The organism is Curtobacterium sp. LFS079, from assembly GCF_047977865.1.
Taxonomy (GTDB): Bacteria; Actinomycetota; Actinomycetes; order Actinomycetales; family Micrococcaceae; genus Arthrobacter.
In genome coordinates this window covers 335,070-564,183 of record NZ_JBFPFO010000001.1, presented here as the reverse complement: position 1 = coordinate 564,183, position 229,114 = coordinate 335,070, and the positions used below count along the sequence as shown (strand labels likewise).

Below are 229,114 nucleotides of genomic sequence, written 5' to 3'. Positions count from 1 at the left end.
GCCCAGAGCAGCTTCCTCATCCCGGACATGTATGCCGGCATCCTCACCGTCTCCTTGCTGGGCCTGGGCGTGAACTTCCTGCTCGTCGCCCTGGAGCGGCATTTCTCCCGCTGGCGCACCGCCGTCGGGGCCTGATTGCTTCCCTTCCACCGCAAACAAAACAGATAGGAAAGAAGAAATGACCGTCATTACCGAAACCAAGCTCGGGTTCACCAAGCTGGGCTCCCGCATCGGCGCCGAAATCCGGGGCCTGGACATCAGCGGGGACCTCAGCGAGGGCACCGTGGCACAGATCCGCGCGGCCCTCAACACGCACAAGGCACTGGTGTTCCGCGAGGCCAACATCCTCAGCGACGAAGCACAGGTGAAGTTCGCCAGCCACTTCGGCCCGCTCACCACGGCCCACCCCACGGTGGCCTCCGTGGAAGGCGAAGCCAACGTGCTGCCCGTTGACAGCGAGAACGGCTCGGCCAACACCTGGCACACGGACGTGACCTTCGTGGTGAACCCGCCGCAGGCTTCCACCCTGCGCAGCATCGACCTGCCTTCCTACGGCGGCGAGACGCTGATCGCTTCTTCGGCCGGCGCCTACCAGGACCTGCCGGACGAGCTGCGGAACTTCGCGGACACACTGTGGGCCATCCACACCAACGACTACGACTACTCGGTCCCCAAGAATCTGGAGCACGAAAACGCCGAGGACCGCCGCAAGGAATTCACCCGGATCAAGTTCGAGACGGCACACCCGGTGGTGCGGGTGCACCCCCTCACCGGCGAGCGCGGCCTGTTCATCGGCGGTTTCGCCCAGCGGCTGCGGATCGTGGGCCTGTCCAACACCGAGTCCCGCGACATCCTGCGCCTGCTGCAGGCCTACGTGACCCGTCCGGAAAACATCGTGCGCGTGAACTGGGAGCCGAACCAGCTGGTGCTCTTCGACAACCGCATCACCCAGCACTACGCCCCGGACAACTACGACGGCCAGCAGCGCAAGCTCAACCGCGTGACCATTGCCGGTGACATTCCGGTGGGCATCGACGGCAAAGCCAGCCAGTCGATCCAGGGCGACTCGAGCAGCTACTCCGTCGTCGCCCCGGTCTAAGTAGCACACATGTGTTGTTGTAGCGGCTGTCGCCGCGACGCAGGCCAGGAAACACGTGATCGGCCCGGGAGCGCGCTCCCGGGCCCATCTGCGTGTTCACTCCCTGATCCGCTCCAGCACATTCAGCACAATGCCGTTGGAATAGGCCCTGCTATTCGTGAGCCTGAGCTTGTGCTTGTTGAGGGCGTCGTCCGGGAACAGCCGCTTCCCGGAACCAAGGATGACCGGGAAGACCATGAGCCGGTATTCATCCACGAGGTCCGCGTCGTACAGGGCTCTGAGCAAGGTGGGGCTGCCGTTGACCAGCAGAGGTCCGCCGTCTTGCTCCTTCAGGGCCGCCACGGAATCCGCCACGTCCCCTTCGAGCACGTGGCTGTTGTTCCACGCCGGATCCTTCAGGGTGGTGGAGGCGACGTACTTGGGCATGCTGTTGAACTTTTTCGCGAAGCCGGCCTCGTCGTCCCGTTCGGGCCAGGCCGCAGCGAAACCCTCATACGTCACCCTGCCGAGCAGCAGCGCACCGGATTCCATGAGTTCCTCGAGCTTGTACTCGTACATGGCGGGGTCTTGGTCAATGTCGAAAGTCCAGCCCTCGTGTTTGTAGTCGGGCTCCCCTCCGCCCGGCCCTTCGACCACGCCGTCAAGCGAAACGAATTCGGAAACAATCACCTTGCGCATGGTGCGCCTCCCGTTGTCGGATTGCCGCTCTGCTGGAGCCCCCAGCAACGAGGGTGGCACAGCCGGGCGGTTAGCAACAGGCTTTACGGCATCCCGGCTTACGGCATCGCAGCACCCCGGGCCGTAGACCAGAGCGTGTACCACTCGATCCGGGTCATCGAGGCTGCCACCTCTGCGGCACCCGCGCAGGCGGCAATACGCTCCGGCCGCGAACTGCCCACCACCGGGGAAATCTTCGCCGGATGCTTCATGAGCCAGCCGAGGAGCACGGCTTCGGGTGTGGCACCCTTCTCTTCGGCGAACCGGGCCAGCAACTCCGCCGTCGCGCGTTCCGCCGGGGAATCGGCCGCGGAAGGCGTACCCGTGTACCGGCCCTGGGCGAGCGAACCGTAAGCCTGCAGCTCGATGCCCTTGCGCACACAGTGCTCAACCGTGCCGTGCGGGAAACCTGCGTCGAAGCCTTCCTGCCGGTTGACCAGTACCGAGCTTTCCAGCCAGGCAGCTTTGTGCAGGCTCATTTCCAACTGGTTGGCCACGACAGGAGTCTCCAATGCGTCCTGCAGGTAGTCGATCTGGACCGCGGACATGTTGGACACGCCCAGGGCCCGCACCTTGCCTTCGGCCATGAGCTGCCCGACGGCGGCCGCCACTTCGGAGGGTTCCAGCAGCGGATCGGGGCGGTGCAGGAGCAGGACGTCCAGGTAGTCGGTGCGCAGCCGCTTGAGGCTGGCATTGACGCGTTCCAGGATGGCTTCGCGGCTGAGGTTGTAGTGCCCGGGCACCCCGCCCTCAGCCAGGCTGATCCCGCATTTGCCCTGTAGCTGGATCTGCTCCCGCAGCCCGGGGCTCGCGGCGAGCACCTCACCGAAGACCGCTTCGGCCTTCCCGCGGGTGTAAATGTCTGCATGGTCGAACAAGGTGATGCCGATGCCGCGGGCGGCCTCGATCGCCGCGGCGGCCTTGTCGACGTCCCCGGAGCCGTAGTCCGGGCTGTCCCAGTCTCCGCCCAGGCCCATGCAGCCGTAAATGAGGCGGTTGTTACTCTGTGCAGTCATTCTGCAACCCTTTCACGCGGCAACGGCACCCCGCACGCGGATGGTGCGGGGCGCCGTCGTCATCAATATGGGGAGATCTAGCCGAAAAGCCACGCGGTGGTGGCACCGGGAAGCTTGCCGCCGTCCAGCGCCGCGCTGCTGACGACGACGGTCCCCTCCGGCAGCTCCGCGGCATCGGTGCCGAAGTTGGTCACGGACTGCCAGCCGTTGGGGCGGCGGAAGTGCAGCACCTCCGGGTTGGCGTTCGGGATCCATTCAAGGCTTTCGCCGGACTGCAGTTCGGTGCGCAGGGCGAGGGCCTTGCGGTACAGCTCCAGCGTGGAACCCTCCACGCCGTCCTGGACGTCCGCGGCGTAGGCGGCGAACCATTCCGGCTGGGGCAGGTGGGCTCCGGCCTCGCCGAAGCCGAAGGACGGGCCTTCGGCGGTCCAGGGCAGCGGCACACGGCAGCCGTCGCGGCCGACCTCCACGCCGTTGTTGCGGAAGAAGGAGGGGTCCTGGCGCTCGGAGTCGGGGATCTCGCCGCCGACTTCCTGCAGGCCGAGTTCCTCGCCTTGGTACAGGTACGCGGAACCCGGCAGGGCGAACATCAGCAGCGACGCGGCGCGGGCACGGCGCAGGCCGAGCTCGACGTCCACGTCCTCCTGCCGGCCGCCGTCGAGCAGCCACTGCTTGCCGGCCTGGCCCGCCATGATTTCGTCCTCATCGGAGGGCTCCGCAACCGGAAGACCGTAGCGGGTGGCGTGCCGGACGACGTCGTGGTTGGAGAAGACCCAGGTGGAGGACGCACCGGAGGCGGCCGCCTCCGCGAGGTTCTTGGTGATGATCTTCCGGAACTGGGCGGCGTCGAAATCGGCCTGCAGCAGGTCGAAGTTGAAGGCTTGGCCCAGTCCTTCCGGGCTGGCGTAGCGGGCGCGACGGTCCGCGTGCACCCAGGCCTCGGCGACGGCGGTGCGCGGCGGGTTGTACTCATCGAAAAGCTTGCGCCACTCGGCGTAGATCTCGTGGACCTCGTCGCGGTCCCAGTACGGGTGGGAACCGTCAAGGAAGCCGTCCGTGCCGTGGGCCTTGGCCTTGAGGTCTGCCTTGGAGGGCAACGTCCCCTCAAGGTTCTTGGTCAGGGCGTGGGCCACGTCGATGCGGAAACCGTCCACGCCGCGGTCGGACCAGAAGCGCAGGGTCTTCAGGAAGTCCTCGCGGACCTCCGGGTTGTCCCAATTAAAGTCCGGCTGCTCCTTGGCGAAAATGTGCATGTACCACTGGCCCGGCGTGCCGTCGGGTTCGGTGATGCGTTCCCAGGCCGGGCCGCCGAACACGGAGTCCCAGTCCGACGGCGGCAGCTCGCCGTTCTCCCCCAATCCGTCCCGGAAGATGTAGCGTTCACGGGCGGCAGAACCCTTCGGCGAGGCCAGGGCCTCCTTGAACCATTCGTGGCGGTCCGAGGAGTGGTTGGGCACGATGTCCACGATCAGCTTGATGCCGGCCCCGTGCAGGGCCGCTGACATGGCGTCGAAGTCCTCAAGGGTGCCGATCTTCGGGTCCACGTTGCGGTAGTCATCCACGTCGTAGCCGCCGTCGGCCAGGGCCGACGGGTAGAAGGGGCTCAACCAGACGGCGTCGACGCCCAGGGCCTTCAGGTACGGGACCTTGGCCGTGATGCCTTTGAGGTTACCGATCCCGTCGCCGTTGGAGTCGGCGAAGCTGCGCGGGTAGATCTGGTAAACCGAGGCTTGGCGCCACCAGTTCGGGTCGGCCATGCGCTCGGCGTCGGTGCGGTTTGCCTTTGCGGCGATGGTGGACAAAATGTCTTCCTTTTCTTGGTGGTTGTTTTGGCTATGTGGTCTTGATGCGGTTGTCAGGCGCGGATCCAGGCCGTGGATTCGCCGGGCAGCGTGCCGTCCTGGAGGCCGGCGCTTGCCAGGAGCACCTCGCCGCCCGGCAGTTGCGCGGGGGCGGTGCCGAAGTTGGCCACGACGTGCCAGCCGCCGGGCCGTTCGAAATGCAGGACGTCCGTGCCGGCTTCGTGCCAGGCGAGTTCCTCGGCGCCCTGGAGTTCCCGGCGCAAGGCCAGGGCCTGGCGGTAGAAGGTCAGGGTCGAGGATTCGTCCGCGGCCTGGGTGCTGGCGGCGTAGCCGGCGAACCATGCAGGCTGGGGCAGGTGCGCTCTGTCCGCACCGAAGCCGAAGGAAGGCCCGGTGGGCTCCCAAGGCAGCGGAACACGGCAACCGTCCCGGCCCAGGCCGTCGTATTCTGCACCACGGAAGAACGAGGGATCCTGGCGCCGCTCAGCCGGGATGTCTGCGACCTCGTGAAGTCCCAGCTCCTCCCCTTGGTACAGGTAGGCGGCCCCGGGAAGTGCCAGCATGAGCAAAGTGGCGGCCCTGGCACGGCGGATGCCGCCGTCGATGTCCAGGTCCTCGCGCGGCCCGCCGGCCTTGATCCATTCCGTCCCCTGCTTCACATTGCGCCCGTTCAGCGGCGGCAATCCGTAGCGCGTGGCGTGACGGGTGACGTCGTGGTTCGAGAAGACCCAGGTGGAGGTCGAACCGGTGAGGCCGACCTGCTCGAGGTTGTCGCCGATGATCCGGCGGAACTGGGCGGCGTCGAAATCGGCCACCAGCAGGTCGAAGCTGAACGCCTGGCCCAGGCCTTCGGGCAAGGCGTACTTGGCCCGCCGTGCGGCGGACTCCACCCAGGCCTCGGCCACGGCGAAGCGCGGCGGGTTGTATTCGTTGAAGACTTTCCGCCACTCTGCGTATATCCCGTGGACCTCGTCGCGGTCCATCAGCGGGTGGGTTCCGGAGGTGCTGTCCATCAGCTCGAGTTCGGCCCGGCCGGGCAGTTCCGCGGGGAGGTCCTTCACGAGCAGGTTCGCCACGTCCACCCGGAAACCGTCCACGCCGCGGTCGGCCCAGAAACGCAGGGTCTTCAGGAAGTCCTCGCGGACCTCGGGGTTGTCCCAGTTGAGGTCCGGCTGCTCCGGGGTGAAGGTGTGCAGGTACCACTGCCCGTCGGCCACCCGGGTCCACGCCGGACCGCCGAAGGCGGCCACCCAGTCCGACGGCGGCAGCTGGCCGTCCTCGCCCTTGCCGTCACGGAAGTGGTACCGCTCGCGTGCGGGCGAACCCTTGGATGCGGCGAGCGCTTCCTTGAACCAGGCGTGGCGGTTGGAAGAGTGGTTCGGAACGATGTCCACGATCACCTTGATGCCGGCCCCGTGCAGGGCGGCAGCCATGTGGTCGAAGTCTTCCAGCGTGCCGATCTTCGGATCCACGTTGCGGTAGTCATCCACGTCGTAGCCGCCGTCGGCGAGCGCCGAGGGGTAGAACGGGCTCAGCCAGACGGCGTCGATCCCGAGCTCCTTCAAGTACGGCACCTTGCCGGTGACGCCCTTCAGGTCCCCGATGCCGTCGGCATTCGAGTCGGCGAAGCTGCGCGGATAGATCTGGTAGACAGCCGCCTGACGCCACCAGTTGGCGTCCGCCGTTGCCCGGGCATCGGGCTGCTCTGCCTGCTTGGCGGTGGTGGACAAGTTTCCTCTTCCTGGGGGTGGCTTCCGGTTCATGAATTCCGGCCCGGTAGTTGATTTTGAAGCTAAATTTACTTCTGTAGTAGTTTCTGCCATAAGCCGCGGCAGGTCAACAGCTGGAGTCCGGCTCAACCCTTGACTGCGCCCTGGGTCACGCCTGCCATGACCCAGCGCTGGGTGAACAGGTACGCCACAATGGCGGGTGCCATTGCCATCAGGTAGGACGCGAAGGACACGTGGTAGTTGTTGCTGAACTGGGTCTGGAACAGGCTTTGCCGCACCGGGAGTGTCTGCAGCGCCGGGTCGGAGATGATCAGCGACGGCATCATGAAGTCGTTCCAGGCGTAGAGGAAGGCGAAGATGCCCACCGTTGCGCTCATCGGCGCCAGCAGCGGGAAGATCAGCTTCCAGAAGGTCTGCCAGGTGGTAGCGCCGTCGATCCGGGCACTCTCTTCAAGCTCCAGGGGGATCGAGCGCAGGAACGCCGTAAAGAGCAGCACGCTGAAGCTCAGCTGGAACATCGTGGCGAGCAGGATCACGCCGAACGGGTTGTCCAGGCCGATGCGGCCGGTGAGCTGGATCTGCGGCAGGGCGACCACCGGGAACGGGATGAACATCGCTGCCAGCAGGTAGAAGAACGAATACCTGAACAGCCGGCGTTCCCAGTTCCGCACGATCGCGTACGAAGCGAAGGCGGCCAGGACGATGGTGGCCACCACCGTTCCCGCCGTGACCAGCAGGGACATGGCTGCACCGACCGGGAAGTCCGTGAGCGTCCACGCCTGGAAGAAGCCGTCCAGGCTGAACGGAGCCGGGAGCGAAAAGGCACTGCCGTCCACGGCCTGCCCCTGGGTTTTGAAAGCCATGGAGACGGTCACGTACAGCGGAAGCAGCACGGTGACTGCACACAGGACGAGGATGGTCGTCGCCGACCAGTTCACGCGTTCCGGTTTCGCTTTCGCTGCGCGCCGGGGCTTCCCGACGGCGCCGGCCGGGGTAGCAGCGAAAGGTTCGGCTTCGAGGGTGGCTTGTTTAGTCATCAGAGAGCGTTCCGTCCGCGAGTCAGCGAAAGTTGCAGGAGAGAGATGAGGATGGCGACGACGAAGAAGATTGTCGCGTTCGCCATCTGGTAGGCGTAATCGCCGCCGTTGAAGCCCGTGATGACGGTCATCGCGATGCTCCGTGTCGAGGTTCCGGGCCCGCCGTTCGTGAGTCCGACGATGATGTCGTAGGCATTGAGGAAGCCCTTGAATCCGAGGATCACGTTGATCACCATGTAACCCGCCACGAGGGGAACCGTGATCTTCAGGAGCTGCTGGAGCTTGCCCGCACCGTCAATCTCCGCGGCCTCATAGACGTCGGACGGGATCGAGACAAGACCGGCGATGTAGATGAGCAGCGACCCGGGGATGGCCTGCCAGGCGGTCACGATCACAATGGCCACCCAGGCCAGGTCCGGGTTTGCCAGCAGGCTCGTTTCCAGCCACGGGATGCCGGCAGCGTCACCTGCCGACGGGAGGGAGTTCGAGAACAGGAAGTTGAAGACGTAAGCGATGATGATGCCGGAGACCACCATGGGAATGACGAAGATGGTCCGCAGGGCCGACTTCATCCGGATGCGTGCGTTGAGGCCGACTGCCAGGAGGAAGGCGACCACGTTCACCGCGATCACGGTGACGAGCGAGAATCCGAAGGTGAACAGGTAGCTCTGCAGGATCGCAGGATCGCTGAAGATCGCAATGTAGTTGGTGAGGCCGGTGAATTTCCAGTCGCCGATGCCGATGGAATTGGTGAAGCTGAAGAAGATTCCGATGATGCCGGGAACCGTGATTGCCAGCGTGAAGAGCACGAGGCTGGGCAGAAGGAAGAGGTAGTAGATCGGTTCGACCCGTCGCGTGCCGCGGCGGGTCCCGCTGCCACGCTTGGCCGGAGTAATGGTGGACATGAGTCTGGCTCCCTAGTTCTTACTGGCGGAATGCCAGCCGCGCCCAGTCAGCGTCGAGTGTGCGGAGGGTGGATGCAGGATCGGCGCCGAACACAACCGCCTGCGTGTAGTTGAAGATCGGGATGGTCTTTGGCACGAGCACCGACGGGCCTTGGTAGACCCGGCCCTTTTCGTAGTAGCCGGCCATCCCGTCGATCCGCGGGTCCGTGGTTCCTGCGGCATCCTTGGTGGGCGTGAACCCCAGCTGGGATTTGTTATAGGCCCCGATGACTTCCGGCCGGTACAGGTACTCGAGGAACTTCCGGGCGGCTTCCTTGTGCTTGGATCCTTCCGGAATCCACGCTGCAAGGTCCACGTTGACCCGGACCTTCAGATCCTCGGGGTTATCGGTCATCGGCAGCGGAAAAGTACCAAGCTTGAGGTCGGGGGCGGTCTTGGCGATCTCGCTGAACGCCCAAGGACCCTGCAGGTACATCGCTGCCTTGCCTTGGGCAAATGCAAGGTTGCCGTCGGCGTAGGCGCGGCTGGCGGCATCCTTGTTGACGTATGTCTTTGCCAGCTTCAGCATCTTCGCGACGGGCTGGTCGAAGTCTTTCTGGAAGGAGGCAGCCGAATCCGGCCCGACGCCCGTGCCTTCTTCCGTGAGCTTCTTGAAGAAGTTGATGGTGTCGATCTGGCCACCCGCCGAGTAGTCGAACCAGCCTTGGCCGATGGTCCAGTCATCCTTCCAGGTCGCGTAGAACGGCGTGACGCCGGCCGCCTTCAGCGCCTCACACGCCGCGATCAACCCGCTCCAGGTCTTCGGCACCTCGATTCCGTGCGCGGCGAAGATCTCCTTGTTGTAGATCACCGAGGACGCCATGATCGAGTACGGCAGTGCGCTGGTCCGCCCTGGATACGAGCCGTATTGCTCCATCAATGGATGCAGATCCTCCCGGACGCTGGTTGCAGCGTCGGTGCCGGACAGGTCGCTCAGTGCACCACGTTGCACGAACCGGGACGTCTCCATGTTGTAGTTCGCCAGCGCAATGTCCGGCGGATTGCCGCGGACGAAGCTCGCGGAGACGACGTCCACCCCCGAGGTGTCCAGGACAACCCGGGCCTGGTTCTGCGAGGCGTTGTAGTCGGCGACCAGCTTCGTCATGAACGGGATCGCTTCGCGCTTGCTGAAGGTGAACCGGATCGTCTCCCTGCCGGAGTCTCCGGCGCAGCCTGAGAGGAGCCCTGCGGGCAGGCAGAGTGCGAGGCCCAGTGCCGCCGTGCGTACCGTGCGCGTCAGTTTCACAGACACCCTTGTCCTTTCGTCGTGCGGCCCAACGGCCGCGACAATGCAGCGAACCACAGCCAGCGTGGCCTCGCCGCGATTTTAGATAGGAAGTAAATTTAGAACCTATCGCCAGTATGCAGTGAGCCGCGACACATGGTCAAGCGCCTTCGGGGAATGTGCCCGGTTGTAAATTTATGGACTAAATTTAGAGAGACAGTTCTTACATCCCGGCGGCTGCCAGGGAGAAGCGGAGCGCCGAACAATGACTGAGACCGCACCGTCCACACAGCTGGTCCGCAGGCTCAACGCCAGCGCGATGCTCAAGGCAATGCGCGGGGCCGGCATCGTGACAGGCACCGACCTCATCGCCGCCACCGGACTCTCGCGGGCCACGGTCATCTCCATCTGCGATGAGCTCGTCCGGCTTGGCTGGCTGCAGGAGTTGGAAAACCAACGGGGCGCCGGAGACTACGTCAAGGGCAGGCCGGCGCGCAGGTTCATGTTCGACGACCGCGCCGCCAGTGTGCTGGGCATCGACATCGGCGCCAACAAGATCACCACCATCGTGGCAGACATGGCAGGGACGGCCCTGTCCCAGGTCACCATGCCGTTCCGCACGTACAACGTGCCGGCCGACGAACGCGCCGATGTCCTGGACCGGATAGCGGCAGAGGCCTTGGACCAGGCCGGAGTTTCAGCGGACTCGGTCCTCGCCGTGTCCGTGGGAGTCGCCGCCCCCGTCAGCCGCGACGGCGAAGTCCTCACGGCACAGGAGTTCTGGAGATCCTTCGATGTCCGCCGCATCGTCTCCGAGCGTCACGGCTGGCATGTGCTCCTCGAGAACGATGCCAACCTTGCCACCCTCGCCGAACGCTGGCAGGGCACCGCCCGCGGAGTCGATAACCTCGTGGTCATGCTGGCCGGCGACCGCCTTGGCTCCGGCATCCTCGAATCCGGCCGGCTGCTCCACGGCCAGCTCGGCGGCTTCGGTGAGCTTGGGTATCTCGACAACGTGGACGGTGTCGGTGACACCCATGGCATCGCCCACTACGCTGTTGTCTGGGGGCAGGAGGCCCTCGCCGCCGATCCGGAGTCCCGGCTGCACAAGCTCTGCGGCGGCGACCCGGCCAAGCTCACTGCGGAGATGGTCTTTGTGGCGGCCGCAGACGGCGACAAGGCTGCCAAAGACGTTCTCGAACGCATCGCACACCGCATGGCCCGCGTCGTCGGCTCCCTGAGCACCTTGGTGAACCCCGAGCTCGTAGTCCTCGCGGGAGGCGTCGCACGCTCCGCGGGCGCACTCATCCCTTCCATCAGCAAGCAGCTTCCGAAGTACACCCACACCCCGCCACGCGTGGAAGCCTCGGCCCTCGGCGACGGGATCGTGTCGATCGGTGCCGTCCGGCACGCGCTGGACTATGTCGAAGCGCACGCACTGGACCTCTACCCCGCGTCACTGCCGAAACGAGCGGGCGCCTCCTGACGCACCCCGGGCAGAGCCTGCCCGCATCGCGTCAGATGTCCCGCGTCAGGGCCTCCACGACATCGCTGGCGCCGTCCCGGAACTCGATGGTCCGACCTAGGGTCTCCGGCAGTTCCAGGACGGCAGCGGCCACGAGGGCCACGTTGGCCCGTGATGTTCCGGTGCCCGCTGAGGCATCCGCGGGGTTGACGTCGATCAAGCCGGTGCCTGGATTGTTGTTCAGGGTGCCGGGGCCGAGGACTGTCCAGTCGAGCTTGCTGCCGCGCAGGTACTCGTCCGCCGCCGCCTTGGCCTCGGCGTAGGGGAAGAAGCTGTGGTTCTCCGGAATCCCGTGCCCGGGCCCGGCGCCGAAGTAAGACACCATCACGTAGCGTTTCACCCCCGCCTGCGCCGTGGCGTCCATGGAGCGGATGGCGGCGTCGCGGTCCACGGCGTAGGTGCGGGCCGGATTGCCCCCACCGGCTCCGGCTGACCAGACCACGGCGTCGCTGCCGCGCAGCACGGCGGCGATCTCCGCCGTCGTGGACTGCTCGACGTCGAGAATCACCGGGGAGGCGCCGCTTGCTGTGACGTCGGCGGCGTGGGCGGCGTTCCGGATGAGGGACGTGACGGTATGGCCTTCGTCACTGAGGATTCGGGCAAGCTGCAGGGCCACTTTGCCGTGGCCGCCGATGATCGTAATCCGCATTTACCCATTCAAGCAGGTGGGCAAAAAAAGACCCCGCGGACCGGAATCCGCGGGGTCTTTCCTTGGTAGCGGTGGGGAGGCTCGATCTCCCGACCTCACGATTATGAGTCGTGCGCTCTAACCAACTGAGCTACACCGCCACGAATGGGAAAGCCTGCGTCAAGCCGGTCAAAACCGCCCTGACACAGGCTCCCATTCAGAGCCCCCCACCGGAATCGATCCGGTGACCTCGTTCTTACCAAGAACGCGCTCTACCACTGAGCTAGGGGGGCAACGAGTAAGTACTCTACCGGAGTTTGGGCCTGACACCAAATCGGGGCTGACGGGGGCAAATACCGCCCTCGACACAATTTGCGAAGCACCCGGAACGGCGTTCCATGGCGGTCGGAACATGGGCGGAAGCACCGCCGTCGGGCTCCCGAATAGACGGTTCCCGCACCACAAGACGGTGGCCGCCGTCTAGTACGAAGGGAACCGTCTAATCGGGCGGGGAGAGGACGTTGCTGGAGCCCACCGCCTCGGCGCTGCGGGCCCGGCCAGGCAGCCCCCTTAAACGCCCGAAGGGCCGGCGGAAAGCCGGCCCTTCAGGGTGCAGTAAGGTGCGGGAAGCAGTGGGATTTACCACTTGCCCTTGCGGTTGAAATCACGGTGTCCGCCGTCGCCGCCGTGGCGGGGCTTGCGGGAACCGTTGCCGTGGCCGCTGAAGCGGGAGTCACCGGCCTGGCCGCGGTCCCGGTCGCCGAAGCTGCGCTCGGAACGCTCGCTGTAGGAACGGCCGCCACGGTCAGCGGAGGAACGCTCGCCGTCGTTCTTGCGGAATTCCTTCTTGAAGCCGCCGTTGCCCTTGAAGTTGCCCCCACGGTCACCGCCGCGATTGCCCTGGTAAGCTCCGCGGTCGCCGGACGGCCTGCGGCCGTTGTCCAGCTCGAGGTGGATGAGCTCGCCGCCGATCCGGGTGCGGGACAGGGCGCGCAGCTGCTCGGGGCTCAGGTCCGCCGGGAGCTCCACCAGGGAGTGGTCCGAACGGATGTCGATGCCGCCGATCTGCGAGGAGGAGATGCCGCCTTCGTTGGCAATGGCACCCACGATGGAGCCCGGCATGACGCGCTGGCGGCGTCCGACGGCGATCCGGTAGGTGGCGTTGCCTTCGGTCAGGGCGCGGGTCGGGCCACGGGAGCCGAAGCCGTCCTTGGAGCGTTCGCGCTTCTGGAATTCCGGTGCGGCCGGCAGTTCCTTGACCAGCAGCGGCTGCCCGCCCTGCGCCATGACGGCCAAGGCTGCGGCGATCTCTGCTGCCGGAACGTTGTGCTCTTCCTCGTAGGAAGCGATCAGGTCGCGGAACAGCGCCACGTCCTCGGACTCGAGGGTCTCGGTGATGCGCTCGGCGAACTTGCCCAGGCGCAGCGAGTTGACGGTCTCCGCGGTGGGCAGGTGCATCTGCTCCACGCTCTGGCGGGTGGCCTTCTCGATGGCGCGCAGCAGGTACTTCTCGCGCGGGGTCATGAACAGGATCGCGTCGCCGGTCCGGCCTGCACGGCCGGTGCGGCCGATGCGGTGGACGTAGGACTCGGTGTCGTGCGGGATGTCGTAGTTGACCACGTGGCTGATGCGCTCGACGTCGAGGCCGCGGGCGGCGACGTCGGTGGCCACCAGGATGTCGATGCGGCCTTCCTTCAGGGCATCGACCGTGCGCTCACGCTGCTGCTGCGGGATGTCGCCGTTGATGGCGGCAGCCTGGAAACCGCGGGCCTTCAGCTTGTCGGCAAGGTCCTCGGTGGCCATCTTGGTGCGCACGAAGGCGATGACGCCGTCGAACTCTTCGACCTCAAGGATGCGGGTCATGGCGTCGAGCTTGTGCGGGCCCATGACCTGCACGTAGCGCTGGCGGATGTTGGTGCCCGTGGAGGTCTTGGACTTCACGGAGATCTCGGCCGGGTTGTTCAGGTACTGCTTGGACATGCGGCGGATCTGGCTCGGCATGGTGGCCGAGAAAAGGGCCACCTGGCGGGACTCCGGTGTCTCCTGGAAGATCTGCTCGACGTCGTCCGCGAAGCCCATGCGCAGCATCTCGTCGGCTTCGTCCAGCACCAGGTACTGGAGTTCGGACAGGTCAAGGGAACCCTTGGCGATGTGGTCGATCACGCGGCCGGGGGTACCGACAACAACCTGTGCGCCGCGGCGCAGGCCGGCCAGCTGCGGGCCGTAGGCGGAACCGCCGTAGACCGGGAGGACGGTGAAGTCTTCCATGTGCTTGGCGTAGGAGGTGAAGGCTTCGGCTACCTGGAGGGCCAGTTCACGGGTCGGAGCCAGGACCAGGGCCTGGGTCTTGCGGGAGGGGCCGTTGAGGTCGTGCAGTTCGGCCAGGCGGGACAATGCCGGGACGGCGAACGCGGCGGTCTTGCCGGTACCGGTCTGGGCGAGGCCGACGACGTCGCGGCCCTCGAGCAGCAGCGGAATGGTGGCGGCCTGGATGGGGGACGGCTTCTCGTAGCCGACGTCCTGCAGGGCGGCGAGGACACGGCCGTCGAGGCCGAGGTCGGTGAAGCGGACGCCTTCCTCTTCCTCTTCCGCGGGGGCGGAGGCGGGAGCGACAGCTTCGGCAGGTGCTTCGGCAGCTTCGGCGGCGGACGCCTCAGGCGCGGTTTCGACGGTCTCGGTGATGTCGGCGTCGATGGTTTCGTTCGGGTTTTCGGGCATAGGGGAAGGTTTCCTCATCCATAGGTGGCCAGTCGGCGCGGCCCGGTTGGGCTTGGCCGCAGTACTCGTCGCACACGGCAGAACCTGAGGGCCTGGCCGTATGCAAAGAAGTCCGGCGCTTTCGCAATCCCATGGCAGGACTTCGCGCTGCATCTCTTGGCTGCTATCCCAGCAGTCTGTACAGCGTTTTCTTCGCCCGGCTCTCCCTATGAAAATGCCCGCATCAAAACCGCGGGCCCCAACACTGACCAGTCCTGCCTCAAGAATTGGGCAGGAAAAAGGGATTTCCGGAGTGGGGGATAGTTCAATTGTAGGGCACAACGCGGTCCGCCCGTGACACGAGGGGTCGACGACGGCGGTGAGCTTGCGCACAAGCCCCGGATCAGGGTGCAGTGTCAGCCGGTTGCGCCGGCCCGGCGCATGACCTTTTCGAACTCGTCGTGGTACTCCGGCTGCAGCCGGATCTCACCGTCCGCTTCGGCGTCGAGCAGGGTCTGGACGTCCTCCACGGTGGGATCGCTGAACCACTTCCCCACCGTGATTCCGTGCTTCGGCACGAAGATCCGGTGGATGTGGTCCCCCGCGGAGATGCTGCCCGTCTTCACGACGCGCAGGTAGCAGCCGGTCCGTCCGGCTTCCGTGAAGCGCTTGACCCACTGCGGTTCGTCCATGACGCGCTGGAAGGTGGCGCAGGGCACGCGGGGTGAGGTCACTTCGACCTCCACGTCCAGGCCGATCTTCCAGCGTTCGCCGATCACGGCACCGGTGGTGTCGATGCCGCGCACCCGCAGGTTCTCGCCAAAGATGCCCGGCGGCAGCTCCCGTTCGAGGTGCGCGACCCAAAAGTCGGCGTCCTCCTGCGAGTACGCGTACAAGGCCTGGTCCTCGCCGCCGTGGTGCAGCCGGCTGGCCTGGACGTCCCCGTGCACGCCGAGTTTGTGGACCTTGACGGGGCCTTCCACAGGGCGTTTGTCGATGGCGGTGACGCCAACGCTGCCTTCGGGATCGGCCAGGAGCTGGTGTACCCGGCAAACGGCGATCAACGATGCGGTGTCCATGGCACCAGTCTACGGGCGCGCTCAGGGATCAAAGCGGTAGCCCATGCCCGCCTCGGTGTGCAGGTGCCGGGGCGCGGAGGGGTCGCGTTCGAGCTTGCGGCGGAGCTGGGCGATGTACACGCGCAGGTACTGGGTTTCCTTGGCGTAGGCCTGGCCCCACACCTGGGTGAGGATCTGCTGCTGGCTGACCAGTTTGCCGGCGTTGCGGACCAGCAGTTCAAGGATGTTCCATTCCGTCGGGGTGAGCCGCACCTCACCACCGTCCTTGACGATCTTCTTGCCGGCCAGGTCCACCACGAAGTCGGCAGTTTCCAGGGTGGGCGCCTCGTCCCGCGGCCCGGCCCGGCGGGAGGCGGCACGCAGCCGGGCGAGCAGCTCGTCGAGGCCGAAGGGTTTGGTCACGTAGTCGTCCGCGCCGGCGTCGAGCGCTTCGACTTTGTCCTCGGAACCATGCCGGGCGGACAGCACGATGATGGGCATGTTGCTCCAGCCCCGGATTCCGCGGATCACCTGCACGCCGTCCATGTCCGGCAACCCGAGGTCCAGCACCACGATGTCCACCGGCTGGCGGGCGGCGGCCTTGAGGGCGTCGGCACCGTTGCCGACGGTCAACGCCTGGTAGCCGTGGGCGTGCAGGTTGATCTGCATGGCCCGCGCGATCTGCGCTTCATCCTCGACAATCAGCACCAGGTTCACAGTTGCTCCCCTTCCCACAGCGGCAGGGTGACCACCATGGTCAATCCGCCGCCCGGCGTCGGCTCCGCGGTCAGGGTGCCGCCCATCGCTTCGGTGAAGCCCTTCGCAACGGCGAGTCCCAGGCCGATTCCGCTGCGGCCGTCCTTTGCCGAGCCGGCGTCGTCGAGGCGCTGGAACGGCAGGAACAGCGCCATGACGTCCGACGGCGGCACTCCCCCGCCGTGGTCGGCCACCCGCAGTTCACTGCCGGGCCGCCCGCCGACGGCGACTCCCGCGGTGCGTGCCCGCAGCACGACGTCGGACCTTGGCGCATACTTGACCGCGTTCTCCACCAGGTTGGCCACCACGCGTTCCAGCATGCCGGCGTCGGCCTCGACGGCCGGCAGGTTGGGGGCGAGCTCGTTGCGGATGCGCTCCGCGGGCACCCCGCGCAGTGCGTCCGGCAGGACCTCCTCCCACGCCAGCCCGCCCAGGTGCGGCGTGACGGCGTCCGCGGTGATGCGGGACATGTCCAGCAGGTTGTCCACGAGGTGGCCCAGCCGGTCCGTGTAGTCCTCGATGGTGGCCAGCAGTTCGCGTTCGTCCTCCGGGGTGAAGCTGACTGCTTCCTGGCGGAGGCTGCTGACTGCCAGTTTGATCCCGGCCAGCGGCGTGCGCAGGTCGTGCGATACCGCCCGCAGGATGGAGGTGCGCATGGTGTTGCCCTCCGTGAGGCGGAGGTTGTCCTGCCGGCTCCGCACCAGCTGCTGCCGCTCGCGCACCGCCACCACATAGGCGCCGAAAGCCGCCAGCATGCGCTTGTGCTGGCCGGACAGCGGTCCGCCGCGCAGCAGGAGGGTGTAGTTGGCGTCGACGACGGCGGAATGGTCGGCCGCGGCATGGCCCACCGGCGGCTGGGGCCCTGAGGTAGCCAGCACGTGCCAGCGTGGTTCCGCCCGCCGAAGGGTGGCCGGGCCGTCGGGCGGAGCGGCCTCCAGGAGCGTGACGGCCTCCATCCCGAGCTTGGCGCGGATCTTGTCGAGGAACGATTCCAGGCTGCCATCAGAGCTGAGGATCCGCAGGGCAAGTTCGTTCAGGGCCCGCGCCTCGGCCCCGGCGTGGGCGGCTTCCTGGGCCCGCCGGGTTGCCAGGCCGACTGCCAGCCCGATACCGCAGGCCACCGCGAGGAAGACCACCAGGGTGAACAGGGTGGAGGGATCGGCGATCGAGAAGGAACCCACGGGTTCGGCCGAGAAATAGTTGAGCAGCGAACTTCCCAGGACCGCCGCCACGACCGCCGGCCACAGTCCGCCGACCGCGGCCACGGCAGCTGCCACGGCGAGGTGCAGGAGCATGATCATGGCGAAGTTGCGGTAGCCCGCCGCCGTCACGAGGAGCTCGACGGCGGGCGGCAGCAGGACAGCAAGGGCGAGGCCGGCCAGGATGCGGCCCCGGCCGATCCCGGGGACGCGGGACTGCTCCGGCAGGGCAAGGCCCCCGTTCACATCTGCTGCGGCCATGCCCCAATTCTGGCACTTCCGCCGGTGCTGCCTGTTCCATCCCTGGCGCGGCCGCCCCGGCACAGTTTCCCCACGCCGCGGCGGGAGCGCAGGGGTAGGCTTTCACCAGCAATCAGGTGGAGCACGCAGGACCATGCGTCGGGCAGGGTTTTCCGAGCCATCAAGCAATCCGGGGGGATAAAGAAGTTGGACTCGAACAGCAATCCGGCGGACGCCGGCGACCCGGACAAAGGGTCCGGCAAAGGTTCCGGCAGAGGTCCGGAAGGCAGCCGCGACGGCGGCCTGCCCAAGCCGCCGCCCTGGCAGGTTCCGCAACCCGGGTTGCGGCCGGAGCTGCGGCAGCCCGGCACGGCACCGGACGGACTCCCGCAGGAGCCGCCCGCCGTCGTCGACCCCTTTGCCCGCGAGCACGCGAAACGGACCGCGGAGGCCCAACACCGGAAGAAGCGCTCGCAACGACGCACCGTGGTGGTGGGCCTGGGCGTGACGGCGCTGCTCGCCGGAACCATCACGGCGATCGTTGCCAGCCAGGAGAACGACGCCGACTACGCGCAGGTGTGCTTCAACGACCAGACCGGCGAGCGCGTGGACGACGCCAACTGCGGAAGCTCCGAGGGCCGCAGTTCCGGCATCTACGCCTGGTACTTCTATTCGCGCGGCTCCAGCGTCCCGGCCGTGGGCCAGAACCGCAGCGCCTATCCGAACTTCACCCGGAACGTGCCCAGCGGAGCGAAGGCCTCCACCGGCTACAGCACCAAGGGCGGAACGGTGAGCCGCGGCGGCTTTGGCGGAAGCTCCAAGAGTGGCGGAAGTTCGGGCGGCTGATGATGAAGAGACTGACGGTTGCGCCGCGCCCGGACTGGAAGCAGAAGATCGAGGAACAGGGCCTGGTGTTTTCCACCACCACCATGCCCGACGGCCGGAAGGTCGAGTACTGGAACGAGTCCGCGTACTACGAATTCACCATGGACGAGGTGGAAACGCTCGAAAAGACCGCCGAGGACATGCACCTCATGTGCCTGGAGGCGGCGAAGTTCCTGGCCACGGGGGCGATGGGCGGGATCGGCATCGGCCGGCAGGCCCTGGAACTGGCGGCGGAATCGCTGCAGGCCGGGGACATGGATATCTATGGCCGCTTCGACTTCATCTACGACGGCGCCGGCGGGCCTGCCAAGATGCTCGAATACAACGCCGACACCCCTACCGGGCTGATCGAGGCGTCGGTGGCCCAATGGTTCTGGCTGCAGGACGTGTTCCCGGAGAAGGACCAGTGGAACGGCATCCATGAGGCCCTGATCCGGCAGTGGAAGAAACTGCAGTACCGCACCGGCATGAGCACCTTGCATGTGGCCCATTCGGAAGCCGAGGAGTCCGGCGAGGACTGGATGACGGCTGCCTACATGCGGGACGTGGCCAGCCAGGGCGGCTGGACCACCATCGGCATCAACATGTCGGACATCGGCTGGGATCCGAACCTGAGTCGCTTCGTGGACCTGGACAACTTCATGATCAGCACCATGTTCAAGCTGTACCCGTGGGAACTGATGATGAAGGAGCCCTTCGGCCACCGTCTGCTGCAGCGTGCCCACAACCCGCGCTGGGTGGAGCCGGCGTGGAAGATGCTGCTCTCCAACAAGGCGCTGCTCGCGGCCCTGTGGCTACTGTATCCGGGCCATCCGAATCTCCTGCCGGCCTACCTCAACGATCCCGGACCGCTCAAGGAATGGGTGGCGAAACCCCTGCACGGGCGCGAAGGAGACAACATCCGGATCCACGCCCCCGGCGTCGAAATCACCCAGCCGGGCGGGTACGGCCGCGAAGGCTGGTGCTTCCAGCAGTACCAGCAGCTGCCGGACTTCGACGGCAACCACCCTGTTCTCGGCCTGTGGGTGGTGGACGGGGAATCGGTGGGCTGCGGCATCCGCGAATCGGACGGACCCGTCACCGACTACTTCTGCCGCTTCGTGCCCAACACCATCGACGCGCCGGCGCCGACCATCGCGTCCGCCACCTCAGCCAACGGAGCCGCCCTGTGAGCATGGAAACCTCGACGTCGTCCGGCCAGCCGCAGCCCGGCGGCCCGGTCCCCGGCAAGGGACTGCGTTCCGGGATCCTGGACCTCGGCGACTCGGTGATGCTGGGCCTGGCCTCGACGGCTCCGGTCTACTCGCTCGCGGCAACGCTGGGGCTGATCGTCGCCGTCAACGGTGACTACACTCCCCTGATCCTGGTGCTTGGCTTCATCCCGGTCCTGTTCATCGCCTACGCCTTCCGCGAGCTCAACAGCGCCATGCCGGACTGCGGCACCACCTTCGTGTGGGCCCGGACGACCTTCGGCCCGTGGGCCGGCTGGCTGGGCGGCTGGGGCGTGGCCCTGGCGGGCACGGTGGTCCTGGCGAACCTTGCCCAGGTGGCCGGGCAATACCTGTGGCTCCTGGTGGGCGACGGATCACTGGCCGGTAACACGTGGCTGGTGACCGGCACCGGTGTGGCATTCATAGCGCTGATGACCTTCGTGAACCACCGCGGCATCCGCCTGGGTGAACACGTCCAGCGCACCCTGACCTACGTGCAGTACATCTCGCTGGGCATGTTCGCCCTTGCGCTCATGATCGGCATCGCCAACGGCGGGGCACGCAACGCCACCCCCTTCACCCTCGAATGGTTCAATCCCGCGGGCGCCTTCTCTGACCCTGGCGCTGTGGTGCACGGCGTGCTGCTGGCCCTCTTCATCTACTGGGGCTGGGACACCTGCCTGGCGCTGAACGAGGAGACCGAGAACCCCGCGAAGACCCCCGGCCGGGGAGCGGTGATTTCGGCCTTCGTCCTGGTGGCCATCTACGTTTCGGTGGCCCTGCTGGTGATGATGTACGCAGGCTCCGGCGCCGAAGGGATAGGCCTCGGCAACAGCGCGAACGAATCCGACGTGTTCCTGGCCATGAAGGACGTGGTGCTGGGGCCGTGGGGCTGGCTGATCGTCGTCGCGGTCCTGGCCTCGGTGCTGTCCTCCACCCAGACCACCATCCTGCCCACGGCACGCGGCACGCTCTCCATGGGCGTCCACGGCGCCCTGCCGCCGCGCTTCGGGAAGGTCCACCCGCGCTACCAGACCCCGGGCTTCTCCACCCAGCTCATGGGCACGGCCGCAGCCGTGTACTACATCGCCATGACCTTCCTCAGCGAAAACCTGCTGGCCGATTCAATCAGTTCGATCAGCCTGTTCATCGCCTTCTACTACGCCCTCAGCGGCTTCGCCTGCGTATGGTACTTCCGCGGCACCATGCGCGATTCCGCCCGCAACCTGTGGTTCCGCGGGATCCTGCCGCTGCTGGGCGCCGTGATGCTGGGCGCGGCGTTCTTCGTCTCCGCCGTGCAGATGTGGGACCCGGAGTACGGAGACACCCGGATCCTCGGGGTGGGCGGCGCCTTCGTCAGCGGCGTGGTGCTGCTGCTCCTGGGCGTGGTGCTCGCCGCCGTGTGCCGCTTCGCACCGTCCACCAAGGCCTACTTCAAGGCCAAGGACCGCTAAGGCCTTGCTGCCGGCTGCTCTTCCGGAGCAGCCGGCAGCATCACCAAATCCAGGTAGGCCTTGAGGCTGGCGGCCACATCCACCATGTCCGGGGCATAGAGCCGCTGCAGCTGCATGCCGTCCCACAGTCCCACCAGGGAAGCCGCGGCCTGCTCCGGGTCCACGCCCGGGCGCAGCCGTCCCTGCTCCGCGAGCGATTGGAACTCCGCGGTGTACTCCTCACGCAGATCCTCGAAGCGTTTGCTGAAGTAGTCGCGTCCGGGGTGGCCGTCCGTGGTGGATTCCCCGCTGAGGACGGCGTAAAGCTGGGTGAGGCCGGCGATGTCCACGTTCACGCGGGCCTGTTCGAGAACGACCTCCGGGAACGTCCCATGCCGGGGTTGCCGGGCAATGCCGATCCTGTCGCGCTGCTCCAGGACGGCCAGCAGGAGTTCACTTTTCCGTTTGAAATGGTGCAGCAGGCTGGTCTGGCTCATCCCTACTTCATCGGCCACGTCCTGGAGGCTGCCCGCGTGGTATCCGCGGGCGCCGAACACCTTCACCGCAGCGTCGATGATCCGGCCCCGGGTTTCCGCGGTTTTGGCGTAAGGGCCTCGTTTCCCCGTCCGGGGGGATTGCTGTGGGCTCATGTCTGGGAGCTTAGTGCGGTGCCCTGCATTTTTCCCTGTCAGGACGACCCGGGTTCCGGCTGGCCGCCTGCCCCGCTAGTCGTCCAAGAGGGCGCTGAGCCTGTCCCATTCCCCGCGGGACAGGGCGAGGATGGATCCATGGCTGGCACCGGCCGGCAGCTTGGCGGAGACAGGTGCCCACTCCCCCGCTGCCAGGGAATCGCTGACAAACACCGTATACCTGCGCAGGCCGAACTCATCGATGAAGAGGAACCACTGCTGCCCTCCCCGGACCACGATCGGGCCCTCCCCGTGCGCGAGGTGGTTTCTGCCCAGACCTTTGGCCACCATGTCGTACCGGGTGCTGTCCAGTACCTCGGAACGTTCAACCGTAATGTGCCGGGCGTCCGGGGAGGAGGAATCCGCGGACAGCTCATCCTTGCTGAACCGGTAAAAATATCCGTCGGCGTACACCACCGTGCAGTCAATGACCGACCATCCTTTGTCCACCCAGACCTGCGGGGCGCTGAAGGTGGTGAAGTCCGCCGTTTTGGCACAGAACATCCGATGGTAGCTGTTGGGTGCTTCGCCCCCGCCGGGCGCCTGGAGCGTTGAGGCCCAATACACAAGGTATGTGCCGGTGGCTGGATCGAAGGTTGCTTCCGGTGCCCAAGCGTTGCCGGCGTCCGGCGGAGCAATCCCGACCAGCCGGGGTTCGGACCAGCTGAGGAGGTCCTGGCTCTTCCAGACAACGATCGAGCGGCTGCCGGCACGGATGGAATCCGCCCACGCGGTCCGCGGATCCCGGCCTGCGATGCGCAGGTCGGTGGCGAGCAGGTAATACTTGGCCTGTTCTCCGGGCAGCCCGGCCGCCCGGAGCAGGAAGGGATCCCGCACGCCCTTTTCCCCGACGTTCGAGCGGAGGACGGGACGACCCGAGTTCAGGATGTCCCACTCAAGGGGATCGGCGCCCGCGCTCCGGGCGAAGCGGACTTGTTCTCCGTCGTCGTCATCTGCTGAGGTGAAGTAGGCAAAGACGTACCCGGCAATGTCTTCCTTCACCCTTTGACACTTCCGCTGACGAGCCCGCTGACGATCTGCCGCTGCATAAGGATGAAGAAAACCACCATGGGCAGCAGGACAACAACCGTGAGCGTCATGAAGGAGGGCCAGTCCGTGGTGAATTGGCCGACCGCCGCATAGATCTCCACGACCAGGGTCCGCTTCTCCTCTGAACTGATGAAGACGTTGGGCGTAATGAAGTCGTTCCACACCCACATGGTCTGGAAGACGCCCACCGTGACCAGGATCGGCCGGATCAGCGGCAGGACGATGGTCCAGTAAATCCGGAACGGACCGGCGCCGTCGATGCGGGCGGCCTCCATGACTTCCCCGGGAATGGTCCGCATGTATCCCAGGATCAGGTAGTAACAGAAGATCGACCCGGCCCCGTAAAGCAGCACAAGGCCGTTGAGGGAATCCACGAGCTCCAGGCCGACGAACATCCTGTACAGGGGAATGAGCGTTGCCTGGCCCGGGATGACGAACGCCGCCACGAGCACGCCTCCGATGACGGTGAAGATCCTGCTCCGGCCAGTGATCCTTCCGAAGGCCGCCAGGGAACCAATGGCCAGCATCAGGAAAATGGCGGCAAGGGTGACATAGACGGTGTTCATGAGGCTTTGCAGTATGCCGGCACCTTCGAATACCTTCGCGTAGTTGTCGAATGTCCAGCTCGACGGCAGGGCGAGCGGGCTGGTGGCCGTTTCTTCCTGGGTCTTGAAGGTGTTCACCACGATGTAGTAAAACGGCACCGCCCAGAGCCCGGCCAAGGGAATCATGAGGGCGGATATCAAGAGGCTGCGGGTCTTGGTCATGAGAATTTCCTCTGCAAAGCGTTGGAGATCACCAGCTGGCCAAGGACGACGAGGCCTACGACGATCAGGAACAGGACGGCCAGAGCGGAGGCAGCACCAACCCGTGATTGCGCGATTCCATCTTCGATGAGGGACTGCGTAAGGGTCCTGGTGGAGAAGCCGGGGCCGCCCTTGGTGAGCGTGAAGGGCAGGTCATAGACCTTCAGCCCGTTGGTCATCAGGAGCAGTTGGCTGACGGCCATGGCTGGAACCAGTTGGGGCAAGGTGATGAACCGGAAGGTCTGCCAGCCGCTGGCACCGTCGATCTTGGCCACCTCGTAGTAATCCGCCGGGATCGACTGAAGGTACGCCAGGTAGAGCACGGCGTGCCAGCCGGTGAGTGCCCAGATGGTGACAGCCACGGTGGAGAGCTGCGCGAGCGTACTCTCGGCAAGCCAGGGAACCGGGCCGAGCCCGATGAGGGAATGGATGACCGAGTTCAGCACGCCGGATCCGAGCGGGTTGAGGACGAATCCCCATACCAGGCCGAGTACCGCAACGCTGGGAACCGCCGGGAAGAAGAAGGCCGAGCGGACAAAGTTGCGCCCGATGAATTTACGGTTCAGCGCAAGCGCCAGTGGGATCGCCGCCGCTGTCACCAGCACGGTGGTGGATACCGCGTAGAACACCGTATAGCCGAGCGCCGAGAGCATTGAGGGTTCGTTGAAGAGCTGGACGTAGTTAGCCAGTCCCACGAATTCCGGATTGCTCTCATACCCGTTGAAGTCGGTAAAGCTGAAGTAGAGCGACTGGCCCATCGGAATGACAAAGAGGACCAGGAACACGGCCACGATCGGGACCATGAAGAGCACAGAGGAGAACGACCCTGAGCGGAGCCGGCCGCCGGTCGGCCGCCCCGCGGCGTCCGGCTGGGCGGACTGAACCGAGGGTGATGTTGAAATTGCCACGGATTTACCTTTCGAGCGTCCCCGCAGCCCGGCGGCCGTCCGTCTGGATTGGACCGCCGGGCCAAGGGGAGGGGCCTACTTGCCCCGGAGGGAATTCAGCTTCTCGTCGAGGGCCGTGGCCACCTTCTCGGGTGTGCTCTGGCCTTGAATGAGTTGCTGGAGGAGGGAGACTGCCTCGGTGTTGATCGCGGCGGAATTCGTGGGCCAGGCCACCTGGGGAAGGTAGAACCGTCCTTCGCGTACTGCCGGGACCATGGTGGACAGCGCCGCGTCGAGCTGCGGTGTGTAATCCTTCGTGGTGGTGATGGCCGCGGTCTGCTTCTGGTAGAGCTGGACGGCCGTCCGGCTCTGGAGGAACTCGACCAGCTTGTTGGCCGCTGCTTCGTGTTTTGTCTTGGCGTTCACGGCATAGCCCGGCGCCACCGCGCCGGCCCAATAGGTGCCGGAGGATCCGGGGACCGGCATGAAGGCCAGTTTCAGGCCCGGAGCGGATTTTTGGATGCTGCCCAGGGCCCAGGACCCCGTGCTAATCATTGCCACGGATCCCTTTGCGAACTCGGCGTTGATCTGGTCACCACTCAGCCCTGCCGCCGAGGGAGACACGAGGCCTTCCGTGAACAGCCTGGACCATTCCTGCAACGGCTGGGTCCAAGTGTCCTTGAAGGAGGACTTTCCTGCCCAGATCCGGGCGTCCATGTCACCGCCGAGGGACTGGTTCTGGAGACCTACAAGCGCGGCCAGGCTCGGTGGAATTTCGTCGCCACGCTCGTAGAACGGAGTGATTCCCGCGTCCTTGAGTTTCCGGCAGAGAGTCAGGAAACCATCCCAGGTTACGGGCGGAGTGGTGAAGCCGACCTTGGCCAGCAGCTCTTTGTTGTAGAGGATCCCGCCTCCCCAGGAGGCCGTGGCCGCACCGAAGACCTTTCCGTCCTTGGTGTAGGCGGCTTGCGCGGATTCGGCGATGTTGCCGATCCACGGCTGGCCGCTCAGGTCCTTGGCCAGGCCGGTCTCCATGATTTCGGCCTTGTTTTCCGCGGTAATGATGAACACATCCGCGGCCGTGCCGCTGTTCAGCCTGGTCTGCAGGGTGGAAATGTATCCCTGCACCGGGGTCCCGTAGGAGACCTGGAGTTTGATGTCCGGGTGCTGCTTCCGGAACTCGTCCAGGACCGGCTTCATGGTTGCCTCGTTGTCCCAGGAGTAGAAACTGACGGTGTCCTGGCTGCCGGAATTACCGGAGCCGCCGCACCCCGTGAGGGCGACGGCGGCAGTCAGGACGGCCGCGACGGCCGCTACGCCTAGCGGCTTCCTGCTGCGCCGCAGGATTTTGGATCGCTGGAGCATGGTCTTTCCTTTTCTTGATGGTTGGAGGTGGATGTGCGTTGGAGACTGCAGGTCGTTTTGGACGGATCCCGGTAGGAGGGCCGCACCTTCTCGAGCCGCCCGTCCGCGGTGTGGACCAAAGGGTCGATCGCCAGCTCCCGGCGGTAACCGGTCCCGTCCGGGATGGCGAAGCGGTGGTAGGAAATGAGCCAGTCGTCAGTGTCCGGGATCCTGACGATGGAGTGGTGCCCGGTAGCGTAGATGCCGCGTCCGGGGGCTTTTTCCAGGAGCAGCCCCTGGTCGGTCCACGGCCCCAGGGGACTCGTGGCAGTGGCGTAGCGGACGCGGTAGTTTTCATCCCGGGTGTCGTTCTCGGACCAGGAAAGGTAGTAGACGTCGCCACGGCGGTGGACGTTGGGGGCCTCGCAGAATGCCGTGGGGACCCATGACGTCACGGCCAAGGGATCGAAGGAGACCATGTCGTCATTCAGCCGCACGACATGGGCGACCCCGTTGCCCCAGTAGAGGTAGGCGGTGCCGTCGTCGTCGACGAAAACATTCGGATCGATGGCCCGGCCCGGATAGGCGCCCTCGGCAACCAGGGGCTTCCCCAGATCCTGAAACGGCCCCGTGGGCGTGGGCGCCACGGCAACGCCGATGTTCTCCCTCTCGGCTGTGAAGTAGAAGTAGTACTGCCCGTCCCGTTCGGCCACGGCGGGTGCCCAAGCGTACTCCCGCGCCCACGTGGTCTGGACCGGCAGAGAGAAGACCACCCCGTGGTCGGTCCACTCGACGAGGTCCGAGGACGAGAAGCTGCGGAAGGATGTCGCACGCCATCCGTCGCTGCCGTCCGTCGTCGGGTAGAGGTAGAACTTTCCGTCAAATACGGTCAGGTGGGGATCGGCATAGTAGCCGGCGATCGGGGCTGGAACCGGGAGTCCGCCCGGTTCAAGGTCAATGTGGGTCAAAACCTGCTCCTTATTAAAGGTGGATCGATACAAATTCACGTAGGCTGATGGTTGGCACGGACAAACAGGAGGAAGAGGGCTATGGCAACCATCCAGGATGTGGCCAAGGCTGCGGGGGTATCTCCCATGACCGTCTCGAACGTCATCAACGACCACCCGCATGTGCGCGCGAGCACCCGCGCCAAGGTGGTCGAGGCCATGGAGATGCTCGACTACCGGATCAACGTCGCCGCACGAAATCTCCGCGCGGGGCGGACATTCACCATCGGACTGGCCGTTGCGGAGGTCGACCGGCACTACTGGGGCCAGTTCGCCGCGCGGGTCATTGACGAAGCAGCAACGCACAACCTCCGCGTGCTCATCGAGCAGACGGGACGCAGCCGGGAGAGTGAAATCGACGCCCTCTCCCTCTCCCGCAACAGGATGTACGACGGCCTCCTGCTTGGCACCGTCGGACTTGGAGCACGCGATGCCGAAAAGCTTCGGGTCGACTACCCCGTGGTCATTCTGGGCGAGCGCATCTTTTCGGGTCCCGTGGACCACGTGGCCATGCCCAACATCGAGGGGGCGCGCGCAGCGACCGCGCACTTGCTCAGCCGCGGATGCCGGCGGATTGCCGCCGTCATGGGTGCCGCAAGCGGCGAGCCCGACGTGTCCTCCCTCCGATACCTCGGTTACCAGGAAGCGCTCCAGGCCGCCGACCTGGAGGCTGACCCACTGTTGCGGATCGCCATTGACTACCTCACCCTCCAGGGTGGATACGAGGCAGTGAGGCGCCTGATCGCCTCCGGCAGGCAATTCGATGGCCTGTTCTGCGTGACGGACACCGTGGCCCTCGGAGCCCTGCGGGCCCTCCATGAGGCCGGCATCCGCGTTCCCGCGGAGGTGAAAGTCATTGGATTCGACAACCTGGTTGAAGGGAACTTCAGCACCCCCAGCCTTTCGACTGTCGACCCGGACAACGCTGAGATGGCCCGGGTGGCCGTCAACATGCTGGTCAAGCGGATAGCAGACCCGAGCAACAAGAACCCCATTGAATACGTGAGTTCCTTCCGCGTCGTCGACCGCGAGTCCACGGCAGCCGGCTGAGAACGGCACCGGTGGGGCCGGCCGCCGGACTTTTTCCGCAGCTTGCTGCATTGCAAACCTCCACGCTGGTGATTTTTATCGATAAATTGTATCGATAAAAAGATGATCGCCATGCCCGCCGTCCTTGTCAAGGGACCAGGCTCCTTCGCGGGCGGGTGGCCGTCGCTTGAATTAAAACAGAGTAACTACTCGAATTTTATGCTAGCCTGCCTGCATCAAGCGGCCGGCGCTTCGTCCGCCGCACACAGGCAGAGATAGGTCCCGGAAAAATGTCCCCGTCCGCATACAGCGCTGAAGCCTCCTACATCACCAGCCGCGAGCCCGGCTCCGGCCAGCGGATTCCAGCCCGGTCACGGGTGGACAGCAACGCCCCGGAACTGTCCCTCAACGGTTCCTGGCGCTTCCGGCTCCTGCCCGGCGCACCCGGGACGCCCGGCGGACGTGGCGTGCTGCCCACCGGAGAAGCGCCCGAAGACATGGCGGAGCCGGGCTACGACGACGGCTCCTGGGACGCGATCCCCGTCCCGGCCCACTGGGTTCTGGAAGGCGATGGCCGCTACGGCAAGCCCATCTACACGAACGTGCGGTACCCCTTCCCCAACGATGCCCCCTACGTCCCGGACGACAACCCCACCGGCGACTACCGGCGGAGCTTCGAGGTTCCGGAGTCCTGGTCCACCGCAGAACGGACCGTCCTGCGCTTCGACGGCGTGGAGTCCCGCTACAAAGTGTGGGTCAACGGGATCCTGATCGGCGTGGGCAGCGGCAGCCGCCTGGCCCAGGAGTTCGACGTCAGCAACGCTGTCCAGCCGGGACGCAACGTCATCGCCGTGCGCGTGCACCAATGGTCTGCGGCCAGCTATCTGGAGGACCAGGACCAGTGGTGGCTTCCCGGCATCTTCCGCGATGTCACCCTGCTGGCCCGGCCGGCAGGCGGGCTCGACGACGTCTGGCTGAGGACTGCTTTCAGCGGCGGTTCGGGTACCATCGACCCCGAAATCACCGCGGACAGCGCCGCCTATCCGGTACGGCTGTCCGTCCCGGAACTGGGGGTCGACGTCGTCTGGGCCTCCGCGGCGGACGTCGCCCCTGTGGCACTGGACGCCGTCGAGCCGTGGACCGCCGAGAGCCCCCGCCTCTACAACGCAACGGTATCCAGCACCGGCGAGGCTGTCTCGCTGCGGCTGGGCTTCCGCACCGTGGAGATCAAGGGCGACCGCTTCCTGGTGAACGGCCGGCGCGTGGTGTTCCACGGCATGAACCGGCACGAAACCCACCCGGACCGCGGCCGCGTCTTCGACGAGGAGTCTGCCCGCGCGGACCTGGCGATGATGAAGCAGTTCAACGTCAACGCGATCCGCACCAGCCATTATCCGCCGCACCCCAGGCTCCTGGACCTGGCCGATGAGCTGGGCTTCTGGGTGATCCTGGAATGCGACTTGGAAACCCACGGTTTCGTCGCGCAGGACTGGGTGGGTAATCCGAGCGATGATCCGGCCTGGCGGGACGCCTACCTGAACCGCATGGAACGCACCATCGAGCGGGACAAGAACCACCCGTCCATCGTCATGTGGTCCCTCGGCAACGAATCGGGCACCGGGGCCAACCTGGCCGCGATGGCTGCGTGGGCCCACGCCCGGGACAGCGGCCGCCCCGTGCATTACGAGGGCGATTACACCGGCGCCTACACGGACGTCTATTCGCGGATGTATTCGCCGGTGCCGGAAACGGATTCGATCGGCCGCGACGACACAACCTCGCTGCTGCTGGGCTGTTCAGCGGCAGAATCCGCGCGCCAGCGCAGCAAGCCCTTCATCCTCTGTGAGTATGTGCACGCCATGGGCAACGGACCGGGCGCGATCGACCAGTACGAGGACCTCGTGGACCGCTACCCCCGGCTGCACGGCGGCTTCGTCTGGGAGTGGCGCGACCACGGCATCCGCACCCGCACGGCAGACGGCACGGAGTTCTTCGCCTACGGCGGCGACTTCGGCGAGGTGGTCCATGACGGCAACTTCGTGATGGACGGCATGGTGCTCTCCGACTCGACGCCCAGCCCCGGCCTGTTCGAATACAAGCAGGTGGTGGCGCCGATCCGGCTTGGGTTCAGCGTTCCCGACGACGGCGGACAACCGGTCCTGACGGTCGCCAACCGGCGGCACTCGGCGGACGCGTCCGACCTCGTACTCCGCTGGCGTGTGGAGGCGGATGGGGTGCCGCTTGACTCGGGCGAGCTGGACGCCGTCGGAAGTTCCGGCGCACCGCTGGCCGCGGGCGAATCTGCAGTTCTGCAGCTGCCGCCTTTCGCAGGTGCCGGCGCCGGCGAGCTCTGGCTCACCGTGGAAACCGCCCTACGCAAGGACACGGCGTGGGCGGAGGCGGGACATGTGCTTTCCGCGGCACAGTTGGACCTTTCCGCGCAGGCTGCGCCGGTCCGTGCGCCGCGTCCGCCCGCCTCCGTTTCCGGCGATGCTTCGGGAGCCGAGGTCCCGGTGACCCTCGGACCGGCAGGCTTCGACGGCGGCCGGCTGGTGTCCTTAGGCGGCCTGCCCGTGGCGGGCCCCCGCCTGGAACTGTGGCGCGCCCCCACCGACAATGACCGCGGCGCCCTCCATGGCAGCTACGACCTCGGGGATCCCTTGCTGGACAACGGCAATGGCGTGCCCGCTCCCCCGCTCGCGGAGCTCTGGAGGTCTGCCGGGCTGGACCGTTTGACGGCGCGGGTGGAGGAGCTCGCTTCTACTGACGACAGCGTGCGCGTGCGGACCCGCTACGCCGCTGCGGACCGCGCCGAGTCAGTGACAGTGGAGGAGACCTGGCAGGTAGACGACTCCGAGCTCTGGCTCCGCTTGGACATCACCCCGAGCGCGGGCTGGGACATGGTGTGGCCGCGGATCGGGGTCCGTGTCGACCTGCCCGCGTCTGTGGACGGGGCGTCCTGGTTCGGGACCGGCCCGCGCGAATCCTACCCAGACAGCATGCACGCCGCGCTTGTGGGCCGGTACTCAGCCGGGATCGACGAACTCACGGTGCCCTACGCGAAGTCGCAGGAGAGCGGCCACCGCAGCGGCCTGCGCTCCCTCGAGCTCAGCACCGCAGGCAAGCCATGGCTGCGGATCGATGCGCTGCCTGATCCCGCGGGCCGCCGTCCGGGTTTCACCCTGTCCCGGCACACGGCACAGGAGATCGGCGCCGCAGCCCATCCGCACGAACTGCCGGATAGCCGGAACAGTTACCTGTACCTCGACGCCGCGCAGCATGGCCTGGGCTCGCGGGCCTGCGGACCGGACGTCTGGCCGAAGTACGCCCTCCGCCCGGTGGCGCGCACGCTGGTCCTGCGGATCGCGGAAGCAGGCTGACGCAACGACGCCGGCAGGTGGCTCAGGCGGCGACCGGCACGGCTTCCTTGTGTGCGGCGTCCTTGCGGATCGTGGCGCTGATGACGGCGGCCACCGTGCACATGGCGGCGGCGCCGATCCAAGCGTAGGTGTAGTGCCCGGTGGCGTCACGGACGAAGCCGGCCAGCACAGCGGCGGCGGCCGCGCCCAGTTGGTGGGCGGCGAACACCCAGCCGAACACCACGGAGCCGTCCGCGCCGAACACCCGGCGGCAGATCGCGGCCGTGGGCGGCACCGTGGCCACCCAGTCCAGGCCGTAGACCACCACGAACACGATCATGCTCGGTTCCACCGAGGAGCCCAGCAGCAGCGGCAGCACCAGCAGCCCGATCCCGCGGAACTGGTAGTACACGGCCAGGAGGACCTTCGGGTTGAAGCGATCGGTCAGCCAGCCCGAGGCGATGGTGCCCACGATGTCGAAGATCCCGACGACGGCCAGCAGGCCGGCCGCCGTCGTCTCCGGCATGCCGTGGTCGTGGGCCGAGGGGATGAAGTGTGTGCCGATCAGGCCGTTCGTCGTCGCCCCGCAGATTGCGAAGCCTGCGGCCAGGCCCCAGAAGGTGCGCACCTTGCTGGCCCGTTTCAGGACCTGCAGCGCACGGACGGCGGCGTTCGGGGAATCGCCGGCCGCCGCCGTCGTCACCGGTTCGGCCGCGTCGGCTTCCTCCGCGCCATAGGGGCGGGCGCCGACGTCGGCAGGAGAGTTCCGCAACCAGCGCAGCACCAGCGGCACGACGGCGAGCGCGCCGGCCGCGATCAGCAGCGAGGCCCCGCGCCAGCCCGGGTTCTGGGCCAGTGCCGCGATGAACGGCAGGAACACCAGCTGCCCGGCGGCGCTGCCCGCGGTCAGGATGCCGATCACCAGGCCGCGGCGCTTGGCGAACCAGGTGTTGGCGATGGTCGCGGCGAAGACGAGGGCCATGGATCCGGTGCCAAGCCCGATCAGCAGCCCCCAGGTGAGCAGGATCTGCCAGGACTGGTTCACGAATCCCGTCAGCGCCGAACCGAGCCCGATCAGGCACAGGGCAATCGAGGTCACGGCACGGATGCCGAAGCGTTCCATGAGGGCGGCGGCGAAGGGCGCGGTGAGCCCGAACAGCACCAGGTTGAGGCTGACGGCCAGGGACAGGACGGTAGTGGACCAGCCGAACTCGGTCTGCAGCGGCACCATGAGCACACCCGGTGCGGCCCGGAAGCCTGCGGCACCCACCAAGGCCAGGAACGCGACGGCGGCCACGAACCACGCAGGGTGCAGGCGGCGGCGCCGGGGATTGCGGCTGAGGACCTTGGTGGCGTCGGGAGCGGTCATGCGGAGATCTCCGTTTCGGGGAGCGCGGTTTCGTGGAGCGCGGTTTCTGCGGGGGCTGCTGGGGTTGCTGTAACGGGGGCGACGGCGAGTGGCAGCGGATGGTCGCTTCGTTTGAGGCTGTGCCAACTGGTGTTGGCGGCAGTCAGGGCCGCGCCGCAATGGCTGCAGGTGTCGGCCGAGGACGTCGGCTGTCCGCAGCCGGTGTGGATGACCCGCATGTGGGAGACCTCATCGGGCGCATCCAGGTGCTTCTCGGCCCAGATGATGATGGCGTTGAGCACGGGCAGCGAATCCTCGCCCTTGGGCGTGAGTACATACTCCTGCCGCGTGCGGGTTCCGTCCTGGTAAGGGCGCTGTGCCAGCAGTCCGGCCTCCACCAGCCAGCCGAGGCGCTTGCTGAGGACGGTGTCCGCGCACCCGAGCCGCTGTTTCATGGCATCGAAACGGCCGTTGCCGAAGAAAACCTCCCGCAGCACCAGGCTCCCCCACGGATCGCCCAGCACATCCAGGCCGCGGGCAAGGCTGCACGTGCGCGCTGACCAGTCGGAACGAAGAGGCATGGCTCGATCGTAGTTGGCTTTCTTCAAGAAAGCCAGAAGCCGGATCCGCCACGCGCGACCCCCAAGTGTCCGCACGGTGTCCGATCGATGTGCGCGAAATACACCGATAGTTCACCCCGCGTGTCTACCGTGGTGTGGCCAGACCTTCTCCACGAAAGGCAATCCCGACTATGTCAACGCATGATCCCGAGATGATGAAACGTTCAACCTCAGAAGCGGACGCTACGGCTTCCGCCGCCAAAGGCTTCTCCCGCCGTGGTTTCCTCGGCGCCACGGCAGCAGCGACAGCGCTTGCTGCCGCCGGCTCCCTGCTGCCGCCCTCAGTGCAGGCCGCCATGGCCAAGCCGGTGCCGCCGGGAAACCTGCAGTCCATCAAGCACGTCATCATCCTCATGCAGGAAAACCGTTCCTTCGACCACTACTTCGGCGCCCTGCGCGGCGTCCGCGGCTACGGCGACAAGTCCATCACCCGCCTGCCCAACGGCAAGTCGATGTTCGAACAGCCCCGCGCCACCGGCGAGACAGTGCTGCCGTTCTCACTCCGCAAAGCAGCTGAACTTGCCGGCCGTCCGGATTCGGACATCCAGTACCTGGGCGCCCTGGACCACTCTTTCGCCGGCACCACCAAGGCCTGGAACAACGGCTGGTGCGACCAGTGGATCCCCGCCAAGAGCGCTTCCACCATGACGTTCTACGAGCGCACGGACATCCCGCTGCAGTACGAACTCGCGGACACCTTCACCATCTGCGACGCCTACCACTGCTCCGTCAACGGCTCCACGAACCCCAACCGCAACTACTTGTGGAGCGGGACCACGGGCACTGAGCCCGGGTCCGCGCAGCGCGCCGTCACCAACGCGGCCTACAGCTACGATCACGCGGGGTACAACTGGACCACCTACCCCGAACGGCTGGAACAGGCCGGCGTGTCCTGGCAGATCTACCAGGACTGGGACAACTTCACCGACAACGCCGTCGAGTACTTCCACACCTTCAAGGACATCGGCCACAAGATGCTGGCCGCCGTTGACGGGAACCTGCGCACCACGGAGGAGTTCTACGACTCGCTCCACGGCAAGGCCCCGGCGGAACAGGAGCGGCTCCTCGCCCAGCTTGAGGCCGGCCGCGATCTGCTCACGGACGCCGAAAAGCTCCTCTTCGACAAGGCCATGCGCCGTGGCCGTCCGGACACCCTCCTGACGCGGCTCGCCGCGGACATCGACCGCGGCACCCTGCCGAAGGTCAGCTGGCTGGTCCCCTCCGCCGCCGACTCTGAGCATCCCAGTTCCTCCACCCCGCTGGGCAGCGCCAACTTCGTCTACCGGCTCCTGGACATTGTGGCCAGCAACCAGGAAACCTGGGACAGCACCGCGATCTTCCTCAACTTCGACGAGAACGACGGCTACTTCGACCACGTGCCGCCGCCCGTGCAGCCCCGCCCGGCCACCGGCGAATCCACCGACTGGACCACCGCCCGCCCCATCGGACTCGGCCCGCGCGTGCCGATGACCATCGTCTCGCCGTGGACGATCGGCGGTTTCGTCAGCTCCGAAGTCTTCGACCACACCTCGGTGCTCCGCTTCCTGGAGGCCTGGACCGGGGTACAGGAACCGAACATCTCCGCCTGGCGCCGCGAAGTCTGCGGCGACCTCACCGGCGTCTTCAACTTCGCCACCGCGGGAACCCCGCCGGTGCTCGAGCACCCGGCCCCGGTGCCGGCGAAGATCAGCCGCTGGCGCCCGGTCCCGCCGGCCGTGCAGGTGGCCCCGATCCAGGAAGACGGCACCCGCCCGGCCCGTCCCCTGCCGTACCGCCCGGCGGCCTCTGCCGCGGTGACGGCCGACGGCGTCGCCCTCTCCCTGCGCAACGGCGGCACCCGCTCAGCGCACTTCGCCGTGTACGGCTACGCGGGCGAGCTCGCCGAACCGCGCCACGTGGACGTCAAGGCGAGCGAGTCCGTGAAGCTCCCGGCCCCGTCGGGCAGCTTCGACCTGATCGTCACCGGACCCAACCGCTACCAGTACGAACTGAAAGGTTCGACGGCGGGCGCAGCGGCCGGCGTCGACGTTTCCGTCACGGGACGCACCGGGGACTCGCTGCACCTGGAGCTGCGCAACACCGGCTCCGCGGCGGTGACCCTGCAGCTGGTGTCGCTGCAGTACAAGGAACTCGGCACCACGCTGAAGCTCCAGGCCGGCGCCACCAAGACCCTGGGCTGGGAAAGCCTGCAGGGCTGGTACGACATCGAAGCCACGGTGATCGAGGACGCGTCCTTCCGCCGCCGGCTCACCGGCTGCGAGGAAAACGGCAAGCCCGGCATTTCCGGCTAGGCCTTCCTGACCCTTTTTGAAAAAGGAACGGCCGCGACACTCCGTCATTCACGGTGTGTCGCGGCCGTTCCGCGTCTCAAAGAAGGTCAGGAAGGGCGGGCCGCTCCCGGGCCTAGTCTCCGATCGCGGCGAACGCCTGTTCGAGGTCCGCGATCAGGTCCTCCACGTCCTCGATGCCGCAGGACAGGCGCAGCAGGTTGACCGGCACGGCCAGCTCGGTGCCCTTCACGGAGGCGTGGGTCATCTCGGAGGGGTAGTTCATCAGGGACTCGATGCCGCCCAGGGACTCGGCGAGGGTGAACACGCGCGTGGCCTCGGCCACCTTGCGGGCCGCGGCCTCGCCGCCCTTGAACTGCACCGAGACCATGCCGCCGAACTTCTTCATCTGCTTCTTGGCGAGCTCGTGGCCGGGGTGGTCCGGCAGGCCCGGGTACAGCACAGCCTCCACCTCGGGGCGCTGCAGCAGCCATTCGGCCACGGCCTGGGCGTTCTCGCTGTGCCGGTCCATGCGCACGCCGAGGGTCTTCAGGCCGCGGGTGGTCAGGAAGGCGTCCATCGGGCCGGAGACCGCGCCGACGGCAAACTGGACGAAGCCGATCTTCTCCGCCAGTTCCGCGTCGTTGACGACGACGGCGCCGCCCACCACGTCGGAGTGCCCGCCGATGTACTTCGTGGTGGAGTGGACCACGACGTCGGCACCCAGGGCGAGCGGGTTCTGCAGGTACGGGGACGCGAAGGTGTTGTCGACCACCAGGAGGGCTCCGGCGTCGTGCGCGATGGCGGCGAGCGCCGCGATATCGGTGATCCGCATCATCGGGTTGGACGGGGTCTCCACCCACACGATCCGGGTCTGGTTCGCCGCCACGGCTTCACGCACACGGTCGAGGTCGGACATGTCCACCGGGGTGTTGCCGATGCCCCATTCGCCCAGCACGCGGTTGATGAGCCGGTAGCTTCCGCCGTAGGCGTCGTTGCCCAGCACGATGTGGTCCCCGGGCCGGGCAACGGCGCGGATGAGGGAGTCCTCGGCGGCCAGGCCGGAGCCGAAACTGAAGGCGTGGCTGCCGCCTTCGAGCGCAGCCAACTGTTCTTGCAGGGCGTCGCGGGTGGGGTTGCCGCCGCGGCCGTACTCGTAGCCGTCGCGCAGCCCGCCGATGCCGTCCTGGGCGTAAGTGGAGCTGAAGTGCAGCGGCGGCACCACGGCGCCGGTGCGGGGCTCGAAGTCCTGGCCGGCGTGGACGGCGCGGGTGTTGAAACCTGCTTCATGGGCAGACATGGGTACTCCTCCTGGTCGGGGAAAACTGCGGGGAAATCAGTGGCTCAGGTACGCGAGCAGGTCGTGGCGGGTGAGGATGCCGATCGGTGCTCCAACGAACGTCACCATCACGGTGTCGACGTCGGAGAGCAGCTCGCGCGCGGCGGAGATGGTCTCCAGCGAGCCGATCACCGGCAGCCGCTCCCCCATGTGCTCGGAGATCTTGTCCGTGAGCTTCGCTTCGCCGCGGAACAGCTTGGAGGTCAGGGACCGTTCGTCCACGGCGCCCAGCACCTCGCCCATCACCACGGGCGGTTCCTGCGAAAGCACCGGGATGTGGGAGACGCCGAACTCGTTCATGATGTTGATGACGTCCCGCACGGACTCGTTGGGGTGGATGTGGACCAGGTCCGGCAGTTCGCCCGTCTTGGACTTGAGGACCTCTCCAACCGAGGCTTCTTCGCCGCCGGAGAGGAAGCCGTAGGAGCGCATCCACTGGTCATTGAAGATCTTGGCCAGGTAGCCGCGGCCGGAGTCCGGCAGGATCACGACGACGACGGCGTCCTCCGGAAGGTCTTTTGCCACCTTGAGCGCGGCTACTACAGCCATGCCCGAGGAGCCGCCGACCAGCAGGCCCTCTTCTCGGGCCAGGCGGCGGGTCATGGCGAAGGAATCGCCGTCGCTGACCGCGATGACGGCGTCCGGGACAGTCTTGTCGTAGTTGTCCGGCCACATGTCTTCGCCGACTCCCTCGACGAAGTACGGCCGGCCGGTTCCGCCCGAGTACACCGAGCCTTCGGGGTCCGCGCCGATCACCTTGACCCGGCCGCCGTCGGACTCCGGACGGTCCGCCGAGATCTCCTTGAGGAAGCGTCCGGTGCCGGTGATGGTCCCGCCGGTGCCGGCGCCGATCACCACGTGGGTGACCAAGCCGTCCGTGTCGCGCCAGATTTCCGGGCCGGTGGATTCATAGTGGCTGCCCGGCGCGGCGGGGTTGGAGAACTGGTCCGGCTTGAAGGCGCCGGGGATCTCGGTGACCAGCCGGTCCGAAACGCCGTAGTAGCTTTGCGGGCTGTCAGGGGCCACGGAGGTGGGAGTCACCACCACTTCGGCGCCGTAGGCCTGCAGCACGGCGCGCTTGTCCTCGCCTACCTTGTCCGGGACCACGAAGATGCACTTGTAGCCCTTCTGCTGCGCCACCAGCGCCAGGCCGACTCCGGTGTTGCCGGAGGTGGGCTCCACGATGGTGCCGCCGGGCTTGAGTTTGCCGGAGCGCTCGGCTTCCTCGATCATCTTCACCGCGATGCGGTCCTTGATGGACCCGCCGGGGTTGATGTACTCGAGCTTCACCAGGACGGTGGCCTTGATGCCGTCGGTGACGTGGTTGAGCTTGATGAGCGGCGTATTGCCTATGAGGTCCAGAACGGACTCGGCGTACTTCATGGGTACAAAGTTACCGCTTCGGCAAGGAAGCCCGGGCGTGGACCTGCCCGGGCGTCCTTGGGGCTGATTGCAGGGGCGTCACTTCCCGGCGGATTCGTCCGTCTGCCAGAGGCCGAGGACGTTCCCTTCGGTGTCCTTGAAGTAGGCGTACCAGCCCATTCCGGGAACGGCGTCCTTGCCCTTGTGGACCGAACCGCCTACGGACTCGATCTGCGCCAGCGCTGCGTCGATGTCCTCGACGTCCACGGTGAGGACGGGCGTCTGCAAATCCGCCGAGCGCGTGAACAGGGCCCCGTTGATGGCGCCCGGTGACGTGGGCATTCCGGTCTGTTCATCAGAGGGAGTGGTGAGGGCGATGGTGTAATCCATCTGCGGCATGGGGGTGAGCGTCCAGCCGAACGCCCCTTGGTAGAAGTTGTTGGCCCGCTCGGAGTCTTCGGCGGGAATTTCGAAATGTACTACTCCACCCATTGCGTTCTCCTGGATTCGTTCTGGGATTGGCGCGGTTCCCACGCCACAAGCGCGAGTCTAGCCGCGGCCGTCGTGCCCGGTAAGGGGCGGCGGAAACATACCGTCGGCACCCCGTGGGACGATGGATCCATGACGATAGCCAGCGCCCCTGCCGCCGCCGCGGCCGCGGCGGACGCCTCTGTGCGCTGGCACCCGGGCGGCCCGTTCAGCCTCCTGCAGAGCCTGGGAATCCTCATGCGCGGCAACGGCGATCCGTCCTTCGCCAACCGCCCGGACGGGCTCTGGATGGCGTTCACGACGCCGGACGGCCCCGCTACCCTGCGGCTCACCGCCGTCTCCGGTCCGGACGGTTTTGTGGATGCCCAGGCCTGGGGTCCGGGCGCGGAATCCGCGATCGCCGGGGTGCCGCGGCTGCTGGGCCGGGACGACGACTGGTCCGGCTTCGACGATCCCGACTTCCAGGCCGGGCTCCCCCGCCTCGTGGTTGAAGCCCGACGCCGGAACCCCGGCCTGCGCCTGCCCTCCACCGGGCGGGTGGTCGACTCCCTCGTGCCCACCATCCTGGAACAGAAGGTCACCACCATCGAGGCCCGCCGCGGCTACCGCTACCTGATGTACCGCTACGGAAGCCCGGCTCCGGACGCCGGCCGCCACACGCCGTCGGACCTTCTTGTCGCCCCCACCGCGGCACAGTGGCTGGGCATCCCGTCCTGGGAGTGGCACAAGGCGGGCGTCGGGCCGCAGCGTTCAGCCACGGTGATGCGGGCACTTCGCTCGGCCGCAGGGCTGGAACGCCTGGCCGCTTTGGATGCGGCCGAGGCCGGGGCGAAGCTGCAGACCATCCCGGGCATCGGCATCTGGACCGCGGCGGAAGTCCTGCAGCGCACCCACGGCTGCCCGGACTCGATCGCGGTGGGCGACTACCACCTGGCGTCCTTTGTCGGCTACGCGCTCACCGGGAAGAAGACGGACGACGCCGGCATGCTCGCCCTGATGGAGCCATGGCGCGGGCACCGGCAAAGGGTGGTCCGGATGCTGGGGCTCAGCGGTTTCCGGAAGCCTGCATTCGGCCCGCGGATGACCATCCAGGACCACCGCGGGCACTGACCCGCCCTTGGCAACGCGGGATCACTTACGGCCCGGGCGCTGCCGCATGAAATCTTTCCGGAGACACACCGCGCTGCCGGTAAGGTGAAGGCCATGAGTGCACCCATTGACCTGCAGGCAACCTTCATCCCCAACGACGGCGAATTCTTCCGCGTGAAGCTCGCGCTGGACATCGCGATCGACGAGGTCGTCAACGAACCTGGCTGCATCCGCTACGAACTGACCGAAGCCACCGAGGAGAAGCTCGTCCTCACCGAACAGTGGGCGTCCGAGGAAGACCTGGACAAGCACTCGAAAGGCATCGCCGTGCAGGACCTCAACGAGTCCCTCAGCGCCCTGCTGGCCGAGCCGGCCAAAGTCGAGCGCCTCTAGTCGTTAACCAAGAATGGCCGCCCCCTGTGCAAGGGGGCGGCCATTGACGCTTAACTAGGAGTTTTCGGCGCGCATCTTCGCCACGTGTGCGTGGACCTCTTCCATGTCCAGGCCCTTGACGGCTTCGATGACCTGCTCCAGCTGCGGACCGTTCAGCGCGCCGGGCTGGGAGAACACCAGCACCTTTTCGCGGAAGGCCATGAGCGTGGGGATGGAGGAAATCCCCGCCTCGGCGGCAAGCTGCTGCTCGGCCTCGGTGTCCACCTTGGCGAAGAAAACATCCGGGTGCTTCTCCGAGGCGGCCTTGAACGTGGGCGCGAACTGGCGGCAAGGTCCGCACCATTCGGCCCAGAAATCGACCAGGACAATGTCGTTGCCCTCAATGGTTTCTGCGAACTGTTCACCGGTGATGTCAACTGTAGCCATGCTTCCACCGTACGCGAGATGGGCTCCCGCGTCGCCCCTGTTCGCTCCCCGGCGAAGCGGGAATAAATGCCCGACGTCGGCCTCTTGCCAAGTATTGAACACCTGTTTAGTGTATTAAACATGCGTTCAGCAGCTGAGGATCTCAACACCCGCGCCCGTATCCGGGACGCGGCCATCGCCCTGTTCGGCCGGGACGGTTTCGCGCGCACCACCATCCGTGGGGTCGCCGCCGAATCGGGCGTGAGCCCGGGCCTGGTGATCCACCACTTCGGCAGCAAGGACGGCCTCCGCGAAGCCTGCGACAGGCATGTCATCGCGGAAACCGGTGAACAGGGACTGCGCAAGGCCCATCCCGAATCCGCCGGCCGGCAGATCCAGGAGTACCTGGCAGATCCCGGCCAATACGCCATGGAAATCGCCTACATCCGGCAGTCCCTTGGCGACGACTCGGAAGCCGGCCATGCCTTCTTCGCCGCGATCGTGCAACAGACCAAGGCGATCATCGAGGCCGGGATCTCCGCCGGCACCATCCGGGCCTTCGAGGACGTCGACGCCACCGCCGTCGTGGTGGCCAGCAACAGCCTCGCCATGCTGGTGCTCGGCAAGCACGCCGCCCGGGTCCTCGGCACCAGCGAGCTCGGACCGGACATGCTGCGTTCGCTTACCGTCCCGGCCCTGGACCTGTACACCCACGGCTTCTACGCGGACACAAGCTTCCTCGATGCTGCCCGCACGGCACTGCAGGCGCCGGCCGGCAGCACCGGGACTTCAGGCTGAAGGAAAGGGAAAACCATGGAAGCGGCAATTACGGTCGAGGGCCTGCGGAAGAGCTTCGGGTCCCGCGAGGTCCTGCACGGGATCGACTTCCAGGTGCAGGCCGGGACGGTCTTCGGCGTCATCGGACCGAACGGCGCCGGCAAGACCACCACCATGCGCTGCCTGCTGGACATCATCCGGCCCAGCGCGGGCACCCTGCGGGTGCTGGGCCAGGACCCGCGCCACGGCGGGCCGGGCCTGCGACGCCGCATCGGGTACCTCCCGGGCGAGCTCACCTTGGAGGCCAGGGTCACCGGCCGACGGCTTCTGGACCACTACGAGGCGATCAGCGGACCCGTGCGGCCCGGCCGGATCGACGAACTCGCCGAACGGCTCAACCTGGATCTCGACCACCACACGCGCAAACTGTCCAAGGGCAACAAGCAGAAACTCGGCCTGCTCCAGGCTTTCATGCACGAGCCCGAACTCCTGGTCCTGGATGAACCCACCAGCGGCCTCGATCCCCTGGTCCAACAGGAATTCCTGGCCATGGTCCAGGAAGCCCGCGACCGCGGCCAGACGGTGTTCCTCAGCTCCCACGTGCTGAGCGAAGTGCAGCAGGCGGCGGACGAAGTCGCCATCCTGCGGGACGGCCGGATCGTCACCGTCGCCACCGTCGACGCCCTGCGCGAAAGTGCCGTCCGGCACCTGCGGTTCACGGCGAACGGAATTACAGCGGGCGACGCCGGCGCGCTGCTGGGCCGGGTGCCCGGCGTCGGCGGCGTCGAGGTACTCAGCGCGGGAGACGGCGTCGAACTGACGGCGGTGCTGGAAGGCAGCATCGGGCCGCTGGTGCAGGCGCTCGCCGGACTGCAGCTGACCGACCTTGTCCTGGAGGAACCCGACCTGGAGGAATCGGTGCTCAGGCTTTATGGCAACAACGGCAATGGCCGGCGAGGCAACGGATCCCACCGGCGCGAGCCACAGGAGGAAGGAATCAGCCATGCGTAGTCCCATGCCGCTGTTCAGGCGGGCCTTTGTGGATTCCTGGCGTTCCACCCTGGGTTGGGCGGCAGGGCTCGGCGCGGCGATCGCGCTCTACCTGCCCATCTACCCATCCATCGGCGGGAGTTCGCAGATGCAGGAAATGATCAACGCCCTGCCGCCGGAGATGACCAAGGCGCTGAACTACGACCAGATCGCGTCTGGCCCCGGCTACACCCAGGCCACGGTGTTCGGGCTGATCGGCTTCCTGCTCATGACCATCGCCACGGTGTCCTGGGGCGCAGCCTTGGTGGGCGGCGACGAGGAATCGGGCCAGCTCGAGCTCACTCTCGCCCACGGCGTCACCCGCGTGCAGCTGGTGCTGGAGCGCGCCCTCGCGATGATGCTGCGGGTGGTGCTGCTGGCGGTGCTGGTCTTCGTCCTGATCCTGGCGTTGAACGATTCGGCGCACCTGTCGATCAATTCCATGCACCTGTTCGGCGCCGCCGTCGAGTTTGCCGGCCTCGCCCTGCTGAGCGGCACGGCTGCCTTGTTTGTCGGCGCCCTGAGCGGGCGGAAGGCGTACGGCCTGGCGGCCGGTGCCGCCGTCGGCGTGCTGGGGTACGTGTTCAACGCGGTGGGACGGCAAAGTCCGGACCTTGACTGGCTCCTCAACTTCTCGCCCTACCACTGGGCCTACGGGAACTCCCCGGTGGCGAACGGTGCTGACTGGGCCGCAGTCGGCTGGCTGTGGGGCATCTCCGCCGGCTTGGTCCTGCTCAGCTCGCTTGCGCTGCAGCGGCGCGACGTCGGCAGCTGAGGCGCGCGGCCGGCGTCGGGCTCGCGCTCAGGACCAAAAGTGCGGGGCGGGCTTGCGGGCGCCGGGAAGGGCGTTGTTCTCCCGCCATTCGTGGATCCATTCCGGCAGGTCAAGCGCCGCCGGCGGGGCGCCGAATTCGGCCAGGATGTCCTCTTGACTGACGGGCCGGCCCTTGCAGACGAGCCGGGTGGCGATGTGGGCGCGGGCGTAAATTTCGCCGTCGGCCACCATGCGCTGCTCGAAATAGATCGCCTTGGAATCGAGGCCGATGATCCGGGACTCGATGGTGTAGCGCTGCCACAGCTGGAGGGATTTGCGGAAGGCGATGGTCTCGCCGGAAACGACGGGCGTCCAGCCGCGGCGCCGCATCCTGTCCCAGATGCCCGCCCGCACCATGAGGTCGAAGCGGCCCAGGTCCATCAATGAGAAATACATGCCGTTGTTGACGTGCATGGCGATGTCGATGTCGGTGGGCAGGACCCGTAGCGGAAGGCTGGACTCCTCCCACACGCTCAGGCGGCTCCGGCGGGCGGACGTGAACAGCAGCAGGAGGGTTCGCAGAAGCAGGTGCATGGCACAATGCTACTCGCCGGTAACATGGGCTGGCGAGAGTTCAGCGCGGCCTGGCTCAGCGCTTCTTCGTGCCGCCAACCCCCGGGACCGACGCGACTTGTTTCATCCACTCGGCCGTCTGGCGTTCGTCGATGTCGTCCAGGGACTCGAGCTCCACACCCCGCGTTGCCCTTCCCATCCCCACCGGCGACACAGGCGGGACCGGCTCAAGCGCCACACCGTTGATGAACATGAGCTTGACGTGGCCGGCAAAGCCACCGCAGCTGAAGCACCACCCGTCGCCGACGCCGTAGTACGCCATGCCCCATTTCACGGACCGCTGGAGCCCGGGCAGCGTCCTGGCTGCCAGAGCATCGATCGATTCAGCGATTCCGCGCTGCGGCTGCGGAAGGCTGGCGATGTATGCGAAAACCGGTTTGTCGCCGACCGCCGCCTTCGCGGGGCTTGCCCGGCCGGTCATGGCTTCCGGCAGTGCGAAGGCGGCATCCGCCTCGCCAGTGTCCTTGCTGGTCATGCAGGGCATTATTCTCGCTTTGGCCCATGATCCCAAGACCGGAACCGAACCGGGTAGCAGGGGGTAATCAGGCGGCTTCGATGAGCTCGGGTCCGTTGTTGCGGACATAGTTCACCTTGTCGCTGACGACGCGGGGCACCAAGTGCGGTTCGGGCATGGAGTCCAGAAGTGCCCGGACATCGGCCTCTTTCGTTGTCTGCGGGTCGAGCCAATCGGCCCACATGTCCGGTGGGACGATCAACGGTGTGCGGTCGTGGATGTGCCCGAGAGTGTCCGAGGCCGCCGTCGTGATGATCGTAGCCGTGCGCAGCCATTTCCCGGGGTGTCCGTCGGGCAGGGCCGGGTCCGGCCAGTTCTCGAACCAGGCGGCGAACGCGAGCGGCTGGTCGCCGGGGTCGTGCAGGTAGGTCGGGATCTTTCCGCCGGCAGCTTTCTCCCATTCGTAGTACCCGTCGCTGGGGATGATGCCGCGCCGGGCGGCCGCCGCTTTCCGGAAGGATGGTTTCTCGGTGACAGTTTCCATGCGGGCGTTTATTAGGCGGGCCGCACCTTTGGTGTCCTTCGCCCACGACGGCACGAGGCCCCAGCGTGCCGTTACGAGCCTTCGCGAGACCGCCTCATCCTCGCCGCTGTTCCGGTCCAGAAGGAGCGGTATCGGATCCGTCGGGGCGACGTTCCAGCTCGCGGCCAGCTCAGGGTCAACGACCTCGCTGACAAGGTAGAAGTCCTGAATGTCTGCAGCGGAGTAGCTCATGACGAAACGGCCGCACATGAGGCCATTATTGCCGCTGACCAGGCTGATCGGCCATGTCTTGGCGGAGCTTTCCGACCAGTTTAGAAAGCCTGCTTAGCACTCTTGCGCGTGATGAACCCGGGTCCTAATCTTGGATCGTTCGCTTCTCACGAACGGTGCCCCCGCAGCCCATCCGACAGGCCGCGGGGGTTTTTCAAACCGCAGCAGGGACAAGGTGGCGGCCATGAGCGGTGAATTCGTCGTTGAAATGCCCGAGCAAGACGGCCCCCTGAAGGATTACTTGGCCACACTTCACGCCCTGCCGCCAATTGGCTACGACACCTATCATTGGGCCCTGTTCCAGGCGTTCTACGACCCTCGCACCGACCACTTCTACTGGGCCGACGGTGAAGGCTCCAGCAACAGCTACCTCTGGAATGAGTACCGTGTCGTCGCTGATCTGAAGGACGGCGACAGGGCCGCACTGGTTCGCGCGGTCAGGAACTTCTGCGACGACCATGGCGACGGCTGGGTGTTTGACTACCCCGAACACCGGTTCACGAAACATCTCCACGAGCTCGCACACGACGACCTTGCGTAGTTCAGGCAGTGGGCCTCCTCGCGCATGCAAAAAACCCCGCCTGACCGCGATTCCGCAGGTCAGACGGGGTTTCTCTTTTGGTGGCAGATGAGGGATTCGAACCCCCGTAGGCAGTGCCAGCTGATTTACAGTCAGCCCCCTTTGGCCGCTCGGGTAATCTGCCGAACTTCAAAAGAAGATCACTCACAGCAACAGATCCGTTTCCGTCTCCGTAACCGCGAGCAAGACAACCTTACAGAACTTCCGCCGAAGAATCGAATCGGGAGCATGAGGCCCGGAAATCCGCGGTTTTGGCGGCAATTAGCGGCATCAGGCCTCACCGAGGATCCGGCCGGCCAGCTTCGCCTCGAAACGCAACGCCTGCTCGGCAGTGAGCTGCCGCAGCTCCACCGCCCGCTGCAGGTCCGCATGGACCCCTTCCAGCCGGGCAGCGGCGTCGGGCACCGGACTCAGTACGACAGACGCTGCCACGGCGGCAGCTGCGACGGCGGTGCCGGCGGCCGCTGCGGCTATACCGATCGTGGTCGCGGCGGCGGTGGCGGAGCGGGCGACGTAACGTACGGGGCTCTTGCTCATGGGGGTTTCCTCCAGGGATTGTTTTCCTCCAACGGGTACAACTCTCTTCCCGGGCCCTCAGTTCCGGCCGTGCGTGTGCTGTGAGCGAACTGTGAAACCCGAACCCCGCACACAAGCGGCAGCAGACTGCACGTTCCAGACCACAGGTACTAGGCTGGTTGGCAGACAAGAGCGCCCGCGGGGCACCGCGGGGACGCAATCCACCACCCATTCCCAAGGAGAGTCATGGCAGGCGAATCCACATTCGACGTCGTCAGCAAGGTAGACAAGCAGGAAGTCGCCAACGCGCTCAACCAGTCCCAGAAGGAAATCGCCCAGCGGTACGACTTCAAGGGCGTCGGCGCCGAGATCGACTTCAGCGGCGAGAAGATCCTCATGAAGGCCAACTCCGAGGAACGCGTCAAGGCCGTCCTGGACGTCTTCCAGTCCAAGCTGATCAAGCGCGGCATCTCCCTGAAGTCCCTGGACGAAGGCGAGCCCTACCCCTCCGGCAAGGAGTTCCGCCTGGAGTGCTCCATCAAGGAGGGCATCGCCCAGGACATCGCCAAGAAAATCAACAAGATCATCCGCGACGAAGCCCCCAAGTCCGTCAAGTCCCAGATCCAGGGCGACGAACTCCGCGTCACCTCCAAGTCCCGCGATGACCTGCAGGCAACCATGGCCATCCTGAAGAACTTCGAGGAAGCCGACCTGCAGTTCGTGAACTTCCGCAGCTAACAGGCCGCCGAGTCCGCAGAACCGTCGAGGGCCGCAGCGATCATCCGTGATCCTACGGCCCTCGTCTTGTTTCCGGCAGTCCCTGGGACCGCAAGGGCCCAGGCGCCACGGGTTCCTTGCGCGAAAGCGGCGGTGTAGCATCTTGCCACCGTGACGGTCTCGCGGCGGCCTTGCCTTGGTCCACCGCCGACGTCCCGGTACTGCTCAGCCCTACATCTGGGGGGTCGGGCGGGGCGTGGCCCCCTACCTCAATTCAGCGAGAGGGGGCCACCTCCACCCAAAGGCCGGCCCCGGAGGCCCCCGCCCGGAGGCGTGCCCCGGACCCACTCGCGGCCACACCCCGCAACTTTACGCAATTACCTCACGAAATCTTTGCGTATTCCGCCGTGGCTTGTAAGGTACTGGCTTAGGTGAGCCTAACGATGGCTACCCTAAGAGAAAGCACCGTTATGACAGCCAACTTCCTGATCGGCCTGCGCGAAGGCCTGGAGGCAACCCTCGTGGTGGTCCTGCTGATGGCCTACCTCGTCAAGACCGGCCGCCGTTCCCTGATGCCCCGCCTGTGGGCCGGCGTGGGGATCGCCGTCACCGTATCGGTTGCCTTCGGTGCCGTGCTGACGTTCGGGCCGCGCGGCCTCAGTTTCGAGGCCCAGGAAGCGATCGGCGGCGGACTGTCGATCATCGCGGTAGCCCTGGTCACGTGGATGGTGTTCTGGATGGCCCGGACCGCCCGTTCCCTTGGCGGCGAACTGAAGTCCCGCGTGGACAAAGTGGCCGACGGCGCCGCATGGGGCCTGGTGCTCGTGGCCACTCTCGCGGTGGGCCGCGAGGGCCTTGAAACCGCACTCTTCCTGTGGGCCGCGGCCCAGGCCAGCGGAGAATCCACGACGCCGCTGCTCGGCGCGCTGCTCGGCCTCGCCCTGGCTGCCGGGCTGGGTTACCTGCTGCACCGCGGCGTCCTCAAGGTCAACCTCTCCCGCTTCTTCAGCTGGACCGGAATCGGCCTGATCGTCATCGCCGCCGGCGTGCTCGCCTACGGCATCCATGACCTCCAGGAAGCAGGCATCCTGCCGGGGCTGCACAGCCTCGCCTTCGACGTCTCGGCCGCCGTCCCGCCGTCGTCCTGGTACGGCACCCTGTTGAAGGGAACCCTCAACTTCTCCCCGGCCACCACCTGGCTTGAAGCGGCGGCGTGGGTCCTTTTCGCCGTCCCCGTCCTGTACTTCTACCTCCGCAGCACCCTGGCGGCCCCGCCCGCCGCGCCCCGCACCGGCGTCGAGCACCCCGTTCGTGCCGAGGCCGCCGCGGCCTGAACTTCCCGGCACCACCCCCAATAACTCGCACCCCCCGAACCTAAAGGAACATCCATGCCTGGCTCCGCCCTGCCCAAAACGGCCCCGACCTTCGCCCCGGCGCGGAAGCATCTTGCCCTGATCGCCGTCGCCGCGGTGCTCCCGCTGGCCTTGTCCGCGTGCACCGATAACGGCAACGGTGCCGCAGCCGGCGCCAGCAGCGACGGCTCCATCCAGGTCAGCAGCACGGACACCGAATGCAAGGTTTCAGCCGCTTCCGCGTCCAGCGGCAACCTCAGCTTCTCGGTCAAGAACGACGGCAAACAGGTCACCGAGTTCTACTTGCTGGCCGAGGACGGGCTGCGCATTGTCGGCGAGGTCGAAAACATCGGGCCCGGCCTGACCCGCAAGCTGGTGGTCGCTGCCGACGCCGGCAAGTACACCACCGCGTGCAAGCCCGGCATGCAGGGTGACGGCATCCGCGCCGCGTTCGAGGTCACCGACTCCGGTTCCAAGTCCGCCGTCGACGGCGACCTGAAGAAGGTCCTGGACACCGGCGTCCAGCAGTACGCGTCTTACGTCAAGGACCAGACCGAGCAGCTTGTGGCCGGGACCAAGGACTTCGCGGCGGCCTACGCTGCGGGCGACACCGCCAAGGCGCGGGAGCTCTATGCAGCCACTCGCATGCACTGGGAGCGGATCGAACCCGTGGCGGAATCCTTCGGCGACCTCGATCCCAAGCTGGACGCCCGGGAAGCGGACCTGGAACCGGGACAGAAGTGGACCGGCTGGCACCGTGCGGAGAAGGACCTCTTCCCGCCGGCAGGTTTCAAGCAGCTGACCGCCGCCGAGCGCAGTGTCCTCGCCAAGCAGCTTGTCGCAGACACCGAGGAACTGGGCAAGCGCACCCGCACGGTGGAGCTGACCCCGCACACCCTGGGCAACGGCGCCAAGGAGCTCCTCGACGAAGTTGCCACGGGCAAAGTCACGGGCGAAGAGGAAATCTGGTCGCACACCGACCTGTGGGACTTCCAGGCCAACGTCGACGGCGCCCGGATCGCCTACGAAAGCCTCAAGCCAGCGCTGCTGCGCAAGGATGCCGTACTGGCCAAGAACCTCGACGAGAAGTTCGCCGCGCTGCAGGCCGAACTGAAGAAGCACGCCAAGGGCGAGGGCTTCACGTACTACAACGAGCTCAGCCCGGCACAGGTCAAGCAGCTCGCCTCGCTGGTGGACTCCCTGGGCGAACCCCTGTCCAAGCTCACCTCGGCTGTGGTCCTGTGAGCGGCTGCCCATTCTCCGGCGGCCAGGCTGCCGGAGAGTCCGTGACACCTGCCGAATCCCGGCCATCCGAAGAGTCGCCCTCCGCCGTATCCGCGGCGAAGAAGGGCGGGTTCTCCCGCCGCGGCCTGTTTTCCCTTGCCGGTGTCGGCGGCGCCGGTGCGGCGGCAGGGATCGCCGCCGGATTACTTGGCCATGACACCCTGGCCGCTGCTGCCGAACCCGCGGAACACCGCGACGACGTCATACCGTTCCACGGGGAACGCCAGGCCGGAATCACGACGCCGGCGCAGGACCGGCTGCACATGGCCGCCTTCGACATCACCACCGAGGACCGCGCCGCCCTCGTCCAGCTCCTCAAGGACTGGACGGCAGCGGCCGAGGCCATGACGGCGGGCCGCACCACCGGTGCCACGGGCGCCGTCGACGGCCCCTACGACGCCCCGCCGGAGGACACGGGCGAGGCCCTCGACCTGGCGGCAGGCAAGCTGACCCTGACCTTCGGGTTCGGTGCGAGCCTGTTCGAAAAGGACGGCAAAGCGCGCTTCGGCCTGGCCGGCAAGCGGCCCGATGCCCTGATCGACCTGCCGCATTTCCCCGGGGACGACCTCGAACCCGGCCGGAGCGGCGGCGACATCGTGGTGCAGGCCTGTGCCGACGATCCGCAAGTGGCCGTGCACGCGATCCGCAACCTGGCCCGGATCGGCTTCGGCAAGACCCGGGTCCGCTGGTCGCAGCTGGGCTTCGGCAGGACCTCCTCAACGTCCCGCGCACAGCAGACTCCGCGCAACCTCTTCGGTTTCAAGGACGGCACGGCCAACCCCAAGGCAGAGGATTCCGAGCTGCTCCAGGAACATGTCTGGGCCACTGCCGGCAAGCGTGCCGGTGAGGCCTGGATGGCCGGCGGAAGCTACCTCGTGGCCCGCCGGATCCGCATGCACATCGAGATCTGGGACCGGACCTCGCTGGGCGAACAGGAAGGCCTGATCGGCCGCACCAAGGGCACCGGTGCGCCGCTGTCCGGCGGCGAAGAATTCACCGCCCCGGACTTCGACATCAAAGGCAAGGACGGCAAACCGCTCATGCCCATGGATTCCCACGTCCGGCTGGCACATGCGAGCCAGAACAACGGAGTAAAGATGCTCCGCCGGGGCTACAACTACACGGACGGCTCGGACGGCCTGGGCCACTTGGACGCGGGCCTGTTCTTCATCGCCTTCGTCAAGGACCCGCGCACCCACTACGTGCCCATGCAGATGGCAATGGCCAAGAGCGACACGCTGGCCCTTGAGTACCTCAAGCACACCGGCTCCGGCCTCTTCGCCGTGCCTCCAGGCACCAGGCCCGGCGGCTTCATCGGAGAGGGCCTCTTCGCGTGAAAACCGCCGTCGTTGAACCCAGCGACGGCACTGACGCACCAGCAACACAAGCAGCAGGAACAAAAACACCGGTAACCGCCCCGGCGGGACGCCCGGTCATCACCACCGTACTGATGGCGCTTTTGTGCACCATTGGCTGGCTGGCGTCCGTTGTGGCCGGCGGCCTGGTCGACTGCGGCCCGATGGTGCACCGTTTGGCCCTCGCAGGGCACATCCTGGCCCTCGTGCTGTCTTTCGGCGCCATCATCGTGGTGGACTGGGTCGGATTCCTGTGGCTTCTCGGCCGCCGCGACATCCACGACACCAGTCGCATTGAATCCGCTGCCCAGCCGTTGATCTGGTGCGGCCTGGCCGCCCTGTTGGTCACCGGGTCCCTGATTGATCCGGATCTGGGCAATCCGATGACGCAGTTCAAGCTGGGGTGCGTGCTGGTGCTCATGCTCAACGGCATCGCATTGGCGCCCACCATGAAGAGGCTGCATGCCTTGCCCCGGGGCACCCTGTTCTCAGCAATGGCCGGGCCCCTGCGCAGGCACCTCCTGATTGCCCTGTGCATCTCCCAAGGCTGCTGGTGGGCGTGCGTCCTGGTGGGTCTGCTCAACAGCACGCTCCGCCGCTGGACGGGTGGTTGAGGGACGGGCCGCTGAGGCTTACGGCCGCCCGGCCATCCGTTCCAGCCGCTCGATGCGCTCGCGCATCGGCGGGTGGGTTGCGAACAGCTTGATAATCGCGCCGCCGCGGAACGGGTTGGCGATCATCAGGTGCGAGGTGTTCACCAGGCGCTGGTCCTGCGGCAACGGCACCTGGGCCACGCCCGAGTCGATCTTTCGCAGGGCCGAGGCGAGCGCCAACGGATCGCCGGTGAGGGCGGCACCGTCCTCGTCGGCGTCGTACTCCCTGGTGCGGGAAATGGCCAGCTGGATCATGGAGGCAGCCAGAGGCGCCAGGAGCGCGAGCGCGATCATCGCGATCGGGTTCGCGTTCCGGCGGTCGCCGCCGCCGAAGAAGAGCATCATCTGCCCCACCGAGGTGATGACGCCGGCGACGGCGGCAGCCACCGAAGAGGTCAGGATGTCCCGGTTGTAAACGTGCATGAGCTCGTGGCCGAGGACGCCGCGCAGCTCGCGGGCGTCGAGCATGTGCAGGATTCCTTCAGTGCAGCAGACCGCGGCGTTCTTCGGGTTGCGGCCGGTGGCGAAGGCGTTCGGCGTCATCGTGGGCGAAAGGTAGATCCGCGGCATCGGCTGGTTGGCTCGCACGGACAGCTCCCGGACTATCTGGTACAGCCCGGGCGCCTCCGCCTCCGTCACGGGATAGGCCTGCATGGAACGGAGGGCGATCTTGTCGCTGTTCCAGTAGCCGTACGCTGTGGTCCCGATGCCGATCAGCGCCATGATCAGGATGGGCGCCGAACTGCGGGTCCCGACCCCGATCAGCGCGCCAAGCCCCAGCAGCACCGCCCAGAGGACGCCGAAAAGGGCCGCGGTCTTCAGTCCGTTGTGATGATTGTGCACGTCACTGCTTTCTTGCGGTGAAGGATTGGTCTTCTGTTTCGTATAACGCCGACGGCGGCGCGGACGTTCCACCGTCAGCCGCCGGTGCGCGCGGCACCGGCGTCAGGGCAGGGGATGGTGGGCGTCGTACTGCAGGAATCCCTTCTGCCGCCGGGCAACAAGCGAGGACACCGCGATGCAGAGCGCCCCGCCCAGGAGCAGCACCCAGCCCTCGCTGAGCACCTTGGTGACGCCGCCGGCCAGCATGTCGCCGATCCTCGGCCCGCCGGCAACCACCACGATGAAGACGCCCTGGAGCCTGCCCCGCAGATGGTCCGGCGTGGCCGACTGCAGGATGGTGGTCCGGAAGACGGCGCTGACCGAATCGGAGACACCCGCGAGTACGCAGCACAGCGCGGCCGGAAGCAGCCACCAGGTGGCACCCCCGCGGCCGGAACTGCCGGCCAGGACCACCACCAGGCCGAAGGCCCCTATCGAGAAGCCCCAGCCGGCCACGGACCAGACGACGGCACTGCCTTGCCTGCGGACCCGTCCGAGCGGCCCGGAGAACAGCCCGGCGAAGAAGGCGCCCACCGCCGTCGCCGCCAGCAGCACGCCCACGGTGGTTTCCCCGCCGCCGATCATCGTGGCAGCGATGGCCGGCATGAGGGCCCGCGGCTGGGCGCAGATCATGGCGATCAGGTCGATCACGAACGTCATCCGGACATTGGGCCGGGTGCCGAGGAAGCGGAAGCCTTCCACCACCGAACGCAGCCCGGGCCGGCCTGCACCGTCGGACGGAGGCAGGGCAGGCAGCTTGAACAGACCCCAGAGGGCGAAAGTGAAACTCAGGACGTCGATGGTGTACGTCCACCCGAAGCCGATGGTGGCCACCAGCACGCCCGCCAGCAGCGGTCCCGCCGTCATGGACAGGCCCATGGTGAGCATGCTGAGGGCATTGGCCGCCGGCAGGAGTTCCTTGCGGACCAGCAGCGGAATGATGGCGCTGCGCGCCGGGGCGTTGATGCCCTGCGCGCCGCTTTGCACGGCCACCAGGAAATAGAGGATCCAGACGTTGCCGAGCCCCAGCCAGGCCTGCAGGGCAAGCCCGGCCGTGCTCATCCACAGCACCAGGGACGCCGCGATGGCCACTTTCCTGCGGTCGAACGCGTCCGCCACGGAGCCGCCGAAGAGCCCGGCAACCACCAGTGGCACGAGGGCAAAGATGCTCAACAGACCGACATAAAGGCTCTGCTGGGTGACGCGGTACACCTCCAGGCTGACGGCGACCAGGGTGAGCTGGGAGCCGACGGCGGCAACGGAGGATCCCAGCCAAAGGCGCCGGAACGCCGGACTTTCCCGGAGCGGGGTGATGTCTGCCAGAAGTTTTGCCACTGCCCCACCCTACCCAGAATGACGTAGCGGACTCCCGGATCGCGCCGTCACTTGCTAGGCTCCGGAGTCGGGGGAAAGGAGATGGCATGCCCATGGCACGGCGCCTGCTCTTCCGTTCGAGCATGTGGGAAGTCGCGCGCCCACGGACTCCGCTCACGGAAGGCCACTTCATGGTCCGCCTCAGCGACCCCGCAACCCCCTTCACCGAGGAGTCGGCCGCCGACTGGCTGCTCTGCTATTCAGCCGCCCGCGCCGCCCTGGACGAAGTGCTCCACAGCAGCCTCTGCACGGTCATGTTCCCTTTCCGCTGGCACCCTCTCGGCTCCGCGATCGGCGAACCGGCCGCGGAATCCTCCACGCCGGGTTTCCACCTTTTCGCCCGCTGGGCCGGGGAAACCACGACGCCGGGCGGGCAGCTCGCGCTGCCGGCCCACCGCCGTCGGGCAGCCGGTCCGTTCGATGGGCTGGATGCCTCGCTGCGCTCCGCCCTGCAGCGCGCGGCAGTGCGTGCGGCGGCCGGGCGCCCGGAATTCCCGCAGCTCGCCTGGGTTCCCGGAGGCGGTGACGGCGACCGCCACCACGTCCTGGTCCCGGAACCGGACGTCGACGCCGTGTCCCAGCTGCCGCCGTCGTCGCTCCTTTCCCTGGCAGCGGCCCTGGAGGATCTGCCCACCGGCGACGGCGTCACCGGGTACAGCTGCGTCATGACCGACTCGGCGGGCTCGGGGACGCGGCTGGAGCTGCACGCGCTGGGCCGTTCCGCGGGCGAGGAACGCAACCCCTTGGAATCCCCGGAAAATTTCCCGGAAGTTAGCCGCGCCTTATTGTGATCTACTCAAAATAAATGTTTCAATGAGTGCATGACAGATCACACGGCCGAACAGCAGGCATGGGCGGCGGCCCTGCATGCCCACGGCCGCCGTGTCACCAAGCAACGGCTCGCTGTCCTGGCCGCCGTCGAACGCAACCCCCATTCGCCGGCGGAGGGAATCCTCGCCGCCGCGCGCAAGGAACTCCCGGAACTGACAGCGCAATCGGTCTATGTGGTGCTGAGCGACCTCACCGAACTGGAAATGGTTCGCCGCTTCGAGCCCCCGCACTCCCCCGCGCTGTACGAAACCCGGGTGGGAGACAACCACCACCACGCCGTATGCACCATATGCGGCCGGGTGGAGGACGTGGATTGCGCCGTGGGCCACGCACCTTGCCTGACACCGCATTGGGATGAGCACTCAAAGCCGATGACCATCCAGATCGCGGACGTCCTGTACCAGGGAATCTGCCAGGACTGCCAGGCCAAAGAACTTCAGGCGACGCCTTAGCCCCCTGGTCGCACCGCGACCGGATGGCTTCGGCCCGACTGGACTACCTCTGTAAACCAACCCCGGAAGGAAAACTGTGTCTGAGAGCACCATTGCCAAGTGCCCCGTAGCGCATGGCGGCCGTGTACACCCGACCAAGGGCGCCCCGAACAACGAGTGGTGGCCCAACAAGCTCAACCTGAAGATCCTGGCGAAGAACCCGGCGGTGGCGAACCCGCTCGGCTCCGCCTTCGACTACACCGAGGCCTTCAAGGCGCTTGACCTGGATGCCGTGAAGGCTGACCTTGCCGAGGTCATGACCGACTCCAAGGAATGGTGGCCTGCCGACTTCGGTCACTACGGCCCGTTCATGATCCGCATGGCCTGGCACTCCGCCGGCACCTACCGCTCGCACGACGGCCGCGGTGGCGGCGGCGCCGGCCAGCAGCGCTTCGCGCCCCTGAACTCCTGGCCGGACAACGTCAGCCTGGACAAGGCCCGCCGCCTGCTGTGGCCGGTCAAGAAGAAGTACGGCCAGTCCATCTCCTGGGCCGACCTGATGATCCTGGCCGGCAACGTGGCCCTGGAGACCATGGGCTTCAAGACCTTCGGCTTCGCCGGCGGCCGCCCGGACGTCTGGGAAGCCGACGACGACGTTTACTGGGGCCCGGAGAAGGTCTGGCTCGACGACGAGCGCTACACCGGCGACCGTGAACTCCAGGCACCGCTGGCCGCAGTCCAGATGGGCCTGATCTACGTCAACCCGGAAGGCCCCAACGGCAACCCGGACCCGCTGGCTTCCGCCCGCGACATCCGCGAAACCTTCCGCCGCATGGGCATGGACGACGAGGAAACCGTCGCCCTGATCGTCGGTGGCCACACCTTCGGCAAGACCCACGGCGCCCACAAGGACGACAAGATCGGCCCGGACACCGAATCCGCACCGCTTGAGGCGCAGGGCTTCGGCTGGAAGAACGGCCACGGCACCGGCAAGGGCGGCGACACCGTCACCTCCGGCCTCGAGGTCACCTGGACCTACCACCCGACCCGCTGGGACAACGAGTTCCTGCACATCCTCTTCGCCTACGAGTGGGAGCTCATGGAGTCCCCGGCCGGCGCCAAGCAGTGGAAGCCGAAGGACAACGGCGGCGCAGACCTGGTTCCGGAAGCACACGCCGGTTCCGGCACCCGCGAACCGCGCATGCTCACCAGCGACCTCGCCCTGCGCACCGACCCGGCCTACGAAGCAATCGCCCGCCGCTTCAAGGACGACCTTGGCGCCTTGGAAGACGCCTTCGGCCGTGCCTGGTTCAAGCTCACGCACCGTGACATGGGTCCGAAGGCCCGCTACCTCGGCAAGGAAGTTCCCGCCGAGGACCTGATCTGGCAGGACCCGCTGCCCGCGGCACCTGCGCAGACCATCGGTGAAGCCGAGATCGCCGTCCTGAAGGAAAAGATCGCCGCTTCCGGCCTGTCCGTCGAGGACCTGGTCTCCACCGCATGGAAGGCAGCAGCCTCCTTCCGCGGTTCGGACAAGCGCGGCGGCGCCAACGGCGGCCGCATCCGCCTGGAGCCGCAGGTCAGCTGGTCCGTGAACCAGCCGGAGAAGCTGAAGCCGGTCATCGCCAAGCTCGAAGAGATTGTCGCCGACTTCAACGCCTCCTCCGAGGTCAAGGTTTCCTTCGCCGACGTCGTCGTCCTCGCCGGTGGCGTGGGCGTGGAGCAGGCAGCCCTGGCTGCCGGCCACGACATCACCGTCCCGTTCACCCCGGGCCGCGTGGATGCCACCCAGGAGCAGACCAGCACCGAGCAGTTCGCCTGGCTCGAGCCGGTTGCCGACGGTTTCCGCAACTACGACAGCGGCTTCCTGAACCTGCCCAGCGAGTATCTGCTGATCGACCGCGCGAACCTGCTGAACGTGTCCGCACCGGAACTGACCGTCCTGGTCGGCGGCCTCCGCGTCCTGGGCAACAACTGGGATGGCTCCGAGCTGGGCGTCTTCACCGACCGCCCGGGCACCCTGAGCAACGACTTCTTCGTCAACCTGCTCGAGCTCGGCCTCGAGTGGACCCCGGACGCCGAAGAGAAGAGCTACACGACTACTGACGGCCGCTGGACCGGCAGCCGCGTGGACCTGGTCTTCGGTTCCAACTCCGAACTGCGCGCCCTCGCCGAGGTTTACGCCTCCGACGACGCACAGGAGAAGTTCGTTGCCGACTTCGCCCAGGCCTGGGCCAAGGTCATGGACAACGACCGCTTCGAACTGAAGAAGTAGTCAGGCGCCGGGCCTGCCCGGCACCGGACGCCTGGCAACAGGCAGAGCACCCCGTCTCGGATAATCCGCGGCGGGGTGCTCTTTTGTCCACATTTCACCGGCTGTCCACATAGCCGGTCGCGGCTCTGGTCCTGCGTGCCCCGGGTACCTACGATCCAACCATGGACACATTTCAAGGGATTCCGCACGAAGCCTTCCGCTTCTATGCGGAGCTGGAACAAAACAACAACCGCGAATGGTGGCTCGAACACAAGGACACGTACGACGCCGCGGTCAAGGATCCGCTCACGGCGCTCCTTGAGCAGCTGGAACCGCAGTTCGGACCCGCCAAAGTCTTCCGGCCCTACCGGGACGTCCGCTTTTCGCAGGACAAGACACCTTATAAGACGGCCCAGGGCGCCTTCGCGGCGGAGCAGGAAGGTTTGGGCTTCTACCTCCACCTCGCCGCGGACGGCCTCATGCTGGGAGGCGGCTGCCACACGTACAGTCCCGCGCAGCTGGCCCGCTACCGGGAGGCTGTGGCCGCTCCGGCCAGCGGGGAAGCCCTGCAGGAGATCGTGGACGGCATCGCCGAGAGCGGGTATTCCATTGGCGGAGAGATGCTCAAGACGGTGCCCCGTGGCTTCGACAAGGACCATCCGCGGGCGGAACTGCTGAAGCACAAGTCCTTGTCCGCCGGGCTTGAACTCGGCGAGCCCGCCTGGCTCTCCACCCCCGCAGCGGCCGGGGAGATCGCAAGCCGCTGGGAGGTCCTGCGGCCCCTGGTGGACTGGGTTTCCGAACACGCCGCACCGTGAGGTGCCCCGGCCTGGAAACACGAATGGCCGCCCCGGACCGTGCGGTCCGGGGCGGCCATCATCCGGTGTGTGGTGTCAGACCTTGCTGAGGTCGTCTTCTTCGCCGGACACGGACTCAGTGCCGGGCACGGACTCAGTGCCGGGCACGGACTCACTGCCGGGCACTGCGCCGCTGCCGGAGACTGCTTCGCGTGCATCCGCGAACTTCTCGTTGAGGCGTGAGTGGCGCTGGCCGTAGGCGAAGTAGATCGCGATGCCGATGACCAGCCAGATGGCGAAGAAGATCCACGTCTCCACCGCGAGGTTGGTCATCAGGTACAGGCAGAGGACCGCCGAGACGACCGGGAGCACCTTGCCGAACGGCACGCGGAAGGCGGGCTTCAGGTCCGGGCGCTTCTTGCGCAGCACCAGGATGCCCAGGCTCACCATCACGAACGCGGAGAGGGTTCCGATGTTGATCATTTCCTCGAGCAGGTCAACGTTGGTCAGACCTGCCACGAGGGCGACGGCGGTGCCGCAGATGATCTGGAGGCGCGCCGGAGTCGCGTGCTTGTCGCTGGTCCGGGACAGGGCGCGCGGGAGCAGTCCGTCGCGGCTCATGGCCAGGACCACGCGGGCCAGGCCCATGAGCAGCACCATGATCACCGTGGTGAGGCCAATGAGGGAACCGAAGGCGATCACCTTGGCGGCGTCCGTGTTGCCGACGGCTTCGAACGCCGTGGTGAGTGTGGGGCTCTTGGCCTCGGCAAGCTGGGTGTAGGGCACCATGCCGGTCAGGGCCAGGGAGACGAGGATGTAGAGCAGGGTCACCACGGCGAGGCCACCGAAAATGCCGCGCGGCAGGGTCTTCTGCGGATTCTTGACCTCTTCCGCGGAGGTCGCCACCACGTCGAAGCCAATGAAGGCGAAGAACACCAATGCCGCACCGGCGAAGATGCCGAGCGTGCCGTACTGGGCGGGAACGGCGCCGGTGAGGAATCCGAAGAAGGACTGCTTCAGCATGTTGGTGCCGTCGCTGGCTGCCGTCGGAACGGAATCCGGGATGAAAGGCGTGTAGTTGGCGACCTTCACATAGGTGAACCCGACGACGATGACGAAGAGCACCACAGCGATCTTGATCAGGGTGAAGATATTGCCGACGCGGGCGGAGAGCTTGGTTCCGAGGACCAGCAGCACCGTGAACACGGCGACGATGAGGAAAGCACCCCAGTACAGCTCCACTCCGCCGATGTTCAGCGCCGGCGGCATGTCCACGCCCATGAGCCCGAAGACTTTGCTGAGGTAGATGCCCCAGTACTTGGCGATCACAGCGGCTGCCGTGAAGAGTTCCAGGATGAGGTTCCAGCCGATGATCCAGGCCAGGACCTCGCCCATGGTGGCGTAGGTGAAGACGTACGCCGAGCCCGCAACCGGGATGGCGGTGGCGAATTCGGCGTAGCACATGATGGCGAGAGCGCAGGTGACGGCGGCGACCGCGAAGGAGATGGTCACCGCGGGGCCCGCGAAGTTTGCCGCGGCCTTGGCGCCTACCGAGAAGATGCCGGCGCCGACAGCAACGGCGACGCCCATGATCATCAGGTCCCAGGTGCTGAGGGAGCGCTTGAGTTTGCGTCCGGGTTCATCGGCGTCCGAAATGGACTGCTCGATCGATTTGGTCCGGAAGAGGTTCATAGGAGGTCCACAATCTTGACGGGTACGTGAAACAGACTCATCAACAGTAGTGTCCATACAGTGGACCTCCACTTTTGTCCCGCATAGTGAGACAACTACGGCGTGTCGCGTAGGGATGGACGGCCCTCATAATCGCCGCTGCTGACCACCTCCGGCCCTGATCACCTGCCTAGCAGACCGCCACCAGTGATGACAGCGGTGATGCTGGGAATCCCGACCACGGGCAGGAGGGGAATCGGGGACGGCTTCGGTGCCGGTGATGGGGTGGATGTGGGGGCCGTATCGGGAGTCGAGGTAGTGGCCGGTGCCGGGTCGTCCCCCTGGTTGTCGCCGGAAGGAGCTTCGCTCGCGGGCGCGGCCTGCAGTGTGGGCTGCTCGGGCGCGTTTTGAGTCGGCGCATTCATCGGGGGAACGGCAGCCTCCGCGGTCGCCTCTGCAGGAACAGATGCTGCCGGTAACGAACCGGCCTGCTCAGCGGCACCGCCCGACACCGACCCGGGCTGCTCAGCGGCACCGCCCTGCGCGGCACCATCCGGCACAGGTGGTGCCTGGGAAGGGGATGCCGTTGCGGCTCCCTTCGGTCCCGGACTGCCGGCCGGGGCCCCATGGGTCTTGCCGCCGTCGTGCCCCTTGTCCCCCGAATGCCCTGTGTCAGCCGGCGCGGCCACGGCCCCCGGTACAGCGGCTTCGGGCGGCCCCTCGAAAATCCCGCCCTGGGCAGCAAGCGCGATTCCTGCGGCTGCCACAACGGCAAGCGCGGGCGCTCCGACGGCGGCCGCGTTGGCACGGAGCCAGGCCGCCGGGATCACTGCGGGGACCGGTGCAGCCCTGCGTCCGCGTCGTTTCCTGGTGCCGCCGGTAGCTGGTTCAGCGTTCGGCATTACCGTCTCGTCGATCTTGGACATGCTTCTCCTCAATTCGGATACGGCATTCCAGTCTAGACGTCTCCGTCAACCCGGCAGTCTGCGCGAGCTCCAAGCTACGTCCCGGGCATGGGCCAATCCATGAGTTTCGAGCGGATCAGGAAGCGCTTGCCTTCGGGTGCCTCCACCGAAAATCCGCTGCCGCGCCCGTCCACCACATCCACCGTCAGATGGGTGTGCGACCAGTAGGAAAACTGTTCACGGGACATCCAGAATTCCAGCGGCCACGCGTGTTCCGTACCGCCGTCGATCTCGAAAACGCCCAGCAGCACATCGGAATCCCCGGTGGCGAACTCCCCCGCCGGGTAGCACATGGGCGAGGACCCGTCGCAGCAGCCCCCGGACTGGTGGAACATCAGGGGGCCGTGCTGCTGCGCGAGTTTCCGCAACAGGGACACAGCCGCGGCCGTGAGCGCCACCCGGGAGAAGTCCTCCCCGGGCAGCGTCACGGCGGCCTCAAGTGCCTGCGCCATGGTTTAGAAGAAGCCCAGCTTGTTTTCGTCGTAGCTGACCAGCAGGTTCTTGGTCTGCTGGTAGTGCTCGAGCATCATCGCGTGGTTCTCGCGCCCGATGCCGGAGGACTTGTAGCCGCCGAAGGCCGCTCCGGCCGGGTAGGCGTGGTAGTTGTTTACCCAGACGCGGCCGGCCTGGATTTCCCGGCCCGCCCGGTAGGCTACGTTGCCGTTGCGGGACCAGACGCCGGCGCCAAGGCCGTAGAGGGTGTCGTTGGCGATGCCGATGGCGTCGTTGTAGTCGCTGAACCGGGTCACGGACACGACGGGGCCGAAGATCTCTTCCTGGAAGATCCGCATCCTGTTGTGGCCTTCGAAGATGGTCGGCTGCACGTAGTACCCGCCGGCCAGGTCTCCGGGCAGCTCGGCCCCGGCCCCGCCGGTGAGCACCTTGGCGCCCTCCTGCCTTCCGATGTCGATGTAGGACAGGATCTTCTCCAGCTGGTCGTTGGAGGCCTGGGCGCCGATCTGGGTGTCGGTGTCCAGCGGGTTGCCCTGGATGATCCTGTTGGTGCGGGCCATGGCATCGGCCATGAAGGAGTCGTAGATGCCTTCCTGGACCAGGGCACGCGAGGGGCAGGTGCAGACTTCGCCCTGGTTGAAGGCGAACAGCGTGAAGCCTTCCTGGGCCTTGTCGTAGAAGGCGTCGTTCTGGGCGGCCACATCCTCGAAGAAGATGTTGGGGCTCTTGCCGCCGAGTTCGAGGGTGACCGGGATCAGGTTGTTGGCGGCGTACTGGCTGATGAGCCGGCCGGTGGTGGTCTCGCCGGTGAAGGCGATCTTCCGGATCCGGGGGCTGGAGGCCAGCGGCTTTCCGGCCTCGACGCCGAAGCCGTTGACGACGTTCACGACGCCGGCGGGAAGCAGGTCGGCGAGGAGTTCGACGAGGACCAGGATGGACGCCGGGGTCTGCTCCGCGGGCTTGAGGACCACGGTGTTGCCGGCGGCCAGCGCCGGGGCGAGCTTCCAGACGGCCATCAGAATCGGGAAGTTCCACGGAATAATCTGGCCGACCACGCCGAGCGGTTCGTGGAAGTGGTACGCGGTGGTGTCGTCGTCGAGCTGGGAGAGGTGGCCTTCCTGGGCGCGGATGGCGGCGGCGAAGTAGCGGAAGTGGTCCGCGGCCAGCGGGATGTCCGCGTTCAGGGTTTCCCGGACCGGCTTGCCGTTGTCCCAGGTCTCGGCAACGGCCAGCAGCCCGACGTTCTCGTCAATGCGGTCCGCGATCCGGTTCAGCACGGACGCGCGCTCCGTGGCGGAGGTCTTGCCCCAGGACGGTGCGGCCTTGTGCGCGGCATCCAATGCCAGCTCAATGTCCTCAGCGGTGCCCCTGGCCACCTCGCAGAACGCCTTGCCTGTCACCGGGGTGATGTTCTCGAAGTACTGCCCCTTGACCGGGGCCACCCATTCCCCGCCGATCCAGTTCTCGTAGCGGTCCTTGAACGTGACCTTCGATCCCTCGGTGCCGGGCTGTGCGTAAATTGCCATTGCTAGCTCCTTTGCTGCGCATGGTGGTTGACTGCGCCTTCAGCGTAGGAGCGGGGAGGTTGCGAGGGGGTTGCAACTACTAGAGGCCTTGCGGGAACGTGTAGGAGCCGGGAATCCTGGACGGAGCAGTCCCGAAGGAGAGCACCACCTCGTCGTGGGACGTGAGGACGACGTCGCTCACGGGACCGCTCTGCTTGGATCCATTGATGTAGGCCGTCCAGCCGCCGGTTCCACCGTGCGGTGTTCCCGTGGCGTCCTTGCCGTCCAGGACTCCCCATTCCCCGAGGACCTGGCCGAGGGTGTATTTCCGTCCGGCCGTGGGCGCTTCGATGTGGATGATGCCCGAGGTGTCATGCGTGTGAAGGGCGGAGATTCCGTTCGGCTGTCCGTCGTTTCCGAAGCTGAAGCCGATCCCGCCCGGGACGGCAACGGGCTTGCCGTTCACGAGGACATCCAGATGGGCATGGTAGTGCTCGGCAGCGCCTTCGGCTTTCAAGATGTCCAGGCCGGCGGCCCTGATCCTTTGCCCGGCGCCTGCCGGGTTGAGGTCCCAGCCCGCGTCCGCGCTCCCCGCGGACGATGCCTCCGGGGAAGCGGCCGAAGCCGGGGAATTCGCTGATTGCGCGGGCGCCGCGCAGGCGCTGGCTCCCATGAGGATTCCGGAGACGGTCAGGGCAACAGCGAGGCGTTTGTTCAGCACGGAGGAAGCTTATGGTCCGAAACCCCGTGTTCCCTGAAAGCGCCCGGCGCCCGAAAGGTCAGGCCGACAGTTCGCTGTCGATCCGTTCCAGTTCGGCGACGACGGCGGCCCGCTTGGGTGAGCGCGGCGGCAGCAGCTTGAGCGCGGCGAGCCGCACTACGGCGTCGTCCGCCGCTTCCGGCAGCGACGCGTACTTGAGCAGGGATTCGGCGCTGCCGTCGGTGAGGACGGCCTCGCGCAGGAGCGTGGAGACACGCTGCCGGAGCTCGACGACGCCGGGCGCCTCCGAGCGCGGCAGCACCGCCCCGCGGTAGATCTCCAGGGCGATCCGGTGGGCTCCGCGCTGCAGGCAGCCCAGGACCTGGCCGGAGTCCGGGAAGAGTTCGACCGGCAGGCGGTACGGGCGCGAATCCGGCACGGCCTCGGGGCTCAGCTCCTGCAGGACCTTGCGCAACCGCACCATCTCGGCCCGGAGGGTGACGGCTGAGCCGTCCCCCGGATAGAGCCGGGCACACAGTTCGTCAGCGCTGAGCCCTTCCGGATGCAGGCTCAGCAGGGCGAGGATCTCACTGTGCCGTGCGGACAGCTGGGCTGTCCGTCCTGCGATGCTGAGCAGTGCCTGCTCGCGGCCGAGGAGCTGGAGGCTGTTGCGGTACAGCGGGTCCGGGTCCTTCCGCGCCGGGTCCCGCCGCGCGGCTGCCCGGTTTCGCCCCGGTACCGCAGCCTTCTGCCGGATGCCCTCCTGTGCCTGCTGCAGCCGTTCGATCCGAAGGTGTGCCTGCGCTGCCGCGACGGTCGCCTCGACGAGGGACAGGGTGTGCGGCGCCACCGCGCTTTCGGAACCGGTGATGTCCACGACGCCTAGCAACGCACCGGTGTCCGGGTCGTGGAAGGGCACGGCCGTGCAGCTCCAAGGGTGGACAGCGCGCGTGTAATGTTCCGCTCCGGAGATCTGGATGCTGCGTCCCAGTGCCAGGGCCGTGCCGGGGGCGCTGGTGCCGACGGACCTCTCGGACCAGTCGGCGCCGGCCACGAACAACATGCTTTCCGCCCGTCGCTGGAGCGCCGGGTCCCCATCGACCCAGAGCAGCCGGCCGAGGCCGTCGCCTACGGCGACCAGCAGGCCGCTGTCCTGGCCGGGCTGGACCAGCAGCTTGCGGATCACCGGCATGACGGCGGCCAGCGGGTGCTGGCGGCGGTATTCCTCCAGCTCGTCCACGTCCATGGCCAAGGGAGCAGCGGCCGTATCCGGGTTGGCCCGCAGTGCTGCGGAGCGTTTCCACGACTCGCGGACCAGCGGACGCAGGCCCGGCAGCACGCCGTCGTCGGGAAGGGAAAGACCGCCCGCGGCCAGGTGCTCGTGCCCGGTCCGGGCGTGCCGCTGTGCCAGCTCACGGGGTTCGTTCCCGTGCGCCGCGGCGCGGACGGGGTTGGTCATCGGAGCGTCAGCCGCGGGAGATCCGGATCATGTCTTCGCGCGGGACCACCTTCACCCGTTCGCGTTCGATCCCGCGGTCCGGGTTCTCTTCGGTCCATTGGGTACCGAGTGCGGCTTCGTGGGCGTCCAGCCGGTTCCACCCTTCCCAAGTGGTGTATTCGATGCCGCGCTCCTCCAGGAGGTCCACGATCGCCTGGGGATCCGGTGTTTCCGCGGGCGGCAGGGAGAGGCGGTCCTCAAGCAGGAAGCCGATGGTCTCCAGCGCATCGCCCTTGGTGTGGCCGATCAGGCCCACCGGGCCGCGCTTGATCCAGCCGGTCGTGTAGACGCCCGGCACCGGCTTGCCGTCGGCACCCAGCACGCGTCCGCCGTCGTTCGGAATGACGCCGCGGCGGGCGTCGTACTCCAGCTCATCCAGCGCCGAGCCGTGGTAGCCGATGGCGCGGTACACGGCCTGTACCGGGTAGTCGACGAACTCGCCGGTGCCCTTGACGTTGCCCGTGCCGTCCAGCTGCATCCGCTCGAACTTGATCCCGGAAACCTTCCCGGAGCCGTTCTCCGAAAAGATCTCCACCGGGCTGTGCAGGAAGTGCAGGTGCAGGCGGCGGGAGGAGGGCTGCTCCGATTCGGCATGTTCCTCCACCAGCCAGTTGGTGAGGGTGTTGACCATGGTCTTGATCTGGTTGTTGCTGCGGATGGCGTCGTCCGAGGCTTCGTCGAACTCGAAGTCCTCCGGGTAGAGGACGATGTCCACGTCGTTGGTGTGGGACAGTTCCCGCAGCTCCAGCGGCGTGAACTTCACCTGGGCCGGGCCGCGGCGGCCGAAGACGTGGACATCCGTGACCGGGGAGTTCTTCAGGCCGGCGTAGACGTTGTCCGGGATTTCGGTGACCAGGAGATCGTCCGCGTGCTTGGACAGCATCCGGGCGACGTCAAGGGCCACGTTGCCGTTGCCGATGACCGCGATCTCCCTGGCTTCGAGGGGCCATTCGCGGGAGACATCCGGGTGCCCGTCGTACCAGGACACGAAGTCGGCGCCGCCGTAGGAGCCTTCCAGCTCGACGCCCGGGATAGCCAGGTCCGCGTCCTTGATGGCGCCAGTGGAGAAAATGACGGCGTCGTAGAAGGAGCGGAAATCGTGCAGGGTGAGGTCACGGCCGTAGGTGACGTTGCCGAAGAATCGGATGTCGCCGCGGTCCAGCACCTTATGCAGGGCGTTGACGATCCCCTTGATGCGCGGATGGTCCGGGGCCACGCCGTAGCGGATCAGGCCGTACGGTGCCGGATACGCCTCGAAGAGGTCGATGCTGACTTCGAGGTGTCCGTCCTTGACCTCGCTCGATTTGCTCAGGATGTCCGCGGCGTAGACACCGGCCGGTCCGGCGCCGATGATGGCGACGCGCAGTGGACGAGTGGAGCTGTTTTCCGAGTTGGACACCGTGGACCCTCCGTCAGACGAAACCCCTGCCGCAATGGCGGGCAGGGCCCCAGTCTATTCCCCGCCGACCCCGCAACAGGGCGTCCGGGAACCTCCGTGACACGGAGCGCAACGAAGCCCGGGCCGGGTTCCAGGCAGCCTTCCGACCGGCCGTTCAGGAATAGCCCGCCGGAACGTGATGTTATTGGTTCTGTGCCTACGCCCGAACAAGCTCCAGCCTCCCTGCCTGCTGACGCCCCGTCCGTGGCGGCTCCCGCTCCGGGAGCACCAGCCGTGAAGCCTGCTGGCGCTGCCAAGGCGGCGCGAAGCGAGACGACGACGGGAATCATGTACGGCATCGGCGCTTACGGGCTGTGGGGGCTGCTGCCGCTGTACTTCCTGGTGCTGCAGCCGGCCGGTGCGGTGGAGATTGTGGCGAACCGGGTGGTCTGGTCGCTGCTGTTCTGCGCAGTGCTGATCACCGTCACGCGCAGCTGGGGCCAATTGGCCAAGGCGTTCAAGGACCGCACCATCTTCCTGCCCTTGGTGGCGGCAGCGATGCTCATCGCGGTCAACTGGCTCACCTACACGTACGGGGTCACCAACGGGCACGCCGTGGAAGCCTCCCTCGGCTATTTCATCAACCCGCTTGTCTCGGTGCTCCTGGGCGTCTTCGTCCTGAAGGAAACCCTCCGCCCGCTCCAATGGGCCGCCGTCGGGACCGGCTTCGCCGCCGTCGCCGTCCTGACCGTCTCTTACGGCAAGCTGCCGTGGATCGCCCTCGTGCTGGCGTTCAGCTTCGGCCTGTACGGCTTCGTGAAGAAGCGGGTGGGACCGCGGCTGAACGCCGTCACCAGCCTCACGGTGGAAACGGTGGTGCTGGCCCCGTTCGCGGCGACCACAATGCTGGTCCTCGGCCTGGGCGGAAGCGCCACGCTGGCCAGCCACGGTGCCGGGCACTTCTGGCTGCTGCTCGCCTCCGGCGTGGTGACCGCCGTGCCGCTCGTGTTCTTCGGCGCCTCGGCCAGCAGGCTGCCGCTGACGACCATCGGCATGCTGCAGTACTTCGCACCGCTGCTCCAGTTCATCGTCGCCCTCGCAGTGCTGCACGAAACCATGACCACGGAACGCTGGATCGGCTTCGGCATCGTGTGGTTCGCCCTGGCGCTGCTCACCGGGGACATGTTCCGCAACGCACGCAAGAACGCCGCCTTCCGGAAACAGGCCAGGACCGCGAAGATCGCCTAGATGGGCATGGAATCCACGCGTTCGTAGTCGCGCGGAACCACCACCATCGGCACAGGCAGCGCGCGGAGGATCTTGTTCGCGGTGCTACCGATGAACAGCTTGTTCTTCTCGCCCAGGCGCGAGGAACCAATGATCAGCACTTCGCCTTCCTGCCATTCCAGGCTGTCGATGGCCTCTTCGATGTCGCGCCCGTGCGCGACGGCGACACTTACGTCGTGCCCTTCCGGCAGCCGGGCGGCGGCGGCACTAAGGACGGTGTTGGCGTGGCGGTGGGCGGCGTTGGTGGCCTCCCCGCTTTCGTCCGGTCCGGCGTCGAGGGTCACGAGCGAAACGAGACGCAGTGGCACGCCGCGCCTGTTGGCCGCCGCGATCGCGGTGCCGATGGCGGCGTCCGCTCCGGCCCGCTGCCCGGTGGCCAGCGTGAACCGGGTGACCGGTTCGGTGCGGTTGAAACCGCGCGGGGCGAGAGCGACGGGGACCGGCGAAGCGTGCAGCAGGGCATTGGCCACGCTGCCCACGGTGAAGCGCTTGAACAGTCCGTTCCTGGCCGCACCCACCACGATCAGTCCGGCGTCGTCACCGGCGGCCTCGATCAGGCCGGCGGGGAACGATTCGGCGGGAACGGGACGGAAGGCGGCTTCGACGCCGTCGGGAACCAGGGCGAGGCTGTCCCGCTCCGCCCTGAGGATGGCCTGCTCGGCCGGGGTGGCGGCGGTGCCTTCGGGGTAGAGCCCCGCGTAGGGGGTGTGCGGATCCACCACGTGGACGATGTCCAGTGAAGCATCCTGGGCCCGGGCAAGGGAGGCGGCAAGGGCGACGGCATCCGCGCCGCGCTCCTTGGACGAATAACCAACGACGTATCGCATGTAATTACCCCTCTTTGGGTAGCTCAGCAACGGCAATTCCGTAGTGTGAACTCTACGGTTTCCGCCGCTGGCTGCCCAGCATCCGCACCCAGTGTCACCAACCGCCCAGCGCCCTATTCCACAACGTCCGGGTTCGGCTCCTTCCACGCGATCCCACCCTGGGCCTCGACGAGTTCCAGCTCCACCACCACCGGAGCGCAGGTCCCGGCAGGAAACCGTACCTCGGCCAGGGATTCAGACAGGACCGTCACCGTGCTCCCTTCGGCTCCCGGGAACGGGCGGATCCCGGAAAGCCGGAGCCCGGCGGGCAGCTGCAGGCGAATCCTGCGCGAGCCCGGCATCCGGGTCACCACCGCGAACACCCTGCCGTCCCCGCTGTGGCGCGTGTAGTAGCCCCAGCCCGGGTACGCCCAGCCGGTGGCGAAGCCGCAACCGTGGATGGCTTCCCCGTTGACCGCCAGCCACTCCCCCACACCGTGCGCGATCTCTACTTCGGCCGGCTGCAGCGAACCGTCCCCGCGCGGACCGAAGTTCAGCAGGAAATTCCCGCCAAGCGATGTGCAGTGGGCCAGCATGTCCACAATGTCCAGCGGATGCTTGAGGCTCTCCGCGGCCCAGTCCCCCTGGTGGTAACCCCAAGTTGCCTGCGCGGTGGTCATGCATGCCTCCCAGTCGCGTTCTGCCACCGAGGTGTCCCACGGTTCGGGCAGGCGCCGCTCGTAACCGCTTTCGTAGTCCCCCATGAGCTCTCCGTTGGAGTCGAAATGCCGGGCGCCAAGGTCGTCGGCGCGCAGCCTGCTGTTGACCACGACGCCGGGAAGCAACTCCTTGAGCCTGCGCTCGATCTCCCAGGTCCAGCGGCCGTTGGCCTTCACGGAGGCGTCCCAGGTGCCGTCGAACCAGAAGCCTTTCACGGAAGGGTAGCGGGTGGCGAGCTCCTCCAACTGGGCCCCTGCAAAAGCGAGGTAGCGCGCAAACGCGGCCTCGTCGTCGTCGTTCTCCAGGCTGAACCGCCAGTCCGGGTGCCGCCAGTCCAGCACCGAGTAGTAGAAATTGACGTCGATCCCGCGCGCTTCGTAGGCCTCGATCAGCTCCGCCAGCACGTCGCGCCCCGAGGGTGTGTTCCCTATGTGGAAGTCGCTGTGTGCGGTGGGCCAGAGGCAGAAGCCGTCGTGGTGCTTGGTGGTGATGGTCATGTAGCGGGCGCCGAGCCGTGCCGCGGTATCGGCCCATTGCCTGGGATCGAAGTTTTCCAGCGTGAAATCAGCGGCGAGCGCCTCCCAGTGTTCCTGCGGAATCTTCGCCGTGCGGGGCAGGAACTCGGCCGCGAAATCGTAGTCCTGACCCTCCCAGCGTCCCGCCGGCAGCGAGTACAGCCCCCAGTGGATGAACTGGCCCAGGCGGTGCGAGCGGAACCGCTGCATTGCCGCGTCCTGGCGGGGACCGGCGCCGCCCGCGCCATACCTCAAATCTGCCCGTTTTAGCCCGGCTATGCTATTTCCCCTCTTCCTTGCCGACGGCTCTGTCCCAGGGCACGAAGGATGCCAGGTCGAAAACGTGCACGGCACCCCCGGCCCAGCGGACGGTGACGACCGTTCCGGAAAGCCCGACGTCGGCCGCCCCCGCCGCCGCTTCCTGCCGGCCGCCGCGGCTGAGGCTGTGCAGCGCGATGTAGATGCCGTCGCCGCCCGGATGCGGCGTGCTCAAGTACGGAACCAGGGAGTGTTCGCCGAGCGCGTTGGCGCCGGCGTAGGCCTTGGTGGCCGCCTCCGTCCAGCCATGGATTCCGCGGACGGACACCGAAACGTCCCCGTTGCCCGCCCAGGCGGCGGCACCGCCCGCGCCGCCCTCCGGCAGGTGGGCTGCGGCGACGGTGTGACCGCCCTCGCGCACCGTGTAGCCTCCCGGTGCACGGACCAGATGGCAGCGCAGCTCATGGATGCCGTCCACCACCGAGACGGTGACGACGGCGGTGCCGGGCAGCGCCTTGCCGTCCAGTTGCGGGATGTGGACCGAGCCGCTGACGGCGCCGTCCACCCGGTTGGCCCGCAGCGAGCAGCGGCGGCTGGCAACGCCGTCGGCGTCCACGAGCGCAAGGTGCCCGTCGATGTTGTCCCGGAAGGCTTCGCCCGTGCCCGGGGCCGTGTGCGTGGAGTAGGAGAACTTGGCATAGTGCGGGTCGTCGGGGTCGGCGCCGCCGCCCACGGGAAGTCCGCAGTGGTCGCTGCCGTGGTTGGTCAGCGCCACCAGTCCCCCATGGGTGTTCAGGGTCCAGCCGACGTCGGGCAGGGGCCGGATGACTGGCGGCCCGTCGGTTGGTTGGGGTTCTTCGCCCTTCTGCCAGACGGGGTGGTCCGCTGGCAGGGACAGGCCCAGGAAGCCGATGCCGGCGAGGTACGGTGAGCCGAAGCCGCTGTAGTCCTGGCAGCTGCCCAGGTGTTCGCCGTACCAGCCGAGGTTCGGCGGTCCGTCCACACCGACGCCCCTGGCCGTGAAGTTGGCCAGCACCCCGGAGGCCAGCCGCCTGGTCTGGCCGGGGTTCAGGGGGTTCACGCCGGAGATCTCTGCGCACCAGAGCGCGGCGAGCACCGCCGTGCGGTAGGCCAGCGAACGCCCGACATGCAGCACCGCACCATCGGCGGCAAACATCAAGCTGTAGCTGCCCACGAACTGCCGCAGGCGTTCCAGGTGGCGGACGCCGTCCGGCGTGTTTTCCTGTCCGGTCATCCGGTACCACGCCCACAGGTAAGGGTGGATGGCCCAGGCGTTGTAATAGTCCACGGCGTGCTCCGGACCGTCGGTGTACCAGCCGTCCCCCAGGTACCAGGACTCCACCCTGGCCACGTTGCGCGCCCCGATGCAGCCGGAAACATCCTCGCCCACGGAGCGCAGGAAGCCTTCGGCCATGGCCGGGAAGAGCTGCCAGTTGTTCCCCCACACCTCCAGCCGGGCGTGGTGCCGCAGCCAGTCGGCCACCTGCTTCTTCTCCGCGGGCCTCAACGGGTCCCAGAGCCGGGCGCGGGCGGTGTAGAGGCTGAAGGCGATGTTTGCCGCCTCCACGATGGAGTTCGTGACGCCGAGCAGGGGCGGTTTGCAGGTGACCCCCAGGGGCCAGGCCTCCGGACCGTCCGGATCGGTACCCGCCAGCAGCGCTTCCCGGTACCAGGCGGCCAGTTCCTCAGCCCCGGCATCCGAGCGTCCGGCCCCGGCGATCCGCGGAGCCGCCATCAGCAGGCTGCGGCCGATGGTTTCCATGCCCTCCCGGCGTTCGCCGTCGCGGGTCACCCGGCCGGGCAGGCGCGGGCTGGCCTTCAGGGGGCTGCTGTAGCGGCGGATATGGGAGAGCCAGCGGTCCGCGGTGCGTTCCCAGTGCCCGCGGGTCCATCCGGTGAACGGGGAGAGTTCGGGGTCGTTTTCCGGGAGCCAATTGTCCGGAAGCCAATTGTCCGGGAGCCGGGAATCCCTCACGCCAGGGCCGACTCGTATTCGCCGCGGATGGTGTCCCCGCCGTTCTTCCGCCAGGCGGCGATGGCGTCCTTGAGCTGGGCAGAGGTGCCGCGTCCGGCGATCAGCGCGGTGGCGGCGTCGGACACCGGCTGGCCCAGATTGGATCCCTTGGCCGCGTTGGTGGGGCTGAACAGGGTGCCGGTGGGGTCCTCGACACCCAGCGGAATCAGGGTGGAGTAGGCCTTGTGCATGACGTCCACAACGTCCTTGTTGGCGGGGTCGTAGACCACCTGCTGCGGGGCGGCCAGGTACTTCCACGGCACGGCGGTGTCCAGGAGGGCCCGCTCGGTGGCCAGCGGGTTGCCGTTGGCATCCAGGGTGTAGTCCGCCCCTTCGGCGCCGTAGTTGAGCATGAGGTATTCCTCGCTGCCGAAGGGCGCGGCCAGGAAGTTCGCGACGCCGAGCACTTCCTTCAGCTTTGCCTCGTCGGCCTTCTTGAGCATCACGGTGGCGAAGACCACGTTGTCCAGCCAGGTCTGGGCCTTCCCGCCGTCGTGCCCCACGGGGAGGAACGGCACGGCCTTGTTGGCCCGGTTCGCCTCCGGAACCGTGGCGCCGTAGCCGGAGGGGCCGATGTAGGCCGGCAGGCCGTCGTAGATCATGGCCACCTTGCCCGAGATGAAGGCGTTCTTCATCTGGGACTTCGTCCAGCCTTCCGAGCCGGGAACGTAGAGACCGTCCTTGTACAGCTTGGCCGCGAACTCGATGGCGGCCAGGTATTCGTCGGTCTCGAAGTACCGGGTGAGCTTGCCGCCGTCGAGCTTCCACTGGTTGGGGGTGCGGAACATGTGGTGGAGCATGGTGAGGCCGAACTTGGTGCTGCCCAGCGCCCACTGGTTCTTCGAGGGGTTGGTGAGCTCCTTGGCCACCCGGTAGAAATCGTCCTTGTCCTTGATCTCCGAGGTGGAGGCCAGGCCGACCTTCTTCAGCAGGGTTTCGTTGATGAAGCCGGAGCCGCCCGTGAGGTTGCGCGGGATGGGCAGGGAGTAGATCTTCCCGGCCTGCACGGTCTGCTTCCAGAACACCTGCGGGATCGCTGCGAGGTTCGGGTAGTCCTTGACCTTGTCCCCGCCGATCAGCGGGGTGAGGTCCGCACACTTGGCTTCGAGGAACTCCACGATGTTGGGGATGGCGGCGCCGTCGTTCAGCATCAGGTCCGGCAGTTCGCCGCCGGCCACCACGGTGTTGAACTTGGTGGCGTAGTCGTCCGAGGACACCGAGGTGATCTCCACCTGGCCGCCCAGCCGCGCCTCGATGGCCTGCCATGCCGGGTTCTTGGCCCTGTCATTGGGTGCGGTGCCGAAAAGATTCGTGATCGCGGTGACCTTTCCGCCCTTCAACGGCGCAGCCTGCACGCTGCGGAACGGCTTCGGGTACTTGTAGAAGCCGGCCGGCACGCCCTGGGCGGTGCCCGCGATGTCCGGCGCGGAGGCCTTCAGCGGCACGGTGGTGGGCAGCAGCGCGTCGCTGGCGTTCGATGCCACCCCGGCGGTCCGCTGGCCGCAGCCGCTCAGGGCCCCGCCGGCGAACAGCGCCAGCGCGCCGACACCGGTGACGGCGAGGAAGTTGCGGCGGCTGGGTGCCGGCGTCGACGAGCTGAATGACGGGGGAAGTGCTGCATTCATTGGAGCTTTCCTTTCGAAGTGGTGTTGCTAGCCTTTGATGGCGCCGGTGAGGACGCCTTTGGTGAAGTAGCGCTGGAGGAACGGGAAGACGATCACAATCGGGATCAGGGAAATGACGACGACGGCCATCTGGATCGCCTGCGAAGGAACCGCGATCTCGGCGACCGCGGAGTCCCCCATCGGCTGCCCGAGCAGCACGTACTGGCGCAGAATCATGGACAGCGGCCATTTGTCATCGTTCAGGTAGAGCATCGCGTTGAAGAACGCGTTCCAGTAACCCACCGCATAGAACAGCCCGACGACGGCGAGCACCCCGCGGGAGAGCGGCAGCACCATCTGGACGAGGATGCGGAAGTCCCCCGCGCCGTCGATCCTTGCCGCTTCGAAGAGTTCCTGCGGAAGGTTCATGAAGAAGGAACGGACCACCACCAGGTTGAAGGCGGACATCAGGGTGGGCAGCACCAGGGCCGCGTAGCTGTCCAGCAGCCCCAGCTCCTTGACCATCAGGAAGCTCGGGATGATGCCCGGGCTGAACAGCATGGTGAACAGGGCGGTCATGAGGAAAAAGCGTCCGCCCACAAGGTCCCTGCGGGTGAGCCCGTAGGCCATGGCCACCGTGACCAGCAAGGACAGTGCCGTCCCGATCACTGTGATGAGCAGCGACCGGACCAGTGCGTCGGTCACGACGCCGCCGGAAAAGATGGTCTGGTAGGCGGCGAAGGTAGGCTCCTTCGGAAACAGGACCAGCCCGTTGTTGCTCGCGATCTCGCCCTGGCTGGACAGGCTCGTAGCCAGGACCGCCAGCAGCGGGTAGAGGGCCAGGAAGCAGATGGCCACCAGGGCTACGGCCTTGGCACCCTGGACTGCCGGGTTCGGCTTCTCCATCCAGACCGGACGTTGGCTGCCGAGGCGCAGCCCTTTGATGGGGCGCTCGCCGTTTTTGCGCTTACCGGGGCGGTGCTGCAGGGTGCTACTTGGACTTGCCATTGGAATAGATGCCTTCCTGGCCGAAGAAATGGGCGAGCTTGTTTGCGCCGAGGACCAGCACGAGTCCGACGATCCCCTTGACCAGGCCGACGGCGGCGGCGGGCCCCCACTGGCCGTCCTGGATTCCGTGGAAGTAAACGTAGGTGTCCAGGACTTCGCCGGCGCCGGGCCCCACGTTGTCCCGTTGCAGGACGATCTGTTCAAAACCGACCGAGAGGATGCTGCCCAGGTTGAGGATGAGCAGCAGGATGATCACCGGCATGATGCCGGGAAGCGTGATGTGCCAGAGCCGGTGCCTGGCGGATGCGCCGTCCACCGCCGCTGCCTCGTAGAGTTCCTGGTCCACGTTCATCAGCGCGGCCAGGAAGATGATGGTTCCCCAGCCGGCGTCTTTCCAGATGGACTGGATGGTCACGAGGAACGGGAAGAATTCCGGGGTGGTCATGGCGTCGAAGCGCGGCAGGCCAAGGTTCCCGAGCAGGTGCGGAACGGCGCCCGTGGCCCCGAGCACCTCGGAAAACACCGCCACGATGATCACCCAGCCGATGAAATGGGGCAGGTAGACCACGCTCTGGACGAACTTCCGGATCCTGTCCGACATGATGCTGTTCAGCAGCAGGGCCAGGCAGATTGGAACGGGAAAGAAGAGCAGCAGCTGCAGCCCGGTGATCACCAGGGTGTTCCGCAGCGCCTCCCAGAACGCCGGATCCCCGAACATCGTGGAGAAGTTCTCCAGTCCCACCCACACGCTGTCCATGAAGCCCAGGTAGGGCTTGTAGTCGAGGAAGGCGATGATGTTGCCGGCCAGCGGCACGTAATGGAACACCACGAAATAGAGGAATCCGGGGGCGATGAGCAGGAGCATCACCTTGTCCCGCCGGATCCGGGCCATGAAGCTGCTCTTCCGTTCCGCCGCCACCGTGCCGGCGCCTGTCCCACTCCCGCGGCCCGCTTCCGCGTCCGCCAGCGCGGGATCCACGACGGCGGGCGGCGCCGCATCCGGGAGGGTCTGGCTTTTGCTGCTCATGGATTTCCTCTGTCTGTGGCCGGTCCGAGCTTGCCGTAGCCGCTGTTTCACTGCCGCGATTTCCTCGCCGAACAGTAAGCGTTTACTACGCAGAACAAGTTACCGAGCCTCCGGATGTGATGTCAATGACTTTTTGGAAAGCGTTTGCCAAGCCGATCTTTCCAGCCAATTTGCACAGGGTGGCTGGGATTGACAGCATTCGGGGCGCGAACCTAGCCTAAAATAAATAGCAAACGCTTACTATGCGTTTCCATAGTGCTTCGTGATGCAGAAAACGGGCGGGCCCACGTGACAACAGATCTCCAGCAAGGCAGCAAGCCGAAAGCCGCATTCCTCATGGCCGGCAATACTTTGTCCACGCTGTTCAGCGGCGAGGACCTCGCACGCCTTCACAGCATGCTGGATTTCCTCAGCCCGGATCCGTTCCCGGACCTCTGTTCCGCGGAAGCAGCAGGTTCCCATGCCGCCGTCGATCTTGCCGCCGTCGAAATCCTGGTCACCGGCTGGGGCGCCCCGCTCATCGACGCAGCCGCACTGGACCGCATGCCACGGCTCCGGACGATCATTCACGCCGCCGGGACCGTCAAGACGTTCCTGTCCCCCGAGGTCTACGCGCGCGGCATCCAGGTCTCATCCTCCGCGGCGGCCAACGCCGTGCCGGTGGCCGAGTTCACCTTCGCCGCGATCGTCATGGGCCTGAAGCGGGCGAGCCGCTTCAGCGAGCAACTGCGGCGCACCGGCCGGAGCCGGAACCCCGCGGGCTTTCCCGCAATCGGCACCCACGGGGTTTCGATCGGAATCGTGGGGGCATCCCGCGTGGGCCGGCTGGTGGCGGGCCTGCTGAAGAACCTGGACGCCCGCGTCCTCGTCTACGATCCCTACCTGGAGGCGGCCGACGCCGCCGCCCTCAGGATGGAACCGGTGGGCCTGGACGAACTGTGCGCACGCGCGGACGTGGTCAGCGTCCACGCGCCGGACAACGAGTCGACGCGCGGGCTCATCGGCGCCAGGCAGCTGGCCCTCATGAAGGACGGCACCCTGGTGGTCAACACGGCGCGCGGCCGGCTGATAGATGCGGCAGCCTTGACGCGCGAGCTCGCCAGCGGGCGCCTGGATGCATTCCTTGACGTCACCGATCCCGAACCCTTGCCCGTGGATTCCGTCCTGTACTCGCTGCCGAATGTCGTCATCACGCCCCATATCGCCGGTGCGTTGGGCAACGAAGTGCACCGTCTCGGCCAGCACGCCACCAATGAAGTGCAACGCCTTCTTGAAGGCCGTCCGCTGGCCTCACCCGTATTCGCCACAGATCTTGCGAGAATCGCCTAGTGACTGAGAAGACTTCCCCCGCAGCGGCTTCCGGCGCCCGCAGCGGCGCCACGATCGCCGACGTCGCTGCCGCCGCCGGCGTCTCAGTAGCCACCGTGTCGCGGACCCTGAGCGGAAACTACCCCGTTGCCAAGGGCACCCGTGAGCGCGTCCTGCATTCGGTGGCCGCCCTCGGCTATGTGGCCAATGCCCACGCACGTGCATTGGCCGGAGCGACCACCCGCACCGTGGGCATCATCATCAACGACGTCGCCGACCCCTTTTTCGCCTACATCGCCCGCGGCGTTGAGCGCCAGGCCAGCGCCGACGGCAGGCTTTGCCTCATCACCGCCACGCACGGCGACAAGGAACGCGAACTGGCCCTGGTCGACCTCATGCGGGAGCAGCGCACCGACGCCGTGATCGTCGTCGGCGGCGCTTCCGACGATCCGCGCTACAGGAAGCAAATGGCCGAACGGGCGCGGGCGCTCGCGGCAGCCGGCTCGATGCTGGTGCTGTGTGGACGCCCCTCCCTCGGGGCCAACGTGCCCACCCGGATGGTCAGCTACGACAATGAAGGCGGCGCCTTCGCCATCACCGACTACCTCATCTCGCAGGGTCACCGCCGCATCCTCTACCTCGGCGGCTTCCCAGATTTCTCGACGACGGCGGCCCGGCTTGCCGGGTTCCGGGCAGCCCACGAGGCCCGCGGCATCGGGCAGGATCCGGAGCTGGTCCAGGAGGGCGCCTTCGGGCGCGGCTTCGGCTACCAGCGGATGCGGGAAGTGCTGGACCGGAAGCTGAAGTTCACGGCCGTGTTCGGTGCCAACGACCTGGTGGCCGCGGGCATCCTGGAGGCCCTGCAGGAGCGCGGCCTGCGCGTGCCGGAGGATGTGTCCCTGGTGGGGTACGACGACGTTCCGGTGGCCTCCGAACTGCGTCCGCGGCTGACCACCGTCCGCGTTCCCTTGGAAGAACTCGGACGCGAAGCCGTGCGCCTGGCGCTGTCCAGCACCCCGCACGACGCCGGGGCCGGGCCGGACAACACCATCACCGTGGGCACGCACATCGTGATCCGGGAATCGGTGGCCCCGCCGAGCAAGTCCTAAGCGGCAAAGACGTCCTGAGCACTTTTGTTCATTTGCATTGAGGGTGCACAGATTCCGGACATAGCGTGACTTCGATCACCCTTCTCCCCCACGACCCGGAGGCACGCTTGTCCGCCTTCAAACAGTCCCCCTTTGAGCTGAACCCGCTTCAATTCAAGCGCCGTACCCTCCTGACCCTGATGGGAGCCGCCGCAGTGTTCGCCGGCACCGCACCGACCGCCGCCGTCGCCGGCGAAAACCCGCTGGCCGATCTCATCGCCCGCCGCCGCCTCATGCTGGCCGGCGACGGCACCGCCGCAACCGTTCCGGAACTCGCGGAGGCGCTGAAGGCGATGAGCGCGAGCGCCTCGGCCACCTGGAAGTCCATGATCACCCCCAGCGGCACCTCGGGGGTCTGGGCCGACCTCCCGCTGACCGGAATCGGCAGCGCCGCCGATGCCACGGGCAACATGGGCGTGAGCTTCAACCGCATCCTGGAACTCGCCCTGGCCTACGGCACGGCAGGCTCGGAGCAGCACGGCGACGCCACACTCGCCGCGGACCTGGTCGCCGCCCTGTCCTATCTGAGCGCCACGGCCTACAAGGCCGGGATGCGCGCCGCCGGCAACTGGTGGTTCTGGGAAATCGGAGTGCCGCGCAAGGCCGCAGACATCCTGGTCCTCCTCCATGACGTGGTTCCCGCGGAACTGCGGACCGCGCTGATGGCTGCCGCCCGCTACTTCACCCCGGATCCCAACTGGCGCGGCCGGGGCACGAGCCTTGCCGAAACCGGGGCCAACCGCACCGACAAGGCCCTCTCCTGTGCCCTGCGCGGCATGCTGGACGGACGCCCGGAAGAGATCGCCCTGGCCCGCGACGCCCTGAGCGACACCGTGGGCGGCGGCCGGAACAGCGTGTTCGGCTACGTCACCAGCGGCGACGGCTTCTACACCGACGGCTCCTTCGTCCAGCACACGTACCTGCCCTACGTGGGCACCTACGGCGTGGTGACCCTTGGCGGCATCGCGGAAATCCTGGGCCTGCTGGGCGGCAGCAGCTGGGACGTGACGGACCCGAAGAAGTCCGTGGTCCTGGGCGCAGTGGAGTCCGCCTACGCCCCGTTCATCTGGAACGGCCGGATGATGGATGCCGTGCGCGGCCGGGCCGTGTCCCGGCAAAGGAACCCCGACTATGTGGACGGGGCCGCCGCACTGACCGCTATCCTGCTGCTGGCACCCGGTGCAGGCGAACCCTACCGGGGCCGCTACCTCTCCCTCGTCAAGGGCTGGCTGCAGCGCGCCAGCCTCACCCTTTACGGGCTGCCGGGCCAGAGCATCGCCAAATCCCTGCTGGTGACGTCCGCGCTGGCGGACACCTCCGTCGTCGCCGCTCCCGCGCCGGTCTACACGAAAGCTTTCGGGGACCAGGACCGCCTGGTGCACCACCGTCCCGGCTTCAGCTCCGTGGTCAACATCTCCTCGAAGCGGATCGGCCGCTACGAGTGGGGGAACTTCGAAAACAACCTCGGCTGGTACCAGGGAGACGGCCTGACTTTCTACTACATCCCCGCGGCCCCGGACCAGTACAGCGCCGACTTCTGGCCCACCGTGGACCCGTACCGGCTGCCCGGCACCACCGTGACGGCGGAGCCCCGCGAGAGCGGCGCCGCGAACGGCACCGGCATCCCCCGGGCGTTCCAGGCCTTCGCCGGCGGCCTGGACCTGGATGGACGCTGGGGCATCCAGGGTATGGACCACCTGAACTTCAACAAGACCCTGAGCGCCCGGAAGTCCTGGTTCTTCCTGGACGACAAAGTGGTGTGCCTCGGCGCCGGGATCACCTCGGCCTCCGGACACGAAGTCTTCACCACCGTGGACAACCGCTCCTTCGCGCCCGGCACGGTGCCGGACCTCCGCACGGACAACCGGAACCGCGTCCTGGCCGCAGGCAGCGCCGCCGTCAGGGTGAAACGAAACGTCCACATCATGGGGCACGGCGGCTACGTTTTCCTGGCCGGGGAGAACGTCAGCGGAGACATCGACGTGCAGGTCATCCGGCGTACCGGCGACTGGAGGACCATCAACTCCGGATCGGACACCGGCGGCAACGACGAACCAAAGACCCGCGACTACGTCACCATCACCCACCACCATGGCAAGGACCCGCAGAGCGGAGGCTACGCCTACATCGCCTTCCCGGGGGCTGAGCACTCGGTGACCTTCACTGAATCCGACGAACCCACCATCGAGGTGCTGGCCAACAACGCAGGTGCCCAGATGATCCGGGACGAGAGCCAGGGCCTGCTGCTCGCAAACTTCTTCTCCGCCACCGCGGCAGGGCAGCCGGTCCAGGGCGTCGCCGGCAGCGGCCCCTGCTCCCTGGCGGTCCGCGAGGAAACGGACAAGGTGACGGTGGCGCTTTCGGACCCGAGCCGCACCCAGCCCCTCGCCCGGGTGACCCTGGACGGCGTGGCGGCCACCGCCGTCGTCGACGCCGATCCGGGAGTCACGCTGGTAGGCACGTCGCCGTTGACCCTGGAGTTCGCCCTCGACGGGCACGGCCACGCCAGGCGGGTGGTCCTCTCCCGCTGACCGCATTGCCGAGTGGTTAAGCGCAAAGAGCGGACACAGGATCGCTGTGTCCGCTCTTCTTGCGAGGCCAGACGTTTTTGTCCGTCTGGAGGTATTGGGTGGCGGTGGGGACTAGGCGTTGGCCTTGATGGCCTTGGCCAGGACCTCGAGGCCGTCCAGCAGCACGTCGTCGCTGATGACCAGCGCCGGCAGCAGGCGGATCACGTTGCCGTAGGTGCCGCAGGTGAGGATGATGACACCCTCGGCGAGGCTGGCGGCGGCAACGGCCTTGGTGAGCTCCGGGTTCGGTTCCTTGGAGCCGGCCTGGACGAGTTCGATCGCGAGCATGGCGCCGCGGCCGCGGACGTCGCCGATGACGGAAACTTCACCGGCCAGTTCGCGGAGCTTGCCGAGGGCGAGCTCTTCGATGTGGCGGGCACGGGCGTTGAGGTCGTACTGCTCCATGGTGCCGATGGCAGCCAGGGCTGCGGCACAGGCCACCGGGTTGCCGCCGTAGGTGCCGCCGAGGCCGCCCGGGTGGACGGCGTCGAGCAGGTCGGCGCGGCCGGTGATGGCGGACAGCGGCATGCCGCCGGCGATGCCCTTGGCCATGGTGATGATGTCCGGGACGACGCCCTCGTGGTTCACGGCGAACCATTCACCAGTGCGGCAGAAACCGGACTGGACCTCGTCGGCGATGAAGACGATGCCCTTTTCCTTGGCCCAGGCGGCCAGGGCCGGCAGGAAGCCTTCGGCCGGGACAATGAAGCCGCCCTCGCCCTGGATGGGCTCGATGATGATCGCGGCAACCTGGTCGCCGCCGATCTGCTTCTCGATCATGGTGATGGCGCGCTTGGCGGCCTCGGCGCCGGTGATCTCCGGGTTTTCCTCGCGGAACGGGTAGCTCATCGGCATGCGGTAGACCTCGGGCGCGAACGGGCCGAAGTTGGTCTTGTACGGCATGGCCTTGGCGGTCAGCGCCATGGTGAGGTTGGTGCGGCCGTGGTAGGCGTGGTCGAAGGCGACGACGGCGTCACGGCCGGTGGCCAGGCGGGCCACCTTGACGGCGTTTTCCACTGCTTCGGCGCCGGAGTTGAACAGCACGGTGCGCTTTTCGTGGTCGCCCGGGGTGAGGCGGTTCAGCTGCTCGGCGACGGCGACGTAGCCCTCGTAGGGGGTCACCATGAAGCAGGTGTGGGTGAAGTGCGCGGTGGCTTCCTGGACGGCGGCGACGACGGCGGGGTCGGAGGCGCCGACGCTCGTCACGGCGATGCCGGAGCCGAGGTCGATGAAGGAGTTGCCGTCGACGTCGCGGATGATGCCGCCGTCGGCGTCTTCAACGTAGACCGGGACGCCGGAGGCGACGCCTGCGGCGACGACAGCGGAGCGGCGGGCAGCCAGTTCCTGGGACTTCGGGCCCGGGAAGGCGCCGGTGATGTTGCGCTTCTGCTCGAGGCGGTAGCTGAGCTCAGGTGCGATTGCAGTCATTGGTGTTTCTTTCTTTGCTGAATCTCAAAAAGACTCGGTTGTTCAGGCGTCGAGGGAGGACATGACGTGCTTGATGCGCGTGTAGTCCTCGACGCCGTACATGGAGAGGTCCTTGCCGTAGCCGGACTGCTTGAAGCCGCCGTGCGGCATTTCAGCGGTCAGCAGGATGTGGGTGTTGATCCACACCGCGCCGAAGTCCAGGTCGCGGCTGACGCGCATGGCGGTGCCGTGGTCCGTGGTCCAGACGCTGGAGGCCAGGGCGTATTCGACGTCGTTTGCCAGTTCGACGGCCTCGGCCTCGGAGGTGAACTTCTGGACCGTGATGACCGGGCCGAAAGTTTCCTTTTGGACGATGTCGTCATCCTGGTGGGCACCGGTGATGATGGTGGGTTCGAAGAAGAAGCCCTTCTCACCCGCGCGGTGGCCGCCGGTTTCGATCCTGCAGTGTGCCGGCAGGGACTCCACCACGGAGCTGACGGCGTTGAAGTGGTTCACGTTGTTGAGCGGGCCGAAGTAGTTGTCTTCGTCGTTCTGCGAACCGGTCTGCAGGGTCTTGGTGTGTTCGACCATGGCTGCAACGACCTCGTCGTGGACCGAGTCCTCGATCAGCACGCGGGTGATGGCCGTGCAGTCCTGGCCTGCGTTGAAGAAGGCGAATTCCGCGATGGCCGCAGCGCTCTTCTTGATGTCGGCGTCCTTGAAAACGATGGCCGGGGCCTTGCCGCCGAGCTCCAGGTGGGCACGCTTGAGTCCCTTGGCTGCACTAGCGGCGACGGCGATGCCGGCACGCACGGAACCGGTGATGGAGACCAGGCCCGGGACCTTGTGCTCGGTCATCAGGCTGCCGGTGGCGGCGTTGCCGAGAACCACGTTGACGACGCCGGCCGGGAAGATTTCGCCGATCAGGCGGGCCAGCACCAGGGTGGATTCAGGGGTGGTGTCCGAGGGCTTGAGGACCACGGTGTTGCCGGCGGCCAGGGCCGGGCCGATCTTCCAGATGGCCATCAGGAAGGGATAGTTCCACGGGGCCACCTGGGCCACCACGCCGATGGGCTCGCGGCGCACGTAGGAGGTGTGGCCCTCGAAGTACTCGCCCGCGGACTTGCCTTCCAGGAGGCGTGCGGCACCGGCGAAGAAGCGGAGCTGGTCCGCGCCAGCGGCGACTTCCTCGGAGGCGATCAGGGAACGGACCTGGCCGGTGTTGCGGTGCTGGGCTTCAACCAGCTCGTCACTGTTGGCCTCGATGGCATCGGCGAGCTTCAGGAGCAGCAGCTGGCGCTGGCCGGGGGTCACGTGCTTCCAGGTGGTGAATGCTTCCTTGGCCGCATTCATGGCGGCGTCGATATCCGCGGACACCGAAATGGGCGACTTTGCGACCACTTCGCCGTTCGTCGGGTTCACGACGTCCAGCAGCTCGGTGCCTGCAGGCGTGACGAACTCCCCGTTGATGAAGTTCTGCAAGGTATGGACCACGGTGTACAACCCTCTTTCGGTGTCTAAAAGTTGTTGGCAGCACGGTGCTGTCTGCAACCAGGTGTTGTTTACAGCACATTCGAGCCTAAGCCAGCGATAGACTCTACGGAATAGCCAGCTGCACACCTGACACAGGCCCGCTTAGTGCGAATGACCAGCGCCGGGCTATCCTTTTTTCATGGCAATGTCCCTCTCCACGCTGCTGGCCGTACAGTCCTTGAACCTCCGCAAGGCAGGGCTCGCAGAGACCACGTGGAACTCGGACATCCGCTGGGTGGCCGTGACCGAGCTGGAGGATCCGCAACGCTTCCTCAACGGCGGCGAACTCATCCTCACCACGGGCCTGCGGCTCAGCGGCGCCACGGAACAGCGCCGCTTCGTGCGCCAGGTGCAGCGCGCCGGGGCTGTCGGCATCGGTTTCGGAACCGGGCTGAGCCACGAAACGGTCCCGCCGGCGCTGGTCGCCGAGGCCAACCGCTGGGGCCTGCCCCTGGTGGAAGTGCCTTACGAAACCCCGTTCATTGCCATCGGCAAGCTGGTTGCCGACTCCCAGTCCGCCGACCACTACTCCAAGCTGGAGCGGCTCATCGCGGGCCACCAGATCCTGGCCCGCGCGCTGCTCACCGGCGGCGGGCTCGGCGAACTCCTCAAGCAGCTGGGCAGCATGCTGCGTACCGACGTTGCGCTCACCCAGTTCAGCGCCCAGCTTTACAACAGCGCCCCCGGAGCCCCCGCCCCGACCACCGAAAACTGGTCCTCCTACCCCATCCCCACCGGCCGGCGCGACGCGTGCACGCTGTGGCTCCGGCACCCGTTCGGCGACACGGGAATCATCGGCTACGCGCAGAACCTCATCAGCGTCGAGCTGAACAACATGGTCAAGCAGCGACAGAGCCAGCGCGCCCTGGCGGGGCAGGTGCTGGACGACGTCATCCACGGCACCCTGGACACCATCGAGGCGGCACGCCGCCTGGCCGGCGTCGGGATCAACAGCACACGCAAGAACGTGGTCCTGCTGGCGGTGTCCGGCGCCCACCACAAGCAGCTCGGCAGCACCTCGCTGCCGCAGTCCCTCGACGGGGCGGTGAGCGCCGTCGTCGGGAAGGACCTCGTGACGGTCGTGCCCGACGACGGCTCCTCGGCGAGCGCACTGGCCAAGGACCTCAGCGAGCACCTGCTGGAGGCCGGCATCCACGCGCTGATCGGGATCGGCGGCGCGTACACGAAGCCCAACGGCGTCCGCTGGAGCTACTTCGAGGCCCGCGACGCCGTGGCCCACGGCCTGCCGGTCAACGAACCCGAACGGCTCAGCCTCACCTCCCTGCTGCTTGCCAGCGAAGACGTCCCCTTGGCGGACATGGCCGCCGAGGCCCTCACTCCCCTGCAGAAGTTCGACGCCGCGCACGGTTCCGAACTCGTGGCCACCCTGGAGAGCTACCTGAACCACAACGGCTCGGTGGCCGCCGTGGCAGAGGCACTGACCCTGCACCGCAACACCGTGCGGTACCGGCTGGCCCAGATCACCGAGCTCAGCGGCTACGACCCGGCGCAGACCGCGGACCGGGTGCAGCTGTGGCTGGCCCTGGCGGTGCAGCGGCTCGGCGCCCGCCAGCCGCGATAACGCGCCCCTCCCGCCGGGAGAGGTTCGCCACAAAAGTCGGCATCGAAAACGTCAAACGTCTAACCTTTAGAACATGGCGACCTCGATACCTTCCCAGACTCTGCCCCCGTCCGCCCTGCCAAAACGCAAGCTCGTCGTCGTCGCCGGCGTCGTGGCGGTTGCCCTGATCGGCCTGAACCTGCGCGCAGGAATCACCAGCGCCGCCTCACTGTTCCACGAACTGCAGGAGGTCCTGGGCTACGGGGCGGTGGTCGCCTCGATCCTGCCCGCGATCCCTCTGCTGTGCTTCGCCTTCGCAGGCCTGGCCACGCCTTGGCTGGTCCGGAAGACCGGCGTCGAGAAGGCCATCCTGCTCTCCCTCACCCTGCTGGCGGCCGGGCTGCTGGTGCGCGGTGTCCCCACCACCGGTGCCCTGCTCGCCGGGACCGTGCTGGCCATGTGCGGCCTCGCCGTGTGCAACGTGGCCATGCCCGTCTTCATCCGCGAGCACTACGCCGCGAAGACCCCGGTGATGACCGGCCTTTACACCTTCACCATGTCCGGCGGCGCCACCATAGCCGCGTCGGTGAGCGTTCCGATGGCGCAGCAGCTGGGCTCGCCGTCACTCGGCCTGGCCGCCTGGGGAATCCTGGGCATCGCCGCCTTGCTCGGCTTCCTTCCCATGGTGGTGCACACCCACCGCAAGGCCGCCCGCAAGGATGCTGAACGGGTGTCCATGTGGCCCATGCTGCGCACCCGCCACGGCCTGCTGATCACCGCGGTCTTCACCTTCCAGGGCTTCCTGGCCTACGGCGTGATGAGCTGGTTCGCCTACCTCCTGACCAACCGCGGACTCGGAGCCACCGAAAGCGGGCTGCAGTTCGGCCTGATGCAGATCGTCTCCGTGTTCGCCGGCATGGCCCTGCTGGCCTTCGGCTCCCGGCCGGGCATGCTGCGCCCCGCCTTCTACCTGGCCAGCTCCACCACCCTGGCCGGCATCGTCGCCATGCTGCTGCTCCCGGTGAGCTGGGCCGCCGTCCCGGCGGTCCTGACGGGCTTCGGCCTGGGCATCTTCCCGCTCGTGCTGATGGTGATCAGCCGCAGCGGACGTTCGACGGCGGAAACCACCGCGCTTTCCACGGTGGCCCAGTCGCTGGGGTACCTGATCGCGGCGGCGGGACCGTTCGGCGTCGGCCTGCTGCACAGCGTGAGCGGCGGCTGGACGCTGCCCCTCGGCATGCTGGTGGTGGCCTCCCTCGCACTGATGGTCTCCTGCCACCTGATGACCGCCAAGGGCGTCCTGCCCCAGGCCGGACGGAAGAGCGTCTCATGAGCCTGACCCCTGTGCACCGTCCCGTCCTCGCCGACGAAGTCACCGCCCGCCTCCGGACCATGATCCAGTCCGGCGAATGGCCGCTGGAACAGCGGATTCCCGCCGAACCGGAACTGATGGCCCGGCTGGCGGTCTCCCGCGGCACCCTGCGCGAAGCCATCAAAGCCCTGGCCCACAGCGGCATGCTGGAGGTCCGCCGCGGTGACGGCACCTACGTCCGCGCCACGAGCGAGATGTCCGGAGCCGCCCGGCGCATGTACAAAGATCACACCCCGCAGCATGTCCTGGAGGTCCGCCTCGCCATGGACACCCAGGCCGCCCGCCTGGCCGCAAGCAATGCCACGGCCGGGGACATCGAGGCAATGCGCGCTCTGCTGCGCACCTGGCGCGGGGCGTGGACGGCCGGTGACGTCGACACCTGGGCGAAGTCCGACTGGGCGTTCCACGATCTGGTGGCCAAGGCCTCGGGCAATCCGCTGCTGCATGAGCTCTATGCCAGTTTCAGCGGCGCCCTCCACGCCGACCTGCTCATCCAGCGCCAGCGCGCCGGGTTCAACGGCGTGCCCGGGGCGGGGCACGACGAACTCGTGGACGCACTCGAGGCACGCGACGCCGCGGCCGCGGTCGAAAGCGTCAACCGGAACCTGGACTCCTGCGCGGAGTGGCTCGGGCAATAGCGGTGATCAGCCGCTGACCGTGCCGGGGGCGTCGCGGAAGCGGGCATCGATGTGCACCACCTCGTGCCCCTCCCGGTGCAGCAGGCTGGCCGCGACGCCGGCCCGGTAGCCTGAGTTGCAGTGCACCCAGGTGCGGGCTTCCGGCAGTTCCGCCATGCGGGGAAGGAGCTCGTGCAGGGGCACGTTCACGGCACCGGGCACATGCGATGTGGCGAACTCGTCGGCACGGCGGACATCCAGCAGCGTGTCCCCAGCGGCGCGGTCCCGGACGAATCCGGCCCAGTCCGTCCGTGGATAGCTGGTCAGCGGGACGCCCGGAGCCAGGGCACCCGAGTCATCACCCACGGCCGCATCCGGGGAGTCGATGCCGATCCGCGCGAGATCGCGGATGGCCCGTTCGACGTCGTCCCGGGAACCCACCAGGGTCAGCGGCTGCCGCCACGGCAGGACCCAGCCCAGGTAGCTGGTGAAGCTGGATCCGCTGCCGTATTCGAAGCTGGCGCTGCCCAGCAGGTGGCTGGCCGCGAACGCCACGCGGTTCCTCAGGTCCACCACCCATTCGCCCGCTTCGAGCCTGCGCCGCAGTTCGCCCGGATCGACGTTGTCCGGGACAGCCAGGGACGCCGCGCCGGGCCCCGCCTCGTTGAGCGGACGCATGTGCGCGTAGTAGGAGGGGTAGGCCGACACGGCGGCCAGCAGACCGGCCACGAAGTGCTCCTCGTCCGGGTCGGTCAATGCGTGGTTGGACGCGAGCTGCTCGGCAATGGTGGATGCGTGCTGGCGGCTCGCGGGGCCCGTGGAACAGAAGGAACCGAAGCCGTGCGTGGGGTACAGATCCGCGTCCGGACCCGCGATCGCGGCGAGCCTGCGCACCGAGGTGTACTGCTCGTGGGCGAGTGCCGCGGTGTCGGAGGCCGCCACCAGGTCGGTACGGCCGACGGAACCATACAACAGGCTGCCGCCCGAGAACACGGCCCGGCGTCCGCCGTCGGGCCCGTCAGCGTCCTCCACAACATAGGCGAGGTGCGTATGGGTGTGGCCCGGGGTGGCAAGCACTGTCACGGACAGGCGGCCCACGCGGAACACCTGCCCGTCCTTGACGGGTTCGCGTTCGAAGGCGACAGTGTCCACGGTGTTGACCAGGTACCGGGCACCATGCTTTTCAGCGAGGACCAGGCCGCCGGTGACGTAGTCGTTGTGGATGTGGGTTTCGGCGACGTGGGTGATGGCCACACCGGCGCCGAGGGCGGCGGCCTCGATGCGGTCGGTGTCGCGCTGGGGGTCTATCACCAGGCCAACCGTGCCGTCATGAACGAGGTAGCTGCGGTCCCCGAGCTGGGTCGTTTCGATGACGACGACGTCCATACCCTCAGGTTAAAGCAACGCGGGGTCACGTAGGGCCCATCCGGACGACCGGAATGGCGCTACGTGACCCCGCGTTCGGGTGTCAGACGTTGGCTGCGACGCCGTCGCGGGAGATGTCCACCATCTCGTCGCGCGGAACAACCTTGATGCGTTCGCGCTGGACCTCGACGCCGTGCGAGGTACCGGCCTCGGAGGCGGCGGCACCGAGGGCAAGCTCGTGGGCGTCCAGTGCCAGCCAGCCTTCCCAGCTGGTGAACTTCACGCCGCGGGCGTCAAGCAGTTCGACGACGGCGTCAGCCTCGGGAACCTCGGCGAACGGCAGGTTTCCGCGGTCCTCGAGCAGGTAGGTAACGGTCTCGAGGGCGTCGCCCTTGGTGTGGCCGATCAGGCCGACCGGGCCGCGCTTGATCCAGCCGGTGGCGTAGAGGCCGGGCACGTGCTGGCCGTCGGCGTCCAGGACGCGGCCGCCGTCGTTGGTGACGACGCCCTTCTTGTGGTCGAACTCGACGTCCGGCAGGGCAGAACCGAAGTAGCCGATGGCGCGGTACACGGCCTGGACCGGGTAGTCGATGAACTCGCCGGTGCCGCGGGCGTTGCCGGTGCCGTCCAGTTCGGTGCGCTCGAACTTGATGCCTGCCACCTTGCCGGGGGTCTCGGCGGAGTCCACGATCTCCACCGGGGAGTGCAGGAAGTGCAGGTGCAGGCGGCGGGAGGCCTTGAGCTCGGAAAGGTCCTCGGGCTGCTCGGCGATCCAGTTGGTGAGGGTGCCCACCATGGTCTTGGTCTGGTTGTTGCTCTGGATCTGGCGGTCGGACTCTTCGTCGAATTCGAAGTCCTCGGCGTAGAGGATGATGTCCACGTCCTTGGAGTGCGAGAGTTCACGCAGTTCCAGCGGGGTGAACTTCACCTGGGCCGGGCCGCGGCGGCCGAAGACGTGGACGTCCGTGACCGGTGAGTTCTTCAGGCCGGCGTAGACGTTGTCCGGGATTTCGGTGACGAGGAGGTCGTCGGCGTGCTTGGAAAGGACACGGGCCACGTCCAGGGCCACGTTGCCGTTGCCGAGCACGGCGATCTCCTTGGCTTCCAGCGGCCATTCGCGGGAGACGTCCGGGTGGCCGTCGTACCAGGACACGAAGTCGGCGCCGCCGTAGGAACCGTCGAGTTCGATGCCGGGGATGTTCAGGTCGGCATCCTTGATGGCGCCGGTGGCGAAGATGACGGCGTCGTAGTGCTTGCGGAGGTCCTCGATGGACAGGTCCGTGCCGTAGTCGACGTTGCCGAAGAAGCGGATGTCGCCGCGGTCCAGCACCTTGTGCAGGGCGTTGACGATGCCCTTGATGCGGGGGTGGTCGGGGGCCACGCCGTAGCGGATCAGGCCGTAGGGCGCCGGGTACCGGTCGAAGAGGTCGATGCTGACGTTCAGCTCGCCGCTCTTGACGGCTTCGCTCTTGGTGAGGATGTCCGCGGCGTAGACGCCGGCCGGGCCGGAGCCGATGACGGCAACGCGCAGCGGGCGCTCGATGGATCCTACGGTGGTGCTTGATGACACGGCTGTGTTCCTTATCTTCGGCGCGGGGCTAGAGGGCTGCTGCCCGTGGTTTGTTCGGAGTCAAAGTGCTGTAGTCGGCGGTCTTGAAGTGTGCGGGAGCGAAGGGGCTGACACGCACGACGTCGCCGATCACCACCACTGCGGGATTTGCCACACCGCTGGCTTCAGCCTGGCCGGCGATGCTTGCCAGGGTGCCGATGGTGACGCGCTGTTCGGGCATATAGCCGTTCTCTACGATACCCACCGGGGTGTCCAAGGGCATTCCGGAGGCCGCGAGGGCGGCCGTGGATTCGCGGAGTTTGGCGACGCCCATGAGCAGGATCACAGTGTGGTCCGGCCGGGCGGGGACTTCGGCGAGTTCCTCGTGGCCGGTCACCACGCTGAAGCCCTTGGCCAGGCCACGGTGGGTCACCGGGATGCCGGCGGCAGCCGGGACGGAGATCGCGGACGTGACGCCGGGAACCACTTCGACCTCGACGCCGTTCTGCCGGCAGAATTCCGCTTCCTCGCCGCCGCGGCCCAGCACGTAGGGGTCGCCGCCCTTGAGCCGGACAACCCGGTGGCCGGCGAGGGCTTCGTCTACGAGGATGCGGTTGATTTCGAGCTGCGGCACAGGGTGGTGGCCGGGAGTCTTGCCGACCTCGATGATGCGGACGTCCGGTGCCAGTTCCTTGAGCAGCCCGCGGGGGCCGAGGCGGTCTGCGACGACGACGTCGGCCTGGGCCAGGAGCCGGCGTCCGCGGACGGTGATGAGCCCGGAGTCGCCGGGACCGCCGCCCACCAGGGCGACGCTTCCCGTGCCGCTTGCCCGGGCACCCGATGACTGACGACGGTGCCGGCGCAGGGGCAGGTCGCCCGTTTCCAGGGCGGTGGCGACGGCGTCGCGCAGGGCCATCGCGCGGCGCGGGTCTCCGCCGGCGTTGACGGCGATCTTGACGTCGTCCACGACGGCGACGGCGGGAGTCCAGGCGGCGGAGGACTCGTGGTCGGAGGCGTTGACGCACCAGATGCGCTGCGCCTCGGCGTCGGCGGCAACCTGGGCGTCCACCCCGGCAACGCCGGTGGCCGTCTGGACGAACCACACGCCGTCGACGTCGGACGAGCGGTAGTCACGGGCCTCCCAGGCGAGCAGGCCGGCGTCGGCCAGTTCGCGGAGCGCGGGAGAGGCAACGGGGGCGACGACGGTGACTTCAGCCCCGGCGTCGAGCAATCCCTTGGCGCGGCGCGCGGCAACGGGGCCGCCGCCAACCACCAGCACCGGGCGGCCGAGCAGGCGCAGTGCCGTGGGATAGATGTCCTGTATTGCCATGCAAAGACTGTAGGGCCGGGCCGTAACATGCTTCAAAGGCCCGGAAACACCGGTTAACGCTAGGTAATCCTGCGTCACATAACCGATCCGGCTTAGAAAACCGACCACCCCGTGCGGGTCGTGAATTCGTCCAGTGCAGCCACGCCCGCCACCGAATTGCCGGAGCGCCCAAGGCCCGGGCTCCACACACTGATGGTGCACTTGTTGGGAACGACGGCCACGATCCCACCACCGACGCCGCTCTTGCCGGGCAGCCCCACCCGATATGCGAATTCGCCTGCGGCATCGTATGTTCCGCAGGTGAGCATCACCGCGTTGATCCGCTTGGTTTGCAATGGCGACAGGAGCCGGGTCCCGTCCGCCTTTAATCCGTTGGACGCGAGGAACCGCGCCGCAAGCGCCAGATCGATGCAGTTCATGGCCACCGCGCACTGATTCACATATGCCTCCAGCACGGCCTCCACGGGATTTTCCAGATTGCCGTAGCTGGCCAGGAAATGAGCCAGTGACGTGTTGCGGTGGCTGTTGTCGAGCTCGGAGCCAGCCACGGCGGCATCGGCATCGACCTGCGGGTTGCCGCTCTCGCGGCGCAGCAATTCGCGCACGGCCGATGATGCATTGCCGGTAATGCTCAGGAGCCTGTCCGTCACCACCAACGCTCCGGCATTGATGAATGGATTCCGCGGAATTCCGTCCTCATTCTCCAACTGGACCAGCGAGTTGAACGGATTGCCGGAGGGTTCACGGAAAACACGTTTCCAGATTCCGTCGCCGTCGTATGCAAGGACCAAGGCGAGCGCAAAGACCTTCGAAATGCTCTGGATGGAAAACCCGACGTCGGCGTCCCCCGCCGAATAGATCGCGCCGTCCCGCGTGGCCACCGAAATGCCGAACTGCCGCGGGTCCACGGCACCCAGCTGCGGAATGTAATCGGCCACCTCCCCCTGGCCGACGTGCTCTTGAACTGAACCGACGATGTCGTCGAGAAGATTCTGGATGTCCATGGCCTAGCCCTGTTCCGCCGCGTAGGTCCAGAGCCGGATCTGAAGATGGGCCAGCAGCCGTTCATCCGCGGATTGAAGGTCCAGCCCCGCCACCTCGCACGCACGGCGAAGACGGTAGTGCACTGTATTGCGGTGGATCGCGAGCTCCTCGGCACAACGATTCACGTCGCCGAAGAATTCAAGGTACGTGAGGAGGGTTGTGGCGAATTCCGGATACTTGCTGCAAAGCCTTGCGACTCCCTGATGCCTCAGGCGGGGCCGCGATTCCAGCAATTCCAGCAATTCCTTGGTCAGCACGGTGGTCTCGACGTCGTCGTAGGACGCCACGCGGATGGACGGGGTCGACTTCAGGACCGTGAGGACGTTCCGGACATGTTCCAGCGTGGTGTGCAGGGAATCCAGCCGCGGCACGATCGGCCCCACGGCGGCCTGGACATGGAAGTGCAAATGGGTGCCGGCGTCGCGGACAATCACGCTTACGAGCCGGTTGATGGCGGGCAAGGACTTCACCGGGTCCAGGTCCGGCAGGATGATGGCTGTTTCCAAGCCGATGGCGCCCACCACGGCACCGGGACGGTAGGCCGCGGCGTGGATCGATGCGAGATTGGACAATTCACCCCTGCGAAGCTGCAGACCGGGGGCGCTCTGTTCCAGTCCGCCTGCCGAGATCAGCACCAGCGCTGCAGGCTTGGAGGGATCGATTCCAGCGGACTGCGCCTGCGAATGAACCTGGGCCGTGCCGCTCAGGAGACTCGACACGCGGTCCCGGCGCATGGACTGGGACTGCTCGTTGCGGTGCCTGACCAGCTCGATCGCTGCGTGCCGGGCTGCGCCGATCATGAGCCTGTCGGTGTTGGGGGCCAGTGGTTCGGCGCCTTCCTGCAGCCAGATGTAGCCCATGACCCGGCTGCCGGCGTGGATCCCTATCGCTACGCGTTCCCGCAGGCCCTCCTCCGGGTTGGCCTCCACGTGGATCGGGACCTCGGCGGCTTGGAGGTGCTTGTAGACGCCGGATTCCTTGAGGAGTTTCTGGTATCGCTCCGGTCCGCGCCGTGCCAGGATCGACAGGCGGCGGAGCTCATCGACGTCGTTGGAGGCCGGTGAATATGCGAGGACCCTGTTGCCCGGATCTTCGATCACCACGTGGCCGTTCGTCAGGGTTGCAGTGGTCTGCGCGATGGCGAACAGGTCCCGGTGAACACTGGCGGAGGCGTCCCCGGACAGTCCCGGTTCGCGGATGCGGTCCATGGCAATGCTTTCGAATTTGTCCCAGCGCAGTCCGGGCGCCACCGCAATCAGGCCAATCCCGGTGGGCTGCAGCAGGTTCTCCACGGCTTCGAGCTCGCTTTCGCTGCCCTTGACCGCGATTGCGGTGGGCCGGTCCGGGATGAGCCGCCGAATTCCGGGCAAGGATGCCCGTCCACGGGCGCCGATAAGCATCACGAGCGATCCGCGCCGAACCGGATCCTCATCTTCGGCATCGACAATGACCGTTTCGCGAACGGTCTGGTTATCCATGGCCGGTGCCAGCAGCAGCCGGCCGTTGTCCACCCCCAGGTCTTCAAGTACATCGCTCAACATGGTGACGACGCCGTCGTCGTCGGGGTCCAAAGCTTTCAACGAAGCTATCGCTTCCTCTCACATCAAAGGCATTTTTCACGGGGATTGGTGCGGTCACGCCGCAACAGGAAGCGCGCTTGGCGCGGCGACGCACCGGCGGAAGTCCTGCGCCATTGAAGGACTCCTGCCGATGCTCCTGCGCACGCGCGCACAGCCAGAAACATTACCGACCTTTCACTTCCTCCGTGTTGTCCGGGCAGCACAAGACGGGACCCCTGAATTTGGCTGGCCAGCTAATTGGACGGTTCGCCTGCGATCTGGAGTTACTGACTGCCCCTAACGCCAGGAAGCCCGCGAGTTCCGGCTATCGGAAGACGCTCAAGCCCCGCCGGATTCAGATGACAGCGATCGGCGCTGGTGAGCGTCCTATCGTGCTGTCCAAGCAATAGCCGGGGCGATGTGCTGTGCGACGTTGGCAAGCAGCTTGGCGTTGTAGTCGACGCCGAGCTGGTTGGGGACCGTGAGCATGAGCGTGTCGGCGGCCTGCACCGCGGCGTCCTTGGCGAGTTCCGCGGCCAGGGCATCGGGTTCGCCGATGTAGCTCCTGCCGAAACGGGACAGGGCGCCGTCCAGCATACCCACCTGGTCCCGGCCGTCCACCTGGGCGCGGAGCCCGAAGTAGTGGCGGTCCTCGTCATCCACCACGGGCAGCACGCTGCGGCTGACCGAAACGCGCGGCTCGAAGGCATGCCCGGCCGCTGTCCAGGCCTCGCGGTAGAGCTGGATCTGTTCGGCCTGCAGTTGGTCGAAGGGCACGCCGGTGTCCTCGGTCAGCAGCGTGGAACTCATCAGGTTCATGCCCTGCTCGGCCGCCCATACGGCGGTCTTCCGGGTTCCGGCGCCCCACCAGATGCGCTCGGGCAGCCCGGGCGACGTCGGCTGGACCGGAAGCAGCCCGGTTCCGCCGCCGGCGTAGGACGGGTCGGCGGGAGCCACGCCGCGGCCTGCGATCGCGTGCCGGAACAGCTCCGTGTGACGCCGGGCCATGGCCGCCGGGTCCTCGCCCTCGGCAGGCTCATAGCCGAATGCCGCCGCACCGTTGAGTGCCGGCTCGGGTGAGCCGCGGCTGATGCCAAGCTGCAGCCTGCCGCCGCTGATCAAGTCAGTGGCGGCTGCCTCTTCCGCCATGTAGAGCGGGTTTTCGTAGCGCATGTCGATCACGCCGGTGCCCATCTCGATGCGGCTGGTCCGGGCGGCGATCGCGGCGAGCAGCGGAAACGGCGCGGCCTGCTGCCGGGCGAAGTGATGGACCCTGAAGAATGCGCCGTCGATGCCGATCTCCTCAGCGGCGACTGCCAGTTCGATGCCCTGCAGCAGGGCGTCCCGGCCCGTCTGCACCCGGGACCCCTGGGCGCGGCCCCAGTGTCCGAAGGAAAGGAAGCCGATGCGCTTGGGGTGCGGTGTCATGTCGGCGTCAACACCCGGGCGTGCCGGGGAATTCCTGGGGTCGGTGTGACCGCTACCCGATGTCCAGTACCAGAGGCATATGGTCGCTGTGCGCAAGCCAATCCCGCGCGCTGCCTATTTGGAGAGCAGCTGCGGCGCCGTCATTGAGGAACGCATAGTCAATGTGATGCCCGAACTCCTCGTTCCGGGTGTGGAAATAGGTCTTGGCTGGCTCTGCCCCGTGGACCACGGCCTCTTGGCGATGGTAAACACTGCCAAGCCCCAGTCCGGCAAGCTTTTCGACCAACATGCTGTGGTTCCTTCCGGGATGCTCTTTGTCCCAGACCGTGTTGCTGTTGAAGTCGCCCATCAGCAACGCCCTATCGCCGGAGAGAAATCCCAAATGGCGGTCGACTACCTCGTGAGTCACGCGGACATACCTCATCTCGCGAGTTAGCTGATGTGCCCAGAGTGCAATGACGTTGATCCCGTCGACCGAAAAAGGAAGGTACCAGGGCAAGCCGGGGTGCGCGTCTTCCGTGACCTTGTAGCTGGCGTTGGCGAATCCAAGAACTCCAAGACCTTTGTTCGGGTTGGTACCCGTCCACGCCGCGAAAGGCAGCTGAGCTGCGACGATGTCAGTCTTTGCTACCTCCTGGAGGATGACAACGTCCGGTTGAAGGGCCTCGATCAGGTGCCTCTTCTTGTAGTACGCCATGGAACAGTTCCACGAAACTACTCTCACTGCTTTCCTTCCGGGCTCTGCGGCCAGCAACGGTTCCGCCAGACGACGCCGCTTCCTCAGATCATAGGCACCCTGTGCCCATTTAGACGGTTCCCGCACCAGAAGACGGTGGCCATCGTCTAACTGTGCGGGAACCGTCTATTCGGAGGCCCGGAAGGTCGCGTTTCAGGAGAAGGCGCTCAGCGGGTGCTGCCAGCGAGCAGGCCGCGGCGGTGCAGCAGGCGCTTCTCGATCGGGGCGAAGACCAGGAGCTCGATCAGGATGCCCACGCCGAGGATGAGCAGGATGGCGGACATGACCACGGCCATGTCGGACAGGTCGCGGCCCTGGTTCAGCATGGAACCGAGGCCGAAGCCGATGGAACCGCCCACGGCGATGATTTCGGCGGCCATGAGGGAGCGCCAGGAGAAGGCCCAGCCCTGCTTCAGCCCGCCAAGGTAGCCGGGAAGGGCTGCCGGCAGGACGATCTGCAGCGCCATTTGGAGCCGGTTGGCGCCCAGCACCTTGCCCACGCTGCGGTACTGCGGCGGAATCTGGTCCACGCCGGAAATGAGGCCGGTGATGATGGACGGAATCGCGCCCATCAGCACCACGAAGTACACGGTGGCGTCGGTCAGGCCGAACCAGATGATGGCCGCCGGAACCCACGCCACCGAGGGCAGCACCTGCAGCCCGGAGATGAGCGGCCCGAAGGCACGGCGCAGCGGCTGGACCTGGGCCAGCACCAGGCCCACCGGGGTGGCAATGACCACGCTGATCAGGAAGCCGACAAGTCCGCGCTGCAGGGAGGTCCATACCGATTCCTGGACGGTGCCTTCGGCCCAGAGCGCGCCGAGCTGGCCCAGCACATCGAGGGGGCCCGGCACCTGGTCCCGCCGCTTCAGGCCAAGGGTGACGTAGAACTGCCAGACCAGCAGCAGCACCACGAGCGCGGCCACCGGCAGCAGGATACGGGACCAGGCGATGCCGGCTTTCCCCTGCGTGTCGGACTGGAGCTTGTCCAGGCCCGCCTCGAGATCGCGGAGCTCCTCGGGATTGCCCTTGAGGGCGGGAGAGGTGATGTGCTCACTGGGTTCGGTCACGGTAAGGACATCCTGTTCAGTTGGCATGGCGGCGGATCTCCTGGCGCAGGCGGCGGGTGATGGTCGCGGTCAGCTCGCCGGCGTGGCCGGCGTCGGTGCGGTGTTCCTCGGTCACGTCCCACTCGGCCACCACGCGGCCGGGACGCGAGGACAGCAGCAGCACGCGCTGGCCCAGGCGAACGGCCTCGCGCACGTTGTGCGTCACGAAAACAATGGTCCGGCCGGTTTCCTTCCAGATCCGTTCCAGCTCATCGTGCAGCAGGTCGCGGGTGATCGCATCCAGCGCGGCGAAGGGTTCGTCCATGAGCAGCAGCTGCCGGTCCTGAGCAAGGGAGCGGGCCAGTGCGACGCGCTGGCGCATGCCGCCGGACAGTTCGTGGGGCCGCTTGTCGCCCGCGCCGCCAAGGTGGACCAGCTCCAGCAGCTCGGTGGCGCGGGCGCTGCGGGCGGCCTTGCTGCTCCTGCGGCCCGAGTTCTTGTCTGCGAGCTGCAGGGCGAGTTCGATGTTGCCGCGCGCCGTCAGCCATGGGAACAATGCCGAGTCCTGGAACATGAAGGCGGCACCGTCGGCAGGCACCTCAAGAGCGCCCGACGTCGGCTGTTCCAGTCCCGCGAGGATGTTCAGCAGGGTGGACTTGCCGCAGCCGGAGGCACCGAGGAGGGCGACGAATTCGCCCTTCGCGATGGTGGCATTGACGTCGTCCAGCACCGGGGCGCCGTCGCCGAAGCGTTTACCCAGGTGTTCCAGTACGACTGGCATGGTCCCGTCCTTCGTGTTGTTCGGTGATGCAGGGCGGCTGCCCGGGCCAATCCGGCCCGGGCAGCCTGTGGTTTGTGGCCTTGCCGGCCGTCTAGTCCTGGCCGAGGCCGGCCGCGGAGGCTTTCGTTGTGGAAACCTCGTTCAGGGCGCGGAGGTCGAAGATTCCATTGATGTCCGCGGCCTTGGTGGTTCCGGCGGTTACGCCGTCCTGCAGCAGCTTCTTGAATGTTCCGGCCAGCGGGTCCGTGGTGAAGGTGATGTTCTTCAGCGACCGTTCGATGACGTCTGCGGCGAGCGGCTTTCCGGCGCTGTCCTTGAGGGCGGCGTTGATCACGGATGCCTTTTCGGCCGCGGGTGCGGTGTTCAGCCAGTCCACGGATTCCACGTGGCCCTTCAGCAGCGCCTTGACGGTCTCGGGGTGCTCAGCGGCGAACTTCTTGTTCACAATCAGGATGGTGGTGACGAACTGGCCCTTGTCCCACAGGTCCTTTTCGTCCACCAGGACCTTCGCTCCGGCTTGGAGCACCAGGCGGGAGGCCCAGGGCTCCGGCAGCCACGCGCCGTCGAGCTTGCCGTCCTGGAACAGCTTCAGGGTCTGGGCGTTCTCGGTGGGGTTGATCTTGACGTCGCCGCCGCCGTCGGTGGTGGTCTTGAATCCCTGCTTCTGGAGCCAGGCGCGCAGCGCGACGTCCTGGGTACCGCCGAGCTGCGGGGAGGCCAGGGTCTTGCCCTTAAGATCGGCCGCGGACTTGATCCCGGGCTTGACCACCAGCTGGGCACCGCCCGAGGCGGCGCCGGCGATGATGCTGATGGACTCGCCCTTGCTCTTGACGAAGGAGTTGATGGCCGGGTTGGGGCCGATGTAGGTGGCGTCGATCGCACCGGCATTGAGCGCCTCGATGGCGGCCGGGCCGGCGTTGAAAACCTGGGTGCTCAGCTTGGTGCTGCCGAGCTCCTTGGCGATGAATCCCTTGCTCACGCCGACCAGCGCCGCGGAGTGGGTCACGTTGCCGAAGTAGCCCAGCTTCAGCTCGGCAGCCGGCGACGGCGCCGCGGCAGGCGCGTTGTTGCTGCCTGCGACGGTGGCCGCAACAGCGGCACCGGCACCGATCAGAAGGGCAAGGCCGACGGCGATGCCCACCTTAAGACCGCGCCCGGCCTTGGGCTTGTTGTTCTCGCCGGCAACGATGCGGACGGTGCCCGGCGTGGGCTGCGGGGATTCGGGGGTCTGTGACATTGGGGTTTCCTTTGAAGATGCTGCGGGTCAGGGCTGAATAATCAGGTCCCGCAACATCGCCCGGAAAGGGCAGGCAGGGACCAGTCCGTTGTGGTCATGGATTCACAGTAGGGACTGGCCAATTGCCGTTCAACGGCGCGGAAACCGGGGGTCACGCAGCTTCATCCGGCGTCACATTGCGCTTGTGTTACCTCCCTGCGATCTCCCTGATGTCCGGGCGTTCCTGCCAGGGGCGCGGTCCCTCAAGGGGCCGGAAATCGACGCCGGCGGCAGCCAGGCGGTCGAGGTGCCCGGTGCGCAGCCGCTCCGTGAAATCGGCGTAGTCCTTGTGCGGGCTCCAGGCGAGCTCGGCGAACGCGCTCAGCCGCGGATACGTGTTGTAGTCCCGGATTTCCTGGGTGTCCAGGTACTCCGTCCACACCTGGGCCTGGATGCCGGTGATCCTGGATCTCCCGGCTTCGGCGGCCGCCAGCACTTCCGGGGTGAGCGGCTCGAAGCCGTAGAGCTTCTCCATGGAGAGCACCGGCCGGCAGGCGCTGGGCTCGCGGGGATCGTCGTTCTCGCGGAAGTCCAGGTAAAGATGCGTCATACAGGAAATGGTGGTGTCGTAACCGGAGGTAAGACTGCCGGTCACCGTGTCCAGGCTGCCCCAGCCGTTGACGACGGCGGTCTTTGGCAGCGTGGAGCTGACGGCCTCGTGCCACACCCCTGCCCGCCGGCCGCGCGCCTCCACGTGGGTGGCGAGCTGCCCGAGGAACCAGCCGTGCAGCAGTTCCACGGATTCCAGTCCGAGCTCCTCTGCCCGCAGCTTCACCGATTCCGAGGCGTGCCAGCGCTCGTAGGGAACCTCGTCCCCGCCAAGGTGGATGATGGGCGCGTCGAAGACATCCATCACCGTGTCCAGCACCGTCCGGAAGAAGTCGAGCGTGTACTCGGAGGGGTCCAGGATGCAGTCGTTGACGCCCCAGCCGCCCCAGACCTCCACCTCGGGAGAATCGACGCCGAGCCTCGGGTAGGCGGCGATCGCGGCCACGGAGTGCCCCGGAAGATCGATTTCCGGGATGACCGTGACTCCGCGTTCCTTGGCGTAGGCCACCGCTTCGCGCAGATCCTCCAGGCTGTAGCAGCCGCCGTGCGGGCGTCCGCTCATGAAGCGGCCGTCCTCGGTCCAATACAGCATCGTGTCCGCGCGCCAGGAGGAGATCTCCTTCAGCCGGGGAAAGGCCGGTATGTCGATCCGCCAGCCCTGGTCGTCGGTGAGGTGCAGGTGGAGGGCGTTGAGCTTGTGCGCTGCCGCGAGGTCGATGAAGCGCAGCAGCTCGTTCTTGGGCATGAAGTGCCGGGCCACGTCCAGTTGCACGCCGCGGAAGCTGAAGACCGGTGCGTCCTCGATGGCCACATTGGCCAGCTCAACGGGGGTGCCAGCGCTGATCGGGGCGGGCGCGAAGGCGCGGGCTCCTGCCAGCTGGCGCAGGGTCTGGGCTGCGTTGATGACCCCCTCGCGGCCGGCAGCGGCAATCCGTACGCCGCCGTCGACCGTCAGCCGGTAGGCACCCGCGGCGAGCGCCGGATCCTCCACTACCGTCAGCCAGGCTCCCGCCCGGGAGTCAGCGGGGACCAGGCTGGTGTCCAGCCAGTCCTCCAGGGAGCGGCTGAGCCAGTCCCCCAAGGGCACGAAGGAATCCACGGTAATTTCCGTCGGAACGGAGGTGCGGCCCGGCCGTTCGGTGACGGAGGCGGGCTGCGGAACGAAAGCGAACGTCATCAGTGGTCCTCGGGGTAGGTAGTCGGGGCCAGGTAGGCGATCTCCGGAACGCTTTCGGCGCCGGTAAGGAAGCCGTCGACGGCGGCCAGCCGGGCGCCGTCGACGTCTCCGGAAGCGCCCTCCACCTCGACGGTGAGCCGCTGCACGGTGACCGCCGGGAAGGCATGGATGCGCTGGGAGCCGACAGTTCCGCCGGCCGCGAGCGGCGTGGCGCCGTCGGCCGTGATGCTGTGGCCGCGCACCCGCTGGCCCTCGCTGAGGTCTTCGGCGAGCAGCAGGTGATCGATGGTGACGGGCCGGCCGAAGTCCAGCTCCCAGCGTCCCTCCCCCAGTTCCGTCAACACGGCCGGCAGCGGAGTACCAAAGCGTCGGCCGATCTCGGCGCCGAACTCCCGCACGCGCTGCACATCCTCCTCGGGGAGGAGCCCGCGGGTGTCCGGCGGGAGGTTCAGGAGCAGGTTCGCGCCCAGGCCGACCGAGCGGTAGTAGATGGCCAGGAGGTGCTCGAGGGTTTTCGGTTCCTCGTCCGGCTGCCAGAACCAGCCGCGGCGGATGGAGACGTCGCATTCCGGCGGCAGGTAGAGGGCCTCTTCCAGCCTGGTGGTGACCACGGTGTAGTTGGAGAAGTCGGTCTGCTCCACGACGTACTCCACCGGGTCGGCGGCCAGCCCGTCCTCGTTGCCCACCCAGCGGATGGTCGGCTGGCCCATGTTGAACACCATGGCGCCGGGCTGCAGCTCCTCGATCAGGGCGGCGATCCGGGCCCAGTCGTATTCGTGGCCTTCGGAGCCCGCGCCGTCGAACCACAGTTCGTGCAGCTCCCCGTAGTTGCCGCAGAGCTCGCGCAGCTGGCCGAGGTAGAAGTCGTCGTAGGCCTTCGAATCGGCGTAGCACTCGGCGTTGCGGTCCCAGGGCGAGAGGTAGAGGCCCAGCTTCATGCCGTATGTCCGGCACGCGGCGGCCACCTCGGCCACAACGTCGCCCGTGCCGTCCTTCCACGGGGACGACGCCACCGAGTAGTCCGTGAGCGCGGTAGGCCACAGGCAGAAACCGTCGTGGTGCTTGGCTGTGAGCACCACGTACTTCGCGCCGGCCTCCTGCGCAGTGCGGACCCACTGTCCGGCGTCGAGCTGTGCGGGGTTGAAGGACGACGCCGGCAGGGTCCCGTCGCTCCATTCCTTGCCGTGGAAGGTGTTGATGCCGAAGTGGAAGAAGACGCCCATCCGGTCCGCCTGCCAGGCGAGTTGTGCGGGCGTGCCTTTGATGTGATGCATGGGATTCACTTTCGGCTTGGTTCATTGATGAGCTGGCTGATGCCGCGGGCGGCAAGGTACGCGGGGTCCGCAGCGCGGCTTTCCAGCACCAGCGCGGGCGGTTCGCCCTCGACGGCGGCCTGCAGCCAGGCGTCGAAAAACTCCCCTGTGACGGCGTAGCGGCTGCGCCCGGCGGTGCTCTGTTCGTCGTCGAGCGCTATCACCATGGCGTTGCTGCGCGTCGATTTGCCCGGCACGACGGCGGCGGGCGCCGTGGCGCGCAGCTCGCCTGCCAGCTCGGCCACCGCGAGCCCGGCGGGCTTGGGCCTGCGGTCACTGTCCAGCAGGCCCAGCGAGTATTCGAGTTCCGGGAAATCCCCGAGCTCCCGGCTGACGTCGTGGGAGCACCACCAGGTAATGCCCCAGAGATTCGGATTGCCGGCGAGGTTCCGGACTGTGGCTGCGGCGAAATCCGCGGCGTCTCCGGCAGCGACCCACGGGGCGGGCGCGCCGACTTCCTGGACCCAGACGGGCCGGGCCGGATCCGCGGCGAAGGCGGTGACCAACTGGACGAGGTAGTCGGCAAAGTGCACCAGCGCCGGGTGGCGTTCGCCGTAGCGCTGGCCGGCGCCGCCGAACACCCAGGAGTGCACGGTGCTTACGTCACCCAGGGTTGCTGCGTGCCGCGGGGTGAAGGGCATGTCCTCGTTGAACAGGGCCGAATCGTCAAAGGAATGCTGGTGGGTTCCGCCAGGCCAGGCGGCCTTGGCCGCGTCCAGCAGGGTGGCCAGCCAGATGCCTGCCTCCTCATTGGAGACAGCGTGGGGATCGGGATGCCACGGCGCGGCGAACTGGTTGGTTTCATTGCCGATGGTGAGCCCCAGGGCGTTGGGCCGGCCGGAGAGTTCGGCGGCGAGGGCCCGGACGAGGCCGGCCTCGGCAGCGACGGTTTCCGGGTCGGTGAAGATGTTGCGGCGGTGCCAGGTAGTGAGCCAGGCAGGCAGGAAATCGAAGCTGGACAGGTGCCCCTGCAGGACGTCGATGCTGGCGTCCAGTCCGAATTCCGCCGCCACATCCACCACGGTGCCGACGTCCGCCACGGCCTTGTGCCGGATCAGGGTGCGGCTGGGCTGGAGTTCCGGCCACAGCGGGAACACCCTGATGTGGTCGAGCCCGAGCTTCGCGATCGATTCGAGGTCCCGCCGGACCTCGTCGGCGTCGAAGTCCTGCCAGCTGTGGAACCAGCCACGGCTGGGGGTGTAGTTCGCGCCCAGCCGCAACGGCCGGGTGCCCTTCGGATTCGTTTCTTCCTGCACTGGCTCCCCGATGGTTCGGCATCAGACTGCGATCGTCAGTCGAGCATAAACATCGGATGTCTGTGCGTCAAGGAACAAAAAACCGCAGCGTGTTCACGGTTCCGGACCTTGTGGTTCCGGCTCCGCGAACAAGCTGCGGTTTCAGGCTGCGACCATCAAGGCCTGCAGACCTCAGATGACGTAGCGCTCGTCTTCGTGGTCGCCCGGGTGGTCCTTCACCAGGCCGGCGGCAAGGGTGTTGCCGTCCAGCGGGTCGATCACCAGGAACGCGCCCGTGCGGCGGTGGCGCAGGTAGTTTTCCACCGGCAGCGGCGCCGCGAGGCGGAGCTGGGCGTGTCCGATGTCGTTGAGTTCCAGGGTGGAGGTTTCCTCGACGTTGAAGGTGCCGAGGTCCAGCTTGCCGCTGACGTTGCGCACCAATGCCTGGACGGTACGGGTGCCGTGCTTGACCAGCACCTTGGCGCCTTCGCGCAGCGGCTTCGGCGACAGCCAGGCCAGAGAGGCGTACAGGTCCGCCGTGCTGTCCGCGACCGTGCCGGCGGCGGCGATGGTGTCACCGCGGGCGATGTCGATCTCCTCGGCAAGGCGGATCGCCACGGACTGCGGCGCCGCTGCTTCCTGGAGTTCCTTGCCCGCGAAGTCGATGCCGGTGACGGTAGTGTTCCGGGGTTCGTGGCCCGGGCTCAATACCGTGACCTGGTCGCCGACCTTCACGGACCCCTCGGTGATCTGCCCGGCGTAGGCACGGTAATCACGGTACGCTTCGACGTCGAGCCCGCCGGCCACGGCGTCCGGTGCCAGGGCGCCCTGTGGACGGATGACCAGCTGCACCGGGAAGCGGAAGCTTTCCAGGTGGCTTTCCAGCTCATCCGCGGCCGGCAGGGTTTCCAGGACCTCGAGCAGGGCCGGGCCGCTGTACCAGGGGGTGCGGTCCGAGCGGTCCACCACGTTGTCGCCGTCGAGCGCGGACACCGGGACCACCAGCACGTCGCTGATGCCGTCGGCACCGATGCCCAGGTCACGGGCAACCTTCTGCACGTCAGTCTCGATGGCGCGGAAGACGTCCTCGCTGAAATCGACCAGGTCGATCTTGTTCACGGCCACGATCACGTGGGCGACGCGCAGCAGCTGCAGCACGGAGAGGTGGCGGCGGGTCTGCTCCAGGACACCCTTGCGGGCGTCAATGAGCACGACGACGGCGTCCGCCGTGGACGCGCCGGTCACCGTGTTCTTGGTGTACTGCACGTGGCCCGGGCAGTCGGCCAGGATGAAGCTGCGGCGGTCGGTGGCGAAGTAGCGGTAGGCGACGTCGATCGTGATGCCCTGTTCGCGCTCGGCACGCAGGCCGTCGGTCAGCAGGGCGAGGTCGATCCCGCCCTTCTCACCGCCAAACCCGCGGTCCGCGGAAGTGCGGGCGACGGCGTCGAGCTGGTCGGCCAGGATCGCCTTGGAGTCGTGCAGGAGACGGCCCACCAGGGTGGACTTGCCGTCGTCGACGGATCCGGCGGTAGCGAAGCGGAACAGCGTGGATTCGCGCAGGCCGCTTTCAATCAGTGCGGTTTCGGTGCTCATCAGAAGTAGCCGTCCTTCTTGCGGTCTTCCATGGCGGCCTCGGAGATGCGGTCATCTGCGCGGGTGGCGCCACGTTCGGTGAGAGTGGAGGCGGCGACTTCAACAACGACGTCGGCCACGGTGTAAGCATCGGATTCGACCGCACCGGTGCAGGACATGTCCCCCACCGTCCGGTAGCGGACGGTCTTGGTGATGACGTCCTCATGCGGCAGCGGCAGGGAGACCTCGCCGACTGCGCGCCACATGCCGTCGCGGGCGAAGACCTCACGCTCGTGGGCGTAGTACAGGCTGGGAAGCTCGATGTTCTCGCGCTCGATGTAGCGCCAGATGTCCAGCTCGGTCCAGTTGCTGATCGGGAAGGCCCGGACGTGCTGGCCCACGGTGTGGCGGCCGTTGTAGAGGTTCCACAGCTCGGGGCGCTGGTTGCGCGGGTCCCACTGGCCGAACTCGTCGCGTAGGGACAGGATGCGCTCCTTGGCGCGGGCCTTGTCTTCGTCGCGGCGGCCGCCGCCGAAGACGGCGTCGAACTTGTTGCGCTGGATGGCGTCCAGCAGCGGCACGGTCTGCAGCGGGTTGCGGGTCCCGTCGGCGCGTTCGGCGAGCTCGCCGCGGTCGATGAACTCCTGCACGGAGCCGACCACGAGCTTCAAGCCCAGGCGCTCCACGGTGCGGTCACGGAAGTCGATGACCTCCGGAAAGTTGTGGCCCGTGTCCACGTGCAGCACCGGGAACGGCACCTTGCCGGGCCAGAAGGCCTTGGTGGCCAGGTGCAGCATCACCACGGAGTCCTTGCCGCCGGAGAACAGCAGCGCAGGCTTCTCGAACTCGGCGACGACCTCGCGGATGATGTGGATGGCCTCGGACTCGAGCGTGTCCAAACTGGAGAGACGTTCCGGGACCGAGACGCCGACTGCCGCCCCCGCCCCTTCGCCGCGCGGCTGATCTTCGATCAGCCCAGCGCGCGGCTCCGACAGGCCCGATGCCACTCCCTGGGCGGCAACCGGCGTCTCGATGTCGTTCTCCAGCACGGACAGCTCCAGTTCCTCGTTGCTTGTTTGGGTGCTCATGTGTGTAGTCCGCATTCTGTCTTGTCGGATCCTGCCCAGCGGCCGGCGCGGGGGTCTTCGCCCGGGGCCACCTTCCGGGTGCAGGGCTGGCATCCGATGGACGGGTAGCCCTGGCTCAGGAGGGGGTTCACGGGGAGGATGTTGTCCTCGGAGTACTCGACCAGCTGGTCGAAGGTCCAGTCGACCATCGGGTTCACCTTGACCAGGCCGAAGGCCTCATCCCAGGTGACAACCGGGGTGTTGGTCCGGGTGGGGCCCTCGTCACGGCGCACGCCGGTGAACCAGACCTCGTAGCCCGCCAATGAACGCTTCAACGGCTGGACCTTGCGGAGGGCGCAGCACTGGGCGGCGTCGCGGGCGAAAAGGTCCTTGCCCAGGAGCCGGTCCTGCTGTTCCACGGTGTTCTCCGGCAGCACGTCCACCACGTTCACCCGCAGGTTCGCGGCGACCTCGTCACGCGTGGCGTAGGTCTCCGGGAAGTGGTAGCCGGTCTCCAGGAACAGCACCTCGACGCCGGGGATCTGGTCCGCCACGAGGGCGGGCAGCACGGCATCGGCCATGGAGCAGGCCACGGCGACGGCGGGCAGCTCGAAGTTGCGCGCCACCCAGGCGATGATGTCCTGGGCCGGAGCGTTCCAGCCCAGTTCCTCGGTGCCGGCTTCGGCCAGTGCCTTGAGGTCTTCGACGGTGCGCTTGGTGGCTATGGTCACTGCAGGTCTCCTTCATCGGCCGAGTGTGCCCATTCGGCGAAGGTCTGGCCCTCGGCGCCGACGGCCACGAACTTCCGGACAACACGCTCGACGTAGTCGGGCAGGTCCTCGGCGGTGACTTTCAGGCCGCGGACGGTGCGGCCGAGGCCTGCCTCGGCGCGGTCGTTGTTGGCCAGGCCGCCGCCCAGGTGCACCTGGAAGCCGGGGGTCGGATCGCCGTCGGGGGTCGGCAGCATCATGCCCTTCAGGCCGATGTCCGCCGTCTGGATGCGGGCGCAGGAGTTGGGGCAGCCGTTGATGTGCAGGGAGAGGGCCTGCGGGAGCTGCTTGCTCTCCACGAGGTCCGCCAGGCGGGTCTCCAGCTCGGCGATCGCGGTGGCCGCGGTGACCTTCGTTTCCACGATGGCCAGCTTGCAGAACTCGATGCCGGTGCAGGCGATGGTGCCGCGGCGGAACACAGATGGGCGGGCGGACAGGCCCAAGGCGTCCAGCTCGGCCACGAGCGGCTCCACCTGGTCCTTCTCCACGTCCAGCACCACGAGCTTCTGGTGCGGGGTGGTGCGCAGGCGCCGGGAGCCGTGGGCTTCCAGGGTGTCGGCGAGCTTCACCAGGATCGAGCCGGAAACGCGGCCGACGGTGGGGGTGGCGCCGATGAAGAACTTGCCGTCCTTCTGTTCGTGGATGCCCACGTGGTCGCCTGGGGTGGAAGGCTTGGGCGCGGCGGGGCCGTCCGGAAGCTTGAAGCCGAGGTATTCGTCCTCGAGGACCTGGCGGAACTTGGCCGGGCCCCAGTCGTTCATGAGGAACTTCAGGCGGGCCTTGGTGCGCATGCGGCGGTAGCCGTAGTCACGGAAGATGCTGGTGACGCCCAGCCAGACTTCGGCGGCGACATCGGCGGAGACGAACACACCGAGGCGTTCGGCGAGGCGGGGGTTGGTGGAGAGGCCGCCGCCGACCCAGAGGTCGTAACCGGCGCCGAGTTCGGGGTGCACCACGCCCACCAGGGCGAAGTCGTTGATCTCGTGGACCACGTCCTGGGAAGGGTGGCCGGTGATGGCGGTCTTGTACTTGCGCGGCAGGTTGGCCAGCTCCGGGTCGCCGATGAAGCGCTCGGAGAGTTCGTGGATCAGCGGCGTGGGGTCGATGATCTCGTCCTTGGCAATGCCGGCCACCGGGGAGCCGAGGATAACGCGGGGCACGTCGCCGCAGGCCTCGGTGGTGGACAGTCCCACGGCTTCGAGGCGGCGCCAGATTTCCGGGACGTCCTCGACCCGGATCCAGTGCAGCTGGACGTTCTGGCGGTCCGTGAGGTCCGCGGAATCGCGGGCGAACTCCACCGAGATTTCGCCGATGACGCGCAGCTGCTCGGTGGTGAGGGCACCGCCGTCGATGCGGACGCGCAGCATGAAGTACTTGTCTTCGAGCTCGTGCGGTTCGAGCGTTGCGGTCTTGCCGCCGTCGATCCCGGGCTTGCGCTGGGTGTAGAGGCCCCACCAGCGGAAGCGGCCGTGCAGGTCGGTGCCGTCGATCGAGTCGAAGCCGTGCTTGGAGTAGACGGACTCGATACGCTCGCGGACGTTGAGTCCGCTGTCTTCCTGCTTCCAGGTTTCGTTGGCGTTGAGCGGCGTAGTGCCGTCAACCTTCCACTGGCCATGGGGCTTTGCGGCAGGACGGGACGGGCGCGCGGGACGCTTGGGGGCAGCCTCGTCCGCGGACGCTCCGGCTAGAGCTGTATCAGTCATGCATCGACTGTAGGTGGGCCCGTATTTGACCAACAATGACGCGGGAAACGAAGAGTCACCTAGGGAAACATTTCGTCACGAACACGCGGCGGGCCTTGCAATGGCACGGCCGGCCTGCTGCTGCCGGAGGTGCTTGAGTATGGGGTCAGCCGCGGCTGGCGACGGCGGCGTCGTAGCGTTCCAGCGCGATCTCCGCGAGCACCGGGGAAGGGAGCACGGGCGCCGTCACAATGTCGGCCTCCGCCTTGAACAACTGGTCGTGGAAGTAGCCGGTGGCGAGCAGGTAGGAGGACACCACCACACGACCTTCTCCCCCGTCAGCCGCGAGCTCGGTACGCAGGGCCGCGACGCCGTCGGGCACGTTCGGCTCGGCACTGGCACCGTAGGCCACCCGCACCTTGTTCGGCAGCTGTGCGGCGAGCAGCCGCGCCTGTTCCTCGGAATCAACGGAGCCGTCCGGAAGCGATGAACCCGCGGCGGCCAGCAGCACGCCGTCCTCCTCGCGGAGCCCCGCCTCCCGCAGGCGCTCTGCGAGCAGTCCGGCCAGCCGCGGGTCCGGGCCCAGCGGCGGCGCCGCGGTGACCTCCGGATGGGCCTTGATCGCCTTGGGGATGTCAACCTTCACGTGGTAGCCGGTGCCCAGCAGAAGAGGGACGACGACGGCGGCCGTCCCCTCCGGCAGGCCCGCCACCACCGCGGACAGCTCCGGTTCCTGGACGTCCACATAGGCTTCGACGACCTGCAGTCCCGGGCGCAGCGCCTCGATCTCGGCGAGGACCTGCCGGATGGCCGCCTGGCCTTCGGCGTTGCGGGTTCCGTGGGCGCAGGCGATCAGAACGGGGTTGCTCATTCCCCCAGCGTAACGTTGGCTCAGTACTTGTCCGCCAAGATGACATTCCACCGACAACGAGGAGACGCGCGCGTGATCAGCTTTGACCTGGCCTTGGTTTGGCTGGATCTGGCGGGTGTGTTCTTCTTCGCCGTATCGGGCTCGCTGCTGGCCGCCCGCAAGCAGTTCGACATCATCGGATCGCTCCTGCTGGCCAGCCTCGTGGCGCTTGGCGGCGGGGTGATCCGGGACATCATCATCGGCACCGGAATTCCGGCGGCCTTCAGCAACCCGGTGTACGTGCTGCCGCCGGGGCTGGCCGCGGGGCTGGTGTACTTCCTGTTCTTCAGCGTCCAGCGCTTCACTTCCCTGCTCACGCTGTTCGACGCCGGCGGGCTGGCCCTGTTCTGCATCACCGGTACCGTCAAGGCCCTGGCAGCCGGGCTGAACCCGGTGGCCGCGGTGCTCCTGGGTGTCACCACGGCGGTGGGCGGCGGGGTACTGCGGGATGTCACCGCCAACGAAGTCCCCTCGCTGTTCAACGACCGCGACCTCTATGCCCTGCCGGCCTTCCTCGGGGCCGTACTGACCGCTTGGCTCTGGCAGAGCGGCACCTTCAACGGGACCACAGCCGCCCTGGTGGCCGCGGCCGTGTTCCTGTTCCGGGTGGCGGCCTGGCGCTGGAGCTGGCGGGCCCCGCTGGCCGTGCGCGGCTGGTACCGGACAGCCCACGGCACCAAGGTCAGGGTCCGCGAGCGGAAGAAATTCCGGCGCCCCTGATTGGCTAGGATGGAAGCCATGACTGACATGTTCCTCGAGAAGTTCCGTGCGCTTGTTCCGAAGTATCTCGAGGACGAATGGCAGGAAGAAGACGGCCTGACCGAGGCCGAGCTGGATGAGGCCCTTTCCGCCCACACCTTCACCGTCCCTTTGGTGCTGCGCGAGTTCTACCTCGCACTTGGCGGCTGCGAAGACCTCATGGAGGCCTACCACTACTTCTGGGACCCCGAGGAACTCGAAGTGGACGACGAGGGCTTCCTCATGTTCCTCGAGGACGAGGAGGAGCGCTTCACCTGGGGCTTCCGGGTGTCCGAGCTCAGCGTTCCGGACCCCATCGTGTGGCGCAGGAACAACGTCCGCGGGCAGTGGAAGAGCGAGGACGGAACGTTCTCGGAGTTCGTCTTCGACATGTTCGACTGGGCCTTCAGCGACGAGGACTAGGGCTTAGGGCCTCTTCCGGGCCGCGGTCGGCGCAGCCTTCCTGACCTTCTTTGACCCCGACAGGGCCGCGACACGCCACTTCCACGGCACGTCGCGGCCCTTGCTGCGTCATATGAGGTCAGGAAGGGAACCGGGCCGTGACGGTCGCGGCGGGTGCAAACGTTCCCGCCTCCCTCAGCCGGAGGACCGCGAGCACCTGCGCGACCATCCGCTGCGGGTGGTGCACGACGTCGTCGTAGTAATACCGCAGCGGCAACAGACCGGCCTTGATGGCTGCGTTGTTCCGCCGTTGGTCCTTCTTGACCTGCCGCGGCTCCATGTGGCTGCCACCGTCAAGCTCCACCGCCAGGCAATCCTCAACCAGGCAGTCGACTTCGCCCACACCTGGCACGTCAACATGCATGCGGACCTTGAGCCCGGCCCGGACGAAATGTGTGCGGGCCAGGACCTCCAACAACGAATCCGCCCGCGGAATCACCAGTCCCAGGACGGCACGGGCGGTGCCGTTCCGGTTTCCGGGGAGCTTCCGCCTCAAGAAGTCCACGGTGATGCTCCCTTGGCTGACCGCCGACTGCACCAGCACCAAGGCTTCCAGCTCGGGCAGGCACCGCAAGGCATGGAGGAGGACGTCGGCAAGCCCCGCCACCGGCAGGTAGGGATGGGCGGGGTGCGTGCACGCCGCGTGGTCCACCACGTGCTCTTTGGGAATGCCGTTGCCGCAACTTAGATGAAGCCTTTCCGTTCCCCCGCGCCGGGCAGACTCCCGAAGCTGCCAAAGGTGGTAGAACCCCGCCGCAGAAACGCACGTCAGCCGCGCGTTGGCCTGCACCGCGGCAAGGATGGCCTGGTCCGCGGTCTCCAGCGCATATAGGCCCCGGCGAACCGGAACCAGCGTTCCGGCTTCTATGCATTTGTCCTGCGACGTCCTGGAAAAGCCCGCTCTCCTCAATTGGGCGGTCCTGACGACGCCTCCTCGGGTTCGGGCGAACTTAACAAGATCCATGCAGCGACTTCACCATCCGGGGCATGCACAGCGAACAGGTGTGGCGTCGTATGTGGGTAACCCGCCGCCGTCCTGACCTTCTTTGAACCCCACCGGGCTGCGACACGCCGCTCCCACGGCGCGTCGCAGCCCTGTCCGTGTCAAACAGGGTCAGGACCGCGCCGCCACAACTGCCGCCCCCCTCCTTCACCCCGGGAAAATATGCGTTGACCACCAAGGTTGCGTTTATGACAAAGTTGTCATAGGCTGTTTCACGGATTCACTAAATGCCTCCGGTGGGTCTGATGCGAACGGAGATTATGTCCCCGGTTTCGCGCAACGCTTGACTCGTAGCGTTGCGGGGAACCGGGGTCATTCCGTTTAAGCCCCAACCCGACGCCGCGCAAAGCAAACACCCAACTAACTGGCAGTTAAAGCCGTTATGAGGGCTCAAACGGCTTTAACTGCGAGTTAGTTGGGTGCCGGAAACAAGGAACTAGCTGCTGCGCTCCACCACGGCGTGCGCGAAGTTGGTCAGGGAATCCTTCACCACTCCCTCGGGCAGCGGCGCCAGGGCGGCAACGGCTTCAGCGGCCCACTGGCGGGCGATCACCCAGGACTCGGCGGTGACGGGGTGTTCGCGCAGCCCGGCAACAGCCTCGGCCAGCGCCTCGTCCGACGACAGATCGCCGTCCACCAACTCCAGCAGCGAAACGGCGGACTGGTCGCCGGCAGCCGCAGCGCGCCGAAGCAGCAGCACGGGCAAGGTCGGCACGCCTTCACGGAGGTCCGTACCCGGGGACTTGCCGGACTTGACCTTGACTCCGGTAACGTCGATGACATCGTCGGCCAGCTGGAAGGCCACGCCCACCTTCTCGCCGTACTCCACGAGCACATCCTCGAATGCTTCATCGGCCCCGGCGAAGATGGCACCGAGCTGCCCGGAAGCGGCAACCAGGGAACCGGTCTTGTCCCCAATGACGGACAGGTAGTGTGCCACGGGATCTTCGTCTTCGCGCGGACCGACGGTCTCGTGCAGCTGCCCCAGGCACAGGCGTTCGAATGTGCGGGCCTGGATGCCCAGGGCGCGGGAGCCGAGTTCGGACACCAGGATCGAGGCGCGGGCGAAGATGAGGTCGCCGGTGAGGATCGCCACGGAGTTGCCCCACACCTCGTGCGCGGTGGGTGCGCCGCGTCGGTAGGGGGCGGAGTCCATCACGTCGTCGTGGTAGAGCGTGGCCAGGTGGGTCAGTTCGACGACGACGGCGGCCTGCACCACTTCGGGCCGGGACGCGTCACCGAGATGCGCGCACAGCAGGGTCAGCAGCGGCCGTATGCGCTTGCCGCCGGCTTCCACCAGGTGACGCGACGTTGCGTCAGCCAGCGGATCCGAGTTCGCGATGGCTTCGCGCAGCTTCTTCTCCACGCGGGCGAGGTTCGTGGTGATGGCAGGGCCCAGCTCGGCGTCGGCGGCGATGGCGGCGAATCCCGCGGGTAGCTGCAGGCCCGTGGCGATCGCGGTGGTGCTGGGAGCGGGTTCCGCAGTGTCGGGCAATCCGTGCCCGGCGTGCGTCCAGCTGTGTTCGGCAGAGTGAGTCACAGGCTTAACCCTAACTTTTCGCAGCGGAAACCGCTGATTCGGTGCCGCCGCGCGCCGTCGCAGAAGCCGAGGCGGCGGCAGGAGTCATGTTGGACGTGGCTGGCACCAAGGCTTCGAGGACCCGGATCACGCGGTCTTCGAGGCCCTTGGCGGAGGAATCGGTGAGGTTGGCCAGCATGCGCACCACGAAGCGCATCAGCAGCGGCAGCGGCATTCCGGTCCGCAACGCGAGCTTCATGACGGCCGGCTTGCCGATCAGCGCGGCAAATGCCCGGCCCAGGGTGAAGTGCGATCCCCACTGCTCCCGGACATAGTCCGCGTACCGCGCGAGGTGCGCATCGGCGTCGTACGTTCCGCCCGCGGCGGCCAGGCGCGCGGAGGCGTCGATGATGAACTCCGCGGCGAAGCGAGCGGACTCCATTGCATAGGAGATGCCTTCGCCGTTGAACGGGGACACCATGCCGCCGGCGTCGCCCAACAGCAGGAGCCCGGGTGAGTAGTGCGGCGTGCGGTTGAATCCCATGGGCAGCGCAGCGCCGCGGATCGCCCCCACCTGGTTTTCCGGAGTGAAGCCCCATTCGGCGGGCATGCCGGCGGTCCATTCGCGCAGGACCTGCTTGTAGTCCAGCTTGCCGAATTCCTTGGAGGAGTTCAGGATGCCCAGGCCCACGTTGGAGGTGCCGTCGCCGACGCCGAACACCCAGCCGTAGCCGGGCAGCGGCTTGCCGGACTTGCCGGGTTTACTTGGCTTGCCCGGGAGCTCCAGCCAGCCTTCCATCCAGTCGTCGTCCGTACGCGGCGAGGTGAAGTAGGTGCGCACGGCGACGCCGAGCGGCCGGTCGTCGCGCTTGTGCATGCCGAGCGAGACGGCGGTCCGGGTGGAGTTGCCGTCGGCGGCCAGGACGACGTCGGCATGGAAGTCGCGCGTTTCGCCGGTCTTGCGTCCGGATTCATCAAGGATGGCGGCCCGCGCGCCGATGACGCGCCCGTCCTCCGAGCGGAGCGCCTCAGTGACACTGTGCCGTTCCAGCACGACGGCGCCCGCGCCCTGGGCGTGCCGGGCCAGTTCCTCGTCGAAGCCCAGGCGGGTCCGGATCAGCCCGTAAGTGGGGAAATCCGACACCTCCGGCCAGGGCAGTTCGATGGTGCGGCAGCCGGCGATGAGGCGCAGGCCCTTGTTGCGGCGCCAGCCGTCCGCTTCGGCGTGCGGCAGTCCGAGCTTCTGGATTTCACGCACCGCGCGCGGGGTGAGGCCGTCGCCGCAGACCTTTTCCCGCGGGAAGCTTGTTTTCTCCAGCACGGTCACGTCCACGCCGGCGCGGGCAAGGTAATACGCGGCGGTGGACCCGGCGGGCCCGGCGCCAACAATCAGTACGTTCACAACGTCCTTGTTAAAGGGAAGTGGTCAGGGAATCAGGAAGTCCGGCGCGGCTTGAGCTGGCGGCGCAGCTTCGCTACCGGAACGCTGTCCGCGTGGCCGGCGGCCGGCTTCTGGGCCCGGTGCACGGCCACGATGCCGCCGCTGAGGTTGCGATAAGTGACGTCCGTCCAACCGGCTTCCTGCAGCCAGGCCGCCAGGTGGTCCTGGTCCGGCCAGGCGCGGATGGACTCCGCCAGGTAGACGTAGGCATCCGGGTTGGAGGAGACCTTCGTGGCGATCGCCGGCAGGGCCCGCATGAGGTATTCGGTGTACATGGTCCGCCAGAGAGGCACCACGGGAGCAGAGAATTCGGCGATGACCAGGCGTCCGCCCGGCTTGGTGACGCGCAGCATTTCCGCGAGCGCCTTGTGGGGTTCGTTGACGTTGCGCAGGCCGAAGGAAATGGTGGTGGCGTCGAAGCTGTTGTCCGCGAAGGGAAGGTTGGTGGCGTCACCGGCCACGAAGTTGATGTCGGGGCGGCGGCGCTTGCCCACCTTGAGCATTCCGAGGGAAAAGTCGCAGGCGACGACGTCGACGCCGGCGTCCGCGTACGGCTCGCTGGAGGTTCCGGTTCCGGCCGCGAGATCGAGCACACGCTGCCCGTGCCTGGCATCCACGGCTTCGACGACCACGCGGCGCCAGCGCCGGGTCTGTCCCATGGAGAGGACATCGTTCACGACATCGTATTTGGGGGCGACATCGTCAAACATCGTCGCAACTTCGTCCGGACGCTTTTCCAAGGATGCTCGGTTCACCATGCAATTGTCTCAGACAATCCCCGGAGTACTGTTGTTCCATCATGACGAGCACGCTCCGCACCTTGACAGTCCCCCTCAATGAAGACGCCACCGCCGGGGGGCTGCCGTCGTTTCTGGTGCGGGACGACGCCCTCTGCTGGACACGCCGGGAGGACGGACTGGTGGCCTTCGGCGAGCTCACCCGTTTCACCGGCAGCGGCCCCGAACGCTTCCTCGAAGCCGACATCTGGTGGCGGCACATGGTGATCGAAGCCGAGATCACCGACCATGTGGGCATCCCAGGCACCGGTCCCCTCGCGTTCGGCACCTTCGCCTTTTCCAAGACGTCGCCCTTCGAGTCGCGCCTGATCCTGCCGGAAATCGTGGTGGGCATGCGCGACGGGCGCTCCTGGCTTACCCAGTTGACCCTCGACGACGTCGAACTCACCGAGGCGGGCGCGCGGGCCGCCCTGGCCGGCTGGCTTGATGTCCCGGATACCGGACTCGAGGCACCCGGCGGCGGCGGCAGCACCGGCGTCGGGCAGTCCTTCACCTTGAAAAGCGGCTCCCTCAGTGAAGAGGACTGGAAGCAGGCGGTGGCGGACGGCGTGGCCGAAATCCGCACCGGCAAACTTGAGAAGCTGGTGCTGGCGCGCGACGTCGTGGCCACCCTGCCCGACGGCGTACGCGCCGCGGGCGTGCTGCGCGAACTGACACGCAACTACCGGGAGTGCTGGACCTACGGCGTGGACGGCCTGGTTGGCGCGACGCCCGAAATGCTGATCCAGGTGGAGGGCCGGACCGCCCAGGCGCGGGTCCTGGCCGGAACCTTGGACCGGCGCGACGCCGAAGGCGTGGACGGCTCCCCCATGGAATACGCGGAGCGGGTGCTGGCCGGCTCGGAGAAGCAGCGGCATGAGCACGAGATCGCCATCCAGTCGCTCACTACCCAGCTGGCCCCGTTCTCCGAGGCCATGAACGCGCACAGCGAGCCGTTCATCCTGGAGCTGCCGAACGTGTGGCATCTGGCCTCGGACGTGAAGGCCGAGCTCGCCGACATCGAAGGGCACGTCCCCACCTGCCTGGCGCTCATCAACGCCCTGCACCCCACGGCCGCGGTCTGCGGTACACCGACCACCGTGGCCGGTGCGCTGATCCGTCGCCTCGAGCACATGGATCGCGGGCCGTATGCCGGGCCGGTGGGCTGGCTGGACGCCGCCGGCAACGGGGAATGGGGCATCGCCTTGCGCGGAGCGGTGATTGAGTCGCCCACCTCGGTGCGGATGTTCGCCGGATGCGGGATCGTGGAAGGCTCGGTTCCGGAGACCGAGCTCGCCGAAACCTGGGCGAAGTTCCGGCCCATGCTCGAATCCCTGGGCATCGATCGCTGAAAGTCTGGGATCACAGACCCATCCCCGGCGAGGGGGCTTGATTTTTCGAACCATGAGTTATCCAATAGTGAAACTTAGTTTTCTGTGACGAACATCTCACGTTCGGAGCTACACTAAAGACCGATTTTGGTTCGCATCCCCTGCAACAAAAGGTAAAGAAATGCAGATCTCCCGTTCGTTCCTTGGCAATTCCAAGGTCAAAGCGGCAACCATCCTTGCTGTCGGAGCCCTCGCGCTCTCGGCCTGCACCAACGCTTCCGAGACCGGCACCCAAGGCACCCCCGCTCCTTCGGGAAGCGCGAAGGCCAGCTTTGACCCCACCACGGTCGCCAAGGACGACGCGCTTGCCGCGATGGTTCCCGCCGCGATCAAGTCCAAGGGAACCCTGACTGTAGGCTCCGACACCAGCTACGCGCCGGCCGAATTCCTCGGCACGGACGGCCAGACGCCGGTCGGCTACGACGTGGACATCGCCAAGGCGATCGGTGCGACCCTGGGCCTGAAGGTCCAGGTGCAGACCGCCGAATTCACGGGCATCCTCCCGGCCCTGGGCCCGAAGTACGATCTCGGCATCTCTTCCTTCACCATCAACAAGCAGCGCCTTGGCGCCGTCAACATGGTCAGCTACTTCAATGCCGGCACCGCCTGGGCCGTGAAGAAGGGCAACCCCAAGGGCTTCTCGCTAGATGACGTCTGCGGCAAGTCCATCGGCGTGCAGACCGGCACCGTCCAGGAAGATCCGGATCTGTCTGACCGCAACAAGAAGTGCCTCGCCGACGGCAAGAAGGCGATCGACATTGTGACCCTCAAGAACCAGACGGACGTCACCACGCGCCTGGTCAACGGCAGCATCGATGCCATGGCTGCGGACTCTCCCATCATCGGCTACGCCCTGTCCCAGACGAACGGCCAGCTGGAAAAGATCGGCGATGTCTACGACTCTGCTCCGCAGGGCATCGCGGTCGCCAAGTCTGACACCGCCTTGGCCGACCTCATCCAGAAGACCGTCACCAAGCTCATGGCTGACGGCTCCTACAAGAAAATCCTCGAAGGCTGGGGCAACTCCGAAGGCGCCCTCACCAAGTCCGAGGTCAACCCGGCGGTCGGCTCTTGAGCCTTCCTGCCACCCGGAACACTCCAGGCGGAGCAATGAATCTCCATAAAGAAGACCACGGGGCTCCCGTACTGAATGACGCGGTGCCGGTGAGGCATCCTGGCCGCTGGGCCAGCGCGGTAGTCATCATCGGAGTGATCGTGCTGGCGCTGCAGAGCGTTATCACCAATCCCAACTTCCGTTGGGACATCGTGGGCACGTACATCCTGGACGTCAAGGTCGTCCAGGGCGTGGGCTGGACCCTGCTGCTGACCGTGGCATCGATGGCCATCGCGATCGTCCTGGCCATCCTGCTGGCCGTCATGCGGCAGTCGGACAACCCGATCTTCCGCTGGTCAAGCTGGGTCTGGGTCTGGTTCTTCCGCGGTACCCCGGTCTACACGCAGTTGCTCTTCTGGGGCCTGGTGGCGGTCCTCTACCCCAAGATCAGCGCCGGAGTCCCGTTCGGCCCGGAACTGTTCAGCATCGACACCTCCACGATCATCACCGCCCTGGTCGCGGCCATCCTGGGCCTGGGCCTGAACGAATCGGCGTACCTGGCCGAGATCTTCCGGGCCGGCCTGAAGTCCGTGGACAGGGGCCAGACTGAAGCCGCCGAAGCCCTGGGCATGAGCGGCGCGAAGATCATGTGGCGGATCGTCCTGCCGCAGGCCATGCGCATCATCGTCCCGCCCACCGGCAACGAAACCATCGGCATGCTCAAGACCACCTCCCTGGTCCTGGCCGTGCCCTTCACCCTGGACCTGACCTTCGCCACCAACGCCCTGGCCAACCGCATTTACCTGCCCGTGCCGCTGCTGATCGTCGCGGCCATCTGGTACCTGGTGATCACCAGCCTGCTCATGGTCGGCCAGCACTACATCGAGGCCTACTACGGCAAGGGCGTGGACGCCAACCAGGGCGCCCCGGCCATGATCAACCCCGCCGCGGCCAAGGCCGCCGCAGCCGTCGCCCCCAGCGCGGACGCCGAACCCGACCTGAAAATGGACTTCCCCGAAGAGGAGGCAAAATGACCACCACCACGGCCACCCCGCTGGTGCGCATCGAAGGCCTCCACAAGTACTACGGTGACCACCACGTACTCCGGGGGATCGACATGACCGTGAACCAGGGGGAAGTGTCCGTCGTGATCGGCCCCTCCGGTTCCGGCAAGTCGACCATGCTCCGCTGCGTCAACCTGCTCGAAACCATCAGTGCTGGCCGCATCTCCGTGGACGGCCAGCTGATCGGCTACCGCGAAGTCAACGGCCGGCTCCACGACCTGAAGAAGAAGGACATCGCCGCCCAGCGCCGCGAAATCGGCATGGTGTTCCAGCGCTTCAACCTCTTCCCCCACAAGACGGCCCTGCAAAACGTCATGGAAGCGCCCATGCAGGTCAAGGGGAAAGGCAAGGAACACGCCCGGACCCAGGCCCTTGAGCTCCTGGAGCGGGTGGGCCTGGCCGAACGGGCCAACCACTACCCGGCCCAGCTCTCCGGCGGCCAGCAACAGCGCGTCGCGATCGCCCGGGCCCTGGCGATGGAACCGGCCCTCATGCTCTTCGACGAGCCGACGTCCGCCCTGGACCCCGAGCTCGTGGGCGATGTGCTCAACGTGATGAAGGACCTGGCCAAATCGGGCATGACCATGATCGTAGTGACCCACGAGATCGGCTTCGCCCGCGAAGTCGGCGACACCCTGACCTTCATGGACGGGGGTGTGGTGGTGGAATCGGGCGATCCCCGCGAAATCATCGCCAACCCACAGCACGCCCGCACCAAGGAATTCCTCAGCCGCGTCCTCTGAGGCACAGGCGCAACGAAGGGCTCCGGCAGATGCCGGAGCCCTTCGTTGTGTCCGTTGCCGGCACGTTCCGGGGCCGGGACGTGCGGACACTCAATCTGTGTCTTGCTTCACAGCAAATCCGGGGATAACATAATTCCTGATTGTTAGCGCTAACAGTAAATGTTGGGGCAGCCGGAGTTCCCCGACTCCGGTGACGACAGCCTCCGGCGCCGGTCCTGTGGAACGGCCTCGGTATGCCGGACGCAAGTGGCCGGCGCCGGCGGAAAGTACAAACGCTTTCCGCTCAAGCACCGATTCGCGGCCCCACCAGGCCGCGGAAGGAGAAAAACGTGAGAATCAAGAAACTGCTGGGCGCCGTCGCCGTCGTCCTGGCTGTTACGGTGGGGGCCACCGGCTGCGGCAGCCGCCCCGGTGCCGCCACCAGCACCAGCAGCGCCGACGCTGCGGGTGCCCTGGTGGGAATCTCCATGCCGACCCAGACGTCGGAACGCTGGATCGCGGACGGCAAGAACGTCTCCGAATCCCTGGCCAAGCTCGGCTACAAGACGGACCTTCAGTACGCCAACGACGACATCCCCACCCAGGTTTCCCAGATCGAGAACATGCTGACCAAGGGCGCGAAGTCCCTGATCATCGCCGCGATCGACGGCACCACCCTGACGGACGTGCTGGCGAAGGCCAAGGAGCAGAACGTCAAGGTCATCGCCTATGACCGGCTGATCAACGGCACCCCCAACGTTGACTTCTACACCACCTTTGACAACTACGAGGTGGGCGTCCAGCAGGCGACGTCCCTGCTGACCGGCTTGGGCCTGGTGGATGCCTCCGGCAAGAAGGTCGCGGGCAAGGGCCCGTTCAACGTGGAGCTCTTCGCCGGCAGCCCGGATGACAACAACGCCAACTTCTTCTGGACCGGCGCCATGGACACCCTGAAGCCATACCTGGATGCCGGCACCCTGAAGGTGCCCAGCGGCCAGACCAAGTTTGAGCAGGCCGCCATCCTGCGCTGGCAGGCGGCAACCGCCCAGAAGCGGATGGAAGACATCCTCACCGCCGCGTACGGTTCGGGCAAGAAGCTCGACGGCGTGCTGTCACCTTACGATGGCCTGTCCATCGGCATCATCTCGGCGCTGACGAGCACCGGAGGCTACTCCAAGGGTGCCCTGCCCGTGGTGACCGGCCAGGACGCGGAAAAGGGCTCGGTGAAGTCCATCGTCGCCGGCGAGCAGTACTCGACGGTTTTCAAGGACACCCGCAAGCTCGGCGAGCAGGCCGTGAAGATGGTGGACGCCGCCCTGAAGGGCCAGGAGCCTGAGGTCAACGACTCCAAGACCTACAACAACAAGGTCAAGGTTGTACCGGCCTTCCTGCTGAAGTCCGTGATCGTCACCAAGGACAACTACAAGCAGGAGCTCATCGACTCCGGTTACTACACCGGCGCCGACCTCAAGTAGCAGCACCCCCCAGTAACAGCACGGCAGGGGCGCCTGCAACAGCAGGCGCCCCTGCACCCCAATGGATCGACCCACCGAAACAGATCAGCTCATTGACGAGATCAACGGGAAATAACCAATGAACGTACCCATTCTTCAGATGCGCGGGATCACCAAGACCTTCCCCGGCGTCAAGGCCCTCCAGGATGTCACCCTGGATGTGAACCGCGGCGAAGTCCACGCGATCTGCGGCGAAAACGGGGCAGGCAAGTCCACCCTGATGAAGGTGCTCTCCGGCGTATACGCCCACAACACCTTCGAGGGGGACATCCTCTTCGAGAACGAACCGTGCGACTTCGCGTCCATCAGTGACAGCGAGAAGCGCGGCATCGTGATCATCCACCAGGAGCTGGCCCTCAGCCCGTACCTGTCCATCGCGGAAAACATCTTCCTGGGCAACGAACTGGCCTCGCGCGGCTGGGTGGACTGGCGCAAGACCAACCTCGAAGCAGCCAAGCTGCTGGCCCGCGTCGGCCTGAGCGAAAACCCCGTGACCCCGATCCAGCACATCAGTGTGGGCAAGCAGCAGCTCGTCGAAATCGCGAAGGCGCTGTCCAAGGAAGTGAAGCTGCTGATCCTGGACGAGCCCACCGCTGCCCTGAACGACGAGGACTCGGACCATCTGCTGGACCTGATCCTGCACCTGAAGGGCCAGGGCGTCACCAGCATCATCATCAGCCACAAACTCAACGAAATCCGCAAGGTCGCGGACGCCGTCACCATCATCCGGGACGGCAAATCCATCGAGACTCTGCGCGTGGACCAGGGCCAGATCACCCAGGAACGCATCATCCGCGGCATGGTTGGTCGGGACCTGGACAGCCTCTACCCCGAGCGGAAACCGCAGATCGGTGAGGAAGTCCTGCGCATCGAAGACTGGACTGTCCAGCACCCGCAGGACCACACCCGCACCGTGGTCCACAACGCCAGCCTCAACGTCCGCAAGGGCGAAGTGGTGGGGCTCGCCGGCCTCATGGGCGCCGGCCGCACCGAACTGGCGATGAGCGTCTTCGGCCGGAGCTACGGCAAGGCCGTCTCCGGAAAGGTGTTCAAGTACGGCAAGGAAATCAATACCTCCACCGTTCCCGAGGCCATCCGGCACGGCATCGCCTACGCCACCGAGGACCGCAAGCACTACGGGCTGAACCTCATAGAGGACATCAAGCGGAACATCTCCATGGCCGCCCTGCCCAAGCTCGCCAAGCACGGCTGGGTGGACAAGAACGAGGAAGCCACGGTGGCCAACAGCTACCGGAAGAGCATGAACATCAAGGCCCCGTCCGTCGCGGCCATCACCGGGAAGCTCTCCGGCGGCAACCAGCAAAAAGTGGTCCTGAGCAAATGGATGTTCTCCGACCCCGACGTGCTGATCCTGGACGAACCCACCCGCGGCATCGACGTCGGTGCCAAGTACGAGATCTACACGATCATCGCCGGGCTCGCCGCCCAGGGCAAAGCCGTCATCGTGATCTCCTCCGAGCTCCCCGAACTCCTGGGGATCTGCGACCGGATCTACACCCTGTCCGCCGGCCACGTCACGGGTGAAGTCCCGATCGCCGAGGCCTCCCAGGAAACACTTATGCACTACATGACCCAAGAGAAGGAATAACGAACATGTCCGCCCTACGAGAATCCCTGGGCTTCCTGGCAAGCCGCCTCCGCCAGGTCGGCATCTTCGTCGCCCTGATCCTGATCGTCCTGCTGTTCCAGGCCCTCACCGACGGGATCCTGCTGGAGCCGCAGAATGTCACCAACCTCGTCGTCCAGAACAGCTACATCCTCATCCTGGCCATCGGCATGGTCATGGTCATCATCGCCGGCCACATCGACCTCTCCGTCGGTTCCATCGCAGGGTTCATCGGCGCCGTCGCCGGGGTCATGATCGTTCACTGGGGCTGGCCATGGTGGGCGGCCATCCCGGCCTGCCTCCTCGTGGGAGCCCTGGTCGGCGCGTGGCAGGGCTATTGGATCGCCTACGTCGGCATCCCGGCCTTCATCGTCACCCTGGCCGGCATGCTCATCTTCCGCGGCCTGACCCTGATCACCCTGAAGAACCAGCAGATCACCCCGTTCCCGGATGAGCTGCGCGCCCTCGGCGGCGGCTTCCTGCCCGACATTTCCGGCGGCACCTCCGTGCTCGAATGGCTCACTGTGATCCTCGGCGTCGGCGGCACTGCGGCTCTGCTCTTCCAGTCGATCAAGGAACGCCGGGTCCGCCGCCGCTTCAACCTCGAAAACGAACCCATGGCATGGTTCGCCACCAAGACCGTGTTCATCGCACTGCTGATGCTCGTCATCACGTTCCTGCTCGCCAGCTACCGCGGCACCCCGATCGTGCTGATCGTCCTCGCGGTTCTGGTCATCGTCTACTCCGCACTGATGAACAACAGCATCTTCGGCCGGCACACCTACGCCATCGGCGGCAACCTGCACGCCGCGCAGCTCTCCGGCATCAAGACCAAGGCAGTGACCTTCCGGCTCTTCGTGAACATGGGTGTCCTGGCCGCCTTGGCGGGCCTGATCTTCGCCGCGCGCCTGAACTCCGCCCAGCCCGCCGGCGGCACAGGTTTCGAGCTGGACTCCATCGCCGCGGCGTTCATCGGCGGTGCCGCGGTGCAGGGCGGGATCGGCACGGTGGCAGGGGCCATGATCGGCGGCCTGATCATGGGCGTTCTCAACAACGGCATGTCCATCCTGGGCCTCGGCACCGACTACCAGCAGCTGATCAAGGGCCTGGTGCTCCTGCTCGCCGTCGGCTTCGACATCTTCAACAAGAACCGCGCCGGCGGCGGATCATCGATCGCCAAGCGCTTCAAGTTCAGGACCACTCCGCCCGCGGCGGAGGACAGCAAGGTACCGGCCGAGCCGGTGGCGGTCCCGGCCGCCCGTTAGCCGGGAGACAACAGGAATAGACGACGGCGGGCCCCACCGGTGCCGGAAGGGGGGGGCCGCCGTCGTGGTGTCCGGTTGTGGTGCTATCCGGCCACGGCTATCGAGGCGGCGCCGTGGAGCTCCGCACCACGAGTTCGGGGTTCAGCACGGAGGCGGCCCGCGAGGTTCCGTGGGCCATGTCGGACAGGAGCATTCCGATGCAGCGGGCGCCGAGTTCCTCGAAGCCCTGGTTGACCGTGGTCAGCGGCGGCACGAAATACCCTGCCTCCGGCTGGTCGTCGAAGCCCACCACGCTGATGTCCTCCGGGACCCGCAGGCCGGCCTCATTGAAGGCACGCAGTGCCCCCAGGGCCATCTGGTCGTTGGCGGCGAACACCGCGCTGACCTGCGTCGCCGCCGTCAGTTCCAGTCCGGCGCGGTAACCGCTTCCGGCGCTCCAGTCTCCTTGGACCAGCGGGCCGGGCATGAATCCTGCGCAGTCGAGGGTGCGGCGCCAGCCCTCGGCGCGGGCCGCGGCGTCAATCCAGTCCGGCGGTCCGGAAATGTGCGCAATGGACGTGTGGCCAAGGTCCAGCAGATGCTGCACCGCGAGCGCGGCGCCGGCCGCCTGGTCCACGGCGACGTCGCCCAGGCGCTCGTCTGCGCGGAAGCCCGCCGCGCCGAAGCCCACCGAGACGAGCGGGACCGGAACGGCGATGGTGCGCAGGGCGGCGAGCATCGTTTCGTGCGGCGCGATCACTACGATGCCGTCCACCGGCTGCAGCATGAAGTGTTCCAGGGCGTCCCTGATTCCCGACGGCGTCACGCTACTGAGGCTTGCCATGCTCACCGAATAGCCGTGCTCGCGGGCGGCCTGCTGGACGCCCAGGAGGGTGTTGGCCGGACCGTAGAAGCCCATCCCGGCGCCAAGGACTCCGATGGCCTGGGAGCGGCGGGTGACGAGGCTGCGGGCGGCCGTGTTCCTGCGGTAGCCGAGTTCGGCAATGGCACGCTCCACGCGCGCGCGGGTGAAGGCGCTGACATGCGGGTGGGCGTTGAGGACCCGCGAAACTGTCTGGTGGGACACCCCGGCCAGGCGCGCCACGTCCTGCATGACAGGAGGACGTGGCGCGGCTTTGTGGTCCGGTCCGTCGGTCACACTGCGATTCACACTGCGAAGATGGTCCACGCCGCACTGTGCATGGCACCTGGCTCGAGCCGCACGAGGTTCGTTCCGCTGTTGAACGCGTCCGGAGGGCAGCTCATGGGTTCCACGGCCAGGCCAAGGCGGTTCGCCGCCGGGGGTTCCTTGTCCGCGGTGTGGATCTGCAGCCAGGGGCAGCTGCGGTCCCAGGACATTCCGACGCCGGTGCCGCCGGGGTCCCGGACCAGCACGCTCGCCTGGCCGCCGTCGTCGAAGGCTATTTGCGTGAAGGCGTGGTCGATCGCGGTGGCGCCGATGGCGCGGGGTGACCGGAAGTCGAAGGCGTGGCCTTCCACGCTGCGCGTTTCCGTGGGCAGCAGGCGGTCGGGTGTGACTTCCAGGAACGCCCCGGCAGGGATTTCCAGGGTCCACTGATCCAGGGACGACGGACCCGCCACCAGATACGGGTGCGGGCAGACGCCGTACGGTGCAGCCGTGCCGCCCAGGTTGGCCGCGGTGACGCCAATGCGCAGCCCGGCTTCCGTCAGCCGGTACTCGACGGCGATCCGCAGCGCGTGCGGGTAACCCGCCGTCGGCTCCGGCGAGCAGGAAAGGGTGACCGCTGATTCATCATGCGACTCCAGGATCCAGTCCAGCTCGAACACGAAACCGTGGAGGGCGCAGCCGCGGCTGGGCTCGTTGAGCGGGACCTGGTACCCGACGCCGTCGAAGGTATACCTGCCGTCGGCGATCCGGTTGGGCCAGGGCGCGGCGATGATGCCGCGGAAGTCGGGAATGGGGCCGCCGGCCGGGAAGGGAACCACCAGGTCCCGTTCCCGGTGCCGGAGTTCGCGCAGGGCTGCGGCCCGTGCAGTAATGACGGCGCTGTACTCCCCCGAGCTGATGCGGTATTCGTTCACAGGCCGGTATTCGTTCACAGGCCGGCTGCCAGCTTGTAGTAGGCGGCGTTCCAGTCGAGTTCCTTCTTGAACTGTTTGATGGAGGTGCCCTCGTCGATGGTGAGCAGTTCGGTCTGCGCGATCCCGGCGAAGTCCTCGAACACGTCCAGGCCCACCTGTGTGGACAATACCGTGTGGTGGGCCGCGCCGGCGGTGAGCCACGCGGCGGCAGAGGTAGCGAAGTCGGGCTTCGGTGACCAGAGTGCGCGGGCCACCGGAAGGTTGGGCAGCGGCTGGTCGAGGTCGACGACGTCGACGGCGTTCGCCACGAGGCGGAAGCGGTCGCGCATGTCGGACAGCGCGACGACGACGCCGGGGCCGGCATCAGTGTCGAACACCATGCGCACCGGGTCCTCCTTGCCGCCGATGCCCAGGGGGTGGATCTCGACGCGGGGCTTCTTCGCGGTCAGCGAGGGGCAGACCTCCAGCATATGCGCGCCCAGGATCTTCTCCTGGCCCGGGGTGAGGTGATAGGTGTAGTCCTCCATCAGGGATGCGCCGCCGGGCAGTCCGGCGCCCATGACCTTGGCCGCGCGGACCAGGATGGCGGTCTTCCAGTCGCCTTCGGCACCGAAGCCGTAGCCGTCGGCCATGAGCCGCTGGACGGCCATGCCGGGCAGCTGCCGCAGCTCGCCGAGGTCCTCGAAGGAGGTGGTGAACGCGGCGGAGCCGTTGGCCTCGAGGAAGCTGCGCAGCCCGAGCTCGATCCGGGCGCTGTAGCGCAGGGACTCATGGCGGGCACCGCCTTGTTGCAGTTCGGGGACCACCTCGTAGAGGCGCTCGTACTCGGCCACCAGGTCGTCGACGTCGGACTCCGCGGCGCCGTGCACGGCGTCGGCGAGCTCGTTGACGGACCAGGTGTTGACCGAGACGCCGAAGCGCAGTTCCGCTTCGGTCTTGTCGCCTTCGGTGACGGCGACGTTGCGCATGTTGTCGCCGAAGCGGGTCAGCTTCAGGGTCCGGACAGCGGCCCACCCGGCCGATGCGCGCTGCCAGACGCCCACCTGGCGGGCCACCTCCGGGTTGGACACGTGGCCCACGACGGTCTTGCGCGGAACGCCCAGGCGGGACTGGATGTAGCCGAACTCGCGGTCGCCGTGCGCGGCCTGGTTCAGGTTCATGAAGTCGAAGTCGATGTCCGCCCACGGCAGCTCCACGTTGGCCTGGGTGTGCAGGTGCAGCAGCGGCTTGCGGAGCAGGTCCAGGCCCTGGATCCACATCTTGGCCGGGCTGAACGTGTGCATCCACGCCGTCACGCCGATCACCGAGTCGTCCGAGTTGGCTTCCAGCGCGGTGCGGCGGATCGCGTCCGAGTCCGTCAGCACGGGCTTCCATACGAGCTTGACCGGGACCTCGGAGGACTCGTTCAGCGCGGCCGCGATCTCCTGTGACTGGGCTGCCACCTGCTTCAGCACGTCCTCGCCGTAGAGGTGCTGGCTGCCGGTAAGGAACCAGACCTCGTAGTGCTCGAGGGAGGTGTTGTTGGCGCTGGACATTGGTGTCTCCTTGGAAAGTCTCTGGTGTGCGGGGTGGCAGTGTGCGGTGAGGGGCCTAGCGGCCGTAAACGTTCTGGTAGCGGTCATGGAGCGACGCGATCTGGCCAGGGTCGATGGCCAGCGGTTCGCCGAGCTGCCGGGAGACATGGACCGTGCGGGCCACTTCCTCGCACATGACGGCGGCCTTGACGGCGGACCGGGCGTCCTTGCCGATGGTGAACGGCCCGTGGTTCTGCATGAGCACCGCCGGGGAGTTGGAGTTCTTGAGCGTTGCCACGATGCCTTGGCCGATCGAATCGTCCCCGATCAAAGCGAAAGGACCCACGGGAATGCTCCCGCCGAACTCGTCACCCATCATGGTCAGCACACAGGGGATCTCCTCGCCGCGCGCGGCCCAGGCAGTGGCGTAGGTGGAGTGGGTGTGCACCACGCCGCCGACGTCGGGCATGTTCCGGTAGACGTAGGCGTGCGCGGCGGTGTCCGACGACGGGGAAAGCGGCGGGTTGCCCCACTCCATGGTTCCGTCGCCGTCCACCGGAGTCCCGTGAAGGTCGGTGACTACCATCAGTTCCGGCGTCAGCTCGTCGTAGGACACTCCGGAGGGCTTGATGACCATAAGGTCATGGCCGGGGATCCGTCCGGAAACGTTTCCGGCGGTCCAGACCACCAGCTGGTAACGGGTCAGTTCCGCGTGCAGTTCGCAGACCTCGCGGCGGATGCGGGTAATGGTTTCCAGCAGCGGGCTCATGCGTTGGCTCCTTCAAAGGCGGGGGTACGTGCCTCCCGGGCTGTGCGCTGGATTGCCTTGAGCCGGTGCATGACCTCGTTGGTGCCCCTGCCGAAATAGTCGTGCAGGGTCCGGTACTCGCGGAACAGTTCGTCGTAGGCCGCGACGTTTTCCGGGATGGGCGTGTAGACGGCACCGGGTGCGGCGCCCATCGACTCGGAGGCGGCCCGGACGTCGGCATACTTTCCGGCGGCAACGGCTGCGTGGATGGCCGAACCCAGCGCCGGGCCCTGGGTGGAGCCGATGGTGGAGAGCCTGAGCCCCGTCACGTCCGAGTAGATCTGCATCAGGAGCCGGTTTTTCAGCAGGCCGCCGGCCACGATGAACTCCTTGACCGGGACGCCCGAATCGCGGAAGGCCTCGACGATGGTTCGGGTGCCGAATGCCGTGGCCTCGAGCAGCGCCCGGTAGATGTCCTCCGGCCGGGTGGCCAGCGTCTGCCCGACCACTACGCCGGAGAGTTCGTGGTCCACCAGCACGGAACGGTTGCCGGAATGCCAGTCGAGTGCGATCAGGCCGTGCTCGCCGATCGCCTGCCCGGACGCCAGCTCCGTCAGGTATTCGTGGATGCCCTGCCCTGCGCCGGCGGCGGCCTGGTGGTACTCCGGCGGGACGCCGTACTTGGTGAACCAGCCGAAGATGTCGCCCACGCCGGACTGGCCGGCCTCGTAGCCCCAGAGCCCGTCGACGATGCCGCCGTCGACCACGCCGCACATGCCCGGCACCTCATGGAGCTCGGCGCCGTTCATGACGTGGCAGGTGGAGGTGCCCATGATGGCCACAAGCTGTCCCGGTTCCACAGCCTTCGCGGCCGGGGCGGTGACGTGCGCGTCCACGTTGCCGACGGCGACGGCGATGCCCTCCGGCAGGCCGGTCCAGGCGGCTGCTTCGGCGGTCAGGTAGCCGGCGGCGTCGCCCAAGCGGCCGATGGTGTGGTCCAGCTTGGTGCTGACGAAGTCCTTGAACTGCGGGTTCAGGGCGGCGAGGAAGCCTTCGGACGGGTAGCGGCCGTCCTGGTAGATGCCTTTGTACCCGGCGGTGCAGGCGTTGCGTACGTAGTTTCCGCAGAGCTGCCAAACGATCCAGTCGGCGGCTTCCACCCAGTGGTCCATTTCGGCGTAGGCCTCGGGGTCCTCCTCCAGCAGTTGCAGCCCCTTGGCGAACTCCCACTCGGACGAGATCAGCCCGCCGTAACGGGGCAACCACGATTCGCCCAGCTCGGCGGCCAACGCGTTGATGCGGTCGGCCTGGCCCTGCGCTGCGTGATGCCGCCACAGCTTCACGTAGGCGTGCGGACGGTTCGCGAAGCCTTGCACCTCGTTCAGCGGCGTGCCGTTTGCCTTGACGGGCACCATGGTGCAGGCCGTGAAGTCGGTGGCGATCCCGACGACGGCGGCCGGGTCGATCCCAGCGTCGGCAATTGCGGCGGGGACTGCCCGCCGGAGCACCTCCCGGTAGTCGTCCGGCACCTGCAGCGCCCATTCGCCGGGAAGCCGGGCAGCTGTTCCCTCTGCTGCGTCCGCTACGTCCGCGGGAAGCGCATCGGTGACCACCGCATGCGGGTAATCGAACACCCCGCTGCCGAGTTCCTTGCCGTCCCGGACCCGCACCACGACGGCCCGGCCGGACAGGGTGCCGTAGTCCACCCCGATGACATAGTTTTCGCTGCCGCCTGCAGTGACGTCCATGAATCCTCCAAGAAATGCCGCCCGCTGCTTCGCGGACTGACACCATTGTGAGCGCTAACAACTTCGTGCGTCAAGTAGCCTGCGTCAAGTAGCCTGCGTCAAGTAGCCTGCGTCACAGGCCTGTAGGTCAGGGAGCGGCTCGAACGGGAGGTCGGTGACGTTGGCCTCAGGCCAGGGCTGCGGTGCTCCGCCGGATCACGAGTTCCGGCGCCACCACGGTGGTGGCGGTCTCGCCGTTCGCCAGGGCGGCCAGCATCAGGTCCATGCAGCGCCGGCCAAGCTCCTCGAAGTCCTGGCGGACCGTGGTGAGCGGCGGGCTGAAGTAGCCGGACTCCGGCTGGTCGTCGAAGCCCACCACGGAGACGTCTTCCGGCACCCGGACCCCTGCCTCGTTGAAGGCCCGGAGCAGGCCCAGGGACATCTGGTCGTTGCCGACGAAAATCGCGGTGGCAGACCGCTCCGCGGCGAGTTTCCGCCCGATTTCGTAGCCGCTGCCCGCGCTCCAGTCACCTTCCAGCAGGAGGTCGTCGGCCAGTCCGGCAGCCCGCAGGGCCGCGCTCCAGCCTTCCGCGCGGGCGGCGCCGTCGATCCAGTCCTGGGGGCCGGCAATGTGGCCGATCCGGCGGTGGCCCAGCTCGATCAGGTGCGCGACGGCGAGCTCGGTGCCGCGTTTCTGGTCCACCATCGCCCCGCTGACGGATCCCCTTCCCGAGGCACCCACCGCAACCACCGGCACGCCCGGCGCCTGTTCTTCCAGGGCGAGCAGGGTCTCCGCGTGGGGCACGATCACCACGATGCCGTCCACGGATTGGTCCAGGAAGTGCTGGATCGCGTCAAAGATCGCCTCACGGCTCACGGTCCGCAACGCCGCGATGCTCACGAAGTAGCCGGCATCGCGCGCGGCCTGTTCCACCCCGAGGAGGGTGTTGGCCGGCCCGTACTGCGAAAGTTCGCTGCCCAGGACGCCGATGGTCTGCGAACGCCTGGTCACCAGGCTCCGGGCCGCCGTGTTCCGCCGGTAGCCGAGTTCGGCGATGGCAGCCTCAACCCGCTCGCGCGTGGCCTTGCTGACGTTGGGGTGGTTGTTGATCACCCGGGAGACGGTCTGGTGGGACACGCCTGCGCGCTCCGCCACGTCCTCGAGCCGCGGAAGCCGGGCACTGCTGTTAGCCATGGGGCTATTGTGCTCGATGCCACGCGTCGAGGCGAACGGCGCCCCTCCCCGCGACGCACCTCCTTCCCCGCGACGCACCTCCTTCCCAGCGACGCACCTCCTTCCCCGCGACGCACCTCCTTCCCCGCGACGCACCTCCTTCCCAGCGACGCACCTCCTTCCCCGCGACGCACCTCCTTCCCCGCGACGCGGTTCCATCCTGGCGACGCCGGAATTCCAGTAGCGCCGGGAACGAAGCGGGTCGAAACCCACGAAGCGCGTCGTCGGCGAGGTGAGGTGCCATGCCCTCAGCTGGCCGAGCGTGCTGGACGACGGGGAACTCCCGCCGCGAGCAGCTTCTTTTCAAGCCTCGGGAAATCCATCAGCTCGGCCCAGACCCACCGCGTCACTCCGTACCCGAGCGCGCGGATCCTGTCTTCGCGGGCTTTTTCCTTGACCACCGCTTCGGAGGGAGTCAGCCCGTTCAGGTATTCCTCCCTCTGGTACTTGACGAGCCCGTCAAACTCTCCGGCAATGCGGGCTTTCTCCCAGACGAAGTCCGAGTAGCCAATCAATCCGAGCTCGTCCCGGAATTCCCGTTGTTGCACAGGAGATTCGAAGCCTGCCGCGTGCATGAGCGCCCGGCTGTAGGACTCTCCTGCGGAAGCGGAGAGTGCGCTGGCAAAGGCCACCACGGCCCGGATCCGGCGGAGCGCCGCATCTGTGTACCTGCCATCAGCCGCGGCCAGCAATTCATCCTTGCTGAGCGCCTGGATTCCCTTCTTCCGGTCCGGTTTCAGGACATGCTCCACCGGGACAACGGCCTCGGCGAACCGCGTGTATGCCGCAAGGTCCAAAACGGTCTGCAGCCGTCCCGTAACCAGAAGGCCGTCCACCCGATGAACATCGACGCCGGCCGGATCGGCGAAATGCCGCACTACCCCGGCGCGGGACCGGCCGCCGTCGTTCCGGAAGGTCAGTGCGCAGACCGGAAGGTCATTTCCAATAGTGGGGATCCCCAGCACAGAAGCAGCCGAATGTCGGGCGAAGACCGTACGGCTTTCGAAAGTCTCGGCGGCGGCACTTATCCGCAGCCGATATTGTTCCCATGGTTCCATGGCCATCCATGAAGCCCGGTCTATGTACACTCCCCGGCGGATACGGTAGAGGACCCCGGCGCGTACCCGGCGGGCAAGCTCCTTCGCATTGGCTCCATGGAGGGTGCTCTCGCGGGCAAGAATGAGCCTTGGCATGTCTGTCATTGCTCGAAGATGGCACGGCCCGGCAATCTTCCGCGGCAGCGAGCGCGGCTATGTGGAAAAGCCCTGTCTTCGCGGCGACGCGCTTCCTTCCCGGCGACGCTGGAATTCCCGCAGCGCCGGGAACGAAGCGCGTCGAAACCCGGAAGTGCCTCGCTACACCGCTGCCAGGACCCGCGCCGTGGCCTCCCTCACCGCGGCTTTGATGCGCCCGTGCAGTGCCCGGAGGCCCGCGCGGTCCGTCCGGACTTCGACGATGCTGCGGCCCTTCAGTGGTGCGGTCAGCGCGGCGGCGAGGTCCGCCGTCGTGCTTGCCAGCGAATACGCGACGCCGTAGGCAGCGGCGAGCGCCTGGATGTCCGCGCTGTGCGGGGTGCCGAAGAGCCGTTCGACGGCGGTGCCGTAGCCGCCGTCCGCTTCCACCTGGCCGTGTTCCAGGAGCCCGAAGATCGCCCCGCCGGCGTCGTTGAGGACCACGATGCGCAGGTCCGGCTCCGTTTCGCCGCTGCCGAGCAGGAGGCTGCCGGCGTCGTGCAGGAAGGTGACATCGCCGAGCAGGAGCGTGGTTTCGCGACCCGAACCGAGCGCGATCCCGGTGGCCGTGGCGATGGTGCCGTCGATCCCGGCGAGGCCGCGGTTGGCGTCCACCGTAGCCAGCGGCGCGGACTGCGGCTGACCGGCGAGGTCGACGTCGCGGATCCCGTTGGAGGAACCCAGCACGAGCCGGCCCCGCGCATGCTCCCACACGGCGGCCGCGACGGCGGGTCCGTTGGGCGACGCCTCGGCGGCGAGGACGCCGTCGAGCGCGTGTTGGGCGGCGGCGCCGGCCAGCAGCCAGGCATCGAGCCACCCGGCTGCACCGCGGCCGGCGAACTCGCCCAGGGCCGCCAGGGTCTCGAACGGCGTCTCCCGGCGGCGGCCGTGTTCGTACCAGGCAACGGGAACGGGCTCGTACAGAGCCGTCTCCACCTCCGCGCGGGCGAGCAGAGCGGTCACAGGGCGGGAGAGCGTTGGCCGTCCGAACACCACCACGCGCTCGATCGGCAGCGCGGAATCCGCGGAAAAATGCTCCAGGAGAAGCCGGTACGGGCCCACGGCATTGGGGCCGAAGCGGGCATTGGACGACGGTTCGGGGAGCAGCGGGAGCTGGTGGGCGCGGGCGAATGCTTCGGCGACGGCCCCGGCGTCGTGGCCGGCCAGGACCACGGTGCGCCGCGCGGGCAGATCCGCCGGGATCGCGGGCAGCTCCAGGACTTCCGGGCCGGCGTCGTAATGGAAAACACCGCGGCCTTCGCGCGCCGGCAATGCTTCTCCGGGCTGCGGCACGAGGGGCTCGCGGAAGGCGAGGTTCAGCTGCACGGGCCCGGGCGGGGTCCCTTCGAGGGCGCCGCTGGCGGCATGCAGGGCGGTCCGGACAGCCCGCTGCGGGTTGTCGCCGGCGGGAACGTCGACGGCGAAGCGGACGTGCTCACCGAACAGGTCAAGCTGGAGGGTGGTCTGGTTCGCCCCGGTTCCGTGCAGCTCGGCAGGCCGGTCCGCGGAGAGGACCACGAGCGGCACGGCGGCGTGGTTGGCTTCCATGACCGCAGGCAGCAGGTTACCGACGGCGGTTCCCGAGGTGGTGAGGACGGCCGCCGGGGTGGCTGTGGACAAGGCGAGGCCCAGGGCAGTGAACCCCGCCGAGCGTTCGTCGATCCGGACCAGCAGGGTGACCCGGCCGGCGGCTTCGGCCTCGGCCAGGGCGTAGGCCATGGGCGCCGAACGCGAGCCGGGACAGACCACCACGTGCCGCACCCCGGCCTCGAGCAGGGTGGCGACGGCGATCCGTGCGGCGGCGAGCGAGGTCAAGGAGTCCTGGGAAGTCACCGTCCCAGTCTATTTCGCCACTCGACGTCGCAACGCGGGGTCACGTACGGCCCATGCCGGGCGACCGGCGGGCCGTAGGTGACCCCGCGTTCGAGAGGGTCAACTAGCGGGTGCTGTCAGCTGTCGGTGCGGTACACCTGGACCACGGACGGACGCGGGGCGCGGACCTGGCCGGGCTTCGGTGCGGCGCCTGCGGGCACGTAGTCGGGGAAGTAGGAGTGCGGAGCCGCGAAGGTGCCTTCCTCGCCCGGGTGCTGCACGGAGACGAAGACCGTGCGTTCCTCGTCGTGGACGACCGGGCCGCAGGTTTCGGCGTCGCGCGGCACGGAAAGGAACTGCTCCACCTTGCCGCGTTCGGGGCCCTCAAGGGTGACCTTGAAGAGGCCGTCGTTGTAGCCGATGGTGGACGGGGCACCGTCGGTGGAGATCCACAGGTTGCCCACGGAGTCGAAGGCCACGTTGTCCGGGCAGGAAATCGGGGAAACCTTGTCCGCCGGGAATCCGGAGAAGTAGGTCGAGCCGTTCTTCGCCGGGTCGCCGGCCACCAGCAGCAGGGTCCAGTTGAACTTGGTGGAGGCCTGGCCGCCGTCTTCGGTGATTTCCACGATGTGGCCGTCGCGGTTCTGGGTGCGCGGGTTGACCTCGGTGGCGCCTTCCTTGCCGGGCTTGCCGCGGTCCGAGTTGTTGGTGCACGCCACGTAGATCTTGCCGCTCTGCAGGCTCGGCTGGACGTCTTCGCAACGGTCCATCTTGGTGGGGCCCACCTTGTCCGCGGCGAGGCGGGTGTAGACGAGAACCTCGGCGACGGTCATGCCCGGAACGGCGGAGGCGCCGTCGACCACGAGCGGCAGCCACTCACCGGAACCGTCGAACGCGCCGTCCGAGGGAAGCACGCCGGTGCCGGTGATTTCGGCCAGCGGCGAGTTGCCGGCGAACTTGGCGACGTAGAGGTTGCCCTCGGACAGCAGGGTCATGTTGTGCTTGCGGTCGGCAGCAGTCGTACCTGGACGGTAGGTGTCCTTGGAGACGAACTTGTACAGGTAGTCGAAGCGCTCGTCATCGCCCATGTAGGCCACCACGTGCCCGGATTCGGCAACGATCACGTTGGCGCCCTCATGCTTGAAGCGGCCCATGGCGGAGCGCTTCTTCGGGGTGGACGTGGGGTCGAAGGGATCCACTTCCACGATCCAGCCGAAGCGGTTGGTCTCGTTGGCGTAGCCGGCGTTGCGGGTGTCGAAGCGCGGCTCGTCCAGTTCCCAGAGGCGGGCCGTGGGCTTGGCGGTGAGGCCGTAGCGCTTGTCGCTGTCACTGGTGCCCGCGGAGACGAAGTAGCCGTTGAAGTTCTCTTCGCCGGAGAGGATGGTGCCCCACGGGGTGGTGCCGCCGGAGCAGTTGCCCAGGGTGCCCTTAATCTTGCGGCCCGAAGGGTCATCGATGGTCTTGACCAGCTCGGTGCCCGCGGCGGGGCCGGTCAGTTCGTAGACGGTGTCCGTGAGGTAGCGGCGGTTCAGGGGTGCGCCCTTGACGTAGTTCCACGGCTTGTTCTTGTTCTTGCGTTCCAGTTCGACGACGCTCAGGCCGTGTCCGGCGCGGCCGATGGCGCGGGCTTCAGCAGCCGGCAGGGTGGCCGGAAACATGATGTTCTCGTTGGTGTATTCGTGGTTGGTGAACAGCAGGGCACGGCGGTCCTTGGAATCCGGAACCGGCAGGATGTCCGTGTAGTCGTTGTTGTAGCCGAACTGGCGGGCTTGGGCCGCGGCGCTCTGGTTCTCCAGGTCAAAGTCCGGGGAGTCATTGAACAGCGGGTCGCCCCAGCGGATCACCGGACGCCAGGTGAAGCCGTCGGGAACCGTGAAGGCGTCCACGGTGTAGTCAACCGGCTTGATCGGGGTGAAGCTCAGCTTTGAGTCTTTGAGGCCGGCCATTGCGGCGGCGGACAGTCCGGCGCCACCATCGGCAGCGGTGGCCGCTTCTGCCTGGCCGGCAGTCGCGAGGTTTCCGCCGAAGACGACGGCGAGCGCACCGGCGGCACCCAGGCCCAGGGCGGCGCGGCGGGACATGGCGGCGGAGGCGATGTCGCGGAAGTAGGAGTTGGAGCTGGTGTTGCAGACATCGCCGGAGCAGGCGTTGTCGCACTTGAGGGCACAGGTCACCGGGCTGCGCTTGCCCTTGGTGTGGCCGAGCATCGGCAGGAACGGGAACGAGCGGGTGGGCGTTTCAGACATGGGAAGCCTCCGGATAGCGACTGGGTCCCGGCCACCCTTTCAGCGCAAACGGAATCTGAGAGGACGCTCTGGTTAAGTTCCGGTGAACTCAGACACCGGCTTCGGCGGCGGCCAGCACGCCGTGGACCCGGCGCAGCCGCTCCAGCCACCAGTCGCGCCGGCCCGCGGGCGCCGCGTACCGCTCCAGCAGCGCGGCGTCGGCTTTCGTCTCGCGCACGGCGATGGCGCCGTCGTCGGGCACCAGCGGGTCAGCCGTGATATCCGACTCGAACAGCCGGACTGTCCCCAGCCCGCACGCGTACGGCAGTTCCGGCAGGGACGCGGCGAGCGCCAGGCCCGCGCGGATTCCCACCGAGGTGTCCAGGGCGGAGCTGACGACGGCGGGCAGCCCTGCCTGCGCCACGATCTCCAGCGCGCGCCGGACACCGCCCAGCGGGGCCACCTTCACGACGATGAGGTCCGCCGCGCCGGCCCGCGCGACCTTCAGCGGGTCGTCCTCCTTGCGCACGGACTCATCGGCGGCAATCAGCACAGGCGTGCCATTTCCGGCGAGGCGCCGGCGGACCTCGGCGAGCCCGTCGATGCCCGGCACCGGCTGCTCCGCGTATTCGAGCCCGACGGCGGCGAGCCGGCCGAGTGCCTCCACCGCCTGCGGTACGTCCCAGCCGCCGTTCGCGTCGACCCTGACAGCGGCCTCCGGCAGCGCCTCCCGGACGGCCGCGACGCGGGCGATGTCCTCCGAAAGTTCCTGTCCGCGTTCGGCGACCTTGACCTTGACGGCGTCCACCCGGCCGAAGCGCGCGAGCACCTCGGGCACCCGGGCAGCGTCCACGGCGGGGACAGTGGCGTTGACGGGGATGCTGTGGCGGAGCGGTTCGGGGAAGCCGGTCCAGGCGGCCTCGACGGCGGCGGCGAGCCAGCGGGAGGCTTCGGCGTCGCCGTATTCGGGGAAGGGGCAGAACTCGCCCCAGCCGGCCGGTCCCTGCAGCAGTAGGGTTTCACGTTCCATGATGCCGCGGAATTTCACCCGCATGGGCAGGCTCACCACGCGGGCTGTGGCGAGGAGTTCGTCGAGGGCAGGCAGCGGCGTGGCGTGTCCGGAGACGGCGCTTTCAGGCATGCTGCCACTGTATCCGGGACGGCTCCCGGGAGGGGGCGCGCGCCGGGCCCGGGAGAGTTATCCTCAGTGGACAAGCACATTTTGGGAGCTCACCATGACGCACCCCGGCAGCGGTTCCACCCCACCTCCAGGCTGGTACCCCGATCCAACGGACCCGCGGCGGTCCCGCTGGTGGGACGGCGTGGCCTGGACAACCCATTACACCGCGCCGCCAGGAAACATGCCGCCGGGGAACCTGCCACCGGGGAACCTGCCGCCCTTCCAGGCCGTGCCACCGGGGAACATGCCGCTCGGGGCCGCGCCGCCCGCGCGGCCGAAGCTCGACAGCCGGACCCCGGTCCTCAACCCGTTCATCTGGGGCATCGTGCTGCTCCCGCTGCTGTCCGTGATCTTCCTGCTGGCATGGAATCCCGAACTCCGCTTCCGCACCGTGGGGGAACAGCAGCTGAAAATGCTGGACCCCACGTCCATGTTCACGCCTTGGTATTTCGCGATCGTGGCTTCCAGCTTCCTGCTGTACGGGGTCTCGGTGCTGCTTGCCTACCTCGATTGGCACAAGCTCAGCCAGGACGGCGTGGTGCGTCCCTTCCACTGGGCCTGGTGCTTCCTCAGCCCGGCCGTCTACGTCATCGGCCGCTCCGTCATTGTGCACGGCGTGGCGCCGGGGCGTGGCCTTGGTCCGGTCTGGGCACTGATCGGAACCTTCATGCTGGGCACCGTGGTGGCCGTTATCAAGGTCTCCGCCATCATGGCCCAGGTGATGTCGTCGCTCCGCGGCTAGCCGCACCAGTCGCGGGCCAATCCAACTTCCCCTCACACGCGTTAGGTAGACTGCTGGCAAACGCAGTGTGAAGGAGTTGGGATGCAACGCAAGGCAACCGCGCTCGACGTCGCCAAACGCGCGGGCGTCTCCCGCAGCGCCGTGTCCCTGGTGCTCAACGGCCGGGGGGACGGCAATGTGGCCAAGGAAAGCCAGGACCGGATCCGGCAGGCCGCCGCCGAGTTGAACTACTCCCCCAACCCCATCGCCCTGAGCCTGCGGAACCAGCGCACCCGCGTGATCGGTATCGTCTCCGACGAGGTGGTGACCAGCCCGTTCGACGGCAACATCATCGGCGGCGCCGACGACGTGGCGCGCAGCCGCGGCTTCGTCACCGTGGTGATGGACACGGCGTTCGACGCCGGCCGGGACGCCGACGCCGTCGAGACGCTCCTGGACAGGCAAGTCGACGGACTCATCCACGTCACGGTTGGCCTCAGGCCCTTCGACGTCCCGTCCGGCATGCTGAAAGTCCCCGCGGTACTCGCAAATTGCTACGACAGCGCCGCGGCCCCGGCCCTGCCCCACGTCATCCCGGACGAGGTGACCGGCGGCCGCCTCGCAACGGAACACCTGCTGTCCCTTGGCCACCGTGATATCGCGCTGCTGGGAGGCGCGGCCGTGGATCCGGCCGCTCCGCTCCGGGAGCGCGGTTACCGCGAAGCTTTCCACCACCAGGGCCTCAGTGTCCGGGAGGACCGGATCAGCTCCATCGGCTGGGACATCGACACCGGGTATCACCGCGCCATGAAACTGCTCGACGGCGTGCCTGCGGCCGAGCGGCCGACGGCGATCATGTGCGCAAACGACCGTCTGGCTGTCGGCGTCGTGCTGGCAGCCGCCCGGCTGGGGCTCAGCGTTCCGCGGGATCTCTCGATCATGGGCTACGACGACGAATTCCGGATCGCAAACACCATGGTTCCGGCACTGACCACCATGGCCCTCCCGCTGCGCGATATGGGGGCCGCCGCCATGAACCTGCTTTTGGACTCGGTGGAGGGTCCGGGCTCAGGGGCAGGCATAGAGCCTAAGGAGATCATGGTCCGGGGCCGCCTGGTGGTCCGCGACTCGACAGGTCCCGTCCCACCCAAGTAGCTCGCAGTCAAGGCCGTTTTGAGGGCTCAAAACGGCCTTGACTGCGAGTCAGTTGGGTAGCGGCGGCGCGCCGGTCGGGTCAGCTAGGCGCCTGCGAGCTCCCAGACTTCCGCCGACGCACCGGCGGGAAGCTCCAGCCGCCACTCCTCGCCCGGAGCAGGATAGGCGCGGAGCGTGGTGGCCACGGAGCCGTGGCGGTACACCTCCACGAGGGAGGCGTCGATGAAGAGCCGCAGCTCTTCGCCCGCGGCCAGCTGCCCGGCGAACACGGTCTGCCCATCGCCCAGCACCAGGCGCACCTCACCCCCGGCAAAGGAAGCACCCGCGCTGATCCGTGCCTCCGCGAACGCCGGCAGAAGGATGTGCCCGACGGCGGCCGTCGCCAGCCGGGAAGCCCGGTAACCGTCGATCTCCGGTGCCGGAGCTACTGCGAGCGCGCCGTCGACGAGGGACAACACACGCGGGTGCGTGAGCACGCCGGCCCAGCCGGCGGCGTCGATCTCGTCCTGCGAACGGCCGCGGCGCCCGTCGCGGCCCGGCCCCTCGTTGGCCCACCCCCAAAGCAGGGCCCGCGGAGTTCCGTCCGCCGCGTCGTCGAGCTGGGTGACCTGCGGGGCGTAGAAGTCCCGGCCGAAATCCGACTTACCGGCGCTCTGCGGGGTGAAGACGGGCAGGCCGGTTGCCGGGTCCGCGGCCATGGTGCCGATCAGGTGGCCCACGCCGAGGGTGTGTTCGTGGTCGTCGTCCTTCTGCCACAGGGAGAACATGGCCACCCAGGCGGTGCCGCCCCGGCCGTCCGGGATGCGCAGCAGTTGCGGGCATTCCCAGATCTCGGCCCGGTTCACGTCGTGGCCGGCGCCGGCTGCATTGTCCGTGGTGAGCCAGATGCCCTGGTACTCCCAGTTGGACATGTCGTCCACCCGGTAGAGCAGCAGCGCCGCACGGCCGTCGGCAAGTCCGGCGCCCTGGACCGCGTACCGCCGGCCCTCGAAGCGGAAGATGAACGGGTCGCGCACGGCCGTGACCTGCGGATCCTCAGGCATGGACACTGCAACATGGCCGTCCTGCGTCCAGTCCACCAGGTCATCCGAACCGCGGGCGATGACCACCTGCGATGCCCCCTCGCCCGAGCGGACGCCGGAGTACGCGGCGGTGGGCACGCCGCCGTCGTCCGTCACCACGCCGGTCCAGCAGCCGAAGTCGTCCGGCCCGCCGTCTTGGGGCCGCAGCGCCACCGGGTGCTCGTCCCAGTGCACCAGGTCCGCGGAGCTGACGTGTCCCCAGCAGATCCGGTGGTGCCGGGCGGAGTCCGGGTTGTACTGGAAGAAGACGTGGTACCGGCCGTTGATGTAGCTGATCCCGTTGGGATCGTTGATCCAGCCCTGCGCCGGGCGGGGATGCAGGCGTGGGAACGCAGGGTCCGCAGGGCTGTCGGCGTGGCCGGCCGCGGTGAAGGCTGCGGCCAGGTCCGGGTTGCTCATGAAGGAGTCCTTTTCAGATGGTTGTAACTATTTACCCGTGCCGGCGGTGAGGCCGTCCCGGAGGGCGCGCTGGCCGAACATGAAGACCACCAGGGCCGGAATCATGGAGAGCACCACGCCGGCGAGCACCACGGAGATGCTTCCGGTGCCGAGGTTGCCCTGCAGTGAGACCAAGCCCAGCGGGAGCGTGAAATTCTGCTCCGAGATGGTCATGATGAGCGGCCGGAAAAACTCGTTCCAGTGGAAGTTGAACGCCAGGATGCCCACGATCGACAGGCCCGGCATCGCCAGCGGAGCGTACACGGAACGGAAGGTCCGCCACGGGGAGGCGCCGTCGATCGCTGCGGCCTCGGCGAGGTCGGCCGGCAGCCCCAGGAAGTACTGGCGCATCAGGAAGGTGCCGAACGCCGTCGGGATCGCGGGGAGGATCAGGGCCATCAGCGTGTCCGAAAGCCCCACGCCGCGGATCAACATGAACACGGGCACGATCGTGACCTGAGCGGGCACCATCATGGTGGCCAGCACCACCGAGAACAAGGCGTTGCGGCCGCGGAACCTGAGGTTCGCGAAGGCGTAACCGGCCAGTGCCGCGGTGATCATCTGTCCGATGGCGATCAGCCCGGTGACCAGGGCGCTGTTGATCACCAATGCCACGATGTTCAGCTGCTTGAAGACCTGCCCGTAGGAGACAAAGTCCGGGTTCAGCGGCAGGAACGACGGCGGCAGCTGGAACGACTCCGCCGGCGGCCGCAGGGAGGTGGACAGGGTCCACAGCACGGGTCCGAGGACCAGGACGGCGGCGATGGAGAGGAGCACGATCCGGCCGGCGACGGACCAGTCGCGCTTCCTGCGGTGGGCAACCCGCTCAGCGGCGGGGCGCGTGATGGTGGTGGTCATGGCGGGCCTCACTGGTAGAAGACGAATCGTTTGCTGAGCCGGAACTGCGCGGCCGTGATGGCCATGATGATCAGGGTGAGGATCACGCCGATCGCCGAGGCCTGGCCGAATTCAAGCCGCTGGAACGCGGACTCGAAGATCACCATCACTGCCGTGCGGGTGGAGTCGCCGGGGCCGCCGCGGGTGAGCACGAAGGGCTGGTCGAAGACCTGGAGGGCGTTGATGATGGCCATCACCGAGGCCACCAGGGTGGTGGGGCTGAGCAGCGGCAGGGTCACGTGGACGTGCTTGCGCCAGCCGGTGGCCCCGTCCAGCGACGCGGCCTCGTAGGTTTCCACCGGAATGGACGCCAGGCCGCCGATGAACAGCAGGAAGGAGAAGCCGAAGTTCTGCCATACGTACACGAGGATCACGACGGCGGCCGAACCGCCCGGCGTCGTCAGCCAGGGGACGGCGGGGATGCCCGCGAGGGACAGCAGCCAGTTGACCACGCCGAACTGTTCGTTGAAGAGGTACCGCATGAAGATCGACACCGAGGCCGCGGAGAGGATCAGCGGGAAGAAGAAGGCGCTGCGGAAGAAGACCCGCAGCCAGGCGGGGAGCTTCTCCTGGACCATGATGGCGAGCCCGAGGGCAAGGCCCAGCTGCAGGGCCACGGCCACCACCACGAACAGGATGGTGTTCAGGAACGACACCCGGACCGTGGGGTCCTGGACCACTTCGGCGAAGTTGTCGAAGCCCACGAAGCTCGGCGCCGAGATGATGTCCCAGCGGAAGAAGGCCAGGGCCACCGAGGCGATGATGGGCAGCACGGTGAAGATGCCCATGCCCACAATGGTCGGCGCCAGGAAGACCCAGGGCAGCCAGGGCTGGCGTTCGCGGCCGGGGCGGCGTGCCTTGCCGGCCTGGCCGGAGCTGGTGCCGCGTCCTGTCCTTCCCCCAAGTGCTTTGCTGCGCACGCGCGTGTCGCTTGCAGTGCTCATGGCTGCCTCCTCAAGGCAAATTCGAGGTCCCTCTGCAGCGAGTCGAGTGCCGACTTCAGCTGGCGCTCGTCACCGCTGACGGCCAGGGACACGTTCTTCATCAGGGCCGTCTCGACGGCGGCCTGCTGGGGCGGGGCGGGAATGGGACCGGTGCTGGGGAACCGGTCGAGGGTGTCGTAGAAAACTTTCCAGTGCCGCGGGCCCTTGCCCGCGTACAGCTGCTCGTTGACCATGGAGCGCCGGGCCGGGGTGGTGTTCGGCGTGGGGAAGACGATCTGCATGGCCTCGCGGCTGGAGCTGAACTTCACCCATTCCCACGCGGCGTCCTTGTCCTTGGCGGTCTTCATGATCGCGTAGCCGGCGGTGCCGAACTGGTGCCGCTGGGTGCGCCACTTCGGGAAGAACTGGACGTCGTAGTCGTCCTGCTTCATCCCGGCCTCGCTCAGGCCCTGGACCCAGTAGCCGCCGGCCGGCGTGGTGCCGATCCGGTTGGAGGCGAAGAGGCCCACCAGCGAGTTGCCGCCGCCTTCTTCCGGGCGCACGCCCAGGCCGTCCTTGACCAGTCCGCGCAGGAAGTCGAAGGATTCGAAGACCCGGGGATCGTCGGCGTTGGGCTCCAGCCATTGGTAGCCGCCCGAGCGCATGCCGCGGGAGGGGTCGTTGGCGTAGAAGCTGTCCCACAGCCATCGGCCGCCCGTGGACTTGGTTTCCTTCAGGAAGCTGGTGTCGTTGGCGTAGAGCCAGGGCACCACGCCGCCGAAGAGCCGGTTGGTCCAGTAGTACGGGGTGAAGTCCGAGGGCCGGGCCTTGCGCATGGCGGCCAGGGTGCTGCGGAAGTCCAGGTAGGTCCAGTCGTCCGCCGGCCGCTCCAGGCCGGCTTGCTGCAGCGCCTTGGTGTTGTAGTACATGTTGGCGGCGTTCCAGTCGATGGGGAGCTGGAACAGGCTGCCTTTGTACATGAAGGCTTCCACCAGGCTGGGGTGGACGTCGGCGAAGTACTCCTTCATGTGCCCGGCGTCCCGGCGCAGGTACTCATCCAGCGGGTGGGCCAGCTTCTCCGCGAAAAGCTGGGCACCTTCCGTGGCCACGTACACCACGTCCGGCGGCGTCCCGGCAGCCACCATGGTGAGGATCTTGGTGAAGAAGTCCTTCCAGTCCACTGCTTGGATGGCCTGGACCTTCACCTTGATGTCCGGATGGACTTTGGCGAATGCGTCGACCACTTTCTGGCGGGCAGCGGCATCCGCGGCGGTGCCCATGATGGCGATGCTGAGGCTGTTGTCGCCGCGGCCCGGGATGTCGGTTCCGGTCAGCCGCGGCCACGACGCCACGGTTGCCCCGACAATTCCCGCACCCACGGCGCCAAGGGCGGTCCTGCGTGAGATTTCACGCAGCTTCCCGTTGCTTCCTGGCATGTCTTTTCCTTCCTAACACGTGTTAGGAACTGTAAATCCTCGACCTAACACGTGTCAAGAGTCACAGACTTGTTGCCTTTCCCTCACCGGCACCCAGCTTCCGTTCAGGGAACGCGATGTGTCCTGCCGGGCACGGTATGGCACCCTGAAAGGGATGGTTTTTCGAAGAGACAACGGCCTCCGGACCGTGCAGCGGGAAGTCGGCGGGCGCCCCGCCGCCAAGGGCAGCGGCCTGCTCTTCGTACTGGCTGCCTTGGCCTGCATCGTCGGAATCGCCGCCAGCTACTACTTCTTCGTCCAGACCACCACCGGCCAGTACATCGACGAATCCGCCCTCGTCGAGGCCGGGGAACTGCACGGCCCTGCCGGCAGGGCCGCGACGCGTTTCCTCGACCTGCTGCCGGGTATCTCGGTGGCCCTTGCCGCCGTCGTGGTCCTGTTCGTCACCTTGGCCCGCCGGCGCTGGAAGGCTGCGGGAATTGCCGTGGCGGCCTGTGCCCTTGCGAACCTTGCCACCCAGCTGCTCAAGGACTGGTTCCCGGACCGGCCGTATACGGGCGTCCAGACCCTCGAACTGAATTCCCTGCCTTCCGGGCACACAACACTGGCTGCCTCGGCCGCCGCGGCAGTGTTCCTGGTGGCGTCACCGCGCTGGCGGCCGCTGGCAGGCTTCCTGGGCGGCACTTTCGCCGTGGCCGCCGGTGTGTCCACGTTAATCAACCAATGGCACCGGCCGGCTGACGTCGTCGCGGCCTTCCTGGTGACCGGCGCCGTGATGCTGCCCGCAGGCTGGCTGGTGATGCGGACCGGCAACCGCTGGAACGTGTGGGGCGGGCACGGGGAACACTGGGCGTCGTCCCGGCTCTGGCTGATCCTCTCGGTGGCCGCCGGGCTGCTCTCCACGGGTGTGGCCGCCTATGCCCTTCTCAGGATCGCACCTGCGGGGTTGGGCATTCCCGGCCTGTCCCAGGCGGAGAGCACCACGAACTACTTCTGGGCCGGCGTCTCGCTGATTGTCATCACTGGATACCTCGGAACGGTGGCAGCCACGTGGCTGTTCGGCCGGGCCGCCCGGCAGCGGTAGCCACACATAAGTAATGAAAGCCGTGGAAACCGGCGGGTAATTTCCGCGGGTTATAGTCAAGCATGCCCTCTTCGCCGAATGCCCTTCGCAGTGCCCATTTTCGCGGCGACATAGCCGGCCTCAGGACGATTGCGATCCTCGGCGTTGTCCTGATTCATGCGGGCGTCCCGTGGATTCCCGGAGGATTTACAGGCGTCGATGTCTTTTTCGTCATATCCGGTTTCCTCATTACCGGGCAATTGGCACGGGAGCTGAAAAACACCGGACGCATCAACCTGTCGTCGTTCTGGGCCAGGCGCCTGCGCCGGCTCTTCCCCGCCTTGGCCGTGGTCGCGCTGGCCACGTGCATTGCAAGCTCACTGGCCTTCTCGCCGCTTGAACTCAAGGAAATCGCCTGGCAGGCAGGGGCGGCAATCCTGTCCATCTCCAACCTCGTGTTTGCCGTCCAGGCGGCAGACTACTTCGGGCACGAAGTTCAACAAAGCCCTTTTCTGCACACGTGGTCATTAGGCGTCGAAGAACAGTTCTACATTGCCTTCCCGCTGCTTCTGGTCCTTATCGGGATTATCGTTCGGCGGCAGCGCCGGCGCATGTCCGTGGCCATCCTCTGGACCTTGGGATTTTGCCTGCTGGTTTCCTTGGGCGCCTCGATCATTTTGACCCCTGGGCATCCATTCTGGGCTTTTTACACCATCCCTACCCGGGTTTGGGAATTCGCGGCGGGAGGAATCCTGGCCATCATCATCGGCAAGGTGAGGTTGCCGCGGGCTGCCGCCGCAATCACCGCGGCAACCGGCTTGGCAACCATCGCCGCCGGCTTTCTGTTCATCGGAGCCGGCCAGGTCTTCCCGGGCGTAGTGGCGACCATCCCTGTGGCGGGAACGCTGCTGGTGATTCTCGGAGGTTCAACGGGCAACCCGATATCCGCTTTGCTCGGCTCCACGCCGATGGTCTGGACCGGCGAGCGCTCGTATTCGTGGTATCTCTGGCATTGGCCTGCCGTGGTGCTGGCGTCCGTGGTTTTCGGCGCGCAGTCGGTCTGGCTGGCACTTGCTGCCTCGGTACTGGCATTGGGACTGGCCCACTACACGTTCCGTTGGGTTGAGACCCCTGTGCGGGAATGGAAGGGCTTCCGCAAGCGGACCGGCGCCACTTACCTCGCGATGGCCGGGGCCTTCGCCGTCTGCATGGCAGTCGCCGGCGGTGTCTATGCAGGCGGCGCGGTTGCGTCAGACACAGCGCAGAACCGTGCATGGCTCGCCGTCCGTGAACAGGGACCGCCTCAATCCTGCCCCGGGCGTCAAACCTCGGAGTCGGGGATCAGCTACTGCGTTTCGGGGCCCACGGATGCCGCCACAACTGTCATGATTGTCGGCGATTCCCATGCCGCGCAATGGGTTCCCACCATGTCCAAAGTCGCCACCGAGGAAGGCTTCGGACTGGTGATCCGTTCCCTTGATGCATGCCCTGCCGCGGATGTGAAGGTCCTGGCACACAGCGTGGCCAACACCAAATGCGATCTGTTCCACGAGCAGACTGCCGCCCTCATCAGGGAACTCCGGCCCGCAGTCCTGGTGACCGCGAATTCCAACAGCTATCTGGGCCAAATCCTGGACAGCTCGGGCGGAGTTGCCTCCCGGGACGCTCAGACCGCCCTGTGGAGGGCCGGCTTCGACTCGCTCGTGGAAACAGCCCGTGCGGCCGGCGCAGTGCCCGCGGTCATCGAAGACACCCCCCGGCCGGGTGGAGACGCGGGTATATGCGTCACTCGCCCCGGTGGCTCCGAAGAACGGTGTACTCCGAAACGCGACGATGCCGTCTCGGCCATCGCGCCCCTCCGGGACGCTGAACGGTCCGTCCAGAAAGAGCTGAAACTCAGTCACGTCCTGACTTTCGATGATCACCTCTGCACCGCCCGGAGCTGCATCATCTCCGACAACGGCATCCCGGTGTTCACCGACAGCAGCCATCTGTCCCAGGCTTGGGCGGCGTCCCAGGAAGACGAAGTCCGGAGCTTCATTGCCAAGACCTTGGATTCCACCGGCACCACGCGGTCAGCGGGAGCCAGGCCGCGCGCCTAGTAGTTCCGGCGGTGCTTCAGTTTGGGGAGGGCGACGGCGAACACTGCCACTGCGGCAAGGCCCAGCACGCCGCAGGACCAGATCCCGGCGGCCAGTGAAACCGCGGCCGTCATCGCGGACAGCAGCATCGGCCCGCCGGTGCTTCCGGCGTCGGCAATGAACCGCCACAGGCCCAGGAACTGGCCCCGGCCGCGTTCCGGCGAGAAATCGGCGCCCAGCGTCATGACGAGCCCGGAGCTGATGCCGTTGCCGAAACCGATCAGCATGGCCGCCAGCAGCAGGCCGACGAATCCGGTGGACAAGGGGATCAGGAACAATGAGACGCCCATGATCAGGGTGGAGGGCAGGGCTACCCACAGGCGGCCCTTGCGGTCCATGAGCTTGCCGGCCGGATAGAACACCAGCATGTCGATGGCACCTGAAACGCCATAGATCAGCGAGGCATGGGTGGCGTCCAGGCCCAGATGGTCCGCCCACAACGGGATGACCACCTGCCTCGAAGCCCGCAGGGCGGCCAGCAGCAGGACGCCGCTGCCCACCGCGAAAAGCACCGGGGCATGGGCGGACGCGATGCTACGCAAAGTGGGCTCCGGTCCCTTCGCACCTTTCCCGCCGTCGGACGTTCCCGAATGGTGCGCAACAAGGTCCGGAATGGTGAGCGACAGGCCTGCGGCGGCCGCCATGGCGACGGCCCCCACCCAGTAGGCTCCGGCGATGCCGAGGAACTGCATGACCCCAGCCCCGACGAAGGGGCCGATGAACACCCCGATCCGTGTGCTCCCGCCCAGTGTGGACAATGCCCGGGCCCGGAATTGCACCGGGACCGCTTCAGTGAGGTACTTCTGCCGGGCCAGGTTGAAGACGCTGGTGGCCATTCCGACGATGGTCATGGCCACGGCCAGCAGCCACAGCCCCTGCGGCAGCCCAGGGGCGAGCGCCGCCACCACGAGCGCCAGCGCTCCGATGGTGCCGGCCCCGGTGATGGCCCAGCGCTCCCCGAAGCGGATGGTGATGAGCGACGCCGGGATGTTGAACAGCCAGGAACCCACACCGATCAGCGTGACCAGCAGAGCCGAGAGGGCTGCCGAGGCGCCAAGCTCACGGGCGGACAGGGCCACCACCGGCAGCACCGCGCCCTCGCCGAGGCAGAACAGCACGGTAGGTCCGAAGGCGGGAAGGGCGATGCTGCGCAGGGAAAACTGGGGGGAGGTCCTGGTGGTGCTCATTCCCTCCATCCTAGGACGACGCCGGAGACCGCACGCCCCGGGAACCGGACCGCCGGCGTTGGGCGCCGGCTTCGCGGCCGGGTGGTCACTGGCAGAACGGCCGCAGAACGTCTGCGAACCCGGCAGCAGCGTCTCCTACCTGCTGCAGCACAAGCCGGTGCCTGCGCCTGGTTGAAGTGTGGCCATCGGGTATGTCAAGGGGATCCAAAGGGGCGCGGACTGTTCCTTTCCACAGCGGCAAACGTGCCGGCACGGCAGGTCCGACGCGCCCCCGCAAGGAATTGAGTGCAGCCACGAAGTCATGGAACCGTTCCTCCGGGGATGCTCCGGGCGTCCCCCGTTCCGACGCAGGCCCGAGGTGGGAGGCCAGGGCCAGGGCTTCCAGCAGGGTAAAGGTCCGTCTACGCGCCGCCGGGGAGATCGTCGCCAGATACGAGCGCTGGGACAACTCCATCGCCAGGATCAGGTCAGCCGATTCGATAATGGATCGATCAACCTGGGACGGGCGGTGAACCGCCGCATCGACAGGCAGTTCCTCCCGGCCCAGGAGAGACGAGACTTCGGCGCAAATCCCTGCCCCGACGGCAGCCCTTGTTCCCGCTGTGACCGCTCGGATATGGCCTGGCGCCGCTTCGGAAGAGAGTGCGGATTCAATGATGGCGGCTGCATAGGGAGACCGGCAAACATTGGCGGTACAGACTATGAGAACTCTGCTCAAAGATTCGAAGTCCACTTCTTGTCAAGGGGGCTGCTGCTGCTGGATAGTATGCTATATTCCTTGACGGCCGGGGGGCACGGTGACACCCATAGAGTTCCTGACCACTCTACGCAAGCACTGGGGCACGGTAGTTGCTATCGGCCTCATCGGAACGGTGCTTGGGTTCACGGTCGCGCGCTTCACACCTGAAACCTTCCAGAGCACAAGCAGCGTCTTCGTCTCAGCCCAACGGGGCGAGACCTCCGCCGAGCTTGTCCAAGGTTCCACGTTTACGCAGAACATCGTTCAGTCCTACAGCCAGCTGGCTACCATGCCGATCGTGCTGGACCCCGTCATCGAGCGCCTGGGTTTGGCTACCACGGCCACCAACCTTGCGAAATCGATTACGGCGGAGACCCCGCTGAACACCTTCATCATCGAGATCACGGTCACCGACAGCTCGCCCCGGACAGCTGCAGACATAGCCAACGCCATCTCGGATGAGCTGACCACCGCGGTCCAGCGCCTGTCGCCGCGAAGCGACTCCAATCTCCCGGTGGTGGAATTGAAGAGCGTCGCCCGGGCCATTCCTCCTCTCACAAGGTCCGCACCGAATACGCCGCTGTTGCTTATCAGCGGCGCCGGGATCGGGCTGGTGCTTGGCTACGCCTTCGTTCTGCTCCGGGCCGTCATGGACACCCGTATCCGCACCGAACACGAACTGCAGCGGACCGGCGACATTCCCGTGCTTGGCGTGATCGGGCGGCAAGCCGGAACAAGCCCGGGAGCCGGCCGGCCCGGAACATCGCTTGCCGAGCCAATCGCAGAGGCGTACCGGCGCCTCGCGACAAATATTGAATTCCTGGACCCGGATACCAAAATCAGTTCCCTCACAGTCACGTCGTCCATGCCGGGAGAAGGAAAGACGACGACGGCCATCAGCCTCGCGCTCGCAGCCGGGGAGCTGACTCCGCGGGTACTGATCGTCGACGCCGATCTGCGCAGGCCGAGCATCGCCAAGTACTGCGGCATCGAGGGAGCGGTCGGGCTCACTTCCGTCCTTGCGGGCCAAGTCTCCTTGGAAGAAGCCGTAGAGCCCTGGAACCACATCCACGTCCTGCCCGCGGGCTCCCTTCCACCGAACCCCAGCCAGATCGTGAACAGTAATGCCATGGCCGACCTCATGGTCAAGATAACGCGATCCTACGACTTGGTGATCGTGGACTCGCCACCGCTGCTGCCTGTCACCGATTCCTTGGCCCTTTCCCGGATCACCGACGGAGCGCTGGTGGTGGTCCGGTTCAAAGTGACGCGACGCCAGCAGCTCCGCAGCTCACTGCTAGCCCTTGAAGCCGTCAAGGCCCGCGCCGTCGGTGTTGTCTTGAACAGGGTCACCCAACGGAACAGGGATGCCGAATACAGCTATGGAAGGGCTGTGCCCGGGACCCCGTGGGAGAGGTTCCAGGCTGCATTGGCCCGCGTCGGAAAGAGGATCCGGAAGGCGCGGGCCGGCATGCGCAGCAGGAGCGGTTCCGTGTCCGGCGGATACCCCGCAACGGACGGCTTCCCGGTGATCAACAGCGGGGTTCCCAGGCGCGCCGGCAAGTCGTCCAGGCCATGACTCCGCGGCATGATTTCGCCGCAGAGCTTGGCCCGCCGCCAATCGACGCCCAGTCCCTCAGCCGCAAATCGGGTGCCGTCCCGATCGTGCGGCCGGAAGATCGACGCTCAGACCATGCGCTGGCGGTGACGACGCTCATCATCGCCATGCCGCTGCTGGGCATTCGGTTCAACCTCGGCCAAGGGGTGACTCCGGGCTACCTGATCTCTTTCATCCTCATTCCGCTTTGGCTCCCCGCGCTGCGGCATTACCGGGGTGCCGTGCTCGTTCTCCTCGCAGGCGGGATGGCTGTGGTTTCCGGCTTGTGGCTCACCGCGTCCTCGTCAATCGACCACGTCATCAGCAGCAAGAACCTGATCGCGGACTCGATCATGGTCCTGGGTGTCATGGCGGGCGTCGGAACCGTTCTGTGGGCACGCCAAGTGCTTCCGCTGCACCTCATTGCCTTGCTCTTCGGCGTCGGTCTCGTGGCCACGATATATCTGGGAGATCTTCGTCTGGCCACCAACCCATGGAAATACGCCTACTCGGTCCCCGTCACCGTCATTGCGCTCGCATTGACGCGCCATCTGCAGAGCCGCTTCATGGAGATCCTTGTCCTCATGGCCCTCGGGGCGTACTCGGCGCTCAATGATTCGCGCTCAATGTTCGCAATCCTTGCAATGACAGCCATTCTCCTGCTGTGGCAATATCTCCCGAGCAGCCGCAAGAACGCCATCTACAAGACCTTGTTGGCGCTGGCAGCCGTTGCAGTCCTGACCTACAACGTTGCGGCTTTCCTTGTTGTGGACGGATACCTTGGAGCCCATTCCCAGGCGCGTTCCCTGGAACAGATCCGGACTTCCGGTTCACTTCTGGTGGGAGGCCGGCCAGAGCTGACGGCTTCGCTTGCCCTCCTCGAGGACCGTCCCATGGGTTTCGGAACCGGTGTAATTGCCACGCCGTCCGACATCCTGGTCGCGAAGACCGGCATGGCGAATATCAATTACGACCCCAACAATGGCTACGTCGAGCACTACATGTTCGGCGACAAGATCGAACTGCACTCCGTGTTGTCCGATCTCTGGGCATTCTTCGGCATCCCGGGCCTGGTTGTTGGCTTGGCGATCCTCGCACTCCTTGTTCGGGTGCTGATAACGATGGTTGCCCACCGAAACGGTTCCGGCCTCGAACTTTTTGTCATCACGCTGACTCTATGGAACTTGTTTTTCAGCCCGCTCTACAGCTCAGCGCCCACTCTCCTGATGGCCCTCGGCGTTGCCTTGCTGCGAAAACCCGGGCGGCACGAGCAGGACTTCGAAACCGCCCGCAGGGAATCCGAGGGTAGGATCAGGTGGCGGGCCGCCTAAGACTCCGGCGGGGCAGCATGCTGACCACCGTCGGGGGGCCCGCCGTCGCGAAGATCGTGGTCATGGGGTTGTCCGGCATTCTTGGCATCGTCACGAGCCGGCTCATCATCGAGCATTATGGCGTGGAGGCATACGGCCAGTACGGCCTTCTGGCCACGCTTCCCACCCTGTTGCCGTTCGCCGACCTGGGCATCGCCGCCGTCGTCGTCAATTCCTTGGCCGAATCCAAATCACCCAGCACCGACGACTTCGTCCTGCGCACCATCGTTACCGCCTTCCGCATCCTCGCGGTTTCCGGATTGGTCATCATTGGGTTGTCCGTCGCCATTTACGTCCTGGGGCTGTGGCCTACGCTTCTTGGCCGCGGGCTACTCCCCGAAGGGGGCAGCGTCGCCGCCGTGCTGTGCCTGGCCATTTTCGGCTGCGTGCTTCCGTTGACCGTAGGACAACGCATTGTGGTGGGGCTGGGCCGGACCACTGCCCAGGTCGCCGCCCAGACCGTGGTGGCACCCTTCATGCTGATAACCATCCTCACGGTCGTGGCACTCGCGATTCCGGCGGGCACTTTCCTGGCGGTTTTCTCCATAGTGGCCAACTCCATGGTCTCTGTAATCTGCCTCGTTATCGCGGCCAAGGCAATCAAACCCCAAATGGGCCTTGCTTTTGCCCGGATCCCCCGCTTCCGCCGGTACCCGGGCGTCCCCGTCATGAGCCTTACATGGCCTGTGCTGGTTTCGTCCATCGTCATGCCGCTTACCTTGCAGACAGACCGGCTCCTGCTCAGTCAGTTGACCCATGGGGACGAACTGGCAAGGTACAACCTCGCTGCCCAGCTTTTCGGACTGATACTGCAGACCATCGCTGCGTCCGGAGTTGCCCTGTGGCCTTGGTACGCCAAGGCGCGGTCCGAGTTGAGGATCGTTTCGCCGCGGATGCCCGCGTTGTGGTTCCTGGCCGGTGGACTTTTCCTCGGGGCGGTCATGGCCTTGGCCTCACCTTGGCTGGAGGTCCTGGTTTCCAAAGGGAAGATCCACCTCGATCCCTGGCTCTTGGCGGGCTTCGTGGCCTTTGTTGCGGTGGAGGCCGCCAAGTACCCGTTGGGCATGTACATGACCGACGCCCGGGGCCTGCGCTTCCAGGTTGTCCCAATATTGACCATGGTCCCCGTCAGCCTCGGGCTGTCATGGAGCCTCATCGGGGTCGTTGGCGCCGGCGGTCCGGTGCTGGGTTCGGCCATCGCCGTCCTGCTCTGCCAAGTGCTCCCCTACCTTTGGTACGTCGGGCGGGATCTCGGAAAACGGCGCCAGGAGCAGACTGCGGAGGAGCCTGCGCGGTCCGAAGAATAGCCCGGCTGCTTGGGCTGCCCGACGGCGGTAATCAGGCCTTGCGTGCCGCGATCTGAATCTCATGCGTCATGCGCGTCCGGTACTGGATGATGCCATGGCGCTCGGCGGCTATTGGCGCATCCTCCAGGGCCGCGGCGCGGACATTGCTCCAGTCGCCTGCAACAGCCTGCACGGCATCGGCTATCGCTGCGGCGCTGCCGGGCTCGACGAACCGGACAGAGGAGTATCCCCCGCCGGCCTCCAACAAGCCGGACGTCTCGCTGACCACAACCGGCCTTGCCGCCAGGAGCGCCTCGATGACCGTGTTCCCGAACGGCTCGTCCAACCTTGACGGGACCACTGCCACGTCCGCGTCGGCCAGGAAATTCCACACCGTCGGCTGGAAGCCATGAAACCTCACCTGCGACTCCAGCTGCCTGGTTCGGACGAGATCCCGCAACTCCTCCTCGTACCACTCGTATCCGGGGAACACCGCTCCGACCACGTCCAGTTCCGCGGCGACTCCCCTCTCACGGAGGACGCCAAGTGATTCGACCACCACGTCGGCACCCTTGCGGGGAGACAATCGGCCGACAAAGAGGAGGCGCACCGCGCCGTCCAAGGCGTCGCGCGGCCCTTGGACTTCCGCGGGACCGCCCACTCCGTTGTAGATTACAGTGGTCTTTGACTTCAGCCGGGCGAATGCACTCTCCAGTACAGCCGAACTGTACTTGCTGTTGGCGACGACGGAGCCGGCCAGCAGAAGGGGAAGCGCGAGGAGCCGACGCATCACCAACGAGGCCGAGCCTTCCGCTTCATGGACGTGCACCAGGACCGGGATGCCCCTGATGAATCCCACCAGGTTCCACAAAGGTATGGTGACGGTGTTGACGTAAATGACATCAGGCCTGACGGCAGAGACGAGCCGGTGCGACGCAACCAGCCCCCGGAGGCTGGCCCAAACAAGCCTCCCGATCCCGCGCGGCGAGAGCATGCTCTTCCGCAGAACAGGGGTGGGGCACAGACGCACCGAAGCGCCACATGCAGTCAGCTTCGCGGCCAAGGGACCGTCCGAGGGCAGCGTAACCACCACCTCTGCGCCATCGGAAACGAGTCCTTCGACGCTTTCAATGAGAACCCGGTCCGAACCATACAGATCCGCGCTGGGGTGTGCCACGAGCGCAACAAGAGGGGCCACGTCAACCTCGGAATCTGTGGGGCGTGGAAGGCATTCTACCTGAGGCGGGTGGTGATTATTCCGGCGACTGTAGGTACAGTAAAAATAACCGTGCTGGCCGGTCGTTACGATCGAAACAGTTGAACGCGGAGGCTCAGCTCCTGCGGCCCAAGGGGGGCCAAAAATGGATACTGACCGGAGCCTGTTGCGTCGACTCTTTGCGTTGCTCATTTCCTTATCCTTGGTCCTCGCCGGAGCGCTGCTCATGGCAGCTCCCACCCAAGCTGACTCTGCCCCGGTAAACCCCGGCCCCGCGACTCCACCCACGGTGACGGCGGACGGATTGCCGACTGTCCAGATAGACGGCGTCGTCTGGAAGCAGGTGGTGGTTGGCGACATTGTCTACGCGGCCGGCAACTTCAGAAAAGCGAGGCCTGCCGGGGCGGCTCCCGGGGTCAACACCACCCCACGAAACTACGTTCTCGCCTACCGCCTCAGCACAGGCGCCTTGATCACGGACTGGGCGCCCAGCCTGAACGCCCAAGCAGTCACCATCACTGCGTCTCCGGACGGAACACGCATCTATGTGGGTGGTGACTTCACCACAGTGGACGGGGCCACCGCCTACCGCGTTGCGGCCATCAACGCGGTGGGACAGCCGAATCAGGGAAAAATGATCACCAGCTTCAGGCCATACGTGGACTCCCGGGTAAGTGCCATAGCGGCAAACGCAAATGTGGTCTACCTTGGCGGCTGGTTCACCGCAGTCAACTCCGCCACCCGCGCCAAGGCCGGAGCAGTGAGTGCCGCGGACGGCAGCACCCATAGCTGGAACCCCGGCACTGCCGGCGGAGACGTCATCGCCCTCGCCCTGTCGCCGGACGGCAGCCGGGTGGTCGTGGGCGGCAACTTCACGAGCATGAACGGCTCCAACCTTCCCGGCTATGGCTTGGCCTCGGTCGATCCCACAACGGGCCGGACCAATTATCCGTTCGCCGTGAACTCGATTGTCCGGGATGCGACGTCAAATGGCGCCATCCTTTCCCTGTCCGGCGACAGCGACTACGTCTACGGTGTGGGCTACGCATATGGCTATGGCGCCAATTTCGAGGGAGCCTTTTCCGCGGCTTGGAGCGATGGAAAGATCAACTGGCTCGAAGATTGCCATGGAGACAGCTATGGGGTGGTTCCCATCGGCCCGGTGGTCTACGTGGTGAGCCACGCACATTATTGCGGCAACATCGGCGGGTTCCCCCAGACCAACCCTTGGACCTACCACTACGCCACGGCGTTCAGCCGGCAGGCCACGGGCACCATCACGAAGGACCCGCTGGGCTACGCCAACTTCCAGGGCTACCCGTCGCCCACGCTGCAGAATTGGTTCCCGACCCTTACCGCGGGAAGCTTCACCGGCCAGTACCAGGCAGCCTGGGCCGTCACGGGTAATTCGCAGTACGTTGTGCTGGGCGGCGAGTTCCCCACCGTCAACGGTGTGCCGCAACAGGGCCTGGTGCGCCTTGCCGTCAAGGACATAGCACCGAACCTCCAGGGTCCGGTTGTCTCGGGCGGATCGTGGGTTCCCACGCTGCAATCGCCGTCCAGCGGGACAGTGCGGGTCAATTGGCTGGCGAATTACGACATGGACAACAAGAACCTGAGCTACCGCGTTGTGCGCAATGGTTCGGTCACGGTCACCACCTTTTCGCGTGAATCCACATTCTGGCAGCGGCCGAGCCTGAGCTTCACGGAGACAGGCCTGGCGCCAGGTTCGCAGCCCACCTACCAGATCATCGCCACGGACCCCTTTGGCCGGCAGGCAGCATCCGCGACGGCGACGATCACCGTGTCCGGTACGCCGACGTCGAACGCTCCTCCAACGGCATCCTTCACCGCAACCGCCAATGGCTTGACTGTCTCGGTGAACGGTTCCGCTTCCTCCGACACCGACGGCACTATCAGTTCCTACGCGTGGAACTTCGGGGATGGCACATCGGGTACCGGAGTGTCTACCTCTCACACCTACGCGGCAGAGGGCACCTACACCATCATTTTGACGGTTACCGACAATGGCGGAGCAACAGGTACAACCTCCAAGCAAGTCACCATCACGAGCGGCGGATTTGTTCCGCTCGTGCTGGCCCGGGACGCCTTCGAACGGACTGTTGCCAACGGCTTCGGCACCGCTGAAGTCGGCGGCGCCTGGACCACATGGGGATCCAGCGGAACATCCTTGTCCGTCAGCGGAGGAAAGGGCAATGTCACCCATTCGAATGGTGCCTCTTCCGGAACCGCCTACCTCAACTCCGTTTCCTCCAACGACACCGATCTGTGGGTGAAGGTTTCCATGGACAAGGTGACGAATGGCGGCGGCTCCTTCTTGAGCATCGTTGGCCGGGACCGTGGAGCATCCGGCGACTATCGCGCAAAGATTTCCATCGCGGCCTCGGGGGCTGTGACACTGCAAACGGAACGGGTCTCCGGGGGTGAAACGGTACTGGGCACGGCCAATCCAGGGTTGACCTACGTACCCGGTGACGAGCTGCAGCTGCGGCTGAGGGTTACGGGCCAGTCCCCGACGACCGTGAGTGCCAAGCTCTGGAAGGTGGGAACTACCGAACCGGCCGCATGGCAGGTTACGGCGCAGGATTCGACTGCAGCCCTTCAAGGAGGTGGAGCAATCGGGTTCAGCACCTACCTGTCAGGTAGTGCCACCAACCTGCCCGTGGCGGTACGATACAACGACCTGCTGGCCCAGACGACGAATTAGCATACAGGGAGCTGGCCGCCTATGAGGATGCATGACGTGACTCCTAGCGGCGATGGGTTATGGTCGCGCGGTCTTTCCCGTAGGGAACTCCTTGTACTTGCAGCGGGCGCCACAGTCCTGACCTCCTGTTCCGCCAAGCTGTCGCCTGATCAGAGGAACTCTCCGCTCCAGAACTTCCTTTCCGGCAAGCCCTTCTTCATTGCCCACAGGGGGTCAGGCGACAACTGGCCCGAGCACACTGCCTACGCGTATTCCCGGGCAGCCGCCCGCGGGGCGAAAGCAATCGAAGTTTCGCTCAGCAGCACGTCGGATGGCGTGCTGGTGTGCCACCACCTCACCAATACCAAAAAACTGACGGGGCGGGACTGGAATATCGCCGAGCACAGCTTCGCGGAACTTGCCACACTCAAGAATGACGCCCGGGAGTGGCTGGGACCGGCTTCTCCCTTGGAGCCTGTTCCCAAAGTCAAGGACGTCCTGGACACCCACGCTGCCGGGCGGGTGATCTTTATCGAAGACAAACAAGGAACGAATACCGCTCCCGTTCTGGACCTGCTGAACAGCTACCCTGACGCAACCGAACACTTTGTGTGGAAGCAGCCAGGCGGCATGCCCCTGCCTGCCGCCGTTCGCGAACACGGCTACAAGAGCTGGGGATACTTCGAGGACGGTTCAGGCAAGCAACTAGATGAGCAGGTTCAACAGTTCGACTTGCTGGGCATTTATCACGATGCCTCCGATGAAGACATACGCCGGTTGCTTTCGTACGGGAAACCCGTCATCTGCTGGGAAGTCCACACCCGCTGGATGCGCGCACGCTTGGAGGCGCTCGGGGTGCAGGGCATAATGTGCTCAAATCTGCCGTATGTGACCACCGGGAACGCCCAAAGCAGCCACGACAGCTTTGCCACAGGGTTGCGGGCCCCTGGTGACCTGCCGTGGAATCACGAGTGGGAGAGCCAGCCCCTGCTGCGGCCCGGCACCTCTTCGTGCAGCATCCGAGGCGAAGGCAGCCGCAGCTATGTCATGGGATCCATGTGCCCCATCGAGGGGGATGCCTACACATTGACTTTCGAGATCCAGTTCCCCGGCGGCACGGATGGAAAACCTGTACCGAAGTGGGAGGCCGGGCTTGCATTCGGGCAGCCTGACGATCAGCCTTTCCGGCCATGGAACAAGGTTCCGGTGGGAGGGTATTTCCTTTCCCTGAACGCGAAGGGCGACCTCGAACTCTATCGGCAGGAACCAGGCCGGGCGGATCCCGTGCAGCTCGCGTCTGTGGCAACGCCTCCTCCCATCCCGGGCAAGTGGATGAGGTTCCGTGCGCAGGTCACTCCGTCAATCGTCCGCATTTCGCGCCTGGACGGGCAGGAGCTGGCAGCAGAAGCGGAGGACAAGACGTACCGCGGTGGCTATTTTTCACTCTACAAGAGTCATGCAGCCGCCATTTCAGCCGACTTCCGATCCCTGTCCGTTGCCCCAGCCTGATCAAACATAACCGTCGACGATCGCGGCGGCGATCTCCTTGTACGCACGGCGCGTTTCGGGCCGCAGCACATCCAAGGTGACGAGGTCGCCGTCGGCCACTCCCCTGTCATGCGGCACGGCAATCAACTGGCGGCAGATCCCGGAAAGGTGCTCCTCGATGGCGCTCTTGTCCACGCGGGACGAGACCTCGTCCTTGTCCGTGATGACCACGATCGCGTTGCGGGCCAGCTCCTCATAGCCGTGGCTGGCGAGCCAGTGCAGGGTGCTGCGGGCGCGCTTGGCGCCGCTGACCGCGTACCCGGCGGCGATGATGAGGTTGTCCGCGGACTGCAGGATCCCCGACATCGCGTTGTGGGTGACGCCGGTGCCGCAGTCCGTGAGGGCCACGGAGTAGTAGCTGGAAATCAGCTGGCGGATCTTCAGGTATTCCTCGGCGGTGAGAGAGTCCGAAACTTCGGGGTCCTGCTCCCCCGCGATCAGGTGGAGGCGGCCGGCATGGTGCATGTAGCGGGACAGCGCCGTCAGGGAGTCGATTCCCCCGAGGTTGCCCAGCAGATCGGTGATGGTGCGGGGCGTGGAACGCTGGTAGATGCCTTCGCCAAGGGCCCGTTCGACGAGGTCGCCGGAGTCCGGGTTGGCGTCGATCGCGCACGGCGGGTCCCCGCGGTATTCGGCCAGGGTCAGGCCGACGCCCACGGTGGTGGAGGTCTTGCCGATGCCGCCCTTGAGGCTGAGGATCGCGGTGTTGAAGCTGCCCTGCAACTGCCGTGAAATCCGGCGCGCCAGTTCGTCTTCCTGGCGCTGCCGGGCGCTGGGGCCCAAGTTCCAGGCCCCGCCCGTGAGGCGGTAGAGCGCTCCGCGGAAACCGCCGATCGGCCGCGGCTTCTGTTCCTTCACGAAAGAACCCGGGGAGCTGGTGAAGTCCGGCATCGGCGCCGACCGCAGGGCCGCGCGCTGGGCCTCCGGGCGCCCGGTGCCAGGGACCGCGTCCGTGACCGTGCCGTCGTCGACGGCGGCACCCGTCGCGGGTGCAAGGCTTTCCCACGCGGCGGTTTCCTCGGCTTCCACGAGAAGGGAATCAGCGACGGCGGACCCGGCCTCCGTGGCATCTGCGGCAGCGGCGGCCGCGGCCCAGGAACTGCTCTGGATGAGACCGCCGGAGGCGGTTTCCGGTTCCGGCGTGTTTGCGGGGACGATAGGCATGGTTCCTGTCCGGGCATCGTCCTCGGCACGCCGGCGATCGCGGCGACTGCGGAACTCTTGCTGCCCTTCGGTAGCAGTAGCTGGGTCGGTATCGTTCTGCACGGAATCCGCCATGGTGTCGTCCCCCCGGACCCGCAACGGTTGGTGCTGCGGAGCTCGATTGAAATGCATCAAACGCTAAGTCTAAACGCCCGCTGACAAACCTGCAGGTCAAGTCGGACTTCGGGGGCCAGCGCACCCTGCACTGGATGACAACGCGAACACGCGCAGGAACAAGTCGCGGCGCGTTCCCGGGGACCATACTCCCTGCATGAGACCTTCACCACAGTCCCTTGGACAGCCCCCCTTGACGGCCCCGCGGCAGGAGCTGCGGCGCGATGCGCTCGGAGTGGGCGGCATCGTGTTCCTCGTCCTCGCCGCGGTGGCGCCGCTGACCGGCATCATCGTGATCGCTGCCATCGGCGTTGCCGTGGGCAACGGCGGCGGCATGCCGGGTTCCTTCCTGATCGCGACCGCCATCCTGCTGCTCTTCGCGGTCGGATACGCCCAGATGGCACGCACGCTGGTCAGCGCCGGCGGCTTCTACGCCTTCGTTGTCCGCGGCATGGGCCGGCACTTGGGGCTCGCCGCAGGCTTCATCGCCATGCTCGGCTACAACTGCTTCGTTGCCGGAGCCGTCGGAACCTCCGGTTTCTTCACCGCCACAGTCGTCAAGGATCTCACCGGGCTGGACCTTCCCTGGTTCGTGTGGAGCCTGGTCTCCGTTGCCGCCGTCTTCCTGCTCAGCCGCCGCGGCATCGACGTCAGCGCCAAGGTGCTCGGGGTCTGCCTGGTACTGGAGGTGTCGATCCTGCTGGTCCTGGATTTCTCGGTGCTTTTCCGCCATGGCTTCGCACCCGCAGCGTTCTCGCCCGGATTTGTGTTCTCCGGCTCCCTCGGCCTTGGGCTGCTCTTCGCTGCCAACTGCTTTGTGGGTTTTGAAGCCACAGGCCTGTTCGGCGAGGAAGCCAAGGATCCGCGCCGCACCATCCCGAAGGCCACGTACCTGTCCATCCTCTTCATCGGCGCCTTCGCGGCATTCACCAGCTGGGCGATCGTCAGCGCCCTCGGCGTGGAGCAGGCGCAGGGAACGGCCTTGGAACACCTGGCCACCGGGGACCTCGTCTTTGCGATTTCCAGCGAGTACCTTGGCGATTTCCTCACCAAAGCCATGATGGTGCTGCTGCTCGTGTCCCTTTTCGCTGCGCTGCTGGCCCTTCACAATTCCGCGTCCCGGTACATCTACGCGTTCGGCCGCGTCGGCGTCCTTCCGCCCGCGCTGGGCCGTACCCGCCCGGGCAGCGGCGCCCCGCAGAACGCCAGCGTGGCCCAGCTGGTCTTCGGCACGGGCATCGCCTTCATCTTCTGGGTGGCGGGGCTCGACCCCATCACGGCACTCACCGCGTCCATGACGGGTTTCGGAACGCTCGGCATCCTGAGCCTGCAGCTCATGGCAGCGGTCGCCGTCGTCGTGCACTTCCGGCGCCAGCGGGACCCGCGGCTCTGGCGGACGCTCGCCGCCCCGGGCCTGGGCGCCCTGGGCCTGGCCCTGATCGTGGGGCTGGCCGTCGCGAATTTCCCGGCGCTGGCCGGTTCGGACAACCCGGTGATCGGTGCATTGCCCTGGCTGCTGCCCCTCGCGGTGATCCTGGGCGTGGCCACCGCGGCATGGTTGAAGTCCCTGCGTCCGGAGGTTTATGAAGGGCTGAGCCGCGACCTGGAGCGGTTCAACAGTTAGCGGTTCAACAGTCAGCGCCCTAGGGCTGAGTTTCCTGGAGCCGCTTGATGAACCAGCGCGACTGCTCCGGACCGTACGGCAGCACCGGGATCGCCTTGGTGGCGTCCGTGGGCATGTCGCGGATGGACTGCCTGGCCTGTCGCACCGCGGTCGTCATGGTGTCGGCGAGGGTCTTGACGAACTGGTCGCTGCAGGGCTTCCCGTGACCCGGGATCAGGAACTCGTAGCGGTGGCGCAGGGCCGAGATGTGCCGCAGGGCATCCGCCCACTCTTCCGGGTAGGAATCCTCGAAGGAAGGGTGGGCGCCCTGCTCCACCAGGTCGCCGACAAAAAGGGTGGTCGTGGTGCCCGCCAGGAGATCCCCGTCGGTGTGACCACGGCCCAGGTAGAAGAGGGTCACCGTCAGTCCGCCGAGGTCCACCAGCACAGGCTGGTCCTTGACGATGGCGTTCGGGATGACGATCTCCACGGCTTCGCCGCTTCCGGCTGCCATTTCCGGCTCGATGTCCGCCACCAGGCGGCGCTGGTGGTCGGCGTCGTCGTCGATCGTCGCGGCACAGTTGACGTGCGCCCAGAACTCTGTGGCGCCGTCGTCGGCGAACACCGCGTTGCCGAAGTAGTGGTCGTAGTGGGCGTGGGTATTGACCACCACCAGCGGCAGTTGCGTCTTTTCGCGGACGGCGGCCAGGATCTCGCGGCCCTGCCTCGGACCGCTGCCGGTATCGATCACCATGGCGCGCTCCTGGCCCACCACGAGGCCCGTGTTCAGCAATCGCCCAGGGGTTTCCAGCACGTAGTTGTCCGGGCCTACTTCGAGCCAAGCTGACATTTCGTCTCCGTATCCAGATGCGTTCCGGCGGTGTCCAGGCCTCGATTCTACCCACGCGACGGCGGCGGAACGGGGAGGATTGCCCCGCGTCAAGGGGCGGTCTGCCGGTTTCCCCGGACGGTTTCCCGGGCAGCTCCCGACGGCGGCCCTGCACCCTTGTTTTGGACCCCGCCTTCTGCTTCCCTGAAGATGTGCCGGCCGCCGACGTGCCACCTCCGGCGTTGTTGCTCCGGACCGGCCGCAGGAAGGGGCACGGTCATGAGCTCTTTGTGGTTGGAAACCGCCGGGAGAGTCCCCACCGATCCGTTCGAACCCGGCCGCAGCTACGACGTCGTCGTCGCCGGCGCCGGGATCACCGGCCTGGCAACCGCCGTCATGCTTGCCCGGGCGGGCCATGCCGTCCTAGTGCTTGAAGGGCGCCGGATCGGCGCCGCGGCCACGGGGAACACCACCGCAAAGCTGAGCCTGCTGCAGGGCACAGTGCTGTCCGGGCTGCGCAGCATGTTTTCCATCCGGCAGGTCCACGCCTACGTGGAGGCGAACCGGGCCGCTCAGGAGTGGCTGCTGGGCTACCTTGAGGGCCGCGGCGTGCCGTTCCAGTACCGCGACGCCTACACCTTCGCCACCACCGCAGCCGGCGCCGAGAAGCTCCGCACCGAACTGGAGGTGTCCCTCGCAGCCGGCCTGGAAGTCGAGCCGACCCGCGAAACGGGGCTTCCCTTCGACGTCGAAAGCGCCCTGCGCCTTCCACGCCAGGCGCAGTTCAACCCGATGGAAGTGCTGAACGCCCTCGCTGCGGATGTCCGGGAAGCCGGCGGAACGATCGTCGAAGGTGCGCGGCTCATGAACGTCCACACGGGCGATCCCCTCACAGTGATCACACGGCGCGGCGACATCCGGGCCAAGACCGTGGTCCTGGCCACCGGCTCTCCGGTGCTGAACCGCGGACTCTACTTTGCCAAGCTCCGGCCCAACCGCTCCTACGCTGCGGCGCTGCGGCTGCCGGAGGGCATCAGCCCGCCGCCGGGAATGTACCTGTCCGCCGAGCCTCCCACCCGTTCGATCCGGGACTACCCCGGACACGGCGACGGCGGGGCTTCCGACGGCCGTCTGCTGCTGGTGGGCGGCTACGGGCACCCGGGCGGGCGGGCGCCGTCACCCAAGGCCAACCTCGAGCAGCTCTTAGCCTGGGCGCAGGGGCACTATCCCGGCGCCGAGGTCACGCACACGTGGTCCGCCCAGGATTACCAGGCGGTCAACCTCATGCCGTTCTTCGGCAAGCTGCCCCGGGGGCGCGGCAAGATACTCTTCGGCACCGGCTACAACAAATGGGGCATGACCAACGGCGTGGCCTCGGCCCTGGACATCGTCTCCGAGATCACAGGCAGCCCCCAGCCCTCCTGGGCACGCACCATCCACAGGCGGACCACCGGCCCCCGGGGTGCAGCGTCGACTGTGTCCTTCAACCTGGACACCCAGCTGCAGAACGCCCGGGACAATGCGGCCCTGAAAGACAAGCCACCGGTCACCGAGGAAACCCGCCCCGCGGAAGGCACCGGGGTCACCGGGCTCTTCCACGGCAAGCCCGCGGCCGTCTGCACCGTGGACGGCCTGGTGTGCCGGCTGTCAGCGCACTGTGCCCACCTCGGCGGAATTGTGCACTGGAACGACGCCGAACAGTCCTGGGATTGCCCGCTGCACGGTTCCCGTTATTCCGCCGAAGGCAAGCTCCTGGAGGGCCCAGCGACCCACAACCTGCTCAAGCTGCAGTAGGAACGCGCTACAGGTCCGCGAGCGCCGTGCCCGGGTTCTCGATGGCGTCCGCCACATAGCGGAGGAATCCGGCCGCGGTCTCGCCGTCGCACACCCGGTGGTCGAAGGCCAGGGTCAGTTCGGTGACTTTCCGGACCGCCAGCTGGCCGTCGACCACCCACGGCTTGTCGATGATGCGGCCAAGGCCCAGCATGGCCACCTCGGGGTAGTTGATGATCGCTGCCGATCCGTCCACGCCGAACACGCCGTAGTTGTTCAGGGTGAAGGTGCCGCTGCCCAGTTCCGCAGGGGTGGCCTTGCCTTCGCGCGCGACGGCGGTCAGGCGGCGGATCTCCGCGTCCAGTCCGCGGGCGCTGAGCTTGTCCGCACCGCGGACCGAGGGGACAACGAGCCCGCGTTCGGTCTGCGCCGCGAAACCGAGGTTGACGCCGTCGAACGCGACGATCTCCTGGCTGCCGTCGGGCAGGGTCTCGAAACGCGTGTTCAGCTCCGGATACTTCTTCAGCCCGGCCGTGACGAAGCGCGCAATGAAGGCCAGCAGGCCCGGGGTGTGCTGGTCCCCGGCCTTCTTCAGCCCGGCCCGCATCTCCAGCAGCGCGGTGGCGTCGACATCCACCCAGACCGTGGCCTCGGGGATCTCGGACCGGCTCTTCGCCATGTTCGCGGCCACGGCCTTGCGCACGCCGCGGACCGCTGAGCGCGAGGCCACCGGCAGTCCGGTCCGGGCGTCCAGGGGCCCGGCAGTCGCTTCCGCAGCGGCGGTCGCGGGGGCAACCTTCCGAGGTTCCGCAATCGCGGCCTCCACATCGCGGCGCAGAATGAGCCCGCTCTCCCCCGACCCCGGAACAGAATCCAAGGAAACCCCATGATCCCGCGCCATCTTCCGCACCAGCGGCGAAATGACGGCAGACAACTTCCCAGGAACCCGCGACGACACCTCAGAGAAGGACAGTTCAGGCGCGGCAGCAACCTTCCGAGGCCGCGTCCGCCGAGCCTCACCCCCGCCGGACGTCCCGTAACCAATAAGCACATTCCCGGACCCGGCCCGCTCCTCAACGCGATAGGCCTCGGCGGCAGCAGAGGCGGACGGGGGGCTGACAGCCGAAGCCGCGGACGACGAGACAGCAGAAGGTGCGTCGACAGCCGAAGCCGGAGCGGATGATGCCGCCCCGGGAGACGAGTCGACGGCGGAAGCCGGAGCAGGCGATGCCGCCCCGGGAGTGGCATCGGGCCTGCCTGAGCCGGCAGCATCGTCCGCAGGACGGATGCTGTCCGGCGAAGGGGCGGGGGCGGCATCGCCTGCGGAGGCGCCGGTACCCGCAACATCCTGCTCGGCGGACCCAGCCGAGACCCCAACCGGAGCCACCGAGATCAGCGGCTTCCCGACGTCGAGCGTCTGGCCGGGTTCGCCGTGCAGCACAGCCACGGTGCCGGCGTACGGCGAGGGCACCTCCACGACGGACTTGGCGGTCTCGACCTCGGCGATGGGCTGGTCGACGCGGATTTCGTCGCCCACGGACACGAGCCAGCTGAGGAGCTCGGCTTCGGTGAGGCCTTCGCCGAGGTCCGGGAGGCGGAAGACTTGCAGTTCGGCGCTCATGGTCAGTTCTCCCATTGCAGGTCGTCGACGGCGTCGAGGATGCGGTCGACGCTTGGCAGGTAGTAGTGCTCCAGCTTCGGGGCCGGGTACGGGACGTCGAATCCCGTAACGCGGCGCACGGGGGCGGCGAGCTGGTGGAAGCAGCGTTCCTGGACCCGGGCCACGATTTCCGAAGCCACGGAGGCGAAGCCGTGCGCTTCGGCAATCACCACGGCGCGTCCGGTCTTGCGCACGGATGCGGTGACCGTCTCGTCGTCGAACGGCACGATGGTCCGCACGTCGATGACCTCGAGGGAGCGGCCTTCCTCCGCGGCAACTGCCGCCGCGGCGAGCGCGGTGGGGACGGAGGGGCCGTAGGCGATCAGGGTGGCGTCCGTGCCGGAGCGGGCGACGGCGGCGCGCCCCTCGCTGCTGTTTCCTGCGGCGCGGTTGGCGGCGTGCTCGGCAGCCAGCGCCTCCAGGTCCACTTGGTCCTTGGACCAGTACAGCTTCTTGGGCTCCATGAACATCACGGGATCGTCGGAGTCGATGGCTTCGCGCAGCATCCGGTAGCCGTCGGCAACGGTGGCCGGGGTGAAGACCTTCAGGCCGGCCGTGTGGGCGTAGTAGGACTCGGAGGAGTCGCAGTGGTGCTCTACGCCGCCGATCCCGCCGGCGTAGGGCACGCGGATGACCATGGGGAGCTTGAGGGCGCCGCGTGTGCGGTTGTGCATCTTGGCCACGTGGCTGACGATCTGTTCGAAGGCCGGGTACGCGAAGGCGTCAAACTGCATTTCGATGACGGGGCGCATGCCGTTCATGGCCATGCCCACGGCCATGCCCACGATCCCGGATTCGGCCAGCGGGGTGTCGAAGCAGCGCCGTTCGCCGAAGGTGTCCATAAGGCCGTCGGTGATGCGGAAGACGCCGCCCAGGCGGCCGACGTCCTCGCCGAAGACCAGCACCGAATCATCGTCCCGCATGGCATCGGCCATGGCGGTGTTGAGGGCCTTGGCCATGGTGACGCTCTGGGGCTGCCGGGCTTCCGCCGCTGCGGCCGCGCTGGCTGCTGCACGGGCGGTGGCGGCGCTGACGTTGCCGTTCGCCTCCGAAGACGTGGTCACGGTGGGGCTCACTTTCCGGCCTCCTTCTGTGCGGCCTTGCCGGCCTCTTCGCGGGCGAGTTCGTCGGCCAGCAACGCGGATTGTTCGCTGAGCTGGGGGGTGGGGACGGAGAAGACGTAGCGGAACAGGTTCTGGGGTTCAACCGGAACGTCCTCGCCGAGGCCTTCACGCAGTTGGGTGGCGACCGCCTCGGCGTGCTCCGTGATCCGGGCGGCGCCGTCGTCGTCGAGCAATCCGCAGCTCCTGAGGTAGGTGTCCATGCGGCTGAGCGGGTCCTTGGCTTTCCATTCGCTGACTTCGGCGTTGTCCCGGTAGCGGGTGTCGTCGTCGGCGTTGGTGTGGGCCTGCATGCGGTAGGTGTTGGCTTCGACCAGCAGCGGCCCGGAGCCTTCGCGGGCCAGCTTCACGGCCCGGTCGAGCACGGCCAGCAGGGCCACGAGGTCGTTGCCGTCCACGCGTTCACCGGCCATGCCGTAGCCCACGGCCTTGTGCGCCAGGGACGGTGCCACGGACTGGTGGCTCAGCGGCACGGAGATGGCGTACTTGTTGTTCTGTATGAAGAAGATCACGGGCAGGTGGAAGACGGCGGCGAAGTTCAGGGCCTCGTGGAAGTCCCCCTCGCTGGTGGCGCCGTCGCCGCACATGGCCATCACCACGGTGTCCTCGCCGCGCAGCTTGGCAGCATGGGCCACGCCGACGGCGTGCAGCAGCTGGGTGGTCAGCGGGGTGCACTGGATGCCCACCTTGTGTTCCTGGGGGTTGTATCCGCCGTGCCAGTCGCCGCGGAAGATCGTCATGGCCTGCACCGGGTCCACGCCTTTGGCCATGACGGCGACGGCGTCCCGGTAGGTGGGGAACAGCCAGTCGCCTTCAGCCAGGCACATGGCCGCCGCCACCTGGCAGGCCTCCTGGCCGTGGCTGGAGGGATAGACGGCCATGCGGCCCTGGCGCACCAGCGCCGAGTTCTGGTCATTGACCCGGCGCCCGACGACGAGGCGCTCGTAGGCGGCCATGAGCTCGGCGTCGCCCGGAATGGGATATTCGTGGCCGGGTTCGGTGCCCTGTTCAGCTTCGGGCTTGAGCGTGCCGTCCGGGGCCACCATCTGGATCTGATGGCGGGCCGGGAGCATGTAGTCCTCGACGCTGATGCCGAACTTGCGCTGTACCTCGGATGCCTGGTCCGTGGTGGACTCCTGGCTTGCGGAGATCGTCATTGGTCCGTCCTTCACGCATAGGTCCCTTCCCAACACTCGCGAGCTCGTGTCGGGACCCTCGGGACGATGCTTACACTATTTGCCTCAAGTATGGTCCTCGCTGAAGATTCGTATCCAGCGCTGGCCGGAATCGTGGAAGACCTTTCAGGAAGCGGCTAGTCTGGAAGACGAATTGCAGAATGTGAGCTGGGTTACCGGCCGCAGGTGGACAAATCGTGCGCAAGCGTTCCTGCAGGAAGGAAGGATCCATGGCTGAAACAGGGCAGGAACCGCCGGAGGTCCAGCAGGAGGCTTCGTTGGAAGTCGCGCTGGACGATGTGGACCGTGACATCATCGCCGAACTCACGCGCGACGGCAGGATGTCCGTCACGCAGGTGGCGGGAAATGTGCACATCAGCCGCGCCCACGCCTATTCCCGGATCGGGCGCCTCACCGGCGAAGGTGTCATCACCAAGTTCACGGCCGTAGTGGACCCGGTCAAGGCGGGGCTGAAGTCCTCGGCGTACGTGACACTGAAGGTGCAGCAGCATTCCTGGCGGACGCTGCGCGAACAGCTCCGGGCGATCCCGGAAGTCCAGCACATCGCCTTGGTGGGCGGCAGCTTCGATGTGATCCTGCTGGTGCGCGCCACGGACAACGTCCACCTGCGGCGGGTGATTTTCGACCAGCTGCAATCCATGCCGGGGGTCATCGACACCCAGACCTTCCTGGTGTTTGAGGATGTTGATACCCGATAGGTCCGTACAGCGGGAATATCCATCCGGTAATGCCGCCGCCCCGGTGATAAAGTCGGGTGGCGCACTGGGAGAATTCCGGACAGTTTATTGAACAACAATAAAAGCATTTCTCCCTGCCGGAATGCCGCCATTGATACAGGCCCGACAAGGAGATCACGTGAAGGTTCTCGTCACCGGCGCGGGCGGCCGCGTGGGACGCGCCGTACGAGCGAAACTGGACAGCTTGCCAGGCATCCGGCCGAGCTATCTGGTGAGTCCCCGGAACCCTCCACGCGGCGGCGCGGAAATCAGGGTCGACCTGGGCAGCCCGGGGATGCTGGCCGGCGTCGTCGCTTCCGTGAAGCCGGACGCCATCATCCACCTTGCTGCGATCGGCGGAGCGGCTTGCAACGACGATCCGCAACTCGCCGAGAAGGTGAATGTCCTCGGCACCCAGGTGCTGGCTGATGCGGCCGCCGAGGCAGGAACGTCGCGGGTGGTCTTTGCGTCCACCGCTGCGGTCTATGGCGACCAAAGACACCGCGCGGTCACGGAAAAAGACAGCGTGGACCTCAGAGGCAGGTACGCCGAAATGAAATTCCGCGGGGAGCAGATCCTGCGCAGCTATTCGGACTCTGCGGGACGGTCCAGCGTCGCCCTGCGGATCTTCAACGTCTACGGAGAGGGCTTTTCGGATTCCCTTGTGTTCCGGCTGCTCAATTCAGCTGAAAGCAACCCTCTCCGGCTCCACGGGCTGGACACTTTTGTGCGGGACTATGTGCACGCCGACGACGTTGCCGAGGCCCTGTTGCTGGCAGTGGATCTACCCCTCGCGGGAGGCCACGAGACGTTCAACATCGGTACAGGCACCCCGACCAGCAACCGCCGACTCGTCGAGCGCCTGAGCATCAACCGGACGCTCCATTATGAAGTCGCCGAGGCTCTGGACAGCTACAGTTGCGCTGACATCAGTTTGGCGCGAAAAGTCCTGGGGTTCTCGCCGAAACACTCCCTGTAAGGCGGGGTCCCCATGGGATCGGGCTGCGCGGACTAGGCAGGTTGGCTTCTTTGGAACCACTCCAGCGTTCGTTGGATTCCGGTCTCCAGGTCCACCGGCCGGACGTCCGGGAAAAGTTCGGACATCAGCCGGCCGTCACTGCGCGAGGCCCTGACATCGCCGGCACGCGCCTCTCCATGGATGACGGGCAGCGCCGCGCCCATTGCACGCTCGATCGTTGAGATCACTTCCAGCAGGGTGCTATTGGACCCGAAGGCGAGGTTGACCGGCCCCTCGGAGCTCAACTGCCGCTGGCATGCGGAAAACAGAACGTCGCAGACCGTATCCACGTACGTGAAATCGCGTGACTGCAGGCCGTCTCCGTGAACTTCGAGGGATTCACCGCGCATGGCCGAATCGAGGAATTTCGGAATGACCGCAGCATACGCGTGACCGGCACGCTGCTGGGGCCCGTAGACATTGAAGAAACGGAAGGCCAGCGTCTTCATCTGGTATGAGCGGCCGTACGCAAGGGCATACGACTCGGCCGCCAGCTTGCTGGCTGCGTACGGGCTGACCGGCCGCGTCCAGTCATTCTCGGATTTCGGCAGCACGGGGTTGCTGCCGTAGACAGAGCTTGATGACGCTACGACGACGTGCTGCACCTCGTTGGCCCGGGCCGCTTCCAGGACGTTCAAAGTACCCGTTGCATTGGCGTGGTGGCTCGGAATGGGGCGCGCGATCGAGCGGGGCACACTCCCAAGCGCCCCCAGGTGCACCACCGAGTCGACACCGCGGGTGGCCTCGTGCAGGAGCTCTTCATCGAGGATCGACCCTCTGAACAGCGACGCCTTCAGGCCGTCGAGGTTCTCCTCATAGCCCGTGCTGAAATCGTCAATCACCACGATTTCTGCGGAAGGGTCTTTTTCATTGAAATAGCGGACCAAGTTCGAACCGATGAATCCGGCCCCGCCGGTTATCAAAACCTTCATAGGGTAGTGCACTCCTTGACGTGTTCTCCAACCATGCGCATCCCGTTCAAGCGATGCCCGTTACAGCAGTTCAACCGACGCCCCCGTCAACACGTTCTTTGTGTCGAGCACAGGCACGTCCAGCACGTTGAGGATGTCCAGGTCGAAGTCGTCGTGATCCGTGACCAGGACGACGGCGTCGACCCCCTTGAAGGTGCCCGCTTCGAAGCGGGCCTTCTCCAGGCCTGCCGGCCAATGGTGGTCTTCAACCATGTCATCCACCCCGACCACCGAGGCACCGAATTCCTCAAGCATCTCCCTGATGCGCAGGGAGGGGGCCTCGCGGACATCGCCCGTGTTTTTCTTGTAGGCAAGCCCCACCAAGGCTACCCGGGATCCCTTCATGGACTTGGACTGGTCGTTGAGTGTCATCAGCAGACGGCGGACCACGTAATCCGGCATGTGGTCATTGATGTCATTTGCCAACTCAACGAACCGGAACGTATGGCCCAGCTGCCGCCGGACCCGCCATGACAGGTAGCTGGGGTCGACCGGGAGGCAATGGCCGCCGACCCCGGGCCCCGGTACAAATTTCATGAAGCCAAAAGGCTTGGTCGATGCGGCCTCGATTGATTCCCAGAGATTCACGCCCAGCCCGCGCGAGTAGATCGCCAGTTCGTTGACCAACGCGATGTTCACGTGGCGGAAGGTGTTCTCGAGAAGCTTCGTCATTTCGGCTTCCTTGGGCGAACTCACGGGAACAGTGCGCTCCACAAGTTCGTCATAGAATCCCTTGACGTGTGCCAGGGACTTCGGCCCGATTCCGGAAACGACCTTCGGCGTTTCGACGAAGCCCCACGTCTGGTTCCCGGGGTCGATTCGCTCCGGGCTGTAGCCGACGTGGAAGTCCACATCAGCCACGAGCCCTGAACCTGCTTCCAGGATGGGAACAAGGATCTCCTGGGTGGTACCGGGATGGGTTGTTGATTCAAGGACCACCGTGGCACCGGGGCGGACATAGCGTGCAAGCGCTGTAGCCGACTCCACGATATAGCTGAGATCAGGGAGGCCTTCCCTCAGGGGAGTCGGCACGGTGATTACGGCGTAGTCGAAGCCGGCGGCATCTTCATAGTCAGCCGTTGGCAGGAACCGCCCCGTGGACCGGTTCCTGCGGAGCGTGTCATCTGAAATGTCGCCTACGTAGGACGCCCCCTGAAGCAAGCTGTCGATGCGTCGCTTGTCGATGTCGATCCCGACCACATCGAAACCGACCTCGACAGCGCGCATCGCCACAGGTAGGCCGACATACCCCTGCCCGACGACTACGGCTTTCTTCACGCCATCCATTCAGATCTCTTCCTTCTGTTTGGTTACCGAACACCCGGAGTCAACGTCGACCCCGACAACAGCTTGCATTCAAGCGGATGTTTGAACGCCGGGGCGCCCTCGTTCCGCAGGTTCCGCCGGTTCCTCCGCGGAATCACCAGGCCACCCTGCTTCCTGGCTGTTCTTCTTCCATCTGATGGCGAGCATTCCGGCAGCGAGGAAACCGCTCATTGTTCCGTACCCGGCGACACAGGCCCACGCCGCTCCGATGCCGCCGTTGCCGGGAACGATCAGGACGAGGAAGGCCGCCATTGCAAGCAGGCCGACGATTCCGGTCCAGCTGGAGAGTTTGATGTGGCCGGCGCCCGCCACGGCCCGGCTCAAGACAAGATAGGGCGACAGTGCAATCTCGGCCACCACGAGGACCCGGACGATATCGACAGCCATGACGTAGTCCGAGCCGAAGACGAACGGGATAAGCCAAGGAGCTGCCAAGGAAAGAAGCCCCGCGTACACGGCAGTGGCACCCGCCGCCAGGCCGGTGAAAACCGCGAGTTTCCTTGGCGTTACCTGGCCTTGTGCCGCGTCACGGAAAGCCACCTGGCCAATGGAATTCGACACGACCTGGATGAGGCTCGCCGGCGTGGTGGCCACAGCGTACAGCCCCACCGCGCGGGTATCTGCGAACACGGCGAGGAGGTACTGATCAAGACGGTATGCGACCGACTGCCCTAAGTTCATGCCCATAAGCCCCGCTCCCTGCCGCAGCAGCACCCTGGCACCGCCAGGCTCCGGGGACCCGGACTTGGAAAAGTGCGCGGCGTCGATCATCTTGATACCGAGCACACTCCGGGTGAGGAACCCGGCGGTATAGGCCAGGACTGCGTGATAAAGCTCGAAGCCCAGCAGCCAGAAGCAGAGCAGGAGGCTCGCCGTCACTCCAAAACCCACCGTATTGGCCAGGGAGGCCTTGCTGGGGTAGCCGACCGCGCTGAGGGCGTCCGACACTTGGTTAGCGAAGAAGGCGCCAATTCCAAGGGGAACCAAGGCAAGGACAAGCTGGGCCAGATTGAGGTCCAGGCCAAACAGCTTCACCATGAGGAACGCGACACAGATCAGCACAAGGATCTGGACCCCGGCAAGCCACAGCGTCGTGACGGCGTAAACGCGGAGGGTCACGCGGGAGTCCCGTGGAAGGAGCACACGGACCGAGATATTCGTGCCGACTCCACTGACGAGCGAGACGATCGTGACCGTAGTGATCAGCAGTGCCAGCACACCCCGGTGATCAGGGACCAGCATCCGCGCTGTGACGACACCGCAGAGAAGGGCCACGAAAAGGCCGAGGACACTCCAGAAAGTCGTTCCGAGCACCTCCTTGCCGGAACCGGAGCGGATTGCGCGCATTATTGGCTTCATGTTGTCTGACGTCCTCGAAGCCAGGTGAGCAAGAGCGCCACCAGGATCAGGGCAGCACCGCCTGTTGCCCACGCGAAAATTGGGGCAAAGGAGTTCCTGACGTGCATCAGGAGGAGGGATGCCGTTACACCGAGCAAGGCAAGCGGGACAGGCCGTGGCGAGGTGACGCAAAGCCGCGAGGCCACGAGTCCGGCAAGTCCCAGCACGAGGATGATCCCGCCCACACCGAAGTTGTGGTGTCCCTCGGCGATGATCGATCCGCCGATCGTACCCACCCGGCTGGCGATCTCCGCGTTCATCAACCGGAAATCGGTCGCGGCATCGACACGTTCCAATCCGAGCAACCCTGCAATGCCACGCTCCAGCGGGGCAACGTAGGTTGCACCTTCCAGGTAAGGCTCCTTACCGGCTTCATGCCATCCGATGCTCGTAACGACCACCCGGGCCGAATATCCCATCTCTTCGATGGCCTTGATCGGCGATGCCGACACTTCATGGATTGCGGTACCGCCCAGGCCCTCGCCACGGACCTGCTGGACGGCGGAGATTCCCACCAAGCCGACGAGGACGGCAAGCACCATCACTGAAGCGGAGGGCACCTTGTGGCACCGGATGTAGACCGCAAGTGCCGCAACCACGGGGAACAGCGATTCGCTTCGCAGGCCGATCGGCAACGCCAAGGCCAGAAACGCCAACAGACAGATCAAACCGGCCCGGGAAAGCGGACGCTTCGTGTCCTGTGCAATCAGGGCTGAGCCGATGGTGATGCCGAAATAGATGATTCCCACCGAATACTCGCCCGTCGTGGCGAGGTACTCGCTGTAGCTCCGCAGGAAGAAGAGCGGTCCAAGCTGGGAAATGCACACGGCAATCCATGAAGCAATCGACGCAACGAGTGTCGCTCCGCCGACGTCAACCAAGGAGTTGCGCATCGCCTTGTCCCTCTCCGGATCCGTCACCTGCGCCGGGCCCAGTCGCGGGAACGATTCGTTCGACATCCACGCGACAAAACCAATCGCAGTGGCATAACTGAGCAATCCGATGTCAACGAGATAGGCGGCGCGGATCATCAGCGCGTCGCTGTACCAGCCGGTCCACGTTCCATCAAGGAAGGACGCGATCTGTCCGTTGTTGATGGCCGGTGAAAGGTACAAGCCAAGGTGGAACAAGCAGAGAATCAGGAAGTAGAGGAAGGGGAACGACCAGACACCGTCCTTCAGAGAGTTGGCCACCAGGATGCCGAGAACGAGGGCCAGCATCAGGGACAGGACCGCTATCCCCTGGATGTTCCCCCGCTCAAAAGCCGGCCAGAGCATGAGGAGCGTCAGGAGTCCGGCCGATCCGAGATGGGCAAGAATCGCTCCCGAGAATTTCATCCGGGGGCGCGCCACACGGGGATGCCGGTACCGAAGGAGGGTCTCAGTGCTCACAGGGACCACAACCTCCGGTAATTGAGGACGGCCTTCTCGATATCGAAATCTGTCCCGCGCAATGAGGCGGCCAGCTCCGCGCGCCGCGCCGCAGTCAGCTCTTCGCCGAGTTGTTCGGCCATGGCATCTGCCCAGACCTGCAGGGGCTCCTCCAGGGAAAGGATGCGCACACCGCTGATCATCTGCGCGATGTAGGAAGCGCCCGGAACATCCGATGCCAGTACGGGGGTACCTGCAGCCCTTGCTTCGACAATGACGCCGGGAAGGCCTTCGAGGGTCGAGGTAAACAGCAGCAACCCGGCCGAAGCCAGAATGTCGGGCACGTCCTCGCGTTCGCCGGCGTAGTGAACTCGGTCGGTGATCCCGAGCTGGTCTGTCAGGGAGAGCCAACGGGACCGGTTCTCCTTGGCCTGGCCGGCATCCACGCCGTCACGACCCACAAACACCAGCATTCCTTTTGGATGGGTCCGGGCGTATTCGCCAAAGATCCGGATCGCGCCGTCCCGGTTCTTGGTCGCGATGTCCGCGCGTCCGACGTGGACGATCATCGGTTCATCAGGTCCTAGCCCGATTTCCGAACGCAGGTCCCCCTTCGCCGTCCCACGGAACCTGCCCAGGTCGAATCCGGTCACGAGAACCCGGCAACGCGGATCCTGTTCCCAGTTTTCGTTCCACGCAACACTGAGCGTCGAAGGCGCGATTCCGACGATGTCCGTTGCAAACATGTTCAGCAGCCAGCGCAGCACCGCATACCGGGCCCGCACAAGGGCGGGCTGTTCCGAGCGAAGTGCTCCGTCACTGCTGAAGTTGGCGATGCGCTTGCGGGCGCCCCCCAAGGCCGCCAAGGCAAGGATGAAACCTGAGGCAAGGTGGACATGGGAATGGACTGCCCGGATGCGGTTCCTCCGGATAAAGCTGATGAAGCGCCACGCGAAAACAGGACTAGCGAGGCGAATCGGGACGATGCTTGCGCCGGCCTCCTTGTATTCGGCGGCCAATGAGCCTTCCCGGCCCGTCAGGGTGACCATGGCAAGATCGACATCCTGGCCGTTCAGCTGGCGGGCGAGCTCCAGCATCCGCATCTCCACGCCGCCGCGGTCGACGGAGCCAAGGACGTGGATGACGGTATGGTTCCCTGAACCGGTCATGGTCATTTCGTGCCCACCGCCGTCACGGAGGTCAGGCGCGCAAAAAAGTCGTCGACCCTTCCCGGATCCAAGGACCGTCCCAAGGCACGGGCGCGCGCGAGGTTGTCGATGGCCTGGCGCTTAAGCCATTCGTCGTCGGAGATCCGCTTTTCCAGGAGCCTCGTAAGTTCGGTGACGGAACCGGGAGTGACCAGGCACTCAGAGGGCAGGAGTTCGGGAATCCCGCCCACGTTCGAGCCAATGCATGGCAGACCGAGGGCCATGGCTTCAGCCAATGCGCGCGGCACGCCTTCGGTGCGGGAAGGCATCGCGAAAAGGTCCGCCCGATCCACGATTTCACGGACTTTGACCGGTGATTCCAAGTGTCCGAAGAAGCGAACCTGCTGCTCGATGCCCAGCCTCTGCGCAAGCTCTACCAAGGTCTCATGCATGTCCCCGCCGCCGATCAGCCACAGCCGGATCCGTTTGCCCTGGGAGTTCAGCCGAGCGACTGCTTCGAGCAGCAAATCGTGGCCCTTGTACATCTGCTTGTGGGTCCCGACAGCCACCACCGTGGTGAAGTCACGCCGAGGGTCCGGGACCTTTGCCGCTGCCGCGAAAGCCTCCGCCGTCAAGGACGTGCTGTTCCAGGCCAGGGACGCCGACCCGGGACGAAGCGGGTAGCGTGCCTGGAGGGTCCGCTCCGATACGTAGATCGCGCCGTCGACACGCGCAATCTGGGTGGCCATGAAGAGCCTCGCGCACCATGCAAGGGCAGACCCAAGCCGACCGGCCACGCCCGACTTGAGCAGATCGTAGGGGTCGCCCACCACGTGGGCAAAGGTCCGTGCGCCGATCCGCTTTCCTGCTCGGAGCGTCAGGGCGCCAATGACTCCGGGGAACCTGCCTCCGTAGACCGCGGCAGAATCGACACAGGCCTGACGGATGGCTTTGCGCACGCTGAGGAATCGCGTCGCCGCCCCGCGCGCTCCCCGGTAGGACGGTACAGCCACAACCGAGACGCCTGGGCCTTCCACCGCCTTGCCGGAATCCCGTGTGCCGCTTTCCACGCGGGCCACGATCCTGACCTCGTCGAAACTGCGCAGCCAGAGAGAGTGGCTTTCGTACCATTCCTGCGAGGAATCGGAATAGACAGTGCCGTCCGGGCCGCGATGGAGCCGCGCTTCCGTGGCGTAATAGAGAATGCTCGGGTCATTCGGCATTGGGAGCCCCTTTGTCGGATCCGGGCATTCCCGGCAGGAAATCAGTCATTGTGTCCTTCGGGCGAGTGGTCACCTTAAAGCGTCCTCGCCGGGCGGACCCGCATAGAAGCGATACTGCATTTCCCAAAGACGTTCACGGTCAAACCAGCGGGTCACGAACCGCTTCGCATTTTCGGCCATTGAGTCAGCCTCCCCCGGATTCGCAAGTACCCTGTTCAGGGCGCTGGACAGCTCCGCGGAATCGTCAATCGGAACAACCAGACCGCACTCGGAATCAGGGACTACATCCCGGACACCTGTTGCGTCGGTCGCCACAATAGGTGTCCCCGACGCGGCGGCTTCCAGGAGAACCGTGGGCAGCCCTTCCCTCCTCGTCGGCAGGCAAAACACATCCATTGCGCCATACACGCCCGACGTCGCGTCGAGATTGCCGGTCCGCCGGACCCAGGGTTCCTGGAAAGCTGCAACCGTTTCGGCTCGGAGTCCCTCAACTGCATCATCGGGTCCGACCAGGAGCAGGAAGACGTCTCCGAGATCCTCACGCAACGACTTCATGGCTTCGATCAGGGTGTCCAGGCCCTTGTCGGCCGTGATCCGACCGACAAAACCGACCACCTTTGCATCGAGTGGAATTCCGTATCGATCCCGGACCGCGCGGCGCAGGGACTGGTCGCTGCCGTCCAGTTCATAGGTGGCAACATCCACGCCGTTTGCGGAACCGCGCCCCAAGACGCGCACCGGTCCGCGGAGCCCGGCTTCGGCAAGCTGCTTCCGCAGGCCGTCGCCGACCGCCACGACGTCGGTGGACAGGCCCATGATGAACCGCTCGATGAGGAGCATCAGGTGCCGGCCGCGTCCCTGCATGGTCTCCGCGCGAAGGCCGTACACGCAGTACACCCTCCGCGGTACGCGAAGGAGCCACGAAGCCACCGAACCGAGCAGTGAAGCCTTTGGCGTGCCATACACAACAAGCCTGGGCCGGAGCTTCATGACCAGCGCAAGCACTTTCAGGAGGGCTTTTGCGTCTGCAAGGAGGGAAGGATCCCGTTCCATGTGCAGGACGTGGCCTTCCACTTGGTCTTCGGACAGCACCTGGCCCAGGATGCCGCTGTCGCTGGAGGCGACAGCTACGTTCAAGCCCTTCTTACGAAGGAAGCCCAATTGCCCGCGGAGCTGTGAATTGACGGAGATATCCGTTGTCTGAATGAACAGGATGTCGGTTCCGCGGGAACCTGCCTTGCCCGATCCATTCTCTGTCTGCGCATCCGGGCTACGCATCGGCATTCACGCGTCCTTGCTCCTCGATACCCTGTCCGAACCAGAGGACCTCCGCCCGCCTGACAGTTCCCTCGACACCACGGATGCCCAGCCTTGCGATCGAATAGCCGGCGCCCAGCAGAAATTTGCACAACGCGGGCGGAAGGTGAAGCGGTTCCCTTAAGCCATAACGGAGAAGCACATCCCGGACAGTGAGCCCTTCCCACGGCTGAACGCTCACCGCGGGCAGCTGCAGGGGTCCGTCGCCCACCCGAAGTACGAAGCCGGCGAGGCCTTCGATGCTCGAAACCGGTGACGGCGCGTTGCCTGTGCCCGCCACGCTTGCCAGAGGCGAGCGTGCGAAGCGTTCAAGGGCCGACGTCGTGGTCCGGCGGGGATCCTGGATCGACGTCGCCCGGATGATCCGTGCCTTGGTCCGGTCGGCTACCGTTTCCTGTTCCATCAAAAGACGCAGGACCCGTTCGCCCAGCGCCTTTGAACGCGAATAAGGTGAAAACGGTGCCTGTTCCCAAGAGCTGTCCAGGACCGGCTTGCGTCCCTGGACGGCGCCGCTGCTGATGTGGAGGAAGCGGCCTGCCCCGGCCCGTCGTGCCGCAAGGAGGAGCAGGGCCGGAAGCGCGGCATTCGCACCATGGAGCTCCGGGCTGTCCTGCGCGTCGGGGGTCGCAAGTCCGGCCGCGTTCACCACAACGTCCTTCCCGGACAACAGCAGCGAAAGTTCCTGGATCCGGTCTTCGAGCCGCGACACCGAGTCGACGACGTCCTCGGGCGACCACGCCCCGTCGGCGAGCAGGCGCGGTGCGGCCACGAAGGACACGTTGTGGCCCGCGCCTGCAGCGGCCCCGGCAATCGCACTGCCGACGAAGCCACTCGCGCCGACAACGGCCCAGGATTTACTCATGCGCGCTGCTCCCCCGGTCATGACGCGCCAGCCGGACGGAGCCGTACCGCCGCAGGATCGCCGGAAGGGCCAAGTAGCCGACAACGACGGCGCAGGCGACGGCCCCGCAGCCCAGCGCACCCCAGAAACCGGAATTCGCTGCCGCCAGCCCAAGCAGGCCCGTCACGCAACTAGCCGATGAAACAAGGATGGCGATACCCACGTGCGACAGGCCGAGGTCTTCCAGCTGGTGGTAGACATGGGTTCGGTGCGACTCATACCAACGCTGGCCGCTGAAGATCCGCCAACAGAGCGTGAAGCCGGCGTCGGCGAGATAGATGACAACGGGCGCCGCAACCATGACCGGTGACACGCCAGCGCTCACAGCGCCCACAGCGATAACGGAAACCGCAGCGCCGAGAAGGTAGCTGCCGCTGTCACCAAGGAAAAACGAACCGCGCCCAAGATTCCACGGCAGGAAGGCAAGATACGCCGCACCCAGCACGAGGCCCGCCCCGATCATCCACGGCTGGTCCGAAACCCAACCGATGAGTGCGTAGACCACCCCGAAAACAATCCCATGGAACCCCGAGATCCCGTCAACGCCGTCCAAAAAGTTGGCCACGTTGATGAACCCTGCGATGAAGAGGCCCCCCAGCGGCAACATCCATGCCGGGCCGCCCGTCGCGGCAAGGATGGCCCCCGTGGCGGCGAACGCGGTGAGCAGCTGGTATCCGACCCGATGCCGGATCGGAAGCCCGGAGACATCTTCTGCCCAGCCGATTCCCGCCGCAGCGACGGACGCACAAAGTACGATCACGAGGATCCAAGGATCGGAGGTGCTCCCCCAGGCGAGGATCGCGAGGTATCCGACGACGAACCCGAGCAGCGTTGCCAGCCCCGCCCCGCGGATGGCAGGCAGCGAATGCGATGAGCGTTCGCTCGGTATGTCCACGACGTTGAGGCGGAAGAGAAGGGGCTTGATCACCAAAGGAGCCGCAAGGCTAACGAGCAAGGCCAGTCCGACGGCCACCAAGGTAAGGCTCACACGCGCCCCTTTGAGACAAGGTCATCCTGTCCGATTTCACGGGACTCACCGTTGAAATGTTGTTCCCAGCGTCCAAGGTCGAGGTCCTCGGGCTTCAAAGGAACGGCCGTGGTGTGGGAAATCTTCGGGTGAATCGGACGGATGTCGAATTCACCGTGGCCGACCAGGACCTCGTGGAGTTTCTCGCCCTCGCGCAATCCGGTGTAGACAATTTCGATGTCCTTGCCGCTCGCGGCGATCATTCTTTCCGCAACATCCTGGATCCGGACGGGCTCGCCCATATCGAGGATGAGCACCTCGCCCGGACTGCCGATTCCGCCTGCCTGCACCACAAGCTGGCACGCTTCCGGGATGGTCATGAAGAAACGCGTCACATCGGGATGCGTGATTGTCAGCGGACGGCCGGCTGCAATGAGGGACTGGAACGTCGGAAGCATGGACCCCCGGCTGCCGATGACATTACCGAACCGCACCGAGAGGAACCGCACGTCCTCCTCCGCCGCGGCCCAGGCCGTCAACTGCTCAGCCAGCCGCTTGGAGTGGCCGAGGGCACTCGTAGGGTCGGCAGCTTTGTCGGTGGAGATATTGACGAAAGTGGAGACGCCCACGTCGCGCGCCGCCTGAAGGACATTCAAGGTGCCCAGAACGTTCGTCTTCCAGGCTTCGAGGGGATACTGCTCCAGCATCGGCAGGTGCTTGAGCGCCGCAGCGTGAAAGACGACCTCGGGACGGCGCTGACGGAAGATTTCGAGAAGAGCTTCAGGGTCCCTGATGTCCGCAAGAACTACGTCCTTGGTGTCAAGGAGGCCGTGGCCGGCAATCGAGATCTGGGCCCCCTGCAAGCCGGATTCATCGCGGTCCAGCATCATCAGTTCCGCGGGGTCGAACCGCGCAATCTGGCGGCAGAGTTCGGAGCCGATCGAGCCACCCGCACCAGTGACAAGGACGCGTTTACCGGCCAGGTAGCCTGCGATGGACGCGATCTCGGTGTCCACGGGGTGCCGGCCGATGAGGTCTTCGATGGCGATGTCACGCACGTCCGCCGGAGCAGCTTTCCCCGCCACGATTTCACTCAAGGTGGGGAGAACCTTGACTTGCAGACCGCAGGAGCCGGCAGCATCCGAAATTTCCCGCAGGAGCTCAGCCTCGGCCCGGGCGATTGAAACGATCAGGACTTCCGCGCCGGACTGGCGCGCGATGTCCCCAAGCTTGCTGCTGTCACCAAGTACCGGTACTCCCATGAGCCTCAAGTTCCGCTTGGACGGATCGTCATCGACGAGTCCGACCGGGAGATATGCGGAATACGAATCCGTCATCATATTGCGGACGATGATCTGGCCCATGTAGCCGGCACCATAGACAAGGGTCCGTTTGGCATCGCTGCCGGGCTTGGACAAGCGGTGTGCATTCAGGCGCCGAACGTACCGGGTGGCACCCATGAGGAGGAACGCCAGCGGCAGCGCAATCAACGTCGTGCTTCGCGGAATGTGCATCAGGGGCCCGAACAGGACGACGGGAACTCCGACAATCACCGCAACAGTAAGCACCGTGGCCAGAACTGCGGCTGCTTCCTCGAAGCTTCCGGAGCTGTACCGTCCGCGATAGAGCCAAAAAACCCAGCCGAGCACCAGCTGCGAAACAACAAGGGCACCGCAAATTGCGAAAACCGGGCTCCACGTTATCTGGTCGCCATCGAAGTCGTAGCGAAAGTAGACAGCTATGACGAGGCCGACTACCCAGGCCGCCACGTCAAGGAAAGATTGCACGCCGGTGTTGAAGGGAAACGTGCGCTTCCCTTTCCGTGAACTGCGTTCCCTTGCGGGTTCTCGGGGTTCATCCAGTCCTGTTTCCGGGTTGATCGCTGATCCGTCAGTGTTGGTCATTCCGTTGTCGCCCCCATGGTCCTTACGGAGTCTTATGAATTGATGATTTATGCCCGCACCCGTGGAGACGGGGGTGTACTGGTGTCACGAAGGCACAACAAACGTCCAGACTGGAACACTGACCTCCTTTGGTCCAAAGGAAGCGCGGTTCCACGTTTTTGCCCGGCACGGAATTTCCTTGGTCAGGCCCGGACGGAGGTATGGCGCATCTTGTCCCGTTTGGCCGCGGCGGTCCGTGGCCGCCTTTTGCCGTCATGCATTTCGGGTGTGTAGTCGTAATAGCTGTGCTCGCCCTTGCTTCCGGACAAACGGTTGACAACCAAGCCCAGCAAGCGGCCCCGAACGGCCTCGATATTACTGACCGATTTCGCAAGTTCTGCTTTTCTGGTCCGCCCGTCAACACTGACCACAAGCAGGACGCCGCTGGTGCTTGCCGCGAGAATCGATGCGTCGGTAACAGGCAGGAGAGGAGGCGCGTCAATGATGACCACCTCGTATTCGGCTTCCAAGCGGGCCAGGAGTTTTTCCATGGTCGGCGAGCCGAGCAATTCGCTGGGATTAGGAGCATTGCGCCCGGAAGTCAGGACGCGAAGCTGCCCGGCCGGACCCCACGACTGGATTGCGTCCTCCAGTTCCACGCGGCCGGTGAGGACGCCCGTCAATCCGACGGAGCCTTCCATCCCAAGGTACTTGGCAACCCGGGGGCGCCTGAGGTCGGCGTCCAGGAGCAGCACGCGGCTGCCGCTCTCTGCCAGCATGATCGCCAGGTTGACGGCCGTGGACGTCTTGCCTTCCCCGGGAATGGAGGAGGAGACAACCACGCTCTGCGGCCCTCCACTGAGGTTGGTGAATGCCAAGTGCGTGCGCAACTGCCGGAAGGCTTCGGCACGGGGACTGTATGGATCACCCTGCGTGACGATCGGGGTCTTCTCGACTGAAGCGTCCTGGGCAAAGGACCCAAGGACCCCCGCGCTCACGACCTTGTCCACATCGTCCTGGCTGCGCAGCTTGGTATTGAGGGCCTCACGGAGGAAGGCCGAGGCCAGGCCAAGGACAATGCCCGCGACCAATCCAAGCGCGAGATTCGTTATCGGCTTGGGAGATGAGGGGAACGCGGGAACCTGGGCTTGTTCAAAGACACTCAACCTGACCAAGGAAACATCCTCGACCGAGGTGACGCCCTTGATCAGCTGTTCGGCGGTCAGGTTGGCAATTTTCGCGGCTTGCTCCGCGTGGGCATCACTCGCCACAATGTCGATCAGCACTGTCTGGGGAGGTGCGGACGCCGTGATCCGGCCGGAAAGCTGGGCCGCGCCGCCGCTAAGTCCCAATTCATCGGCCACTGCCTGCAGCACCCGGGGGCTGGTTGCCAGGCTGACATACGAAGTCACCCGGTTTTGCGCGAACATGTTTCCCTGTGCGACGTCGGTGGCGGTGCCCCCGCCCCTGACCGAGACGAACAGTTGCGCCCGCGCTTCATACACCGGCGTTTGTGTCAGGGCCATCCCCAATGCTGCTGCAGCGACGGCAACGGTGACGAGCAGGATTGAGACCCACCGTTTACGAATCACGTGCAGATAGTTTTGCAACTCCAATTGGTTCCCCAATACTTCTTCGCTGTCCGCGAGTTTTCTAGCCAAGAGGCAAGCCGGCATCGTAAATCTAGTCAGGCATCATTACAACATGCGGCCCCGGCCATCTAGCAATCCAAATCGCAGCGTCACCGGATGTTACCGGAAGCTTCGTTCAGCCGAAATTCACATTCCCAAGGCGCTCCCCCCGTTCGCCCGCCGGTATTATTCCCGGTCAGTTCCCTGACTCAAGCAGCCCCAGCAGGTACTTTCCGTAGCCGCTCTTCATCAGTTCTTCGGCGCGGTGGCGCAGGTCATCACCGGAAATGTAGCCTTGGCGCCACGCGATTTCCTCGGGTGCGCCGATCTTGAATCCCTGGCGGTTTTCCACGGTGCGGACAAAGCTGGAAGCGTCATTGAGGTCGGCGAAGGTTCCGGTGTCCAACCAGGCGGTTCCGCGCGGCAGCACCTCGACGTGCAGTTTCCCTTTTTTGAGGTAAGTCAGGTTGACGTCAGTGATTTCAAGTTCGCCGCGGTCCGAGGGCCGCAGGCCTTTGGCGATGTCCACAACGTCGTTGTCATAGAAGTACAGGCCGGGCACGGCGTAATTGCTCTTCGGATTCGCGGGTTTCTCTTCAAGCGAGACCGCCTGCCCGTCGCCGTCGAACTCGATAACGCCGTACGCCGAGGCGTTCTGCACCCAGTACGCGAAGACGGCGCCGCCGTCGATCTCCGTGAAGCGCTCAAGCTGCTGGCCCATGCCTGGTCCGTAAAAAATGTTGTCGCCCAGCACCAGGGCCACGGCATCGCTGCCGATGTGCCGCTCCCCCAGGATGAACGCCTGGGCGAGGCCGTCAGGTGAGGGCTGCTCGACGTAGCTGAGGTTGATGCCGAAGTGGGAGCCGTCGCCCAGCAGCTGCTTGAACTGCCCGGCGTCCCGTGGCGTGGTGATCACGAGGATGTCGCGGATCCCGGCGAGCATCAGCGTGGACAGCGGGTAGTAGATCATCGGCTTGTCGTAGACCGGCACCAACTGCTTGCTGATCCCGAGGGTGATCGGGTGAAGCCTTGAACCCGTCCCCCCGGCGAGGATGATCCCGCGCATACGCCACATCATGTCCTCCCGGCATGGCTTCCGCAAGGCTAGAGTATGGATCCATGGAGAAGATCCTCGTCACGGGCGGGGCCGGATTCATCGGATCCAACTTTGTCCGTTACGCCCTGGCCCGCACCGGCTACGAGATCACGGTCCTGGATGCCTTGACATATGCGGGGCATCTGGAGTCGCTCGCCGGGCTGCCGCCCGAGCGCTTCCGTTTCGTGCACGGGGACATCGCCGACGCCGGACTGGTGGACGGGCTCATGGCTGCGGTTGACGCAGTGGTCCACTTCGCCGCCGAATCCCATAACGACAACTCCCTCCACGAGCCGCAGCCGTTCCTGGACACCAACGTGACGGGCACCTACACCTTGATCGAAGCCGCGCGCCGGCACAGTACCCGTTTCCACCACATCTCCACGGACGAGGTCTACGGCGACCTCCCGCTGGGTGATCCGGAGCGCTTCACCGAGACCACCCCTTACAACCCGTCCAGCCCGTACTCCTCAACCAAGGCCGCCTCCGACCTCCTGGTCCGGGCGTGGGTGCGTTCCTTCGGGCTGCGCGCCACGATCAGCAACTGCTCCAACAACTACGGCCCGTACCAGCACGTGGAGAAATTCATCCCCCGCCAGATCACCAACGTCCTGGACGGCGTGCGGCCCAAGCTCTACGGCGTGGGGCGGAATGTGCGGGACTGGATCCACGTGGACGACCACTCGTCCGCGGTGCTGGCCATCCTGGAACACGGAAGGATCGGCGAAACCTACCTGGTGGGCGCGGACGGAGAGCGGTCCAACAAGGACGTGGTTGAACTGGTGCTCGAGCGCATGGGCCAGGACCCGGGCGCCTACGACCACGTGCCCGACCGCCCCGGCCATGACCTCCGCTACGCCATCGATTCGTCGAAGCTGCGCGCGGAACTCGGCTGGACGCCGTCGTACTCCGACTTCGCCGCCGGGCTGGACGCGACGATCGCCTGGTACCGCGACAACGAGGACTGGTGGCGGCCGCAGAAAGAGGCGGCCGAGGCCCGCTACCTTGAGCAGGCCCGGCGCGTGCAGGCACACAGTGCCGAGGGAACCGCGTGATTTCGCAGTTGGCGGTCCGGGAGACGCCGATCCCCAGCCTGCTGCTGGTGGAAATGCCCGTACATGGCGACAACCGCGGCTGGTTCAAGGAGAACTGGCAGCGCCGGGCCATGACTGAACTGGGGTTGCCGGACTTCGGGCCGGTCCAGAACAACGTGTCCTTCAACGCCACGGCCGGCACCACCCGCGGCATCCACGCCGAACCCTGGGACAAGTTCGTCACGATCGCAGCGGGCCGGGCCTTCGGGGCCTGGGTGGACCTGCGCGAAGGGCCGGGATTCGGCCGGCTGTTCACCGCGGAGCTGGATCCGGGCACGGCCGTGTTCGTGCCGCGCGGCGTAGGAAACGCCTTCCAGACCCTGGAAGACAACACCGTGTACTCCTACTTGGTCAACGAGCACTGGTCCCCCGAGGCGAAATACACGCTCCTCAACCTGGCAGACGAAACCGTGGCCGTTCCCTGGCCCCTTCCGCTGGAACTCGCCGAGGTTTCGGACAAGGACCGCGGCCACCCGCGGCTGGCCCGTGTGGTGCCCGTCCCGCCGCGGCGCACGCTGGTGCTTGGAGCGGACGGCCAGCTGGGCAGGGCACTGAGGGCGGTGTACGACGGCGAGGCCGCCGTCGAGTTCGCCGCGCGGGACAGCTTCGACCTCGCTTCCCCGGAAGCCTTCGCCTCCCGCGACTGGCGCGACTACGACACGGTCATCAACGCCGCCGCGTTCACCGCCGTCGACGACGCCGAGACGCCGGAGGGACGCCGCGCCGCCTGGGAGATCAACGCCGCTGCCGTGGTGCGGCTGGCGCGGACCGCCGTCGAGCACCGGCTGACCCTGGTGCACGTGTCCAGCGACTACGTCTTCGACGGCGCCGGGCCGCACGCCGATGCGGGTCAGTGGGCGCCGCTGGGCGTGTACGGGCAGTCCAAAGCGGCGGGAGAAGCCGCCGTCAGCGTGGTGCCGCGGCACTACCTGGTGCGCAGCAGCTGGGTGGTGGGTGAAGGGAAGAACTTCGTCCGCACCATGGCCTCCCTCGCGGACCGGGGGATCAAGCCCGCCGTCGTCAACGACCAGACCGGCAGGCTCACCTTTGCGGAGGACCTTGCCGCCGGCATCCGGCATCTGCTCGATTCGAAAGCCCCCTACGGCAGCTACAACCTCTCCAACAGCGGCCCCGCGCAAAGCTGGGCGGAGATCGCTGCGGACGTCTTTGAACTCCGCGGCCGGCCCCGCAGCGACATCACGGGCGTGTCCAGCGCCGAGTATTTCAAGGACAAGCAGGCAGCCCCGCGGCCATCGGACAGCACCCTGGACCTCGCCGGAATCGAGGCTGCCGACTTCTTTCCGCCACCGGCGGGCGGGCGGCTCAAAGAGTACGTTTCACGCCTCTGACAGAGCTCCGAGGAATTCCGCCACATCCGCGGCCACCCGTTCGGGGCATTCCCACAGCACAAGGTGTCCGGTGCCCGCATAGATGACCAATTTCGCACCCGGGATCCGGGCCGCCAGGGCCTCCTGGTGTACGCGCGGGATCAGGGCGTCGTGGGCACCCTCCAGGATGAGCGTGGGCACCCTTATGGAGCGCTGCTCCGTGGGCGGCACGGCATCGCACAGACCGTCCAGGATCCCCTTCCAGGCCCGCGCGGGCATCGTCACGCCATCCTGCACCCGGTCCTCGATGAACCAGGCCGGCACGGCATGCAGCAACCTGAACCAGGACAGTGACTCCCGTACCCACTGCTCATCTACCGGATCGCGCAGCCGCGCTACTTCGGCTGCGAAGGCCGGCCGGCTCCGCAGGCTGAGCGGTGTTCCGACGAGAATCAGCGAAGCCACGAGGTCAGGGCGGTCCACGGCCAGTTGCTGGGCCAGGTAGCCGCCGCTGGAGGAACCCAGGACGTGCGCTTCCGCCACGCCGAGCACCTCAAGGAGTGCGGCGACGTCGTCTGCCATCTGCGCAAGCGAGTACCCGCCGTCCGGTTTGTCCGCGCCGCCCTGGCCCCGCAGGTCCGGCGCAATAACAGGGAGCGACGGCGGCAGGAGCGGGAGCAGGCGGTCGAAGGTCCGGCGTGACTCACCCCAGGGGTGCAACAGCAGCAACGGCACGTCCCCGCGCGGCCCCGCCAGCAGCGTGGGCAAGGTGACGCCTGTACGGAGCGCCACCGCGCGGACCTCGGTTTCCACAGCGCCAGAGTACGCGGGACCGGGGCAAATATCATTGCGGTACCGCCTTTCGGCGCCCTCAGCTGCGGCGTAGCCTTGAACCGGCATCGCATGCCCAAAAGCGTCGGGATTGCCGATGCCGCCTTGAAGACGCAAAGTCCTCGGATTGCGCGCCCCGTTTTGCCCATGTCACTGGGGGACAGCGGACTGATGTCGGACAACGACACCGCCAGTTGCTGTCCGACGGAGTGCCACGTTCGCGTGGCAAAACATTGACTCCAAAAGGCCAGTCATGAACAAGATCCTCAAGCAAATCATCATGCTGTGTGCAGCATTCCTGCTCGTTTTCACGGCCGGAGTGTCGGCAGCCCAGGCTACCAGCCCGCACTTCAAAAAAGGCGGTGCTCCCGTCTGTACCGTGAGTATCAGCGGATCCACAGCCACCACCACCTGCAGGGCCGTCCTAGCTGGGCTCGGAAACGACGACCTTCTCGCCACCGTGAGCGTGTCCGGCTTCGCCGTCTATCAGTGCAAGAACCAAGGCGGAAACGTCGCACCGGGACAGAACAAGGTCCTGATCGGCCCCGCCGTCGCGCCCACACTGATCGACAGCGACGCCATCAAGAACGGAAACCTGACGCTGAACACCAATCCGGCAGTTTTGTCGGCCCCGGGCACAGTGACAGCGGCCCAGGCCGGATGCCCGAACAGCAACTGGACGGGTGTGAACCCGGTGCTGACGGTGACGTCGATTTCCCTGGTGATTGAGCAGCCTGTAGGAACGGTGATCTTCAGCTGCTCGAAGTCCGACCCGAACGGTCTGAGCAGTCCAGTAGCCCTTAGCTGCTGAACGGCACAATCCTGAGGCGGGCCTCAGCCCTTGAAGACCGGGGCCCGCTTCTCCTGGAAGGCGCGGAAGCCTTCCGCGTAGTCCTTGCTCTTGCACAGCCGGGCCTGCTCGGTGTTTTCCTCCGCCATGGAAGCCCACAGCCCCAGGCGCTGGTCGCGGATGTGCGCCACGAGCTCCTTGCTGGCGTTGAAGGCACCGGTGGCACCGGTGGCCACCCGCTCCACGATGGCCCGGGTCTCGGAAAGAAGCGAATCGTCCGACATCGCCCGGGAGAACAGGCCCTGGGCCACGGCTTCGCTGCCGCTCATGAGATCTGCGGTGTAGATCAGGTCCAGGGTGCGGTGCATGCCCAGGCGCTCGGTGAAGTACCAGTGCCCGCCGGAATCCAGGGTGGCGCCCAGCTTGGCGAAGGGCGAGCCGAACTTGGCGTTCTCCGCCACGTACACCACGTCCGTGGCCAGCAGCAGCCCGAGCCCGACGCCGAGGCAGGCTCCGTGAGCCGCCGCGAAGGTCGGCGCCGGGAAGGCCGCCATCTTCTTGAGCAGCGGTTCCACCAGGCCGCCAAGGTAGGCCTGGGCGTCGTCGCTCTCCGGGGTCACACCGGCGATGTCCCGGCCTGCGCAGAAGGCGCGGCCCTCTCCCCGCAGGAGCAGCGCCCGCACCTCACCGCGGCCGGCGGCGGCAGCGGCGTTGTCGTACGCCTTGTCCAGTTCGGCGAGCGCATCCTCGTTGAGGGAGTTCAGCTTCTGGGGCGCATTCAGGACGATCTCGACGATCCCGCCGTCGATGGAAAGCTCAATCATGTGGTTCCTTAGACGTCGAAGTCGACCGTGACGGATTCACTGGTGGGGTGGGACTGGCAGGTGAGCACGTAGCCCTTGTCCAGTTCATCCTGCTCCAGCGCGTAGTTCTCGTCCATGGTGACGGTGCCGCTGACCAGCTTGGCGCGGCAGGTGCCGCAGACGCCGCCGGCGCAAGCGAACGGCACGTCGGGGCGGACGCGCAGCGCGGCGTTGAGGATGGATTCCCGGGCATGGGTGGGGCTGGCGACCTCACCGCTGAGGCCGTCCAGCTTGAAGGTGATCTTGAAGGTGTCCTGCGAGTCGTCCTCGACGACGGGACGCCCCGCGTTGCCTTCCGGACGGTCCGGGCGGCCGGTGGTGAACAGCTCGAAACGCACGTTCTCCGGCTTCACGCCGCGGGCGGCCAGGGTGTCGCGGCACAGCTGGACCAGTTCGAAGGGCCCGCAGAGGAACCATTCGTCGATGTCCTCGGCGTGGATGGCGGAGGACAGCAGGGCCTGCAGCTTCTCGGAATCGATCCGTCCGGTCATGAGCGGGGCGATCCGCTGCTCGCGGGAGAGCACATGGTGCAAGGCCAGCCGGGACGGGTACTTGTCCTTCAGGTCCGCCAGTTCCTCGAGGAACATGACATCCATGGCGGCCTTGTTGGCGTAGATGAGGTCGAAGCGGGTGTCCGGGTTGGCGGCCAGCAGGGTCCGCGCGATCGCGATCACCGGGGTGATGCCGGATCCGGCGGCGATGGCCACGAAGGAGCCCGGCTCCCCCGCCAATTCCTCCGGGTTGTTCATCGAGTTCATGACGTTGTACTGGACCGCCGCCCCGTCCTTGCCGTGGCGGGAGATGAACGCGCCCTGCGGGCTCATCACGTCAAGGGTGTCCCCCGCCTTGAGCTCGGCGTTGGCCCACGTGGAGAAGACGCCGCCCAGGTCCTTCTTGACGGCCACCCGGATTTCGCTGCTGCCGTCCTCGAAGCTGCGCGGCTCTGCGCAGATCGAGTAGCTGCGGCGGACCTCGTGCGGCTCGCCGGACTCGTCCGGGAGCGTGGTCCGCAGGGCCACGTACTGGCCCGGGAGGTAGTCGTACTGTCCCGCCAGCTCTGCCGGGACGGCGAAGGTGACTTCGATGGCGTCCTCGGTCAGGCGCCGCACCTCGGAGACGGCGAGGCTGTGGAAGGATGCGCGACGGCGGCTGGCCGTGGGGGTTTCGGTGGTCATCTGGCTACCTTTTTCCTTTACAGCACTTTGAAGTAGTCGAACGGTTCCTTGCAGTCCTGGCAGACATACAGCGCCTTGCAGGAGGTGGAGCCGAAGCGGGTCAGTTCCTTGGTGTTCAGCGAAGAGCACTGCGGGCATTTGACCGCCAGGCTCAGCCGGACCGGGCCGGAGTGGCCGCCCGCCCGGGAATTGCCCGACGGCGGTGCGATGCCGTACTCCTGCAGCTTCGCCTTGCCGGATTCCGTCATCCAGTCCGTGGTCCAGGCCGGTGCCAGCACCAGATTCACGCGGACGTCCGCGTAGCCCGCTTTGGCGAAGGCGGACTTGAGATCGTCGCGGATCGCGTCCATCGCCGGGCAGCCCGAGTAGGTGGGCGTGATGGTGAGTTCGACGGCGGACCGGCCGGCACCGCCGTCGACGGCGTCTTCCAGCACGTGCACAGCGCGGAGGATCCCGAGGTCCTCGATGGTGAGCACCGGGATCTCGGGGTCGCAGACCGTGGCGGCGAGCGCCCAGGCTTTCTGCTCGGCCGCAGTCAGGGCGGTTTCCACGCTGGTCACCAGCTTGCTCCGGGGTGTTCGCGGGCGAGCACCTGCATTTCGGCCAGAACGTAGCCGAGGTGTTCGGAGTGCTTGCCGCGCCGGCCGCCGCCCAGGGACTGCGGGATGCGGTCCAGTCCCAGGCCGCCGTCGGCGTATTCCCCGCCAAGCTCCGCCTCGGCCAGGACCTCGCCAGTGAGGCGGCCGAAGTCTTCGCGCAGGGTGGAGGGCTGGACGCCGGTACCGGCGTCGGCCAGGCGCGCGGTGAGCTCGTCGTCTTCGAAGAGCTCATCGACGTACGGCCAGAGCAGCCGGAAGCCCTGGATGATGCGGCGCCGGGATTCCTCGGTGCCGCCGGCCAGACGCAGCACCCACTGTGCGCTGTGGTCGCGGTGGTAGTCCACTTCCTTGAGGGCCTTCGCAGCGATCGCGGCAACGGTGGCATCCGCGGACCCCGCGAGGCGCTTGTAGAGCTCGAACTGGTAGTAGCTCACGATGAACTGCCGTGCGATGGTCACGGCGAAGTCCCCGTTGGGCTGTTCGAACAGGTGCGCCGAGCGGAATTCGGGTTCGCGGCGGAAGTAGGCAAGCTCGTCTTCGCTCTTATCCCAATACGCGCCCGCGTAGGTCAGGAAGGAGCGGGCGTGGCCCAGCTGGTCCAAGGCGATGTTGCCCAGAGCGATGTCTTCTTCGAGCTCGGGAGCGCGGGAGATCCAGTGGCCAAGGCGCTGGGCCAGGATCAGGGCATCGTCGCCCAGGCGCAGGGCGTATTCGGCAACGTCCTCCCCCGGCTTGGCGGTTCCGCGGCGCACCTCGAGGGCGATGTCCTCCGGACGCAGGGCGTTGCCGGGGGTGATGCGGGTGGCGCTTGCCGAGCCGTCGCCGGAGGCGCCGGCACCGCTGACGCCCACGGAAATATCGCCGTGGCCTTCAATCGCGAAGTCGGTTTCGTTCATCACAGGTGCTTCACGCCTTCGCTCTTGGTGTAGTACGTGGCGTGGCGGTAGTCCTTGCCCTGCGGGGATTCGAAGAAGGAACCCTTCGAATCCGGGTCGCTGGAAGAAATCGCATCCGCCGGTACCACCCAGATGGACACCCCTTCATTGCGGCGGGTGTAAAGGTCTCGGGCGTTGCGGAGGGCCATGACGGCGTCCGGCGCGTGCAGCGAACCGGCGTGCACATGGGAAAGGCCGCGGCTTGAGCGGACGAACACTTCCCAGAGGGGCCAGGGGGTTTCCTTGGAGTGGGTCTCGGATGGCGTTGTCACGCTGCGTGCTCCTTCTGTGCTTGCTTGGCGGCGTAGGTTGCGGCGGCTTCGCGCACCCAGGCGCCGTCTTCGTGTGCCTGGCGGCGGCGTTCGATGCGTTGCGAGTTGCAGGGGCCCTTGCCGGCCAGGACGTCCTTGAATTCATTCCAGTCCAGCGGACCGTGTTCCCACTTCTTCGTCTCTTCGTTGAAACGGACGTCCGGGTCCGGCAGGGTCAGGCCCAGGACCCTGACCTGTTCGACCATCATGCCGACGAAGCGGCTGCGGAGCTCATCGTTGCTGAAGCGCTTGATGTTCCACGCCATGGACTGCTTGGAGTTCGGGGAATCATCGTCCGGCGGGCCGAACATCATGAGGGACGGGGCGTACCAGCGGTTCACCGCGTCCTGCGCCATCTGCTTCTGGGCGGCGGTGCCGTTGGACAGTTCCAGCAGGATCTCAAAGCCCTGGCGCTGGTGGAAGGACTCTTCCTTGCAGATGCGCACCATTGCGCGTCCGTAAGGTCCGTAGGAAGCCCGGCACAGCGGCACTTGGTTGCAGATTGCGGCTCCATCCACGAGCCAGCCGATCGCGCCCATGTCCGCCCAGGTCACGGCGGGGTAGTTGAAGATCGAGGAGTAGCGGGCCTTGCCGTCGATCAGGTCCTGCATCATCTTGTCGCGGCCCTGCCCCAAGGTTTCCGCGGCCGAATACAGGTAGAGACCGTGGCCGGCTTCGTCCTGCACCTTGGCCATGAGAATGGCCTTGCGCTTCAGGCTGGGAGCACGGGTGATCCAGTTGGCCTCGGGCTGCATGCCGATGATCTCAGAATGCGCGTGCTGCGATACCTGGCGCAGCAACGTCCTGCGGTATGCCTCCGGCATCCAGTCGCGTGGCTCGATCCGCGAATCCTCCGCGATGATCCGGTCAAAGTACGCCTGACCCGCGCGTTCCCGTTCCTGCTCTTCCGGGGACAGCTCAGCGGGCACAGACTGCAGGTTCTGCGATGCCATGGTTGCTCCTATATATTTACCGACCGTTCGTTCAGAATATGTGAGCAGGGTATTTTCAGTCAAGCGTTAGCTGACATCGATCGCGGTGCAGGGCAGCCGCATCCGCATCGCTTGCGGAACACAGCCGAGGGGCACCAAGACCGGCGAGGGTCAGCGGCGGTCTGCGGGACGGACGCGCCGGAAGCGCGACGGCCGGTTGCGCGCCGGTTCCTATCTCATTTACCGACCCAGCCGGTGCTGCCGTTTCCGCTCTGCTTGACGTAGAGGGACGTTCCAGCGGCACCGCTGAAGTTTTGGTAGGTCGAACCCACCGGTGCCACCTGGCGATACTCCGGACTGCCGGAGCCAACCAGCTGAAGAGGGCTGAGTGCCACGCCTCCCAGCACACACGTAGTGGCGAATTGAGCCGTGGTAGCACCCGTGATGGAAGCCAAGGTGAGGAAAAACTGATACCAGTTCTGCGATTTGTGAACGGCCACGAGCTTGCCCGACCCCAGCGAGGTAAGAGTGAAGGTAGCGCCGTTGAGACGCGCCCTCAACGTCGAACCCGAGTTGTTCAGCGCCCTGAAGTCCACAAAAGGCGGCGTGGTTACATTTGGCAGGTAGGCGTTGAAGTCCGTCGCCACCAGGGCGGCGGCATTCACACCGCTTGAGGCCACGCCCTTGAAGAGCGAAAACTCGGTAAGGCTGCTGGTCACGTAGCAGTCGCGAAAATTGATCGTACCGACGGAGATAGGACTATTCGGCCGGTTGAAGGAAACGCCGGCCTTGACGGCTTCCATATACGTCAGCCCGCCAACCACCAAGTGCGCGACACCCGTCCCTTCAACGGAAACGACACTGTCCAGCATATAAAGATTTGAATCCTGCAGTCCAACAGTTCCCAGGTAGCCCAATGACTTTATTCCAATTGGCGAGCGCGATAGTTGAAGACGCATCGAATGGAAAAGGCTCGTGTCCGTGGTTTCGATTGCGGCAACAGCCGCTTGATGAACCCTGACATTAACCATGCCCATTTCTTCGGATTTACGCACACGCAAAGGGTTCTTGGCGATATTAAATCCATCAATGACCAGATTCTGAATCAAATTCTGATATATAAAATCTGTCCCATTACCTACATCAATGCCTCCGCCGGCGTTGGTAAACCTAAGCACGGACGAGCCGGAGGGATCGCCAACCAGGGATGAATAGTTCGCTGTCATCTGCAGCCGCGTGGGGGACGGGATCAGATAAGTGCCCACAGGGAAGACCACCGCACCGTGTCCCGCGGCGCGAAGTGCTGCAGCTACGGCAGCCGAATCGTCGGCAACGCCATCGCCGACCGCCCCGTAGTCCTTGACGTTCACTGGCTGTTCCGAGCGCAGCACGTACTGGGCGGAAGGATCGATGACGGCCGGCACTTCCGAACCTACCGCCGCGGCAGCATTGGCTGGGCCGGAGGTCAGAGCCGACAAACCCTGGCTGGCGGCCACGGCCGTCGCTAGCGGAACGAATCCAATAATTCGCCGCCGCCCAATGTTGCCATCGTGCCGTGTCACCGGGCTACCCACCTGGTCATTGTCATTTTTCATGACGACGTCCCTATTCCCTGGCTCCCGTGAGGTAGTTTTTTCGGACGGCTGCTTGGGAGAAGAACAACCAGGCCCGAGGAACATGGCGGACCGGTTGGAAAGGCCTGGCTCGCCCAGATCGAGTCAAAGACGGAAGCCCTTCTCAAGTATCAGGATTCTGAACTTGATATGGCGCTCCATCCTGTTTCGAAAATAGTTGGGATTGGAACACCTGAACAACCGTAATTTGTACTCGTCTTATTTGCGGCTATTACCTGCCGTACCTGCACCGAGTACTCAATTGATACTCGGCGACTACTCGGACAATTCGCGCCAAACTCAAATTTGTCCCCCTGGCACTGACTGCAGGGATGCCTTGCAACACTTCACCTGAACCTCACTCCCCGTTCACTGCGGACCGGAACAGTGGAACCCATGACCGACTTTTCGCGCCGCACCCTCGTCAAAACGTCTCTCGCCACGATTGCCCTCGCCGGCGTGGCCACCGGAACCGCCGCCCCTGCATCCGCAGCTCCGTCCGCCGTCCCCCTGGTCCGTAGGCGCCTTATCCTCCCCAGCGGCATCGCCAGCGGGGACGTCACTTCATCGTCGGCCGTACTCTGGTCCCGCGCCTCCGGGCAGGGCAGGATCACTGCCACCCTGCGCGCCGTGGACGACGCCGGCAATGTCCTGCGCGGCCGCCACGCCTTCAACCGGGTGCTGCGCGGCCCCTGGGCCACCGAGGCCAACGACTTCACCGGGAAGATCCACGCGGACCGTCTGCCGGCCGGCACCCGTTTCGCCTACACCATCGGCTTCGAAGACGACGGCGGCGCCGTCAGCGAGACGCAACAGGGCACCTTCCGCACGGCCCCGGCCGCCGGGGAAAGCGCCTCAGGCAGCGGAGCGCCGTCGTCGGCTCCCCAAAGTTTCGTGTGGACCGGCGATACCGCCGGCCAGGGCTGGGGCATCAACGAAGACATCGGCGGCATGCGCGGCTACCAGGCTATGCATGCCACCCGCCCGGATTTCTTCATCCACTCCGGTGACACCATCTACGCCGACGGCCCCATCGCCGCCACGGTCACGGAAAAGGACGGCCAGGTCTGGCGGAACATCGTCACGGAGGAAGTCTCCAAGGTGGCCGAGACCCTCAAGGAATTCCGCGGCCGGCACCGCTACAACTCCATGGACGCGAACATGCGCGCCATGTTCGCCGACGTCCCGGTGATCGCCCAGTGGGACGACCACGAGACGCACAACAACTGGTACCCGGGACAGATCATCGACGACGCCCGCTACACGGAACGGAACGTCAACGTCCTGGCCGCCCGCGGCCGCCAGGCGTGGCAGGAGAACATGCCGATCGCGGACAGCAACGCGCTCTGGCGCCACGGAACCTTCGACGGCGCCAGCTACCAGCCCGCACGCATCTACCGGAAAATCTCCCGCGGACCGCAGCTGGACGTCTTCTGCCTGGACATGCGCACCTTCAAGTCCCCCAACACGGACGGGAAGGAGCCGTACGCCACCCGCATCCTGGGCCAGGAGCAGGTGGACTGGCTGATCCGCGAAGTCCGGGCGTCCAAGGCCACCTGGAAGGTCATCGCCGCGGACCTGCCGCTGGGCATCATCGTCCCGGACGGCCCCGTGAACCAGGAAAGTCTCTCCAACCGGGAGGACGGCGCACCGTTGGGGCGGGAGCTGGAGATCGCCGGTGTGCTCAGCGCCTTCAAGCGGTACGGCGTGAAGAACACTGTGTGGCTGACGGCGGACGTGCACTACTGCGCGGCGCACCACTACTCCCCGGACCGCGCCGCCTTCACGGACTTCGATCCCTTCTGGGAGTTCGTGGCCGGACCCATCAACGCCGGCTCCTTCGGGCCGAACGCCATGGACGGAACCTTCGGGCCGGAGGTGGTTTTCTCCCGCGCGGGCCGCTTTGCCGGGGAGTCCCCGCGCGACGGCGAAAACCAGTACTTCGGGCATGTGGAACTCGGCACGGACAACACCTTCAACGTCAGCCTGCGCAATGCCAACGGCTCCGTGCTGTTCAGCAAGGTCCTCATGCCGGAAGCCTGAGCCGGCCGCTTCGCGGCGCACATCCGGGTGCCTGCGTGTTAACTTTGGGACGGGCCTCCCTGGTCCAGCACGCCGTCACCGAAAGAGCCCTGTCCGTGGAACCCCTCGCGCCCGTCCGGATCCTCACCGTCTGCACCGGAAATATCTGCCGTTCCCCCGTCGCGGAAAGGCTTCTGCAAGCCGGGCTCGACCAGGTGCAAGCGGGAACATTCGAGGTGCGCAGCGCAGGAACGAAGGCCCTGGTGGGTGAGCCGATCCAACCCCGTTCGGCGGGGATCATCCAAATGTTCGGCGGCAGGGCGGACAACTTCGCGGCACGCCGGCTGACCCCGGAGATCCTGAAAGAGACGGACATCGTCCTCACCATGGCCACCGGCCACCGCGGGGACGTGGTCCACCTTGCTCCGGCCCTGCTCAAGCGCACGTTTACAGTGCGCGAGTTTGCCCGGATGCTGGAGGTCCTCCTGGCGCAGCAGGACGCGCCGGAGGGCCCGGCAGCCGCCGATGTCGCCGCGTTCTGGCGGGCACTGCCGGCACGTGCCGCTTCGGTCCGCCACCTTGCCCTGGCACCGGACGCCGACGGCGACGACGTCGCCGACCCCTACCGCAGGGGGCCCGAGGCCTACCAGAGGATGGAGGACGAACTGGCGCCTGCCTTGCTGTCGATCCTGAGGTTTGCCCGGATCAGCGCAGGCGGCTAAGCGGGACGCGGTGGGGCACCGTTGCCGAATTGCATCCTCCGACACGCTTGTTTTGCGCCGCGCCGGTGATAGTTTCCGGACATGGAGACTGAGCCGGATCCGGGCGGAGCTGCCAAGGATCCCACAGGAAACAATCCTTCTTCGACCGGCCGTTGGGGCTGGCTAAATGCCTTCCTCCACAGCCGCAAAGCGATCGTGGCCGCCCTGGCCGCGGTGCTGGTCCTCGGCACGGTGACCACAGCAATCCTGGTGAGCGTCAACCGGCCCGGCCAGTCCGCGGGGCCGACGTCAGGCAACGCCACAGAACCCGGTTTCACCGTCGCCCCCGGCCCCCTACTCCAGGCGGACCGCCCGGCCCCGCCCATCGCGCTGCCCGGACTGCCGGCCGGCCCGGTCAACATCCTGGTGATCGGCAGCGATATCCGCGGCAACGCCAAGGAAGCCGCCAAGCAGGCCGCTGCCACCGGCGGACAGGTGGATCAGCGCTCCGACATGATGATGCTGATGCACATTCCGGCCGACCGGAAGAAGGTCTACGGCATTTCGATCATGCGCGACCTCTGGGTGGACATCCCCGGCTACGGAGGCTCCAAGATCAACGCGAGCCTGCAATTCGGCGGCACGGCCTTGGTGGAGAAGACCATCGGGGGCCTGCTACACACGAAGATCACGTACTCCGTGATGGTGGACTTCAACACCTTCCGGGACATCGTGAACGGCCTGGGCGGCATCGATGTGAACTCTCCCGCAGACTTCACCGCCGCGGTCGACACCCAGCACCACTTCACCAAGGGCATCAACCACCTGAACGGCCAGGCCGCCCTGGAATTCGTCCGCGAGCGCCACGCCTTCCCGGACGGCGACTACCAGCGGGTGCGCGACCAGCAGGAATTCATCCGGGCAGTCATGGCCAAGCTGCGGAATTCAGGGATCCCCAAGGACGCAGGGAAGACACTCGCGTTCGTCACCAAGGTGGCCCCCAAACTGATCCTCGACAACGGGCTGGACGTCATGAAGCTCGCAGGCGTGGCCTATGCGCTGCGCGGGATCGACCCGCAAGCCGCGTCGTTCATGACCCTCCCGACGGCGGGGACGGGCACTTCGGCGGACGGCCAGTCGATCGTCGTGCCGGACTACGACGGGATCGCCCAGGTGGCGGATGCCCTTGCCAGGGACCGGCTGGACCAGCTCCCCAAGTAGCCGCTCCCCCGGTAGCGAACGCCCGCCGCTTTGGGGCGCGCCGCTCTATATATTGAGTCCATGACCCAGACTCCGCTGCAGAACACCACGGCCGTGCCGCCTGTCGCCAAGAAGGTTCCGTCCACCCGGGAGCACCACGGGGACGTCTTCGTGGACAACTACGAGTGGCTGCGGGAGAAGGAATCCCCGGAGGTCGTGGAGCACCTCAAGGCCGAAAACGCCTACCAGGAGTCCGTGACGGCGCACCAGGAACCGCTGCGCGAGGCCATCTTCCTGGAGATCAAGGGCCGTACCCAGGAGACGGATCTTTCCGTGCCGGGCCGCAAGGACGGCTGGTGGTACTACACCCGATCCGTGGAGGGCAAGGAGTACGGCATCCAGTGCAGGGTGCAGGCGCAGGACTCCGGCGACCCGGTGGCCGACTGGACGCCGCCCGCCGTCGAGCCCGGCGTCGAGCTCCCGGGCGAGGAAGTCCTGCTGGACGGCAACGCCGAGGCCGAGGGCAAGCCGTTCTTCTCCGTGGGCGGCACCGCGGTGACGATCGACGGGAACCTTTACGCCTACGCCGTGGACAACTCCGGCGAAGAGCGCTTCACCGTCCGCTTCAAGGACCTGCGCAGCCGCGAACTGCTGCCGGACGTGATCGAGAACGCCTTCTACGGACTGGCCTTCTCCCCCGACGGCGCCCGCCTGTTCTACACGGTGGTGGACGATTCCTGGCGCCCCTACCAGGTCAAGGCGCACGTACTCGGCACCCCCGTGGAGCAGGACCAGATCCTGTACCAGGAGGACGACCCGGCCATGTGGCTCGGCTTCGAGCTCTCCTCGGACCGCCGCCACCTGGTGCTCAGCATCGGCTGCTCGGAGTTCAGTGAGACGCGCCTGCTGCGCTTCGACGACTACGATGCCGGCCTGTCCACCGTGGTTTCCCGCGACGAACACCTGCTCTACGAGGCGGAGCCGTTCCTGCTTGAGGGGCCCGACGGCCGGAAGGCCGAGACCATCCTGCTCACCCACAACAAGGACGCCATCAACTCGATGGTCTCCGTGGCTGACCCGGCGGAATTTGCCAAGCCGCTCGCAGAGCAGCACTGGCGCACCGTCGTCGAACACTCCGACGAAGTCCGCGTCAACGGCGCGGGCGTCACCGCCACCCACCTGGTGGTCTCGGTCCGGCAGGACACCATCGAGCGGGTCCAGGTCATCCCGCTGGCCGGCCTCGGCACCCCGGAGCAGGCAACTGCGGTGGAGCCGGCGTTCGACGAAGAGCTCTACACCGCAGGAGTTTCCGGTTCGGACTACGAAGCCCCGGTGATCCGCATGGGCTACACCTCCTACTTCACGCCATCGCGGGTGTACGACTTTGTGCTGCCCGCGGCTGAGCAACCGCAAGGCGAGCTGCTGCTGCGCAAGGAGAGCCCGGTGCTGGGCGGATACTCCGCCGCGGACTACGTCGCCACCCGCGAATGGGCGGTGGCCGACGACGGCACCCGGGTGCCGCTGTCCGTGCTGCGGCACGCCTCGCTCACACAGGATTCGACGGCGGCCGGCCTGGTCTACGGATACGGCTCCTACGAGCTCAGCATGGACCCGGGATTCGGCGTGGCGCGGTTGTCGCTGCTGGACCGCGGCATCGTCATGGTGATCGCGCACATCCGTGGCGGCGGCGAACTGGGCCGCCACTGGTACGAGGACGGCAAGAAGCTCAACAAGAAAAACACGTTCACGGACTTCGTGGCGGCCACGGACTGGCTGGCCGGCTCCGGCTGGGTGGCACCGGACCGCATCGCCGCGATGGGCGGCTCCGCGGGCGGCCTGTTGATGGGCGCCGTGGCCAACCTTGCACCCGAAAAGTACGCCGCGGTGGTGGCCCAGGTGCCGTTCGTGGACGCGCTCACCACCATCCTGGACCCGGAGCTTCCGCTGTCCGCCTTGGAGTGGGAGGAGTGGGGCAACCCCATCACGGATCCCGAGGCGTACGCCTACATGAAGTCCTACACTCCGTACGAGAACATCCGGGCCGTGGCCTATCCGAAGATCGCTGCGGTGACCTCCTTCAACGACACCCGGGTGCTCTACGTGGAGCCGGCCAAGTGGGTACAGGCGCTACGCGAAACCACCACCGGTTCCGAACCGGTAGTGATGAAGATCGAAATGGACGGCGGGCACGGCGGCGCATCCGGCCGGTACGTGCAGTGGCGGGAACGGGCCTGGGACTACGCCTATGTGGCGGATTCGCTCGGTGCCACGGAGCTGCTGCCGGGAGCCGGGCTCAAGTAGCCGCGTTCCTGCTTTCACGCCGGCGCCATTCGGAGTCGAGCATGGCGTAGATCAGCTCCGTGGACCACTGGCCCTTGTAGTGCCAGTGGTCCACCAGGGTCGCTTCCAGCCGCATCCCAAGCCGTTCGCAGATTCCGGCCGAGCCTTTGTTGAGCGCGTCCAGCTTGGCGTCGATACGGTGGAACATCAGGGTGTCGAAGCCCAGGCGGAGCACCGCTTCCGCGGCCTCGGTGGCGTAGCCCTGCCCGCGGCCCTCCGGTGCCATAATCCAGCCGATTTCCGCCTGGCCGGTGCCCGGGAGCCATTTCAGGACCACCTCGCCGATGAGCCCGGGCTCGTCTGCCCGCTCGATGGCCAGGCAGGCCCAGTCCCCCTCCTTCTCGAAGGTGAAGTTGGCGTAGCGGCCCAGGGCTTCCATGGCCTGCGTGATGCTCAATTCGGGCCGGAGCAGGAACCGCGCCGTGTCCGGCAGGGACTGGTAAGCATGGAACCGTTCGAGGTCGCCGGCACCGAAGCGGCGCAGCAGCAACCTCTCGGTGCGGATGGGCAATTCGATGCTTGGCATGCTCCGAGGCTACCCCTCCGTCCCGGCGCCGGCCGTTGTGGCCCTTGACACTTCCGCCGATCTGGGATTACCTAATGAACATTCGGTAAATAAAACTGGAGGCAATGACGCATGGTTGAGACCGCCCTTTCCGATGCAGTTCAGGGACACGGTGCAGTGCAGCACCATCTGCTCAAGAACGACCACGCCTCCGAATGGATGGGACTCGAGGTCATCCGCCTCGACGACGGCCACGCCACTATCCGGATGACCCTGCGCAAGGAAATGCTCAATGGCTTCGGCATGGCCCACGGCGGAATGATCTTCGCCTTCGGTGACACCGCCTTCGCGCTGGCGTGCAACCCCGCCAATCCCACGCCGTCGCAGGCCCGCAACATCACGGTGGCTTCCGGCGTCGACATCAACTTCCTGCAGCCCTCGTTCAAGGGCCAGGTGATCACCGCCGTCGCGAACCGCCGTGCACACACCGGGCGCAGCGGACTCTACGACGTGCAGATCTTCGCCGCGGACCCCGGCTCCATTGGCGACCCGTCCGCGGACCCCGACTCCGACGGCCCCGCAAGCTACGGCGAACTCATCGCAGAGTTCCGTGGCCGCAGCCGCACCATCTCCAAGAAGTAGGCAGACATGACCCAGAACACCACCACCCTCAACGCCACGCAGCAGGACGCCCCGCTGGACCGCGAGGAAACCATCTCCCGTGACGAGCTGGAGGCACTCCAGCTCAGCCGCCTGCAGCACACCGTGGCGTACGCCTACGAGCGCGTGCCGCTGTACAAGCGCAAGTTCGACGACGCCGGCGTCCACCCCTCTGACCTGCGCGAACTCGGCGACCTGGGCAAGTTCCCCTACACCACCAAGGAGGACCTCCGCCTGGAGTACCCCTTCGGCATGTTCGCCGTACCGCAAAACGAAGTGGCCCGCATCCACGCCAGCTCCGGCACCACCGGCCGCCCCACGGTGGTGGGCTACACGAAGAACGACCTCGCAAATTGGGCGCGTCTGGTGGCCAGGTCCCTGCGTGCCTCCGGAGTCCGGCCGGGCATGAAGGTCCACAACGCCTACGGCTACGGGCTCTTCACCGGCGGCCTGGGCGCCCACGCCGGCGCCGAGGCGCTGGGCTGCACCGTCATCCCGATGTCCGGCGGGCAGACCGAACGCCAGATCCAGCTCATCCAGGACTTCCAGCCGGATGCCATCCTGGCCACGCCCACCTACCTGCTGACGATCGCGGACGCCATGGCCCACATGGGCATCGACCCGACCTCCACCTCCCTGAAGTACGCCGTGCTCGGCGCCGAACCGTGGACCGAGGAAATGCGCCACGAGCTCGAAACCACCATGAATATCAAGGCCTGCGACATCTACGGCCTCTCCGAAGTCATGGGCCCGGGCGTCGCGGGCGAGGCCGTGGAGACGCAGGACGGCTCGCACATCTGGGAGGACCACTTCCGCCCCGAGATCATCGATCCCTTCGAGCCGGAGCGCGGCGCGGCTTCGGTGCTGGGCGACGGCGAACCCGGGGAGCTGGTGTTCACCTCGCTCACCAAGGAAGCCCTGCCGATCATCCGCTACCGCACCAAGGACCTCACACGCCTGCTGCCCGGCACCGCACGCCCGGCGCACCGCCGCATGGGCAGGATCACCGGCCGCAGCGACGACATGATCATCCTGCGCGGGGTGAACCTGTTCCCCTCGCAGATCGAGGAAATCGCCCTGCGCATCCCGGAGCTCAGCCCGCATTTCCAGCTGGAGATCACCCGCCCCGAGGGCAAGCGGATGGACACCCTCACGGTAAAGATCGAGCGCCGCGAGGGCGTCTCCCCTGAGGGCGGCACGACGGCGGGAAACGCCTTGCGCGAGCAGATCAAGATCCATGTGGGTTCTTCGTGCGTGATCGACGTCGTCGAACCGGGGTCGCTGGAGCGATCGAACGGCAAGCTGCGCCGTATCTACGATCTGCGGCCCAAGGGCTGAGCACCACGGAACCACAGAGGCACTGCGCGCCACCGGGCGCAATCTAAGCGGTCAGGGGAACCGGACATGGGAAAATAGCGGACATGCCGAAGGAAACAGCAACAGCAAGCAAGCGCGGGCGGCCGGGCTACGACCAGCAGTCGGTGCTGCGCATCGCCGTCGACGTCTTCAACCGCCACGGCTACGATGCCACCTCCATGGGCATCCTGGCCGAGAACCTCGGCATCTCGAAGTCTGCGATCTACCACCACGTGCCGTCGAAGGGCGAGCTGCTCAAACTCGCCCTCGACCACGCCCTCGGCGGCCTGGAAGCAATCCTCGAGCAGCCCGAGGCCACGTCCGGGCCCGCCGACGCCCGGCTGGAGTTCGTGCTGCGGCAGACCATCTCGGTCCTCGTGGAACGGCTCCCCTTCGTCACCCTGCTGTTGCGCCTGCGCGGCAACACCGAGATCGAACGCAACGCGCTCGAACGCCGCCGCGCCTTCGACCACAAGGTAGCCGCGCTGATTTCGGATGCCCGCGAGGAAGGGTCATTGCGCCAGGACATCGATCCGCGCACTGTAACCAGGCTTCTGTTCGGCACCATCAACTCGATCGTGGAGTGGTACAAGCCGGGCGGTTCGCTTTCCCCCCAGCGCCTGGCCGACGACGTCATCACCATGGCGTTCGACGGCCTGCACGCCTCGGTCTAAAGCGCCAACCCGGCCTGCCGCCGGTGCGGAGGCCGCTCCACAACGCACAGTGCGCGCCATGTTGCACTATATACAACAACCCCACCTCGCTGCTACGGTCTGTTTTCATACCACTTAGTGGTCTGTTTCACACCAAACAGAGGGGAATATCGCATGCATCGTGGTACCCGCTATACCGTCGCAGCCGCCGCCCTTGGCGGCCTCCTGGCACTCACGTCCTGTGCGGGAACAGCAGCCGGCACGGCCCCGGCAAGCAGCGCACCGCCGTCGGCCGCCTGCCGACAACTGGACCCGAAGCTCGAATGGCCGCAGGGCGTCCGCGAAAAACTGCAGGCCGCCATTGACGCGCACAGCAACTGCACCGGAACGTTCCAGGGCGGCACGGCCCCGGTGGCAATCTTCGACTGGGACAACACGGTCGTCAAGAACGACATCGGCTACGGCACCAACTTCTGGATGCTGCGCAACGACAAGATCCTGCAGCCGGAAAACAAGGACTGGAAGACCACCAGCCCGTACCTGACCGACACCGCGGCCAAGGCCCTCAGCGCAGCCTGTGGCACGGACACCCCGGCCGGCAAGCCCCTGAAGACCAGCAGCGATACGGATTGCGCCGACGAAATCCTGGCGATCCTGGATGGCAAGACCCGCGCGGGCGATGAAGCCTTCGCCGGATTCAACGCCCGCCGGGTCACGGGCTCCTACGCCTGGGGCACGGCGCTGTCCGCGGGCTACACCCAGGAAGAACTCGGCCAGTTCGCCACTGCGATGAAGAAGGAGAACCTGGCAGCCCCGGAAGGCGCCACGCAGACCGTGGGCACCCAAAAGGTTGACGGCTACATCCGGGTCTACCCGCAGATCAAGGACCTGATCGGCACGCTGACGGCGCATGGGATTGTGCCTTGGGTGGTTTCTGCCTCCCCCGAACCCGTGGTGAAAGCCTGGTCCGGCGAAGCGGGCATCGACGCCGGGCACGTGGTGGGCGTGCGCAGCGTCTACGTGGACGGCCGGCAGACAACGCATTTGAAAGGATGCGGCGGCGAGCCGGACGGCGCCGATTCGGTCATGACCTACATGGACGGAAAGCGGTGCTGGGCCAACCAGGAAATCTTCGGCGTCACAGGCGCAGCAGCCTTTGAGCAACTTCCGGCGGAGCGCAGGCAGATCATTGCCGCCGGCGACTCCGGCACGGACGTGACGTTCGTCGGAGACGCGACGGACGCCCGGCTGGTGGTCAACCGCAACAACACGGAACTGATGTGCCGCGCCTACGACAACGAGGGCGGAAGGTGGCTCATCACGCCGATGTTCATCGACCCGAAGCCACAGCGCAAGGACCCGTACCCCTGCTCCACCAAGGGCTTCACCACGCCGGAAAACGGCAAGAAGCCCATCACCCGCACGGACGGTGGAGTGATCGCGGACCAGAAGGACAGCGTGCACTAGCCCGGCCAGTACATTCTGTCCGCCTGCCCGCCGTGCGTCACGCGCACGGCGGGCAGGTGCCGGAGGGTTCTCTGCGTTGCGGTTACTTCGCCACGAGCGTCAGCACGTCGTAAGTGGCCACAGTCTCGTCGTTCTGGTTCGTCAGCACGGCGTCCCAGGCAACTTCACCGTATTCGTCGGTCTCGCGCGGGGTGATCTTCTTGGCCGTGAGGACCACCCGGAAGGAATCCCCCGCGGCCAGGGGCGTGGTGAAGCGCAGGTTTTCAAGTCCGTAATTGGCCAGCACAGGGCCTGGCGCCGGTTCCACGAAGAGCCCGGCGGCCCAGCTCAGCTGCAGGTAGCCGTGCGCCACGATCCCCGGGAAGAAGGGGTTGGCCGCGGCGGCTTCCTCGTTGGTGTGGGCATAGAAGGTGTCCCCCGTGGTGTTGGCGAAGGCGGTAATGTCCTCCAGCGTCACCTGGCGCAGCTCCGAGCGGAAAGCATCGCCGATCCGCAGCTCGGCCAGGGACTTGCGGAAGGGGTGGACGCCTTCGCTTTCCAGGGTGAAGTTCCGGTCCGCGCCGCTGTGCCAGACACCGGTGACGGCGGTCAGCATGTTGGGCGAACCCTGGATGGCCGTGCGCTGCATGTGGTGGAGCACCGAGCGGATGCCGCCCAGTTCCTCACCGCCGCCGGCGCGTCCGGGACCGCCGTGCACCAGGTGCGGCACCGGCGAGCCGTGGCCGGTGGAGGTGCGGGCGTCCTCGCGGTTGAGCATGAGCACTCGGCCGTGGTGGGCGGCGATGCCGGTCACGAGGGTCCGGGCCACTTCGGGATCGTTGGTGCAGACAGTGGCCACCAGTGAGCCGCTGCCCAGGGCGGCGAGGCGCACGGCGTCCTCGAGGTGCCGGTAGCCGATCACCGACGACACCGGGCCGAAAGCCTCCCGTGAGTGGACCTCCTGCGCTTCGGCGTCGGCCCAGCTCAGCAGCAGGGGCGACATGAACGCGCCGTCCTCCACCACCCCCACGGTGCCGTCCGCACGAGTGACCGACGGCGAATCAAGCGTTCCGTACGCGAGCTCGCCGCCGGCGTCGAGCATGGACTGCACGGCCGCGCGGACATCAGCAAGCTGCTCCAGGGACGCGAGCGCACCCATGGTGACGCCCTCGGCGCGCGGGTCGCCGAGCACGACGCGCTCGTTGATGCGGGTGCCGACGGCGGCAACGACGTCGGCCACGAGGTCCTGCGGGACGATGGTCCTGCGGATCGACGTGCACTTCTGCCCGGCCTTGACCGTCATTTCCGTGACGACGGACTTGATGAAGGCGTCGAACTCGGGGGTGCCGGGAACGGCATCCGGGCCGAGGATGGCGGCGTTCAACGAGTCGGTTTCGGAGGTGAAGCGCACGCCGCCAGTGACGACGTTGGGGTGCGACTTCAGCGAGTTGGCCGTGGAGGCCGAGCCGGTGAAGGCCATGAGGTCGCGGTAGTCGAGCTCGTCCAGCAGGGTCCGGGCAGAGCCGGAGATCAGCTGCAGCGAGCCTGCGGGGAGGATGCCGGATTCGACAATGGCCCGGACCACGGCGGCGGCCAGGTAGCCCGACGGCGTGGCCGGTTTGGCGATGGTGGGCACGCCGGCGAGGAAGGCGGGCGCGAATTTCTCCAGCATGCCCCAGACCGGGAAGTTGAAGGCGTTGATCTGTGCGGCAACGCCGGGAATCCGGGTGTAGATGTGTTCGCCGGCGAAGGAGCCGTCCTTGGACAAAACCTCCATGGGCCCGTCCACCACCACCTGGGAGTTGGGCAGTTCGCGGCGGCCCTTCGAGCCGAAGGTGAAGAGGACGCCGATTCCGCCGTCGATGTCCACCATCGAGTCGATCCTGGTGGCGCCGGTTTTGAAGGAAACCTCGTAGAACTCCTCGCGCCGGCCATTGAGGTACTGGGCGAGTTCCTTGAGCTTGAGCGCGCGCTGGTGGAAGGTGAGCTTCCCCAGTTCGCGCTGGCCCACCGTGCGGCCGTAGTCGACGACGGCGGCCAGGTCCAGGCCCTCGGTGCTCACCTTGGCCAGCAGCTCGCCGGTGCTCGCGTCGCGGACGGGGACGCCGTCCACCGCGGCGGCGGGAGCCCACCACGCTCCTTGGACGAAGCTGGGAACGGTCTGTACGGCCGTTACTTCCGGAGCGACTGCGGTACTGGTCATCGTCGACGGGTCCTTCCAAAGCATGGGCGTGAACGGAACCGAACGGCGGAAAATCCTTCAGCAAAATTACTGACCGGCCGTTCGGTAATGATTACTAGAATACATGACGGCCCCTGCCCCTGTTAATGGTCCGGGCGCGATTCCTTGGCGGCTGGCCTTAACTTGGTATCCGGCTGCAACTTCGCACCCGGCTGTAACTTGGCACGAACAGCTTCGATTTCCGATGCGGTGAGCCCGTTGGCCATGAGGAAGCCCGGGACGTCCAAGGAACGGACGAACTCCAGCAGGCTTGCCTCGCGCGCTTCAAGCAACGCCTCAAGGCTGGCCTCATCCAGATAGCGTTCGTGGACATGCGGCACGCCGTGGGTGCGGTGGCGTTCGTTGATGCCGCGCATTCCCTGCCGGTAGCCGCGGACAATCTCCGCCTCGCCGGCGCCGGCGAGGCGCTGGAGCATGACGGCGACGATTCCGCTGCGGTCCCGGCCGGCCGAGCAGTGCACCACGACCTTTCCCCGGGCGGCCGCGATCGCCTTGAATACGGCGGCAAGCCGGGCGGAGAAAAGCCGCAGGTAGTGGCCGTAGTGCGCCGGATCCTTCAGGTACGGGCCGAACAGCTCGCCGAACTCCTCGGCATCCGGGTCTTCAGTGGGGCACTGCACCACATCGAATCGCTGGAGCAGTTCCGCGGGAACGTCCGGATCGGTGTCCCTGGGTTGCCGCTCGCGAAGGGTCCGCAGGTCGATCACCGTGCGGACACCGTCGTCGTACATCTGCTGCCAGCCGCCGGCGGTGAGCCATTCACGCCGGCCCATCCGGTACACGTCGCCGGCTATCTGCCAGGCATTCACGGCGCCGTCCCAGGCCACGCCTCCGCGGAGCGACGCCGCCTCCCTCCCATCCATACCAGCCAGCTAAGCACAGCTTGCGGAAAAGCCGAAGGGAGTCTTGTGCCGCCAACGTGACGCGTGTCATACTTTCATTCGATGCGCATCGACGATACGTATCGACGAATGGCGATCAAGGCATAATGGCCACGATGCAACAGCTACCCGGCAGCGACAAAGGAGGTCTGGCAATGCCCACCAGCAAAGACGTAGCCCAGGCCGCCGGCGTCGCCCAAAGCACCGTGTCCTATGTCCTCAGCGGCAAGCGTCCGATTTCTGAGAAGACCCGGAAGAAGGTGGAGGCTGCCATCGAGCAGCTCACCTACCAGCCCAACGCGGGCGCGCGGGCCTTGGCCGGGCGGCGGACCCATGTGATCGGCTTGGTGATTCCGTTCATCCCCGAACTGCACATGGCCTCGATCATGGAATTCGTCTCCGTGATCGCAAACACTGCCCGGCAGTACGACCACGACATCCTGCTGGTCACGGAGGACGAAGGCGCCCCCGGGCTCCGGCGCGTCGTGGGCCAGCAGATCTGCGACGGGCTCATCCTCATGCAGGTGGAGGGCGAGGATGAACGCCTTCCGGTGGCCCGCAGCCTCAATGTACCGGTGGTGCTGATCGGTATCCCCCGGGATCCTTCAGGGCTCGTCTGCATTGATGCCGACTTCGAGATGGCCGGCGAACAGTGCGTGCGCGAGCTTGCTGCCGCCGGGCATTCCGTGGTGTCCGTGATCGATTGGCAGCCGGAAGTCGTGAACCGCCACGTGAACTATGTTGACCGTTTCATGCGCGGCACCGACAAAGCCGCGAACGAACTCGGAGTGAAAGTACTCCACCTTCCGGGCGGAACGGACAGGGAGGTCATCGCAAGCTCCGTGGACAAGGCCTTGGCCGGGACCACGGGAACGCCCGCATTCGTCGCCCCGGACGGCACCGCCCAGGACGTCCTCCGGAGGGCCCTGGCCAGCCGCGGGCTGACGCCGGGCACAGATGTCTCCGTCATCGGCAGCGCCTCCCCCACGCTTGCCGAACTCCAGCCCATCCCGCTTTCCACAATCGACCTCCGCCCGGCCGAGGTTTCGCGCCGGGCGGTCAAGATCATCTGCGAACTCCTCGACGCCGGCAACCAGGGACCACATGAATCCTTGGAGCTGGTACCTACGGTCATCACCCACCGTTCCAGCACGCTCCGTCCACCCCGCGGCGCCTGACACCCACCCCTTCCCACCCGCTTTCCGTAACACCTATCGATACGCATCGTCGATACGCATCGATGAATCCATGTCCACTCATCGCCACCACGAAGGAACAGACAATGAAGTCAGCAACCCGCCCACTTGCCTTGGCCGCCGCAACACTTTTTGGCTTGCCGTTGTTCATCTCGGCCTGCGGATCCACCCCGGCAGCCTCGTCCTCCGAAAACGTCACCGAAATCTCGGTGATGGACTACTACAACAACGAGCCCGATAAGTCGTTCATCGGCGACGCACTGACCTCCTGCGGCACCAAGGCAGGGGTCACCATCAAACGCGAAACCGTCCCTGGAAAATCGTTGATCTCCAAGGTGCTCCAGCAGTCCTCATCCAAGACCCTGCCGGACGTCCTCATGCTCGACAACCCTGACCTGCAACAGATCGCCGCCACCGGGGCGCTCGCGCCGCTGTCCGACTTCAAGGTCAGCACCGACAACTTCGCCGAGGGCGTGCTCAGCGCGGGCACCTACAAGGACAAGGTTTACGGCCTGGCGCCAACTGTCAACACCATCGCGCTGTTCTACAACAAGGACATCCTGGCCAAGGCCGGCGTCACCCCGCCCACCACCTGGGACGAATTGAAGGCGGCCGCCGCCAAGCTGACCGTCGGCGACCAGTACGGGCTGGCCTTCAACGCGAACCCTACGTACGAGGGAACGTGGCAGTTCCTTCCCGTCATGTGGTCCAACGGCGGGGACGAGAAGAACATCGACACTGCCGAGACCGCACAGGCCCTCGAGCTCTGGACCGACCTGGTCAAGGACGGCTCGGTGTCCTCGTCGGCCCTCAACTGGACCCAGGCCGACGTCAAGGACCAGTTCCTTGCCGGGAAGGCAGCCATGATGGTCAACGGACCGTGGCAGATCCCGGCGCTCGACAAGCAGCCGTCCCTCCACTACGGCGTGGTGAAGATTCCGGTCCGGGAATCCGGCCAGGCGGCAGTGGCGCCGCTGGGCGGCGAAGTCTGGACCGTTCCGCAGACCGGCAACAAGGCCCGCCAGGCGAAAGCCGCGGAGATCGTCGCCTGCCTGAACAGCGACGAGCAGCAGTTGGCCATGGCCAAGGCCCGGAACACCATCCCCTCCAAGACCACCTTGGCCGCGAAGTTCGCGGCGGAGAATCCCAAGCTCGCGACCTTCACCGAGCTCGTCAAGACAGCCCGGGCCCGCACCGGCGAACTCGGCGAGGGGTGGCCGGCCCAGGCAACCAAGATCTACACGGCCATCCAGACCGCGCTGACGGGCAAGGCTTCCCCGGCGGATGCCCTGAAGCAAGCCCAGGGACAGTAGGCAAAATGCCATGTCATTGACAACCGACGTCTCGCGCACAACCTCCCCGGCGGGGACGGGGAAAACCCGGGCGGGGAACGGGGAAACCCCGGCACCACGGCGGGGCACCCGCGCACGCCGCGAGCGCATCTTCCAATGGCTGTTCCTGGTTCCGGCCGTGACCTACATGGCGTTGTTCTTCGGCTATCCCGTGGTGAAGAACATCGTCATGAGTTTTCAGGACTACACCACCACCACCTTCTTCACCGGCGAAGCGCCCTGGGTGGGATTGGCCAACTACGCGGCCGTCCTGTCGTCGTCGTTGTTTTCAACCTCACTGCTGAACACCGCACTGTTCACGCTGGGATCCATCCTGGGCCAGTTCCTGATCGGCCTGGCGCTGGCCGTCTTCTTCCAGCGCAAGTTCCCGCTCAACGGCATCCTCCGCTCGCTGCTCCTGCTCCCGTGGCTGCTGCCCCTGATCGTCTCCAGCGCCGTGTGGCGCTGGATCCTGGACAAGGACAGCGGCGCCCTCAACCGCTTCCTGGGCGATCTTGGCATCATCCACACCGGAGTTCCTTGGCTGACCAGCACCTCGCTGGCGCTGATCGCGGTGGTGGGCGTGAACATCTGGATTGGCATCCCGTTCAACCTGACCATCCTGTACGGCGGCCTCCAGGAAATCCCTGACGAACTCTACGAAGCCGGGTCCCTGGACGGAGCCACGGGATGGAAGGCGTTCCGCCACATCACCTGGCCGATGCTCCGTCCGGTGGTGAGCGTGGTGCTGGTCCTCGGCGTCGTCTACACCCTGAAGGTGCTGGACATCATCCTGGGCCTGACCAACGGCGGACCCGCCAACTCAACCCAGACAATCGCCACACAGTCGTACGACTTGTCCTTCCACGAGTTCAAGTTCGGCGAAGGCGCGGCCCTGGGCAACGTGCTGGTGGTCATCTCCCTGGTGTTCGCGGTCCTGTACCTGCGGGCCAGTCGACGCGCAGTGGACGAGTGAGGAAACCATGACGACGCAACTGAAGGCCCCCGCCGGCCGGACCGGCGCCCGGAACCGCATCACAGCCCGGAACCACACCAGGGCCACGGCTCCCTCCCGCAGGAACTGGGGATACACCGCGCTGGCCATCCTGTTCCTGGTGGTGATGCTGTTCCCGGTCTACTGGATGGTCAACGCCTCCCTGCAGCCCAACGGCACTACCTTGGAAACCTCCTGGATCCCCCTCAAGCCGGACTTCACCGGCTACGCCACAGCCATCAGCGAGCAGGCCGGCAACCTGGGCACGAGCCTCATCATCTCGCTGGGCAGCGTGGTGCTGAGCCTGGCCATCGCGGCTCCGGCGGCGTACGCCCTGGCCTACTTCAAGGTCCGCGGTGCCGGCGTGGTGCTCTTCGCCATCCTCATCAGCCAGATGATCCCCGGCATCGTCGTCGCCAACGCCCTCTACACGGCGTACAACGACCTCGGCCTGCTCAACTCCATCCCGGGGCTGATCCTGGCCGACTCCGCCCACGGCATTCCGTTCGCGATCCTTATCATCAGGGCCTTCATGAACGGCATGCCGGCCTCGGTCATCGAGGCGGCGCGCGTGGACGGAGCTGGGCATGTCCGGGCGTTCTGCTCGATCGTGATTCCGCTGAGCCGGAACTCGCTGATCACTGCCGGGCTGTTCACGTTCCTGTTCGCCTGGAGCGACTTCCTGTTCGCCCTGACCCTGACCACCACCGAGGCCGTACGGCCGGTGACCCTGGGCATCTTCCAGTACATCGGCGCCTACGTGAATGACTGGAGTTCGGTCATGGCGACGGCGGTGCTCGCCTCCATCCCGGCCATCGTCCTATTGGTCGCGGCCCAGAAATACATCGCTGCCGGCACCACCGGCGGCGCGGTCAAGTAGACCGACCCAACCCTGCAAGGAGAACTAGCATGCCTGAAAACAAGCCGGTCCGCGTCACCGTGTGGAGCGAAAACCGCCACGAAAAGCGGGACGAACTGGTTGCCCAGCTCTACCCCGAAGGAATGCACGGCGCCGTCAAGGCGGGCATCGAGGAGAACCTGGGCTCCGCCGTCGAGGTCCGCACCGCCACCCTCGACGAGCCGGAACACGGCCTCACCGAGGAGGTCCTCGCCAAAACCGACGTCCTCACCTGGTGGGGACATATGTCCCACGCCGACGTCGACGACAAGATCGTGGAGCGCGTCCACCGCCACGTGCTGTCCGGCATGGGCCTGATCGTGCTGCATTCCGGGCACTGGTCCAAGATCTTCACCAAGCTCATGGGCACCACCTGCACGCTGCGCTGGCGCTCGGAACAGGACCGCGAACTTGTGTGGACCGTGGATCCGACCCACCCGATCGCCAGGGGCGTGCCGCACCCCATCGTCATCCCCGAGCAGGAGATGTACGGCGAATTCTTCGACATCCCCACGCCCGAGGAACTCGTGTTCATCAGCTCGTTCAGCGGCGGCGAAGTGTTCCGCTCCGGCTGCACCTTCCGGCGCGGCCACGGCAAGATCTTCTTCTTCAGCCCCGGTGACCAGGACTACCCGGTGTACCACCACAAGGACATCCGCCGGGTCATCTCGAACGCCGTCGAATGGGCCGTCACCGACCGCCCGGAACGCGCCGTCCCGGAGCTGTTGCGCTACGAGACCGACGACTTCTTCAACGGCAAGAGCTACCAGGGAGCCAACGCGTGAGCGCGCCTTTCGCCACCATTCCCGACGACGGCGCTCCCCTGCGCGTCATCGTGGTCGGCGCGGGCGGAATGGGCCGCGCCTGGCTGCGGACCGTGGACCAGTCGCCGCTGGTGGAACTGGCCGGGATCGTCGACCTTGACCTTTCGGCGGCGCGTGCAGCGGCGGCCGCTGTCGGGCGGCCCGACCTCCCGGTCGGTGCCGGCACCGCGGCGCTGGCGTCCGACGTCGGAGCCCAGGCGGTCATCAACGTCACCGTTCCTGCCGCCCACCACCCCGTGACCGCAGAGGCGCTGGCGGCGGGACTGCCGGTCCTCGGCGAAAAGCCCGTGGCGTCCACCGTGGCGCAGGGGCTCTCGCTGGCGGCCGCCGCCGAACTCCACGGCCAGCTGTTCATGGTCAGCCAGTCACGCCGCTACAATCGGCACCTCTTCGCTGCGAAGCAGCTGGCGTCGTCCCTGGGCCCTGTCGGCATTCTGTCCGCGGAATTCTACAAGGCCCCGCGTTTCGGCGGGTTCCGGGACGCCATGGACCACCCGCTGCTGCTGGACATGGCCATCCACCAGTTCGACATGGCCCGGTTCCTGCTGGATTCCGATCCCGTATCCGTGGCCTGCGAGGAATACAACCCGTCCTGGAGTTGGTACCGCGGGGACGCCGGTGCCACCGCCGTCTTCGAGATGACCGGCGGCGAGCGCTTCGTGTTCAACGGCAGCTGGTGCAGCCCCGGCCAGGAAACGTCGTGGAACGCTTCATGGCGGATCAGCGGTGAGCACGGCACGGTCCTCTGGGACGGCGACGGCGAACCGGTCTCCTCGCTTCCGGTGCCTGCGGACTCCATCGACGATCCGGGGCAGGAAATCGCCGGTTCGCTCCGGGATTTCGTTTCGGCGGTGCGCACCGGGAGCACGCCCATGGGACAGGTGCACCGGAACATCATGAGCCTGGCCATGGTGGAGGCTGCGATCCACAGCGCCGGCACCGGCGCCCGGGTTTCGGTTGATGCGCTGCTCGAAGAGTCCTACCGGCAGGCGATCCTCGACGAGCGGGACCCGGCGGTGCTGGAGGTCCTGAAATCGTGGACGTCGCTCCGGGCCGCCCTTGGCGTAAACGGGGTAGCGCCGTGACACTGTGGTTCAGCCGCGTTTCGCGAGCCTGAATTCAAGGTTCGTGCGCACGGCCGGCCATTCGTGTTCCAGGATGGAGAAAACCACGGTGTCCCGCAGGACGCCGTCCGCCGTGCGGGAATGGCTCCGCAGCACGCCATCCTGCTTGGCGCCGAGCCGGGCAATCGCTTCCCGCGACTGATGGTTCAGCCAATGGGTGCGGAATTCGACGGCCGGGCAGCCGAGCGTTTCGAAAGCGTGCCGGAGAAGCAGCAGCTTCGATTCCGGGTTGCTGCCGCTGCCCTGGGCGGAGGCGGCGTTCCAAGTGGAGCCGATTTCCACACGCGGGGTGGCGGCGTCAATGTTCATGTACGTGGTCATGCCGATCAGGCGGCCGCTGCCGTTGAGGCGGGTGGCGAAGGGCAGCATGGAACCACTCTGCTGCAAGGCCAGGCGGCGTTCGATCTCGGCGGCCATGACCTCCGGCGCGGGCACCGAGGTGTACCAAAGCTTCCACAGCTCCCCGTCCTTCGCCGCCTCGACGAGCCCGTCGTGGTGTTGGGGGCCGAGCGGTTCCAGGGTCACCAGCCGGCCGCTGAGGGTAACGGGCGCAATCGTCATCACGGCTTCAGCCTATCGCGGCACGGGCCGGACCCTTCGGGGGTTCCGGACGAGTACCCGACTACTCGTGACGGGCGCATGGCGCGGGAGTAGGGTCGCAAACACAGCGCCCTTTTCAGACGCCGCTCCGTCGAGACCAAGGGGAAAACCGATGAAACCGCACCATACCCGCTCACGCGCGTTCGCCTTGGCGGCATCCCTCACCGCCATGATCCTCGCATTCGGCCTGTCCGGCGCCCCGGCCCAGGCAGCCTCGTCAGACACCACGGCCAAGCAGGCCATAACGTACGTGGGCCTTGGCGATTCCTACGCCGCGGGCACCGGGGGCGGGCCGGAGGCACCGCCGTGCTACCAATCGGCCGCGGCATATCCGACGCTCCTGGGCGGCACCAACCTTGGCTGCTTCGGAGCGACAACCACCGACGTCGCCCTCGTCGCCACGAACAACGCCGCCCTCCTGGGCAGCGCGACTGACGTTTCCCTTACCGTAGGCGGAAACGACGTCGGTACTGGGGCCGTGACCGCGGCCTGCGTCCCCGATCCCTTGAGCACAGCATGCGCGTCCGCGGTGGCGAACACCCAGATCGGGCTGGCCGTCCTTCCGGGGCGGGTTGCCAACCTGGTCGCCTACCTCCGCTCCCTGGCGCCCACTGCCGACATTGTCGTCACCGGCTACCCGAGGCTCTTCACCGTCACCAGCACGATGCCGCCCCAGCAGCAGATCCTCGCGGCCACGTTCAACGCCATGGCCGACGCCCTCAACGCGGCGATCGCCGCGGGCACGCGGGTCTCAGGCGCACGCTTTGTTGACGTGACCCAGCGGTTCCTGGACCACGGCATCGGTTCGGACAAGCCGTGGATCAACTTTGACGGCAATCTCCTGAACCCGGACAACTTCCACCCGAACGCGGCCGGCTACAACAACGGCTACCGCACGGCCGTGAACGCCGCCCTGAAAAGGTAGGCCCGCCTTACTCAGCCCAGTCGAAGAAGCCCTTCCCGGTCTTGCGCCCCAGTTCGCCCCGGGCCACTTTGTCGCGCAGGATCTGCGGCGGGGCGAAGCGCTCCCCCAACGTGGAGTGCAAGTATTCGGCAATGCCTAGGCGCACGTCCAGGCCCACGATATCGGTGGTCTTCAGCGGCCCGGTGGGGTGCTTGTAGCCGAGCACCATCGCGGCGTCGATGTCCTCCGCCGAGGCCACGCCCTCTTCGACCATCCGCATCGCTTCAAGGGCTATCGCCACGCCCAGCCGTGAGGACGCGAAGCCGGGTGCGTCATTGACCACGACGGCGGTCTTGCCGAGGGCCTCGACCCAGCCTTTCGCAGCGGCGGCGAGCTCCGGGGAGGTCTGCTTGGCCAGGACCACTTCGATCAGGGTGGACGCCGGCACGGGGTTGAAGAAGTGCAGGCCAAGGAAGTTCGCGGGGCGGTGCAGCTCCGCGGCCAGGCCGGAAACGGACAGGGAGGAGGTGTTCGAGGCCAGGTAGGCGTCGGCGGAGAGGTGGGTTTCCACGGCCTTCAGGGCGGTCACCTTGAGCTGGTAGTCCTCCGGGACGGCTTCCACCACCAGACCGCAGTGGATGAACGATTCGTAGTCCGTCGACGTGCTGAAGCGGGCCAGGGCATCCTCCGAGGTTTCCCCGAGGGTGCCGCGGGCGGCGGACTTGGCAACGGCGTCGGACACCCGGGCGTGCGCCCCGGCGGCGGCTTCGGCGTCGCGTTCCACCACGATCACGGTGGCGCCCTTGACCAGGAAGGCGTGCGCAATGCCCGCCCCCATCCGGCCACCGCCGAGGACTCCTACTACGTGCGGGATAGCGGCAACGACACTCATGTGGTGGTCCTGTCCTGGGTTTCGGGGATGCGGTCAATGTCGGCGCCGTGGCTGTCCTGCGGAGGCTTCGCAGCGAGCCGTTCGGCCATCTTCTTGTCCAGGAAGCCCTGCATGCGATCGAACTTGGCCTGCGACTCGAAGAGGATTCCCTGGGCGAGGGTGTCGATCACCGGATGGGCTGCTTCCGGGGCATGGAACACGGACTTGGTGATCCGCACCGCCAGTGGGTCCTGGCGGGCGATGCGGTCTGCGAGCTTGTGCGCGGCTTCCATCAGTACAGGGGCTTCGTAGATGCCGGTGATGAGGTTGATGCGCAACGCCTCCTCGGCCCGGAGCACGGCGCCGGCCAGCAGGATTTCCTTGGCAAGGGGCTCCCCCACCAGTTCTTTGAGCCGCCAGGTGGCGCCGGCCGCAGCCATGATACCGAGCCCGGTTTCCGGGTTGCCGATCCGTACAGCGGGCGTGCCGATCCGGAAATCGGCGGCGTAGGCAAGCTCAGCGCCGCCGCCCAGGCAGTAGCCGTCGATCGCTGCGATGACGGGCATGGGGAGGCGGCCGATGCGGGCGAAGATCGTGGAGTTGATGCCGCGCAGGGCGTCGTCACGACGGCGGTCCCGCAGCTGGCCGATGTCCGCCCCGGAGGCGAAGACCCCTTCGCTGCCGGCAATGATCAGGATTTTCGATTGGCGTTCGAGATAGTCGCAGACCCTGTGGAGTTCATCGACCATCTGCTGGTCGATCGCGTTCCGGACTTCCGGCCGGTTGAGCAATATAGTCAGCCGGTCCTCCTGCTCTTCGATCAGCAGGGTGCCGAATCCGGCCGGATCCAGCGGATGTCCGTCCATCGAAGAATCCAGTGCCATTACACGCCTTCCAGGAGGAGCGCCGAGCCCTGCCCGACGCCGATGCACATCGTTGCAAGGCCGATCCTACGGCCGGCCCCGGACAATTCGCGCTCCATCCTGCCGAGCAGGGTTATTGCGATCCGGGAGCCGCTGGAACCTAGCGGGTGCCCCAGGGCGATGGCGCCGCCGTCGTTGTTCACGATCCCGGCGTCCAGCCCAAGGCGCCGCATGCTGGCGAGGGACTGGGTGGCGAACGCTTCGTTGAGTTCCACGGCGCCGATCTCGGCGACGCCGAGGCCGCTGCGCTCGAGGATCTTCCGGGTGGCCGGCACCGGGCCGATGCCCATGATCTCCGGCTCGCAGCCGGCGGCCCCGCCGTCGATGATCCGGGCGCGCGGGGTGAGCCCGTACTTCAGGATGGCAGCCTCGGAGGCGACGATAATTGCGGAGGCGCCGTCGTTGAGGCTGGAGGAGTTGCCTGCGGTGACAATGGAACCAGCGGGAACAACGGGCCGCAGCCCGGCCAGGACCTCCAAGGTGGTTCCCTCGCGGGGTCCCTCATCGGTGTCGACGACGGTCTCGCCCTTCCGGGTCTTCACCGTCACCGGGACGATTTCCTCCTTGAAGCGGCCGGCGGCGATGGCGGCCAGGGCGCGCTTATGGGAAGCGACCGCGAAGGCGTCAGCGTCTTCCCTGGAGATACCGTCCACGCGGCCGACTTCCTCGGCGGTTTCGGGCATCGAATAGGTCATCTTCCCGCCCCGGGAGAGCTCGCCCTTGGTGAAGCGGGGGTTGGCGAAGCGCCAGCCGATGGAGGTGTCGAAGATCTGCCCGGGCTTGGCGAAGGCGGTGGCCGGCTTTTCCTGGACCCAGGGCGCGCGGCTCATGGATTCAACGCCGCCGGCTACCACGATGTCGGCGGCGCCTGCCTTGATCATTTGGCTTGCCATGATGATGGCGCTCATGCCGGAGGCGCAGAGACGGTTGACGGTGATGCCGGGAATGTGGAGGGGAAGCCCTGCCAGGAGCGTGGCCATGCGGGCGACGTTACGGTTTTCCTCGCCGGCTCCGTTGGCGTTGCCGAGGATCACCTCATCGATCGAGTCGGGGTCGACGCCGGCCCTTGCCACTGCCTCCCCCACCACCAGGGCCGCAAGGTCGTCGGGACGGACTGCGGAAAGCGAACCGCCGTAGCGGCCGACGGGCGTACGTACGCCGCCAACAAGAAAAGCCTCGACCATGAGCACATCCTTCACGGAGCAGGGTCGGCGAATAATTTACCGACCGTTCGTTCTATAAAGATTACACTGTGCCCGTCCCCGGTCAACAGGGAACCCGGTCTACAGGGAACCAGCTCAACAGGAGGCGGTGGACGTTACAGGACCCGGATGCCCAGGTGCCCGGCCAAGAGCGGGGCCAGCAGGCTGAGTTGGTAGTCGTCGATCACGGCGCCGGAAATGCCGCCGAGTCCGTTGACCGCCCGGAATTCGCTGCCGCGCAGGTCCACGTCCTTGAGTTTGGCGCCCGTGACGTCGAGCGTGCCGATGGTGCAGTCCTTGAACACCACGCGGTTTGCCGTGCAGGAGCCCAGGTCCAGTTCGTTGATGATGCAGCCGGTTACCTGGACATCCTGGAGCTTGGAACCGCGCAGGTTCAGGAAGTCCAGCTTGCCGCCGTCGATCCGCACCGACTGCCAACTGCCCTCGTACAGTTCCGCGGAGCCCCAGCGCGGGTTGCTGATTTCGACGTCGCGCCAGGAACTGCGCGCGGCGGTCAGCACCGGCGCATACGGCTCGGAGAGAATGCAGTCCCGGAAGCCCGCGCCGCGCAGTTCGGTCTCATTGAAGGAGACGCGGTCGAATTCACACTCGAGGAAATCCGCGCCGCCAAGCTCCTGGCCGTCTACGCGCACCTGGCTGAACCGGACGCCGTCGTACCTTTCACCGCGGCGGAAGTCCAGCGCCGGCCCGTCCCCTGCTTCGCCGAATTCCCTCAGTTCATCCAGCCGGACGGGGGTGATCCTGGGGGCGATGACTTTGGCTGCTTTCAGGCTCATGCTCCGACCCTAGACCGGCACGGCCCGCGTAGCAGCAATCCACCCGAGCGCAAGCGCCGGTTAAACAGCAACTGACTCGCAGCCGGTGTCGTTTCGAGGCTCGAACGACAACAACTGCGAGTCAGTTGGGGGCGCTAGCTGAAGAGCTCGCTCTTGGGCTCGTTGTTCTTGACCTTCTGCCAGCCGAGCCAAAGCACCAGGGCAAAGAACGGGATGGTGGCCAGGGTCCAGGCACCGAGGTAGAAGACCTCGCCGCTCTTGCTGGTCATGGTGTCGAGGCCGATCAGCACGGTGATGGCGAGCAGCGCCACCAAGCCCACCCAGCTGGTCCACGGCGAACCGGGCATGGGGAGGCTGGAGACCAGACCCTTCTTCCTCCGCAGCATGATCTGGCTGGCGAAGATGGAACCCCAAGTGAAGATGACGCCGATCGAGGCGGTGTTCAGCGCCAGGTCGAAGGCGTGCGAACCGCCCAGCCAGATGTTCAGCAGGATCCCCACGAGGTACACGACGCCGATCGCCAGGATGGCGGCGTAGGGGACGTGGCGGGTGGACATCTTGGTGAGCCACTGCGGGGCGTGGCCGTTGTTGGCCATGGTGCGGAAGATGCGGCCGATGGAATACAGGCCGGAGTTGCAGGAGGACAGGGCCGCGGTGATGACGATCATGTTCATGACGTCGCCCATCCAGCCCAGGCCCATCTGGCCGAAGACGGTGACGAACGGGGAGGTTCCGGCGTGGTACTGGTCCGAGGGCAGCAGCATCGCCAACAGGGTCACTGAACCGACGTAGAAGACCACGATGCGGACCACGACGGCGCGGATCGCCTTGGGCACTTCGCGTTCCGGGTTCTGCATCTCACCGGCGGTAATGCCCACCAGTTCGATCGCGTTGTAGGCGAAGATCACGGCGTTGAGGACCAGGATCATCACCAGGCCGCCCTTGGGGAACATTCCGCCGTCGGCCGCGAAGAGGTTGTTGACGGAGGCGTGGCCGGCTCCGACCTTGGCGTTGGTGATCACCATGAAGGTGCCCACGGCCAGGAAGATCACGATGGCGGCGACCTTCAGGCAGGAGGCCCAGAACTCGAACTCGCCGAAGGCCTTCACGCTGAACAGGTTCACGGCCACCAGCAGCACCAGCGCGGCGATGGCGGACAGTTCCACGGGAACGTTCGGGAAGAAGAACTGGAAGTACAGGCCGATCGCGATCAGCTCGGCGATGCCCGTCATGGCCCAGTTGATGAAGTACATCCAGCCGGACAGGTAGGCGCCCTTCTTGCCGAAGAGTTCGCCGGCGTAGCTGACGAAGGAGCCGGAGGTCTGGCGGTACATGATGAGTTCGCCGAGGGCCCGCATGAGCAGGTAGGCAATGACGCCGGCGATCGCGTAGGAGAAGATCAGGGCCGGGCCGGTGGAGGCCAGGCGCCCGCCGGCACCCATGAAGAGGCCGACGCCGATGGCGCCGCCCATCGCGATCATGGTGACGTGGCGGCGGCTCAGGGTCTTGCTGTAGCCCTCGGCGCTGAGGGACGGATCGACGGCGGACGCCTGGCCGACGGGGTTCTTGAGGTCTGCGGGGGTACTTTGCGACACAACTGTTCCTTGTGGGTTGAGGAGGTACCAGCTGCCCTTTGTTGCACGTGATTCGGCTCACCTGCCGAAACCCTGTTCACTTCTGCGGGTTACGGCGCGAATCATCGAAGGGCGAATCCAGCAAGCCCATCTTACAGTGTGAAACGCACCACTCGTGTCCCGGGATACAGCCGGCCGCCCCGACCGCCCGGGAATTGCTTCCTGCCCGCCCTCTTTGCCGCTAGCCTGTCCCTAGCATCGACTGAGACACCCTGGCTGGTGTGCGCATTTGCGTTACGCCCGGCCTTCGCACTCGATCTGGGGGAATCATGCGAAACAGAAGGTTGCTGCCCGCAGTGTTGCTCTTTGCCCTTGCCGGCTGCTCCGGGGCGGGCGGCGGTACGGTCAGTCAAAGCGCAAGCCCGGCGCCGTCGTCGACGGCATCCGGCAGCCCCGGATCCTCCACCAGTCCAGGGAAAGCTCCGTCCACGGACACTGCCGCCTCACCGCCGTCGTCATCCATCCCTGGTGACGCCTCAACCTCCTTGAATGCGATCAACGCACTGCGGGACCAAAGCTGCACCGCGGGAGCCAACGGGTCCTGGACCTTCAAGGGGACCCTCGTCAACAGCACCGGAACTGCGAAGACGTACACCGTAGCCGTCGCCGTGACAGTCGGCGCGGCTGTCCAGGGCCACGCCCTGATGACGGAAACCGTCCAGGCCGGAAAGTCAGCCGACGTCTCAGCCAAGGATTTCGCGCACACCGCGGGCGGGGCCGGCGTGTGCGAACCGGTTGTCTCGGCCGAGGATGCGCAGTGAAGCGGGGGAACACAGTGAAATGGGCGAACACAGTGAAGACCGGGCTCCAGGCAAGAGCATCGCTCGTGGCCGCCGCCCTCATTCTGGGCCTTGCGGCAGTTCCCCTGGCAACAGTGCCGGCCACGGCGGAGGAGACCCCAAGCCCGGGAGCGGGCCCGTCCCCGAGTGGCGAAGCCATCCCGACAGGTGGGGCCAGTCCGACAAGTGAAGCCACCCCGACGGGCGAGGCCAGCCCGACGGCCCCGGCATCCGGTTCGGTATCCCCGGAGCCCGACCCCTCGCCAAGCGTGGATACGCCGGCGCCCCTTGAGGACGTTCCGCCGTCGGATCCACCGACGCCGCCCTTCACGACGGGTGGGGCGATTGGAGCGAAGTGGCTCGAACTGGGCGGAGCCGAAGGTGTGCTTGGCCCGCCAAGCTCCGACGAAAACTGCGCCGATGGCCTGTGCCGGCAGGATTTCACCGGCGGACAGGTCTACTGGACCAGCATCACCGGAGCCCACGCGGTCCTTTCCATCTCGGGCCATACGGGGCCGGCGTGGTTCTCCGGCGGCGGCCAGGCAGGTTTCGGCTATCCGCTGAGCGATGAAACCGCCGTCACCGGCGGCACCATCCAGAAGTTCTCGAGCGGAAAAGTCCTGGTTTGGACCGGGACCGCCGTCTTCCGCATCTGGACCCGCGGGGCGATCGGTGCATTGTGGACCGCCCTGGGGTCAACAGGGGGTCTCGGCATTCCAGTCGGGAACGAAGCCTGCGGGCTCCGCAGCGGCGGATGTTTCCAGGCATTCTCCGGGGGAACCATCTACTGGTCCCCCGCCACCGGGGCACACTTCGTCCGGGGCGGTATCCAGTCCCGCTGGAAATCCCTCGGCGCACAGGACGGGGCCCTCGGGTACCCGCTGAGCAGCGAGATCTGCGGCCAGCCGGCCATGGGATGCCTGCAGCGATTCCAGGGCGGCTCGATTTACTGGTCCCCGGCGAGCGGCTCAGCGATGGTGCGCGGCGGCATCCGGGACCGGTATCTGGCCATTGGATCGAACAGCAGCTGGCTCGGATACCCCGTCTTGAACGAAAAATGCGCACCCGGCCAATGCATCCAGGCGTTCCAACGCGGCTTCATCGCCTGGGAAAGCGGTGCAGGAACCCGTGTCTACTCGTTGGCGACCGAATGCCAGTACCTGAACAACGGCAAATCCAATTACTCCACGTATGGTGCCCGGCGGGTCCTGCTGACTTTCACCCAGGGTTACGGCAAATCCGCGGCCACCAACGTCTACTGCAAGAACATCGCCGGCACCTACGTGTCCGACTGGAGGACCAGCGGCTTCGTCGGAGCGTCAGGTTTCAAACCCCCGGGAGTCCCATCCGGGCCCACGCGCTACCTCTACTCGCCAACAGGATCGTTTTCAGTGACCGAGGCCTTCGGGCTGGGCAACCCCGGAACCAAGCTGCCCTACCGGACGCTGAACCCGCGTTCGCGCTGGGGCGGCAACCCCTGGACTCCCACCTACAACAAGTACTTCGAGTCCTCGTCCTGGGTGGGCTGGGACGAAAACATGTGGTACTTCGCCACGCGCGCAAGCCACGACTACCGGCAAGGCGTGGTCATCAACTACAACCGTCCCACCATCATCCAGAACGCCGGCTTCGCGATCTTCCTGCACATGAACAAGGTCCCCACGGCAGGCTGCATCTCCCTGGATGACTGGGCAGTCCTGGATTACCTCAGGAAGTCGACCCCGGGTGACCGGATCATCATGGGGACCTACAGCGCTCTCTTCGGCTAGGGCCCGGCGCGCCCCGTAAGCCGGATGCGGCGGGTGGGCCCACGCCGCCAGGGTTCCCTGGCCGTAGCGCAGCGGAGGCCAGGGAGGCGGCGGGTGGGCCCACGCCGCCAGGGTTCCCTGGCCGTAGCGCAGCGGAGGCCAGGGAGGCGGCGGGGATTAGGCTTGTTCACATGGGCAAGATTCCACCGCCAGGAAGGCTGTACGGCTTCAACGGCCTGGACGCGGTGGCGGCCGGACTCTACTTGGGCCTCATGCTCTTCGTTGCCTTTGCCGGCGGGCTGCTGGCACCGTTGCTGCAAAGCCTCCTGCCCACGGCCACGGCGGTTTCCTATGCCGTCAATCTGGCGTTCTATGCCTCGGTGGGTATATTCGCCCTCCTTGCAGCGCGCCGGGTGCTGTCCCGCGACACAAGGATCCTTGCCACCCGCCCCTGGTTCACGCTGGCAATGGTGCCGGCCTCCGTCGTCGTCATGCTGGTGCTCACGGCCGTGCTGATCGTGGCAACCGGACAGGCTCCCGCCTCGGAGAACCAGCTGGGCGTCCAGTCGCTTGTCGAGGGGGTCCCGGCCTGGCTGATCGTGCCGCTGCTGGTCCTCGTGGGGCCGTTCGTCGAGGAGTACCTGTTCCGCCACCTGCTGATCGGCAAGCTGTCCGGACGCCTCAACATCTGGATCTGCTGTGTACTGTCCGTGGTGCTGTTCGCCGGCGTCCATGTCTTCGGCAACGAAGGCCTGTCTTTCCAGGCGATGGTTCCGTATCTGGGAATGGGCTCGGTCCTGGTCGCGGTCTACGTCTGGACCGGAAAGAACCTCATGTTCTCCTTCCTGGTCCACGCCAGCAAGAACCTTCTGGCCGTGCTGCTGATTTACGCGGTTCCGCCGCAGTTCTTCGGCGCCTGAGCCTGCCAGTCAGTTGGGTAACCCGGACCGGAACTGACCGCAAAGCACTGTCGTGCCAGCCCGCCGTCGTCGTAGTTTCATGGCATGACACTGAACTTTCAGGTAGTAGTCGACTGCAAGGATCCCCACATGCTCGCCGATTGGTGGGCCGAGACGCTCGACTGGGTTGTGGAATCCCAGGACGAGGCGTTCATCCGCTCGATGGTCGAGCAGGGCTTCGCCACGGAGGACGAGACCACCACCCACAACGGCAAGCTCGTGTGGAAGACGGGTGCTGCCATTGTCCCGTCGGAAGACCAGGACAAGGCCACAGGGAAGCGATTCCTGTTCCAGGTCGTCCCGGAGGAAAAGACCGTGAAGAACCGTGTGCACTGGGACGTGCGCCTGGACGGCAGGGACAAGGACGAGGTTCGGGCCGAACTGGAAGTCCGTGGCGCGAAGCACCTGTGGACGGCCAGCCAGGGACCGCACGAATGGCACACCATGGCCGACCCGGAGGGCAACGAGTTCTGCATCAGCTGAGGCGGTAACTAAACTCGTCAGGGTGAGCAACGACTTCCCCGCCAAGGTATCCGACGTCTTCGACCCCTCGCGCTGGCGCACGGTTTCCGGATTCGACGACTTCCAGGACATGACCTACCACCGCCAGGTGGAACGCGACGAAGCGGGCGAGGTCATCCGCGACCTGCCCACGGTGCGCATCGCCTTCAACCGGCCGGAAGTCCGTAACGCCTTCCGTCCCGGCACTGTGGATGAGCTCTACCGGGCCATGGACCACGCGCGGATGACCCCCGATGTGGCGACGGTGCTGCTCACGGGCAACGGCCCCTCCGAGAAGGACGGTGGCCATTCCTTCTGCTCCGGCGGCGACCAGCGGGTCCGCGGCCGCGAGGGATACAAATACGCCTCCGGTGAAACAGCCGAGTCCATCGACCCCGCCCGGGCCGGGCGGCTGCACATCCTGGAAGTCCAGCGGCTCATGCGCACCATGCCCAAGGTGGTCATCGCCGTCGTGAACGGCTGGGCCGCGGGCGGCGGGCACTCACTGCACGTTGTCAGCGACCTCACCATCGCATCCCGCGAGCACGGCAAGTTCAAGCAGACTGACGCCACCGTGGGAAGTTTCGACGCCGGCTACGGCTCGGCACTCCTGGCCCGGCAGATCGGCCAGAAGGCCGCCCGCGAAATCTTCTTCCTGGCCCGCGAATATTCCGCCGAGGACATGGTCCGCATGGGCGCCGTGAACGAGGCCGTGGACCACGAGCGCCTCGAGGAGGTGGCCCTGGAGTACGCCGCGGACATCGCCCGCCAGTCGCCCCAGGCCCTCCGCATGCTCAAGTTCGCCTTCAACCTGGCTGACGACGGCCTGGCCGGCCAGCAGGTCTTCGCCGGCGAAGCCACCCGGCTGGCCTACATGACGGACGAGGCCGTGGAGGGCAAGGAAGCGTTCCTGCAAAAGCGGGATCCGGACTGGTCCGCCTTCCCCTACTACTTCTAGGAGCCCGGCCGTGGATAACATCCTGAAGGCCCTCGCGGCCGCCCTGCAAGGTGAGGGAACCGCCGTCGAGATCGTCACGGATCCCGACGGTACCGCCAGGGCGGTCCCCGTGGAGACCCCCGGTTTCGAGGACGCCGCCGTGGTGGTGCGCACCTCGGGATCCACCGGCGCGCCGAAGGCCACCGTGCTCACGGTCGACGCCCTCGCGGCATCCTCCATGGCCACCGCCGTTGCGCTGCGTGGCGAGGGCCAGTGGCTCTTGGCCCTGCCCTTGCAGTACGTGGCGGGCATCCAGGTGCTGGTGCGTTCCCTGTTCGCCGGGACGCGGCCCTGGGCGATGGACCTGAGCGCCGGCTTCACGCCGGAGGCCTTCACTGCCGGCGCACTGGAATTGACTGACACGATCCGCTTCACTTCCCTCGTGCCCACCCAGTTGCAGCGGCTCCTCGATTCGCCGTCGGCGGATACCCTCGCCGTGCTGCGGCGATTCAACGCGATCCTGCTCGGCGGCGCCCCGGCTCCGGCCGGGCTCCTGGAAGCGGCACGCGACGCCGGGCTGCGCGTGGTGACCACCTACGGCTCAGCCGAAACGTGCGGCGGATGCGTGTACGACGGCGAGCCGC

Annotated in this window: 194 protein-coding genes, 3 tRNA genes and 2 pseudogenes (2 of these 199 only partly in view); 77 read left to right on the top strand and 122 right to left on the bottom strand. The window is 66.3% G+C overall.

Annotated elements, in window-relative coordinates; genetic code table 11:
- Positions 1 to 135: the 3' portion of an ABC transporter permease gene (locus ACNQPB_RS02600; RefSeq protein WP_498748850.1), read on the top strand. It extends 777 nt beyond the left edge of the window; only the last 135 of its 912 coding nucleotides appear in the window; the start codon falls outside the window, past its left edge; the stop codon is at positions 133 to 135.
- Positions 136 to 178: 43 nt separating this feature from the next.
- A complete protein-coding gene (locus tag ACNQPB_RS02595; protein ID WP_498748848.1) occupies positions 179 to 1,099 on the top strand; it encodes a TauD/TfdA dioxygenase family protein in 921 nt (306 codons plus the stop codon).
- A 96-nt stretch (positions 1,100 to 1,195) separates the two neighbouring features.
- Here ACNQPB_RS02595 and ACNQPB_RS02590 read toward each other — a convergent pair whose 3' ends face one another.
- From ACNQPB_RS02590 to ACNQPB_RS02560, 7 genes are all read right to left on the bottom strand, one after another.
- Positions 1,196 to 1,777 (bottom strand): dihydrofolate reductase family protein, encoded by a 582-nt coding sequence (locus ACNQPB_RS02590; protein ID WP_498748846.1) that lies wholly within the window; start codon positions 1,775 to 1,777, stop codon positions 1,196 to 1,198.
- A 98-nt stretch (positions 1,778 to 1,875) separates the two neighbouring features.
- Positions 1,876 to 2,832, bottom strand: a complete 957-nt coding sequence (locus ACNQPB_RS02585) for an aldo/keto reductase (protein WP_498748844.1) — start codon at positions 2,830 to 2,832, stop codon at positions 1,876 to 1,878.
- Positions 2,833 to 2,909: 77 nt separating this feature from the next.
- Complete coding sequence (locus tag ACNQPB_RS02580; protein ID WP_498749086.1) at positions 2,910 to 4,589, bottom strand: glycoside hydrolase family 13 protein; 1,680 nt, start codon at positions 4,587 to 4,589, stop codon at positions 2,910 to 2,912.
- Positions 4,590 to 4,687: 98 nt separating this feature from the next.
- Entirely contained in the window at positions 4,688 to 6,364 is a 1,677-nt protein-coding gene (locus ACNQPB_RS02575) for a glycoside hydrolase family 13 protein (protein ID WP_498748842.1), read from the bottom strand.
- Between the two features lie 125 nt (positions 6,365 to 6,489).
- Positions 6,490 to 7,401, bottom strand: coding sequence for a carbohydrate ABC transporter permease (locus ACNQPB_RS02570; RefSeq protein ID WP_498748840.1), 912 nt, complete (start codon positions 7,399 to 7,401; stop codon positions 6,490 to 6,492).
- Entirely contained in the window at positions 7,401 to 8,306 is a 906-nt protein-coding gene (locus ACNQPB_RS02565) for a carbohydrate ABC transporter permease (RefSeq protein ID WP_498748838.1), read from the bottom strand. Before ACNQPB_RS02565 ends, ACNQPB_RS02570 begins: the two co-directional genes overlap by 1 nt.
- A 19-nt stretch (positions 8,307 to 8,325) precedes the next feature.
- Entirely contained in the window at positions 8,326 to 9,597 is a 1,272-nt protein-coding gene (locus tag ACNQPB_RS02560; protein WP_498748836.1) for an ABC transporter substrate-binding protein, read from the bottom strand.
- 238 nt (positions 9,598 to 9,835) lie between these two features.
- On the opposite strand from ACNQPB_RS02560, the gene ACNQPB_RS02555 reads away from it, so the two are divergent.
- A complete protein-coding gene (locus ACNQPB_RS02555; protein ID WP_498748834.1) occupies positions 9,836 to 11,056 on the top strand; it encodes an ROK family protein in 1,221 nt (406 codons plus the stop codon).
- Positions 11,057 to 11,087: 31 nt separating this feature from the next.
- Here the strand turns inward: ACNQPB_RS02555 and ACNQPB_RS02550 are convergent, their stop codons facing one another.
- The 7 genes from ACNQPB_RS02550 to ACNQPB_RS02520 form a co-directional block, all read right to left on the bottom strand.
- Positions 11,088 to 11,744 (bottom strand): SDR family oxidoreductase, encoded by a 657-nt coding sequence (locus tag ACNQPB_RS02550; protein WP_498748832.1) that lies wholly within the window; start codon positions 11,742 to 11,744, stop codon positions 11,088 to 11,090.
- A gap of 63 nt (positions 11,745 to 11,807) precedes the next feature.
- A tRNA-Met gene (locus ACNQPB_RS02545) sits at positions 11,808 to 11,884 on the bottom strand.
- Positions 11,885 to 11,944: 60 nt separating this feature from the next.
- Positions 11,945 to 12,016: transfer RNA gene (locus tag ACNQPB_RS02540), tRNA-Thr, on the bottom strand.
- 346 nt (positions 12,017 to 12,362) lie between these two features.
- Entirely contained in the window at positions 12,363 to 14,441 is a 2,079-nt protein-coding gene (locus ACNQPB_RS02535; RefSeq protein ID WP_498748830.1) for a DEAD/DEAH box helicase, read from the bottom strand.
- Between the two features lie 395 nt (positions 14,442 to 14,836).
- Positions 14,837 to 15,499 (bottom strand): MOSC domain-containing protein, encoded by a 663-nt coding sequence (locus ACNQPB_RS02530; protein WP_498748829.1) that lies wholly within the window; start codon positions 15,497 to 15,499, stop codon positions 14,837 to 14,839.
- Between the two features lie 21 nt (positions 15,500 to 15,520).
- Positions 15,521 to 16,195 (bottom strand): response regulator, encoded by a 675-nt coding sequence (locus ACNQPB_RS02525; protein WP_498749084.1) that lies wholly within the window; start codon positions 16,193 to 16,195, stop codon positions 15,521 to 15,523.
- A complete protein-coding gene (locus ACNQPB_RS02520) occupies positions 16,192 to 17,694 on the bottom strand; it encodes a sensor histidine kinase (RefSeq protein ID WP_498748828.1) in 1,503 nt (500 codons plus the stop codon). Before ACNQPB_RS02520 ends, ACNQPB_RS02525 begins: the two co-directional genes overlap by 4 nt.
- 186 nt (positions 17,695 to 17,880) lie before the next feature.
- On the opposite strand from ACNQPB_RS02520, the gene ACNQPB_RS02515 reads away from it, so the two are divergent.
- Genes ACNQPB_RS02515 through ACNQPB_RS02505 form a run of 3 tightly spaced genes read left to right on the top strand, consistent with a single transcriptional unit; the run spans position 17,881 to position 21,223 of the window.
- Complete coding sequence (locus tag ACNQPB_RS02515) at positions 17,881 to 18,519, top strand: Tat pathway signal protein (RefSeq protein WP_498748826.1); 639 nt, start codon at positions 17,881 to 17,883, stop codon at positions 18,517 to 18,519.
- Positions 18,520 to 18,521: 2 nt separating this feature from the next.
- Positions 18,522 to 19,730: a glutathionylspermidine synthase family protein gene (locus tag ACNQPB_RS02510; protein ID WP_498749083.1), complete on the top strand. Its 1,209-nt coding sequence runs from the start codon at positions 18,522 to 18,524 to the stop codon at positions 19,728 to 19,730.
- Positions 19,727 to 21,223 carry an APC family permease gene (locus ACNQPB_RS02505; RefSeq protein WP_498748824.1) on the top strand — a complete coding sequence of 499 codons (1,497 nt, stop codon included), beginning with the start codon at positions 19,727 to 19,729 and terminating at the stop codon, positions 21,221 to 21,223. Before ACNQPB_RS02510 ends, ACNQPB_RS02505 begins: the two co-directional genes overlap by 4 nt.
- Here the strand turns inward: ACNQPB_RS02505 and ACNQPB_RS02500 are convergent.
- The 6 genes from ACNQPB_RS02500 to ACNQPB_RS02475 form a co-directional block, all read right to left on the bottom strand.
- Positions 21,220 to 21,852, bottom strand: coding sequence for a TetR/AcrR family transcriptional regulator (locus tag ACNQPB_RS02500; RefSeq protein ID WP_498748822.1), 633 nt, complete (start codon positions 21,850 to 21,852; stop codon positions 21,220 to 21,222). The two genes, ACNQPB_RS02505 and ACNQPB_RS02500, sit on opposite strands and share 4 nt — an antisense overlap.
- A 75-nt stretch (positions 21,853 to 21,927) precedes the next feature.
- Complete coding sequence (locus ACNQPB_RS02495) at positions 21,928 to 22,893, bottom strand: glycoside hydrolase family 43 protein (protein WP_498748821.1); 966 nt, start codon at positions 22,891 to 22,893, stop codon at positions 21,928 to 21,930.
- The gene (locus ACNQPB_RS02490) at positions 22,890 to 23,708 is read right to left on the bottom strand and encodes a carbohydrate ABC transporter permease (RefSeq protein WP_498748820.1); all 819 of its coding nucleotides are present in this window, start codon (positions 23,706 to 23,708) and stop codon (positions 22,890 to 22,892) included. Before ACNQPB_RS02490 ends, ACNQPB_RS02495 begins: the two co-directional genes overlap by 4 nt.
- Complete coding sequence (locus tag ACNQPB_RS02485; protein ID WP_498748818.1) at positions 23,705 to 24,655, bottom strand: carbohydrate ABC transporter permease; 951 nt, start codon at positions 24,653 to 24,655, stop codon at positions 23,705 to 23,707. The genes ACNQPB_RS02490 and ACNQPB_RS02485 overlap by 4 nt, the downstream gene beginning before the upstream one ends.
- 75 nt (positions 24,656 to 24,730) lie before the next feature.
- A complete protein-coding gene (locus ACNQPB_RS02480) occupies positions 24,731 to 25,999 on the bottom strand; it encodes an ABC transporter substrate-binding protein (protein WP_498748817.1) in 1,269 nt (422 codons plus the stop codon).
- Positions 25,954 to 26,946, bottom strand: coding sequence for a family 43 glycosylhydrolase (locus tag ACNQPB_RS02475; RefSeq protein ID WP_498748815.1), 993 nt, complete (start codon positions 26,944 to 26,946; stop codon positions 25,954 to 25,956). The genes ACNQPB_RS02480 and ACNQPB_RS02475 overlap by 46 nt, the downstream gene beginning before the upstream one ends.
- Positions 26,947 to 27,027: 81 nt before the next feature.
- On the opposite strand from ACNQPB_RS02475, the gene ACNQPB_RS02470 reads away from it, so the two are divergent.
- The gene (locus ACNQPB_RS02470) at positions 27,028 to 28,035 is read left to right on the top strand and encodes a LacI family DNA-binding transcriptional regulator (RefSeq protein ID WP_498748813.1); all 1,008 of its coding nucleotides are present in this window, start codon (positions 27,028 to 27,030) and stop codon (positions 28,033 to 28,035) included.
- Between the two features lie 269 nt (positions 28,036 to 28,304).
- The gene (locus tag ACNQPB_RS02465; RefSeq protein WP_498748811.1) at positions 28,305 to 31,394 is read left to right on the top strand and encodes a glycoside hydrolase family 2 TIM barrel-domain containing protein; all 3,090 of its coding nucleotides are present in this window, start codon (positions 28,305 to 28,307) and stop codon (positions 31,392 to 31,394) included.
- A 22-nt stretch (positions 31,395 to 31,416) separates the two neighbouring features.
- On the opposite strand, the gene ACNQPB_RS02460 is transcribed toward ACNQPB_RS02465, so the two are convergent.
- Together ACNQPB_RS02460 and ACNQPB_RS02455 are read right to left on the bottom strand one after the other, a co-directional pair.
- Complete coding sequence (locus ACNQPB_RS02460) at positions 31,417 to 32,742, bottom strand: MFS transporter (RefSeq protein WP_498748809.1); 1,326 nt, start codon at positions 32,740 to 32,742, stop codon at positions 31,417 to 31,419.
- A complete protein-coding gene (locus ACNQPB_RS02455; RefSeq protein ID WP_498748807.1) occupies positions 32,739 to 33,302 on the bottom strand; it encodes a winged helix-turn-helix transcriptional regulator in 564 nt (187 codons plus the stop codon). Before ACNQPB_RS02455 ends, ACNQPB_RS02460 begins: the two co-directional genes overlap by 4 nt.
- Positions 33,303 to 33,493: 191 nt before the next feature.
- On the opposite strand from ACNQPB_RS02455, the gene ACNQPB_RS02450 reads away from it, so the two are divergent.
- The gene (locus ACNQPB_RS02450; RefSeq protein ID WP_498748805.1) at positions 33,494 to 35,632 is read left to right on the top strand and encodes a phosphocholine-specific phospholipase C; all 2,139 of its coding nucleotides are present in this window, start codon (positions 33,494 to 33,496) and stop codon (positions 35,630 to 35,632) included.
- A gap of 112 nt (positions 35,633 to 35,744) precedes the next feature.
- Here ACNQPB_RS02450 and ACNQPB_RS02445 read toward each other — a convergent pair whose 3' ends face one another.
- The 3 genes from ACNQPB_RS02445 to ACNQPB_RS02435 all read right to left on the bottom strand — a co-directional run bounded on the left by ACNQPB_RS02445 (position 35,745) and on the right by ACNQPB_RS02435 (position 38,801).
- Positions 35,745 to 36,908 carry a cystathionine gamma-synthase gene (locus tag ACNQPB_RS02445; protein ID WP_498748803.1) on the bottom strand — a complete coding sequence of 388 codons (1,164 nt, stop codon included), beginning with the start codon at positions 36,906 to 36,908 and terminating at the stop codon, positions 35,745 to 35,747.
- Positions 36,909 to 36,944: 36 nt separating this feature from the next.
- Positions 36,945 to 38,330: a cystathionine beta-synthase gene (locus tag ACNQPB_RS02440; protein ID WP_498748801.1), complete on the bottom strand. Its 1,386-nt coding sequence runs from the start codon at positions 38,328 to 38,330 to the stop codon at positions 36,945 to 36,947.
- A gap of 78 nt (positions 38,331 to 38,408) precedes the next feature.
- Positions 38,409 to 38,801, bottom strand: a complete 393-nt coding sequence (locus ACNQPB_RS02435) for a VOC family protein (protein WP_498748799.1) — start codon at positions 38,799 to 38,801, stop codon at positions 38,409 to 38,411.
- Between the two features lie 129 nt (positions 38,802 to 38,930).
- On the opposite strand from ACNQPB_RS02435, the gene ACNQPB_RS02430 reads away from it, so the two are divergent.
- Together ACNQPB_RS02430 and ACNQPB_RS02425 are read left to right on the top strand one after the other, a co-directional pair.
- Complete coding sequence (locus ACNQPB_RS02430; protein ID WP_498748797.1) at positions 38,931 to 39,908, top strand: DNA-3-methyladenine glycosylase family protein; 978 nt, start codon at positions 38,931 to 38,933, stop codon at positions 39,906 to 39,908.
- A gap of 93 nt (positions 39,909 to 40,001) precedes the next feature.
- Positions 40,002 to 40,280: a putative quinol monooxygenase gene (locus tag ACNQPB_RS02425; protein WP_498748796.1), complete on the top strand. Its 279-nt coding sequence runs from the start codon at positions 40,002 to 40,004 to the stop codon at positions 40,278 to 40,280.
- Between the two features lie 54 nt (positions 40,281 to 40,334).
- On the opposite strand, the gene trxA is transcribed toward ACNQPB_RS02425, so the two are convergent.
- Positions 40,335 to 40,706, bottom strand: coding sequence for a thioredoxin (gene trxA, locus ACNQPB_RS02420; protein ID WP_498748795.1), 372 nt, complete (start codon positions 40,704 to 40,706; stop codon positions 40,335 to 40,337).
- Between the two features lie 120 nt (positions 40,707 to 40,826).
- Here trxA and ACNQPB_RS02415 point away from each other — a divergent pair, with 120 nt between their 5' ends.
- From ACNQPB_RS02415 to ACNQPB_RS02405, 3 genes are read left to right on the top strand one after another with little or no spacing between them, the layout of a single operon-like run.
- Positions 40,827 to 41,483, top strand: coding sequence for a TetR/AcrR family transcriptional regulator (locus tag ACNQPB_RS02415; protein WP_498748794.1), 657 nt, complete (start codon positions 40,827 to 40,829; stop codon positions 41,481 to 41,483).
- Positions 41,484 to 41,498: 15 nt separating this feature from the next.
- Positions 41,499 to 42,473, top strand: a complete 975-nt coding sequence (locus ACNQPB_RS02410) for an ABC transporter ATP-binding protein (protein ID WP_498748792.1) — start codon at positions 41,499 to 41,501, stop codon at positions 42,471 to 42,473.
- Positions 42,466 to 43,266, top strand: a complete 801-nt coding sequence (locus tag ACNQPB_RS02405; protein ID WP_498748790.1) for an efflux permease Rv1217c-related protein — start codon at positions 42,466 to 42,468, stop codon at positions 43,264 to 43,266. Before ACNQPB_RS02410 ends, ACNQPB_RS02405 begins: the two co-directional genes overlap by 8 nt.
- Before the next feature lie 27 nt (positions 43,267 to 43,293).
- Here ACNQPB_RS02405 and ACNQPB_RS02400 read toward each other — a convergent pair whose 3' ends face one another.
- The 3 genes from ACNQPB_RS02400 to ACNQPB_RS02390 form a co-directional block, all read right to left on the bottom strand.
- Entirely contained in the window at positions 43,294 to 43,839 is a 546-nt protein-coding gene (locus ACNQPB_RS02400; protein ID WP_498748788.1) for an acyl-CoA thioesterase, read from the bottom strand.
- Positions 43,840 to 43,894: 55 nt separating this feature from the next.
- Entirely contained in the window at positions 43,895 to 44,353 is a 459-nt protein-coding gene (locus ACNQPB_RS02395; RefSeq protein ID WP_498748786.1) for a DUF1801 domain-containing protein, read from the bottom strand.
- A gap of 67 nt (positions 44,354 to 44,420) precedes the next feature.
- The gene (locus ACNQPB_RS02390; RefSeq protein WP_498748784.1) at positions 44,421 to 45,125 is read right to left on the bottom strand and encodes an SOS response-associated peptidase; all 705 of its coding nucleotides are present in this window, start codon (positions 45,123 to 45,125) and stop codon (positions 44,421 to 44,423) included.
- Between the two features lie 205 nt (positions 45,126 to 45,330).
- Between ACNQPB_RS02390 and ACNQPB_RS02385 the strand changes: the two genes are divergently transcribed.
- Entirely contained in the window at positions 45,331 to 45,687 is a 357-nt protein-coding gene (locus ACNQPB_RS02385; protein ID WP_498748782.1) for a hypothetical protein, read from the top strand.
- 78 nt (positions 45,688 to 45,765) lie between these two features.
- On the opposite strand, the gene ACNQPB_RS02380 is transcribed toward ACNQPB_RS02385, so the two are convergent.
- Positions 45,766 to 45,850, bottom strand: a tRNA-Tyr gene (locus tag ACNQPB_RS02380).
- A 146-nt stretch (positions 45,851 to 45,996) separates the two neighbouring features.
- Positions 45,997 to 46,263 carry a hypothetical protein gene (locus ACNQPB_RS02375; RefSeq protein ID WP_498748780.1) on the bottom strand — a complete coding sequence of 89 codons (267 nt, stop codon included), beginning with the start codon at positions 46,261 to 46,263 and terminating at the stop codon, positions 45,997 to 45,999.
- Between the two features lie 225 nt (positions 46,264 to 46,488).
- On the opposite strand from ACNQPB_RS02375, the gene ACNQPB_RS02370 reads away from it, so the two are divergent.
- From ACNQPB_RS02370 to ACNQPB_RS02350, 5 genes are all read left to right on the top strand, one after another.
- Positions 46,489 to 46,980, top strand: a complete 492-nt coding sequence (locus ACNQPB_RS02370; protein WP_498748778.1) for a YajQ family cyclic di-GMP-binding protein — start codon at positions 46,489 to 46,491, stop codon at positions 46,978 to 46,980.
- Between the two features lie 449 nt (positions 46,981 to 47,429).
- Positions 47,430 to 48,293 carry an iron uptake transporter permease EfeU gene (efeU, locus tag ACNQPB_RS02365; protein WP_498748776.1) on the top strand — a complete coding sequence of 288 codons (864 nt, stop codon included), beginning with the start codon at positions 47,430 to 47,432 and terminating at the stop codon, positions 48,291 to 48,293.
- Between the two features lie 54 nt (positions 48,294 to 48,347).
- Positions 48,348 to 49,556 carry an iron uptake system protein EfeO gene (efeO, locus tag ACNQPB_RS02360; RefSeq protein ID WP_498748774.1) on the top strand — a complete coding sequence of 403 codons (1,209 nt, stop codon included), beginning with the start codon at positions 48,348 to 48,350 and terminating at the stop codon, positions 49,554 to 49,556.
- Between the two features lie 41 nt (positions 49,557 to 49,597).
- Entirely contained in the window at positions 49,598 to 50,932 is a 1,335-nt protein-coding gene (gene efeB, locus ACNQPB_RS02355) for an iron uptake transporter deferrochelatase/peroxidase subunit (RefSeq protein ID WP_498748772.1), read from the top strand.
- Positions 50,929 to 51,564, top strand: a complete 636-nt coding sequence (locus tag ACNQPB_RS02350) for a hypothetical protein (protein WP_498748771.1) — start codon at positions 50,929 to 50,931, stop codon at positions 51,562 to 51,564. The genes efeB and ACNQPB_RS02350 overlap by 4 nt, the downstream gene beginning before the upstream one ends.
- Positions 51,565 to 51,582: 18 nt before the next feature.
- On the opposite strand, the gene htpX is transcribed toward ACNQPB_RS02350, so the two are convergent.
- Together htpX and ACNQPB_RS02340 are read right to left on the bottom strand one after the other, a co-directional pair.
- The gene (htpX, locus tag ACNQPB_RS02345; protein ID WP_498748770.1) at positions 51,583 to 52,446 is read right to left on the bottom strand and encodes a zinc metalloprotease HtpX; all 864 of its coding nucleotides are present in this window, start codon (positions 52,444 to 52,446) and stop codon (positions 51,583 to 51,585) included.
- Between the two features lie 102 nt (positions 52,447 to 52,548).
- Positions 52,549 to 53,820 carry an MFS transporter gene (locus ACNQPB_RS02340; protein ID WP_498748768.1) on the bottom strand — a complete coding sequence of 424 codons (1,272 nt, stop codon included), beginning with the start codon at positions 53,818 to 53,820 and terminating at the stop codon, positions 52,549 to 52,551.
- A gap of 86 nt (positions 53,821 to 53,906) precedes the next feature.
- Between ACNQPB_RS02340 and ACNQPB_RS02335 the strand changes: the two genes are divergently transcribed.
- The 4 genes from ACNQPB_RS02335 to ACNQPB_RS02320 all read left to right on the top strand — a co-directional run bounded on the left by ACNQPB_RS02335 (position 53,907) and on the right by ACNQPB_RS02320 (position 58,193).
- The gene (locus tag ACNQPB_RS02335; RefSeq protein WP_498748766.1) at positions 53,907 to 54,650 is read left to right on the top strand and encodes a hypothetical protein; all 744 of its coding nucleotides are present in this window, start codon (positions 53,907 to 53,909) and stop codon (positions 54,648 to 54,650) included.
- Between the two features lie 30 nt (positions 54,651 to 54,680).
- A complete protein-coding gene (locus ACNQPB_RS02330) occupies positions 54,681 to 55,142 on the top strand; it encodes a Fur family transcriptional regulator (RefSeq protein WP_498748764.1) in 462 nt (153 codons plus the stop codon).
- A 76-nt stretch (positions 55,143 to 55,218) separates the two neighbouring features.
- On the top strand, positions 55,219 to 57,396 hold the full coding sequence (katG, locus tag ACNQPB_RS02325) for a catalase/peroxidase HPI (RefSeq protein ID WP_498748763.1): 2,178 nt from the start codon (positions 55,219 to 55,221) through the stop codon (positions 57,394 to 57,396).
- Positions 57,397 to 57,557: 161 nt separating this feature from the next.
- Complete coding sequence (locus ACNQPB_RS02320) at positions 57,558 to 58,193, top strand: DUF2461 domain-containing protein (protein ID WP_498748761.1); 636 nt, start codon at positions 57,558 to 57,560, stop codon at positions 58,191 to 58,193.
- 75 nt (positions 58,194 to 58,268) lie between these two features.
- Here the strand turns inward: ACNQPB_RS02320 and ACNQPB_RS02315 are convergent, their stop codons facing one another.
- The 7 genes from ACNQPB_RS02315 to ACNQPB_RS02285 all read right to left on the bottom strand — a co-directional run bounded on the left by ACNQPB_RS02315 (position 58,269) and on the right by ACNQPB_RS02285 (position 66,363).
- Entirely contained in the window at positions 58,269 to 59,864 is a 1,596-nt protein-coding gene (locus tag ACNQPB_RS02315; RefSeq protein ID WP_498748759.1) for an amino acid permease, read from the bottom strand.
- Positions 59,865 to 60,025: 161 nt separating this feature from the next.
- Positions 60,026 to 60,769 (bottom strand): hypothetical protein, encoded by a 744-nt coding sequence (locus tag ACNQPB_RS02310; RefSeq protein ID WP_498748757.1) that lies wholly within the window; start codon positions 60,767 to 60,769, stop codon positions 60,026 to 60,028.
- A gap of 74 nt (positions 60,770 to 60,843) precedes the next feature.
- Positions 60,844 to 61,260, bottom strand: coding sequence for a DUF779 domain-containing protein (locus tag ACNQPB_RS02305; protein ID WP_498748756.1), 417 nt, complete (start codon positions 61,258 to 61,260; stop codon positions 60,844 to 60,846).
- Positions 61,261 to 61,263: 3 nt separating this feature from the next.
- Complete coding sequence (gene exaC / locus ACNQPB_RS02300; RefSeq protein ID WP_498748754.1) at positions 61,264 to 62,787, bottom strand: acetaldehyde dehydrogenase ExaC; 1,524 nt, start codon at positions 62,785 to 62,787, stop codon at positions 61,264 to 61,266.
- A gap of 79 nt (positions 62,788 to 62,866) precedes the next feature.
- On the bottom strand, positions 62,867 to 63,487 hold the full coding sequence (locus tag ACNQPB_RS02295) for a hypothetical protein (protein WP_498748752.1): 621 nt from the start codon (positions 63,485 to 63,487) through the stop codon (positions 62,867 to 62,869).
- A gap of 58 nt (positions 63,488 to 63,545) precedes the next feature.
- Entirely contained in the window at positions 63,546 to 64,925 is a 1,380-nt protein-coding gene (locus ACNQPB_RS02290) for a GAF domain-containing protein (RefSeq protein WP_498748751.1), read from the bottom strand.
- A gap of 7 nt (positions 64,926 to 64,932) precedes the next feature.
- Positions 64,933 to 66,363: an FAD-dependent oxidoreductase gene (locus tag ACNQPB_RS02285; RefSeq protein ID WP_498748750.1), complete on the bottom strand. Its 1,431-nt coding sequence runs from the start codon at positions 66,361 to 66,363 to the stop codon at positions 64,933 to 64,935.
- A 327-nt stretch (positions 66,364 to 66,690) separates the two neighbouring features.
- On the opposite strand from ACNQPB_RS02285, the gene rarD reads away from it, so the two are divergent.
- The gene (gene rarD / locus ACNQPB_RS02280) at positions 66,691 to 67,590 is read left to right on the top strand and encodes an EamA family transporter RarD (protein ID WP_498749081.1); all 900 of its coding nucleotides are present in this window, start codon (positions 66,691 to 66,693) and stop codon (positions 67,588 to 67,590) included.
- Here the strand turns inward: rarD and ACNQPB_RS02275 are convergent.
- From ACNQPB_RS02275 to ACNQPB_RS02250, 6 genes are all read right to left on the bottom strand, one after another.
- Positions 67,587 to 68,456 (bottom strand): universal stress protein, encoded by an 870-nt coding sequence (locus ACNQPB_RS02275; RefSeq protein ID WP_498748749.1) that lies wholly within the window; start codon positions 68,454 to 68,456, stop codon positions 67,587 to 67,589. The two genes, rarD and ACNQPB_RS02275, sit on opposite strands and share 4 nt — an antisense overlap.
- A 113-nt stretch (positions 68,457 to 68,569) precedes the next feature.
- On the bottom strand, positions 68,570 to 69,880 hold the full coding sequence (locus ACNQPB_RS02270; RefSeq protein WP_498748747.1) for an alpha-L-fucosidase: 1,311 nt from the start codon (positions 69,878 to 69,880) through the stop codon (positions 68,570 to 68,572).
- Positions 69,881 to 69,950: 70 nt separating this feature from the next.
- Positions 69,951 to 71,924, bottom strand: a complete 1,974-nt coding sequence (locus ACNQPB_RS02265) for a DUF2264 domain-containing protein (RefSeq protein ID WP_498748746.1) — start codon at positions 71,922 to 71,924, stop codon at positions 69,951 to 69,953.
- Positions 71,921 to 73,588, bottom strand: a complete 1,668-nt coding sequence (locus ACNQPB_RS02260; protein ID WP_498748744.1) for an extracellular solute-binding protein — start codon at positions 73,586 to 73,588, stop codon at positions 71,921 to 71,923. The genes ACNQPB_RS02265 and ACNQPB_RS02260 overlap by 4 nt, the downstream gene beginning before the upstream one ends.
- Positions 73,589 to 73,615: 27 nt before the next feature.
- Positions 73,616 to 74,575, bottom strand: coding sequence for a carbohydrate ABC transporter permease (locus tag ACNQPB_RS02255; protein ID WP_498748742.1), 960 nt, complete (start codon positions 74,573 to 74,575; stop codon positions 73,616 to 73,618).
- Positions 74,559 to 75,602, bottom strand: coding sequence for an ABC transporter permease (locus ACNQPB_RS02250; RefSeq protein WP_498748740.1), 1,044 nt, complete (start codon positions 75,600 to 75,602; stop codon positions 74,559 to 74,561). The genes ACNQPB_RS02255 and ACNQPB_RS02250 overlap by 17 nt, the downstream gene beginning before the upstream one ends.
- 288 nt (positions 75,603 to 75,890) lie before the next feature.
- Between ACNQPB_RS02250 and ACNQPB_RS02245 the strand changes: the two genes are divergently transcribed.
- From ACNQPB_RS02245 to ACNQPB_RS02235, 3 genes are all read left to right on the top strand, one after another.
- A complete protein-coding gene (locus ACNQPB_RS02245) occupies positions 75,891 to 76,931 on the top strand; it encodes a hydroxyacid dehydrogenase (protein WP_498748739.1) in 1,041 nt (346 codons plus the stop codon).
- Positions 76,931 to 78,019 (top strand): LacI family DNA-binding transcriptional regulator, encoded by a 1,089-nt coding sequence (locus ACNQPB_RS02240; RefSeq protein ID WP_498748737.1) that lies wholly within the window; start codon positions 76,931 to 76,933, stop codon positions 78,017 to 78,019. Before ACNQPB_RS02245 ends, ACNQPB_RS02240 begins: the two co-directional genes overlap by 1 nt.
- Before the next feature lie 65 nt (positions 78,020 to 78,084).
- On the top strand, positions 78,085 to 80,589 hold the full coding sequence (locus tag ACNQPB_RS02235; protein ID WP_498748736.1) for a polysaccharide lyase 8 family protein: 2,505 nt from the start codon (positions 78,085 to 78,087) through the stop codon (positions 80,587 to 80,589).
- A gap of 111 nt (positions 80,590 to 80,700) precedes the next feature.
- Here ACNQPB_RS02235 and gabT read toward each other — a convergent pair whose 3' ends face one another.
- Together gabT and ACNQPB_RS02225 are read right to left on the bottom strand one after the other, a co-directional pair.
- Positions 80,701 to 82,056 carry a 4-aminobutyrate--2-oxoglutarate transaminase gene (gene gabT, locus ACNQPB_RS02230; protein ID WP_498748734.1) on the bottom strand — a complete coding sequence of 452 codons (1,356 nt, stop codon included), beginning with the start codon at positions 82,054 to 82,056 and terminating at the stop codon, positions 80,701 to 80,703.
- A gap of 42 nt (positions 82,057 to 82,098) precedes the next feature.
- Positions 82,099 to 83,529, bottom strand: coding sequence for a gamma-aminobutyraldehyde dehydrogenase (locus ACNQPB_RS02225; RefSeq protein ID WP_498748733.1), 1,431 nt, complete (start codon positions 83,527 to 83,529; stop codon positions 82,099 to 82,101).
- 178 nt (positions 83,530 to 83,707) lie between these two features.
- Between ACNQPB_RS02225 and ACNQPB_RS02220 the strand changes: the two genes are divergently transcribed.
- The 3 genes from ACNQPB_RS02220 to ACNQPB_RS02210 all read left to right on the top strand — a co-directional run bounded on the left by ACNQPB_RS02220 (position 83,708) and on the right by ACNQPB_RS02210 (position 87,139).
- Positions 83,708 to 85,150: a PucR family transcriptional regulator gene (locus ACNQPB_RS02220; protein WP_498748731.1), complete on the top strand. Its 1,443-nt coding sequence runs from the start codon at positions 83,708 to 83,710 to the stop codon at positions 85,148 to 85,150.
- Positions 85,151 to 85,223: 73 nt separating this feature from the next.
- Positions 85,224 to 86,462, top strand: coding sequence for an MFS transporter (locus ACNQPB_RS02215; protein ID WP_498748730.1), 1,239 nt, complete (start codon positions 85,224 to 85,226; stop codon positions 86,460 to 86,462).
- Entirely contained in the window at positions 86,459 to 87,139 is a 681-nt protein-coding gene (locus ACNQPB_RS02210; RefSeq protein ID WP_498748728.1) for a FadR/GntR family transcriptional regulator, read from the top strand. Before ACNQPB_RS02215 ends, ACNQPB_RS02210 begins: the two co-directional genes overlap by 4 nt.
- 6 nt (positions 87,140 to 87,145) lie before the next feature.
- Here the strand turns inward: ACNQPB_RS02210 and ACNQPB_RS02205 are convergent, their stop codons facing one another.
- The 18 genes from ACNQPB_RS02205 to ACNQPB_RS02120 all read right to left on the bottom strand — a co-directional run bounded on the left by ACNQPB_RS02205 (position 87,146) and on the right by ACNQPB_RS02120 (position 109,471).
- Positions 87,146 to 88,504, bottom strand: a complete 1,359-nt coding sequence (locus ACNQPB_RS02205) for an MBL fold metallo-hydrolase (RefSeq protein WP_498748726.1) — start codon at positions 88,502 to 88,504, stop codon at positions 87,146 to 87,148.
- An 82-nt stretch (positions 88,505 to 88,586) separates the two neighbouring features.
- Positions 88,587 to 90,053: an FAD-dependent oxidoreductase gene (locus ACNQPB_RS02200; RefSeq protein WP_498748724.1), complete on the bottom strand. Its 1,467-nt coding sequence runs from the start codon at positions 90,051 to 90,053 to the stop codon at positions 88,587 to 88,589.
- Positions 90,054 to 90,081: 28 nt separating this feature from the next.
- Complete coding sequence (gene cobA / locus ACNQPB_RS02195; RefSeq protein ID WP_498748723.1) at positions 90,082 to 91,362, bottom strand: uroporphyrinogen-III C-methyltransferase; 1,281 nt, start codon at positions 91,360 to 91,362, stop codon at positions 90,082 to 90,084.
- A 92-nt stretch (positions 91,363 to 91,454) separates the two neighbouring features.
- Positions 91,455 to 92,366 (bottom strand): glutaminase, encoded by a 912-nt coding sequence (locus ACNQPB_RS02190; RefSeq protein ID WP_498748721.1) that lies wholly within the window; start codon positions 92,364 to 92,366, stop codon positions 91,455 to 91,457.
- 3 nt (positions 92,367 to 92,369) lie between these two features.
- The gene (locus ACNQPB_RS02185) at positions 92,370 to 93,986 is read right to left on the bottom strand and encodes a PucR family transcriptional regulator (RefSeq protein WP_498748720.1); all 1,617 of its coding nucleotides are present in this window, start codon (positions 93,984 to 93,986) and stop codon (positions 92,370 to 92,372) included.
- Positions 93,987 to 94,352: 366 nt separating this feature from the next.
- On the bottom strand, positions 94,353 to 95,393 hold the full coding sequence (locus ACNQPB_RS02180) for an LLM class flavin-dependent oxidoreductase (protein WP_498748719.1): 1,041 nt from the start codon (positions 95,391 to 95,393) through the stop codon (positions 94,353 to 94,355).
- A gap of 52 nt (positions 95,394 to 95,445) precedes the next feature.
- Positions 95,446 to 96,117, bottom strand: a complete 672-nt coding sequence (locus ACNQPB_RS02175) for an endonuclease/exonuclease/phosphatase family protein (protein ID WP_498748717.1) — start codon at positions 96,115 to 96,117, stop codon at positions 95,446 to 95,448.
- 179 nt (positions 96,118 to 96,296) lie between these two features.
- The gene (locus ACNQPB_RS02170) at positions 96,297 to 97,226 is read right to left on the bottom strand and encodes an ABC transporter permease (protein ID WP_498748716.1); all 930 of its coding nucleotides are present in this window, start codon (positions 97,224 to 97,226) and stop codon (positions 96,297 to 96,299) included.
- Entirely contained in the window at positions 97,216 to 97,959 is a 744-nt protein-coding gene (locus tag ACNQPB_RS02165) for an ABC transporter ATP-binding protein (RefSeq protein WP_498748714.1), read from the bottom strand. Before ACNQPB_RS02165 ends, ACNQPB_RS02170 begins: the two co-directional genes overlap by 11 nt.
- A gap of 91 nt (positions 97,960 to 98,050) precedes the next feature.
- Positions 98,051 to 99,196 carry an ABC transporter substrate-binding protein gene (locus ACNQPB_RS02160; RefSeq protein ID WP_498748713.1) on the bottom strand — a complete coding sequence of 382 codons (1,146 nt, stop codon included), beginning with the start codon at positions 99,194 to 99,196 and terminating at the stop codon, positions 98,051 to 98,053.
- Between the two features lie 187 nt (positions 99,197 to 99,383).
- On the bottom strand, positions 99,384 to 100,961 hold the full coding sequence (locus ACNQPB_RS02155; protein WP_498748711.1) for a beta-N-acetylhexosaminidase: 1,578 nt from the start codon (positions 100,959 to 100,961) through the stop codon (positions 99,384 to 99,386).
- Positions 100,961 to 102,235 (bottom strand): alpha-L-fucosidase, encoded by a 1,275-nt coding sequence (locus ACNQPB_RS02150; protein ID WP_498748709.1) that lies wholly within the window; start codon positions 102,233 to 102,235, stop codon positions 100,961 to 100,963. The genes ACNQPB_RS02155 and ACNQPB_RS02150 overlap by 1 nt, the downstream gene beginning before the upstream one ends.
- A gap of 5 nt (positions 102,236 to 102,240) precedes the next feature.
- Positions 102,241 to 103,530 carry a glycoside hydrolase 5 family protein gene (locus tag ACNQPB_RS02145; protein ID WP_498748708.1) on the bottom strand — a complete coding sequence of 430 codons (1,290 nt, stop codon included), beginning with the start codon at positions 103,528 to 103,530 and terminating at the stop codon, positions 102,241 to 102,243.
- 171 nt (positions 103,531 to 103,701) lie between these two features.
- Positions 103,702 to 105,102 (bottom strand): sulfate adenylyltransferase subunit 1, encoded by a 1,401-nt coding sequence (locus tag ACNQPB_RS02140; protein ID WP_498748706.1) that lies wholly within the window; start codon positions 105,100 to 105,102, stop codon positions 103,702 to 103,704.
- Positions 105,102 to 106,169 carry a sulfate adenylyltransferase subunit CysD gene (gene cysD / locus ACNQPB_RS02135; protein ID WP_498748704.1) on the bottom strand — a complete coding sequence of 356 codons (1,068 nt, stop codon included), beginning with the start codon at positions 106,167 to 106,169 and terminating at the stop codon, positions 105,102 to 105,104. The genes ACNQPB_RS02140 and cysD overlap by 1 nt, the downstream gene beginning before the upstream one ends.
- On the bottom strand, positions 106,166 to 106,879 hold the full coding sequence (locus ACNQPB_RS02130) for a phosphoadenylyl-sulfate reductase (protein ID WP_498748702.1): 714 nt from the start codon (positions 106,877 to 106,879) through the stop codon (positions 106,166 to 106,168). Before ACNQPB_RS02130 ends, cysD begins: the two co-directional genes overlap by 4 nt.
- On the bottom strand, positions 106,876 to 108,621 hold the full coding sequence (locus tag ACNQPB_RS02125; RefSeq protein WP_498748701.1) for a nitrite/sulfite reductase: 1,746 nt from the start codon (positions 108,619 to 108,621) through the stop codon (positions 106,876 to 106,878). Before ACNQPB_RS02125 ends, ACNQPB_RS02130 begins: the two co-directional genes overlap by 4 nt.
- A gap of 145 nt (positions 108,622 to 108,766) precedes the next feature.
- Positions 108,767 to 109,471: a sirohydrochlorin chelatase gene (locus tag ACNQPB_RS02120; RefSeq protein WP_498748699.1), complete on the bottom strand. Its 705-nt coding sequence runs from the start codon at positions 109,469 to 109,471 to the stop codon at positions 108,767 to 108,769.
- A 72-nt stretch (positions 109,472 to 109,543) separates the two neighbouring features.
- On the opposite strand from ACNQPB_RS02120, the gene ACNQPB_RS02115 reads away from it, so the two are divergent.
- Together ACNQPB_RS02115 and ACNQPB_RS02110 are read left to right on the top strand one after the other, a co-directional pair.
- On the top strand, positions 109,544 to 110,230 hold the full coding sequence (locus tag ACNQPB_RS02115; protein WP_498748698.1) for a trimeric intracellular cation channel family protein: 687 nt from the start codon (positions 109,544 to 109,546) through the stop codon (positions 110,228 to 110,230).
- Positions 110,231 to 110,248: 18 nt separating this feature from the next.
- Positions 110,249 to 110,671 carry a hypothetical protein gene (locus ACNQPB_RS02110; protein WP_498748696.1) on the top strand — a complete coding sequence of 141 codons (423 nt, stop codon included), beginning with the start codon at positions 110,249 to 110,251 and terminating at the stop codon, positions 110,669 to 110,671.
- Between the two features lie 118 nt (positions 110,672 to 110,789).
- Here ACNQPB_RS02110 and ACNQPB_RS02105 read toward each other — a convergent pair whose 3' ends face one another.
- From ACNQPB_RS02105 to ACNQPB_RS02085, 5 genes and pseudogenes are all read right to left on the bottom strand, one after another.
- A complete protein-coding gene (locus ACNQPB_RS02105) occupies positions 110,790 to 111,362 on the bottom strand; it encodes an endonuclease domain-containing protein (RefSeq protein WP_498749079.1) in 573 nt (190 codons plus the stop codon).
- Between the two features lie 180 nt (positions 111,363 to 111,542).
- A pseudogene (locus ACNQPB_RS02100) lies at positions 111,543 to 111,674 on the bottom strand (type IV toxin-antitoxin system AbiEi family antitoxin domain-containing protein); the annotation flags it as partial.
- 475 nt (positions 111,675 to 112,149) lie between these two features.
- Positions 112,150 to 113,253: a polyprenyl synthetase family protein gene (locus ACNQPB_RS02095; RefSeq protein ID WP_498748694.1), complete on the bottom strand. Its 1,104-nt coding sequence runs from the start codon at positions 113,251 to 113,253 to the stop codon at positions 112,150 to 112,152.
- A gap of 10 nt (positions 113,254 to 113,263) precedes the next feature.
- Positions 113,264 to 114,634 carry a geranylgeranyl reductase family protein gene (locus ACNQPB_RS02090; RefSeq protein ID WP_498748692.1) on the bottom strand — a complete coding sequence of 457 codons (1,371 nt, stop codon included), beginning with the start codon at positions 114,632 to 114,634 and terminating at the stop codon, positions 113,264 to 113,266.
- A 32-nt stretch (positions 114,635 to 114,666) separates the two neighbouring features.
- Positions 114,667 to 115,428, bottom strand: coding sequence for a demethylmenaquinone methyltransferase (locus ACNQPB_RS02085; protein WP_498749077.1), 762 nt, complete (start codon positions 115,426 to 115,428; stop codon positions 114,667 to 114,669).
- A gap of 44 nt (positions 115,429 to 115,472) precedes the next feature.
- On the opposite strand from ACNQPB_RS02085, the gene ACNQPB_RS02080 reads away from it, so the two are divergent.
- From ACNQPB_RS02080 to mmsB, 7 genes are all read left to right on the top strand, one after another.
- Positions 115,473 to 116,801: an isochorismate synthase gene (locus ACNQPB_RS02080; RefSeq protein WP_498748690.1), complete on the top strand. Its 1,329-nt coding sequence runs from the start codon at positions 115,473 to 115,475 to the stop codon at positions 116,799 to 116,801.
- Positions 116,802 to 116,961: 160 nt separating this feature from the next.
- Positions 116,962 to 117,915, top strand: a complete 954-nt coding sequence (locus ACNQPB_RS02075; RefSeq protein WP_498748689.1) for an ABC transporter substrate-binding protein — start codon at positions 116,962 to 116,964, stop codon at positions 117,913 to 117,915.
- Positions 117,916 to 117,950: 35 nt separating this feature from the next.
- Positions 117,951 to 118,928, top strand: a complete 978-nt coding sequence (locus tag ACNQPB_RS02070) for an amino acid ABC transporter permease (RefSeq protein ID WP_498748688.1) — start codon at positions 117,951 to 117,953, stop codon at positions 118,926 to 118,928.
- Positions 118,925 to 119,701 (top strand): amino acid ABC transporter ATP-binding protein, encoded by a 777-nt coding sequence (locus ACNQPB_RS02065; RefSeq protein WP_498748686.1) that lies wholly within the window; start codon positions 118,925 to 118,927, stop codon positions 119,699 to 119,701. Before ACNQPB_RS02070 ends, ACNQPB_RS02065 begins: the two co-directional genes overlap by 4 nt.
- A gap of 329 nt (positions 119,702 to 120,030) precedes the next feature.
- Positions 120,031 to 121,155, top strand: coding sequence for a multiple monosaccharide ABC transporter substrate-binding protein (chvE, locus tag ACNQPB_RS02060; protein WP_498748685.1), 1,125 nt, complete (start codon positions 120,031 to 120,033; stop codon positions 121,153 to 121,155).
- A gap of 118 nt (positions 121,156 to 121,273) precedes the next feature.
- Entirely contained in the window at positions 121,274 to 122,803 is a 1,530-nt protein-coding gene (gene mmsA, locus ACNQPB_RS02055; protein WP_498748683.1) for a multiple monosaccharide ABC transporter ATP-binding protein, read from the top strand.
- Positions 122,804 to 122,808: 5 nt separating this feature from the next.
- On the top strand, positions 122,809 to 124,086 hold the full coding sequence (mmsB, locus tag ACNQPB_RS02050) for a multiple monosaccharide ABC transporter permease (RefSeq protein ID WP_498748682.1): 1,278 nt from the start codon (positions 122,809 to 122,811) through the stop codon (positions 124,084 to 124,086).
- Positions 124,087 to 124,183: 97 nt separating this feature from the next.
- On the opposite strand, the gene ACNQPB_RS02045 is transcribed toward mmsB, so the two are convergent.
- The 10 genes from ACNQPB_RS02045 to ACNQPB_RS02000 form a co-directional block, all read right to left on the bottom strand.
- Positions 124,184 to 125,179 carry a LacI family DNA-binding transcriptional regulator gene (locus ACNQPB_RS02045; protein ID WP_498749076.1) on the bottom strand — a complete coding sequence of 332 codons (996 nt, stop codon included), beginning with the start codon at positions 125,177 to 125,179 and terminating at the stop codon, positions 124,184 to 124,186.
- Between the two features lie 53 nt (positions 125,180 to 125,232).
- The gene (locus ACNQPB_RS02040) at positions 125,233 to 126,147 is read right to left on the bottom strand and encodes an aldose 1-epimerase family protein (RefSeq protein WP_498748680.1); all 915 of its coding nucleotides are present in this window, start codon (positions 126,145 to 126,147) and stop codon (positions 125,233 to 125,235) included.
- Positions 126,144 to 127,664, bottom strand: coding sequence for an L-arabinose isomerase (gene araA, locus ACNQPB_RS02035; RefSeq protein WP_498748678.1), 1,521 nt, complete (start codon positions 127,662 to 127,664; stop codon positions 126,144 to 126,146). Before araA ends, ACNQPB_RS02040 begins: the two co-directional genes overlap by 4 nt.
- 55 nt (positions 127,665 to 127,719) lie before the next feature.
- Entirely contained in the window at positions 127,720 to 128,412 is a 693-nt protein-coding gene (locus ACNQPB_RS02030) for an L-ribulose-5-phosphate 4-epimerase (RefSeq protein WP_498748677.1), read from the bottom strand.
- A complete protein-coding gene (gene araB / locus ACNQPB_RS02025; protein ID WP_498748675.1) occupies positions 128,409 to 130,139 on the bottom strand; it encodes a ribulokinase in 1,731 nt (576 codons plus the stop codon). Before araB ends, ACNQPB_RS02030 begins: the two co-directional genes overlap by 4 nt.
- 166 nt (positions 130,140 to 130,305) lie before the next feature.
- Complete coding sequence (locus tag ACNQPB_RS02020; RefSeq protein WP_498748674.1) at positions 130,306 to 131,313, bottom strand: LacI family DNA-binding transcriptional regulator; 1,008 nt, start codon at positions 131,311 to 131,313, stop codon at positions 130,306 to 130,308.
- Positions 131,314 to 131,600: 287 nt separating this feature from the next.
- Positions 131,601 to 132,554 (bottom strand): hypothetical protein, encoded by a 954-nt coding sequence (locus ACNQPB_RS02015; RefSeq protein WP_498748673.1) that lies wholly within the window; start codon positions 132,552 to 132,554, stop codon positions 131,601 to 131,603.
- Between the two features lie 153 nt (positions 132,555 to 132,707).
- Positions 132,708 to 134,417, bottom strand: a complete 1,710-nt coding sequence (menD, locus tag ACNQPB_RS02010; protein ID WP_498748672.1) for a 2-succinyl-5-enolpyruvyl-6-hydroxy-3-cyclohexene-1-carboxylic-acid synthase — start codon at positions 134,415 to 134,417, stop codon at positions 132,708 to 132,710.
- A 116-nt stretch (positions 134,418 to 134,533) separates the two neighbouring features.
- Positions 134,534 to 136,642 (bottom strand): PhoX family protein, encoded by a 2,109-nt coding sequence (locus ACNQPB_RS02005; RefSeq protein WP_498748670.1) that lies wholly within the window; start codon positions 136,640 to 136,642, stop codon positions 134,534 to 134,536.
- An 88-nt stretch (positions 136,643 to 136,730) separates the two neighbouring features.
- Entirely contained in the window at positions 136,731 to 137,762 is a 1,032-nt protein-coding gene (locus ACNQPB_RS02000; protein WP_498748668.1) for an o-succinylbenzoate synthase, read from the bottom strand.
- 94 nt (positions 137,763 to 137,856) lie between these two features.
- Here ACNQPB_RS02000 and ACNQPB_RS01995 point away from each other — a divergent pair, with 94 nt between their 5' ends.
- On the top strand, positions 137,857 to 138,543 hold the full coding sequence (locus ACNQPB_RS01995; RefSeq protein WP_498748666.1) for a DUF2510 domain-containing protein: 687 nt from the start codon (positions 137,857 to 137,859) through the stop codon (positions 138,541 to 138,543).
- 81 nt (positions 138,544 to 138,624) lie between these two features.
- Complete coding sequence (locus tag ACNQPB_RS01990; RefSeq protein WP_498748665.1) at positions 138,625 to 139,677, top strand: LacI family DNA-binding transcriptional regulator; 1,053 nt, start codon at positions 138,625 to 138,627, stop codon at positions 139,675 to 139,677.
- Between the two features lie 83 nt (positions 139,678 to 139,760).
- Here the strand turns inward: ACNQPB_RS01990 and ACNQPB_RS01985 are convergent, their stop codons facing one another.
- The 4 genes from ACNQPB_RS01985 to ACNQPB_RS01970 are packed head-to-tail and all read right to left on the bottom strand — an operon-like array spanning position 139,761 to position 144,453.
- Positions 139,761 to 141,158: a glycoside hydrolase family 32 protein gene (locus tag ACNQPB_RS01985; protein ID WP_498748663.1), complete on the bottom strand. Its 1,398-nt coding sequence runs from the start codon at positions 141,156 to 141,158 to the stop codon at positions 139,761 to 139,763.
- A 27-nt stretch (positions 141,159 to 141,185) separates the two neighbouring features.
- Positions 141,186 to 142,055: a carbohydrate ABC transporter permease gene (locus tag ACNQPB_RS01980; RefSeq protein WP_498748661.1), complete on the bottom strand. Its 870-nt coding sequence runs from the start codon at positions 142,053 to 142,055 to the stop codon at positions 141,186 to 141,188.
- An 8-nt stretch (positions 142,056 to 142,063) separates the two neighbouring features.
- Positions 142,064 to 143,038, bottom strand: a complete 975-nt coding sequence (locus tag ACNQPB_RS01975; RefSeq protein WP_498748659.1) for a carbohydrate ABC transporter permease — start codon at positions 143,036 to 143,038, stop codon at positions 142,064 to 142,066.
- Positions 143,035 to 144,453 (bottom strand): ABC transporter substrate-binding protein, encoded by a 1,419-nt coding sequence (locus tag ACNQPB_RS01970; protein ID WP_498748658.1) that lies wholly within the window; start codon positions 144,451 to 144,453, stop codon positions 143,035 to 143,037. Before ACNQPB_RS01970 ends, ACNQPB_RS01975 begins: the two co-directional genes overlap by 4 nt.
- A 154-nt stretch (positions 144,454 to 144,607) precedes the next feature.
- On the opposite strand from ACNQPB_RS01970, the gene ACNQPB_RS01965 reads away from it, so the two are divergent.
- Entirely contained in the window at positions 144,608 to 145,537 is a 930-nt protein-coding gene (locus tag ACNQPB_RS01965; RefSeq protein WP_498748657.1) for a phosphatase PAP2 family protein, read from the top strand.
- A 62-nt stretch (positions 145,538 to 145,599) separates the two neighbouring features.
- Positions 145,600 to 147,618 carry an acyltransferase family protein gene (locus tag ACNQPB_RS01960; RefSeq protein ID WP_498748655.1) on the top strand — a complete coding sequence of 673 codons (2,019 nt, stop codon included), beginning with the start codon at positions 145,600 to 145,602 and terminating at the stop codon, positions 147,616 to 147,618.
- On the opposite strand, the gene ACNQPB_RS01955 is transcribed toward ACNQPB_RS01960, so the two are convergent.
- Together ACNQPB_RS01955 and ACNQPB_RS01950 are read right to left on the bottom strand one after the other, a co-directional pair.
- Positions 147,615 to 148,844, bottom strand: a complete 1,230-nt coding sequence (locus ACNQPB_RS01955; RefSeq protein WP_498748653.1) for an MFS transporter — start codon at positions 148,842 to 148,844, stop codon at positions 147,615 to 147,617. The genes ACNQPB_RS01960 and ACNQPB_RS01955 overlap by 4 nt on opposite strands.
- Before the next feature lie 85 nt (positions 148,845 to 148,929).
- On the bottom strand, positions 148,930 to 149,577 hold the full coding sequence (locus ACNQPB_RS01950; protein ID WP_498748652.1) for an arsenate reductase/protein-tyrosine-phosphatase family protein: 648 nt from the start codon (positions 149,575 to 149,577) through the stop codon (positions 148,930 to 148,932).
- Between the two features lie 64 nt (positions 149,578 to 149,641).
- Between ACNQPB_RS01950 and ACNQPB_RS01945 the strand changes: the two genes are divergently transcribed.
- The 3 genes from ACNQPB_RS01945 to ACNQPB_RS01935 are packed head-to-tail and all read left to right on the top strand — an operon-like array spanning position 149,642 to position 153,857.
- Positions 149,642 to 151,162, top strand: a complete 1,521-nt coding sequence (locus tag ACNQPB_RS01945) for a tyrosine-protein kinase domain-containing protein (protein ID WP_498748651.1) — start codon at positions 149,642 to 149,644, stop codon at positions 151,160 to 151,162.
- Positions 151,159 to 152,511, top strand: coding sequence for an O-antigen ligase family protein (locus ACNQPB_RS01940; RefSeq protein ID WP_498748649.1), 1,353 nt, complete (start codon positions 151,159 to 151,161; stop codon positions 152,509 to 152,511). The genes ACNQPB_RS01945 and ACNQPB_RS01940 overlap by 4 nt, the downstream gene beginning before the upstream one ends.
- A 17-nt stretch (positions 152,512 to 152,528) precedes the next feature.
- Positions 152,529 to 153,857, top strand: coding sequence for a lipopolysaccharide biosynthesis protein (locus tag ACNQPB_RS01935; protein WP_498748648.1), 1,329 nt, complete (start codon positions 152,529 to 152,531; stop codon positions 153,855 to 153,857).
- Between the two features lie 31 nt (positions 153,858 to 153,888).
- Here ACNQPB_RS01935 and ACNQPB_RS01930 read toward each other — a convergent pair whose 3' ends face one another.
- On the bottom strand, positions 153,889 to 155,034 hold the full coding sequence (locus ACNQPB_RS01930; RefSeq protein WP_498748646.1) for a glycosyltransferase family 4 protein: 1,146 nt from the start codon (positions 155,032 to 155,034) through the stop codon (positions 153,889 to 153,891).
- A gap of 163 nt (positions 155,035 to 155,197) precedes the next feature.
- Here ACNQPB_RS01930 and ACNQPB_RS01925 point away from each other — a divergent pair, with 163 nt between their 5' ends.
- Together ACNQPB_RS01925 and ACNQPB_RS01920 are read left to right on the top strand one after the other, a co-directional pair.
- The gene (locus tag ACNQPB_RS01925; RefSeq protein ID WP_498748645.1) at positions 155,198 to 157,780 is read left to right on the top strand and encodes a PKD domain-containing protein; all 2,583 of its coding nucleotides are present in this window, start codon (positions 155,198 to 155,200) and stop codon (positions 157,778 to 157,780) included.
- 36 nt (positions 157,781 to 157,816) lie between these two features.
- Complete coding sequence (locus ACNQPB_RS01920; RefSeq protein WP_498748643.1) at positions 157,817 to 159,268, top strand: glycerophosphodiester phosphodiesterase; 1,452 nt, start codon at positions 157,817 to 157,819, stop codon at positions 159,266 to 159,268.
- On the opposite strand, the gene ACNQPB_RS01915 is transcribed toward ACNQPB_RS01920, so the two are convergent.
- Positions 159,269 to 160,471, bottom strand: a complete 1,203-nt coding sequence (locus ACNQPB_RS01915) for a MinD/ParA family ATP-binding protein (protein WP_498748641.1) — start codon at positions 160,469 to 160,471, stop codon at positions 159,269 to 159,271.
- A gap of 310 nt (positions 160,472 to 160,781) precedes the next feature.
- Here ACNQPB_RS01915 and ACNQPB_RS01910 point away from each other — a divergent pair, with 310 nt between their 5' ends.
- On the top strand, positions 160,782 to 162,248 hold the full coding sequence (locus ACNQPB_RS01910) for an APC family permease (protein WP_498748640.1): 1,467 nt from the start codon (positions 160,782 to 160,784) through the stop codon (positions 162,246 to 162,248).
- Between the two features lie 19 nt (positions 162,249 to 162,267).
- Here ACNQPB_RS01910 and ACNQPB_RS01905 read toward each other — a convergent pair whose 3' ends face one another.
- On the bottom strand, positions 162,268 to 163,077 hold the full coding sequence (locus ACNQPB_RS01905; RefSeq protein ID WP_498748638.1) for an MBL fold metallo-hydrolase: 810 nt from the start codon (positions 163,075 to 163,077) through the stop codon (positions 162,268 to 162,270).
- Between the two features lie 258 nt (positions 163,078 to 163,335).
- On the opposite strand from ACNQPB_RS01905, the gene ACNQPB_RS01900 reads away from it, so the two are divergent.
- On the top strand, positions 163,336 to 164,850 hold the full coding sequence (locus ACNQPB_RS01900; protein ID WP_498748636.1) for an FAD-dependent oxidoreductase: 1,515 nt from the start codon (positions 163,336 to 163,338) through the stop codon (positions 164,848 to 164,850).
- Positions 164,851 to 164,857: 7 nt separating this feature from the next.
- Here ACNQPB_RS01900 and ACNQPB_RS01895 read toward each other — a convergent pair whose 3' ends face one another.
- From ACNQPB_RS01895 to ACNQPB_RS01885, 3 genes are read right to left on the bottom strand one after another with little or no spacing between them, the layout of a single operon-like run.
- A complete protein-coding gene (locus ACNQPB_RS01895; RefSeq protein WP_498748634.1) occupies positions 164,858 to 166,450 on the bottom strand; it encodes a dihydrolipoamide acetyltransferase family protein in 1,593 nt (530 codons plus the stop codon).
- Positions 166,451 to 166,452: 2 nt separating this feature from the next.
- Positions 166,453 to 167,565 carry an alpha-ketoacid dehydrogenase subunit beta gene (locus ACNQPB_RS01890; protein WP_498748632.1) on the bottom strand — a complete coding sequence of 371 codons (1,113 nt, stop codon included), beginning with the start codon at positions 167,563 to 167,565 and terminating at the stop codon, positions 166,453 to 166,455.
- The gene (locus tag ACNQPB_RS01885) at positions 167,562 to 168,767 is read right to left on the bottom strand and encodes a thiamine pyrophosphate-dependent enzyme (protein ID WP_498748630.1); all 1,206 of its coding nucleotides are present in this window, start codon (positions 168,765 to 168,767) and stop codon (positions 167,562 to 167,564) included. Before ACNQPB_RS01885 ends, ACNQPB_RS01890 begins: the two co-directional genes overlap by 4 nt.
- Before the next feature lie 248 nt (positions 168,768 to 169,015).
- On the opposite strand from ACNQPB_RS01885, the gene ACNQPB_RS01880 reads away from it, so the two are divergent.
- Both ACNQPB_RS01880 and ACNQPB_RS01875 read left to right on the top strand, forming a co-directional pair.
- Entirely contained in the window at positions 169,016 to 169,504 is a 489-nt protein-coding gene (locus ACNQPB_RS01880; protein ID WP_498748629.1) for an Lrp/AsnC family transcriptional regulator, read from the top strand.
- Positions 169,505 to 169,661: 157 nt separating this feature from the next.
- Positions 169,662 to 170,501, top strand: coding sequence for an NAD-dependent epimerase/dehydratase family protein (locus tag ACNQPB_RS01875; protein ID WP_498748628.1), 840 nt, complete (start codon positions 169,662 to 169,664; stop codon positions 170,499 to 170,501).
- A gap of 32 nt (positions 170,502 to 170,533) precedes the next feature.
- Here ACNQPB_RS01875 and ACNQPB_RS01870 read toward each other — a convergent pair whose 3' ends face one another.
- The 12 genes from ACNQPB_RS01870 to rfbA form a co-directional block, all read right to left on the bottom strand.
- Complete coding sequence (locus ACNQPB_RS01870) at positions 170,534 to 171,472, bottom strand: NAD-dependent epimerase/dehydratase family protein (protein ID WP_498748627.1); 939 nt, start codon at positions 171,470 to 171,472, stop codon at positions 170,534 to 170,536.
- A gap of 60 nt (positions 171,473 to 171,532) precedes the next feature.
- Entirely contained in the window at positions 171,533 to 172,789 is a 1,257-nt protein-coding gene (locus ACNQPB_RS01865) for a nucleotide sugar dehydrogenase (protein WP_498748625.1), read from the bottom strand.
- 78 nt (positions 172,790 to 172,867) lie between these two features.
- Entirely contained in the window at positions 172,868 to 174,184 is a 1,317-nt protein-coding gene (locus tag ACNQPB_RS01860) for an oligosaccharide flippase family protein (RefSeq protein WP_498748624.1), read from the bottom strand.
- Positions 174,185 to 174,192: 8 nt separating this feature from the next.
- A complete protein-coding gene (wzy, locus tag ACNQPB_RS01855; RefSeq protein WP_498748622.1) occupies positions 174,193 to 175,626 on the bottom strand; it encodes an O-antigen polysaccharide polymerase Wzy in 1,434 nt (477 codons plus the stop codon).
- Positions 175,623 to 176,774 carry a glycosyltransferase gene (locus tag ACNQPB_RS01850; protein ID WP_498748621.1) on the bottom strand — a complete coding sequence of 384 codons (1,152 nt, stop codon included), beginning with the start codon at positions 176,772 to 176,774 and terminating at the stop codon, positions 175,623 to 175,625. Before ACNQPB_RS01850 ends, wzy begins: the two co-directional genes overlap by 4 nt.
- A 2-nt stretch (positions 176,775 to 176,776) precedes the next feature.
- Positions 176,777 to 177,976: a glycosyltransferase gene (locus ACNQPB_RS01845; RefSeq protein ID WP_498748619.1), complete on the bottom strand. Its 1,200-nt coding sequence runs from the start codon at positions 177,974 to 177,976 to the stop codon at positions 176,777 to 176,779.
- A 69-nt stretch (positions 177,977 to 178,045) separates the two neighbouring features.
- A complete protein-coding gene (locus tag ACNQPB_RS01840; protein ID WP_498749074.1) occupies positions 178,046 to 179,254 on the bottom strand; it encodes a glycosyltransferase family 4 protein in 1,209 nt (402 codons plus the stop codon).
- Complete coding sequence (locus ACNQPB_RS01835; protein ID WP_498748617.1) at positions 179,247 to 180,155, bottom strand: NAD-dependent epimerase/dehydratase family protein; 909 nt, start codon at positions 180,153 to 180,155, stop codon at positions 179,247 to 179,249. Before ACNQPB_RS01835 ends, ACNQPB_RS01840 begins: the two co-directional genes overlap by 8 nt.
- Positions 180,148 to 181,182 (bottom strand): MraY family glycosyltransferase, encoded by a 1,035-nt coding sequence (locus ACNQPB_RS01830; protein WP_498748615.1) that lies wholly within the window; start codon positions 181,180 to 181,182, stop codon positions 180,148 to 180,150. The genes ACNQPB_RS01835 and ACNQPB_RS01830 overlap by 8 nt, the downstream gene beginning before the upstream one ends.
- Complete coding sequence (locus ACNQPB_RS01825) at positions 181,179 to 182,948, bottom strand: polysaccharide biosynthesis protein (RefSeq protein ID WP_498748614.1); 1,770 nt, start codon at positions 182,946 to 182,948, stop codon at positions 181,179 to 181,181. Before ACNQPB_RS01825 ends, ACNQPB_RS01830 begins: the two co-directional genes overlap by 4 nt.
- A gap of 299 nt (positions 182,949 to 183,247) precedes the next feature.
- Positions 183,248 to 184,720: a tyrosine-protein kinase domain-containing protein gene (locus tag ACNQPB_RS01820; RefSeq protein ID WP_498748612.1), complete on the bottom strand. Its 1,473-nt coding sequence runs from the start codon at positions 184,718 to 184,720 to the stop codon at positions 183,248 to 183,250.
- Positions 184,721 to 184,871: 151 nt separating this feature from the next.
- Positions 184,872 to 185,741, bottom strand: a complete 870-nt coding sequence (rfbA, locus tag ACNQPB_RS01815) for a glucose-1-phosphate thymidylyltransferase RfbA (RefSeq protein ID WP_498748610.1) — start codon at positions 185,739 to 185,741, stop codon at positions 184,872 to 184,874.
- A 53-nt stretch (positions 185,742 to 185,794) separates the two neighbouring features.
- On the opposite strand from rfbA, the gene rfbB reads away from it, so the two are divergent.
- The gene (gene rfbB, locus ACNQPB_RS01810) at positions 185,795 to 186,826 is read left to right on the top strand and encodes a dTDP-glucose 4,6-dehydratase (protein WP_498748608.1); all 1,032 of its coding nucleotides are present in this window, start codon (positions 185,795 to 185,797) and stop codon (positions 186,824 to 186,826) included.
- Between the two features lie 53 nt (positions 186,827 to 186,879).
- The gene (locus ACNQPB_RS01805; RefSeq protein WP_498749072.1) at positions 186,880 to 188,214 is read left to right on the top strand and encodes a sugar nucleotide-binding protein; all 1,335 of its coding nucleotides are present in this window, start codon (positions 186,880 to 186,882) and stop codon (positions 188,212 to 188,214) included.
- Here ACNQPB_RS01805 and ACNQPB_RS01800 read toward each other — a convergent pair.
- A complete protein-coding gene (locus tag ACNQPB_RS01800; RefSeq protein ID WP_498748606.1) occupies positions 188,203 to 189,006 on the bottom strand; it encodes an alpha/beta fold hydrolase in 804 nt (267 codons plus the stop codon). The two genes, ACNQPB_RS01805 and ACNQPB_RS01800, sit on opposite strands and share 12 nt — an antisense overlap.
- Positions 189,007 to 189,277: 271 nt before the next feature.
- Here ACNQPB_RS01800 and ACNQPB_RS01795 point away from each other — a divergent pair, with 271 nt between their 5' ends.
- The gene (locus ACNQPB_RS01795) at positions 189,278 to 189,835 is read left to right on the top strand and encodes a hypothetical protein (RefSeq protein WP_498748604.1); all 558 of its coding nucleotides are present in this window, start codon (positions 189,278 to 189,280) and stop codon (positions 189,833 to 189,835) included.
- Positions 189,836 to 189,858: 23 nt separating this feature from the next.
- On the opposite strand, the gene ACNQPB_RS01790 is transcribed toward ACNQPB_RS01795, so the two are convergent.
- The 7 genes and pseudogenes from ACNQPB_RS01790 to ACNQPB_RS01760 form a co-directional block, all read right to left on the bottom strand.
- Complete coding sequence (locus ACNQPB_RS01790; protein ID WP_498748602.1) at positions 189,859 to 190,638, bottom strand: enoyl-CoA hydratase/isomerase family protein; 780 nt, start codon at positions 190,636 to 190,638, stop codon at positions 189,859 to 189,861.
- Positions 190,639 to 190,646: 8 nt separating this feature from the next.
- Entirely contained in the window at positions 190,647 to 191,852 is a 1,206-nt protein-coding gene (gene paaE, locus ACNQPB_RS01785) for a 1,2-phenylacetyl-CoA epoxidase subunit PaaE (RefSeq protein ID WP_498748600.1), read from the bottom strand.
- 17 nt (positions 191,853 to 191,869) lie between these two features.
- Positions 191,870 to 192,412 carry a 1,2-phenylacetyl-CoA epoxidase subunit PaaD gene (paaD, locus tag ACNQPB_RS01780; protein WP_498748599.1) on the bottom strand — a complete coding sequence of 181 codons (543 nt, stop codon included), beginning with the start codon at positions 192,410 to 192,412 and terminating at the stop codon, positions 191,870 to 191,872.
- Positions 192,409 to 193,347 carry a 1,2-phenylacetyl-CoA epoxidase subunit PaaC gene (gene paaC / locus ACNQPB_RS01775; protein ID WP_498748597.1) on the bottom strand — a complete coding sequence of 313 codons (939 nt, stop codon included), beginning with the start codon at positions 193,345 to 193,347 and terminating at the stop codon, positions 192,409 to 192,411. Before paaC ends, paaD begins: the two co-directional genes overlap by 4 nt.
- Positions 193,347 to 193,622: pseudogene (gene paaB / locus ACNQPB_RS01770) on the bottom strand (1,2-phenylacetyl-CoA epoxidase subunit PaaB); the annotation flags it as partial. The gene paaC and the pseudogene paaB, both read right to left, overlap by 1 nt.
- Positions 193,623 to 193,654: 32 nt before the next feature.
- Complete coding sequence (gene paaA, locus ACNQPB_RS01765; protein WP_498748595.1) at positions 193,655 to 194,650, bottom strand: 1,2-phenylacetyl-CoA epoxidase subunit PaaA; 996 nt, start codon at positions 194,648 to 194,650, stop codon at positions 193,655 to 193,657.
- Positions 194,651 to 194,865: 215 nt separating this feature from the next.
- On the bottom strand, positions 194,866 to 196,224 hold the full coding sequence (locus ACNQPB_RS01760; protein ID WP_498748593.1) for a glycosyl hydrolase family 28-related protein: 1,359 nt from the start codon (positions 196,222 to 196,224) through the stop codon (positions 194,866 to 194,868).
- A gap of 414 nt (positions 196,225 to 196,638) precedes the next feature.
- On the opposite strand from ACNQPB_RS01760, the gene ACNQPB_RS01755 reads away from it, so the two are divergent.
- The 4 genes from ACNQPB_RS01755 to ACNQPB_RS01740 all read left to right on the top strand — a co-directional run bounded on the left by ACNQPB_RS01755 (position 196,639) and on the right by ACNQPB_RS01740 (position 202,466).
- Positions 196,639 to 198,285, top strand: a complete 1,647-nt coding sequence (locus ACNQPB_RS01755) for an alkaline phosphatase D family protein (RefSeq protein ID WP_498748592.1) — start codon at positions 196,639 to 196,641, stop codon at positions 198,283 to 198,285.
- A 95-nt stretch (positions 198,286 to 198,380) separates the two neighbouring features.
- The gene (locus ACNQPB_RS01750) at positions 198,381 to 198,986 is read left to right on the top strand and encodes an arsenate reductase/protein-tyrosine-phosphatase family protein (RefSeq protein WP_498749070.1); all 606 of its coding nucleotides are present in this window, start codon (positions 198,381 to 198,383) and stop codon (positions 198,984 to 198,986) included.
- 81 nt (positions 198,987 to 199,067) lie between these two features.
- Positions 199,068 to 200,186, top strand: a complete 1,119-nt coding sequence (locus tag ACNQPB_RS01745) for an LCP family protein (protein WP_498748591.1) — start codon at positions 199,068 to 199,070, stop codon at positions 200,184 to 200,186.
- A 60-nt stretch (positions 200,187 to 200,246) separates the two neighbouring features.
- Positions 200,247 to 202,466, top strand: a complete 2,220-nt coding sequence (locus tag ACNQPB_RS01740; RefSeq protein WP_498748590.1) for a S9 family peptidase — start codon at positions 200,247 to 200,249, stop codon at positions 202,464 to 202,466.
- On the opposite strand, the gene ACNQPB_RS01735 is transcribed toward ACNQPB_RS01740, so the two are convergent.
- Complete coding sequence (locus ACNQPB_RS01735; protein ID WP_498748589.1) at positions 202,459 to 203,031, bottom strand: GNAT family N-acetyltransferase; 573 nt, start codon at positions 203,029 to 203,031, stop codon at positions 202,459 to 202,461. The two genes, ACNQPB_RS01740 and ACNQPB_RS01735, sit on opposite strands and share 8 nt — an antisense overlap.
- 111 nt (positions 203,032 to 203,142) lie before the next feature.
- Between ACNQPB_RS01735 and ACNQPB_RS01730 the strand changes: the two genes are divergently transcribed.
- From ACNQPB_RS01730 to ACNQPB_RS01715, 4 genes are all read left to right on the top strand, one after another.
- A complete protein-coding gene (locus ACNQPB_RS01730; protein ID WP_498748587.1) occupies positions 203,143 to 203,652 on the top strand; it encodes a hotdog fold thioesterase in 510 nt (169 codons plus the stop codon).
- A 6-nt stretch (positions 203,653 to 203,658) separates the two neighbouring features.
- Entirely contained in the window at positions 203,659 to 205,008 is a 1,350-nt protein-coding gene (gene paaK, locus ACNQPB_RS01725; RefSeq protein WP_498748586.1) for a phenylacetate--CoA ligase PaaK, read from the top strand.
- Between the two features lie 83 nt (positions 205,009 to 205,091).
- Positions 205,092 to 205,700 (top strand): TetR/AcrR family transcriptional regulator, encoded by a 609-nt coding sequence (locus ACNQPB_RS01720; protein ID WP_120522907.1) that lies wholly within the window; start codon positions 205,092 to 205,094, stop codon positions 205,698 to 205,700.
- Between the two features lie 153 nt (positions 205,701 to 205,853).
- A complete protein-coding gene (locus ACNQPB_RS01715) occupies positions 205,854 to 207,146 on the top strand; it encodes a haloacid dehalogenase-like hydrolase (RefSeq protein ID WP_498748584.1) in 1,293 nt (430 codons plus the stop codon).
- A gap of 82 nt (positions 207,147 to 207,228) precedes the next feature.
- On the opposite strand, the gene paaZ is transcribed toward ACNQPB_RS01715, so the two are convergent.
- Both paaZ and ACNQPB_RS01705 read right to left on the bottom strand, forming a co-directional pair.
- Entirely contained in the window at positions 207,229 to 209,328 is a 2,100-nt protein-coding gene (gene paaZ / locus ACNQPB_RS01710) for a phenylacetic acid degradation bifunctional protein PaaZ (RefSeq protein WP_498748582.1), read from the bottom strand.
- 122 nt (positions 209,329 to 209,450) lie between these two features.
- Entirely contained in the window at positions 209,451 to 210,230 is a 780-nt protein-coding gene (locus ACNQPB_RS01705; RefSeq protein WP_498748581.1) for a tyrosine-protein phosphatase, read from the bottom strand.
- 173 nt (positions 210,231 to 210,403) lie between these two features.
- Between ACNQPB_RS01705 and ACNQPB_RS01700 the strand changes: the two genes are divergently transcribed.
- The 6 genes from ACNQPB_RS01700 to ACNQPB_RS01675 all read left to right on the top strand — a co-directional run bounded on the left by ACNQPB_RS01700 (position 210,404) and on the right by ACNQPB_RS01675 (position 216,576).
- Positions 210,404 to 211,426: a LacI family DNA-binding transcriptional regulator gene (locus tag ACNQPB_RS01700; protein ID WP_498748579.1), complete on the top strand. Its 1,023-nt coding sequence runs from the start codon at positions 210,404 to 210,406 to the stop codon at positions 211,424 to 211,426.
- A 104-nt stretch (positions 211,427 to 211,530) separates the two neighbouring features.
- Complete coding sequence (locus ACNQPB_RS01695; RefSeq protein ID WP_498748577.1) at positions 211,531 to 212,757, top strand: sugar ABC transporter substrate-binding protein; 1,227 nt, start codon at positions 211,531 to 211,533, stop codon at positions 212,755 to 212,757.
- Positions 212,758 to 212,767: 10 nt separating this feature from the next.
- A complete protein-coding gene (locus tag ACNQPB_RS01690) occupies positions 212,768 to 213,751 on the top strand; it encodes a carbohydrate ABC transporter permease (RefSeq protein ID WP_498748576.1) in 984 nt (327 codons plus the stop codon).
- 7 nt (positions 213,752 to 213,758) lie between these two features.
- Positions 213,759 to 214,649, top strand: a complete 891-nt coding sequence (locus tag ACNQPB_RS01685) for a carbohydrate ABC transporter permease (protein ID WP_498748574.1) — start codon at positions 213,759 to 213,761, stop codon at positions 214,647 to 214,649.
- 29 nt (positions 214,650 to 214,678) lie between these two features.
- On the top strand, positions 214,679 to 215,452 hold the full coding sequence (locus tag ACNQPB_RS01680; protein WP_498748572.1) for a ThuA domain-containing protein: 774 nt from the start codon (positions 214,679 to 214,681) through the stop codon (positions 215,450 to 215,452).
- Positions 215,449 to 216,576 carry a Gfo/Idh/MocA family protein gene (locus ACNQPB_RS01675; protein WP_498748570.1) on the top strand — a complete coding sequence of 376 codons (1,128 nt, stop codon included), beginning with the start codon at positions 215,449 to 215,451 and terminating at the stop codon, positions 216,574 to 216,576. The genes ACNQPB_RS01680 and ACNQPB_RS01675 overlap by 4 nt, the downstream gene beginning before the upstream one ends.
- Positions 216,577 to 216,585: 9 nt before the next feature.
- On the opposite strand, the gene ACNQPB_RS01670 is transcribed toward ACNQPB_RS01675, so the two are convergent.
- Positions 216,586 to 217,176 carry a GNAT family N-acetyltransferase gene (locus ACNQPB_RS01670; RefSeq protein WP_498749069.1) on the bottom strand — a complete coding sequence of 197 codons (591 nt, stop codon included), beginning with the start codon at positions 217,174 to 217,176 and terminating at the stop codon, positions 216,586 to 216,588.
- Positions 217,177 to 217,327: 151 nt separating this feature from the next.
- On the opposite strand from ACNQPB_RS01670, the gene ACNQPB_RS01665 reads away from it, so the two are divergent.
- Positions 217,328 to 218,140, top strand: a complete 813-nt coding sequence (locus ACNQPB_RS01665) for an SGNH/GDSL hydrolase family protein (RefSeq protein ID WP_498748568.1) — start codon at positions 217,328 to 217,330, stop codon at positions 218,138 to 218,140.
- Positions 218,141 to 218,147: 7 nt separating this feature from the next.
- Here the strand turns inward: ACNQPB_RS01665 and ACNQPB_RS01660 are convergent, their stop codons facing one another.
- The 5 genes from ACNQPB_RS01660 to ACNQPB_RS01640 form a co-directional block, all read right to left on the bottom strand.
- Positions 218,148 to 219,011, bottom strand: coding sequence for a 3-hydroxyacyl-CoA dehydrogenase family protein (locus ACNQPB_RS01660; RefSeq protein ID WP_498748567.1), 864 nt, complete (start codon positions 219,009 to 219,011; stop codon positions 218,148 to 218,150).
- Positions 219,008 to 219,874, bottom strand: coding sequence for an enoyl-CoA hydratase/isomerase family protein (locus ACNQPB_RS01655; RefSeq protein ID WP_498748566.1), 867 nt, complete (start codon positions 219,872 to 219,874; stop codon positions 219,008 to 219,010). Before ACNQPB_RS01655 ends, ACNQPB_RS01660 begins: the two co-directional genes overlap by 4 nt.
- On the bottom strand, positions 219,874 to 221,097 hold the full coding sequence (locus tag ACNQPB_RS01650; RefSeq protein ID WP_498748564.1) for a thiolase family protein: 1,224 nt from the start codon (positions 221,095 to 221,097) through the stop codon (positions 219,874 to 219,876). The genes ACNQPB_RS01655 and ACNQPB_RS01650 overlap by 1 nt, the downstream gene beginning before the upstream one ends.
- A gap of 134 nt (positions 221,098 to 221,231) precedes the next feature.
- Complete coding sequence (locus tag ACNQPB_RS01645; RefSeq protein ID WP_498749068.1) at positions 221,232 to 221,906, bottom strand: pentapeptide repeat-containing protein; 675 nt, start codon at positions 221,904 to 221,906, stop codon at positions 221,232 to 221,234.
- 140 nt (positions 221,907 to 222,046) lie between these two features.
- Positions 222,047 to 223,507, bottom strand: a complete 1,461-nt coding sequence (locus ACNQPB_RS01640) for an amino acid permease (protein ID WP_498748562.1) — start codon at positions 223,505 to 223,507, stop codon at positions 222,047 to 222,049.
- 524 nt (positions 223,508 to 224,031) lie between these two features.
- Here ACNQPB_RS01640 and ACNQPB_RS01635 point away from each other — a divergent pair.
- The 6 genes from ACNQPB_RS01635 to ACNQPB_RS01610 form a co-directional block, all read left to right on the top strand.
- Positions 224,032 to 224,307 carry a hypothetical protein gene (locus ACNQPB_RS01635; RefSeq protein WP_498748560.1) on the top strand — a complete coding sequence of 92 codons (276 nt, stop codon included), beginning with the start codon at positions 224,032 to 224,034 and terminating at the stop codon, positions 224,305 to 224,307.
- Positions 224,304 to 226,094: a hypothetical protein gene (locus tag ACNQPB_RS01630; RefSeq protein WP_498748559.1), complete on the top strand. Its 1,791-nt coding sequence runs from the start codon at positions 224,304 to 224,306 to the stop codon at positions 226,092 to 226,094. The genes ACNQPB_RS01635 and ACNQPB_RS01630 overlap by 4 nt, the downstream gene beginning before the upstream one ends.
- Before the next feature lie 170 nt (positions 226,095 to 226,264).
- Positions 226,265 to 226,993, top strand: a complete 729-nt coding sequence (locus ACNQPB_RS01625) for a CPBP family intramembrane glutamic endopeptidase (protein WP_498748557.1) — start codon at positions 226,265 to 226,267, stop codon at positions 226,991 to 226,993.
- A gap of 84 nt (positions 226,994 to 227,077) precedes the next feature.
- Positions 227,078 to 227,515, top strand: coding sequence for a VOC family protein (locus ACNQPB_RS01620; protein ID WP_498748555.1), 438 nt, complete (start codon positions 227,078 to 227,080; stop codon positions 227,513 to 227,515).
- A gap of 22 nt (positions 227,516 to 227,537) precedes the next feature.
- A complete protein-coding gene (locus ACNQPB_RS01615) occupies positions 227,538 to 228,491 on the top strand; it encodes a 1,4-dihydroxy-2-naphthoyl-CoA synthase (protein WP_498748553.1) in 954 nt (317 codons plus the stop codon).
- Positions 228,492 to 228,501: 10 nt separating this feature from the next.
- A protein-coding gene (locus ACNQPB_RS01610) for an AMP-binding protein (RefSeq protein WP_498748552.1) crosses the window boundary here: on the top strand, positions 228,502 to 229,114 show its 5' portion. 506 nt of this gene lie beyond the right edge of the window; the window shows 613 of its 1,119 coding nt (coding positions 1–613); the start codon lies at positions 228,502 to 228,504; the stop codon falls past the right edge of the window.

What these genes read in the sequence shown, in the direction of transcription:
- ACNQPB_RS02405 (WP_498748790.1), top strand. Translation starts at nt 42,466, where the DNA reads ATGCGTAGTCCCATGCCGCTGTTCAGGCGGGCCTTTGTGGATTCCTGG.
- ACNQPB_RS01655 (WP_498748566.1), bottom strand. Translation starts at nt 219,874, where the DNA reads ATGGCACTGGATTCTTCGATGGACGGACATCCGCTGGATCCGGCCGGA.
- ACNQPB_RS02335 (WP_498748766.1), top strand. Translation starts at nt 53,907, where the DNA reads ATGCCCATGGCACGGCGCCTGCTCTTCCGTTCGAGCATGTGGGAAGTC.
- ACNQPB_RS02170 (WP_498748716.1), bottom strand. Translation starts at nt 97,226, where the DNA reads ATGCCAACTGAACAGGATGTCCTTACCGTGACCGAACCCAGTGAGCAC.
- ACNQPB_RS02065 (WP_498748686.1), top strand. Translation starts at nt 118,925, where the DNA reads ATGACCACCACCACGGCCACCCCGCTGGTGCGCATCGAAGGCCTCCAC.
- paaK (WP_498748586.1), top strand. Translation starts at nt 203,659, where the DNA reads ATGACCCAGAACACCACCACCCTCAACGCCACGCAGCAGGACGCCCCG.
- ACNQPB_RS01805 (WP_498749072.1), top strand. Translation starts at nt 186,880, where the DNA reads ATGCCCGTACATGGCGACAACCGCGGCTGGTTCAAGGAGAACTGGCAG.
- ACNQPB_RS02330 (WP_498748764.1), top strand. Translation starts at nt 54,681, where the DNA reads ATGACAGATCACACGGCCGAACAGCAGGCATGGGCGGCGGCCCTGCAT.
- ACNQPB_RS01935 (WP_498748648.1), top strand. Translation starts at nt 152,529, where the DNA reads ATGCTGACCACCGTCGGGGGGCCCGCCGTCGCGAAGATCGTGGTCATG.
- ACNQPB_RS01960 (WP_498748655.1), top strand. Translation starts at nt 145,600, where the DNA reads ATGCCCTCTTCGCCGAATGCCCTTCGCAGTGCCCATTTTCGCGGCGAC.
- ACNQPB_RS02465 (WP_498748811.1), top strand. Translation starts at nt 28,305, where the DNA reads ATGTCCCCGTCCGCATACAGCGCTGAAGCCTCCTACATCACCAGCCGC.
- ACNQPB_RS02535 (WP_498748830.1), bottom strand. Translation starts at nt 14,441, where the DNA reads ATGCCCGAAAACCCGAACGAAACCATCGACGCCGACATCACCGAGACC.
- ACNQPB_RS02320 (WP_498748761.1), top strand. Translation starts at nt 57,558, where the DNA reads ATGGACACATTTCAAGGGATTCCGCACGAAGCCTTCCGCTTCTATGCG.
- ACNQPB_RS02150 (WP_498748709.1), bottom strand. Translation starts at nt 102,235, where the DNA reads ATGCATCACATCAAAGGCACGCCCGCACAACTCGCCTGGCAGGCGGAC.
- ACNQPB_RS01705 (WP_498748581.1), bottom strand. Translation starts at nt 210,230, where the DNA reads ATGGATGGGAGGGAGGCGGCGTCGCTCCGCGGAGGCGTGGCCTGGGAC.
- ACNQPB_RS02595 (WP_498748848.1), top strand. Translation starts at nt 179, where the DNA reads ATGACCGTCATTACCGAAACCAAGCTCGGGTTCACCAAGCTGGGCTCC.
- ACNQPB_RS02020 (WP_498748674.1), bottom strand. Translation starts at nt 131,313, where the DNA reads ATGGCTAACAGCAGTGCCCGGCTTCCGCGGCTCGAGGACGTGGCGGAG.
- ACNQPB_RS02080 (WP_498748690.1), top strand. Translation starts at nt 115,473, where the DNA reads ATGACGAGCACGCTCCGCACCTTGACAGTCCCCCTCAATGAAGACGCC.
- exaC (WP_498748754.1), bottom strand. Translation starts at nt 62,787, where the DNA reads ATGGCAATTTACGCACAGCCCGGCACCGAGGGATCGAAGGTCACGTTC.
- gabT (WP_498748734.1), bottom strand. Translation starts at nt 82,056, where the DNA reads ATGACTGCAATCGCACCTGAGCTCAGCTACCGCCTCGAGCAGAAGCGC.
- ACNQPB_RS01685 (WP_498748574.1), top strand. Translation starts at nt 213,759, where the DNA reads ATGACGACGCAACTGAAGGCCCCCGCCGGCCGGACCGGCGCCCGGAAC.
- ACNQPB_RS02395 (WP_498748786.1), bottom strand. Translation starts at nt 44,353, where the DNA reads ATGACCAGCAAGGACACTGGCGAGGCGGATGCCGCCTTCGCACTGCCG.
- ACNQPB_RS02155 (WP_498748711.1), bottom strand. Translation starts at nt 100,961, where the DNA reads ATGACGTTCGCTTTCGTTCCGCAGCCCGCCTCCGTCACCGAACGGCCG.
- ACNQPB_RS02510 (WP_498749083.1), top strand. Translation starts at nt 18,522, where the DNA reads ATGAAGAGACTGACGGTTGCGCCGCGCCCGGACTGGAAGCAGAAGATC.
- ACNQPB_RS02490 (WP_498748820.1), bottom strand. Translation starts at nt 23,708, where the DNA reads ATGACCAAGACCCGCAGCCTCTTGATATCCGCCCTCATGATTCCCTTG.
- ACNQPB_RS02070 (WP_498748688.1), top strand. Translation starts at nt 117,951, where the DNA reads ATGAATCTCCATAAAGAAGACCACGGGGCTCCCGTACTGAATGACGCG.
- ACNQPB_RS02305 (WP_498748756.1), bottom strand. Translation starts at nt 61,260, where the DNA reads ATGGCGCAGGCACTTGAGGCCGCCGTGACGCTGCCCGGGGAGGACTTC.
- ACNQPB_RS02005 (WP_498748670.1), bottom strand. Translation starts at nt 136,642, where the DNA reads ATGTCTGAAACGCCCACCCGCTCGTTCCCGTTCCTGCCGATGCTCGGC.
- ACNQPB_RS02260 (WP_498748744.1), bottom strand. Translation starts at nt 73,588, where the DNA reads ATGAATGCAGCACTTCCCCCGTCATTCAGCTCGTCGACGCCGGCACCC.
- ACNQPB_RS01915 (WP_498748641.1), bottom strand. Translation starts at nt 160,471, where the DNA reads ATGCCTATCGTCCCCGCAAACACGCCGGAACCGGAAACCGCCTCCGGC.
- ACNQPB_RS01860 (WP_498748624.1), bottom strand. Translation starts at nt 174,184, where the DNA reads ATGCGCGCAATCCGCTCCGGTTCCGGCAAGGAGGTGCTCGGAACGACT.
- ACNQPB_RS02400 (WP_498748788.1), bottom strand. Translation starts at nt 43,839, where the DNA reads ATGCACCTGCTTCTGCGAACCCTCCTGCTGCTGTTCACGTCCGCCCGC.
- ACNQPB_RS02550 (WP_498748832.1), bottom strand. Translation starts at nt 11,744, where the DNA reads ATGCGGATTACGATCATCGGCGGCCACGGCAAAGTGGCCCTGCAGCTT.
- efeU (WP_498748776.1), top strand. Translation starts at nt 47,430, where the DNA reads ATGACAGCCAACTTCCTGATCGGCCTGCGCGAAGGCCTGGAGGCAACC.
- ACNQPB_RS02385 (WP_498748782.1), top strand. Translation starts at nt 45,331, where the DNA reads ATGAGCGGTGAATTCGTCGTTGAAATGCCCGAGCAAGACGGCCCCCTG.
- ACNQPB_RS01695 (WP_498748577.1), top strand. Translation starts at nt 211,531, where the DNA reads ATGAAGTCAGCAACCCGCCCACTTGCCTTGGCCGCCGCAACACTTTTT.
- ACNQPB_RS02205 (WP_498748726.1), bottom strand. Translation starts at nt 88,504, where the DNA reads ATGGACGTCGTCGTCATCGAAACGACCCAGCTCGGGGACCGCAGCTAC.
- ACNQPB_RS02270 (WP_498748747.1), bottom strand. Translation starts at nt 69,880, where the DNA reads ATGCAGCGGTTCCGCTCGCACCGCCTGGGCCAGTTCATCCACTGGGGG.
- ACNQPB_RS01895 (WP_498748634.1), bottom strand. Translation starts at nt 166,450, where the DNA reads ATGAGCGCCGAACTGCAAGTCTTCCGCCTCCCGGACCTCGGCGAAGGC.
- ACNQPB_RS02460 (WP_498748809.1), bottom strand. Translation starts at nt 32,742, where the DNA reads ATGACCGCTCCCGACGCCACCAAGGTCCTCAGCCGCAATCCCCGGCGC.
- ACNQPB_RS02410 (WP_498748792.1), top strand. Translation starts at nt 41,499, where the DNA reads ATGGAAGCGGCAATTACGGTCGAGGGCCTGCGGAAGAGCTTCGGGTCC.
- ACNQPB_RS01940 (WP_498748649.1), top strand. Translation starts at nt 151,159, where the DNA reads ATGACTCCGCGGCATGATTTCGCCGCAGAGCTTGGCCCGCCGCCAATC.
- ACNQPB_RS02180 (WP_498748719.1), bottom strand. Translation starts at nt 95,393, where the DNA reads ATGACACCGCACCCCAAGCGCATCGGCTTCCTTTCCTTCGGACACTGG.
- ACNQPB_RS02030 (WP_498748677.1), bottom strand. Translation starts at nt 128,412, where the DNA reads ATGAGCCCGCTGCTGGAAACCATTACCCGCATCCGCCGCGAGGTCTGC.
- ACNQPB_RS01900 (WP_498748636.1), top strand. Translation starts at nt 163,336, where the DNA reads ATGAGCTCTTTGTGGTTGGAAACCGCCGGGAGAGTCCCCACCGATCCG.
- ACNQPB_RS02250 (WP_498748740.1), bottom strand. Translation starts at nt 75,602, where the DNA reads ATGAGCAGCAAAAGCCAGACCCTCCCGGATGCGGCGCCGCCCGCCGTC.
- cysD (WP_498748704.1), bottom strand. Translation starts at nt 106,169, where the DNA reads ATGAGCACCCAAACAAGCAACGAGGAACTGGAGCTGTCCGTGCTGGAG.
- rarD (WP_498749081.1), top strand. Translation starts at nt 66,691, where the DNA reads ATGTACGGCATCGGCGCTTACGGGCTGTGGGGGCTGCTGCCGCTGTAC.
- ACNQPB_RS01720 (WP_120522907.1), top strand. Translation starts at nt 205,092, where the DNA reads ATGCCGAAGGAAACAGCAACAGCAAGCAAGCGCGGGCGGCCGGGCTAC.
- ACNQPB_RS02165 (WP_498748714.1), bottom strand. Translation starts at nt 97,959, where the DNA reads ATGCCAGTCGTACTGGAACACCTGGGTAAACGCTTCGGCGACGGCGCC.
- ACNQPB_RS02390 (WP_498748784.1), bottom strand. Translation starts at nt 45,125, where the DNA reads ATGTGCGGCCGTTTCGTCATGAGCTACTCCGCTGCAGACATTCAGGAC.
- ACNQPB_RS01850 (WP_498748621.1), bottom strand. Translation starts at nt 176,774, where the DNA reads ATGACCGGTTCAGGGAACCATACCGTCATCCACGTCCTTGGCTCCGTC.
- ACNQPB_RS02045 (WP_498749076.1), bottom strand. Translation starts at nt 125,179, where the DNA reads ATGCAGGACGTGGCGCGCCTGGCCGGGGTGTCCCACCAGACAGTTTCG.
- ACNQPB_RS02140 (WP_498748706.1), bottom strand. Translation starts at nt 105,102, where the DNA reads ATGAGCACCGAAACCGCACTGATTGAAAGCGGCCTGCGCGAATCCACG.
- ACNQPB_RS01995 (WP_498748666.1), top strand. Translation starts at nt 137,857, where the DNA reads ATGACGCACCCCGGCAGCGGTTCCACCCCACCTCCAGGCTGGTACCCC.
- ACNQPB_RS01955 (WP_498748653.1), bottom strand. Translation starts at nt 148,844, where the DNA reads ATGAGCACCACCAGGACCTCCCCCCAGTTTTCCCTGCGCAGCATCGCC.
- ACNQPB_RS02425 (WP_498748796.1), top strand. Translation starts at nt 40,002, where the DNA reads ATGAGTGCACCCATTGACCTGCAGGCAACCTTCATCCCCAACGACGGC.
- trxA (WP_498748795.1), bottom strand. Translation starts at nt 40,706, where the DNA reads ATGGCTACAGTTGACATCACCGGTGAACAGTTCGCAGAAACCATTGAG.
- ACNQPB_RS01965 (WP_498748657.1), top strand. Translation starts at nt 144,608, where the DNA reads ATGGTTTTTCGAAGAGACAACGGCCTCCGGACCGTGCAGCGGGAAGTC.
- ACNQPB_RS02015 (WP_498748673.1), bottom strand. Translation starts at nt 132,554, where the DNA reads ATGACAGACATGCCAAGGCTCATTCTTGCCCGCGAGAGCACCCTCCAT.
- ACNQPB_RS01990 (WP_498748665.1), top strand. Translation starts at nt 138,625, where the DNA reads ATGCAACGCAAGGCAACCGCGCTCGACGTCGCCAAACGCGCGGGCGTC.
- ACNQPB_RS02590 (WP_498748846.1), bottom strand. Translation starts at nt 1,777, where the DNA reads ATGCGCAAGGTGATTGTTTCCGAATTCGTTTCGCTTGACGGCGTGGTC.
- ACNQPB_RS01835 (WP_498748617.1), bottom strand. Translation starts at nt 180,155, where the DNA reads ATGAGTAAATCCTGGGCCGTTGTCGGCGCGAGTGGCTTCGTCGGCAGT.
- ACNQPB_RS02440 (WP_498748801.1), bottom strand. Translation starts at nt 38,330, where the DNA reads ATGAAGTACGCCGAGTCCGTTCTGGACCTCATAGGCAATACGCCGCTC.
- ACNQPB_RS02565 (WP_498748838.1), bottom strand. Translation starts at nt 8,306, where the DNA reads ATGTCCACCATTACTCCGGCCAAGCGTGGCAGCGGGACCCGCCGCGGC.
- ACNQPB_RS01745 (WP_498748591.1), top strand. Translation starts at nt 199,068, where the DNA reads ATGGAGACTGAGCCGGATCCGGGCGGAGCTGCCAAGGATCCCACAGGA.
- ACNQPB_RS01730 (WP_498748587.1), top strand. Translation starts at nt 203,143, where the DNA reads ATGGTTGAGACCGCCCTTTCCGATGCAGTTCAGGGACACGGTGCAGTG.
- ACNQPB_RS01650 (WP_498748564.1), bottom strand. Translation starts at nt 221,097, where the DNA reads ATGGTCGAGGCTTTTCTTGTTGGCGGCGTACGTACGCCCGTCGGCCGC.
- ACNQPB_RS01740 (WP_498748590.1), top strand. Translation starts at nt 200,247, where the DNA reads ATGACCCAGACTCCGCTGCAGAACACCACGGCCGTGCCGCCTGTCGCC.
- ACNQPB_RS01905 (WP_498748638.1), bottom strand. Translation starts at nt 163,077, where the DNA reads ATGTCAGCTTGGCTCGAAGTAGGCCCGGACAACTACGTGCTGGAAACC.
- ACNQPB_RS01985 (WP_498748663.1), bottom strand. Translation starts at nt 141,158, where the DNA reads ATGAGCAACCCGGACCTGGCCGCAGCCTTCACCGCGGCCGGCCACGCC.
- ACNQPB_RS01870 (WP_498748627.1), bottom strand. Translation starts at nt 171,472, where the DNA reads ATGAAGGTTTTGATAACCGGCGGGGCCGGATTCATCGGTTCGAACTTG.
- ACNQPB_RS02110 (WP_498748696.1), top strand. Translation starts at nt 110,249, where the DNA reads ATGACTGACATGTTCCTCGAGAAGTTCCGTGCGCTTGTTCCGAAGTAT.
- ACNQPB_RS02190 (WP_498748721.1), bottom strand. Translation starts at nt 92,366, where the DNA reads ATGGACATCCAGAATCTTCTCGACGACATCGTCGGTTCAGTTCAAGAG.
- ACNQPB_RS01735 (WP_498748589.1), bottom strand. Translation starts at nt 203,031, where the DNA reads ATGCCAAGCATCGAATTGCCCATCCGCACCGAGAGGTTGCTGCTGCGC.
- ACNQPB_RS01690 (WP_498748576.1), top strand. Translation starts at nt 212,768, where the DNA reads ATGTCATTGACAACCGACGTCTCGCGCACAACCTCCCCGGCGGGGACG.
- ACNQPB_RS01665 (WP_498748568.1), top strand. Translation starts at nt 217,328, where the DNA reads ATGAAACCGCACCATACCCGCTCACGCGCGTTCGCCTTGGCGGCATCC.
- araB (WP_498748675.1), bottom strand. Translation starts at nt 130,139, where the DNA reads ATGGACGTCACTGCAGGCGGCAGCGAAAACTATGTCATCGGGGTGGAC.
- paaC (WP_498748597.1), bottom strand. Translation starts at nt 193,347, where the DNA reads ATGAACGAAACCGACTTCGCGATTGAAGGCCACGGCGATATTTCCGTG.
- ACNQPB_RS02160 (WP_498748713.1), bottom strand. Translation starts at nt 99,196, where the DNA reads ATGTCACAGACCCCCGAATCCCCGCAGCCCACGCCGGGCACCGTCCGC.
- ACNQPB_RS02555 (WP_498748834.1), top strand. Translation starts at nt 9,836, where the DNA reads ATGACTGAGACCGCACCGTCCACACAGCTGGTCCGCAGGCTCAACGCC.
- ACNQPB_RS02570 (WP_498748840.1), bottom strand. Translation starts at nt 7,401, where the DNA reads ATGACTAAACAAGCCACCCTCGAAGCCGAACCTTTCGCTGCTACCCCG.
- ACNQPB_RS02125 (WP_498748701.1), bottom strand. Translation starts at nt 108,621, where the DNA reads ATGACTGATACAGCTCTAGCCGGAGCGTCCGCGGACGAGGCTGCCCCC.
- efeO (WP_498748774.1), top strand. Translation starts at nt 48,348, where the DNA reads ATGCCTGGCTCCGCCCTGCCCAAAACGGCCCCGACCTTCGCCCCGGCG.
- ACNQPB_RS02585 (WP_498748844.1), bottom strand. Translation starts at nt 2,832, where the DNA reads ATGACTGCACAGAGTAACAACCGCCTCATTTACGGCTGCATGGGCCTG.
- ACNQPB_RS01925 (WP_498748645.1), top strand. Translation starts at nt 155,198, where the DNA reads ATGGATACTGACCGGAGCCTGTTGCGTCGACTCTTTGCGTTGCTCATT.
- mmsB (WP_498748682.1), top strand. Translation starts at nt 122,809, where the DNA reads ATGTCCGCCCTACGAGAATCCCTGGGCTTCCTGGCAAGCCGCCTCCGC.
- mmsA (WP_498748683.1), top strand. Translation starts at nt 121,274, where the DNA reads ATGAACGTACCCATTCTTCAGATGCGCGGGATCACCAAGACCTTCCCC.
- ACNQPB_RS02290 (WP_498748751.1), bottom strand. Translation starts at nt 64,925, where the DNA reads ATGACCAACCCCGTCCGCGCCGCGGCGCACGGGAACGAACCCCGTGAG.
- ACNQPB_RS01970 (WP_498748658.1), bottom strand. Translation starts at nt 144,453, where the DNA reads ATGCCAGGAAGCAACGGGAAGCTGCGTGAAATCTCACGCAGGACCGCC.
- ACNQPB_RS01700 (WP_498748579.1), top strand. Translation starts at nt 210,404, where the DNA reads ATGCCCACCAGCAAAGACGTAGCCCAGGCCGCCGGCGTCGCCCAAAGC.
- paaA (WP_498748595.1), bottom strand. Translation starts at nt 194,650, where the DNA reads ATGGCATCGCAGAACCTGCAGTCTGTGCCCGCTGAGCTGTCCCCGGAA.
- ACNQPB_RS02315 (WP_498748759.1), bottom strand. Translation starts at nt 59,864, where the DNA reads ATGAACCTCTTCCGGACCAAATCGATCGAGCAGTCCATTTCGGACGCC.
- ACNQPB_RS01670 (WP_498749069.1), bottom strand. Translation starts at nt 217,176, where the DNA reads ATGACGATTGCGCCCGTTACCCTCAGCGGCCGGCTGGTGACCCTGGAA.
- ACNQPB_RS02370 (WP_498748778.1), top strand. Translation starts at nt 46,489, where the DNA reads ATGGCAGGCGAATCCACATTCGACGTCGTCAGCAAGGTAGACAAGCAG.
- ACNQPB_RS01680 (WP_498748572.1), top strand. Translation starts at nt 214,679, where the DNA reads ATGCCTGAAAACAAGCCGGTCCGCGTCACCGTGTGGAGCGAAAACCGC.
- ACNQPB_RS02215 (WP_498748730.1), top strand. Translation starts at nt 85,224, where the DNA reads ATGGCGACCTCGATACCTTCCCAGACTCTGCCCCCGTCCGCCCTGCCA.
- ACNQPB_RS02275 (WP_498748749.1), bottom strand. Translation starts at nt 68,456, where the DNA reads ATGCGATACGTCGTTGGTTATTCGTCCAAGGAGCGCGGCGCGGATGCC.
- ACNQPB_RS01910 (WP_498748640.1), top strand. Translation starts at nt 160,782, where the DNA reads ATGAGACCTTCACCACAGTCCCTTGGACAGCCCCCCTTGACGGCCCCG.
- ACNQPB_RS01840 (WP_498749074.1), bottom strand. Translation starts at nt 179,254, where the DNA reads ATGCGTAGCCCGGATGCGCAGACAGAGAATGGATCGGGCAAGGCAGGT.
- ACNQPB_RS02450 (WP_498748805.1), top strand. Translation starts at nt 33,494, where the DNA reads ATGATGAAACGTTCAACCTCAGAAGCGGACGCTACGGCTTCCGCCGCC.
- ACNQPB_RS01845 (WP_498748619.1), bottom strand. Translation starts at nt 177,976, where the DNA reads ATGCCGAATGACCCGAGCATTCTCTATTACGCCACGGAAGCGCGGCTC.
- ACNQPB_RS01760 (WP_498748593.1), bottom strand. Translation starts at nt 196,224, where the DNA reads ATGAAAAATGACAATGACCAGGTGGGTAGCCCGGTGACACGGCACGAT.
- ACNQPB_RS01620 (WP_498748555.1), top strand. Translation starts at nt 227,078, where the DNA reads ATGACACTGAACTTTCAGGTAGTAGTCGACTGCAAGGATCCCCACATG.
- paaE (WP_498748600.1), bottom strand. Translation starts at nt 191,852, where the DNA reads ATGACCACCGAAACCCCCACGGCCAGCCGCCGTCGCGCATCCTTCCAC.
- ACNQPB_RS01660 (WP_498748567.1), bottom strand. Translation starts at nt 219,011, where the DNA reads ATGAGTGTCGTTGCCGCTATCCCGCACGTAGTAGGAGTCCTCGGCGGT.
- ACNQPB_RS02580 (WP_498749086.1), bottom strand. Translation starts at nt 4,589, where the DNA reads ATGGCCGACCCGAACTGGTGGCGCCAAGCCTCGGTTTACCAGATCTAC.
- araA (WP_498748678.1), bottom strand. Translation starts at nt 127,664, where the DNA reads ATGTCCAGCGCCAACAACACCTCCCTCGAGCACTACGAGGTCTGGTTC.
- ACNQPB_RS02445 (WP_498748803.1), bottom strand. Translation starts at nt 36,908, where the DNA reads ATGTCTGCCCATGAAGCAGGTTTCAACACCCGCGCCGTCCACGCCGGC.
- ACNQPB_RS02310 (WP_498748757.1), bottom strand. Translation starts at nt 60,769, where the DNA reads ATGTCCAAGATCGACGAGACGGTAATGCCGAACGCTGAACCAGCTACC.
- ACNQPB_RS01625 (WP_498748557.1), top strand. Translation starts at nt 226,265, where the DNA reads ATGGGCAAGATTCCACCGCCAGGAAGGCTGTACGGCTTCAACGGCCTG.
- rfbB (WP_498748608.1), top strand. Translation starts at nt 185,795, where the DNA reads ATGGAGAAGATCCTCGTCACGGGCGGGGCCGGATTCATCGGATCCAAC.
- ACNQPB_RS02120 (WP_498748699.1), bottom strand. Translation starts at nt 109,471, where the DNA reads ATGAGCAACCCCGTTCTGATCGCCTGCGCCCACGGAACCCGCAACGCC.
- ACNQPB_RS02480 (WP_498748817.1), bottom strand. Translation starts at nt 25,999, where the DNA reads ATGCTCCAGCGATCCAAAATCCTGCGGCGCAGCAGGAAGCCGCTAGGC.
- ACNQPB_RS02375 (WP_498748780.1), bottom strand. Translation starts at nt 46,263, where the DNA reads ATGAGCAAGAGCCCCGTACGTTACGTCGCCCGCTCCGCCACCGCCGCC.
- ACNQPB_RS01980 (WP_498748661.1), bottom strand. Translation starts at nt 142,055, where the DNA reads ATGACCACCACCATCACGCGCCCCGCCGCTGAGCGGGTTGCCCACCGC.
- cobA (WP_498748723.1), bottom strand. Translation starts at nt 91,362, where the DNA reads ATGGCAATACAGGACATCTATCCCACGGCACTGCGCCTGCTCGGCCGC.
- paaZ (WP_498748582.1), bottom strand. Translation starts at nt 209,328, where the DNA reads ATGACCAGTACCGCAGTCGCTCCGGAAGTAACGGCCGTACAGACCGTT.
- ACNQPB_RS02530 (WP_498748829.1), bottom strand. Translation starts at nt 15,499, where the DNA reads ATGGACACCGCATCGTTGATCGCCGTTTGCCGGGTACACCAGCTCCTG.
- ACNQPB_RS01715 (WP_498748584.1), top strand. Translation starts at nt 205,854, where the DNA reads ATGCATCGTGGTACCCGCTATACCGTCGCAGCCGCCGCCCTTGGCGGC.
- ACNQPB_RS02255 (WP_498748742.1), bottom strand. Translation starts at nt 74,575, where the DNA reads ATGGCAAGTCCAAGTAGCACCCTGCAGCACCGCCCCGGTAAGCGCAAA.
- ACNQPB_RS02210 (WP_498748728.1), top strand. Translation starts at nt 86,459, where the DNA reads ATGAGCCTGACCCCTGTGCACCGTCCCGTCCTCGCCGACGAAGTCACC.
- ACNQPB_RS02470 (WP_498748813.1), top strand. Translation starts at nt 27,028, where the DNA reads ATGGCAACCATCCAGGATGTGGCCAAGGCTGCGGGGGTATCTCCCATG.
- ACNQPB_RS01820 (WP_498748612.1), bottom strand. Translation starts at nt 184,720, where the DNA reads ATGCCGGCTTGCCTCTTGGCTAGAAAACTCGCGGACAGCGAAGAAGTA.
- ACNQPB_RS01880 (WP_498748629.1), top strand. Translation starts at nt 169,016, where the DNA reads ATGGCTGAAACAGGGCAGGAACCGCCGGAGGTCCAGCAGGAGGCTTCG.
- ACNQPB_RS02000 (WP_498748668.1), bottom strand. Translation starts at nt 137,762, where the DNA reads ATGCCTGAAAGCGCCGTCTCCGGACACGCCACGCCGCTGCCTGCCCTC.
- ACNQPB_RS02220 (WP_498748731.1), top strand. Translation starts at nt 83,708, where the DNA reads ATGGCAATGTCCCTCTCCACGCTGCTGGCCGTACAGTCCTTGAACCTC.
- ACNQPB_RS02075 (WP_498748689.1), top strand. Translation starts at nt 116,962, where the DNA reads ATGCAGATCTCCCGTTCGTTCCTTGGCAATTCCAAGGTCAAAGCGGCA.
- ACNQPB_RS01795 (WP_498748604.1), top strand. Translation starts at nt 189,278, where the DNA reads ATGAACAAGATCCTCAAGCAAATCATCATGCTGTGTGCAGCATTCCTG.
- ACNQPB_RS01755 (WP_498748592.1), top strand. Translation starts at nt 196,639, where the DNA reads ATGACCGACTTTTCGCGCCGCACCCTCGTCAAAACGTCTCTCGCCACG.
- ACNQPB_RS01975 (WP_498748659.1), bottom strand. Translation starts at nt 143,038, where the DNA reads ATGAGCACTGCAAGCGACACGCGCGTGCGCAGCAAAGCACTTGGGGGA.
- ACNQPB_RS02430 (WP_498748797.1), top strand. Translation starts at nt 38,931, where the DNA reads ATGACGATAGCCAGCGCCCCTGCCGCCGCCGCGGCCGCGGCGGACGCC.
- ACNQPB_RS02415 (WP_498748794.1), top strand. Translation starts at nt 40,827, where the DNA reads ATGCGTTCAGCAGCTGAGGATCTCAACACCCGCGCCCGTATCCGGGAC.
- ACNQPB_RS02455 (WP_498748807.1), bottom strand. Translation starts at nt 33,302, where the DNA reads ATGCCTCTTCGTTCCGACTGGTCAGCGCGCACGTGCAGCCTTGCCCGC.
- rfbA (WP_498748610.1), bottom strand. Translation starts at nt 185,741, where the DNA reads ATGCGCGGGATCATCCTCGCCGGGGGGACGGGTTCAAGGCTTCACCCG.
- ACNQPB_RS02500 (WP_498748822.1), bottom strand. Translation starts at nt 21,852, where the DNA reads ATGAGCCCACAGCAATCCCCCCGGACGGGGAAACGAGGCCCTTACGCC.
- ACNQPB_RS01885 (WP_498748630.1), bottom strand. Translation starts at nt 168,767, where the DNA reads ATGACGATCTCCGCAAGCCAGGAGTCCACCACGGACCAGGCATCCGAG.
- ACNQPB_RS01790 (WP_498748602.1), bottom strand. Translation starts at nt 190,638, where the DNA reads ATGATTGAGCTTTCCATCGACGGCGGGATCGTCGAGATCGTCCTGAAT.
- ACNQPB_RS02520 (WP_498748828.1), bottom strand. Translation starts at nt 17,694, where the DNA reads ATGGCCGCAGCAGATGTGAACGGGGGCCTTGCCCTGCCGGAGCAGTCC.
- ACNQPB_RS02435 (WP_498748799.1), bottom strand. Translation starts at nt 38,801, where the DNA reads ATGGGTGGAGTAGTACATTTCGAAATTCCCGCCGAAGACTCCGAGCGG.